Consider the following 220,270-nt stretch of genomic DNA (forward strand, 5'->3'; position numbering starts at 1 on the left):
ATGTCAGCCATCGCAATCGCGGCAACCGTCATCTTCTGGATCAATCAATGAGTCCTGAGCCTAAGCACAAACCATCTTCTGCCGGAACTTCTTGAGGCGCCGGAGTGTTTCCGGCGCCTTTGACACTTTAGCAACAAGAATGACACGCAATTCAAGAGTGCATTATGACAATGGCATCGGTTAACGAATCTGACCGGCTTCGGTTCGTCCTTGCGGGGCTGCGGAGTGCCGGGGTGTCGATGATGTACCAAGACGTTGACCTGATCATCCGGTTCGCAGCCAACCTGCCCGAAAGTTGGCTGCTGACAGAAGCTCTGGAGGGGCGCACCGACGAAGCGGTGTTCAACCCGCAACATGCCGCCAAGGTCATCAGCACCAAGCGCAGCGTAATCGACAGCGGCACAGCCACCAAGATGGAAATTCTTCACGCCGTCGAACATGAGCGGCACTGGTTCATGCTCAACGTCGAGCCTGACGTGAACTCCGCAGGCGATGTCATCGGTGTCTTCACCACCATAATCGACATCGACGACCTCAAATATCGAGAGACCGTTCTCAAGACATTGCTGCGCGAACTGAGCCACCGCTCGAAAAACCTGCTGGCGATCATTCAATCGGTCGCCTCGCAAACCGCCCGCTATTCGCAGGGGCTTGATGATTTCCTCCTGGCGTTCCGCAATCGGGTGCAGTCCATGGCACAATCGCAGGATCTGATCACCGAATCCGACTGGCGCGGCGCGGAACTGTTCACGCTGACGAAATCGCAGTTGCAGCCATTGATGGGCGAACTTCCGGCCAGCTTCACGATGGTGGGGCTGGATGCCTATCTGCTGCCCAACGCCGCCTTGCATCTGGGTCTGGCCCTGCACGAACTGACCATCGACTCCCTCGCCAGAGGCGCCATGGGTCCGGCCGGGGGAACGGTGCGGCTGTCCGCCCAGGAGAGCAAGAACGACGAGGGCGAACCGGTTCTGATCGTGACCTGGAGCGAGGCATTCGCCACCGGCCCGGACCAGTCCGAAATCCGGCCCACCGCCAAGAACGGTTTCTCCGGAACCGTGCTGGGGCGCATTGTGCCCCAGGCGCTTTCGGCGGTCGTTCGGCACGAAACAGGCACTGATCGAATGATTTATCAACTGACCATTCCCGACACCCAGTACGAGGTCAGCTCAAGACGATAACCCTCACCCCCGGATGTGCCGGCAAGTGTGATGGGTTTTTCGCGCTCCCAGCTCGGGCGCCCATCGTCTCATCCCGAAGTCTGAACGGCATGCGGCAATTATTGATTGATTTGCTTGGATTGTTTCACCCTGCGCCCCCGAGATAGCTGTTGTGTGGAACCTTGGCTGCGGCGGAACGTTGGTATGCCAAAGGAGAAGCCACATGGAACACATTGCCGCATTCATGCTGCTGATCGCCTGTAGCGACGACCTTAAGGCCTGCGAAGAAATCCCGGCCCCTGCTGTGGCCTACGAAACGGTCGAGCAGTGCGAGCAGGACCTGACCCAGGCCGTTCATGCCATGGCATCCCGCGAGAAATCCTATGGCACCTGTGTCGAGATCGACCCGGCCCTGATCTATGAGGATGCCGAGATCGTCTGGGATGTCACGCAAGCCGGCGGGATTGAGGTCAGCATCGAACTGATCAACCCGCACGTCGAACTCAATGCGGTTGCGCGCGCCGACTCGCCTGCGTCACCGACCCAGATCAACTAAAAGCGCCCGGCGCCGGCAAGCTTCAGGGCGCCCGCCCTGCCCGTCTTCCAATTCGGAGTGCTGCCGCGCCAGGCCACCCCACAGCAGCCAGAGGGCCTGACCATGTCGACACCAGCCCCCGCCATCGCTCACCGTTCTGTGTTCGAGGCTATCGCCATCATCCTGTCGCGGTTGAACCAGATCGGCCGTGAGCTCGAGATCCAGCTGACCGATGCAGCTTCCTTCAAGCGCGACAGGCTTGAGAGCGTCTTGCAAACCAACCAGGCGCAGATGGCCGACCTTGCCGCCTTTCTTGACCGGCACGGATACAAGGCGGACGAGCCAGCGCCACAGGAACCGCTGGTGGATGAAGGCGTGGCGCGGATCAGAGCCCTGTTGTCCAGTCTTGATATCAATATTCTCCCGGACATCGCCGCGGGTCAGAGATCCTTGTTGTCGACCTATGATGACGCGCTGGAGGCGATGATGGAGTGCGGCGGCAGCTTGGACGACATGGAGATGCTGCGCGGCTTGCTGCGCACACATCGTCGTCAGCTCGAGCAGATCATTGCCGATCTTGCCATCTCACACCGCGGTGTGGCGGATCACGCCGCAAATGAATCGAGAGCCTGACGGGCCGAGCAGAGTTTAATCCTCAACCTTGAAGTCCAGTCTGCGTTGCAGGAATTCCAGATCGGATCTGATCGGCTGTGCCAAGCCTGCAGTCTGCAGCAGGGCCTTGCCGTGCGAGCTTAACAATTTCCGCGCGTCCGGCCCGGCCACTTCATAAAGGGAGTTGAGGACGACGCCGAGATGATCCAGCATCAGAATATTGCCCTGTGCGGCCTGGCGCAGCGGATGCAGGGTCATGTTGAGCAGATCATCCAGCGACAGACCCGGAACCTTCAAACGGGCCACGCCATTTTCGTCGGATCGCACGTCACCGCGCAGCCCATCAGAGACAGGTTTTACCAGCGCGGCTGCAATGCGGTCGGCACAGGTGACGGCGGTGAAACTGTCATTGACGCCCGGCGACAGCGCCCGCAGCGCAATTTCGAGCAGGATCCGGACGGAAAACCGGATGTCGTCAACGGCACCGCGATAAGGTTGCAAATTGATCGCGTCGCGCACCGCGCAGGCAGATTTTTCATCGTCACCGCCGAAGCCGACAACGGCCAGTGTTTGTCCCGAGAGAACGAAGTCCCCCGGCGCGACCCGCACGGCAATATAGGTATCATTGTGCTGTGCAAGAGACAGCAAGGCGGTCTCATCGAGCGTGGTGACATAGCCCGATTGCGCGGCCTTGAGCGAGGTTTGCAGTCGGTCCTCGTCGAAATCGACGTGCTGTGCATCGGTTTCCGCCACAAGCGCATTGATCTGGCGTTCGAGCTGTTCGGAAATCTTGACCACTTCCGCATCGATCGTCACGCTGCGCGATACCGAATGGACAAAGTGAATGACCTGCAACACCGACAATGCGGCCAGAAGAAACGCCATGGCGATCGAGAGTTCGGGCCGCAGATCCGGACCAGTGGCTCTCAGGACGCTCAGCGAATAGAGGAATGTGCCACCCAAAAGCCCGGAGGTGACCTGGTTGACGCGATCACGGGAAAACCGCTGCAGAAGCCGGGGCGCGATGTTGCCAGCGGCCAGCGTGAACACCACCAGCATGATGGAATAGACCATGCTCAACGTGGTGATTGCCGCGGTTGCTATCGTTGTCAGCAGCGACCTCGCAGTGTCTTCCGAAATAGCCAGCCAGAACGGCAGCGGATCGCCGACAATGGTGAAATGCGTGTCTGTCCACACCAGCGGCACCGCAAGAAGCCAGAGACCGATGGCGATTGCCGCGGGGACGCCGAGCATGCCGTTCAAAGTGACAAACGCGCGAAATTTCATGAAACGTTCCTTTAAATCTTACTGGTAAACGCGCAAATCCGCTGATTGTTTCCGTTTGTCTGCAGATGATCCGCTGTGGCTACATGACCCCGTTTGGCCAAGTGTGTCGACCGGCAGGTGCCCGCTTTGGGCCCGTCCAATGCGCAAGGTAACACCATTGCCAGACCAGCCTTGGCAGATCAGCTCGACATCGAAGCGGAACCCGAACCCCGGCTGTGCGTTGACGCCCACACGGACAGAAAGGGTTTTCCATGACAGATCTTACGAAAACACGAAACGAACCGATCGAGCAACTGTTCGACATACTCGACGACACCCATGCGGTCATGATCGGCCTCGACCGGACTGGTGACGGGATGCAGCCCATGGCGCCGCAGGTCGATGAGGAAAAGCGCGGCATATGGTTTTTTGCAAAACGCGATTCAGACATGGGCGGGACAGTTGTCCGCCATCCGGCCAGCCGGGCAAACATCAGCCTGGTCGGCCCTGACCACAATTATCACGCCTACATCACCGGCACGATGAGCGAGGAACCCGAGACAGCGCGGATCGAAGAGTTCTGGTCGCCGGTGGTCGCAGCCTGGTTCGAAGGCGGCAAGGACGATCCGAATCTGATCCTGATGCGGTTTGACCCGGCCGAGGCCGATATCTGGGCTTCTTCAGGCAGCGTCATCCGCTTTGCATGGGAGATTGCCATGGCCAACATGAGTGGCGACGAACCCAGCCTGGGCGAGACAGCGCGGGTGGTGTTTCCAGGCGCTGCGCCGCACACCCAAGCGGTAAAATAATGAATTAAAAGACTTGGTGCGGAACCAAACTCCGGACATGGCGTTGTTCGAGCAGGCCGGACGCGCACTCACCCAACGGCCGAGTTATTGATCACAACCAGGAGAAAAAAACATGAACTGGGACATCGTTGAAGGCAAATGGAAAGAGTACAGGGGCAAGGCTCAGGCTCAATGGGGCAAACTGACCGATGACGACCTCGATGTTGTCGAAGGCCGCCGCGACGAGCTGGCCGGCAAGATCCAGACCCGCTACGGCAAAACCCGTGACGAGGCCGAGCGCGAAATCGATGACTGGCTCGGACGCAACTAATACACCCGTCTTTTCAAGACCCGGCAATCAGATTGCCGGGTCTTCTCTTACCTGAAAGCGCGCCGCATGAAGTCAGAAAGCCAGAGTGCGATTCCCGAGAATGCCAGCCCCTTGGTCAGGCGGCTCGGACGCACCGTCCTGTTGACTTCGGAAGAGGTCGATTATCTCGAAACCATGCAGGTCAACCAGGCCGCCATCTCCAAAGGCGATGAGTTCATCCGCGACGGCGAACCGTTGCGCGCGACCTTCCTGGTGCGGCGTGGATGGGTAATCCGCTACAAGATCACACCGGCAGGCCGCCGGCTGATTATCGGCGTCTCCCTGCCCGGCGACTTCATCGGCCTGCATGTCAATTTCAACCACACCTCGCTCTACTCGGTCGCTGCGCTGACCAATGCCTCGCTGGCACTGATCGAGCCGGTCCGCGTTCTCGAAATCCACCGCCGGTTTCCGGTGCTGGCGTCCGGGCTTGACTGGATGACGGTCCGTCATTCCAACATTCTTTCAGAACACAAGGTGTCACTCGGCGCGCGCACGGCGGCGCAACGGATCTTGCATTTCCTGCTCGAATTGTGGATCCGGCTCGAGCAGGTCGGGCTGGCCACGGCCAAAGGCTTTGAGCTGGAATTGACCCAGGAGCAGATTGGCGACTGCATGGGATTGTCCACGGTTCACGTCAACCGCTCTCTGAGCCGCCTGACCAAGGAGAAGCTGGTGCACATCGGCAAGGGCATGGTGAGCTTTCCCGAGACCTCGAGAGCGATCAGCTTTGCAGATTTTGATGAACGTTTTCTGGTTGAGTTTTCAACAGATTCAAACAATGGGGGCATCAATCAGCGGTTTACCAAAACCTGAATGACTGCTTAACCTGTGTTATAGACATGCTTGGCGTCAGGCCCTATCCGCAAGCATCGATCTCTTCGTCTATCATACAGGCACGCGTGCCATCGGCTCGGGACACAACTGGAGGTGCACATATCCGGCTTGATCCGCTCATTCTTGCGTCGCATCGGCAAGTTCCTTAACCGGATTGCCGCGCGCCCTCACGACAAGATTTTGGCGCTGTTTTACCGTGTGCAGCCAGCACTGGTGTTTTTCGTTGTGGCGCTGTTGGGCATGCTCACGGCGATTGCGTCCTGGTACACGATTGACCACGCCAACCGTTTGGCCTTCGTCAGCATTGCGGAAGATGCGGTGCGGCGGGTCGGCGATCGGGTCGAAAATCACATGCTGTTGGTCAAATCGGTCGAAGCTCACTTCCAGGCAGCGGGCGAAGTGCCCAGCGCAGAGGCCTTCAAGGTTTTCGTCAGCCATCTGCGGAAGACAGAACAGTTCAGCGGCGTCCAGGGCATTGGCTTTGCCCGCTATGTGACGACGGGAGCCTCGTCGGACCAGGCCATCGCCGCGGAACTTCAGCGCAATTACGGCATCAACCGCAAGCCGTGGCCGGAGACGAGCGAAGAGCAGCGGACACCCATCGTGCTGCTGGAGCCGGCGACCGATGCCAATATGCGCGCGCTGGGCTTCGACATGTACTCTCAGCCGATCCGCCGCGCGGCAATTCTGGCAGCCCTGGCGGAGCGGCAATTGCGGGCTTCGGGCATGGTGCAACTGGTCCAGGAAAATCCCCAGAACCCGCAGGCCGGATATCTGATGTACACGCCCTATTATGCCGCCAATTCAGGCAGGGCGCTCGGCCTGGTCTACGCCCCATTCCAGATTCCCAGCGTGTTTGAATCCGCCCTCAACCGATCACCGATATTGCCCATCCACGTCACCGCCTGGGACGGGGAACCATCCGACACGAGCCTGATCTACCGTTCAGACGGCAGACCCAGCGACCGGATCAACCGCCCTCAGCCGGTGGTGATGTCATTGGAAGTTGCCGGACGCAGCTGGAAAGTGGAAATCCGGCCATCGGAGAGCTACAGCCCTGCAGTCGATCAGACCCGGACATTCATGCTGGCCTTGGGCGGCTTGCTGCTCGCCGGAGCACTGGCCGTGTCATCGCGATCACAACAGCGCACCATCGAAGTCGGCGAGGCCTTGCGGGAACAATCCGAACGTGCGCTCAACGACCGCGAACTGCTGCTGCAGGAAATGAAGCACCGGATCAAGAACATGATCGCCCGGGTTCTGGCCATGTCACGGCAGACGGCGCGCTCCTCCACGTCGCTTGACGACTTCACCCAATCATTCAATGCGCGGCTGCAGGCGATGGCATCCTCGCAGGATCTGCTGGCGCGGACCGCCTGGCAAAGCGCTGATTTGAGAACGCTGCTCATGCAGGAACTGCGGCAGCTGTTCGGCGGCACACTGGACGAAGCTGCGCTTGAAGGGCCCGACATCGAGCTCAACGAGGTCGCCGCACAGGCATTTGGCCTGGCGTTTCATGAACTCGCCACCAACGCGCTGAAATACGGTTCGGCGCAATCGGATACCGGAACGCTCGAAATCAGGTGGCAGGCCGAACCAAGTTCAACCAGTCCCCAAACCCTGATCTTCTCCTGGCGCGAACGCAGCGAGCAACCACTGGGTGAGAAGGATTCAGCCGCGCTTGCCCGCAAAGGCGGCTTCGGCACCAAGCTGCTGGATGCCACTATGCGGGTCGAGTTGGGCGGGTCCCTCGACATTGTGCCGGATTCGCACGGGATCGACGTCATCATCCGCGTGCCTTATGGGCGGGTTGTGACGGATCGCCAACTGCGGCGGCGCGTCAAAGGCGCCTGATTGTATCGGCTGCCGGAGCGCCACCGTTCTCATGCAGGTCGCGCAAAAGTGTGCAGCGGTTTTGCGACAACGACATGCATGAACACAGAGCCTGAAGCGCATCCCCCGGAACCGGTTTGGTGCGACGCCTTGTTTTAAGAGCGCGTGCATCGGGAATTGGCTTCTCCGGGCGCTCAGATCCGATCGGGAACGATTGCTTCCGGGCGGCGTTGTCCCTGTTTATCACAGGGAATATCTGGATGAAGCCTTTGTATCGCCTGGAGCCGCCGGTTGTCCGGATCGCCGCGAAATCCGGCATGGATGCCGGGCTTCAATCGACAGCTCGCATTGCCATCATCATCACCGGGCTGGTCGCCACACTTGCCGCGCTCGATCACAGCCAGGCCTTCCTCGCACCGGTCACACTTGCTCTGGTTACCGGATTGATGGCATCGCCGGTTGCCAGTGCGCTCGAGCGCGTCGTTCCGCCATGGCTATCGGCGGCAACCGTGGTGGTGCTGTTTCTGGCCCTGATTGCAGCGGCGGTGGCGCTGTTTTCCATGCCATTGTCTATCTGGATGGACCGTCTCCCGCGCATCTGGCTGGAATTGCAGCGGCATCTGCTGGACTGGCGGACTGTATTCGACACCCTCGGCGGCGTGCAGGAACAGATCCGCAGCCTGTCCGGCGGTGAGACGAAAATGACCGTCGAAATTGCTGACAACACGGCTGTTGAGGAAATCGCCACGTTGGCGCCCGCTCTGATGGCGCAGATAATCCTGTTTCTTGCCAGCCTGTATTTCTTTCTGGCGACACGTCATTCGATCCGCACCAGCGTGCTGTCGTTTTGTTTCAGCCGCCGTTCCCGCCTGAGAACCGCGCGCATGTTTCGCGATGCCGAATGGTTCGTCTCGCGCTATCTCCTGTCGATTACCGTGATCAACGCCGGCCTCGGCCTGGCCACGGCCAGCGCGATGTGGCTGCTCGGCGTGCCCCAGCCGTATCTGTGGGGCATGCTGGCCTTCTGCCTCAACTATATTGTCTATATCGGTCCGGCCGTGATGGCGGTCATCCTGCTGGGTGTCGGCCTGGCAACATGGGATTCTCCGCCCGCCATTATTCTGCCGATGGCCACATTTCTGGTCCTCAACATGATCGAGGCACAATTCGTCACGCCTCAGATCATCGGGCGCTCCGTCACGCTCAATCCGTTTGTCGTGTTTCTGTCGCTGGCCTTCTGGATCTGGCTCTGGGGTCCGGTTGGCGGCTTGCTGGCGGTGCCGATGCTGCTCGTCACCTATGCGGTGCTCCGGAACGCCGTTCCCTTCCATGCTGCAAACCCGCGACATGGCGAAAATCAGTCAAAAAAAGTTGAACGCCGCCGGAACCAAGCGTGAGGGACAGCGTTTGATCCCTGTAACCACCGCCGAGCCGGCCCAGCGCTCTCACACACACGGTCCAGCCCGGCGGGCACCTTTCGATGCAAAAAGGAAATTATCATGTTTAAGATGCTCTTGGCCAGTACGGCGCTCGCGACACTTGTAACCACCTCCGCGCTTGCAGCAAGCCACTCCCAGACACCTGCCGCCACCTCAGAAACCGTTGTGACGACGGATCAGGGCGCAGCCATGGATACCAACATGAACCTGGCCAGCCGGCTGATCGGTTCGTCGGTCTATGCTTCGGCTTCTGAAGACGCTGAAAAAATCGGCGACATCAACGACATCGTCATCCACGATGACGGGCAAATCTCTTCCATTGTCGTTGGCGTTGGCGGCTTTCTCGGCATTGGCGAAAAGGACGTCTCGGTCGACTATGACACCATCGAGTGGGTCGAGCGTGATGGCGACCGCTGGTTGGTCGCCAATATGAGCCGCGAACAGCTTGAAGCGGCGCAGCCGTTTGATCGCACGACCATTTATCCCGACCGCGGCGCTGCTGTGGACATGACTGCCACTCCCGACGCCGAACAGCCGACCGGAATGGCGACCGACACGGACAAGCCGGCGGAAGAAATGACGGCGGAAAAAATCGAAAACGGCACAAGTGCCGTCGCGCCTGCCGAACAACAGACCACGTCGATCGATCGCTCGACCATGACCGTATTTTCAGCGGAAGAGCTCACCGCAGACAATCTGATCGGCCGCACTGTCTACAGCGCCAATGACGAGAACATCGGCGAAGTCGGTGACGTGCTCCTGACCAGCGACAACAAGGTCGAAGGGTTTATCCTGGATGTCGGCGGCTTCCTCGGCATGGGTGAAAAGCAGGTGGCCGTATCGCCGGAAAACCTCGACATTCGCGCCGACGCGAACGGTGATCTGACCCTGTTCACGCCGTTCACTGAAGATCAGCTGGAAGCCCAGCCTGAGTATTCAGAGGATTCCTGGAAGACCGACCGCGACGGCGTCATCCTTCGTGCACCAGCCCGCTAACGGCGCATGACTTCCCACTGAAGGCTGCCGGGTTTCGCCCGGCGGCCTTTTATTTTGAAGCAATCCCGACCGGGATGGAACCTTTTGCTTCGGCACAGCGTTGTCGAGGTGAACGTAACAGGAGATTTGAAAATGGCTGCCACAGGCAAAACCACACGATCCAATGGCAATGACGTCGTCGACGACATCGCCGAGCGCACGGCGCGCATCCGCGAAGAGCTTGCAGCACTTGGTGAGGCACTCGCCGGAGCCGGTGCGCTCAAGGCCGGAGTCGCACGCGAGGCAGCTGAAGCCCGGATCGACGATGTTCTCAAAAACGGCGAGCAATTGCTCTCCGAGATGGCCGGCAAATATTCGCGCGCCGAAAAGCAGGTCAGCACCACCGTCCGTGAAAAGCCGCTTCAATCGCTGGGCGTTGCCGTCGCCGCCGGTTTCCTGGCCGCGATCCTGCTGCGCCGGTAACTCATGATGTCATTGCTTCTCTCCCTCTCCAGCCTGGCCTCGTCCTATGCCGGCGCCAAGGCGCGGCAATTGTGCCGCGAGGCCATCCTTGTCGGCTTCGTCTGCCTGATGGCGCTGGTGGCGATCGCCGCGCTGTTTGGCGCCTTCATCGTGCTCGTGGCCGAAACCCACGGCCTTGTGTACGGAATGCTGGCGGGCGCGGGATTGGCATTGGCGCTGGCGGTACTGGCCCTTGGTCTGCGCGCGCTGGTGCGCCGGCGCGACAGGCGCCGGACGAGCGTGGAGCTGTCAAGCAATGCATCGGCGGTGGCGATCTCTGGCGCTGCCAGCCTTATCGCCAGGAACAAGACAACCGCGATCCTTGCAGGCTTGGCAATCGGCGCGATCGCCGCCTCCCTGACGCGCCCCAGCCGGAGTTAACCCCATCCGTGACCGAATAGGAAAACGATATGAATGAAAAACCACTGGATCCGGTCAGCGCCCGCCAGGCGCGTCAGGGAAAACCAGTTCTGGCGATCTTGTTGATCAGTCTGGTCCTGGCTCTGATCGGCGGATGGGTGCTTTGGGGCGTCATGGTCGAGGATGCTGGGCCGGTCGACACCAATTCGTCGCAGATCGAGGACGCACCCGCCAACGCTGCCCCGCAGTCTTGAGCCCTCTGCCGAACCAACCAAACGTTATCAGAAAGGAATTCATCATGGCCAATGCCGCACAGCCAAGCCTATCGCCGGAAGCCGCAAAGGAAGCTATCAACACGGGCCTGAAAACCGACTATCGCAAGTCGATGGCCAAGGATCTTTCGGAGTTGCTGGCGGCGACCTACCGGTTGACGATCAAGAGCCACATCTACCACTGGAACGTGGTTGGTCCGATTTTCAAACCGATTCATGAATTGACCGAAGAGCACTACAATGAGCTCTTTGGCGCCAGCGACATCATCGCCGAGCGTATTCGCGCTCTGGGTCATCTCGCCCCCGTGAGCTTCAGCATGACAAAGTCCTTCGCGCCGATCGAGTCGGACGTCGATCAGGCATCGGCGCATGACATGGTGGCGGATCTCATCTCCGAGCACGAGCAAACGGTGCGCGATGCCCGCAAGGCAGCAACCAAGGCCGGCGACAATGATGACGTGGTCACCGAAGACGTCCTGACCGCGCGGCTCACCTTCCATGAAAAGGCGCTGTGGATGCTCAGGGCCGTGATCGCCAGCTAAACCGGCCCGGTCGCGACGAACCACATTCGGGGCAGAGGCCATTTGCGGCTTCTGCCCTTTTTTGGGTGGTGGTCCGGAGACACAAAAAAACCCGCCGGAGCGGGTGTTTTATGGTGCGGTCGAGAAGAACAGAACAATCAGCTTTTTATGAGTAAAATCAATGATTGAAGTGTCCCACGACCGCCGAAGCCAGGTCGTTACACATCAATAGGTTAGCTGGCAGGTGTCCCACGCCACAAGCCGCAAATCATCCACTGAAATCAGCATCTGTGGATAAGTCCCTTATGTGTTGTTCAGTTTAAGACCCTGCGCGTCTCACGCATTTGGTCGAGGATGTACTGCGCAAGAGCGACCTCGCCTGTGCTGCGGATCAAGTCCCATCCGATATCAATCGTCACGATCTTGTCGTCCATGGCGATGCCTATTTTGAAGCTATCGAGACGGCGGGCCTCTTTGAGCTTGTCAGCAAAATGCGCGTCGATCTTCTCGCCACGTTCTGCCGCCATGATCGTCGCTGCGATCTGATCGGCCTGAGCCTTGAGAACGCGAAGCGGTGAATTCTTGGTTGTCATGTTCCCACCTTTTCATCCGTCCCTGACCAGACAAACTCGCCGTTTTCACCGACCGGGAAGTGCTTGCCGCAACCGACACAAAAAGTGCCAGAATAGAAGAACGGATCACGGGCATAGGTTTCCGCCAGGCTGTCGCCCATCGTGGTGACGACACCGCACACAAGATGCTTGTAAGCGTTGCGGACCGGGCGAACAAAGCCCTTCGCTCGCTCGTCATCTGACAAAACCACATAGCCTTTCTGCTGGCCGTTGGGCTTCAATTCGCGGTGATCCGACGTGACCGGCGATCCGTCTGTAAGCGTTGTTTTGGGCATGGTCGATGGTCCCTTTAATTATTAAACGATAGCGGCGCTGTTGCCGCCTGTTTCAACAAGATTAGTTGACTCATAGCGCGATGTCAACTAGGTTATGTTGACAAGTTGAAATTAGGGGCGCATATAGGGCAAATGAGAATTGCATATGGAATGAACCGTCGAGAAAAATCCTTTGCCAGCGCCAACATTGCGCCGGGCAAGTTCTTCATCGACACAGACAACAGCAAGCAGCTTGAACGCGAGGCGATGCTTCATTGCGTTCGCCCCGGCGTGACCGTGGTTGTGATGGCAAAGAAGGATCTCGGAGGCGGAGCCGGTCAGGTATCAATCATCAAAGCGATTGAAGCTGCTGGCGGGTCTGTCGAGGTGCTGGAGGGCGTCAAGGACGCGCCGCCGCCGTTGTCCGAGACAGAGATGAACGCGGCCCAGGAGGCGGAAATCTGCCGGATATGGGGCAACAAGGCATTGTCCGAGGCAACCCGCCTGATCCGGATCGAGGAATATCTCGGGAGCCCGATGGAGAAAGCGCAGGTCTATTACGTCTGTGTCACCAAACCGAAGCGCAAGAAGGCCAAGTGATGTATGCTGTCTATCGCCATTTCGATGAGAACGACCAGTTGCTTTATATCGGGCAGTCATTGAACCCGTTGCGCCGGATGGAAGAACACAAATATCAATCAGACTGGTTCGACAGCATTGCCAAAGTGACCATTGAAAAGTTCAATGAACACGCCGCAGCGCTAGTGGCTGAAGCCGCAGCAATCAGGGCGGAAAAGCCCATGCACAACGTCCAATATGCACGGACGAAAGCGGAACGGCACAAAACGCCAAGGGCAGATAGGCAAGCAGAGATGCGGCAACGGTGCGAGGCGTCGAGGCTTGAGGGCGCGGCGATCATAGGACTTACGAGAACCCTGCCAGAGCGGGAGTGCGCAGAGTTTATGCGCAGCAATTTCGAACACTGGAAGGCTGAGAACCGGGAACTTTGGCAACAGGCTATGAACGATGCCATGCGGATCACGGGGTACCAGATCCCGAATGATGATGACGTGATTGAAGCCAACAGTGAGGACGACACATGAGCGTACCCTACGCAACAGCCCGCAGCGGCCATGCCGCCCGCGATGAAATTACCAAGATACTGCAACGGTTCGGCTGCGAGAGTGTCGGCTTCATGGACGAGTTTGCAGAGCATTCGGTTTTGCTGGCTTTCCAGCATCGCGGACGGAGTATCCAGTTGAAGGCATCCGGCAAAGGATGGGCGGCGATGTATCTCAAAGCCGAGCCGTGGTCTCATCGGCGCAAGGGAAGCCGCCAAGCATACGAGCAGAAGGCGCTCGACCAAGGCATGATTGCCGTGAACTCGATCCTGCGCGATTGGGTCAAAGGTCAGGTTACCGCCGTCGAGTGTGGAATGCTCTCGTTCGGGGCCGTGTTCATGCCCTACATGCTGACCAATGATGGTCGAACGCTCTATGAGCGCGCCGACGAAATCCCGCTGCTTGCAGCGCCCAAACAATAGGAGGCATGGCCGTGACGACTGATCTATACCGGCGCACCATCGAATGGAGCGAGAAAAAGCTAGACGCCGAGGGCCACGAATTGACGCTCAAGTGCTGGCAGTCCCGCCCGTGGATGGTTGATGCCTTCACAGACGGGATCAACAGTGACCGCGAGCGCGAGATGAACGAGTGGTGCCGCGACAATTTCGGGCCCGAAGCGTGGCCGATCCACGGCAAGCCGGGGGATTGGTATCGCGGCAGCGCGACTGTCTACGGATGGACGCACATCGGGTTTGCAACCGTAGACATGATGAACCAGTTTCTGGCCCGGTGGCCAGCGCCCGAAACCGTATAATCGAAGGAGGCTGATCATGCCGAAGCCATGGCAATTCCAGCGCGACGAGCTGCACCAAACGCAGCCATACAAGCGGGCATTCGAGATCAACAATGCGGAAGCACGGAAAGCCGGTGGGTGCTGGTCAAAGACGGACTACTGCGACGATACGCATTGCCCTTGCGCCGACAAGAGTTTGGCCCGAGCCAAGGCTGAACTCAACAAATCTTAGGAGCAGACCATGCTGAACGACATCAGGTTCATCATCGTGGATAAGGTCTTGCTGTTCTGCCTTTGGCTGGCACCAGAGGGCCATGAACGGACGATTTTGGCCACTGCTCTGCTGGCCTATTTCAAGTCGAGCGTGGTGCTAGCCGAGCGCCGCAACCCCACCAAATAACAGGAGGGCCTGACCAATGGGCATCGAAGACCAGATATTGCAGGCATACCTCCAGAAGTCGCATGACAAGGGCGGCGGCTGGCAAATGGCAATGCGGATGATGGCATCGCGGATGCTTGTTCTCGAAGACCGGCTCTTGCGCGCCGGGGTCGATTTCCCGATCGACAGCACATTCGCCAATCGCTCGCACAATCATGCCCATGTCGAGAGATACGACAGCATCAACTGAAAATCGAAGGAGATTGCTATGACCGAAAAATCCGATGAACAGCAGGAATTGGATGAACTCGCAGGAGGCTGGACTGATGCAACCACCTTCGGATCATCCTATCAGCACTACATAAATCGAGATGGGCGGCAACGGTGGAGGCCCTATGCAAAACCTGACGATGCTGAGCCGCCGAAGTGGGAGCTTGGCGTGCCGCCAAGCGATGGCGCCGATCTGAGCAAAACCAAATCGTAGGAGCTGAGGCTTTGTGGCATTACATCACCCGCCCACTCAGAGATAGATCAGGATGGATTGCCCTCGCGAAACGGGAACCATTTGTCACTGAAGGCGACGTCATCCAGGAGCCGGGTGACGTCTGGTTTAACTTCGGAGCGACTGAAGCTGAAGCCAGAGCGAACATCGAAGCTGAGGTGCGATCGCTTCTCAATTGATCGCCTCGAGATATTCGAAGGAGAGCATGACCGATGGCTAGAGTTATGACGCCAGAGCAGTTCCAGCAATGCCCGGAAGGCACAGTGTTTGCCTATGGCGAGCGGTGGTGCTTTTCGTCGCTTATGGTCTTGGAAAGCCACATCACGGGCGACGGATATTGGGGCTTTTGGGCGGTCAACCCGATGTGGGTCCAGGCGCAGGACTCCGGACAGGCTTTCGACCGGCTTGAGGAAATGCTTGAGACTGGCACGAGCTATCCAGTCGAAGATGCCGCAAGCAAATTCATGTCCTACGATGGTGACAAGATGGAGGCGTTTTTCGTGTTTGAGCAAGCCGACATCGAAGCACTGGTTGCTACATTCAACCGAAAATGACAGGAGAGCAGGCATGGGAGTTGTCGGTGATTTCAAGAGTGCGCTTGATCGGGAACGCAAGTGGTATCTGAGCGCGCTGCGGGCGGCCGAATCTGACCTCCGAACCATCTCCCCTGAGCCAGCATCGCTTGAACTGGTCCGAGATCGGGTTGCGGCACTTGAGCAGGAATGTAGATCCAATCACGCAAGGAGCACCTGATGCGCTGGCTTAATTCATTCCGGGTCCGCAAGCTCCTTGAAACGGGCGGTCTGACCCATGAGAGCTCGGAGCGGATCATGGCTATCAAGGGGCTCGATTTTGTCCACTATCTTCGATATCGGCGAGCCGTGGCAGGCGGGATAAGCTCAGCGCACTTGGCCCAATACGAACAGAACAAACGCTATTCCAGGCGGCAGCATTTGCTGAGATCTCGAACCGGCGTTTTGGTGAAACTGAAATAGCCGAAGGAGGCATGCCATGCAAATCATCGAGATTGATGGCGTCAACGTCATCTTACACGGCTCGGAGAAAATGAGCTCGGGTGATGTATTGGATCTCGCAAAATGGCTCAATGCCGATGGCAATAATGCAGAAGAGGAAGTTGAAAAGGTCCGCGAAATACTGCGCTATCTCGCAAACAAAATGGCGCAAGGCCACATTACCATCCGATAGGCTACCTTCTCAAGGTGACGAATACTTCAAGGAGCCAGCCATGACCGCCGCAATTTCTATCATGGCAGTTATCTCAGCGTTTCTGGCCTACCGCAGCGGCCAATGGTGGGCGTGGCTTGCGGCTGCGGCGCTTAATGCCGGCGCGGCCTACGTGACGTGGGGTGTGGGGTGGGCCTGACCCCCAGAACGCAAAAAAGAGCCCCATGATCCGGCGGGACCACGGGGCTCTTCATTTTGATACAGAGTCCAAGCCAGGCAGATTGCAGCCACCCTGGCTTGGTCACACTTCCCGCAACCTACGCGGGGCCGGGCTGCCCCGGCGGGCAAACGCCGCGGATTGCGGCGAATCTGTTCAAGGCGGCGGGCGGCCGGTCCAATAGGTGTAGACGCCGACGAACCACCCGGCCGATGCCAGCACCCACCCGCCGACACGCAACAACGCATGGCCGAGTGTTCCTAAACCTTCGGCCTGATGGGTCAATTTCGTCACACCATCGGTGACATCCTTCATATCGCGGACCTCGCCGCTTAGGGCCTCCACCCTTCCGTTCATTGTCGCCACACTGGTTTCAAGATGGGCCTGTCTGAGGGTCACATCATCAAGTCGTTTATGGACTTTGTCTCGGCTCGCGGCTGACGCCCTTTCCGACTCCTTCATATCTTCACGCATCCCACCGAATTGATCGCCAAGGTTTTCGACCTTGTTGAGCAAGGTGCCCAGCAGCCGATCTATACTTTGATCGCTCATGTCAGCACCACCCGCGCCAGCAGAATGACCATGGCAATACCGGTCAGGTAGAGCGTGATTTCTCCGGGGTTCGCATTCACCATTGCTTTACCCCTGCCTTGATAATCCTCGTCTCAGCCATGTCGGCCTCCGTTTAGGTCGGCTTGGTCAGGGTCGGCCCGAGGTCGCATCTCAGGCCGGCCCGCTTAGTGTTGGCGGATCTCCGCCCCGTGCCGGGCGCATTCGGCCCTGGTCCACACCGAGGCCGCACAGATGCCGGTCACCGTCCGGTTGATCTTGTGCTGGTCATCAGCCGTGGCGCCCTTCGTCCCGATCAGGTCAGTCCCGACCACGTTACGGAGTCCGCTGACATTTGCCGGCGCCGAAGTCCCACACGCGGCCAGCACCAACGCAATCATCATAACCAAGCCGGGCGATATCAGCACTTTGAGCCGCTTCATTGTTCTGCCTTTCAATCTTGTTTCTGAGAGATTGCGCCCCGTCGGCGCGAAGCATCTGGATCACGGCCAGAACAGCGAGGCCGATGGCCACATATCTTGCAACGGTCCACCAGATCATTTGCCGGCCCTCCGCTTGCGAAGGAAGACCAGCCCGCCCACAGTGCCCGCCAGCGCGAGGAAGATGGCAAGGCCCAGCACTGTGCCCGGAGAGCCGTCATGCTCGTTCTTGGCCGCCTCTGGCGATTTGGCGGCCGGTTTAACCTGCGGCGCTGCCTTTGGAGTTGTGACGGCCGGCATATCGAGCCCGGCAAGACAGATCTCCAGCTCGCCAATGCGGTTGGCGTCCCCCATCTCGCGCCGCAGCTTGAGACCCCTGACCACCTTGCCGCCGGCGCGGTTGAACCAGGTCATGGCCTGGCACGATTGCTCAAGGTCTCCCGCGATCGCAAGCCGGGCGGCCGTCGATTTGCAAACCGCACCCGGCCCGACATTGTAGGTCAGGCTCAATATCGCCACCTGCCAGCCGAGCGGATAGCCGTCAAAGCCGGGAATGCATTTGGTCAGCGGCTGGCGGTAATCCTTCTCCAGCGTGGCCTGCAGCATCTCTGCGCATTGCTTGTCGGTGTAGCGATCGCCCTTTTTCACGCCCTTGGTCTCGCCGGTGCAGACCGTCCAGACCCTGCCGAGACTGTCCCAATAAGCGAGGTTTTTTGTGCCTTCCCAGGGCTGCATGAACACAGCCGTGAGCGCGATGACACCGGCAGCGCCACCGGCAAGAAGTGATTTTGCGCGTTTACTCATCGTCATCATCCTTTTGAGCAATCAGCCGGGCGGCGAAGGCCGCAGCAGTGGTGAGCGCGGAGAGCGCGGCGAAAACACCGGGCGCGATCTCCAACAGGCCATCAAGAAACGGAAGCGCCACTTCCGCGCCGGAGAGAACGGCAGCCAGGATCATCAGCCGGACCGACCAGGCCCGCCGCAGCACCCGCCGCCAGTCAGGAAGCAACGTCATGTATCGATCTCTTCAACAGTCAGCACCATCGCCCGCACACCACCGAAGGTGCGGCCTGCCGCCGTCCCGTTGAAGTAAATGTCACCAGCACTTGAGCGACCCATGCGGATTGAAATCGTGACCGCAGATGTCGTTCCGGCAACATACTCATGTTCAATGATGAGCTGCCTGGGCTCTCCAGCAGCTCCCCACACCGTATCCGCCACAATGGCGTTGACCCCGCCGTTGAAGACCGAAGCTGTGATCGAGGCCGAACTGGCGGGCGGGGTGTTTCCGTTGAGAATCGCCTTGATCCGCAGCTTGTTGGTTGATTTCGTCGGCGTGATCGTAGCTGAAAGAACCTGAAACCCTTCGGAGCTTTTCGGAATAGTGTCGTCGAGCGGGATGATCTCTGTGCGGGCCACATAGGCGGTGTAGATGTCGCGCACGACCTGGACTGTGTTGACGCCTCCTGAGGCTACATTACCTTCCGCATCAACCTTAAGAACGCCAGCACCTCCCGCGCCCGCTACGCCCTCAAAACGGACATCTTCGGTTGTGTGCAGTTGAGCTTCTGGCGAAGCCGTTCCAATCCCAAAGTGCGCACCACTTGCTGTGGCGACTCTCGTGCCGCCACGGAAAAGCGAGAGGCTGCCATTATCCTCCCGGTAAAGGCCCGTGTTTTCGCCAATGGGCTTAATCAGATAGCCCGCGGCGGCTGGGCGCGTGAACGCACCTTCCACGTTCAGATCCCCGGTGACCGTACCCCCCGACTTGCCGAGCCTTTCGTCAAGCGCCGACTGCAACCCCGTTACCGTGCCAATGGCTTGAGAGCCGGTATGGTTCGCCCGATCGAAGACATCCTTTGCGATTGCCTGCGGGTCGTATGTCGCAACAACCATGTCTCCAAATCCGTCGCCATCCGCACCTGGTGTGCCCCGCTCGCCAGCCAGGTTGATCGTCCAGTCACCCCGCGTCCCGGCCCCGCCCACAAGATCGACAGACATCTCCAGCGTGACGCCCGAATAGGCCGTGACAACGCCTTCCATCCATCTCGACCCGTCCGCATCCGACGATGCCCGGAGCCGCGCACCGACGCCCCAGCCTCGATCAGCCTCTGTGACGGTAAATGTCTTGCTGCCAGAGCCGATTGCAAGGCTGGTGGCGCTGGTGCCGACAACGTCCGACGACCCCGGCGCGCCGGCGGCGCCATCAACACCATCAACACCGTCGGCGCCATCAACACCGTTAACACCATCAACACCGTCAACACCATCGACCCCCGCCGGGCCAGCCGGGCCGCGGATCTCCACACCGCCGGTCCATGTGCCCGGTGTTGCGCTTGACCTGACATAGAGGACAGGCCCGCCGGTTCCCGATGCCGGCAACAGCGCGAACTTGAACCCCTCCGCCTCATCGTCAAACGCATCGCGATCGGCAAGCGCGGTCCCGAAGGCGTCATAATCGAAAAAGAACTGGCTTTCGAGCTTGTCGACCAGATCGGCCAGCTTGTCCTGGGCATTGACCAGACGGGCCGCTGATGCGGTTGACCTGACAATGATATAGGCCACCTCCGAGACAGTTGACCCGGCCCAGTCTTGCTCCAGCGTGGCGGCGGTGTCGCTTTCCACGCTGGCGATAACGCCGATCACCCCATCAACAATCAAAATACCGCCCGCACAGGCCCTGACGCTGAACAGCGTCATGTCTCCGGTCACGGTCTTGCTCCCGGCCGTGAGGCTGATCACGCCGGTTTTTTCAGTCGTATAAGCTGTCATGGCAGTCCCTGTTAGGTGATGATCAGAGAGGTGGCGGGCGGGCGGCAGGACTATGTCGGGATGCCAAAGATGTAGTAGCGGATGCCGACCGTCGGGTAGGTGTCGTCAACAAAGGCCGTTTCGCCCGATTCTATAATTCGACCTCTGAACGCATGAAACACAGCCTGGGTATTGCTGTTCAACGTGCAGTAGACTGTATCCCCCCCCAAGCGCTCGAACTCGCTTCCGGGACTGAACGGGCCTATACGTTTGCGAACAACAGGCGAGCACGCGATGTAAGGCGGCGATGCCCCTCCCCCGCGAACAACGGACATTTTTATGAAGGGGAACAGGTTGCCCGGATTGGCGAAGTTCACTGTGAAAGACTGGTAGCCCGCAAAGGGGTTGGCGTTATACACGCTCAAAACATCGAGATAGCCCTCATCCAAAATAGGAATACTGGGCCAACGGCTGTCGATAACGATGTCAGCCAGCGCAGGCGGCTCCGCAGACCCTGGGCGTAAAATCTGGAAGACGGTGTCGCCATCTACGTCAATCTGCCGGAACACCTTGTTCGACCCTGTTGTGGGCGGTGCATCATCTGCGGCGATGATCATATATCGAATGTGATAAGTGGTGGCTGTGTCGTTATAAAAGACAACCTTGGAGCCGCTGATTTTGTACTCAAAATTCCACGTGTCATCGATGTATAGGCTCGGCGGAAACGGGAATGATATCGCAGACCCGGAATACATCGCTTGCTCTACGACAACCGTGTCATTCAATGCGATTCCACACTCGACAACATGCGTGGTTCCACCGGCAATCGCCACATCCCCGGCAGCTATAACCTTGCCCGGACGTTTGTCAGCGGAGAATACCAGCTTGTCGAAAGTGGCAGTGTCAACATTGTGACCCTGACGTGCAATCTTGAACTGCGTGGGGCTTATGGTTATGGCCTTGACCCCCGACGTTCCGGGGATTTTGGCAGCGTCTTCCAGCGGTGTGTTGTCGGCTGGCAAATTCCACAGAACCTGTGCGGCGCTCCTGCTCAATTTTGAAACGACATTTCTCAGAATGTAGCCGCCGCCTTCGTAATTGAGCCAATGCAGCCTCTCTGCGCCTGTGACCGATGCGTTATCCGGGAGTGTGTGGTAGCCGCCACCAGCGGGCACAACAAAGGCAGACTGGGGCGAAACGGGCATTGAACCGGTGGATGCTGTCAGCACGTAACCGCCACCAGGAATCGACAGGCCTGCAACGGTTCTGATATTCGCGTATCTGCCGTTCGATGTGTTTTTTGTGCAGTCTGAAAGCAGCGGGCAACCATACCTCAGATTGTCAAAATACCGTGTGCTGTACAAAGTCTCCCCAACCACACCCCCGGATACTCGGATTGTTGCCTTCTTATAATTTGTGCCATTCGACCCCGGCGGCGACATATAAAGATAGCCGGTATTCGGACTTAGCGGATAGACAACAGGCGCGCCGTACTCGGCACCGGGAGTGCCGGTTTCCCTTGTGACAACAGCACCAATAGCTGCATTCCCCGCATCATTGCTGTTGTAGGAAAACTTGCTTCGCTGGCTGTCAGGCGTCGAGTAAGGGTCGTCAGCACTGTCCCGCGTGATTTTCAAAGCAGGAATCCCATTGCTATCAATACCAATGAACAGTCTGGACATCAGGAGAAAACTTCTATTGACGCAAAGGAATCCGACCCCTTCAGCACCAGTTTCCCGTTCGCACTGGAAAGCTGATCGAAAACAAGCGATCCAACCCTGATGTTCTGCAACAACAGATCCGCCCCGGACGTCCCGAACACTGCAATCGGCGTCCCATCGGGCTTGAGGATGTTGAACTGGTCATTGAAAAATGACCACGAAGCTTTTGTTGGCGTGATATCAAGAACAGCACCAGCCTCCCGGTAAACCCCACCCGCTTCGGCGCGCCCGTACATCGAAAGCCGGGTCAGAGATCCCCCCGTACCTGCCGATGCCTCGATCTTGAACAAGCCCGATGCGGTGGCGTCGTCGGCCTTGGCCCCGACAGCGGTTAGCGAACTGGCGAGAGCTTCGTCACCGTCAATGCGGGCCTGGGTTTCGGTCTCGACGAAAGCTGCGAATTCACCCTTTGACCGCCGGATGATGTTGCGATCCAGAAACCGTTCGGCAGTGTCGGCCGAGGCGTTGCCGGCCGACAGATCCAGCTTGCTTTCCAGATCATCCACCTGCTCGCGAAGCCGCTCAAACAGGCCGTAGACATCATCACGTGCCTGGCGAAGCCCGACCGTCACATCACTGGATGGCGGGTTGGTGGTCGTCACCTCTTTCCAGGCGGCCGGAACAACCGGGCGCGCCGGGTCGGTGCGGAGAATGTGGCGCGCCTCATAGGTGGTGTTGCGCACGACGGCTTCACTCAGGATCGCAATCGTCATGTCGCGGCCAACGATCTTCTCGAACACATTGGCCGGGTCTGCCTTGACACGCCATTGCAGCACCGCGCCCGAGACCGTCGGATCGGTCGGCGCGGTCCACGATGCCCGGATGATCGGATAGGCCTGGCTGTCCGACCCCACCCCGGTTGCCGCCGTGACAGTGAAATCCTGCAGCTCATTGGCATAGACCGGGGTGGCGGGCCCAAGCGGGATGGGCGGCACGGTAATGCCGACGCCGGCATAGATATCACCGGACCTCTCCTGCAACGACAGCACCACATTGCGCGGCCCGTCATCACTGTCAGCCATGATCTGCATGTCGGTGACCATGAAGGTTCGCGAGCCGTAGCGCGCAGAATTCCAGGTGATCCAGTCGGCTACCTCCAGCACCTGCCAGCGGGGCCGCACAGTCAGGCTCGCGGTCGCCTCGAACCGGTTTTCCGAATAGTAGATCGCGGCGAGCTGCCCGGCCTGCTTCGGATAGGGAACCGTGTCGAAATTGATGGCGACATCCCGTGTGCGGCGGTCGATTGCGACAGTGCCGGCGTCCCGCGCTGTAGCGTAGCTGGTCGACGACCACAGATTGTCCGGATTCGGAAACGTGCCAGAAACCGAATTGACCAGCTCATCCATGGCCCGGCGGCGCTGGAAAGAAACCGGCTGCCCGACGACCAGGTCGTCATCCGTCAATGTGGCCACAACCGACTGATCGGTGCCGACGACAAAATAAATCTCGCCAACGCTTGTGACCAGGATACCGCCGCAGGAGGTCATCACCGCTTCAATATTGTCGCCATGGGCCGCCGTGCAGTCAAAGCCGATCGAGCAGCGATAGCGCGGCCCACCATCAACAGTCTCGTCACAGATGTTGGCGGCGAGCGTCAACTTCGACAGCGGCAGATCGGACTGGCTGACCTCCATTCCGCAAAACAGGTCGCCATTGATCGCAAACCCGCGATGATAGGCATAAAACATCAGCGCCGGATTTTCCGAGAATTCCCAGGTGGTGACATCGTTCCAGCGATGCGCGCCAGAACCGCCAACGGTCGAATCCTTGCGCCAGTCGTAGAGCGGAGCGCCCTTGGCCTCGAACAGGAATTGAGGCGGTTGCGTCAGCTTCTCCTGGTCGTATTCCATGGTGACGACCACATAGGAAATACCTGTGCCCTTGTGCGCCGCAGTCCATCTCCCGGACGGATTGGAGCCCGCCACCAGCCCCGAGTCTGCTGCCGCCTGCCTGCCGTCATGGTACTTGATCCAGATCTTGCCGGCATGTTCGCCATTGGTGACAACCGCCCCCCTGGTGGCATCGACCGCGCCGAGGCTGGCCAGCTCACCATCAATCCACACCTTGTCGAGTGACGTGGTGTAAAAATCCGACAGCACAAAAACCTGTTGCAGCGTTTCATTGGCGGGGCCATAGGCATTCGGATAGACGAAATGCCCGGCGACAGCGAACCGCCCGCACATCACCTTTCGCGGGACGTTTTCGCCATATTGCAGATCCAGCTCGACACCGGATACCGGCGCAGCGGGCTTCTTGGCGAAGGCCTTCTGCACCGCCGCAGCGGCCAGATTGAGCCCGATCGACAGCGCGGCCCTGCCGAACAAACCCAACCCGCCAAGGGCGCCTGTGAGCGGCGCAATGAACGAGCCGACAGCCGTAATCGCTGCGCCGACGACGCCTATGATGGCCGAAAAGATTGGCATGTCAGGTAACCTTGAACGCGCGCGTCATCGCGGTGACCGGGTGGTATTCGAGCACGGATGACCCATCATCGTAGAGTGTCTTGACCGCCAGCCCCAGGGAGGTGACCACGCCGCAGCTTTCCAGCCCGCCCCGCTCGATCAGGCCGAGATCCCCGCGCTGGGCCATCAAGGCCGGGCACTCCGGCAGATGGGCAGCCAGCGCCTCGCCAACAGTCGTAAACCCGTGTTTGGCAAACAGCTTGTAGCCGGCCTTCTCGGTCTTGTAGCGGCGAAGCTTCGGAGCCAGCTTCTTGCCCGTCACGGCCTCATGGGCTTCGACCGCCAGCATCCAGCAATCCGACACACCCCACTGGCCCGGAAGGTCGCGATGGCGCTCCACGATCGCCTTGAGGCATTTCTCCCAGCCGTCGATCCTCATGTCTTGCCCCACTTGATTTTCTGCCGCCCGGTCAGTGATGCGTGCTCGAAGAACCGATCCCCGGCCGCACGGCGCTGCTGATCCTCCTGAGACCGGATGCGGCCATTGGTCCGGCTGTAATCAATCGCCCGGCTCTCACTCTCGACTGTCATCAAAAATCCGGCATCAGGATCGTCATTGTGGATGATGGCGTTGATGTAGCCGCGCTCCATGATCACCGGATCGCCAAGCACCGCCCCGGTGTCGGGATGCCGGTGCAGGTCATAAATCGTCACCGGCCGGTCGCGGTAATCGTAATCCTCGATATTGAGCAACACATCAGGCGTGATGCCATTGTCCGGACTTTCCGACAGCCGCAGCACAAAGCCCGAGGCCGATGTGCCAGAGCCGCGTGAGAGGCTGGAGACCTCGATCAAGCCATCAAGCATCGCCTTGTAGGTGACCCCGCCATAAACATAATCCGACGACTGCCGGATGAAGCCAAAGGAGCCCTCACCCAGGTCAAACCGGATCATGCCCGCATAGCGAACCCGGCCCTCATCGAGAAGATCCAGCAGCACCGGCGGATAGCTGCGCATCAGATCACCTGCACAGCATCAAACGAGACGGGCGTCAGGTCGAAGGTCGAGGTAGATTCGAACGAACCGTTGACGATCTGCATCTTCACCTTTGGCCTGCGAAACACGACCGCTGCAGATGCTGTAAACACATCCTGCACCAGCGGCTCGACCGTGACTGAGATATTGCCGGAACCGTCTGCCGTGGCATCTTCGGCGACATCGAAATATCCGTACCGGCCGCCCTCGACCAAGCCAACGCGGTCACCGATCATCAGTTGAAATCCTGCCGGAACACCAGACGCATCGATCTGTCCCGGAGTCGCCAGGCTGGCAACAGTGCCCTCGCCATTCCACGTCGCGGCCAGAATTTCTGGAACACCATTCGGATAAGCCCTCGGCTCTGCCCTGGATATATCCCAGGCAAGGAAAAACCGGAGCCCGCCCCGCAAGGTGTGGTGCCACGCCTGCCATTGGTTGCGAACAGGATGCTCGAGCCGAGGCGTTTCCAGACGCATGGTCCAGACCGCCTCGCGGATTTGAGAGACCGTCCCGGCGAGCCCCTTTCCATGACGGGCAATGGACGTGCCGGGATCGAGCGAAAACGTGCTTTGCGAGGCAGAGATAAACGGAAGTTCGCGAACGGATGGAATCGCCATTACAGCACCCGCCGCTTCTGTGCGTTCTGCACTGTCGGGATGATCTGCGAGTTGGACTTCTGCACCGCAACATTGATGATTGCGCCGCTTGCGGTCTTGATCTGCTGATCAGCAATCGAAGCCATACGCCCGCTGTCATCTTGTAGGACGATTGTCACAACGTCGCGCGAGCTGCTGCCACCGCCCGTTGTTCGCGTATGGTCTATTACAGTTTCGTTGGGGTGCAGAAGAGCTGCGAACCCGCCCTTACCATCCAGCCCACCTGTTCTGGAACCAAAGCCTGTGTGCCCCCCACCATCGAATGACAGCAAGTTACCCAACCATCCGCCACCGGCAGTCCCCCCCCCAAAAATACCGCCGATCAGCGACTTGAACAGGGAGTTCGTCGCCATGCTGGCAAACTGGCTGAGCAAGTCACGCAGCACATCCTTCACCTTTTTCGACCCGTCGATAAGGCCCTGGAACGCACTGGAGAAAGTGGAAGCAAGCCTGTCGCCAATCCTCTCCATCACGCTGCCGGTCTTTTTGCCGGCCTCTTCGGCCTGCTTGAAGGCGTCCTGAGCCTGCAGCACGGCGCGGTTGTAGGTGTCCTGGCTGAGCTTCCCGGCCGCCAGCAACTCATTGAGCCGCGCGATCTGCGCTTGATATTGCTCAAGTGGCGTGCGCGTAGCCTCGAAGATGCGCGCAGCTTCCCTTTGCATATCCTTTATCTTTTGAGCCTCAGACTTCGCCGCCTCACCCACCTTGCCGAATGATCCAGCCGCCTCTTCGCCAAACCGGAGATAAGTCCCCATGCTGCTCGCGACTTGGCCATCGACACCCTCGATTTCAGCGCCGAGCCCGGCAAGACCGGCGGAGAGACTGTCCAGCCCCTCCCTCATGCTTTCCGGCAGCGCATTCATGATGTCCGTCGCTGTGCTCGACAACCATCCTGCCATGTCGTCAAACGTACCGGTCAGCTTTGCAATCACCGCAGCCGCCAGTGCGATGGCCGTGATCTTTGCCCGGGTTATTGTGGTAAAGGCGACCATTGCCAGGCCACTGACGCGAATAGCCCGCGCCAGCGAGATGAAGCCACCTGCCAATGACACCAGAAATGTGACAATCTTCGCCGCTACAAAAACCTTGAAGAGGTCATAAAGCGTGCCGAGATTATCGAAAACAACCGAAATACCGCGTGCCAACGCATTCATCGCCCAGGTGATTCCATCCGCGATCGAGGTAAGCTGACCGCCAGCCTGCGATGCGGCAACGAACCTGTCTGACAGATGAGTAAAGCCACCAATGACTCCGGCAAGAACCCGGTTCCACAATCCCGTCATGGAGCCGGACAGCCGTGCAATATTGTCATTGAATTGTTCTGCAGAGCGGGCTGTCTTTTCATCGAATACAAGGCCAAGGCGCTCCGCCTCATCCCCCATAGCCTTGAGCCCTTCACGGCCTGTGTTGAGCATCGGGATCAACTGAGCCCCGGATCGTCCGAATATGGCGATGGCCGCGTTCGTCTTCGCAACACCGTCCGGCATCTTGGAAAAACGATCAGCAATATCCTCGATTACCGAAGTTGACGACCTAAGCTTCCCATCCGAATCCTTGACCTTCACACCAAGCTGATGAAACGCCTTGGCAGCCTCGTTGGTTGCACCAGCCGCAGTCTGGCTGATCGCCTGAGAGGCCCGGCGAATACCCGTCTGCAAAGTTTCAAGCGATGCACCACTCATCTCGGCAGCGTGCGTAAGACGGCCAAGCTCATCAATGGGCATACCCAGAGACTGGCTGCTCTTCCAGGCATCGTCTGCCCGCTGCGCCGCACCACGAATGGCGAGAAAGGCCCCACTCGCTGCAGCGCTTATTGCAGCGAAAGCGACAGCAGCGTTCTTCGCAAAATTCTGGATGCCCGACTGACTTTTCTTCAGCCCATCGCTGAACTGGGCAGAATCCAGACCGAGATTCACGCGCAATGCGCCTATTACGCTAGAGCTCAATTGATATCTCCTGATGCAAAAACAGCCAAGACAGTCTCCATCATCCTGTTCGTGCGCGGAAATTGATCCTCACGCATCGCTAATGCAGTCTGTTGGCTTCACTTAAGTCACGGTCGCGGAGAGAATGACTCATCTTGTCTGCGCTGCTAGGCTATCTACCGGCGAGCGCACACAATCCAAAGATCGCAACCTTTTCAGGGGAACCCGACATGAAGAAGATCACGCTGTTAACTCTCGCCCTGTCCGCAGGATCGGCCTCCGCCGATCAACCAACCATCACTGACGCCTGCCAGAGGGCAGCCGAACACCACTGGAACGCCTCCGGTTCAATAGCTACAGACGTTCAGGCCTTCCCCGACCTGTCACCACCGCGCGTCCGGATGAGGATTGCAGTTGAACTGCCGAACCGGCCAAGCAGGGTTGCAGCGTTGCTGAGCGGTGAGAAACAACCATCAACCCACACCGTTGATCAAGGCGAGGTTGAATGCTCATTCTCGCATCCGACCGCACCGTTCGGCCTGTCTCAGTTTTGCCCACCGGAAGGCTGCTGGCTGATCTCCCCATCTCGCCTCGAAGAGCTTCAGGAACTCATGAGGCGTGATGGACTTTAACTACTTCGACCCCATCGATGACAAAGCTTCCGCCATACTGATTCCGCGCAAGCCCTTGACGGATGCCCGCAGCCGCATATCCAGAAACGATGCCGGCTCCGCCTTGCGGGGCGCGCCACCGACAAACTCGTCATAGGTCGGCGGATTTTTCTGCTGGGGCAGGAAGGCACCCTGCCAAACCAAACCACGCTCACGCCTGACCCGGGCAATCGCGCCGTTCAATTCGGTCTCGTAAAGCCGGGGCGTGATGTCCCAGAAGCGCGCAGGCGGCAGGCCGGCAGCGACATAGGTTTCGCACAGACTTGCGAAATCTAAGCCGCCGCCTTCCTCTTTTTTGCGCCGGGGCCATCCTTGCCCCCTTCCTTGACGTCGGGGAATGAGGACGTCAGCAACTCACCAAAGGCGTCGGCGTTTTCAGCAATCAGGTCATCGACCAGCCACCGATCAGCCTCATCCTCATGGTAGCGCTGCAGAGCTGCAATAAACACATCCTGGATCACCCGCAGGTTCGGCATCTTGCCGTCCTTGGGCGGCGCCAGGAGTTCGTCGAATTTGTCGCCGAATTTCTCTTGCAGATCGGCAAGCACTGACATCCCCAGATGAAGGCGGTATTCCTTGCCGCCCGCCTTCATCACTTTAACGCCTGCTGGATGAGCCATGATCAAGCCCCAATCACGTCAGCAGTCGGCGCCGATGTGGCGCTCGCATTGCCATCGCTGTTGGTGCCAGTCACAGCAACCCGGATCGGGTTTCCGACATTGGCGGTCACGACCGTGTAAGTCCTGTCAGTTGCACCGGAGATCGCGGCATAACCGGCACCGGTGTCCTCTTCCCAGGAATAGGTAAATGTTGGTGAGCCAGTCCATGATCCTTCAATCGCCGTGAGCACCTGCCCCTCCTGGGCAACCCCCGAGATCGATGGCAGCAACACATTGGCCGGGGCCGCAGTTGCGATGACACGAGCCATCACCTTCCAGGCGGCAGCCACCATCTGCTTTTCGCCAACCGATGACGAGGGCACATACTCGTTGAGATAGGCCTGAAACAGCCAGGTCGACCCACCATTCGGCGTGATCTCCAGAAGCACGATCTCACGCGACCCTGCCGAGGTCAGATCGGCAAGCTCCATCAACAGAAGATCTGTTGCGGATCCAGGCCAGTATTGCAGCTCCAGCGAATAATCCGCGACCGGCTTCAGGCCCGGTTTGGTCTCGCGGGTGCGTCCCGGCGATTGAAAATGAGTAACATCGATATCTTCGGGTGGCTGCGACGGAACACCGGCCGTCTCTCCACCCATGATCTGTGTCCAGGTCGGGCCGACCCCACGGCCCACCCGAACGACGGTGCCATAGCCGATATCGACCTGAGAAAGTGCTTCAGGCATGTTGCTTCTCCGTTGTGTACAAAAGCGCCTGCCCACGGCGCGATAGGGCTATGATCACGCTTCGCGAAACCAGACCATCAGATCAATTGACACGCGAAACAGATGATTGACCTCGCCGGCATCGGAGGCGGGAAGATCACGAATGCCGTCGACGAAGATTGCTCGCATCGCACCACTGCGATATCCACTCACAAGATCGACAATTGTTTTCGAGATATCGCGGGCCGAAGTGTAGGTATCCGCATAAATGTCGACCTGCACCCGTGTCTCCGGCAAGCCGTCATCCCCTTCAGACGTGTACCCGCGAACCTGACTGATCCGGTTGAAAACTATGAACGGCCGCGCAACTTCCTGCGGCGCCCTGCCCCAATAGCGCCGCCCGCCAGTAACACTTGCAAGTAGCGCGATGATTGCCTCTTCCATGGGTCAGCCTTTCGCCGCGAGCCGTGCAGCCTTGCGCGCCAGCCGCTTGGCGGCCTTCTCGATCTCGCTCCACATTTCCGTCCTGATGATACCAAGCGCCTGACCCTGCTTCTCGTCCCAGGCCGGACGCCCAGCCGGTTGCGGGCCATGGTTGACGTTGCCGAACTCCTGCTGATGCGGATGCGGCAACGGTCCGGCGCCGACGAACATTTCAACCGAAGCCTTGTCGTCGCGAAACATCTTGCGGTGCGCCGCCCTTTGCCGCTTGCTCAGCTTTGTGCTGACTGTAATCGAACTCCGGTAATCATCTCCGCTCGTGTTCGGATCGTCAGGCGCAAGCGACCGCCACCTGTCAGCAATCGGCTCACCAGCCTTCTTCAGCGTCCGCCGGATCACCGCCTTGCCGGTCGATTTCGGCAATTCGGACAATGCGACCTCAAGGTCGCGCAAGCCCTCGATCTTGACAGTGGTCTTCATCATTGACCTGTAGTATTTTGTATGAATGGAAAGTTTTCAAAGCGTAGTCATCGCTGTCATTGCCATCTCAATGGCACTCAGCTTTTCGGTCTTGTTCCTGATCGCCAGGCCAGATCATGTTGTCTGGCGTATCTGGCAACGGGCTAGAGGGCGGCAATTGCTGTTCTACAGCGATTACTCCGGGCGGAGCCTCAAACAGGTCAAAGCATCGAGAATGACATGGGTCATTGATAACAGCCCGTTCGAATGCTGGGGTTAATCAGTCCAGATCCCGCGCTACAGTAATCTCGAGATACCGGCGGCGCCCATCGGCAGTTTCCTTGATGCCGAAGATCGACCAGATACCCCCGTCATGATTGACGCGATCACTCGGCTTGATCGCTCTGGATTCAGAACTTGATCTCACCGTAAACCGGCTGGAGAGGGAAGCCCCCACCTGCCCGCCAGCCAGCTTCTCGCCGTCGCTGACATCCTTGCGCGCAGCCCATATCCTGGCATAGGCCGCCCAGGTCTTCACCGGCTCATTCAGCGCGTTGTAGGTCACCGTGGCCCGCTCGATGACGATGCGGCGGTCGAGCTTGCCAGCGCCAGCCATCAGACCCCTACCCGGCGATAAGGCGCAATCAGCGCATCAACCGCCAGCGGCAGCTCGCTCGCGATGGTGCCCGTCACAACACTCTCGCGATTTTCATACCAATTGCCGATCAGCAGAAGTATCGCGGTCTTGATGGCCGCAGGAACCGTCGATTGCGCCGGTATTGCCGGTATCTCGCCATCCGCCGGAACTTCCGGTGTCGTCGGGTACCCGGAAAGATAAGTGATACTCACAGAACCCGAGACAGACACTCCATCAAACTCAACGCGGGAACGCCCACCCGCATCAGTCTTGAGAGAATAGGAGCCACTGTCCACGATCGCCGGATCACCGTTCGCATCCGTATAGTCTACGCTGGTGATCGAAATGACCGGACCGAGCGGGAGGGACAGGCAGGAACTGAACGCATCGAAGTCCTGCCGCCATTCCTGTTCGACCAGGCTCCGGCCCAGAATGCCCGACCACCCGTCCAGATGATCCACCGCAGCACCCAGCAGTGATGTGATCAGCGTGTCGTCGTCGGCATGATCCACACGGAGATGCAGCTTCGCCTCGACAAGCGAGACGGGCAAACCCGCAGGAGGCGCAACAAGAACAGGACGGTGCATGGCATCCTCGATTGAGAGCGGCGGGGCGACCGAAGCAGCCCCGCTCAGTTTCGTGATAACCGCGGATTAACTACGCGACAGGCGCGTCGTAAGGCTCGCCACAGACAACCACAGCACCTGCGGCAATCGATGTCCCTGACTGCTTGGTGATCACCGCACGGACATATCGCCTGGAGCCCTTGTAGCCTTGCTTGTAGACCGAAGCTGCAGCCAGAGCAGCCGGAAGCGTGCCGAGAAGATCAGAAGCAGGAACATCGACAAAATCGCCGCCCGTGGTCGTGTCGCTGTGCTGGAGCTTCACGTCATAAAGACCAGCACCAACAATCGCACCGGTATTGATCACCAGCGTTGCGGAGTTGAAGTCTTGCAGATCCACAGCCGTACCATCGGCGGATGCGGCGACCACAGCAGGAGCCAGCGTGGCGCCAATGCCAACGCCCGAATAACCGTCCTTCATGGGACTATCCTTTCAGAGAATGGGAGAGTGCAGCGGGCGACCTAAGTCGCCCACCTTTGAGTCGGGGTGAATCGGCGGCGGGTTAGGAAGCCGCGACCTTGAGGAGTTTCATGGCCTCGAAGTTCACGATTCCGCCACCGACACGCTTTGTCGTATAGAACAGCACGTTGGGTTTGGCGGTGTACGGGTCACGCAGCACACGGATACCGGCGCGATCAACGATAAGGTAGGAGCGCTTGAAATCACCAAAGGCAATCGGGAACTTGCCAGCCCCGACAGCTTCCATGTTGTCGTCGTTGTGGACCGGCTTGCCAAGTATTGTCGCCACTTCCGCCGCACTGGTCGGCGGGGCCCAGACGAAGGCACCATCCGCATCCTTGAACTTGCGAACAGTGCTCATGGTCGCATCCGACATCAACCATGATGCGTTGTTCCGATACCCGGCCTTGAGCGCATAGTAGAGCTCAATCAGGCAATCCACCGGGCTGACAGTCGTCGAAGCCGCCTTGAAGTCGGCAGCCTCCTTCGTGGCGATATACCCCAGCTTGCCCCATGCATGGGAGGCGTTTGCCACCGTGTCATAAGCTAAGATCCCGCGCGGCTTGTTCACACCATCACCGGTTGCGAAGGCAGCACCTTCCTGTTCGGCAAACTCGATGCTGACTTCATCGGCAAGCCAGCCGGCGATGTCGATACGGCCATCATCCAACATGGACTGCGTTGCACCAGGCATTGCGTAGATTTCGCCGGTATTGATGGCGATCTCGCGCAGCGTCGGGGTGCCGGTTCCGGGCCGCGAATCTTCCTCGCCAACCCAACCCGATGTAGCGCCACCCATATTCACCAGCTTCTTGTAGGTGTTGGTCGAGATCGACATGGTTCGAGCCAGAGAGCGGATGGTCGACACAGTCCCAAGAACGCGATCGATGCCGGTTTCGGTTTCTTCCGGAACCAGATAACCGCCGTCCGGGTCCGACTGCGTGGTCAGCTTGGCCTTGACTTCAAGATCACGCAAACCGGCCTCGGCACCACGCCGGAAAAACTGGTTGAACGCCTGTGTGTGTTCTGCCTTCTCCGGCTCCGCGGTATTGCCGCCAGCTCCGCCGAGCTTGATTGCCGCGAGAGCTGCGTTGACTTCATCCAGGGATTTGCTCAGCGTGGTGATTTCCGCGTTGATACGATCAACCTTATCAGTCTGCACCACATCGGCAAACTTGGCGTTGATGCCCTCGAGCTCCTTGTTGCGCTCTTCCTTGAATGCCTCAAAAGTCGCGTTGAGCTGGTTGAGAATTTCGGTGGCGTTGCCAGAATCTGCGCGAACGGCGACCAAACCGCGGGCGCGGTTGTTCAGTGCGATGTTCATGATATTTCCTTTCAGGACCGCATTGTTGCAATGAGCCGCAGAAGTGCGGCGGGGTCGAGGTCAGCGTCGTGCGTGACCGGCGGGATAGCGTTTTGCGTATCCCCAATTGCTTCCTTGATCATCCTGCGCCGCTCGGAACGTGGCACACCAGATTGCGCAAGGATTGCATCCATTCGCCGTTTGGCCTGGATCTCAGGGCGGACAGATGCCGAAGCACCTCCGCCAGTTTCGTTTTCCATGAGATCGTCCGCAAATCCTTTTTCCATAGCGGACTTGGCGCTGAAGAAAGTCTCTGCATCCATGTATTCTTCGATCTGGGTCCGCTTCAATCCGGTTCGGACTTCGTAAATATCCATTTGTGCGCCGTCGATCTGCGCCAGCATTTCAGATGCCGCGACCAGATCGTTGCGGTTTCCCATCACCACACCCCACGAGTTATGGATCATGATGAAAGAGCCGAGACCCATTTTGATGTCGTCACCAGCCATCGCGATGTATGACGCCGCAGACGCTGCAATGCCCATGACTTCCACAGATACTTTCGCCTTGTGCGAGCGCAGCTCGTTGTAGATAGCAAACCCCTCAAACACATCCCCACCCGGAGAGTTGATTCGGACAGTTACGTCCTTTGGCCCGATCGCCCGCAGCGCTGCATTCATCCGCTTGACAGTGAACCCGCCACCGTACCAAGTGTCCTCACCGATTACGTCATAGATCGTGATGGTCGCCGGATCGTCATTCGCTGCTGCGCAAGGAGTCTCGACCCATCGCGCCAGCGCGTCAGACGGCACGTCCCATTGATAAGCCTTGGGCCGCTGAAATGCCTGGATCTCAGGCAGGTTTCTAAGACTCATCACCATCATCCTTTTTTGTGTCGGAAGTGCCAGCCGTGTTCGGCGGGTCGTAATATCGTCCACCCATACCGTCCGGCCGCGGGTTCATATCCTCAAGCGCTCGAACTTCGTCAGGGCAATAGACACCCCATTGCAAGCCTTTCACATAGGCTTCCCACCGGGTCTTCAGGTCGCCTTTTACCAGTGCAGCCCGGTTAAATCGGGCATACATTGTCAAATCATCATCAGCGATCAGATCGCGACCGATGGCTTCTTCCCAGGTCGTCAACCAGTCTTCGAGCGTATAGGCCACGAAGCCGAGGGATTTCTGTTCGAGACCCGTGCCCCAGTTGCTGTCCGATCCGGAGTTATCTCCCAGCATCGAGGGTGGAACGCCCATGAACATGGCAATGTCGACACGGCTGAACTCGCGGCTCTGGAGCCATTGCGCATCTTCCGCCGTCATGGCGAGCGGCTTAACATCCATCCCTTCCTCAAGGATGAGGGCTTTGCCTTCGCTTTCGCCGCCGGACCGATAATCATCCAGGCTGGTACGCAGAAACGCGAGCCCCTCCGGACCGAGCTTCCCCGGATGCGACAGCACGTTCGAAACACGCGCGCCGTTCCTGAACGTGGTCGCACCGTGATTTTCCATCGACAGCGCAAGACCGATGCTTTCGCGGGCATAGGTAATCGGAGACACACCGTGCACACCATCAAGCGTTAGCCCGACAAGATGAAAAACCTCGCTTTGCGGCAACCTGATCTTTCGCCCGTCCTTGCGAGTGTAGGTGTATTCAAGCTGCAGATCATCGTTCTGATTGCACTCGACCTGATCCGGATGCAGTGGCACCAGTTCCATGACCCTGCCAGCCGACCTGACAATCATCGCGTAGGCATTGCCGCGCAGAAGCAAATGCGCCTGCATCATCCGGCGAAACTGCGAGGGCGTTTGCCAGCGATTTGGCTTGCGGCGAAGCACAACGCCTAACGGGTGCTCCGATGCGTCTTCCCGCGTCCGCTCATCAACCCTAAGCTTGAGTTGCAGCGGCATATTGGCCACGGCACCGGAGATGATCCGAACTGACGCATAGACCGACGACACGTTCATCGCCTTGTTCGGCGTAACCGTCGCGCCTGATGCGGTGACCCCACCGGTCCGCAATGCCTCTTCAAGCTGCGCCGGCGTTGTGATGGCCACGCCACCACCAGCATCCTGATAGGACGCACTCGGATTGAGTGTCCGTGACGCCTTCGCCCCGAACCATCGCTGGAGTAGGTTCATCGAATTTCCTTAAAGCACCAGGGCGCCGCGGGTTTGATAGATTGAAGGCGATTCATCGCCCTTGTCGCGAAGCGCGATGCCGAGCGCATTGACCAGGGACGCGACACCGTCGATCCGTTGCGTCGATTTGTTCTTGGCTGGCTTGATATTTCCGGCTGCATCTTCCTCGACCGCAACGACCTTGGCATGCTGCCTCAGCACCGGATGGCCACCATGATGAAACCCATTGTCCAGCACCAGCCGCTCAAGTTCTGCCGAGGGCGCCGCCAGCGAGGCAAAGCCCTGACCGAACAGAACCACAGGCAAACCTTCCTGCTGCAACTCGATTGCCATCTGGGTTGCGTTCCATCGGTCGATTGCCAACCCGCCCTGGCCATCCTCCAGCTTCTGCGCGCCGGCATGTGCAATACTGAATTTCTCGCCATCATCCAGTATCTGCTTCTTGATGAAAGCGTAGTCGACCACATTGCCTGGCGTAGCCGTGATCGCACCCTCGTCCACCCACCTTTCATAAGGCAGTTTGTCACGCCGCCCGTGCTCTCTCAGAAGCCGTGATGGTTTGAAAAACCGGGAAAGAAGCGCCGGTTTTTCGAGACCGGGCTGGATCGGAAACCACCATGTTAGCGCCGAAATATCCTGCACTGCCGACAGGTCGAGCCCGCCAAAGCAGCGCTTTCCAGCGAGGTGATCTTCCAACTCCTTCCAACCGATCGGCCCTTGGCAATGATCCCATCCGAACGGGTTGCCATCATCATCTACCGCATCTATCGGCAACCAGATCGACGCCTGGTCGGTCCACATGTTGAGCTGGTAATTCTTGAACCCGTTAACCAGCCGCGGCAATTGCCGTGCGCGTTTGGCCGCGGCTTCCATGGCTGACAGCTTTTTCGAGATACCCAGATTGGGATTGGCTTTCGCCCAGACCTTCGGGTCGGTCCAGTCGTCGTCAGGATCAGCGGCATAGATCACAACCAGCGTTTCCGGGTCGTCAATGCTACCGTCACGTATAGCCTGGCATTCGTCCCAGACCTCTTCGCCGTAACCTCCCTTCTTGCCTGCTGTCGAGATCAGGAATTCCAGTGGCTGGCGCCGGGCCGAACTTGAATCATGAACGAAGCTGTAAAGCTCGCCATCCTGCCATTCGTGAATTTCGTCACCGATCAACCCTGAGGATGAAAGCCCGTGCTTGCCGCCTGACTTGCCAGACAGCGGCTTGAATGCCGCGTTGAGCTCCGGGCAATAGACCGATGTCTTGTAACCCTCCAGAACCTGCCCCAGCGTCGGCGACCGCTGCACCATCGCGATGGCCTTGGTGAAGCAGAGTTCCGCCTGATCCTTGTTGGTGGCAATCGAATAGACCTGACCGGCGGGCTCACCATCGCCGACCAGCATCAGGATGGCCATGCCGGCAGCCAGTTCGGTCTTGCCGTTTTTGCGTGGCACCCAGACAAACACCCGGCGGTAACGCCGCGTGCCGTCTGGTCGCTTCCAACCATACACCGGGCGAACGATGTCATGCTCTTGCCAGTCAGCCAGGTCGAATGGACGCCCGGCCCACTCACCTTCCGTCAGAACCAGATGGTCAGGGAAGAACCGCGCCGCCTTTTCAGCCGCCGCTTCATCAAACCAGAATTCACCGTCCGTCCAGACGCCCCGCTCCCCATCCCATTTGCAATGGACAGGCACCGCTTTCGGTCGGCGGCGCGGCCTTCCGGCCTTTGGTTGCCTCACCTGGACAGCCATGATTACTGCAGAAAGCCGATCGTCTTACCGTGCGTGGATGCCGGAACGCTGGGTTGGGTCGGCGATGCCGGCGCAGCAGGCATGGTCTGGCCCCGGAACAGATCATCCGCGCCGGGCGTCTTGGCCGCACGGGCAGCAAATATCCGCTGTCGTTCTGCCGGGTTGAGACCGAAGACCGATTCCGCCGAGACCAGTTGGCGCTCCAGACGGTCGGCGATCATGTAAGCCGGGTCCGCGCGCCTGACCGTGCCGGACGCTGTTTCGATTTCATAAATCTCGCCCATGTCATCAAGCCGGGTTTGCATGCTCAACCACCGCGCATAGTTGCGGCAGTAGCGTGCGAACGTGTCAGCATCGGTTTGCGTGAGCAGCTTCAGCGCCACCAGACGCGGCGCGATCTTCTTCCAGATCTTCAGGCCCGGCCCCTTGAGCCATGTCGGATGGGTGATACTGGACGCGACTGCACCGCCGGCCTCGACCGGATCACTGCCGATCTTGCGACGACCGGGATTTCCCTTCGCTGCTTTCACCGCCGCCGGTTCCGGCTTCGGTCCACGCCTTGACATTTTTGCACCTCACACCAGGCCAGCCGGCCACCGACAGCTGCCCTCAATAAAAAAATTATCCCGAAACTTGCGCCCACAAAAATTTGACTACCCCGCCGGTCTAGAAGCGAGAGGGTTGGGGACTTTTGACCACCCCCCCGGGTCTACGGCGGCGGGCCTGCTCACGCTGGCGCTCGCCATCGTGGTATTCCTTGCTCACAGTGCGGATGTTGTCGATATCCCAGAACAGATCCGGGTCGCCTTCAGGTTCCGTGATGTGGTCAGCAACCGGGCTGTTGCCCGTCGGATACTTTCCACCACACAGCACCCCGGTCACCTGGCACACGTAGAGATCACGAACATGAACCTTGACCTTGAGCTTCTGCCAACGCGCAGTCTTGTACCACCGGCGCTGCTCACGATCGTCACGCCGCTGGTCATAGACACGACGATTATCCTGCCGCGTCGGCATGTGCGCCGGACGGAAGGTCGGCGGCATCTCAGGCATGATGATATCCAGACATAGCTTGCGCACTGGCCTTGAGTCGATCAGCCCGGACAATGGGCGGTCTCAAGGCCGGGGCCGGAGGGTGAACTAGGTCAACCATCACGATCGTCAGTGATGGGCATCAGCGCGCCCCGGTCATCCCGGTTGCCTCCCCGCATCCACCGCAGGCCTTGGCCTGCTGTCGGTGGAGCGGTTCAGCTGGGTTGGATTCGCTAAACCTAAATCTTGAGCTGGTCAAGCCCCAGCTCAACCGGCGTGATCCGACCGAAGATATTCACCTCCACTTCCGCGCGGCCATGGCTGCGCATCACACGCCTGATCTTCGCCTCGAACGCGGCAAACGGACCATCCCTGACAATGGCCGACATCCCGGCCCGGATACGCGGCACCAGGCTTGCCACTTCCGGGCTTTTCACCTTGATCATCAAGGTGTTGATCTCACTGGCCGGGATCTTCGCCGGCACACCGTCAACCCCCAGATAGCCCGTCACACGACCTGCAATGCCAGCGCCGATCCATGCTTCTGCACAGTCGGGCAAACGCAGGAAAACATAACCTGTGAAGATCGGTCTTTCCACCGTCACCGCAGGGCGACCACGCTTCGCATTCCGCCGCTCACTGGCCATCGGACACCACACAGCAATCGATCTGGCCTTAAGTTCATCAGAGGCGATTCGCTCCTGGCCGACCGGCACACGGGCAATCACCCACTCAAGCCGCTCATCGTCGATGCGGCCGCACGCCGCCTTCATCAGCCGGTCAGCGCTGCCGGCTTCCAGCCCGCACCGGCGGATCTCATCATCAATCCGCGCACGCTGCTCTGTGGTCAACTCTCCCGGATTGACCTGCCTGCCGTTCAACCGCCTGCCCTTGAATGTGGAATTGTGCATCACGCCGTCGTCTCCTTTTGCGGTGTCGAAAGGGCCTCGAACGCGGCCAAACCTTCCGGCCCGCCGACCGGAAAATACATACCCTTCATGCCGTCATGGCGCGGCCACATCGGCCAGCAGCGAGCCTTGTATTCGGCTTCCCATGCCGCCCAGGCGTTGCAGCCTTCGGGCACGAATTCCATCTGGTCCTTGAGCGCATGCAGCCGTGGCGGCAGAATGACACCGCGCTTCATCGCGGCCATCTGGTGCAGCCCCGCCATCTCCGGCCAGGCGCGGCGCAGATCTCCGGCCAGCCACAACGGGCCATCCGGCGCATAGTCGCGGTGCTCTGGCCCCTTGAGCAGCACAAGGTGCAGATAGGCGGAGAACACCGGCCCCATCGACACCGCCCAGCCTTCGGGCTTGGCATGCTCGGCGGGCTTTGCGCCCTGCGCCGCCGCCTTCATCGCCCGCTGCAGCAGCTCCGGATCCAGCCCTTCCCACAACCGGTCGCGGAAGAACGTGCCCACCGGCACCGGCTTTTTGCGCCGCGTGGCGATGTCACGCAGATAGGCATCGCGCCAGCGTTCGGCATGCTGCCGGTCGGCTTCCGACAGCTTGGCAAACTGCCGCCCGATCCATCCCGGCGAGGATGTGTCCCAGTCCGGCCAGGGACCGGCGGCAAAGTCCCGTCCATTGCAAAAGCGCATGACCCGTTTCTGAAAATCAGCCGTTTCCGGCACTGTCGACGGATCAGGCTTGTCTGAAATTTCCTCTTCCTGCCCTTCCCCGTCCGCATCCGCGCTTGCGCGCTCTCTCTCTGTTACAGGTTCTATTACTGGTTCCCTTACAGGGTTAGAGTCCGAATTTCGGACACGGGATTGGCCTTTTTTCGGACACGGACCAGCCCCTTTTTCGGACACGGCTGCACTGCTTTTTCCATGTCCGATTTCCGGACACGGTTTTGCGGGTTCTTCACGTGTTTCAGCCATTTCAAATCCCAGCACATATTGGGTCGGCAACTGCTTCCCGGTCTCCGGGCAACGGCCCGCCGCCCGCCGGATCAGGCCCGCATCCTCAAGCTTTTCGAGGTGCAGATTGACCGTCGACCGGCTCATTTCGCAGGCATCCGCCAGCCATTCCTGCGAAGGAAAACACCCAAGTTTCGGGTTGTGGCAATCGGCCAGATGCCACAGCACGATCCGCGCCGCAGGCTTCAGCCCGCGCCGTGTAATCGCCCAGTTGGTCGCTGCATGGCTCATTCCGCAGCCTCCCTGAATTGCGCCAGATGCGGAACATTGGCCCGCGTGATGGCTTCGGCCAGCGGTGGACAGACGCTGTTTCCGGCGCGTCCCACCTGGTCCGATTTGGAGAACATGTTGCCTTCCAGATCCCGGTCGATCTGATAGTCGGGCGGAAACCCCTGGGCGTTGAACAGCTCGCGCGGTGTCAGCATCCGCATGCCGATATCGACCATGACCAGTGTCACGCCCTCGACGTCGAGCGTGACGAATTCCCGGTCATCCCAGAAGCCGTGTGCGCGCAGGAAACCCGCCACCTCGCGCGCCCGCGCGTGATGCTCCGGGCCGAACGGCGGCGCCGCCATGGCCGCCTGAGACAGGCAGAACCGGTCCTTCGTCGTCACCGTGTGCAGCGGCCCGGATGGCTCCTGTCCGTCTCCGGTGCCGTAATACTTGGTCAGCGCACCCGCGACGACCGCCGACTGCCCGCCGCCGGTGCAGGCCACCCGCGCAGGCTCATCCGCCCCGCTGGCGCGCCGCGCGCTGCCCTTCATCGAGAACATGTTTGCGGCCACGACCTGGCACTGGCTTCCGGCCTGCGTGACCGTCGCCAGTGGCGCCGCGGCGGCACGGCCAATCACGCCATTGCCGTTGTGCTGCGCCATATAGGCAGCTACCGGGGCATGTTTCACGCCACCGGCCACAACAGTGCCGAGCGGCGCGGACGGGTCGAGCGCGCGCGCCGCCTGCCCTTCCCGCTCGCCATAGCCGGTCTGCACCAGCGAAGCGGCGACACAGGTCAGCCCGGCCCCGCCGGCGGTCACCGTGTGCGCCGGCTCATCCGCACCCTGGAATGGCTTACCGGCGTTGCGCATGGTCATCAGATGCGGAGCAACCACCGCATGCTGCACCCCGCCCACCGTGACCGTGTGATAGGGCTCTTCGACCGGATACTCCCGCCGCCCGCCGCTGTCGCCGTGCGCGATCGACACCAAGAACGGCCTTGCCGCATCCAGCACATAGCGCTTGATGCCACGCGCCACCCGGGCTTGCGTGTTTGCCGCCAACGGCCGCACCGCGCGCAGCCCGTACCGGGCCATGATTTCGGCCTTGGTGTCGAAGATCGACGGGCAGGCAATCGACCAGTCGATCACATCGCACCCGGCTGTCAGCCATGGCTTGAGCTTCCCGCTCTTCACCTCGTCGCTGTCCGGGCTGGCATGTGTCGGCTCCGGCCAGACGATCTTCTGACCGTCGAACCGGATCAGGATGAACACCCGCTTGCGGATGGTCGGCGCGCCGTAATCGCAGGCCCGCAATTCGCGCCATTCGATCTTGCCGCCAAGCTGCCTGAGCTTTCTGCACCAGGCACGGAAAGTCTCACCCTTGCGCTCCGGGTCCGGCACCAGTCCCTTGCCGGTGGTCAGCAGCGGCCCCCAGGTCTGGAATTCCTCGACATTCTCGATCGCCACCACATCGACCTTGCCGCCCGATCTCTGGATTCGCTCGATCCAGCCCGGAATGATCCAGGCCAGATCGCGGATATTGCGCTGCACCGGCGCGCCGCCCTTGGCCTTGGAGAAGTGCTTGCAGTCGGGCGAAAACCACGCAAACCCGATATGGGCGCGGGCGAAATGATCGAGCGGGTCGACCTGGTAGACATTCTGGCAAAGATGGATGCTGTCGGGATGATTGACCGCATGCATGGCGACTGCCACCGGGTCGTGATTGATGGCAAAATCCGGCGAACGGCCGAGCGCCATTTCAATCCCCGTCGAAGCGCCGCCGCCACCGGCGAAACAGTCGATAATCAAGGGTCTCGTCATCGGCCCATCCTCCGCATCAACTGAAGATCCCGCGGCGAATGCCCAAGCCCTCGGGGCTCTTCATCTTCCCGATGTTTCACGTTTGACCCGCTGCAACAGGTTGATTTCGTTGTCTTGATCAGCGGTGGCAGATAGAAGTCCATCACCCCGAACCCGATCCACTTGCAGATGGCGATCACCTTCTGCACGCTGACAATCTGCCCGCCCATGGCGCGCGACAGGTCGCTGGCGGTCACGCCCATTTCGGTGGCAATTGCGCGCAGGCCGCGCCCGTCCGAGCGGTGTTTCATGCTCAGCTCATGCGCAAACCGCCGCCAGTCATAATCGGCCATTTTCGGATTTCGTCCGTTTTGCAAACCGGTCATTCCTGCCCTCCGTCATCGGTCAAAGTCACGCCATGGTCGGCAGGCACATGGCCGAGCGCGCCCCACAGCTTCGCCCGCGCTTCGGCCGTGTTCAGCCGCCCCGTCCAGGCAAAATTGAATTCGAAATTGGTCACGCCAGCCGCCTTGCGGATTCCCGCCTTGGCCTTCCGCGTGGCATCATAGCGGACCCCGCCGGCAGGCTCCGCACCGCCCGCCCGAAACACCGCATCGGCAATCCGGGCGCGCAGGAACACCTTGAGCATCGCGGGTGAGAATTCCGGCCTCATGCTTGCGCCCACGCCGAATATTCCGCCCGCATCTCGCGCCAGCGGCCAGCCGCATCCGGGTCGGTGTTGAGCTGCGACCGGCTTTCAATCGCCAGCGCCCGGCGCAGCACCGCCGCCGCCGTGGCGCTGTCGGCCAGGTCGCCATCATCATCGGTGGCGTGATGGAGCCTGAGCCATGCCTGAAACCCCGGCTCGCCGCATTTTATCGACGCTTCGGCCGCCAGATTCTTGACCCGCGCCGGCCCGGCCGGTGGCGCCACCCTGTCGAGCCGCGCCCGCTGCTCACGGATCAGCCGGCCCGCAGCCGTCAACTGATCGAGAACGAAGGCCAGATCACTGCGCGCCTCGCGGACGAATTCCTTTTCAAACCAGGACGCATCCGGACCGAAACTGCACAGCGCCACCGGCGCCTCATTGCCCGCATGGCGGCCCTGACTGTCGATCACCGCGCGGGTGATGACGATACTCTCTCCGGCATCGGAAAACTCATGGCTCCAGCGGTCGGCCCGCACCCGCGCCAGCCGCTCGCGGATTTCATCGAGCCGGGCGCGGATTTCGCCGGGTGTGACGGGCGCGGCGGTCATGGTCTTGGCCTCACGCTGTCGCCGTCCCTGACGGCTGCGCTCCGGCCAGGGCGGCGCACCGGCGCCGGCGCCCGGTCGGGCTTGCGGCCAGCGGCCGGGCTGTTGTCTCCTGCCGCTTCGGTCCGTCCGCCCTCGCCCTCGCCCTCGGCCTCGAAGCCCCAGAAGGTCCAGCCGTCCGGCGCCACGCCCCGGCCAAACAATTCGAGCTTGGGCAAGCTGGGAAACATGGTGTCGATTATCTCGCGGAACCGGTGCGGCTTGGCCGAGTGCTCGGTCTTTGGTTCGGTATAGACACTCAGCGGCTGCGTCCCCGGCAGCGGGCAAGGCGGGTCACCCCGCTTGCAGATCATCAGCACTTCGTGACAATCGATCACCCAGCGCCCGGTGCCGCGATGCACCTTGTTCCACATGATCTCGGTAACGACCTCGAACCCCCAGGCCTCCACGACCTCAAGCGCGGGGCGCTGGCGGTTGCCGGTACGCCAGAAAAACAGCACCGCATCATCGGTGAACGGGCTGGCGTCACCGGCGCACAGCGCCTTGATCTCGTCGAGCGGCAGGGTCGGATAGGGATAGGCCCGGTCGTTGCCTGTCTCATGATCCCAGACGTTCGCCTGCTCCCACGGCACATCGGCATAGCCGACGGCGAAGGCTTTCGCAGGCAGCGCGCCCGGCCTTGCACGCTCGAGCCCCTTGGCCGAAATTGCCGCCATCAGCGACAGCCTGCCCGCCCGCGATGCAGCCATCTTTTCGGTGCGCAGCGCCTTGGCCGTTTCCAGCACCGCCCGGTCACCGGCTTTCAGCAACCGCTGCACATCCGGGTCAGGCAGCGTCTTGAGCGCATCGGCGGTGTGAACCGTGACGCGGCCATCGCGAATGGCGTCAAACAGCGCCGGAGCTCCATGCTTGCGGATCGAGCGGCAGGCCGCCACGGCCCGCTCGGAGATCGACAAGGCCCGCGCCGCCTGCCGGGTCTGCAAATTTGCAGGCCCCGACGTGTGCTGGTTGACCCCCTTCTCCCAATTGACCAGTTGCGCCGCAATGGCCGCGCGCTGGCTTTCGCTCAAATGCCGCCGGGCCAGGTTCTTCGACAGCACGAAGGCCAGCGCATCAACGCCGTCATATTCGGTCACCATGCCATCGGGCACCAGCCCCAGTTCGGCACAGGCCGCCTGCCGGTTGCGGCCGTCGAGCACCTGGCCATCCAGCGTCACGATCGGCTCGCGCAGGCCGTTGTCGGCAATATCCTGCAGGAAGGCGGCAAAGGTCTCGCCATCCATCGCCGGAAACAGGGTGCACAACGGGTGCAGCGGCAGGAAGGGAAATTCACTCATGGCGCATCACCTTGGGTTTTTCCCAGGCACCGAGAGCCGGGTTCCAGTGGTGGCGATAGTCAAACGCCCGGTCATCGCCCGAAGCCAGGCCGGCGCCATCGAGCGGCACCGACCTGATGCCGGCGGCAAACCCGGCCCGCCAGATCTTGCGGACCAGAACCGCAAGCCCGAAGCCGCCGACGACACACCAGCCCAGCATGAAGGGATCAATCATCATGCCGCCCGCCCGCCATCATCACCGGCAAGCGGCACCAACCCGCGGCTGCGCTGCCTGATCACCGCCGCCTCGGTCCGGTTGACCGGTTGACCGGCGTGAATCAGCGCCCGTATGGCCCGCGCCTCTGCCCGGCTTCCGGGCCATCTGTCGCGGCCATAAATCGCGGTTGTGTGGTCGCGCCCGCCCATCTGCCGACCCACCATGGTGGTCGACATCGAGGTGCGCCGCAGCGCCCAGTGGGTCACGAAAAACCGCGCCATCACGATCCGCCGGGTGCGCCGGATGCTCTTGATATCCGCCTTGGTCACGGCGAAAGCGCGCATGGCTATCCCCATCAGCCGGTCCATTTCGCTGCTCATCGCCGGGGCAAACTGGACCACTCCGAATCCGTGCGCCAGCATCCGCAATTCGCCCGTCGTGCGGCCTTCCAGCACCAGCGCCACATCGGCGCCGTGCAGGGTGGCATAGCGGCTGAAGCGCAGGGTCGAAGTCACGCCGCCATCGGCCAGCGCATCGGCCAGCGCAGCCTGCATCCGCTGCTTGAAGACCGGTTGCCCTGTGCGGCGCGGAGCCGCAACTGCATCCAGGGCTTGTGTGTGCAACACCATCGCTTTCACTCCTCTGCCGTTTCGCGCATCGCCTGATGCCTGAGCACCTGCAGCGCGCTGCGCTCGCCTTGCGTGCCGGTGCCCACAGCGCGCGCTGCATGCGCCGCGCAATAGGAACTGCCCCTGGCCGCCACCTCACCGCAAAACCGGTGACCGCCGCTGTCATGCGCATCATCAACCGGCCAGCGGCAGTGATGCCTGGAGAGATCGAGAAGGGACAAACTCATCACGCCCCCTCCGGATCTGGCGCCATACCCAGCGCGTGCAGATAGGTGTCGAGGATCGCTTCCTGCTCGAGCCGCTCGCTCGGATCGACCTTGCGGATCGCAATCACCCGGCGCAAAACTTTGGCGTCATAGCCCATGGCCCTGGCCTCGCCGTAGACATCCTTGATGTCGTCGGCGACCACCTTCTTGTCCTCTTCCAGCCGCTCGATCCGTTCGACGAACGCGCGCAACTGGTCCCGCGCCACAGCCCCGGCATCCGACGAATTCACCGGCACCGTCTGCCGTGGCGCATAGGGATCGTGCACAGCGCCGCTCATGGCCGGTCACCCCGGCCAGAGGCCGCAAGGGCAAGCGCCCGCCGCGCGTTGTCGCGCGCCCCGTCTGGAGCGCAGCCGCCACAGGCGGCGACAGCGTGAAGACAGATCAACCCGCTCATGGCTCACCTGCCTTGAAAGCCACCACCTGGCCGCCGTCGGCCGCGCCGCGGGCCAGAGCCATATCAAGACTGGCAAGCAGCTCACGCACTGGCGCGGTCTGGCGGGATATGAATGACAATTCGTTGGGTGTCAGTTGCCCATCGGCCAGAGCGTCGGCGACAGCCATGGTCAACGCCCCGACCTTGCTCATGATCGCATTGTTGCACCGGAAGACATCGGCGGTCAGTTTGGCCTTGTCTCCCCCATCACTTCCGGGCGCGGCCAGGCGGTGTCCGTTGAGTTCAGCCATTGCTGCAGTTACAAACGGAACTCCGGCCTCCGCCTCCAGAACAGCGACCACCGGCAGCGTCATCACGGCCGGGTGATCCCGGTTGTTGAAATTGCCCATCTGGCCGGTGGACAATCCGGTAAATTCAGCCGAGCATTTTATACCACCCGCCCGCTCAATCAGCGCGCGTTGCGCAGACTTGATCCGTGGAAGCCATCCCCTTGGCAACGGCACCGCATATTCGCCACTCATCTCTTCCGCCTTTCATTCATCGCCCGCCGGAACACGATTCCACCCGGTGGAAAATCACACCGTTTTTCCAAGTGCAGGAACACTCCAAAACTGGTTTTCTCAGGCCTTGCAGACCCCGATCACCGGAGACCGAAAGCCGATGACCTACCCGCCGACCCCCGCAAGCCGCAGCCAGGCAGCACCCGGCCAGGCCAACTGCCCGAAGGCGGCGGCCACATCCTGCGCCGCCAGCCAGATCGACCAGATGATGACCGGGGCGCTGACCGCCAGGCCAGCCCAATCGCCCGACTGGCGAAAGTCGAATTCGCGACCCAGAAACCAGATGACGACCAGCATTCCGGCGATCAGCCACAGGTCGGCAGCAAATCTGAAAATCTCAAACATGGGCAATTCCGCCTTTGCGCTCGATTTCGGCAACCACAAGCCGCGCCACGGCGCCGGACAGGCTTTCGCCATGTTCGGCCGCCAGCAGGGCCAGCAGCCCCGCCGCATCGGCACTGATGTGAAGGGTAACGAGGTCAACGGCCGCAGGCCGCAAGCCCGACCGGGCGTCGGCGCCCGCAGCGCCGCCGGCGGGCAAAGTGTGAGAGCGCCGCTCGCGCGCGAGGTCAACCAACTCGAGGCCCGGCGCGGGAGGAGGATGCGCCGGGCCCCTGCCACGACCGGAGGCCGCCGCGGCATCGCCGGAGGCGCGGGAGGAGGATGCCCCGCCGGCGAAGGAAATATCGGGATCATCCGGACGGGAGAGAGAAAGGGGATCAGATCCCCCGCCCGGCGTTCCGGCAGTCACGGCCTTCAGACCGCCGGGAAGGAAACTGGTTGCAGGGGCCGGATTCGAACCGGCGAACTCCTGGTTATGGTGAGCCGCAGGCGAACGGCGGGATGGACCAGACTTCCCCACCCTGCAATTGAAAACGGCCTCACTCATTCCGCAACCTCGGCAACAGCGGGCCGCTCGACGCCCTCGGGCCACTCGGCACCATCGGGCCAGTTGGCCGAAAACCACATGACAGCGGCGTTGAACCGCCCGGTGACGATATCGGCGCCATCGTGCAGGCCCTGCAACTTCTTGCTGTCGGAAAACACGCGGCTGCTGACGGTCTTGCGCGGGATTCCCAGCGCGTTTCCGTACACTTCAGCCAGCAAGAGGAGTGATGCGATCTTAAACATGGCGAATCTATGCGGTAATTTAACCGCGCTTGTCAATGGTTATATTACCGCTAACCGCAGACCGAGCGGTAGGGTTACTGTGCCACCATGTTGAAAGATGTCGTCACACGCATAGAAGCACAGCTTGAGCTCAAGGGACTGAGCGCGTCAAAAGCCTCGGAAGCCGCAGGCTTGAGCCGCGATGCGATCCGCAACCTGCAAAGAGCGGTGCACGACGGCAAGGAGGCAGGCGCATCCACGAGAACAATCACGGCGCTGGCCACCGTTCTGGAGGTCTCACCGGCATGGCTGCTGACCGGCCAGGGACCGGAAACTACCGAATCACCGGCTGACGGATCAGATCCGGATCACACTCTGTTCACCGAAACCGAGATCCGCACAGCCATCGAGAGCATTTTGAATAATGGCGCGATGCGCGATGAGCCCGCCCCTATCGTCTCCGCCCTGGTGATCTCGATCATGATCGAGCGCCGCCGCCAGAGCCGCAGCCGTTAACCAAGTTTAGGCATTGCTAAGATTTTAACCAAATACAATCTGGACGCGACAACGCCCCACATGTGAGGCTTCCAACCGACGCTGCGTATCGCAGCACCTTCGGGGGAGGGCATCATGCGCGAGAGCGATGCAGACAAACTGTTAAGAAAATACACCACCGGCAACAGCTTTTTCAGCGCCCGCCGGCCCACGCGCCACAGGCTGATTTGGGCAGGCGCAGTCGGCGCATTGAGCGCCATCACCGTGGGTGCCGGCATCATCACCGGCTGGTATCTGCACAACACCTATTGGCGTCAGGCCGAATTTGACTACACGCTGAGCCGTGCAGCCGGGCAGCTTGCCTATTGCAAGGGGATCAGCCGGTCCGAGCTGATGCGCAACATCGAGGATCATATCGCCCGGCCCAGCCGGCTGTTCCAGCTCGACGACAAACTGGTGGCGCTCGACTTCATCTTTGACCGCATCGAGGCGCGCGGCTGCATCACGATCCAGGCGCGCACCCCTGCGCCGTCCATCGCCTCGCGCCGGAACTCCGGCTAGCCGAGCCGCACATCGCGCCAGTCAAGTGTGAGGTATTTTTACCGACATTGTTGACATGCGGTTATTTTACCGTATTCTCTCCGGACAGCCTCCCTGCTGTTGGCCCAACTGGCCGGGGTCTTTGCACCCCGGTCTTTTTTCCGGAGACACCATCATGACCAACCGACTTCCAGCCCTTGGAGACAAGGTCCGAGACAGGATCACGGGCTTTGAAGGCATAGCCACCACTCACGCCGCCCACCTCACCGGCTGCGACCGATTCTGGGTCACCCCGCCGGTCGGCGAGGACGGTAAGCCGGTCGATGGCATGTGGGTCGATATCGACATGCTGGAAATCACGCAGCCCTCCGCAATCGAACGGGTGGAATACACCCGCCACGCCCCCGGCGGCATCGACCTGCCACCTTCCCGATGACGCAACACGAAGTCGCGAGGATACCATCATGAGCACTTTCACCTGTCCCGAATGGACCCGCACCGGCGGCGAATGCTGCCCGCGCGGCACCTTTCAATCCGATTGCCCGGCGCTGAAACAGGCATTGGCCGCCCGCCGCGCAGACGCCGCCTTTCTGCCCGACGCAACCACCGCGGAACCCTTGACCGGCACCAGGCTCGAGGCGCTCAGCCGCCCGCCCTGGCCAATGTCTGCCCGCATCCTGCTGGCCAGCCTCGCCGGCACCCTGCTCTTCACCCTCACCGGCCTGCTCATCTGCCACCTGCGCTCAGCCGAGACAGCCTTCCAGCTGGCAGCGAGGGTGTGAAAATGGGCGTCTTTGGTATCGATTGCCCGGGAGGGACATCCATCGATCCAGACGAGTGGATCTTGATCAATCTCCCAGCCCGCGGAGACGTGGTGGGCAAGTTTTCGGGCATCTGGAAAAGCAGCCGTTTCGGCTGGATGTTTGGGATCAAGCATGCGCGTCAGACTGACGGATCCAAGATCGAAGGCACGGTCTATTGCCCACTAAACGAGAAAAACCGTGACCGCCTTCATGCAGCAGTTCGCATCAGGAAACCGGTTTGGAAGAACGGAACTTGCACGATCGAGAAACTTGACCAGATGCCGGATCCGCTGTCATGACCGCCCGCCGCTACATCTACCGCTGGAACCGGCAGGGCCGCAAAGGCCAGGTCTGCACGGTCACCGCGCGCGGCAAGATGAATTCCATCTGCGTGCGCTTCGCCGACGGCTACACGATGGTGACCAGCGGCAATGCGATCCGGAGACTGCGTCCATGACAGAGCCCGCCGCAATCAGCCAGACACCAGCCAGGAAGGCCACCCGTGTGCGCGCCAGCGAGAATGCCTTGAGCGTGGCGCTCAAGGTGGCACGGGCGGAGGGGCTGGCTGTGGACAAGCTGTTGATAAGCGGTGGACGGTTCGAGCTGCACTTTGCCGGCGTTGAGCGTGACGCAAGCCCGGAGCACGATGAAGGCCTTGAACAATGGTAGGGGCCAGCATGAACATCGATTATCCAGGCTTGTTGAAAGAGCCACTGCCCTCGGGCCAGGTCCGCTACCGGGTTCGGCCGGAGGGCCAACCGCGCAAGCGCATCACCATCCACGCCAGCCCAGGCGACGAGGATTTCCAGCGGCAATACCTTGCCGCCCGGCGCGGCGGCACCGCCAAAACCGTCAAGCCGGCGTCAACCTATGCCAAGCCGCGCTCGATCGGCTGGCTGGTCAACACCTATTTCGAATATCTCGAGGCCCGCGTTTCAGCCGCGACAACCAGCGCCAAGACCTTGAAGAAAAAGCGCAACCTGCTGGCGCGCCTGCTCAAGCGGCCCGACCGCGTGATGCTGATCCCGCAAGAAAAGCTGATCGAGATGCAGGACGGAATGGCAGCAACTCCCGCCCAGGCCGACGCCTTCATCGAGGCCGTCGCCGTGATGTATGACTGGGCGGTCAAACGCAAGCACGTCTCGCACAACCCGGCCCGCGGCATCGACCGCGTCTATGTCAAAGGCCATGGCGCCACGCCGTGGAAGGCGGATGATGTGCGCGCCTTTTTCCAGCGCCACAAGGCAGGCTCAAAACCCCACGTCGCCATGTCGCTGCTGCTGTGGACCGGATGCCGGGTCGAGGATCTGACCACACTCGGCCGCCGCCATGAATGCGTGATCGAGGGTGTCGAGGCGATTCGCTGGACGCCGGGCAAGAAGGGATCGTCGGAGGTGGCGATTCCGTTGCTGCCGCCCCTCAAGACCGCCACGCGGGCGCCGATCGTGCAGGGCGCGACCTATGTGCTGGGCCGCGGCGGCAAGCCTTATGCGAGCGGCGACAGCATGTCTGCCATGGTCAAGCGCTGGTGCGCCGATGCCGGGCTTGGCCACCTGTCGGCACATGGTGTGCGCAAGGGCCTGGCCGAACTGCTGGCCGAACTGGGTTGCTCGCAATATGAAATCATGGCGATTCTCGGCCATTCCGAGGCGCGAACCAGCGAGGTTTACACCCGTCGGGTCGAGCGCTGGAAGCTCGCGCTGGGCGCGATGGACCGGGTCACTGTATCAGGCGCTTGGATCTGATGTGTCCCACGCCGCATAATATGGGACACAATTTCATTGAAAACATTACACTTTTTCAGTGTGCTTGGTGCGGTCGAGAAGACTCGAACTTCCACGGGTTGCCCCACAGCGACCTCAACGCTGCGCGTCTACCAATTCCGCCACGACCGCACGTGGTAGAGCCGAAACCTGTCGGCGCGCTGCATGTAGCAAATGGGCTTGGGCAGCACAAGCTGCATTCGTCATAAAAATCAATTGCCATCACCGCCAGTGTGGATCCTGGATTTGCCAGCTGACAAAACGGCTTGGAAGTGCCGTCGGCGGCCGCTTTCGCGCTTGACAGCGAAGCTGCAGCCGCAATTTTGATTGGTGCTGAGCAGCTCCGCTGGCAAACCCGGACCATCCCGCAGCCCTTGCCCATGCAACAACACGACTGATTCTGCGTTCTGGACGTCTGCTGGCGTCAGCACAGGTGCCCCGGGTGAGATCGACGACGCCAAAGCGGGACCAACAAGCCTGTTTCCTTTGGCCCGAAACCGCTCTAGACAGACAGCATGAATCGTCTCGATACCCACGAAACACAGTTCTTTGCACACCCAGGCAGCCCGCCGGTCCGATGGCGGATAGCTGCGGGGCTCATCCCCTACCCTGACGCTGTCAGGCTGATGGAGACCGAAGCTCAGCGGATTGCCCTGGGCGAAGCCGATGAGCTGGTCTGGCTGCTCGAACATCCACCGCTCTACACCGCCGGCACCAGCGCCAAGCCCGAAGATCTGGTCGCACCGGATCGTTTCGAGGTCCACACGACCGGGCGCGGCGGTGAGTACACCTACCATGGGCCGGGCCAGAGGGTGGCCTATGTGATGCTTGATCTGAAAAGACGGCGGCAGGATGTGCGCGCCTTCGTCTCAGCGCTCGAGGCGGTGATCATCGATACGCTGGCCAGCATGAATGTGACCGGAGAGCGGCGCGAGGACCGCGTTGGCGTCTGGGTTCGCCGTCCCGACAAGCCGCCGCTCGCCGACGGCTCCGTCGCAGAAGACAAGATTGCCGCCATCGGTATCCGCCTGCGCAAATGGGTGAGTTTTCACGGGCTGGCGCTGAACGTCGACCCGGATCTTGAGCATTTTTCCGGTATCGTTCCCTGCGGTGTGCAGGCGCACGGGGTCACAAGCCTGCTCGACCTTGGGCTGCCAATCGCGATGCATGAAGCCGACATCCGGTTGCGCGAAGCCTTCGAGAATGTGTTCGGCCCGACGCGGGATGATCGTCTGATCTGACCTGTGCAGGAGGCGCCTGCTCCGCAGCGGCGCGCCATTTGCCGCCTATTTGTCGCTTGAAAAACAGGCGATCCAGTCAGTTTTGGGGGCTTGTATTTCAAATAAACACGGATGACGCTCTGGACGGAGGGAGGACAATCACCGATAATAACTTCTCCGGACTTCAGGCCTATCCCCGATTCAACTGGTCCGGCGTTTCACGCAATGTGAGGCCATTGAAGGGGACTGCCGCAGTGACAACTGGCGGAAGGCCATCCAGTCTGACACGCCAATGCATGTCGCGCGTCCACAGGTTCAACCGAGCCACACGGTCCTTGCAATGGCCTATTCCGACAAGAGTTGTGCCCGGGCGCCTTTTCGCGCGACCGGACCCCGCTTTGTCGGCAAATCAAAGGAACGACAATGAATGACATGACAGCGAACACCTCTGCAGAAACCTATGACGATGGTGATACCCTGGGCGGCCGAATTACCCGTGCGCGCGATCTCGCAACGTTGAAACTTGAAGACGCGGCATCGCGAATCGGGGTTACGGACGAGACGCTTGCCGAGTGGGAAACCGACCGGTCCGAGCCCCGCGCCAACAAGATCATGACATTGGCCGGCGTTCTCGGTGTCTCTCCGGCATGGTTGATCAGCGGTGCGGGCGATGCGCCGCAGTCGAAAAGCTTGGCCATCGCAGTCGATGAGATGACCGGCGAAATCAACCGGTTGCGAGATCTTGCCCTGCAGATTACCGCGAGTGTGGAAATTCTCGAAAACCGGCTGGCGACCTTGACCCGGGTTGCCAACGACTGATGACCCCTCCCCGCGGGGGAATGCACACAACACCATGACAGCGCCGCGTGATCATCCGATTGCCGCGGCGTTGTCGTCTTGGCGGCGCGGTGCAATCGTCAGAATTGGGGTTGAGCCGCGTCTTCCGGTCTGTCAGGTTCAGATCATTGGAGACCACTATCTGGGAGTCAGGCGATGGATGTTCGGGCAGCCGTAGCTTTCCAGGCCGGAAAGCCGCTGGAAATCACCACTGTCCAGCTCGACGGACCGCGCGCGGGCGAAGTGCTGGTCGAAATCAAGGCAACGGGCGTGTGCCACACCGACGAGTTCACCCTCTCGGGCGCCGATCCGGAAGGCCTGTTCCCGGCCATTCTCGGCCATGAAGGCGCAGGAATTGTGGTTGATGTCGGACCCGGTGTCACCTCGCTGAAAAAGGGCGATCATGTGATTCCGCTCTACACGCCGGAATGCCGGCAATGCGAGTATTGCCTCAATCCGAAGACCAATCTGTGCCAGGCGATCCGCACCACGCAGGGCGCCGGCCTGATGCCGGACGGAACCTCGCGGTTCTCGATCGAGGGCAAGCCGGTCCTGCACTATATGGGCACGTCAACCTTCGCCAATTACACCGTGCTGCCGGAAATCGCTCTGGCCAGGATTCGCAGCGACGCGCCGTTCGACAAGGTCTGCTACATCGGCTGCGGCGTGACCACCGGCATCGGCGCGGTGATCAACACGGCCAAGGTCGAAATCGGCTCGAAGGCCATTGTCTTCGGACTTGGCGGCATCGGCCTGAATGTGCTGCAGGGCCTGAGGCTTGCCGGCGCCGACATGATCGTCGGTGTCGATCTCAACCCGGGCAAGGTCGAGATGGCCAAGCGCTTCGGCATGACCCATTTCGTCAACCCGGGCGAAGTCGAAGGCGATCTGGTGCCCTACCTCGTCGACCTGACCAAGGGGGGTGCGGATTACACCTTCGACGCCACCGGCAATGTCGGCGTGATGCGCACCGCACTGGAATGCGCGCACAAGGGCTGGGGTGAAAGCATCATCATCGGCGTGGCCCCCGCCGGGGCGGAAATCTCCACCCGGCCGTTCCAGCTGGTCACCGGACGCTCCTGGCGCGGCACGGCCTTCGGCGGCGCCCGCGGACGCACGGACGTGCCCAAAATCGTCGACTGGTACATGGACGGCAAGATCGAGATCGATCCGATGATCACCCACACCATGGGGCTGGACCAGATCAACGATGCGTTTGATCTGATGCACAGGGGCGAAAGCATCCGTAGCGTGGTGGTTTACTGATCCGGGGCGCAGACCTGTCGGCCGGTTGTGGGTGCGCGGCCGGCTTGAGAGCCCGACGAGCGGACAGAGCGTAGATTCCGCATGTCACGGATGAGGTGACGCAGCACAGCGCAAATGGACCCGGAAGCGGACGTAAAAGCCATGAAAATCATCTCGGATGCCAAGGCCCATAGCGGACGCCAGGGTGTTTACACAATGGAATCAGACGCCTGTAGCTGCGACATGAGCTTCGCAGTGTTCACGCCACCCCAGGCCAAAGAGCATTTGTGCCCCGTGGTGTGGTATCTGTCGGGGCTGACATGCAGCCACGCCAATGTGATGGACAAGGGGGAATACCGGCAACTGGCCGCGGAACTCGGATTGATCTTTGTCTGTCCCGATACCAGCCCGCGCGGCGACCAGGTTCCCGACGAGCCGGACAACTGGCAGTTCGGCCAAGGCGCAGGTTTCTATCTCGATGCAACCCAGGCTCCGTGGTCGCACCACTACCGCATGGAGACCCATATTCTCGATGAACTGCCTCGCCTGATCGCGGCCCATTTCGCCGCCGACATGGGCCGTCAGGCGATCATGGGGCACTCGATGGGCGGGCATGGCGCGCTGACCTTTGCGCTGAAAAACCCGGGCCGGTTCAGGAGTTGCTCCGCTTTTGCTCCGATCGTGCAGCCTTCGACAGCGGACTGGTCGCGCCCGGCGCTGGAAAAATATCTCGGTGAGGATGAGAGCGGCTGGCGGCGTCACGATGCCACCCAGCTCATCGCCGACGGCGCCCGGTGTGACGAATTGCTGATCGACCAGGGCACCGCCGACACCTTTCTGGAAAACGGCCTCCAGCCTTGGCTGCTGGAAGAGGCGTGCCGCGACAGCGGCATCGCCCTGACATTGCGGATGCAGGAGGGCTACGACCACTCCTACAACTTCATCTCGACCTTCATGGGAGACCATCTCCTCTGGCACGCCGAACGGCTGGGGTGATCGTCGAGATCACGCTTTTTCGGAACCATCAGTCCCGGTTGATCCCAGACTGTCCGGTTCCGGACGCGACTTTTGTGATCATCTGCGATCTGTGCCCGTCAAACGATGCTTTCAAAGCGGTATTGGGATGCAGTCCTGGTGACATACCCCACGCCCGGGAAAGGCAAATGCATGCCGGCCACAAGGATCCTGTCGGTTGCGGCTTCGTCAAAGATCTTGAGACGGGATGTCACCGACTGGTCGGCATCGGCATCAAAAGCACTTGACCAGCCAGGATGGGCAAATTGCAGTTCGGGGCACACCACGGCATCACCCCAGATGATCATCTGCTCAGCGCCCGAGGCAATCCGCAGGCCGGAATGGCCGACCGAATGACCAGGCAATGCGATCGCAAAAATACCGCTCAAGGTTTCCGCGTTGCCGGTGAACAGGCGCACCCGGTCCCTGTAGGCAACACTTGCGGCGCGCGCGCCGGTGAAGGAGTATTTGAAGCCATCCGGCGCCCGGGAAAAATTGTCTTCGTTGGTCCAATAATCCCACTCCAATGCGGGCACCACCAGTTCGGCATTGGCAAACATCGCTGCCCCGTCAGCGCTCGTCAGCCCGCCAGTATGGTCGTTGTGCATGTGGGTCAAGACAATCGTTGTGATGTCGTGCGGGGCGACACCAAGGGCTGCCAATTGCTGCGGCAGTTTGCCAAGACCTGGTCCATAAAGGTCACGTGTACCCGTATCGATCAGGATCTTTTTGCCAGCAATATCAAGAAGATAGGCATTCACATCAAGGTTGACCTTGCCCTCAGGATGCCCGGCATCGGTCAGAACCGATGCCATTCTTGCCGCATCGTCGGTGGTGAAGATCGAGCTGTCCACCTGGACAACGCCATCAAAAAGCGCGGCGCAGGAGATCTCGCCAATGCTCCAGGTCTGACGGCCAGAGAGGCTGATCTCGGCGTTGGAGTTTGCCGCAAGGCCAACAGGTGGGAAGGCCGCGCCAGCGGCGCCGGCAATCAGGCCGGTGGTGACATTGTGCAGAAAGGTACGACGGTTCTGTTGCATGGGAGAGCCCTTTGTAGATGGTGTGAAAGGGCAGAATAAGTCGGACCAAACCTGCAATAAAGATTGCTATCGGCAGACTTGTGCTGCATTTTTGCAGAATGGAGAATTGGGATGAGGTCCGGTATTTTCTCGCCGTCGTCCGCCAGGGGAGTATCTCGGCTGCGGCAGAGACGCTGCGGGTGAACCACACCACCGTGTCACGCCGCATTGCGGCGCTCGAGGCGCAGCTGGATGTGCGCCTGTTTGATCGCCGCAAAACCGGGTTTGTGCCGACGAAGGAAGCCGCACAGCTGATCGATGCAGCGGAGGAGATCGAAGCTGGCGCAATGCGGATCTCTCGCCTGGCGCTGGCCAAGGATACCAGGCTGGAAGGAGTCTTGCGGATCACCGCACCCCTGGTGCTGATGCATTATGTGCTGGCTCCCATCTTCGCCGCTTTCAAGCGGGACTATCCGGACGTCGAACTCTATCTGCAGGGCTCGGACGAAATCTACAATCTCATCAACCGTGAATCCGATGTCGCCTTGAGGGTCACCGCAGCGCCGATGGAGACGCTGTATGGCTACAAGGTCGCCGATACCTATTCAGGGCTCTATGCCGCGCCCTCCCTGCTCGCTGAGCGGTGTGTCGATGCAGCCCAAGCCTGCTCTGTCGACGATTTGAACTGGATCTCCGAGGGAGAGGACGTGTCGCGCCCAAGCTGGCACCAGCACTTGTTTCCGAACGGCCGGCTGGCCTGTCATTGCGACAACAAACTGACGGCGATCAATGCCGCCGTGCAGGGTATGGGGGTGATCGAATTGCCCACTGTACTGGGAAAAGCAGAGCCAGGTCTGGTCCGTCTGCAAGGGTATGAGGTCAAATCCGAAAAGGGGATCTGGGTGCTTTATCACCGAGATTTGCGAAACACCGCCCGGGTACAGGCGTTCGTTTCCGCCATGCGTGCAGCATCGATTGGCCGCTGAACAGGTCTATCGACGGCGCCAGAAGCCGTGCAGGTGCGTCGGACCAGCGCACAGGTGCCGATCCCGCTCCTGTCCTGCAGTGCGCGAGCAGGCCTAGCGGCTGCCGGGGTCAACACAGTCACTCTCGAGCGTAATGATGCACGGCTCGTCCAGCACGTCGCTGCCCCCAGACCCGACGTCGGTCACATGTGCCTGTGCCGGTGTCTGGGCCTGTATCTGGGCCTGTGTCTGTGTCTGGGCCGGTGCCTGTTCCTGTTCCTGTGTCTGTGTCTGTGTCTGCGTCTGGGCCGGAATTTCAAGTCCGTTGGGCAGTTTGACCAGAGCCGGCGGCGCCATGGCATCTTTTGGGGCCGGTGCGGCGATGGCCGGGGTTGCATCGAGCAACGGCCTGGAAATATCAATGGAAGGAGCGGCATCAGGCGCGACATCAAGCACTAGCGATGTTGGCGTGAGAGTGCCGTTCAACAGCGGGTCCGCTGACAACAGCGCCGCATCTGTGAGTTCGTCGGCCGCGCCAGTGCCCGGCTTGCTCTGCGGGACAACCACCGGCAGCTTGGCCCCACGGACCGGGAATGGGGTGTAGCCAGCGAGCCCGAGCAGGGTGCGGATATCATCGGTCAACTTGCTGATCAGGACGGCTTCACCCTGGCGACCTGATGCGCCAACACGCAACACGTGCGAGCGCAGGACATGCCCGCTCTCAGAGTCGAGCAGACTCAGATCAAGACTGGCCGACTGCGTTTGTCCAATGAAGAAACTGACCGGCCCGAAGTCCGTCCGGCGGTCGAGCACGACAATTCTGAGCACCGTCGCCTCGCCGATATCGGCGGTAGACCGCCCAACCGACGCCGATAGCCGGTTCTGCAGACGATCGGCAAAGCCGAAATCCTCGATGTTTTTTGGCAGAACCCGCACTTCGGTCACATTGAACGGCCGGGCCGGATCCAGCGGCTTGGGCCTTCCGGCACATGCGGACAGCGCAAAACCGACCATGATGACAAGCACCACTTGCGCGAGACGATTGAATCCTGAATTGCTTAGAGACACACGGACGCTCCGGGTATTGGCAGATCAACTCACCCGAAAATCTCATCTTATGGTTAGCAGCAGGTTAACTTGCTCAATATCAGCCAGATTTGCAGCACGGCTGTTCTTGTTTCTTACCAGCGCCGCGCAGCCAATACATGCCTGCGCCTCCAACAGGACGCGCAAGGACCCACAACAGCACTTCAAAACAATGCTTGTTCGCCGTCGTTGACACCAGTCGATGGACCGCGACCTGCACTTAAAGGCAGCCCCCGCTCGACATCGTGACCCATCTTAGACCTTGACTGTCGACAGAATAAGGGTTGCGGCTTGAAAATCGGTCAGCCGCTTGGCGCGGCGCGCGGCAGCCTCAGCATCACCACCCCACTGGGCGATGTTGAAATCCTCGTCGACATGGGCTGCGTCCCAGATTTCGGAGGGCTCGCCCTGCCCTTCGGCCAAGGCCAATGCGAGGATCAGCGAGCCCGTCAATACGGTGACCGCGTGCAGTGCGGTCAATTGCAGAGGTGTGGCATACCGGCGAAGCAGCACGGCAATGGCACGGATTGCCTCCGGCGGCTGTTCGACATGAACAATGCCTTCGGCGAGCAGCATCCGCGCGCCCATGCTGGCCGCCCAGTCAAGATAGGGATCCCACAGCTCCGCCTCGCGCGCCACCAGCGCGTCTGGCGCGGCGGCGCGGTAGCACAGCAGATCCGATCCGGCGAAGCGCAAGATTTCCTCGAACACTTCTTCCTGGGCTGTGGCCACAGCATCGATTGCGGTGTTGATCATCCGCGTCAGCGGCATCGTTGCCGGATCGATCCTGTCGGTTTGCGCCTCCCATTCCGCCGCCAGAGCAGCAGCCAGGCCTGCATCGGAGACGCCCAGTTCCTGGCCGGACGGCGTGCGCACGGGCTTTCCATCAAGCGCGACGACGAATCCGCTGTCGTTTCCGGGCAGCACTGCGGCCTGTTTGTAAAACCGCTTGGGCAGGGCTTTTTTCATGCCGGCCTGGATTTCGCGCACCGGATCAGACGGCTTGGCGTCACCCAGATCAAGGTCGCCCAAAATGTCGCGCATGATCACATCTCCCGTGATTAGATCAGAGTAGCAATTTCGCCGGCAGTGGTCACCACATGCGCGGCGCCGGCCGCCCTGAGCGCACCCACCGAAGCATAGCCCCAGGACACACCCACGCCCCGGGCTCCGGCGTTGACCGCCATCTGCATGTCATAGATCGCATCGCCAATCACTGTCGTGCGTTCGGGATCGATTCCGGCAGCCGCACAGCATTCCAGCACCATAGCCGGGTGCGGCTTGGACGGGCAGTCATCAGCCGTGCGGGTGGTGAAGAATGCCTTTGTCAGATCATGATGTGCCAGGATAGCGTCGAGCCCGCGCCGGGATTTTCCGGTGACCACGCCCAGTACGACATCGTCGCGGGCAGCCAGTTCGGCGATGAGAGGCAGCAGGCCGTCATAGGCGGATTCAAAGCCACCACCATTTTGACGGTGGTCCATAAAGTGTTGCTTGTAGCGTGTTGTCATGGCTGTGATTTCCACATCGACAGGCCGGCCGAGCATCTGCGCGATGGCGATATCGAGCGTCAGCCCAATAATCGACTTGGTGTGATCAAGCTCGGGCCGAACCACCCCGAAATCTTCGAATGTGCGCACCATGCAGGTATGGATAATCCCGGCACTGTCGACAATGGTGCCGTCGCAATCAAACAGCACCAGCTTCATTCTTCCGCTTCCCCGGCGGTGGCTTCGTCAAAGCCGAGCAGGTTCCAGCTTTGCACCATGTGCGGCGGCAAGGGGGCTGTCACCGACAGCCGCCCGCCATCGGGGTGCGGCACCGAGATGTGGCGGGCCAGCAGATGCAACCGGTTCTGCATGCCGCTGGGAAACTCCCAGTTCTTGTCGAACTCGAAATATTTGGGATCGCCGATGATCGGGTGACCCAGATGCAGCGCGTGCACCCGAAGCTGATGCGTGCGGCCGGTGTAGGGCTCGAGTTCGAGCCAGGCAAGTCTCTGTGCCGCCTTGTCGATGATGCGGAAATAGGACACCGCATGATCGGCGCCCTGCTCGCCATGCCTGGCGACGCGCATCCGGTCACCATCCTCGGTCTGCTCCTTGATCAGCCAGGTGGAGATCTTGCCTTCCTTGTCGCGCGGCACGCCCTTGACCAGCGCCCAGTAGGTCTTCTTGGTGGTGCGTTCGCGGAAGGCCGCGGTCAGCGCCTGGGCCGCGCCACGGGTGCGGGCAACGACCAGAACTCCAGCCGTGTCGCGATCCAGCCGGTGCACAAGCCGCGGCTTCTCGCCCTTCTTGTTGCGCCAGGCCTCAAGCATCTCGTCGACATTGCGGGTAACGCCGGAGCCGCCCTGCACGGCGAGACCGGCGGGCTTGTTGAACACCAGAACCTTTGCATCCTCATGCAACAGCATCTGGCTCAGCACTTCGTGGTCGTTCTGGCTGCGCATGGTCTTGGCGGTCAACGGCCCGGAGGCCTTCTCGTCGACATCCATCGGCGGAATCCGCACGGTCTGGCCCGGTTGCACCCTGGCGTCGGATTTCACCCTGCCGCCATCCACCCGGATTTGCCCGGATCTGAGCAGCTTTTGCAGCGGCCCGAACCCCAGTCCCGGAAAATGCACCTTGAACCAGCGATCGAGCCGCATGCCGGCTTCGTCCGGTTCCACTTGTTTGAGCTGTACGCCCGCCATATCGATTATCTCTTTGTCCTGGGCTTGAAGGCTGGTCTTAGAGCTGGCGCGCCAGCCAAAGCCCGCCAAACAACGCCAGGATGGAAACTGTTACGCTGGCAATCACATAGGCGGCCGCCGCCGTCAACGCACCGCGTTCGTAAAGCGTCACCGCATCAAGCGAAAAGGCGGAAAATGTGGTAAAACCGCCCAAAAATCCGGTTGCAAGCAACAACCGCAGATCCGCATCGCCCGAGGAGCGCCGCGCCAGCCAGGCAATCAGCAGGCCCATGGCCAGTGAGCCGGCGATATTGACCAGCATCGTGCCCCAGGGAAAGGCGGGGCCCGACAGGCGCAGCATCGCCATGCCCGAGAGATGGCGCGACACGGCGCCAAGACCGCCGCCGAGAAAAACGAGAAGCATTGCATACATGGATGCTGCTTAGCCGAAAAGCACGGCTTGATAAAGCCGTAGCCTCACAGGTGCGCAGGCATTGGGGCGACCGGTGCCCTCACCTTACCCCGTCTCCGCCAGGGCGACATCGTCGGCGAATTCCTGCACGAACGCGTCAAGTGCGGCCCAATCGGTGAATTCGTGATCTCGGCTGGTGTCAACAGGGCCGCCTTCCCTGGCGGCGATCTGGCGCATCAACATGCGCTTGAAGAAATCATACTCCAGAAACTTGAGCGCACCGGCGGCGTGGTGGACCTTGGAGATATGAAATCCGGTCTTCCTTTCCAGCTTTGCCGGATAGGTTTGTGCTTGCGCGCGCTCTTCGGCGCTGTCGCTGCGAATGCCGAGCGAAACCGAGACAAAGGCAGTGGGCACATCAGCAAGAGCGGCTTTCCAGTCGATCAGAAACTGGGCCACCGAGGATGGGTAGCGGCCAATGTGGATCGGCGCGCAAATCAGCACCCCGTCAAACCGTCCCGGGACAGCAAATCCGGGGTCACGGACATCGGCCAGGATCACCCCCTGCCCCGCATTTTCGAGCTTGCCTGCCACGTGCTCGGCAATCTTGCGTGTATGGCCCTCAACCGTGGCATAAAGCACCAGAACAGTCATGGATACGTCCTCCGTGAGTACTGGAAATCAGCATGCACCGCCCGGCCTCATCCGGCGTTGATGCAGATCAAACCCACTGAACGGTTTCAGCGCTCACGCGCTGTGTCGCGCTGCGTTTTGCGCCAGTGCCAAGAGGTCAGCGCCCGGCATTGCTGGCGAGGCCTTGGCGGCGAAGGCTTCCTCCACCAATTGGCAAATCAGCGCGTTGACCGGCGCAGCGCGGCCGTGCGCCTGGGCAAGGGCACACACGGCTCCATTGAGAAACCTTGTCTCGGGCTCCCTGCCCGCCTTGAGATCATCCCAGGACGATGACCTCGCGGTGTCGTCCATCTTCAATTGCTGCCGGGCGACAATCCGGAACAGCCAGGTTGGCAGGCGCAGGATCTTCGGGATCAGCTTGGGATTTGTGCGGGTTGCGCCAACAGCGCGGATCCCGGCCGCGTCGAGCGCTTGCAGCAACTCCTCCATCGCCATGGCCAGAACGGTGCGATATCCCGGATCCTCGAACTGACGCCGCAGCGGCAGGCCGCTGATCACATTGAGACCGTTGTTGAGATTGAGCAGCAGCTTGCCCCATTGCAACGCTTGCAGATCGGGATGAATTTCCAGGCACAGGCTGGAGGTTGCGGCAAGCTCGGCCAGTGCGTCTGAAGCCGGGGAAGCGGCGAGGAGCACCTTGCCCTCCATCGCGCAATGGATCGCATTGGGCGACAACCGAACGACATTGAACGGAACCGTGCCGGCAACAATCTGATGACCGGGCAACAGCGCCGTGAGCATCTCGATATTGCCGACGCCGTTTTGCAGGCTGATGATTGTGGCGCCGGGCTTGAGTGATCGTGCCAATTGCCGCGCGGCGGTCTCTGTGTCCCCGGATTTGGTGCAAAACAGCACCACATCGCAATCGAGCAGACTGTCGGCCCCGCCGGCCAGATAGTGCTGCGGCTTGAGCGCAGCCTTGAAGCCGTCATAGCGTGTCAGCGACAGCCCGCGCTGAAGCGCTTGCAAAGTCCGGCCTCGCGCAGCGAAGACGACCGGTGCACCGGCCTGAGCCAGCATACCGCCGACATAGAGCCCGATCGCGCCGGCCCCCATGATACCGACGGTCGTGCCGCGGGTTCGATTATCCATAAGCGATAGTTCCAGCAGAGATGACCATGCCTAACTGATAGACAAAGCCTGGCAGGCTGGAAAGTCGTTTGCGCTGAGCCAGCTATTTGCGCGAACCTTCGAAATCCTCTTCCGGTGAAACTGCGGTCGACAATCCAATTCCTATCTGAGGACATTGATCGGCTGTGACCGGGCCACTGGTCCACAGCAATCGGCCATGCGGGCGGGCTCAGTTCGGTTGCCGGGCTGGGCACCCTGGCGACCCGTGATCCGCAACGTTGGGACCGGTGGCAACTGTTGTTGGTGGCAGCGCCGCTCTATTGACGCTCACGCACCCTACCCCTTGCCGCCGCGCTCTTTTCTCAGCCTTGACCAGAACTCCAGCCGCTTGCGGATATCGCGCTCGAAGCCGCGCTCGGGCGGGTCGTAGAAGGTCTTGCGGCCCATGGTTTCGGGGAAATAATCCTGGCCGGAAAAGGCATCAGGCTCATCGTGATCGTACCGGTAGCCCTCATTGTAGCCCTCGGCCTTCATCAGCTTGGTCGGTGCATTGAGGATGTGCTTGGGCGGCAGCAGCGATCCCCCTTCCCGGGCAGCCCGCATGGCCGCCTTGTAGGCGGTGTAGACCGAATTGGATTTGGGTGCCGTGGCCAGATAGACGCAAGCCTGGGCCAGCGCCAGCTCTCCCTCGGGCGAGCCCAGGAAATCATAGGCCTCCTTGGCCGCATTGGCGATGACCAGCGCCTGCGGATCAGCCATGGCGATTTCCTCCGACGCCATACGCACCAGCCTGCGGCACAAGAACAGCGGATCCTCGCCAGCATCGAGCATGCGGCAGAGATAGTAGAGTGCTGCATCGGGATCGGAGCCGCGGATGGATTTATGCAGCGCCGAGATCAGATTGTAATGGCCGTCCTGCCCCTTGTCGTAGAGCGGGGCCCGGCGCTGCACCACCTCGACCAGTGCTGCGGTGTCAAACACCTCGTCTTTGCGCGCGGACCGCCAGACTTCTTCGGCAAGGGTGAGAACAGCGCGGCCATCGCCATCGGCCATCCGCACCAGACTTAGCCGCGCACCCGGATCAAGAGGCAGCGGTGTGCCGGTTTCGGTTTCTGCCCGCACCAGCAGGCTCTCGAGGCTGTCCTGATCATGGGGCTTGAAGGTCAGCACCCGGGCGCGCGACAACAGCGCCGCGTTGAGTTCAAAGGACGGGTTTTCGGTGGTCGCACCAACCAGCACGACGGTGCCGTCCTCCATCACCGGCAGAAAGCTGTCCTGCTGGGCCCGGTTGAACCGGTGGATCTCGTCGACAAACAGCAGAGTCTGGCGCCCGCCCATGCGCCGTGCCCGCGCCGCTTCAAAAACCTTCTTGAGATCGGCGACGCCGGAAAAAACCGCCGAAATCTGATCGAATGCCAGATCGGTCTCGCCCGCCAGCAACCGGGCCACCGTGGTCTTGCCGGTTCCCGGAGGTCCCCAAAACACCATCGACCCGAGACTGCCGGAGCCGATCATCCGGGTGATGACACCATCCTTGCCGGTCAGATGCGGCTGTCCGGTCACCTCGGCAAGCCGTGCCGGCCGCAAGCGGTCGGCAAGCGGACGATGTCCGCTCATGGCGGCGTCTGGCGTGGCGAAGAGATCACTCATCTGATCACCTTAGAAACTGGCGGATGCGCTGGCCACCGCGGATGATCTCAAGCCGCCAGAATCCGGCATCCCTCGATACTGCCCGCTCGAGAGTATCGACATTGGCGATTTCGACGCCGTTGATCTGCGAAATGATGTCGCCCGGGCGCACCCCGTAGCGGGCCGCAAGCGAACGGCGCGGCACCTCGATGACAACAACCCCGCGCAGCGACTGGGGCAGCCGCAGCGTGGTGGCCAGGCGCGGCGTGATGTTGGAAACCACCGCACCGGCGAACGGGCTCTTGCCTGCAAGCGTGCGGCGGTCGCGCGGATCGTCGGCCGGCGGCGCCTGCAGCGTGATCGCCACCGTCTTTTGTCCCTTGCGGCTCAGCACATCGAGTTTGGCGGTCGCGCCAACCCCGGTGGTTGCCAGACGATAGCCCAGCGCATCGGGATGCTCGATACGCTGGCCGTTGAATCCCACCACGATGTCGCCCGCCCGCAACCCCGCCTTGCCGGCCGGCCCGCTGGCGGCGACATCGGATACCAGAGCGCCGCTTGCGCGATCCAGCCCGAGTGCTTCGGCAATCTCCGGTGTTACAGTTTCGAAGGTGGCGCCGATGTAGGGCCGCTCGAACACATTGCCACCGGATTCGGCGGTTTCGGCGACCGCGCGAACCAGATTGGCGGGAATGGCAAAGCCGATGCCGTTGGACCCGCCGGAGCGGGTGAAGATCGCCGTGTTGATGCCCATCAACCGGCCACTCATGTCGATCAGCGCACCACCGGAATTGCCCGGATTGATGGCCGCGTCGGTCTGGATGAAAAAACCGAAATCGGAGACACCGACACGATTGCGCGCCAGCGCCGAAACGATGCCGCTGGTCACGGTCTGGCCGACGCCGAACGGATTGCCGATGGCGAGCACGATATCGCCAACCTCGATCGAATCGGTGTCGCCGAATTCAATTGCCGGAAACGGCCCTTCACCCTCGATCTGCAGGATTGCGAGGTCGAAACGCTCGTCCTTGAGCAGAATGCGGCTCTTGAATTCACGCCCGTCGGCAAGGGCTACGCGAATGTCGTCAGCATCCTTGATGACATGATTGTTGGTGACCACGATGCCGCGGCTCTCGATGATCACGCCGGAGCCGAGCGAAGACTGCCGCTCGGTTCGGTTGGGCATGCGCTGGCCGAAGAATTGCTCGAAGAACGGATCTCCGCCAAACGGCGACATGGAGCGTTGAACCAGGCGGTCCGCATAGACATTGACGACGGCCGGCGCGGTTGCCTTCACCAGCGGAGAGAAAGACTGCATCACGTCGGCCTGAGAGCGCGGAACCTCGCGGCGCGGCAACGGAGCGGGATCGGGCGCCGGTGCTGGACTTGCCTGCTCCGGCGCCTCGGTTTTGCCGCCGCCCAGAACATCGCGAAAAATCTTGCCTATCGTGTCGCTGACTGTCTCTTCGGTCTTGGTCTGCGCGGACGCCGGAACAAAAAACGGCGCAGTCAGCATGCTGACCAGCAACACAACAACCGGAAGAGCGCGAAATCGCGAACGATCTGGAATCATGACGGGAATCCTTGGTGATGTGACCAGTATGGCCTGAGTGACGCAGTAAAGTCATCAGGAGTTTGACCGCTTCATGGCAGGGATGAAAAACCTGCCCTTCAGAGGCGCTGGTCGACCGTCTCGGGGGCTATCACCTCCTGGACAGGAAAATGTGGGTGTCCCTGGCCTTCGCCCCGGCAGCGAGTTCAGTATGTCTCAATGTGATCCCCTGCCGGCTGCCGCGGCATGTGGTTGTCGAGGACCTCTTCCCAAGATGGTTGATCGGCATCGGCATGGCGGCAATTGTGCTGCGGGGCCCGCTGGCGCTGACATCTACCAGATGGTCGATCCGTACAGTCGGCCCCTGCCCGGCCCGGTTGCACCCGCTGGCCTCAACGGTCGCGGCAGCCGGTGCGCTGCGCTCCCGCCTGTCGGTGACACGGATTGGCCTTGTACAATGGCTCCAGGCGGGACTGCTCACGCTGCCGCCTGGCTGGCGGCTGTTGCGTCGGCGCCAGGTGCCGAATGGCAAGAAACCGCCATCGATGGCCGCATCAGATTGCCGATATGGCAAAGGCCGGGCGCTTGACGCACCCGGCCCTTGATGTCGTTCGCATTGCCGGTTTGAAGCGCTTACGCGGCTTCTTCTTCGGCGGCGGCTTCGAGAGCCACGCGAGCGCGGTCCTTGGACCCCTTGGCGTCCGGGTCGCGATCGACGAATTCGACAACAGCCATCGGCGCATTGTCGCCGGTACGGTAACCGGCCTTCATGATGCGAATATAGCCGCCATGGCGAGTGGCGTAACGCGTTGCAATGCTGTCGAACAGCTTGCGCACCGCATCGTTGTCGCGGATCTGCGAAATCGCCTGGCGGCGAGCATGCAGATCACCGCGCTTGCCGAGCGTGACGAGCTTTTCGACGATCGGACGAATTTCCTTGGCTTTGGGCAAGGTGGTCACGATCTGCTCATGTTCGATGAGCGAAGCCGCCATGTTGGCGAACATCGCCTTGCGGTGGCTCGAGGTACGGTTCAGCTTGCGACCTGAATTTCCATGGCGCATGGCTAGTCTCCTTCACATGCAGGCGCACACCTGCCGTTTGAATAGTTTGCTCTTCGGACGCAACTCCGGACGGAAAACCGGAAACCGTTTTTCCAGGAATTGCGAGTTAATACTGGTCTTCGTAACGCTTGGCGAGGTCTTCGATGTTTTCCGGCGGCCAGGATGGAACTTCCATACCCAGATGCAGGCCCATGGAAGCCAGGACTTCCTTGATCTCGTTGAGCGATTTGCGGCCGAAATTCGGAGTCCGGAGCATTTCGGCTTCGGTCTTTTGAATCAGGTCGCCGATATAGACGATGTTGTCGTTCTTCAGGCAGTTGGCCGAACGGACCGAAAGCTCCAGCTCGTCGACCTTCTTGAGAAGCGACGGGTTGAATGCGAGTTCGGCGACGGTTTCCTCCTGGACTTCCTTCTGCGGCTCATCGAAGTTGACGAACACACCGAGCTGGTCCTGAAGAATACGGGCTGCATAGGCCACGGCATCCTCGCCGCTCACCGACCCATCGGTTTCGATGCTCAGCGTCAACTTGTCGTAATCAAGAACCTGACCTTCACGGGTGTTTTCCACCTTGTAGGAGCACTTCTTGACCGGCGAATACAGGCTGTCGACCGGAATCAGACCGATCGGTGCATCTTCTGCCCGGTTGCGATCCGCCGGCACATAGCCCTTGCCGTTGTTGACGGTGAATTCCATGCGGATTTCAGCGCCTTCATCGAGGGTGCACAGAACGTGGTCCGGATTGAGGATCTCGATATCGCCGACTGTCTGGATGTCTCCAGCCTTGACGACGCCCGGACCCTGCTTGCGGACAACCATGCGCTTGGCTTCGTCGCCTTCCATGCGGATGGCGATTTCCTTGATGTTCAAGATGATGTCGGTGACATCTTCCCGAACGCCGGGAATCGAAGAAAACTCGTGCAAAACGCCGTCGATCTGAACCGCAGTGACGGCAGCGCCGCGCAGCGAGGACAGAAGAACACGGCGCAGGGCATTGCCCAGGGTCAGACCAAAACCGCGCTCAAGCGGTTCGGCAACCACGGAGGCCTTCGTGCGATCAGTGGTATTGAACTCAACCTTGCTCGGCTTGATCAATTCCTGCCAGTTTTTCTGAATCATGTGTGTTGCCTTCCTGTTGCCGCACTATCCAATCGTGCGACCAAGTGAGAAGAGAATCAGACGGGCGCAGGCAAGCCTGACCCGTCCAGATCTGATATGGCTTAGACGCGGCGCTTCTTGCGCGGGCGGCAGCCATTGTGCGGGATCGGCGTCACATCACGGATCGAGGTGATGGTGATGCCGGCAGCCTGCAGGGCGCGAAGCGCCGATTCACGGCCCGAGCCGGGACCGCAGACCTCGACTTCCAGCGTCTTCATGCCATGTTCCTGGGCCTTCTTGGCCGCATCTTCAGCAGCCATCTGGGCGGCAAACGGCGTCGACTTACGCGACCCCTTGAAGCCCTTGGCACCGGCTGACGACCAGGAAATTGCATTTCCCTGTGCATCGGTGATGGTGATCATCGTGTTGTTGAAGCTGGAATTGACGTGGGCTACGCCTGACGAGATATTCTTGCGTTCACGCCGTTTAATACGGGTGGCTTCCTTGGCCATAATTTTTCCTTTCGAGATATCATCACCGCCGTAACGCCAGCGGCTCCACCGGAATTCACCCGCCTGAACGATCCAGCCTCCAGGCGGCGATCGAGACAATCGCCGCCATCAGGCTGTCGCCACCTGGCAGGTGGATCCCAATTACTTCTTCTTGCCAGCAATCGCCTTTGCCGGACCCTTGCGGGTGCGGGCATTGGTATGGGTGCGCTGACCACGTACCGGCAGGCCGCGACGATGGCGCAGACCGCGGTAGCAACCAAGGTCCATAAGACGCTTGATGTTCATCGAGTTTTCGCGGCGCAGATCGCCTTCAACCTGGTAGTCACGGTCGATGGTTTCGCGGATCTGCAGAACTTCCGCATCGGAAAGCTGATTGACGCGGCGCTCCAGCGGAATGCCTACCTTTTCAACGATCTCGGAAGCGAACTTGCGTCCGATGCCGTGAATGTAGGTCAATGCGATCACAACGCGCTTGTTTGTCGGAATATTTACGCCTGCTATGCGGGCCATTTGCTTCTCCATGTGGGCCGGTCGTGCCGGCGGGTTATCGTTGACCCGCGTCCGGTGGAGGCCGGCCCTTGCGGGGTAGTCCATTGCAAACCGGATGAGAGGTATCTCCACCCCACCGGCTTGCGCCTTCCTGCACTCAACACACTAAAAGCGACCAGTGCCGTGTCCTCAAGCCTTCGAGGAAACGCGCCGGTCGCTTGCAAATTGCGAGGTGCGCAGGTCTTAACGGACTCGGAGGCCCTTCGTCAAGCTTTCCGTGTCCAAATGCTGCATTCAAAGTGCCTTGAAGACCGGCACCCCTCACAGGCACCGGCCCTGCCTTGCTCCGCGCCGATCAGAGCGAAGCCAGAACGGCATCAATCTCTTCGCTCACCGCATCGATTGCCAACATGCCGTCGACGGAGCGCAGAATACCCTTGGCATAATAGTAGCCGGTCAATGGCGCGGTCTTCTTGTAATACTCGCGCAACCGTTCTTCGAACACCTCGGCATTGTCATCCTTGCGCACCGGCTGACCCGCCGCAGCGGCCTCCTCGGCACGCTTGATGATTCTGCCGACCAGCGCCTTGTCGTCAACCAGAAGCTCGATCACGCAATCGAGCTTCTTGCCTTTGCTCGCCAACATGGATTCAACGGCATCGGCCTGCACCAGTGTCCTGGGGTATCCATCCAGGATGAAACCGTGGGCACAATCAGGCTGATCGATCCGCTCGGAGACAATGGCATTGACGATGTCATCGGACACCAGCTCGCCTGCATCCATCACCGACTTGGCACGCTTGCCGACTTCGGTGCCGGCTGACACCGCAGCCCGCAGCATATCACCAGTCGACAATTGCGGTATTCGGTATTTCTCGACCAGACGCTGCGCCTGGGTTCCTTTGCCCGCGCCTGGCGGTCCCAAAAGAATTAATTTCATCGCCCCTTCTTGCCTCCCCGAAGTTTGGACTTCTTGATCAACCCTTCATATTGCTGGGCAATCAGATGTCCCTGAATCTGCGCTACCGTATCGAGCGTCACCGAGACGACGATCAGCAGTGACGTACCACCCAGATAGAACGGAACGCCAGTCTGCGCGATTAGAAATTCGGGTAAGAGACAAACGAAAATCAGGTACATGGCGCCAATCACGGTGATTCGCGTCAACACGAAGTCGATATATTCCGCAGTCCGCTCACCAGGGCGGATGCCCGGGATGAAGCCGCCATGCCGCTTGAGATTGTCGGCCGTGTCCTTCGGATTGAACACGATGGCTGTGTAGAAAAACGCAAAGAAACCAATCATCAAGGCATACAGCACCATATAGGCGGGCTGACCATGGCCAAGGGAGGCCAACAGCGTTGTTGCCCAACCTGGCATATTGCCGGTGGCGGCAAAGCCGGCCACCGTAGCCGGCAGCAAAAGCAAGGACGACGCAAAGATCGGCGGAATGACGCCCGATGTATTCAGCTTGAGTGGCAGATGCGAGGTATCGCCCTGAAACATGCGCGAACCGACCTGGCGCTTCGGATACTGGATCAGCAATTGCCGTTGCGCCCGCTCGATGAAGACGATGAAGGCAATGACCGCAATGGCAACCACGATCACGGCGATGATCAGACCCGTCGACAAGGCGCCAGTCCGGCCCAACTCGAGCGTGCCTGCGACCGCTGTCGGAAGCGCGGCAACAATGCCGGAGAAAATGATCAGCGAAATGCCATTGCCGATGCCGCGTGCCGTGATCTGCTCGCCGAGCCACATCAGGAACATCGTGCCGCCGACGAGGGTGATCACCGTAGCGATTCGGAAGAACCAGCCCGGATCGGTGACGATGCCATTGCCGGATTCGAGACCGACCGCGATCCCGTAGGCCTGCACGGTGCCGAGCAGAACGGTGCCGTAACGGGTGTACTGGTTGATGACCTTGCGGCCCTGCTCGCCCTCTTTCTTGAGCTGCTCAAGCGTCGGGACGACGGACGTCATCAACTGAATGATAATCGAAGACGAAATATAGGGCATGATGCCGAGCGCGAAAATCGCCATACGCTCGACCGCGCCGCCTGAAAACATGTTGAACAGGCCGAGAATGCCGCCAGATTGTCCCTGGAAGGCCTGCGCAAAAGCTTCGGGATTGATGCCTGGAAGCGGAATGTAGGTTCCCAACCGGTACACCAGCAGTGCGCCAAGAGTAAACCAGATCCGCTTTTTCAGATCTTCCGCCTTGGCGAAAGCCCCGAAATTCAAATTGGAAGCGAGCTGTTCGGCTGCAGATGCCATTGCGTTCTCCGCGCGGCCCTTCCGGCGCCTGATGAACCCGATCATCTCCGGAGGGGCTGAGTTGGTTTCACCGGGCGATGCGGCCTCTCCGGAGTTACCCGTTCCCGACGCCTGCCCCAGACGTCGCGTTGTGCCGCGGCGACCGATCCCATATGGGACGAAAACCGTCCGATGTGAAGCACCGGACGGTCAAATTTTTGCTATTCCTTGGCGGCTGCCTCGGAAGCCACAGGCGCAGGTGCGAGCAGCTTGATCTTGCCGCCAGCCTTTTCCACCTTTTCGATCGCAGCAGCCGAAGCGCCTGCAACTTCGAGGTTGAACTTGGCCGTGACCTCACCATCAGCGAGGACGCGAACGCCATCCTTGACGCGGCGGATCACGCCGGCAGCCTTGAGAGCTGCCGCATCGATCATGCTCTTGCCGTCAAGCTTGCCCGCATCGATCGCCATCTGAATGCGACCAACCGATACCACGTTGAAATCGGTCGAGAAGATGTTGGTGAAGCCGCGCTTGGGGAGACGCCGGTAGATTGGCATCTGGCCGCCTTCAAAGCCCTTGATGGAAACACCACTGCGGGATTTCTGGCCCTTGACGCCACGGCCACCGGTCTTGCCCATGCCAGAGCCGATGCCACGTCCGACGCGCTTGCGGTTCTTGGTGGCACCTTGGTTGTCGGCGATATCATTGAGTTTCATGACAGTTCACTCCCACTCACTTCTCGTCGACAACGCGAACGAGGTGGCTGACCGAACGGATCATGCCACGAACGGACGGTGTGTCCTCGAGGGTCCGGCGGCGGTGCATCTTGTTAAGGCCCAGGCCGATCAGCGTTTGACGCTGAACGTTCGGGCGGCGAATCGGGCTGCCGATCTGTTCGACGGTGACCGTCTTGCCCTTTTTTGTGTCAGCCATGATCTTGGCTCCTTAATACGATAAAGGCGGAGGCCCGTTTACTCTTCGGCGCCGGCGGAAACTCCGCGGCGTTCCTGGAGCGTGGAATACTTCATGCCGCGCTGAGAAGCGATGTCCTTGGGATGAACCTGGTGCTTCAGTGCGTCAAAAGTAGCGCGGATCATGTTGTAGGGGTTTGAAGTCCCGGTCGACTTGGCCACCACATCCTGCATGCCCAGCGTTTCGAAAACCGCACGCATGGGGCCACCGGCGATGATGCCGGTACCAGCCTTGGCAGAGCGCAACAGCACCTTGCCCGCGCCGTGACGGCCATGCACATCATGGTGCAGTGTACGGCCGGACCGCAGCGGAACGAAAATCAGATCGCGCTTGGCCGCTTCAGTCGCCTTGCGGATTGCTTCGGGCACTTCGCGCGCCTTGCCATGTCCAAAGCCAACGCGGCCCTTCTGATCTCCAACAACCACCAGGGCTGCAAAACCGAAGCGGCGTCCGCCCTTGACGACCTTGGCAACGCGGTTGATGTGTACGAGCTTGTCAACGAATTCGCTATCGCGCTCATCGTCTCTACCGCGGTTGTCGCGGCGACCTTCCTTGGCCATTGTCCTGTTCCTTATTCTTTTCCGGAATCAATCGGCTGGTTAGAATTAGAAGCTCAGACCGCCTTCGCGGGCTGCTTCTGCGAGTGCCTTGATGCGTCCATGATAGATGAATGCACCCCGGTCAAAGACCACTTCCTTGACACCGGCTTTGCTTGCACGTTCGGCAATCAACTTGCCAACCGCTGCTGCGGCGGAGACATCTGCGCCCGTCTTGAGATCGCCACGAAGGCCGGTATCAAGCGTTGATGCGGATGCAAGTGTCTTGCCTGCCGCATCGTCGATGACTTGCACATAAATGTTCTTCGACGAGCGATGAACCGACAGGCGCGGGCGGCCATTGGCCACCGCTTTGATCTGACGGCGGACACGGTCGGCCCGACGCGTAAGGGATTGTTTCCTGCTAGCCATTTCGCGTCTTCCTTACTTCTTCTTGCCTTCTTTGCGGACAATCCGCTCTTCAGCATATTTAACGCCCTTGCCCTTGTAGGGTTCAGGTTTGCGATAGCCGCGGATCACGGCAGCCACCTGGCCAAGCACCTGCTTGTCGATGCCGGTAATGACAATTTCCGTCGGCTTCGGGCATGCAATGCTGACACCCTTGGGCGGCTGGTAAACGACATCATGGCTAAAGCCAAGAGACAGCTGCAGGTTCTGGCCCTGCATGGCCGCGCGATAACCGACGCCGTTGATCTCGAGCTTGCGCTCGTAGCCATCCTTCACCCCGGTCAGGATGTTGGAAACCATGGTGCGCGACATGCCCCACTTTGAGCGGGCGTCTTTGGAGCTATCGACAGGCGCGACAACAACTGCGTTGTCTTCGAGCTTAACTGTCACTTCGTCGCTTGCAAGAAACGACAATTCACCCTTGGGACCCTTGACGACCACTTTCTGGCCATCAATGGTCGCGGTGACACCGGCGGGGACCGGGACGGGCATTTTACCGATACGAGACATTGTTCAACCTGTCTGTTCGAGTTGGAGGGCCTGCGGGATCAGAAGATCGAGCAGAGAACCTCACCACCAACATTGTGCTCACGCGCAACGTGGTCGGCGACAACACCCTTCGGAGTCGAAAGGATCATGATGCCGAGACCGTTGGCGACCTGCGGAATGGACTTTACGGAGACGTACACACGACGGCCTGGCTTGGAAACGCGCGCTATCTCGCGGATCACCGGTGCGCCTTCATGGTACTTGAGCTCGATGTTCAACTCAGCCTTGCCGTTGTCGAACGCGACTTCAGTGTATCCGCGGATATAGCCTTCGGCTTCCAGAACGTCGAGCACGCGGGCGCGCAGCTTCGAAGCGGGAGTCGACACCGATGACTTGCGGCGAGCGACGCCGTTGCGAATGCGGGTGAGCATATCACCCAATGGATCAGACATTGCCATACTGCGCGCTCCTTACCAGCTCGACTTGACAAGGCCGGGCACCTTGGCCATCGACCCGAGTTCACGCAAAGCAATACGCGACATGTTCAGCTTGCGGTAGAATGCGCGCGGACGGCCGGTAACTTCGCAACGATTGCGAACGCGAATCTTGGCCCCGTTGCGCGGCATTTCTGCCAACCTCAGGGTTGCCCGGAAGCGTTCCTCGATAGGAAGCTCCTTGTTTTGCGTGATCGCCTTGAGCTCGGCGCGCTTGGATGCGTCGCGTGCGACCAGCTTGCGGCGGCGCTTGTTCTTTTCGATTGCGCTGATTTTCGCCATGATCAGATATCCTTTTTACGAATGCCGTTACGATTACTGGCGGAATGGGAAGTTGAACTCTTTCAAGAGAGCGCGTGCTTCGTCATCCGTTGGTGCCGTCGTACAAACGATGATGTCCATGCCCCAGATCTGATCAACCTTATCGTAGTTGACCTCCGGAAACACGATGTGCTCCTTGAGGCCCATGGCAAAGTTGCCACGGCCGTCAAAGCTCTTCGGGTTCAGGCCGCGAAAGTCACGAACGCGCGGAAGCGCGATGGTGATCAGGCGATCCATGAATTCAAACATGCGGGCGCCGCGCAAAGTCACCTTCGCACCGATCGGCATGTCTTCACGCAGCTTGAAACCGGCAATCGACGTGCGGGCGCGCGTAATCACGGGCTTCTGGCCGGCAATCGCGGCCAGGTCGGCAGCTGCAGTCGCAGGCTTCTTGGAGTCGGCAGTCGCCTCGCCAATACCCATGTTGATGACGATCTTGTCCATGCGCGGAATCTGCATTTCGTTCGCGTAAGCAAACTGCTCCTGCATGGCCTTGCGGATGCGCTCGACATAATCTTTCTTGAGCCGTGGCTCGTACTTATCAGCCATCGATGACCACTCCCGAACGCTTAGCGACGCGCACCTTCTTGTCACCCTCGATGCGGAAGCCGACACGGGTCGGCTTGCCATCCTTCGGATCGGCAATCGCGAGGTTGGAAAGGTGAAGCGAAGCTTCCTTGTTGATAATGCCGGCTTCCTGGGTCTGGGTCTGGCGCTGGTGGCGCTTGACCATATTGAGACCACGGACAACCGCACGGTCTTGCTTCGGCATCACAGCCAGGACTTCGCCGGAACGGCCTTTGTCCTTGCCGGCCAGAACGACGACCTTGTCGCCTTTGCGGATCTTTTGCATCGGTTCGTTCCTTACAGCACTTCAGGAGCCAGAGAGATAATCTTCATGTGGCTCTTGGCGCGCAATTCGCGCGGAACCGGTCCGAAGATACGGGTGCCGATCGGCTCTTTCTTGTTGTCGATCAGGACAGCTGCATTCCGGTCGAACCGGATCACGCTGCCATCGGCGCGACGAACGTCCTTGGCCGTGCGGACCACAACCGCCTTCATCACATCACCCTTCTTGACGCGACCGCGCGGAATGGCTTCCTTGATCGAAACGACGATGATGTCGCCGATGGAAGCATATTTCCGCTTGGAACCGCCCAGAACCTTGATGCACATGACACGACGAGCGCCGGAATTATCCGCGACGTCGAGATTTGTCTGCATCTGAATCATATCAGGCCGCCTTCTTGTTGTTACCGACACGGTTGGACCAGAAGGCCCCCTTTGCCAGCTTATGAATCAATTCTCTTGCGCGGGAAGGATATTGCCAAGGTGGTTTCCCTAAGGGACCTTCCGTGCGCGGAAAGCAGAAGAACGCCCTTTACCGGGGCGTTCTGCGCCAATGGCCTGCTTCTTACAGGATTCTCGGCAAGGTGCAATAGCCCCTGCCGCAAAACCTACTCAATTAAGCCTGGACAGTCTCGATGACAGTCCAGCGCTTGTCCTTGGAGATGGGCGCGCATTCCTGGATGGAAACCGAATCGCCAACCTTGTGCTGATTGGTTTCGTCGTGCGCCTTGTAATTCTTGCTGCGACGAACAATCTTCCGCATGACCGGATGCGCGAAACGGCGTTCCACCCGGACAACCACGGTCTTCTCGTTCTTGTCACTGACAACAGTGCCCTGCAGGATGCGTTTTGGCATATTATTCGGTCCTTAGGCCTTGATTTCCGCCGCCTTCTGGCGGGCGATAGTCTTGATGCGAGCGATATCGCGGCGTACTTGAAGAACGCGCGATGTCTTTTCAAGCTGGCCGGTGGCGGCTTGGAAACGCAGGTTGAACTGCTCTTTCTTCAGCTTGGCAAGCTCATCATTGAGTTGGTCGACGCTCAAGGCGCGAACATCTGCGGCTTTCATGATCCGTATCCTTACTCTGCGATGCGCTGCACGAAGCGGGTCTTGACCGAAAGCTTGGCTGCGCCGAGACGCAGGGCTTCACGGGCGAGCTCTTCGCTAACGCCGTCAATTTCGAACATGATCCGGCCGGGCTTAACCTTCGCAGCCCAGTAATCTACCGAGCCCTTACCCTTACCCATGCGGACTTCCGTCGGCTTGGATGTGACAGGAACATCTGGAAAGATGCGGATCCACACACGACCAGCACGCTTCATGTGACGTGTGATGGCCCGGCGGGCAGCTTCGATCTGACGCGCGTTGACGCGATCAGGCTCTTGTGCCTTCAAGCCGTAGGAACCGAAATTCAAGTCCGAGCCGCCCTTGGCGACACCCTTGATGCGGCCCTTGAACTGCTTGCGGTACTTTGTACGCTTTGGCTGCAACATTGTCTAATTCTCCGAATTGTCTGCCTGGCGCAATAATCAGGCGTTTTCGCGCCGGCGATTGCCGCCCGATGCGTCACCTTCAGTCGCTCGACGTTCAGACGCCATGGGATCGTGCTCAAGAATTTCGCCCTTGAAGATCCAGACCTTGACGCCGCAAATCCCGTAAGCGGTCTTTGCTTCGGCAGTGCCGTAATCGATGTCGGCGCGCAGCGTATGAAGCGGCACCCGGCCCTCACGGTACCATTCGGTCCGTGCGATTTCAGCGCCGCCGAGACGGCCGCCACAGGTGATCTTGATGCCTTCGGCGCCAAGACGCATGGCCGACTGAACCGAACGCTTCATGGCGCGGCGAAACGCGATACGGCGTTCCAGCTGCTGGGCGATCGACTGGGCAACCAGCACTGCGTCGACTTCCGGCTTGCGCACTTCAACAATGTTGAGGTGCGTTTCCGACTGGGTCATTTCCGACAGCTTGCGGCGCAGCTTTTCGATGTCTGCACCCTTCTTGCCGATGATGAGACCAGGACGCGCAGCGTGGATGGTCACGCGGCACTTCTTGTGCGGACGCTCGATGACGACCTTGGAAATACCTGCCTGCTTGAGTTCGGCCAGCAGGTACTTGCGGATCTTGAGGTCTTCGTGAAGCAGCTTGCCATATTCGGCATTGTCGGCGAACCAACGGCTGTCCCAGGTACGGTTAATGCCGAGGCGGAAACCGATTGGATTGATTTTCTGACCCATTACGCGGCCTCCTCTTTGGCTTCCATCTCACGCACAACGATGGTCAGGTGCGCAAATGGCTTCTCGATGCGCGAAGAGCGACCGCGACCGCGGGCATGAAAGCGCTTCATGACGATGGATTTGCCAACGAACGCCTCGGCAACAACCAGCGAATCGACATCGAGATCGTGATTGTTTTCCGCGTTTGCGATAGCCGATTCAAGTGTCTTCTTGACGGTCACAGCGATACGCTTGCGCGAAAACTCAAGTTCGGCCAGGGCCTTATCAACCTTTTTGCCGCGGATGAGCGCTGCAACCAGGTTGAGCTTCTGCGGGCTGACACGAATTGTGCGGGCAACAGCCTGCGCTTCGTTGGTCTTGAGCCGGCGTTCGGTTTTTGCCTTGCCCATGATTACTTCCTCTTCGCTTTCTTGTCGGCGCCGTGGCCATAATAGGTCCGCGTCGGGGAGTATTCGCCAAGCTTCTGACCGACCATGTCCTCGGACACATTGACCGGAATATGCTTGCTTCCGTTGTAGACGCCGAAGGTCAGGCCGACAAATTGTGGCATGATGGTGGAGCGGCGGCTCCAGGTTTTGATCACTTCATTGCGGCCGCCTTCGCGAACCTTCTCAGCTTTCTTGAGAAGATAGCCGTCAACAAACGGACCTTTCCATACTGAACGAGCCATTGGAGACTTCCTCTCTTATTTCTTACGCTGATGGCGTGAGCGCATGATGAACTTGTCGGTCGACTTGTTCGAGCGCGTGCGCTTGCCCTTGGTCGGCTTGCCCCAGGGGCTGACCGGATGGCGGCCACCCGAGGTGCGGCCTTCGCCGCCGCCGTGCGGGTGATCGACCGGGTTCATCGCAACGCCGCGGACATGCGGACGCTTGCCTCTCCAGCGTGTCCGACCGGCCTTGCCGTCGTTGATGTTGCCGTGATCGGGATTGGAGACAGCCCCGACGGTTGCAAGACAGGCGCCCTGAACCAGACGCTGCTCACCCGAGTTGAGGCGCAGGATCGCCATGCCCTGGTCGCGACCGACCAGCTGAGCATAGCCGCCAGCCGAGCGTGCCACCTGGCCGCCCTTGGCAGGCTTCATCTCGATGTTGTGAATGATCGTGCCGACCGGCATGAACTGAAGCGGCATGCAATTGCCGGGCTTCACATCCACTGCCTTGTCCGAGGAAATCACCTTGTCACCGGCCGTCACACGCTGCGGCGCGATGATGTAGGACTTCTCGCCATCAGCATAGGTGATCAGTGCGATAAATGCGCTCCGGTTCGGATCGTATTCAAGACGCTCGATGGTGGCTTCGACGTCGAACTTGCGACGCTTGAAATCAACCAAACGATAGGTGCGCTTGTGACCGCCGCCGATCGACTGGGCTGTAATCCGGCCGGCGTTGTTGCGGCCACCCTTGTTGTGGAGACCCTGGGTCAAAGACTTGACCGGCTTTCCGCGATGAAGACCCGAACGATCAACGATGACCAGCTGACGCTGGCTCGGGGTCGTCGGATTGTAACTTTTCAGTGCCATTTTCCTGTTCCCTTTTGGGGGCTTGTTCCCGCGCGACCCTTACAGACCGGTGGAGACGTCGATCGACTGACCTTCGGCGAGCGTCACATACGCTTTTTTAACATCTGTCTGCCGACCGGCGATGCCGCGGAAGCGCTTGGTCTTACCCTTGCGCAGCAGTGTGTTGACTGCCGTAACCTTGACACCGAACAACGCTTCAACCGCAGCCTTGATTTCAGGCTTGGAAGCATGGCGGGCGACATTGAAGACAACCTGATTCTGCTCAGACACCATGGTCGACTTTTCGGTAATCGCCGGAGAGACGATTACATCATAATGGCGAAGATCCGTCATTTGAAGCGCTCCTCCAGAGCAGCAACCGCGTCCTTGGACAAGACAAGCTTGCCACGGCGCAGGATGTCATAGACGTTGATACCCTCGACCGACAGGACATCCACATTCGGAATGTTCTTGGCCGCAAGGCGGAAATTGTTGTCCAGCTCGGAGCCGCCGATGAACAGGGCATTCGTCAGCCCCAGCTTTGCCAGCGAACCGGTCAACGATTTGGTCTTGGCTTCGTTCGCCGTCAGATTGTCGATGACAATGATGTCGGAAGCCAGGGCCTTGGCCGAAAGCGCATGACGCAAACCGAGCGCACGAACCTTCTTGTTGAGGTCGTGGGAATGGTTGCGAACAACCGGACCATGAGCCCGGCCACCACCGCGGAACGGCGGCGCGCTTGCAGCGTGGTGACGAGCACGGCCTGTGCCCTTCTGTTTGTACATCTTGGCGCCGGTGAGCGAGACTTCAGATCGGCCGAGGGTCTTGTGACCGCCCTGCTGTCTCTTGGCAAGCTGCCAGCGCACGACGCGCTGGATCAGATCCTGGCGCGGGTCGAGACCGAAGATCGCATCGGAAAGTGAAATCTTTCCTGCGGCCTTGCCCTCGAGTGTGGTGACGGTGAGATCCATTATTCGGCTCCCTCATTCGATACGGTGGCTGCTGCGCGAAGCGCTGCAGGGAGAGGCGCATCAGCCGGGATACCGGACTTGACGGCGTCACGAACGACAATCCAGGTGCCCTTGGAACCCGGGACCGCGCCCTTGATAAGGATCAGGCCGCGATCGACATCGGTCGAGACAATTTCGAGATTCTGCGTGGTCACGCGGGTCTGACCCATGTGGCCGGCCATCTTCTTGCCCTTCCAGACCTTGCCCGGATCCTGGTTGGAACCGGTAGAGCCGTGCGAGCGGTGCGAGACCGAAACGCCGTGGGAAGCGTGCAGACCGCCAAACCCGTGACGCTTCATGGCGCCGGCAAAGCCCTTACCCTGGGTGATGCCGGAAACATCGACCAACTGACCGGCAATGAAATGCTCAGCCGTGATCTCGGAACCGATATCGATCAGGTTGTCCGCGCTTACACGAAACTCGACCAGCTTGGCCTTGGGTTCGACATTGGCAATGGCGAAGTTGCCGCGCATGGCCTTCGACGTATTTTTCACCTTGGCAACGCCAGCGCCGAGCTGAACAGCAGTGTAGCCGTTCTTCTCTTCTGTCCGCTGGGCCACAACCTGGCAGTTTTCCATCCGCAGGACGGTTACGGGGACATGCTCGCCGGCGTCATTGTAGACCCGCGTCATTCCCAACTTTTGTGCAATCACACCTGAACGCATCGGTTCATTCCTCTTGAGATGAGCCTGTCGGGGCGGAACCCCTTCATGCCTCGTTCCCTGCATTTAAGGCTTTGGGCCTTAAAGCTTGATTTCCACATCAACACCCGCGGCGAGATCCAGCTTCATAAGCGCATCTACCGTCTGGGGAGTCGGATCAACAATATCGAGCAGACGCTTGTGAGTGCGCATTTCGAACTGTTCGCGGCTCTTCTTGTCGATGTGCGGCGACCTGTTGACCGTAAATTTTTCGATCCGTGTCGGCAGCGGCACCGGGCCACGTACGCTTGCGCCGGTCCGTTTCGCCGTCGACACGATTTCACGCGTGGAGGCATCAAGGATCCGGTGGTCAAACGCCTTGAGGCGGATGCGGATGTTCTGGCCGTTCATTCGACTTGTCCTTGCTTGTGTGAGAACCGCATGGTCCGGAACCTCCGGACCATGCGCCCTAACCCAGTTTGTTATTCAATGATCGTTGCGACGATGCCGGCGCCGACGGTACGACCGCCTTCACGGATGGCGAAGCGCAGCTTTTCTTCCATCGCGATCGGCACGATGAGCGACACTTCCGCCGAAATGTTGTCGCCAGGCATGACCATCTCCGTGCCTTCCGGCAGCGTCACAATGCCCGTCACGTCGGTGGTGCGGAAATAGAACTGCGGACGGTAGTTGGTGAAGAACGGCGTGTGACGGCCACCCTCTTCCTTGGTCAGAATATAGGCTTCCGCCGTGAACTTGGTGTGCGGCTTGACCGAACCCGGCTTGCACAGGATCTGGCCACGCTCGACGTCTTCACGGCCAACGCCGCGCAGCAGCGCGCCGATGTTGTCGCCGGCCTGGCCCTGATCGAGCAGCTTGCGGAACATTTCAACGCCGGTGCACACCGTCTTCTGGGTGTCACGGATGCCGACAATCTCGATTTCCTCGCCAACCTTGACAATGCCGCGCTCAACCCGGCCGGTGACAACCGTGCCGCGGCCCGAGATCGAGAACACGTCCTCGATCGGCATCAGGAACGGCTGGTCGATCGGACGCTCTGGCGTCGGAATGTAATCGTCAACTGCAGCCATCAGCGCGCGGATCGCGTCCTCGCCCATGGCCTTGTCGCCATCGTTGAGCGCAACAAGCGCCGAGCCCTTGGTGATCGGAATGTCGTCGCCTGGGAAATCATAGGACGACAGCAGTTCGCGCACTTCCATCTCGACCAGCTCGAGCAGCTCTTCATCGTCAACCTGGTCGATCTTGTTCAAAAACACCACCAGCGAGGGAACGCCAACCTGGCGCGCCAGCAGAATGTGCTCGCGGGTCTGCGGCATCGGGCCGTCGGCCGCCGAGACAACCAGGATCGCGCCGTCCATCTGTGCAGCGCCGGTGATCATGTTCTTGACATAGTCGGCGTGGCCCGGACAGTCGACGTGGGCATAGTGGCGGTTCTCGGTCTCATACTCGACATGGGTGGTCGAAATGGTGATGCCGCGCGACTTCTCTTCCGGCGCCGCATCAATCTGGTCATAGGCCTTGAAATCACCAAAATACTTGGTGATCGCAGCCGTCAGCGATGTCTTGCCGTGGTCAACGTGACCAATCGTGCCGATGTTAACGTGCGGCTTATTGCGCTCGAACTTACCCTTTGCCATCTTCGGCTCTCCATTCTCATTCAGCCCGTCACGGGCAAATTACAGTTTTGGTATCCGGGCCGGGCCTGCGCTCTGGAGCGCGAGCCCGGCTATCCGGAAAATTAAGCGAACTTCGCCTGAATCTCCTCGGAGACATTCGACGGGACCGGTGAGTAATGATCAAATGTCATGGTGTACTGTGCACGGCCCTGAGACATCGAGCGCAGCGTATCGACATATTTGAACATGTTGGCCAGCGGCACATGAGCAGCGACGACAACAGCGATGCCGCGCATTTCCTGTCCCTGGATCTGTCCCCGGCGGGAGTTCAGGTCACCAATCACGTCACCGACGTAGTCCTCTGGCGTAATCACTTCCACCGACATGATCGGCTCAAGCAGCTGAGGCCCCATGAACTTTGAATTTTCGCGGAAGCAGGCGCGACCGGCGATCTCAAAGGCGAGGACGCTCGAGTCCACATCGTGGTAGGCGCCGTCCAGCAGGGTTGCCTTGATGCCAAGCATCGGGAAACCTGCAAGCGGTCCGGAATTCATCACGCTGTTGATGCCCTTCTGGACGCCGGGGATGTATTCCTTGGGCACCGAGCCACCAACAACCTTGGTGTCGAAGATAAACTCGTCGTTCTCATCGTTCGGCTCGAACCGGATCTTGACGCGTGCAAACTGACCCGAACCACCCGACTGCTTCTTGTGGGTGTAATCGGCTTCGTAGGCCTTGGTGATCGATTCACGGTAGGCAACCTGCGGCGCACCGACATTGGCCTCGACCTTGAACTCGCGACGCATCCGGTCAACCAGAATGTCGAGGTGCAACTCGCCCATGCCGGCGATGATGGTCTGACCGGATTCTTCGTCGGTCTTGACGCGGAACGAAGGATCCTCAGCCGCCAGGCGGTTGAGTGCGAGACCCATCTTTTCCTGGTCGCCCTTGGTCTTCGGCTCGATCGCAATCTGGATCACCGGCTCAGGGAATTCCATGCGCTCGAGAATGACCTGATTGAGCGGATCGCACAGGGTATCACCAGTGGTGGTTTCCTTGAGGCCCGCCAGTGCAACGATGTCACCGGAAAATGCGACCTCGATATCCTCACGGGAATTCGAGTGCATCTGCAACATACGGCCAACGCGCTCGCGCTTTTCCTTGACCGTGTTCATCACCGACTGGCCCTTTTCGAGCCTGCCGGAATAGATCCGGGCAAAGGTCAGCGATCCGACGAACGGGTCGTTCATGACCTTGAAGGCGAGCATCGACAAAGGCGCCTCATCGGTTGCCTCGCGGGTGGTCGGCTCGTCGGTCTTGACGTCGATGCCTTCGATGGCATGCACTTCAGCCGGGCTCGGAAGATAGTCGACAACAGCATCGAGAAGCGGCTGAACGCCCTTGTTCTTGAAGGCCGAGCCACAGAACATCGGGAAGAACTGAACCGCAAGCGTGCCCTTGCGAACCAGGGCGCGGATTTCGTCATTGTCAGGCATCGTGCCTTCCAGATACCGCTCCATGGCAGCTTCGTCGGCTTCGACGACGGTCTCGATGAGCAATTCGCGGTACTCCGCAGCCTTCTCCTTGAGATCGTCCGGGATTTCAACGATGTCCCACTGGGCGCCGAGCGCTTCATCACGCCAGACCAGCGCGTTCATCTCGACAAGATCAACAACACCGACAAACTCGGTCTCAGCGCCGATCGGCAGCTGCATGACAGCCGGAATCGCCCCGAGCCGGGACTTGATCATCGACACCGAGCGATAAAAATCGGCGCCGACCTTGTCCATCTTGTTGCAGAAGATCATCCGCGGAACATTGTACTTGTCCGCCTGACGCCAGACGGTCTCGGTCTGTGGCTCAACACCGGCATTGGCGTCGAGCAGCGCAATCGCTCCATCGAGCACGCGCAATGACCGCTCTACCTCAATGGTAAAGTCGACGTGGCCGGGCGTATCAATGATGTTGAAACGCACGGTCTTGCCGTTGCGGCCCTTCCAGGACGTCGTTGTGGCGGCCGACGTAATGGTGATGCCGCGCTCCTGCTCCTGCTCCATCCAGTCCATGGTGGAGGCGCCATCATGGGTCTCGCCCATCTTGTGGTTCTTGCCGGTATAATACAGCACGCGCTCGGTGGTCGTGGTTTTGCCGGCGTCGATGTGCGCCATGATACCAAAATTTCGGTAGTCTTCGATTGCGTATTCGCGGGCCATCTTGGATGCCTTTCGATATTTGTTCGCTGATTACCAGCGGTAATGCGAAAATGCGCGGTTGGCGTCGGCCATCTTGTGGGTATCTTCCCGCTTCTTGACCGCGCTGCCGCGATTGTTGGCCGCATCCATGAGTTCGCCCGAAAGGCGCTCGACCATGGTGGTTTCGTTCCGCTTGCGCGCGGCGGCAATCAGCCAGCGAATGGCCAGAGCCTGACGGCGCTCGGGGCGGACATCGACCGGAACCTGATAGGTTGCGCCACCGACACGGCGGGAGCGGACTTCCACGTGCGGAGCAACATTTTCAAGCGCCTGGTGAAACTGGGGAACCGGCTCCGACTTGGAACGGGCCTCCACCTGGTCCAGCGCTCCGTAAACAATCTGCTCGGCAACTGATTTCTTGCCGTGCATCATAATGGCGTTCATGAATTTGGACAGGACCAAGTCGCCGAATTTCGGATCCGGGTTGATCTCACGCTTCTCTGCACTATGACGTCGTGACATACTTTTCGTCTTTCAACTGAAGGGTCGAAGCGACCAGCCGCACCTTGCGCGCGACCAGCCGACACAATTACTTCGGACGCTTGGCGCCGTATTTCGAGCGGCGCTGCTTGCGGTTCTTGACGCCCTGGGTATCGAGAACGCCACGGACGATGTGGTACCGCACGCCGGGCAAGTCCTTGACGCGACCGCCGCGGATCATGACCACGGAGTGCTCCTGAAGGTTATGACCTTCACCCGGAATATATCCGATCACTTCGAAGCCGTTGGTCAAACGGATCTTTGCGACCTTACGAAGCGCCGAGTTCGGCTTCTTCGGGGTCGTGGTGTACACGCGGGTGCAAACACCGCGCTTTTGCGGATTCTGCTCCAGCGCAGGAACCTTGTTGCGCTTGACCGGCGCCTGGCGCGGCTTGCGGATCAGCTGGTTTACAGTTGGCATGTAACCATCCCTTTAGAACTCATGTTTCGCCCTCTCAGGCACCTAGCCCGCAAACCGCAAGCGCAAAACAGGGACCGATCCAGCTCCGCCGGAAGGCCCAGTAAAGCAGAGGACACAAATTACGGTGTCATGCGTGCAGCATTGTCGGTTCACAGTGCAGTCAGAAACCTTGTTTGAGGCAACTTTCAGGACGTGTCGTCCCGAAGAAAAGCGCCTCACATCGGTCTCGGTGGCTGCTAACTACTGATTTCCCTGCAAGTCGTCAAGACCAAGGGTAAAATAAACGCATCTGATCGGGCACATGGCCCTGATCAGCCATCCGGCGACGGATTGTTGCGCCATCCGTCGCCTCTGCGGTGTTTAATGTCCCGCCGCAACTGGCCGCACGGCTCAGAGCCAGGCCGACGGCAGAATCACGTGCTTGTTCAATCCCGCGGCTTGCTGGTTGATCCGCACAACGGGCGCCAGAATCAGGCTCTTCGCACAAGCCCGACAAGAAACAGCAAAATCACGGCGCCAATGGTGGCATGAATGATCGATGCGAGGATGCCGCCACCGATGGAAACCCCGATCATCGGCAGGACCAGCCCGGCGACAAAAGCGCCGACGATGCCGACAACAATGTTGCCGATCAATCCGAAGCCGAAGCCCTTCATGATCACGCCTGCCAGCCACCCCGCTACCGCACCAATGAGCAGGAAAATGATAAGACCCTGAATACCCATGATAGCTACTCCCCTTCCCTTGTCATATTGCTCCCACAGAGGCGCTCAGTACAGATCGAAAGAGATTGCGTCTCAAGAACCAGTCACATCGGTTCCCGCCGCCGCGCCCCGTCAACTGGAGCAAACCAGAAAGACTGCCGAACCGCAAGCTCAACCTTGAGGGAGCATGGCGTGCTCCGCCTGGCTGCATGCCCGTGACCGGCATGATCGGTTGATAGAATCAGAGCCCGCGTTGCGTTCTGCGTTGCGACATGGGAAACAGCCGCTGAACCTCACGCCGGAAAGGACGACCGATGAACTCAGACAATGACAACGGACGTGTCGACGGGGAATCGCCAGCCGTCTTCATTATCATCGGCCAGGTCAGCCTGGAAAAAGACGGTGACAAGCGTCCGCTCCACGTCATGCTGACAGCACCTGACGAAGACACCGCCGTGCGGCTGTGCCTCGACGCCTTGACGGCAAAGGGATTTGCGGAGGCGGATCTCGACCAGATCGGGTTGATGAGCGAAATGCCGGACGAAGAACCGCACGCGTCCGCCTATCAGGGCGCTCTTGAGGGCGAAGTCGCAATCATTGCCTTCGAGTGAACACGGCCTTCGGCTGAATTGGTGCCGCCTGATCAGGCAGGTCGTTTCCGGCAGAGGCCTCAACCGGATGGTCGCGGCTTTGGGCGCACTCGCGGGCTACCAGGCCGGCACCGGGCGGGGCAGAGCCGCATGGAGCCCGGGACCGCATGGAACCCGGAATGGCTTCAGTCGTTGACATCGCGAGATGCAACCACCGGGAGACCGCAAACCTATGAAACTGTCCAGAACACTGAGTGCCGCACTCGCTGCGGCCGCATTTTTGACCGCAACCAGCGTCACGGCCCGGGCCGATGACGGCTGGATCGTCAAGACCAGCACCGCTTCGGTGGAGCAAACCGCCGACAGGCTGGTGGCGGCGGTGGAGAAGGCCGGAGCCACGGTCTTCGCCCGTGTTGACCACGCCGCCGGCGCCCGGCGTCTTGATGCCGAATTGGCCGGGATGACACTGGTGATGTTCGGCAATCCGAAAATCGGGACACCGATCCTGCAGGCTGCTCCCCGCACCGGCCTCGATCTGCCAAACCGGGTGCTGATCTGGGATGACCAAGGTGAGACGCGCATCGGCTATCTCGATCCGGCCGAACTCAAGCAGCGGTACGATGTTGAAGGCGCGGACCAGGCGTTCGACACCATGGCCGGAGCGCTTGGCAAACTGACCGATGCGGCGTCGCAGTAACGCCGTCCCCTCCAGACCCGCAACGAAAAAGGCCGCCTCGAAAGGCGGCCTGATTCTGTAGTCTCACGCTTTCCGTCTATTCGGCAGGCGTGGGCTCTTCCGATGTCATCTTGGTCAGCATCGGCGCCGCGGTCTCCGCGCCTGAGGTCTTGCGACGCTCATCGAGGATCAGATCGTCACGCGCCGTGGCGATGCGTCGGATCTGGGTCATGGTGCCACCGGTACCGGCCGGCACCAGACGACCAACAATGACGTTTTCCTTCAGGCCCTGCAGTGTATCGACCTTGCCTGCAACCGCAGCTTCAGTCAGCACCTTGGTGGTTTCCTGGAACGACGCCGCCGAGATGAAGGACGGGGTCTGCAGCGAGGCCTTGGTGATGCCAAGCAGAACCGGCACGCCGAATGCCGGCTTCTTGCCCATCTCGATCAGACGGTCATTGGCATTGTCGAGCTCGATCTTGTCGACATTGTCTCCGACGATATAGACGGAATCACCGGAGTCGGTGATCTCGACCTTCTGCAGCATCTGCCGGACAATCACTTCAATGTGCTTGTCGTTGATCAGAACGCCCTGCAACCGGTAGACTTCCTGGATCTCGTTGACGAGATAGGAGGCAAGAGCTTCCACGCCCTTGATCGCCAGGATGTCGTGCGGCGCCGGATTGCCGTCGAGGATGTAATCGCCCTTTTCGATATAGTCGCCATCCTGAAGGTGGAAAGGCTTCCCCTTCGGAATCAGATATTCGACGGGCTCCTGACCATCTTCAGCCGGCTCGATCTGGATGCGGCGCTTGTTCTTGTAGTCGCGACCGAAGCGGATGGTGCCATCAATCTCGGCGATGATGGCGTGATCCTTCGGACGACGGGCCTCGAACAATTCCGCAACCCGTGGCAGACCACCGGTGATGTCCTTGGTCTTGGCGCTTTCAAGCGGGACACGCGCCAGAACATCGCCCTGGCTGACCTTGGCGCCGGGTTCGACCGACAAAATTGCATCCACTGACAACTGGAAGCGCGCTTCGCCCCCACGAGCCAGCTTGGCAATCTCGCCATCCTTGTCCTTGATGATGATCGACGGCTTGAGATCGGCGCCACGCGGCGTTGAACGCCAATCGATAACCTGACGCTTGGTGATGCCTGTCGCCTCATCCGTTGCCTCAAGAACCGAAATGCCGTCAACGATGTCTTCGAATTCGACGGTGCCTTCGATTTCGGTCATCATCGGACGCGTGTAGGGATCCCACTCGGCCAGGCGCTGGCCGCGTTTGACCGCATCGCCATCATCGACATAGATCTTCGATCCGTAAGCAACCCGCTGCGAAGACCGTTCCGTACCGGCTTCGTCGAGGATCTGCACCGCCATGCTGCGGCCCATGGCAATCAGGTTGCCATCGGAGTTGCGCAGCATGTTGCGGTTCTTGATCCGGACCGTACCTTCATAGGAGGCTTCCAGGAACGATGTGTCCACCACCGTGGCGGTGCCGCCAAGGTGGAAGGTACGCATGGTCAGCTGGGTACCGGGCTCACCGATCGACTGGGCGGCGATAACACCGACAGCTTCACCGATGTTGACCGGCGTCCCGCGAGCAAGGTCGCGTCCGTAGCAGGTTCCGCAAATTCCGGTCTGGATATCGCAGGTCAGCGGCGAACGAATGCGGACCGACTGAATGCCGGCGGCCTCGATCTCGAGCACCTGGGCTTCATCAACCGTCGAGCCAGCCTTGACCAGCAGGTCACCGGTGAGCGGATGATTGATGTCGTCCAGCGTGGTGCGGCCCAGGATCCGTTGACCAATCGACGCGACCACCTGGCCGGCATCGACAATTGCCGTCATGGTCAGGCCTTCCTTGGTACCGCAATCGACGTGGGTGACGATGCAGTCCTGCGCCACGTCGACCAGACGACGGGTCAGGTAACCCGAGTTGGCGGTCTTCAGCGCGGTGTCGGCAAGGCCCTTACGTGCACCGTGAGTCGAGTTGAAGTACTCGTTCACGGTCAGACCTTCCTTGAAGTTCGAGATGATCGGCGTCTCGATGATTTCACCCGACGGCTTGGCCATCAGGCCGCGCATGCCGCCCAACTGACGCATCTGGCTTGGCGAACCACGCGCACCGGAGTGGCTCATCATGTAGATCGAGTTCATCTGCTTCTGGCGACCATTTTCGTGGAACTCCACGGATTTGATGCGCGCCATCATCTCATCGGCAACCTTTTCGGTCGCCTTACCCCAGGCGTCGACAACCTTGTTGTACTTTTCGCCCTGGGTGATGAGACCCTCATTGTACTGCTGCTCGTATTCCTTGACCAGGGAATCGGTGTCGCCAACGATTTTCGCCTTGGTGGCCGGGATTACCATGTCGTCCTTGCCGAACGAGATGCCGGCGCGGCAGGCATGGCCAAAACCAAGCTGCATGATCCGGTCGCAGAAAATCACCGTGTCCTTCTGACCGCAGTGACGGTAGACGGTGTCGATCATCTTGGAAATGTTCTTCTTGGTCATTTCCTGGTTGCAGGTGTCGAACGGCACATTGGCATTGCGAGGCAAGAGTTCGCCGATGATCATGCGACCCGGCGTGGTTTCGTAGACCTTCGATGCAGGCTTGCCTTCAGCATCGACCGTCTTGAAACGACCTCTGATCTTGGTGTGCAGGGTGACGATCTTGCTTTCCAGCGCGTGGTGCAGTTCGCCCATATCGGAGAACACCATCCCCTGCCCCGGCTCGTTCTCGGCCTGGATCGAGAGATAGTACAGACCCAGCACCATATCCTGAGACGGCACGATGATCGGTGCCCCGTTTGCCGGGTGCAGGATGTTGTTGGTCGACATCATCAGCACGCGGGCTTCAAGCTGGGCTTCGAGCGACAGCGGCACGTGAACGGCCATCTGGTCGCCGTCAAAGTCGGCGTTAAAGGCGGTACAGACGAGCGGATGCAACTGGATCGCCTTGCCTTCGACCAGAATCGGTTCGAAAGCCTGAATGCCCAGACGGTGCAAGGTTGGCGCGCGGTTAAGCAGCACCGGATGCTCGCGGATCACCTCATCGAGGATATCCCAGACTTCCGGCCTTTCCTTTTCCACCAGCTTCTTGGCCTGCTTGACGGTCGAGGAATAGCCCTTGGCGTCAAGACGGGCATAGATGAACGGCTTGAACAGCTCGAGCGCCATCTTCTTGGGCAGACCGCACTGGTGCAGCATGAGCTCGGGACCGGTCACGATCACCGACCGGCCGGAATAGTCGACGCGCTTGCCGAGAAGGTTCTGGCGGAAACGGCCCTGTTTTCCCTTGAGCATGTCGCTCAATGACTTCAGCGGACGCTTGTTGGCACCGGTGATGGTGCGGCCGCGGCGGCCGTTGTCAAACAAGGCGTCAACGGCTTCCTGCAGCATCCGCTTTTCGTTGCGGATGATGATGCCGGGTGCGCGCAGTTCGATCAGCCGCTTGAGGCGGTTGTTGCGGTTGATGACACGACGATACAGATCGTTGAGGTCGGAGGTGGCAAACCGGCCGCCATCCAGCGGCACCAGCGGCCGCAGATCCGGCGGGATCACCGGAACAACCTTCATGATCATCCATTCCGGCTTGTTGCCGGATTCGATGAAGCTCTCGACGATTTTCAAACGCTTCATCAGCTTCTTCGACTTCAGCTCAGACGTCGTGGCAGCCAATTCGGTGCGCAGATCGCCGGCGATGCGATCGAGATCCATCGACGCCAGCATTTCATAGATCGCTTCCGCACCGATCATTGCAGTGAAGGAATCTTCACCGAATTCGTCGACGGCAACCATGTAGTCTTCCTCGGAGAGAAGCGAATTCTCCTGGAGCGAGGTCAGGCCCGGTTCGGTGACGATGTAATTTTCAAAGTAGAGAACCCGCTCGATATCCTTGAGCGTCATGTCCATCAGCGTGCCGATGCGCGAGGGCAGCGACTTCAAGAACCAGATGTGTGCAACCGGCGCTGCCAGTTCGATATGGCCCATGCGCTCGCGCCGAACGCGTGACAACGTGACTTCGACGCCGCACTTTTCGCAGATAACACCCTTGTACTTCATGCGCTTGTACTTGCCGCACAGGCATTCATAATCCTTGATCGGACCAAAGATGCGCGCGCAGAAGAGACCATCGCGCTCGGGCTTGAAGGTACGGTAGTTGATCGTCTCCGGCTTTTTGATTTCGCCGAAGGACCAGGAAAGAATCTTCTCCGGGCTGGCGATCGAAATCCGGATGGAATCGAACGTCTGCGCCGGGACGGCGTTGTTGAAAAGATTCATGACCTCATGGTTCATGCCTGTCTCCTTTAAGGGCTGTTCGCCCTTGGCTTGCGACGGCGCCGGCGCCGGCTGACCCCCGGCAACAGACCATCGCCTGAAATTCGTGTTCACCGCGCCAATCGCGGAAGCATCTCCTGCCCGCAACCGGCGGGAAGGATGATGGCGCGAGGAACTTCAAGTCCCCCGCGCCTTCCAGGCTCTATTCAGCCGCGTCCGTCAACTGGTCATGATCGGTGACCGCATCGATCTTGTTGGCTTCCAGTTCGACGTTGAGGCCAAGTGAACGCATTTCCTTGACAAGCACGTTGAAGCTCTCCGGAATACCGGCCTCGAAGGTGTCGTCTCCACGCACGATGGCTTCGTACACCTTGGTACGGCCGGCCACGTCGTCCGACTTGACCGTCAGCATTTCCTGCAGGGTGTAGGCAGCGCCATAGGCTTCCAGCGCCCAGACCTCCATTTCCCCGAAACGCTGACCGCCAAACTGCGCCTTACCGCCCAGCGGCTGCTGGGTGACCAGCGAGTACGGACCGATGGACCGGGCATGGATCTTGTCATCGACCAGGTGGTTGAGCTTGAGCATATAGATATAGCCCACGGTCACCGGCCGGTCGAAGGTTTCGCCGGTCCGCCCGTCATAGAGCGTCGACTGACCCGAGACATCAAGACCTGCCTGTTCAAGCATGATGTTGATGTCGGCCTCGACCGCGCCATCAAACACCGGTGTGGCGATCGACACGCCACGGCGTGTCTGCTCGGCCAGCAGGACGATCGAAGGATCATCGTACTGCTTGATCGGCTCGCCCTTCGGGCCTGTTCCGATGACGCTGTCGATGGTGTCCCGCAAAGGCTGAATATCGGCCCCGGCATTGTAGGCGTCCAGCATCGCACCGATCTTCTTGCCCATACCGGCGCAAGCCCACCCGAGGTGGGTTTCAAGGATCTGGCCGACGTTCATGCGCGACGGCACGCCCAACGGGTTAAGCACGATGTCGACATGGGTTCCGTCTTCAAGGAACGGCATGTCTTCGCACGGCAGGATGCGGGAAACCACACCCTTGTTGCCGTGACGGCCGGCCATCTTGTCGCCCGGCTGGATCTTGCGCTTCACAGCGACAAAAACCTTGACCATCTTCATCACGCCAGGCGGCAGTTCGTCGCCGCGCTGAACCTTTTCGACCTTGTCCATGAAGCGGCTTTCGAGCAACTTCTTGGAATCGTCGTACTGGCCACGCAGCGCTTCAATTTCGCCCTGCAGCTTTTCGTCCTCGACAGCGAACATCCACCACTGCGAACGCGGATAGTCCCCAATCGTGTCGGCGCTGACTTCGGAGCCCTTCTTGAAGCCCTTCGGCCCGGCGATCGCGACCTTGCCGGCGATCATGTCCGACAGGCGGCCATAGACGTTCCGGTCCAGAATAGCCTGCTCGTCGTCGCGGTCCTTGGCCAAGCGCTCGATTTCCTCGCGCTCGATGGCCATGGCGCGTTCGTCCTTTTCAACGCCGTGGCGGTTGAAAACGCGAACTTCCACGATCGTGCCATAGGTTCCCGGCGGCATCCGCATCGACGTATCGCGGACATCGGAGGCCTTTTCACCGAAGATGGCGCGCAGAAGCTTTTCTTCCGGCGTCATCGGGCTTTCACCCTTTGGCGTGATCTTGCCGACGAGGATATCGCCAGGCGCAACTTCGGCACCAATATAGACGATGCCGGCCTCATCGAGGTTTCTCAGCGCTTCTTCCGAAACGTTGGGAATATCCCGGGTGATTTCCTCAGGCCCGAGCTTGGTGTCACGCGCCATCACTTCGAACTCGTCGATGTGAATGGAGGTGAACACGTCGTCGGAAACGATGCGCTCGGACAGAAGGATCGAGTCTTCGTAGTTGTAGCCGTTCCAGGGCATGAACGCGACGAGCACGTTGCGGCCAAGTGCCAGATCGCCGAGATCGGTCGATGGACCATCGGCAATGATGTCACCCTTGTTCAACACGTCACCCACGGTGACCAGCGGACGCTGGTTGATGCAGGTGTTCTGGTTGGACCGCTGGAACTTCTGCAGCCGGTAGATATCAACGCCGGACTGCGAGGCGTCCATATCCTCGGTGGCGCGGATCACGATACGGGTCGCATCGACCTGGTCGACAACACCGCCGCGGCGCGCCGCGATGGCAGCACCGGAATCACGGGCCACAACCGGTTCCATGCCGGTGCCGACAAACGGAGCCTCGGCGCGAACCAGCGGAACCGCCTGACGCTGCATGTTCGATCCCATCAATGCGCGGTTGGCGTCATCGTTTTCAAGGAACGGAATCAAGGCAGCGGCCACAGACACCAGCTGGCGCGGTGACACGTCCATCAGATCGATGTTTTCGCGTGGCGTCATCATCACGTCGCCGGAATGGCGGCAGACGACAAATTCATCGACCAGATGTCCCTCGGGGCTGAGCTCCGCATTGGCCTGCGCCACGAAGTACTTCGCTTCTTCCATCGCCGACAGATAGATCACTTCCTTGGTGACCGCGCCGTCCTTGATCTTGCGATAGGGGCTTTCGATGAAGCCATACTTGTTGACGCGCGCAAATGTGGCGAGCGAGTTGATCAGACCGATGTTCGGGCCTTCCGGCGTTTCAATCGGGCAGATGCGGCCATAATGGGTCGGATGCACGTCACGGACTTCAAAGCCCGCGCGCTCGCGGGTGAGACCGCCCGGTCCAAGCGCGGAAAGACGGCGCTTGTGGGTGATCTCGGAGAGCGGATTGACCTGGTCCATGAACTGCGACAACTGCGAGGACCCGAAGAACTCACGCACCGCGGCGGCAGCCGGCTTGGCGTTGATCAGATCCTGCGGCATCACCGTGTCGATCTCGATGGATGACATGCGCTCCTTGATGGCGCGCTCCATCCGCAGCAGGCCGAGGCGATACTGATTTTCCATCAGTTCGCCGACCGAGCGCACCCGACGGTTGCCGAGGTTGTCGATGTCGTCGATTTCGCCCTTGCCATCGCGCAGCGAAACCAGTGTGCTGACCACAGCGACGATGTCTTCCTTGCGCAACACGCGCACCGTGTCTTCGGCATCCAGGTCGAGGCGCATGTTCATCTTGACCCGACCGACGGCCGACAGGTCGTAGCGTTCGGAATCAAAAAACAGCGAATTGAACATGGCTTCGGCTGTTTCGATGGTCGGCGGCTCACCGGGGCGCATGACGCGGTAGATATCGAACAAGGCTTCCTGACGGGTCGAATTCTTGTCAACGGCCAGGGTATTGCGAATATAGGCGCCGACATTGATGTGGTCGATGTCGAGCACCTTGATGTCGTCATAGCCGGCTTCAATCAGATCAATCAGATTGCCCTTGCGCTCGCCGGTCTTGGCGTCGACAGTGACTTCCAGCTCGTCTCCGGCCTCGAGATAGACTTCGCCGGTCTCGGGATTGACAATGTCTTCAGCCAGATAGGAGCCAACCAGATCTTCGTCGGTCGCCTTGATCGACTTGAGACCCTTATCCGCCAACTGCTTGAGCAGACGCGGCGTCAGCTTCTTGCCTGATTCGACAACGACCTCGCCGGTGTCGGCGTCAATTATGTCGGTCATTGCCTTCTGACCCTTGAGGGTCTCGGGCCGGAACGGAATCCGCCAGGTTTCGCCATCACGCTCGTAGACCGAATGGGTGTAGAACGTCGACAGGATTTCCTCGGGATCCATGCCCAGCGCCAAAAGCAGCGACGATGCCGGAATCTTGCGCCGGCGGTCGATACGGGCGTGAACAATGTCCTTGGCATCAAATTCGATATCAAGCCAGGAACCACGGTAAGGAATCACGCGCGAAGCAAACAGCAGTTTGCCGGACGAATGGCTCTTGCCCTTGTCGTGATCGAAGAACACGCCTGGCGACCGGTGCATCTGGGACACGATGACCCGCTCGGTGCCGTTGACGATGAAGGTACCATTGTCCGTCATGAGCGGCATGTCGCCCATATAGACATTCTGTTCCTTGATATCCTTGACCGATTTCGCGCCGGTATCCTCGTCGATATCGAACACGATCAGACGCAGTGTCACCTTGAGCGGCGCAGCATAGGTCAAATCGCGCTGGCGGCATTCCTCGGTGTCGAATTTGGGGTTTTCGAACTCGTAGGACACGAATTCCAGCATGGCGCTGCCCGAGAAATCCGAAATCGGGAAAACCGATTTGAAAACCGCTTGCAGTCCTTCGTCAGACCGGCCGCCGAGCGGCTCGTCCACCATAAGGAACTGGTCGTAGGATGCCTTTTGAACCTCGATGAGGTTCGGCATCTCCGCCACTTCCGGGATTTTTCCGAAGAACTTGCGTACGCGCCTGCGACCGTTGAAGGAAAGGGTCTGAGCCATCGTCGCTCCTTGTCAATTTGCATCCGGGCCTGCAACAGACGATCGCCGCTGGCCAAGCGACTCCGTCATATAAATGAATTCATTCAATCTCGTCTCATTTCCCAGAGCAGCGTGGCCGGAGTGCCTTGCAGTCTGGTTCAAGACTATCCTTTTGAAGAACCCATTACCCAAAAGCCGTTTGACGGGCTTTTGGGTAATCCGTTCGTCGCCAGAAACATCCGGGGGCAAGGCAACCCCGCCCCCGGACGCAATTTCGTCTTACTTGACGGTGACCTTGGCGCCAGCGTCTTCAAGCTTCTTCTTGATGTCGTCAGCTTCACCCTTGGAAACGGCTTCCTTGACTGCCTTTGGCGCAGCTTCCACCAGATCCTTGGCTTCTTTGAGGCCGAGACCGGTGATGGCGCGGACTTCCTTGATGACGTTGATCTTGTTCGCGCCGGCTTCGGCGAGAATGACGTCAAATTCAGTCTGCTCTTCAGCAGCTTCGGCCGGAGCAGCAGCAGCGGCAGCGGCAGCAACCGGTGCAGCGGCGGACACGCCCCAGGTTTCTTCAAGCATCTTCGAAAGCTCTGCAGCTTCCATGACGGTCAGGGCGGAAAGTTGTTCCACGATTTTGGCGAGATCAGCCATTTTCATATTCCTTGTATTCGGTTCGAACCGGTTTTGACTAGTTATGCGAAGGTCTGCCTATGCAGCCTCGTCCTTGCGGGCATATGCGCCGATGACACGCGCGACGGAACCCGCCGGTGCGTTGACGATCTGGGCAATGCGCGTTGCCGGCGTGGTAATCATACCGACCAGCTTGGCGCGCAGCTCGTCGAGCGATGGGAGCGTGGCCAAAGCCTTGACCCCGTCGGCGTCGAGCATTGTTGACCCCATCGCGCCACCAAGGATGACCAGCTTGTCGCTGACCTTGGTGAACTCGATGGCGACTTTTGGAGCAGTCACCGGATCATCGCTATAGGCGATGAGCGTCTGACCGGAGAAGAGGTCTGTGACCGCTTCGGACTCCGTGCCCTGAAGAGCGATTTTGGCAAGGCGGTTCTTCGCAACCTTGACGGTGCCGCCGGCTGTGCGCATGCGCGACCGAAGGTCGGTCATTTGCGCAACCGTCAGACCGGCGTAGTGGGCTACGACAACCGAACCTGCGTTCTTGAAAACGCCGTTCAGTTCCGCGACGAATTCGCGTTTTTCCGCTCTATCCACTGCGTTTCTCCAGTTGGCAGATGATGCATGCACCACCTGCCGGGTTTGCCTTTGCCACAAGGGATTCTCAACGAATCCACAAGCGACGCTTGAGGATCCTGTCCCCTTACACCGACACCGAATATCGGCAGCGGCACAAGGCAAGCGAGGTTCGAACCGTAAGAGCATGTGCTCCAAACAACGGATCGTACCCGTCTCATGCAGGCCTTAACGATTAAGGCGAACCACCCGCAATCTCGGACAGGGAGCCCGGAATTTCTTCCGGACCTTTCCGGCCCGAAGGCCGGAAACTGAAGAAAACCGGATGATGATTCCGGTTTTCTGAAATTGGCAATCAGGCGACGCTGAGCGTCGACGGATCAATCTTGACGCCGGGGCCCATGGTCGACGAAATCGCCACGCGCTTGACGTAGTTGCCTTTGGCGCCGGTAGGCTTGGCCTTGATGACCGCATCAGCAAAGGCGCGGATGTTTTCTTCGATCTTGTCGGAACCAAACGAAGCCTTGCCGATGCCGGCATGCACGATGCCGGCCTTTTCAACGCGAAACTCGACCGCGCCACCCTTGGACGCATTGACCGCAGCGGTCACATCCATGGTTACCGTGCCAACCTTCGGGTTGGGCATCATGCCGCGCGGGCCGAGCACCTTGCCGAGACGGCCGACCAGCGGCATCATGTCAGGCGTGGCAATGCAGCGATCGAATTCGATCGTGCCCGCCTGAACGATTTCCACCAGATCCTCGGCGCCGACAATGTCCGCACCGGCAGCACGGGCTTCGTCAGCCTTGTCGCCACGAGCGAAGACGGCGACGCGGACGGTCCGACCGGTTCCGTTGGGCAGATTGACCACACCCCGAACCATCTGGTCGGCGTGACGCGGGTCAACGCCGAGATTCATCGAGACTTCAATGGTCTCGTCGAACTTGGCGATGGCGCGTTCCTTGATCATCGATACGGCTTCGCCGAGCGGGTAGTACTTGTCACGATCAACGCCTTCGTTGACCTTCTGCATGCGTTTTGCAATCTTGGCCATGATCTTATCCCGTCACTTCCAGGCCCAGGGAGCGGGCAGAGCCCTCAACCATGGCCATCGCGCCTTCGATGTCGGCGGCGTTGAGGTCCTTCATTTTTGCTTCAGCAATCGTACGGACCTGATCACGGGTGATCGAACCTGCAATTTCCTTGCCTGGCAACTTTGAGCCCGTCTTGAGCTTGGCTTCCTTTTTGAGGAAGTAAGTCACAGGCGGCTTCTTCATGACAAAGTTGAAGGACTTGTCCTGGTAGTAGGTGATGACGACCGGAATCGGCATGCCCTTTTCCATTTCCTGCGTGGCGGCATTAAAGCCCTTGCAGAATTCCATGATATTGATGCCGCGCTGACCAAGTGCTGGACCAATCGGGGGCGACGGTGTCGCTGATCCGGCCGGTACCTGCAGCTTGAGCTGGCCTGCAACTTTCTTAGCCATTGTCTCTCTGCCTCTCGTTGTCGCGACGCCGTAGCGCCACTTTGTGCCGGAAAACCGGCGGCTGCGGTTGCGTGGTTCGGTTAGACAGACCGGCTACAGCCTGCTTGCCTCCCACGCGAATGCATCACCAGACCCGCTGGCCATGCAAAACCCGACCCGCGATCTCTTGTCGAAACCGCGGAGCGGGCAAAACCCTGTCAGACCTTCTCGACCTGACCGTATTCGAGCTCGACCGGTGTAGCCCGCCCAAAGATCGAAACTTCGACCTTGAGGCGCGACCGCTCCTCGTCGACTTCCTGCACGGTTCCGTTGAACGAGGCGAAGGGGCCATCGGACACGCGAACCTGCTCGCCGATCTCGAAGGAAATCGACGGCTTTGGACGCTCGACACCTTCCTGAACCTGAGTCAGAATCCGGTCCGCTTCCGAATCCGGAATCGGAACAGGCTTGGAATCGCTGCCCAGAAACCCGGTCACCTTCGGCGTGTTCTTGATCAGGTGAAACGCCTCGTCGGTGAGGTCGGCACGAACCATCACGTAACCGGGGAAAAACTTGCGCTCGGCATCAACCTTGCGGCCACGGCGAACCTCGACAACCTTCTCGACCGGAACAAGAATCTTTTCGAAAAGATGGCTCAAGCCCTTCTGGCGCGCCTGCTCCTCAATCGATTCAGCAACCTTCTTCTCAAAATTCGAATAGGCGTGAACGATGTACCAGCGTGCAGTCATGTCTTCTCCCGCCTCAAGCGCCGACGTTCAGGATGAGGCCAATGACCCACCCCAACACCTGGTCCGCAGTAAAAAAGAAAATGGAGGCCAGCAGCACCATCACAAGAACCATGATCGTCGAGATCGAGGTCTCGCGGCGCGACGGCCACTTCACTTTCGCAGTTTCAGCTCGAACCTGCTGGAGGAATGTAAACGGATTTGTCTTGGATGCCATTTTTTGTCCACGCTTATACGGCGCGTAAAGCCGGTATCCCAGCTCCACGCACCGCGTGTCTGTTAACGCCTACATAAAGCCCGAATCCCTAAACCACAAGAGGGAAACAGGCTTTTTTCACAAAAGACCAGCGAACTGGCCCGAAGCTTGCTACCCAGCCCTGGGTCATCGGCATGCCGTTCGGCGGCGGATCAACTCGCGCCAGATCAGAACACCCGGGCTGGCAGGGGCAGCAGGACTCGAACCTGCGACCTACGGTTTTGGAGACCGTCGCTCTACCAACTGAGCTATACCCCTATGCCGATGGCCGACCTGATAGCGTCAAATGCAGGAGGAATGCAACAAAGAAGTGACCGCAATCGCATTGCCGGCCTGTTTTTCTGCATCAGCCTGCCATTTGCTGCCCCGGCCGGGCAGAACAGACCCGGCGCAACCCGCCACCGCCCGGTATGCCGGCGCCGGCGGGCGACCGATTCGTGCTGCCGTCGGCCTTGGCGGAAACCATTCGCCAGGAACCTGCGGTCATCATACCACGGATTCCACCGCTTCGATGTTGGCCCTGGAGACAGAATCGGCGCTGCGGCCGATCGTGTGCGTGGTGCTGCCACGATCGTCTCTTCGTGCAGGTCGGCGGTCGCGACCGGAGGCGCGGCTCCGGTGACGCCACTGCCGTTGCACAGTCACCGTTTCAGCCGCGATTCGAAACCGGGACAGGCAGCCTGACCAATTTCGCGCGGTGCGCGATCAATTTCCCATCCGGCCGCCCGGGATTTCCATGCAGTCAGCCCGAATCGTCGCTTAAGGCGCACTGCTTGTTGCGGCCGGTGCCGGGTGCATTTTCGAATGTGCATCTCAGGCTCGGCGGGTCGCCGCACTTGGCCTTCAGGGCCTTGAAGCCCACGCATTTGCCGGTCGCGTTGATCCGGTAACCGGGCCCACCCTTGCAGCCACATCCCTGGCATGGCGGCCGCTGAGGACAGCCCGCGCCCTGCGCCATTGCGACAGGCATCAGCAGTCCCATCACCGCGACCGTCACCGCGATCCACGCCCTGCGTCCCAATCACCCCTCCCCGGTGCCACTGCATCTTCCGCAGCACCGCCCACCCGACCGGCTGTGCGGTGCGGTAGCTCCCCGGCTCGCTGCAAACGCCGGCGTTCAGTTGAGCACAGGCGAACGCGACGAGCACAGGCCGCACCCGCCACTCTACACCCCGCCCCGTCCCGGCCAAGCCATGGCCAGGGTCAGTGCCCCTCACCCCCCCGCCCGTCAGTCTGCGGTCAGCCCCCGCGACACCGCCCACCACTCAGTCAGCAGGTCAAAAGACCCACGTTTTGCAGTGCCATACATTTGCCGCGGCAGGCTGGCGCCATCGCCGAAGCGGTCCTTGATTATTCAATGATCGTGGCGACCATGCCGGCGCCGCCAAAACAAAACGCGCCGAAGCGCGTTTTGCAGTGTCATACATTTGCCTCGGCAAGCTTGCGCCATCGCCGAAGCGATCCTTGATTATTCAATGATCGTGGCGACGATGCCGGCGCCGCCAAAACAAAACGCGCCGAAGCGCGTTTTGCTGAGTCATACAATTCCGTCGGCAAGCTTGCGCCATCGCCGAAGCGATCCTTGATTACTCAATGATCGTTGCGACGATGCCGGCGCCGACGGTACGACCGCCTTCACGGATGGCGAAGCGCAGCTTTTCTTCCATCGCGATCGGCACGATGAGCGACACTTCCGCCGAAATGTTGTCGCCAGGCATGACCATCTCCGTGCCTTCCGGCAGCGTCACAATGCCCGTCACGTCGGTGGTGCGGAAATAGAACTGCGGACGGTAGTTGGTGAAGAACGGCGTGTGACGGCCACCCTCTTCCTTGGTCAGAATATAGGCTTCCGCCGTGAACTTGGTGTGCGGCTTGACCGAACCCGGCTTGCACAGGATCTGGCCACGCTCGACGTCTTCACGGCCAACGCCGCGCAGCAGCGCGCCGATGTTGTCGCCGGCCTGGCCCTGATCGAGCAGCTTGCGGAACATTTCAACGCCGGTGCACACCGTCTTCTGGGTGTCACGGATGCCGACAATCTCGATTTCCTCGCCAACCTTGACAATGCCGCGCTCAACCCGGCCGGTGACAACCGTGCCGCGGCCCGAGATCGAGAACACGTCCTCGATCGGCATCAGGAACGGCTGGTCGATCGGACGCTCTGGCGTCGGAATGTAATCGTCAACTGCAGCCATCAGCGCGCGGATCGCGTCCTCGCCCATGGCCTTGTCGCCATCGTTGAGCGCAACAAGCGCCGAGCCCTTGGTGATCGGAATGTCGTCGCCTGGGAAATCATAGGACGACAGCAGTTCGCGCACTTCCATCTCGACCAGCTCGAGCAGCTCTTCATCGTCAACCTGGTCGATCTTGTTCAAAAACACCACCAGCGAGGGAACGCCAACCTGGCGCGCCAGCAGAATGTGCTCGCGGGTCTGCGGCATCGGGCCGTCGGCCGCCGAGACAACCAGGATCGCGCCGTCCATCTGTGCAGCGCCGGTGATCATGTTCTTGACATAGTCGGCGTGGCCCGGACAGTCGACGTGGGCATAGTGGCGGTTCTCGGTCTCATACTCGACATGGGTGGTCGAAATGGTGATGCCGCGCGACTTCTCTTCCGGCGCCGCATCAATCTGGTCATAGGCCTTGAAATCACCAAAATACTTGGTGATCGCAGCCGTCAGCGATGTCTTGCCGTGGTCAACGTGACCAATCGTGCCGATGTTAACGTGCGGCTTATTGCGCTCGAACTTACCCTTTGCCATCGTCCTGTATCCTGTAATTCTGTTGGCAGACTGTAGGTCCGGACGTATTTGAACCGGGACCCGCGAGAAGTTAACGCGACATAAGGCTTTCGCTCCGGTTTCGCAAGCCCAAATCTGGACACGGGACAAGCCCCGGATCGGGGCTGCTGGCGCGATCACAGCCTCTACCCATTGGTTCGGCTGGCGCCCCAATCCTGTGCCGTGGCCGATGCCGGGCCGGTGGCTCTCGCTCAGAATACCGGCAAGCCATACCGGGAGACCCGGCCCACAAACAGGCTCCGAACGATTCGCGATGCGGCGGGGTGCCGTCGAATCTCTGGTCAATGGCCAGGCGGGCTGGAGCGGTGACGCAAACGGTCAGCGCCACCGGCTCGCTTGATAGCGGCGGGGACCCGGCGACACACAGCACGGTTCAAATGACCGCGCAAGGCAATCGCCGTGACGGGCTGCACACTGGCCGGGTCATCGCCTTGGCCCGTGCTGAAAAGCGCAGCAAGACCTTTGAATGAAACGGCAATGAAATGGATGAGCACGAAAGCCTTGAAATTCTTGGAGCGGGTAGAGGGAATCGAACCCTCGTATTCAGCTTGGAAGGCTGCTGCTCTACCATTGAGCTATACCCGCATTCATGACCCCGCGACGGTGGTGGAGGAAGTTGGATTTGAACCAACGTAGGCGAAGCCAACGGATTTACAGTCCGTCCCCTTTAACCACTCGGGCATTCCTCCGGTCCAGCCGTCAGGGTCATGCATCCAAGATGGACAACCCGAAAACGCTCGGGCTTCGCGTGCCGGGTGATTGGGTAAATCACCAAGCTCGCGGTCGGCGTTATGACGGCGCACGGTTCCCGTGTCAACAAGCTTTGCCACAAAAACAACCGGTTCCGGTCAGCTTCTTCGCCCAGCCACACACAGATGGCCTTGCCGGCCGGCCGGCGCCAGTCCGGTTGCGTCGCTTCGCAGCTTACTGCGCCATGTTGCGCCGCGGAGCAATAAGCGTATAAAGCGCGCCATGAGCAAAGATGACGATGCCGGCGAGCCCGGTTCAAACCGCGACACCCATTATGCCAAGCTGCGTCGCGCTCACCGCGACGCCAAGCGCGATCAGCAGGGCTTGCCACCGGCGCAACCACGCACCAGGCGTGAGCTGCCGGCCCGCAAGGGCTCGCTCTATGCCGGCCGCGTCGCACCCGAGACAGTCTATCTCTACGGCCTGCACACGGTGCGCGCGGCGCTGGACAACCCGGCCCGGCGCATTGCCAGCCTCAAGGCCACCCGCAATGCCTTGACCCGCCTGGAGATCGCCGAGGATGCGGCCCTGCCCTTCGCGCTCGACCTTGTCACACCGCAGGACATCGACCTGCTGCTGGGCGACGATGCCGTGCACCAGGGCGTTCTGCTGCAGACTGCTCCGCTCAAGCCGCGGCCGCTGTCGGCCCTTGGCGAGACCAATCTGCTGGTGATTCTCGACCAGGTCACCGATCCGCACAATGTCGGCGCCATCATGCGCTCGGCAGTGGCGTTCGGCGCCGGCGCGCTGATCACCACCCAGCGCCACAGCCCGCAGGAATCGGGCGTGCTGGCGAAGGCGGCCTCCGGCGCACTGGAACTGATCGATCATATCGAGGTCCGCAACCTCGCGACCGCCATCGAGGAGATCAAGGCGCAGGGTTTTGTCACCATCGGACTTGATTCGGCGGCTCCCGCCCCCATCGAAGCCGGGCTTTCTGGCGAGCGCATCGCGCTGGTGCTCGGCGCCGAGGGCAAGGGCTTGCGCCACAAGACCCGAGACACCGTCGACAGGCTGATCCGGCTCGACATGCCCGGGGCAATCAAGTCCCTCAATGTGTCCAATGCCACGGCCATCGCGCTTTATGCCGCACGCCAACACCTCGCCGGGGCCGAGCGGCGCTGAGAAGCCCCGGTTCCGGGCCGATTGCGGGCTTGCCGGAGAGCATCCGGGCGAGCCGCGCTTGACGACTGGGGACGAAAGTCACCAGATTGCACGAATTTCGCTTTACAGGCGCGGTGAATATGCTATCCGCATCCCCGCTGCCCTTGTAGCTCAGTTGGTAGAGCACCTGATTTGTAATCAGGGGGTCGCGGGTTCGAATCCTGCCGGGGGCACCATTCCTTTCATGTACAGCCCGGAGACATGGGTAACAGATTGCACCTAAGACATGGGTGACAACCTCGTGCCGAACGGGTTGTCGATGGTCTGCAAGGTTCTCTGTTCCAAGTCGATATTTCCCGGATCACAGCGCATAAAGCTGATCAGCCAAGTCTCATCATCGACCTTCTTGAGGCCGGGCCAGCAAGCGCCGGAAGCCGGAGCGGGATGCGGGTTCAGAACATCGCCCTGACGCAGCATTTGACGCAGCGCACAATAGTTCTTTGGGTTTTATGGATTTGCATTGCCGTCAATCTGTCTTAACCTCGCATTCGGCCTGCACAGTCAGGCTCAAGGGGAGGACAACATAATGAAACAGATTCTGGGCACTGCGGCGCTTACCGCTTCTTTGCTGGCGGGCACGGCGATTGCCGCCGCTGACAGCCTGACGCTTTACTGTTCTGCGGACGAGGCCTGGTGCCAGTTGATGGCCCGCGGTTTCGAGGAGGAAACCGGGATCAAGGTCGACATGACCCGCAAGAGTTCCGGCGAGACATTTGCCCAGGTCAAGGCCGAGGCTGCCAACCCGAAAGGCGACGTCTGGTGGGGCGGCACCGGCGACCCGCATTTGCAGGCGGCCGAGGAGAACCTGACCGCCGAGTACCTGTCGCCGATGCGCGACGAGCTCAATGACTGGGCGATCCGGCAGGCGGAATCGGCCGGCAACAGGACCATCGGAATTTACTCCGGTGCGCTCGGTTTCGGCTACAACAAGGATCTGCTGGAAAAAGCCGGCCTGCCGGCACCAGCCTGCTGGAAGGATCTGACCAAGCCCGAATACAAGGGACAGGTGCAGATGGCCAATCCCAATTCCTCCGGCACCGCCTACACCACGCTCGCCACCATGGTGCAGCTGTTCGGCGAAGAGGATGGCTTCCAGTTCATGAAAGACCTGCACAAGAACATCAACCAGTACACCAAATCCGGTTCCGCACCGATCAAGGCCGCGGGCCTGGGCGAAAACATGATCGGCATCGTCTTCATGCATGATGCCGTGGCGCAGGCAGCCAGCGGTTTCCCGATCGTGACCGTCGCTCCGTGCGAGGGCACCGGATATGAAATCGGTTCGATGTCGATCATCGCCGATGCCCGCAATCCCGAATCGGCGCAGACGTTCTACGACTGGGCTCTGACCGCCGATGTGCAGTCACGCGCCAAGGACGTCAATTCGTTCCAGGTGCCCTCAAACACCGCTGCCGTGCAATCTCCGATGGCACCGGATCTGTCCGAGATCAAGCTGATCGATTACGACTTCAAGAAGTACGGATCCTCCGACGAGCGCAAGCGCTTGTTACAGAAATGGGATGAAGAGGTCTCCAATCTGCCGCAATAATCATGCGGCAAGTCCAGCATCAGTCGGCGTTCCACCCCACCGTCATCCTGTGGATGATGGTGGGGCTGAGCGGCTTCGTGCTTTTGCCGTGGTACATGCTCGACGACGGCCTGTTCTCGTTTTCCTGGGTGAGCGACGGTTATCCGTTTGACAGCGATGTCGCCCCGGCGCTGTTTCTTGTTCTGCAGGGCCAGAAGATGTGGCTGGCGCCACTGGGGGGGTTGCTGGTCTTGCCGCTGGCGCTCTGGGGCAGACGGAAGAATGATCCGGTCTTCGGCAATGTGCTGATCGCGGTTGGGCTTTCAGGCCTCGTCTGGTTCTTCGCCCAAGGCTACGGCATCAGCCTGCGTGGCTGGAACGCTGCGTTTCTCACCGACATGTTCGGCAAATTGCCCGAACGGCAATTCGGCATGGGCTGGGGCGCCGGGCTCGTCGGCAGCGCATTCCTGTTTTTACTCACCCTTGGCATCGCCGCACGCGGTGCCGTCGGCGGCGATGTCTTCGTGGTCAGTTCGATCGGCCTCATCGTCGGCCTGGTGACCTTGTTTATCCTCTTGCCGATTCTCAAAATGCTCGGCAGCGCACTGATCACCGAAGATGGCGGCTACTCGCTGTCGTCCTTTGCCGGCAAATTCCTCTCCTTGCGGATCTGGGGCCTGGGCTGCATCACCGGCGGGTCGCGGTGCGGGGTTGCCTGGAATTCGCTGTTTCTGGCGGTCATTGTCGGCATCGTGACGACCTTGCTGGGTCTTGTGTTCGCACTTATCGCCACACGCACCAATGCCCGCTTTCAGAAGCTGCTCCGCGCCCTGACTGTGCTGCCGGTGATCACGCCGCCCTTCGTGATCGGTCTTGCCATCATCTTGCTGTTTGGTCTGTCCGGCGTGTTCACCCAGGGCTGGGCCTGGCTGTTCGACATCCAGCCGACACGCTGGGTCTACGGTCTGCCAGGCCTTCTGATCGCACAGACCCTGGCCTTTACCCCGATCGCTTTCCTCGTGCTGATCGGGGTGGTCGAGGGCGTCAGCCCGTCGATGGAAGAAGCCGCACAGACACTTCGCGCCAACCGCTGGCAGACCTTCTGGACAGTTTCGCTTCCGTTGATGCGGCCCGGACTCGCCAACGCCTTCCTGCTCGGGTTCATCGAGAGCATGGCCGATTTCGGCAATCCGCTGGTACTGGGCGGGAACTTCGATGTGCTGTCGACCGAGATTTTCTTTGCCATTGTCGGCGCCCAGTATGATCAGGCCCAGGCGGCCGTTCTGGCCATTGTGCTGTTGGTGTTCACGCTGTCGGCCTTCTATGCGCAACGCTTCTGGCTCGGCAAGAAATCCTACACCACCGTCGCCGGCAAGGGGGATGCAGGGGTTCATCCGCCGTTGCCTCGCGGCTTCACCCTCTCCATCGGATCGGTTGCAGCATTCTGGCTGATGCTGACGGTCCTGGTTTACGTGACGATCCTGTATGCCAGCTTCGTCAAATTGTGGGGTGTCGATTTCTCGCTGACATTCGGCCATTACATCCAGGCCTTCTCGGTGGGCTGGAACGAGTTCGGCCTTCACTGGAACGGTTCTGCCTGGGATTCGTTTTTCACCACGCTCTGGATCGCCCTTGTATCAGCTCTGCCGACCGCGATCATCGGCCTGCTGACCGCCTATCTGCTGGTGCGCCAGCGCTTTGCCGGCAAGGGCGCCTTCGAATTCGGGACGATGCTGTCCTTTGCCATACCCGGCACCGTGATCGGCGTGTCCTATGTCATTGCCTTCAATGTGCCGCCGATCGAAATCACCGGAACGGCAATCATCCTGATCGTGTCCTTCATCTTTCGCAACATGCCGGTGGGTGTGCGCGCCGGTGTCGCTTCCATGTCCCAACTCGACAAGAGTCTCGATGAGTCGTCGCTGACGCTTGGCGCCAACTCGTTTCAGACCTTCATCCGCATCATCCTGCCGCTGCTCCGTCCGGCCATCCTTGCGGCTCTGGTGTATTCTTTCGTGCGCGCCATGACCGCAATCAGCGCCGTGATCTTCCTTGTCAGCGCCCGCTACGACCTGTCCACGAGCTACATCATCGGCCGTGTCGAAAACAACGAATACGGCATTGCCATCGCCTATGCGACCGCGCTGGTCTTCGTCATGCTGGCGGTGATCGGATGCATGCAAATGATTGTCGGCCGCCGCAACATCGGCCGGCGGGGACAGGCGGGCTCGGCCAACCAGATACAAGTTCCAGGGGGCGGATAGTGAGTGTGATCAAAAGCAATGCGGCATCGGTGGAATTCCGAGGGGTCAGCAAGGTCTATCCCGGCTCCAAAGTGGCCGCGGTCGACGATGTGTCGATCACGGTAGAACAAGGCAAACTGGTCACGCTGCTGGGCCCCTCCGGCTGCGGCAAGACCACAACCTTGCGGATGATCGCCGGGCTCGAGTTTGTGACATCCGGCAAGATTGTCATCGGCGGCATGGATGTGACCACATTGCCTGCGACCGAACGCGATGTGTCGATGGTTTTCCAGTCCTATGCCCTGTTTCCACACATGACCGTTCGCGAAAACGTCGAGTACGGATTGAAGTTCTCGGGCTTTCCCAAAAAGGAAATCGGCGAGCGCGCCATGGCCGGGCTGATGCTGGTCGGTCTGCAGGATTACGGCGCCCGTCTGCCAAGCCAGCTTTCAGGTGGGCAGCAGCAGCGTGTCGCGGTGGCGCGGGCACTCGTGCTCGAGCCACAGGTGCTGCTTTTCGACGAGCCGCTTTCAAACCTTGATGCCAAACTGCGCAGACAGGTGCGCGAAGACATTCGTGATCTGCAGATCAAGCTTGGCCTGACTGTCGTCTATGTCACCCATGACCAGGAAGAAGCGCTCGCGGTGTCCGACCGTATCATCGTCATGAACAATGCCGTGGTGGCCCAGGAAGGCACGCCGCGCGATCTCTATGATGCGCCGGCAAATGCCTTCGTTGCCGACTTCATCGGCGAGGCGAACCTGCTTGACTGCGAGGTGACCTCGGTCGAGAACGGTGAAGCAAGCGTGAGGCTGGGGCCGGTCAGCCTGGCCATGTCGGCCCGCGGCCGGGCGCCCGGTCCCGCAAGGCTGGCAGTACGCCCCGACCGGATTGATCTGGTCAACCCGTCAACCAAGAACACGCTACCTGCGACGCTGACGAAAGTGACCTATGTCGGCAAGCACCTCGAATGCCTGGCGGAAACCGAAGTCGGTACATTCTTCGCCATCTGCCATGATGTCGATGCGCAGGTTAAACCGGGTGATATGGTCGGCCTGGATTTCCGCGGGCGCGGGCCGGTGCTCATCGGCGATTAAAGATCACCGCTCAAAACAGTCATCGGCGATCTGCTTGATCGAGGCAAAGACCCCTGGCCCACCTGCGATCACCACCGTGCCGTTGTCCAGAGCGGTCGCGGGGTCAGGCTCAACAATGTGGCCGCCGGCCTCCTCGATCATCAAGAGACCGGCGACACAATCCCAGCTGTTCATGTGCTCTTCGAGATAACCCAGCAGCCGTCCGCCGGCGACATAGGCGAGCATCAGTGCGCCCGATGCATTGCGAAAGAAAACGCCGCCGCCGTCAACAATTCGTTCAATCACCTTGACGATATTTGTGCCATGGACGCGGCCGGAAAAGCCGGTTCCGACAGATCCCTCACCGATGCTGGGGGCCTGGGAAACGCTGATCGGTTTGCCATTGCAGAACGCGCCACCGCCTTTCGACGCATGAAACAGTTCACCCGAGCACGGTTCATTGATGACGCCGATGACCGCTTTACCGTTGTGTGCCACCGCAATGGCCACGCACCACTGGGGAATGCCGCGAACGAAATTGGCTGTCCCGTCAATCGGATCGATCACCCAGTCAAACCCGCTGGTGCCGTGTTTGCGGCCGTGTTCCTCGCCAACAATACCGTCGTCAGGCCAGCGCTCTTCAATAGCCTTGCGGATGAGTGTCTCTGTATCCTTGTCCGCATTGGAAACCATATCCTGATGCCCCTTGCTCTCAATGACGAGAGAGTCGAAAGCATCGAAATGGTTTTTTGCAAAACTGCCGGCGCGCCGGGCCAACTCTATTGTGAACTCAAGTCTGTCAGACAAAATCATACCGCTCCGCTCAATCCGTGTCTCCCAAAGCGCGTCGCATCAAACCGGTTCCGGGTGACGCACTTTAGGCTCTTTGTTGATGCAGGTCGTTGTCGCAAAACCGCTGCACACTTTTGCGCGACATGCATATTAGGCCAGTATCAGTTTGCCAGCTTCGAGCCAATGGATATTCCATCCAGGCAGCGGGCAAGCGCGGCAGGAATGCCGGCTACCCGCCCAGAAGCCGGTCGATCGGGGCGTAGTCATCGGTCAGGATCGCCGGCGAACTGCGGGCCACCAGGCGGTCGGTGAAACTCTGTGCCATGACGGCAAAGCGGGTTGCGTCCGGCGCTGCAGCGGTGATGGTTGAAAACTCTGTCGGCGTGACTGCCGCAACAAGCACAAAGACCCTCTGTTCGCCGGGGGTAGGAAGGCTTGCCTGGGTCCAGATCTCGACACTTGGGAACACTGACTGCAGCGTTGCGGTGATCGCGCCAAGCGCCTGCAGTCGTTCGGGAAAATCGACGACGTTCATCAGGAAGACGCCATTCTTTGAGAGCTGCGAGCGGACAAGCTGGAAGAACTCGCGGGTGATCAGATGCGCCGGCACGGCAATGTCACCAAAGGCATCGCCGACGATGACGTCGTAGCGGGCGTCGGGCCGCCGCTGCAGTGCCACCCGCGCGTCTTCATCGAGAATGGTGATGCCGGCAGGATCGAGCCAGAAATCGCGCACTGCAGTGCGGGTCACCTCCGGATCGATTTCAGCCACCGTGATGGGCCCGGTGTTGCGGTCAGCCCAGGCGCGCGGGACCGAATAGGTTCCCCCGCCGATGAAGAATGCCGAAAATGGTCTGGACTGCATCCGCTGCCGGGCAATCGCATCAAGCATTGCGGTAAATTCCGAAAACATCGTCCGCGGCAGGTCCCTCGCGCTGGTGCCATGGGAGAGATGGTCTAGAACCAGACGCCGCACCGGCGACCCCGACGTGGCCGACATGTCGAGGACCCGGATGCAGAAATACTGGCTTTCGCTGGTGCAGCTGGATAACCGGGTGACCGAGAGCGTGCCCAGCACGATTGCCAGCGCCGCCAGGGCGATCGTCGCCACCGGACGCGACAGCGGGCGGGCAAGCCAGAATATAAGCGCGGCGGCACCCAGATAGACCGCAGTGACAATGGCAAGCGTCACCGCCGTGCCCAGCCAGGGGATGAACACGAACCCTGCCAGCAGTGTGCCTGCGATCGCGCCGACTGCGCCGGCGGTAAACATCGCTCCGAGCGCCCGGCCGGACTGGTCCGCCTGCGCGGTGACGGCAATCTGCGCCAGCACCGGTGCCGGCACACCGGCAAACAAGGATGGAAGAAAAAACACCCCGCCCGTCAAGGCGACGATGCTCCAGACCGGATGACTGACCGCTTCCAGCACAGGACCGCCAATCAGACGCAACACCAGCAAGGCGGAAGCTGTCGATATCGCCGCTGCCAGCAGGATCCAGCCGGTGATGATCAGCGCCTGCCTGGGCGGGCGCGACGCAATATGGCCACCCCACCAGTGGCCGGCCGAAAAGCCTGCCAGCACGACGGCGATGATCGACGTCCAGGAGTAAAGCGACATGCCGACATAGGGCGCCAGCATCCGGCCGGCAACGATCTCGACCACCAGACTGACGCCAGATACAGCGGCCTGTATCGCCACAAGCAGGCCGAGTGGCACATGAAGTCGGGGGGTCGGCATGCCTGTTGCTCCTGGGCAATGATTCTGTGGCATCTTTATCCGCCCCCGGCTTTCAGGCAAGCCGGCGTCGGGTCTGCAGCATGCGGATGGCCCCGACCCGGGCCAACGCGCGGAAAACAAGCCTGAAGCGGAGGCCGGATGCCTCCCGAAGTTCCGCGGCCTGGTGCTTTGCCAGTGGCCGGCTTGCCCTGGTGAGGGGGGCGGTTCCTGTACCCCTGTGGCCGCTGACCACTCTTGCATCCCGGCTCCGCAATCGCCATTGTCCCCTGAAGAGTGGGAGTAACCTCATCACATGACTTGTAAATTTAGTTTCATCGCGTCAACGGCACCTGACGCTCAGGCGGCGGCGAAGCACTTGGCTGCGCTTTATGGCAACACCCGCCAGCAAGACGCGGATGTGATCGTGGCGCTCGGCGGTGACGGGTTCATGCTGCAGACCCTGCATGCCCAGATGAACAGCGGCCGGATGGTCTACGGCATGAACCGCGGCTCAATCGGGTTCTTGATGAATGACTACTCCGACGAGGATCTGGCCGGGCGGATCGATGCGGCGGTCGAAAACATCATCCGTCCGCTCGAAATGGTCGCCACAGATGCACACGGCGCCGAGCACAAGGCGATGGCCATCAACGAGGTCTCGCTGCTCAGACAAAGCTATCAGGCAGCCAAGTTGCGTCTGTCCATCGATGGCCAGGAGCGCATGGAAGAACTGATCTGCGACGGGCTGATGGTGGCGACGCCGGCAGGATCGACCGCCTATAATTTGTCAGCCCACGGCCCGATCCTGCCGCTTGATGCCCAGCTTCTGGCGCTGACGCCCGTCAGCCCGTTCCGGCCGCGGCGCTGGCGTGGTGCCTTGCTGCCCAACAAGGTGACCGTTACAATAGATGTGCTGGAAAGTGACAAGCGACCGGTCAACGCGGTGGCCGATCACATCGAAGTCAAATCCGTGACCCAGGTTCAGGTCTCGGAATCCAAGGAATGCACCGTGCGAATCCTCACCGATTCGAGCCATTCATGGAATGACCGTATATTGGCCGAGCAATTCCTCTACTGAGGCCCACAAACAGGAAGGCTATGCTGATGTTCCGCACCGCGTCAAAAATCCTGCTGCTGTTGGCGTGCCTTTCCCCGGCCATGCCGGTTCCGGGCTTGACCCAGGACATTCCGGACCTGGCCGATACGCTGCCGGCCCGGGTTCTCTTTGTCACCAGCGGTGGATACTGGGAGGGCACGATTGCGGACACTCCGCTCGCCGATGATGCCGGCACCACATCCGGTGCGGTTCCGGACGCGGAGGATGCAGCAGCTCAAAAGCGCGGTTATTACCGGCTGATCGCCATTCGTGGGGCCGACAACCGTTCGCTGTTGCAGCTCCAGCAGATCATGCTGGCGCCAGATGGGCCGGAACTGGCAACCTCGGTCCCGGTCGAGGAGATCAATAGCCTTGGCGGTTATGTCACCGATATCAGGCCGGAGGATTCCACAGGCTCGGCAAGCCAGCCGGGCTTTGCCGCCTATATCTACCTCAAGACCGATCCGTCGGTGGGTGAACCGGATACCTGGGCCTTGTTCATCGACGAGTTTGGCGACGTCAGCGTCGAGCAGACAACCAACTGATACATGCCGCATTCACCTGTAGTCCGTTGGACGAAACCCTGCATGCCCGCATCAATCAGCCCGGACCGGCCTGGCATCTCCGAACCACGATGTCACCTCCGGATGGACAGGTCTAATCGATGTCCTCGACATCGCCGGCGCCGCCATAGACACGCTGGGCAAGAGCTGCTTCCATGAAGGCATCGAGATCGCCGTCGAGCACGCCTTGCGGATTGGTGCTCTCCGTGCCGGTGCGCAGATCCTTGATCAGCTGGTATGGCTGGAGCACGTAAGACCGGATCTGATGGCCCCATCCGATATCGGTCTTCGACGCTGTTTCAACGTTTGCCGCTTCCTCGCGCTTCTTCAGTTCCGCCTCGTAAATCCGGGCCCGGAGCATGTCCCAGGCCTTGGCGCGGTTCTTGTGCTGGGAGCGTTCCTGCTGACACTGCACCACAATTCCGGTGGGGTTGTGGGTGATCCGCACCGCAGAATCGGTGGTGTTGACGTGCTGACCGCCGGCGCCGGAGGCGCGGTAGGTGTCGATGCGGCAATCGCTTTCGTTGATGTCCACTTCGATCGAATCGTCGATGACCGGATAGACCCAGATGCTCGAGAAGGAAGTGTGGCGGCGGGCCTGGCTGTCATAGGGCGAAATCCGGACCAGACGATGAACGCCCGATTCGGTCTTGAGCCAGCCATAGGCATTGTGGCCCTTGATCAACAGCGTCGCCGACTTGATGCCGGCTTCTTCGCCATCGTGAATTTCCATCAGCTCGACCTTCATGCCGTGCTGCTCGGCCCAGCGGGTGTACATCCGCAACAGCATGTTGGCCCAGTCCTGGCTTTCGGTGCCGCCGGCACCGGAGTGCACCTCGACATAGGCGTCGTTGCTGTCGGCCTCCCCCGACAGCAGCGATTCAATCTGCTGCCTTGAAACCTCTGTGCGAAGCTCCTTGAGCGCGGCTTCAGCCTCGGTGACGATAGCCCTGTCACCTTCCTCCTCACCCATCTCGATAAGCTCGAGGTTGTCCGACAGCTGCGCCTCCAGACGCTTCAATCCATTGATCGAATCGTCAAGCTGCTGGCGCTCGCGCATCAGTTTCTGGGCCTCCTGGGGATCATCCCAGATCGACGGATCTTCGGCCTTTACGTTAAGCCATTCCAAGCGTTTCTGAGCCGGTTCCCAGTCAAAGATGCCTCCTCAGCAGGCTTATGGCCTGCTTGATTTCGTCGACAACGACCTGGGATTCTGCACGCATGGATCTGTGTTTCCGTCATGTTTTCAGGCAAGCGTTCTTGCCAAAGCGGGCGGACCATAAGGGCGCACCGTGATGATGTAAAGCCGTCGAGGCGTGTGTTTTCCATTCCAAAGAAATGGTCAGTACAATCCGCCGACACCGTTGTTCACGGCCTGATTGGCCTGTGGGGAAATCGTTGTGATGGCATCACCAGTTGCAAATTCCTCAAGGCCGATGACCGAGTAGACATCGGAAGGACCGGTGCCAGGCTTGAAGGCTTCCATGATCACACCGCCCTCACCTTCGAAGGCCTGCATTCCGGTCTGGCGGTTGATGGCGATCAGCTTCATTCCCTGCGGTACGCGGAAATCGGCGGGCCGTGTGCCTTCCAGCGCTCCGAGCATGAATTCGTTGAACACCGGAGCGGCGAGCGCGCCGCCGGTCGAGCCACGCCCCATGGGGGTCGGGTTGTCGAATCCGATGAAGACACCGGCCACCAGATCGGCGGTGTAGCCCATGAACCAGGCGTCCTTTTCCTCGTTGGTGGTTCCGGTCTTGCCCGCGGTCGGACGATCAAGATTGACCTTGCTGGCGGCGGTGCCGCGGGTCACGACCCCCTCCATCATCGAGGTGATCTGATAGGCGGTCATCGGATCGAGCACCTGCTCGCGGGTATCGACCACTTCAGGCTCTTCCTGGGTCAGCCAGGCGGTCGCCACACAGGCATCGCAACTGCGCTCCTCATGTTTGAAGATGGTCTTGCCGTAGCGGTCCTGGATGCGGTCGATCAGCGATGGCTTGATCTGCTTGCCACCATTGGCAAGCACCGAATAGGCCGATGCCATGCGCATGACCGTGGTTTCGCCCGAACCGAGCGACATCGCCAACACCGGCAACATGTCGTCATACAGGCCAAACCGCTCTGCATATTCAGCCACAAGGTTCATGCCCATGTCCCTGGCAAGCCGCACGGTCATGAGATTGCGCGACCGCTCGATTCCGAGCCGCAGCGTCGAGGGACCGGCAGAGCCGCCGCCATAGTTCTTCGGCTTCCAGATTTCTCCGCCCGACACAATCTCGATCGGGGCGTCGAGCACCACCGAAGCCGGGGTGTAACCATTGTCGAGCGCGGCAGCGTAGACGAAAGGCTTGAACGCAGAGCCCGGCTGGCGCATCGCCTGGGTGGCGCGGTTGAACTCGGACTGGGCAAATGAAAATCCGCCGACCATCGCCAGCACGCGCCCGGTGTGCGGATCCATGGCCACCAGGGCGCCCTGAACCTTTGGCGGCTGCCGCAGGCGCAAATGCTTGACGCCTTCTTTTTCAATGGTTTCGACGTAGACCACATCGCCCGGATTGAGAACCTCGGCAGCCGATTTGACGTTTCGGCGCTTGTCACCGGCGATATCCAGCCGGAACGCCCATTTCATGTCTTCCGGCAGGATGGTTCCGGTGCGTCGCTCGCCTGCGACAGCGCCGGAAACCTCGCGATCGGGCTGCAATCCGACATCAACGCCGTCGCTGGACGCGGCGAGCACCACAGCCAGCTGCCATTCGGGCACATCCCGCAGTGATTCCACTTCGCTCAGCGGCGCGCCCCAATCAGCCGACACATCAATGCGCGTCACCGGGCCGCGGAATCCACGGCGTTCATCGTAGGAAATCAAGCCTTTCTGCAGCGCCTTGCGGGCAATGGCCTGAAGCTTCGGGTCAAGCGTGGTGCGAACCGACAGCCCCCCCTCATACAGGGCATCATCGCCGTAGCGGTCGATCAACTCACGCCGGACCTCCTCGGCAAAATATTCCGATGCGAACAAATAGGAACCGGTCTTGCGCGGTGTCACGCCAAGCGGCAGGGCCTTCGCATCAGCCCCATCAGCGGTACGGACATAGCCGTTCTCAACCATGCGATCGATGACCCAGTTGCGGCGCTCGATGGCGCGCTCGGGGTGGCGAAACGGATGATAATTCGACGGGGCCTTGGGCAAAGCCGCCAGATAAGCGGTCTCAGCGATCGTCAATTCGTTGACCGACTTGTTGAAATAGGTCAGCGCGGCGCCGGCGATACCGTAGGCGTTCTGTCCAAAAAAGATCTCGTTGAGATAAAGTTCGAGAATCCGGTCCTTGGAGTAGGCCTGCTCGATGCGGAACGACAGAATCGCTTCCTTGACCTTGCGGTCGATGGTCTGGTCGGATGACAGCAAGAAGTTCTTGGCAACCTGCTGCGTGATGGTCGACGCGCCGACCGGCCGGCGGCCCGACCCGAGATTTTGAATGTTGACGACAACTGCACGTGCAAGACCGACAGGGTCGACGCCCGGATGAGAGTAGAAATTCTTGTCTTCGGCAGAGAGAAATGCGGCCTTGACCCGGTCCGGAATCGCCTGAATCGGGAGGAACAACCGACGTTCGCGCGCATATTCGGCCATCAGTTCGCCTGAAGCCGCATGCATGCGCGTGGTCACCGGCGGCTCATAGCTGTTGAGCACTTCGTAATCGGGCAGGTCCTTGGAGACATCGCCGATATACCAGGCAACGCCAGCTGCGACGACCAGAAACAAGACGGTCCCAATCCCGAAGAAATATCCAATCAGTCGTATCATCAGTCAGCTACCGTTTGCTTTGCGTGTTGACCTGCCGGACTGGCCCAAGCCATGGACCGACTATGTCGAGTGTCCGGTTAGCCCGGACAATGCGTGTAAAATAGGGCGCAATTGCACCTGATCCATCATCAACGACCGAACCGGCGCACCTGAGCGCTTTGGATCGGCTCTGAATCGCCGCCTTAAACCAATTCCGGTCGAAAGACTTATGCTCATGCTCCGGCTTGACCATCGAGCAGTGCCGCACCCCATGCGCCGTTGCCAATCTACCACACTGCTGCAGTCGAACGGATTCGGCATCTGCTTTATCGGCCATCATTGCCTGCCCGCCAAGATCGTTGCCCGGTATTTTTCAACCGACTGAGCCAACAGCCTTGCCGTGTTTTCCCGCCATTCCTCATCGTTGAGCAATTTCTCGTCCTCGCGATTGGACAGGTAGCCCATCTCAACCAGAACAGACGGGACATCGGGGGCTTGCAGCACCCTGAACCCGGCATGCCGGAGCGGATTGTTGATCAGCTTGACCTGCCCCTCAAAGGAACTGATCACCTGCTGCGCCAGTCCGGTGGAAAAGACACGGGTTTCAGTGCGGGCAAGATCGACAAGAATCGCAGCGATCGCTTCGGGAGCATTGTCCAGGCTTGCGCCGACGATGGCATCCTCGCCGTTTTCCTGATCGGCCAGCGATTGGGCCACCGCATCAGAGGCCTTGTCAGACAGCGTGTAGACCGTGGCTCCACGCAGCGATTTCAACGAAATCGAATCTGCGTGCAACGAAATCAGCAGGTCCGCATCCACCTCGCGGGCCCGGCGTACCCTTGCGGAAAGCGACAAGAAACTGTCGTCGGTTCGTGTCATCTCGACCCGGAAGCCGCTTTGCGCCTCCAGTGCGCTCTTCAGATCCTGCGCAAATGCCAGCGTGATATCCTTTTCCATAGAGCCGGCCGCCCCCTCGGCGCCGCCATCAATGCCGCCATGCCCGGCGTCAATGACGATTGTCAGCGTGTCACGGGCACGGTCCGTCGCGCGGGTGCGGGCGGTCTTTTGATCGGGATCTGCCCATTCAGTCCGTGCCACCTCATCTAAGAAAGCCGCCCGGTCCACACGCATGATGTCAAATACGGTGCGATGGATGACGCCCGAGGCCTCCTTGCTCGATTCAGCCAGTTCCATGCGAGCCGGGGACGTGAACTCGAACACGAGACGCGCCCTGCCCTTGCCAGAATTCCCATAGCGGACGGCTGATACCAGACCGCGGGGCGCCAGCGATCCCTCGGGAAAGGCAAACACCGTTTCGGGCAAGTCAATGACCGCGCGATAGGGATTTTCCAGATAACGCAGCGAAAATTTCGGTGCTCGCTCGAAATCGATAACCAGCCGGACGCGATTCTCATCACCGGCCATGCGTGCGCCGATGGCAACGTAGCGGGTCTCGGTGGCGGCCTCCGGTTCAGCGAGCACATTGACCGGCAGGGTCATCACCAGGGTCAGGGCGCACAATGCCCTCAAAGCGCGGCTCCAGCGCGCCCACCGGACTGCTGCAAACCACCCCTTCTTCGCAAAAAACCGTGCTTGCCTCATCCAACCCTCAAACCACAATGCCGCAGTGCGACGCGTTCCGGACGGTCACCAGCGATCAATGCCATAGGGATGGCTTGATTCGATCTGCCAGCCTGATACCAGCATCGCTCATTCGGGTTAACCATTCGTTCACCATGTCTCACCCCTTCAAAACCTGCCGAAAAAGAGCCTTATTCATCCATACAACTGAACATTCCGACGCGCAGATGTTTTCAGTTGCCAGATCGATGCTCACCCCATAAAAGCTTGCATAGGGTAAGTGTATTGACGGGATAGAACTGTCACCCTTCCGGCCGCCGCCTGAACCAGGCTAAGGGCGCCAGGAGCGCGGATCGTCCGTCGTCTAATAAAAATCTTCCCCGGAGTGGCCAGTTCTTTGTTTTCAAGTCGGGAACCTGATCGGACTGCTTCTGCTAGGCAATATGGCCCAAAATGCGGCGAGGCTACTCAAGCCGTTGGTCGCATCAGGGCTGGACAGTGATTAAACCCGGCGGGCGAGGACTCCTGCCACAACCTTCGCGGCGGTTTGCCGCTAGCCTCTTCTGGGGCTTTCATCGGTCCGTAAGGACTATACGCAAATGATTTTCCGGCCGGCTGTAATGGTGCAAATGCGGATTTCCCCAAGTATGAACAGGCCCCGGGCATACCCTGCCCCGGCTATGGCCCTGCGATACACCGCACTATGCCGAGTACCGGAATGTCTATCATCCGGCGCAACCCCACCTGAGTATCCCCTGCCCCGACCTACGGGGCCATGGAGGCTTGGTTCGAGGGCGCGCCGAGGAGCTTACATTCAATGGCAGAAAAAATGCTTATCGACGCCTCCCATCCCGAGGAGACACGCGTCGTTGTCGTTCGTGGAACCCGCATAGAAGAATTCGACTTCGAGTCGGAGCACAAGAAGCAAATTCGCGGAAATATCTATCTGGCTAAGGTCACCCGTGTGGAGCCGTCGCTTCAGGCCGCATTCGTCGATTACGGCGGCAACCGTCACGGCTTCCTCGCGTTTTCAGAAATTCATCCGGACTATTATCAGATCCCGCTGGCGGACCGTCAGGCACTGCTTCAGGCCGAGGCCGAAGATGCGGAAAACGATCCTGATTTTGAAAGTGCTGACGAAGCCGATAACGGCCCCAGCAAAACCAGATCCAGCTCAAAGGCAAAGCCGGCCGAGGCAGATGAATCGGGCGAGGAAGCCAAGACTTCGAAATCCCGGCCCCGCCGCAGCCGCCGCGGCAAGAAAGCCGACGAAGAGACAGTGAGCGAAAGCGCCGGTGCTGATTCCGATCACGCGGGAGACGAAGCAGCCGCGCTGACCGCAAGCGAGTCAGGCGACGCACCGGCAGTCGAAGACGCCGCACAATCGGACACGCCCGCCGATGAGGTGGAGACGGATTCGAGCGACAATGATGACAAGCGGGATGACAAACCGGATGACAAGCCGACGGAAATAGCGGCCGATGTCGAAGGTGACGAGATTTCCGAGCCGGTTTCGCGCCGCAGGCGCAAGACCAGCGATGACGACGATTCCAACGATAATGAGGATTCGGTCGATTCGGTCGGCTCGGAAGACGCAATGGAAGAAGTTCCGTCGCGGTCGCAGCGCAAGCCGCGCAAGCAGTATCGCATCCAGGAAGTCATCAAGCGCCGCCAGATCCTGCTGGTTCAGGTGGTCAAGGAAGAACGCGGCAACAAGGGCGCGGCCCTGACAACCTATCTGTCGCTGGCGGGCCGCTATTCGGTTCTGATGCCCAACACCGCCCGTGGCGGCGGCATTTCGCGCAAGATCACAAATCTTCCCGACCGCAAGCGTCTCAAGGAGATCGCCCGCGAGCTCGAAGTGCCGAAGGGCATGGGCGTGATCCTTCGCACCGCCGGCGCCAACCGCACCAAGGTCGAAGTCAAGCGTGACTTCGAATACCTTATGCGGCTGTGGGAGAATGTCCGCAACCTGACGCTCAAGTCGACAGCACCAAGCCTCGTCTATGAGGAAGGCAGCCTGATCAAGCGTTCGATCCGCGATCTTTACAACAAGGATATCTCGGAAATCATCGTTTCGGGCGAGGAAGGCTATCGCGAAGCCAAAGATTTCATGAAGATGCTGATGCCCAGTCATGCCAAGGTGGTTCAGCCCTACCGTGACCTGCATCCGATTTTTGCCCGTGCGGGCATTGAATCGCAGCTTGACCGCATGCTGCAGCCGCAGGTCACGTTGAAATCCGGCGGCTACATCATCATCAACCAGACTGAAGCGCTCGTCGCCATCGACGTCAACTCGGGCCGCTCGACGCGCGAGCATTCGATCGAAGATACGGCCTTGCAGACCAATCTGGAAGCAGCGGATGAAGTTGCACGCCAGCTCCGGCTGCGCGACCTGGCCGGCCTGATCGTCATCGACTTCATCGACATGGAAGAAAACCGCAACAACCGTGCGGTTGAAAAGCGGATGAAGGAATGCCTCAAGCATGACCGCGCCCGCATTCAGGTGGGCAGGATCTCGCATTTCGGTCTTCTGGAGATGTCGCGTCAGCGGATCAGGGCTTCGGTGCTCGAAAGCACCATGAGACTGTGCCCGACCTGTGGCGGCAATGGTCATATCAGGTCGCAATCTTCGGTGGCCCTGCATGTCCTGCGCGGCATTGAGGAGTATCTGCTCAAGAACACCACCCATGACATTGTCGTGCGCACCACGGCTGAAACAGCGGTGTACATGCTCAATCACAAGCGTGACACCGTTGTCGATCTGGAGAAGCGCTTCGGAGTTGCCATCAGCTTCTCGGCCGACGAGTCGGTTGGTGCAAACCACTTCGCCATCGATCGTGGCGGCGCGGTGGAAAGCCCGGTCAACATCGAGCACATCACGGTCAACTCACCGGCCTATGAAGATGATGACGATGATGTCGTGATTGCCGAAGAACCCGATGACGAGAATTCAGAGTCCGATGCAAGTTCGGAAGCCCGGAGCGACGAGCAGTCCGAGCGGGAAGACGGTCAGGGCAAGAAGCGGCGCAGACGCCGCCGGCGTGGCGGACGCAAGTCCGGTGACGAGAACGGCAATGGCGACGAGAACAAGGCTTCGGCAGACGAGCGCTCTGATCAAGACGACAACGGCTCCGACGCAAATGGTGATACCGCCTCGGATGACGGCTCCGCATCGGCAGAATCGGACGCGGATGGTGACGAGCAGCGGCGCGGCAAGCGGCGCCGCCGTGGCAAGCGTGGCGGACGGCGGAATCGTGAAGAGGATGCGAACGGCGCGGCAGAGTCGGCAGATCAGTCTGCCAAGACCGACACTGTAGAGACTTCGCCCGAGGAAACGCCTGCGGCAACCGGCGAACCGGTCGCACCGGTCGAACCGGAGCCTGCGGCGCAGGCTTCAGCGGATGAGGGGCAGCCGTCGGCTGCAACAGACCAGGTTGGAGAAGCGACGGCACCGGCAGAGCAACCCGCCGCCAAGCCGGCACGGCGCAAGCGCCGCACCAAGGCCGAAATCGCGGCGGACAAAGCTGCGGCAGAAGCTGCAGCAAATGCTGCCGCCGAACCTGATGCCGGTGGCGAAAGCGCTGCCGAAGCGGACCCCGCAAGCGAGGCTGCAGCTCCGATTGCCGAACAAGCTGTGGCTGAAGATGCCGCAAGCAGCGATGAAACCGCGGATGCCGACCAGGTGCGCACTGACATCGCCGCAGTGGCAACTGCACCGGTGGTGACGTCCTCGAGCGCGCCGGACGAGGCCAAGAAGCCCAAGAAGGGTGGCTGGTGGCAAAAGCGCGGGTTCTTTTGAACCTGAGTGACATGCAAGACGAAAAAGCCGGCGGTCACCCCGCCGGCTTTTTTATCCTCTCCCGTCCAGCCCAGTCTGCAACGCCCACGGCATGCCACAGCGACCGCCGCGGCCGCCCCGGTATTGCCAGGCGCTGGCGTGTGCCGCTGGCTGGCTGTGCCAGTCAGCGCTTGCCGAGCCAGTCTTCCATGCGCGCGAGCCCGGTTGTCATCTCTTCGTGGCTGCCGGCATAGGAAAGCCGCAGGTAACGGCCGCCGTCGATCGGATCAAAATCCCTGCCCGGCGTTGTCGCCACATGGATGTCGGCGAGCATTTGCCGGGCAAAGGCCATCGAATCATTGGTGTGCCCGGAGGCATCAACCCAGGCATAGAACGCCCCGTCCATCGGGGCTGCAAACGGCAAGCCGAGCGCCGGTAGCCGGTCTGCAAGCAAAGACCGGTTCTGCCGGTAGCCATCCCGCACCGCATCCATCTCTTCAGTCCCGTCAAGCGCTGCTTCGGCGGCAATCTGGGACAGCTCCGGCGGGCTGATATAGAGACTTTGGGCGAGACATTCGACCGGCCGCACCAGATCGGCGGGCAGCACCATCCAGCCGATTCGCCAGCCGGTCATGCAAAAATATTTCGAGAAGGAATTGATGACGACCGCGGTGTCCGAGACGGCCAGCGCTGTGGTCTCCTCTCCGCTCCAGGTCAGGCCATGGTAGATTTCGTCGGAGATGAAGGCCACGCCGCGGTCGGCACACCAGGCATCGAGAGCAGCGATCGCATCTCTGGTATGGACTGCGCCGGTGGGGTTTGCCGGACTGGCGATCAGCACACCTGCCACACGCGCGCCCTGCTCGCGTTCAGCCGCCTCGAGGGCCGCCGGGGTCAAAGCGTGCCCGGTCTCCGGCCCTACCGCGATTTCGACGACCTTGAGACCCAGCGCTGCGAGGATGTTGCGGTATGCCGGATAGCCGGGCCGGGTGATGACAACCAGATCACCGGGATTGAACAATTGCAGGAAGGCGAGATTGAAGGCCGCAGAAGACCCGGTGGTCACGGCAACACGATTGGGATCGAGATCGATGCCATGTTCGCGCTTGTAGCGCGCAGCAATTGCCTGCCGCAGGCTTTTCAGTCCCAATGCATCGGTATAGCCCAGACGTCCGGCCTCAAGCGCGCGCGCAGCGGCCGTCCGCGCCACAGCCGGCGCCGGATGCGCAGGTTGCCCGACGGCCATCGAGATCACCTGATGGCCTTCACCCCTGAGCCGGGTCGCTTCAGCCAGGATATCCATGGCATGAAACGGCTCGACCGATGGCTTGCGATGAATCGACAAAACTACAACTCCTTTTCCCGACACCGCCGCAACGGATGGGATATCAACCACAGAAACCTATCTTGACCGCGCTGAGCGACGGGTGGCCGCACAATTGCCCGATTGTCATGCCCATCACAAGTGCGAGAGCACGGCGCGACTGACGGTCAAGACAATTGCTTTTCCGGGCACAGCCGCTAGTTTTCATGGCCATGATCAGGACACGTTTATCGATGACGAGCAAAATTGCGACAGTACGCCACGCCCTCTCCACCTTCATGGCTGTGGCGGTGTCTCTCTCGCTTGCGCTGCCGGCCCAAGCGCAGGGCAAGGTCGCAGTGGTTCGTGATGCCGAGATCGAGACCTTGCTCAAGGACTACGCCACGCCGGTGCTCAAGGCTGCCGGGCTGAGCGCGAGCCGTGTCCAGATCGTGCTGGTCAATGATCCCAGCTTCAACGCGTTTGTCGACGGTCAGCGTATCTTCATCAACACCGGTGCGCTCACCGCAGCGGCGGTTCCCAACGAGATCATCGGCGTGATCGCCCATGAGGCTGGTCATCTGGCCGGCGGGCATCAGCAAAGGCTGCGTGAACAGATCGCCGCTGCCCGCACCCTGGCGATCGTCGGCAGCCTGCTCGGCGCCGGGGCGATCGCGGCAGGCAGCATTGCCGGCAGTTCAGGTGGCGCCCAGGCCGGCGGTGCCTTGATCACCGCCACCCCGAGTCTGGTGCAGCGCAACCTGCTCAGCTATCGCCGGTCGGAAGAAATGAATGCCGACCAGGCGGCCGCACGCTTCCTCAATGCAACCGGGCAGTCGATGCAGGGCATGCTGACCACATTCGAGCGGTTTTCCAGAAGTCTTTCGCTTTCCGGGGTTCAGGTCGACCAATACCAGATCAGCCATCCCTTGCCGCGCGAGCGGATCGCACTGCTGGAAGAGCTGGCGCGCAAGAGCAAGTATTTCGGCTCGACCGATTCACAGAAGCTGATTGACCGTCATCAACTGATGCGCGCCAAGATCGCCGCCTATACCGGCGGGGCGAGTGCGGTAGCCCGGCTGTTCTCGAAAGACCGCGGCTCTCTGGCGGCTCGCTATGGCGACGCCATCGCCACCGATCTGGCGGGCAATTCCGCTGCATCTCTGCAAAAACTCGATGCTCTGGTGCGCGAACAGCCCGGCAATCCCTATTTCCACGAATTCCGTGGCGAGGTGCTGATCAAGCTGCGCAAAACCGATCAGGCGGTCAAGGCCTTTGCCCAGGCTGTGAAACTCGACCGGACCAAGTCTCCGTTGATACGGTCCCGTCTCGGCTTCGCCCTGGTCGCTTCCGGCAAGCCAGAAAACCGCGCCCGTGCCATCAAGGAGTTGCGCGCCTCGCTGCAGAGCGAACCGGACAACTTCTCCGCCTATTGGTCGCTGTCCCAGGCCTATGGACAGGCCGGCGATATCGGCAATGCCGAACTGGTCATGGCCGAGGGCAATTTCCGCGCGGGCAATGCCAAAGACGCAAAGGTTTTCGCAGCCCGCGCCCTGCAGAAGCTGCCCAAGGGCTCCCCCGGCGCGATCCGCGCCAATGACATTTTAACCATCGGAAATTAGGAAAGCCTTTGCGGCGTGCCTCGCGCGATTCGCATGGACAGGCAAAAGGACAGAGTGACATGGCATTTCGCACCCCCCGAGGCTTCATGGCCGCCATTTTCATTGGCGTGTCGACAATTTTGCCGCTGCCCGCCTGGGCTCTTGATGATGCCCAAAAGCAGGAGCTTGGCGCCTTCGTCCGCGAGTACCTCTTGGCCAATCCCGAGATTGTCGAGGAAATGCAGCAGGCACTCGAGATCAAGAAAGAAGCCGCAAGCCGGATGATGGCTCAAACAGCGATCATCGACAATCACGATGCCATTTTCCGCGCGCCCGAGGATATCGTTCTGGGCAATCCGGTCGGGGATATCACGGTTGTCGAGTTCTACGACTACAATTGCGGTTTCTGCAAACGCGCGATGAAGGACATGATTTCCCTGCTTGAGAAGGATCCGGATGTGCGTTTCGTGCTCAAGGAATTTCCGATCCTTGGCCCCGATTCCATGGCCGCACACCGGGTGGCGATGTCGTTCCGCAAAATTGCACCTGAGCAGTATCGCGATTACCACATTGCGCTGCTAAGCGGGGACGTCCGGGCCACCGAAGCCCATGCCATTGAGGTGGCAAAGGGTTTCGGCGTTGACGAATCGGCTTTGAGAGCCGGAATGGACGATCCGGCGATCGACCAATCGATCCGCCAGACCTATGAGCTTGCCAATGCCCTCGGCATCTCCGGTACACCGTCATTTGTGATCGGCAATGAGGCTGTGTTCGGCGCGGTTGGCGAAGAAGTTCTGCTTGAGAAAATCAACAATATGCGCCAATGCGAAAGCACAATTTGCTGAGCGAAAGAAAACCAGACAGTTCGACAAGGTTGCCGGATCGGTTGACACATCTCACATGGCGCAACGGCCCGCACGCGCTTCAATCGCTTGTGGACAATCGGGCTAGCTGGCGAAAGCCTTTCCCCGCGGTAAGCATAAAGTGTATGACTAGACGCCAAAGGCCTGCGATGCAGCAGGGATTACCCCCTATTCGCAGCTCTGCGATACTGACGGGCTTGTCACCGGCAGGCACAGGGCTGTAAAGGGACAGGCAATCAGCGGGATGGCTTGACCCCGTCCGTAACAACAAGAACAAAGGCAGCAGCCCGATGGCACCACGAAAACCGTCGATTGACCAGGAACTGATCCGGGATCTGGCCAATATTCTCAACGAGACCGATCTCACCGAGATTGAAGTCGAACAGGATGATTTGCGCGTCCGGGTGAGCCGGGCCGGAACGTCCCAGATGGTCCATGCGCCTGTCGCACAGCCGCAGGCGCCGGCCGTCCAGCCGGTTGCAGCCGCGCCGGCGGAAGCGACCGTTGCAGCGCCATCGGCCAATGCCGTCACTGCGCCCATGGTCGGCACGGTCTATATGTCGCCAGCACCTGGTGCAAAGCAGTTCGTGGAAGTTGGCCAGATGGTCAAGGAAGGCCAGACCATCCTGATCATCGAAGCCATGAAGACCATGAACCAGATTCCTTCACCCCGGTCCGGCAAAGTTGTCGATATCCTGGTCAGCGATGGCCATCCGGTGGAATTTGGCGAACCAATGATTGTGGTCGAGTAAGTGAGCACGGCCATGTTTTCCAAGGTCCTTATTGCAAATCGTGGTGAGATCGCGCTCAGAGTGCTGCGGGCTTGCAAGGAACTTGGCATCAAGACCGTTGCTGTGCACTCGACAGCCGATCAGGACGCCATGCATGTGCGGCTGGCTGACGAGAGTGTCTGCATAGGCCCGCCGCCGTCGCGTGACAGCTATCTCAACATCCACCAGATTGTCGCGGCTTGCGAAATCACCGGGGCGGACGCTGTGCATCCGGGCTATGGGTTCTTGTCCGAGAATGCCAAGTTTGCCGATATTCTGGACGCGCACGGGATCACCTTCATCGGCCCGACCGCCGATCATATCCGCCTGATGGGCGACAAGATCACGGCCAAGAAAACGGCTGTCTCACTTGGCATTCCCTGTGTACCCGGCTCCGATGGCGAGGTGTTTGACGTCGAACAGGCGGTCAAGGTCGCCGAAGAAACCGGCTATCCGGTGCTGATCAAGGCGACATCAGGCGGCGGCGGCAAGGGGATGAAGGTCGCCTACAATGCCGAAGAATTGCCGCAAGCCTTGTCGACCGCCCGCTCGGAAGCCTTGGCCAACTTCGGCAATGACGCAGTCTACATGGAAAAATACCTCGGTCGGCCGCGTCATATCGAAATCCAGATCATGGGCGACGGTGAAGGCAATGCGGTTCACCTGGGCGAGCGCGATTGTTCGCTGCAGCGCCGTCACCAGAAAGTCTGGGAAGAAGCCAACTCACCGTCGTTGAATGAAAATCAGCGGATGGAAATCGGGGAGATCTGCGCCGCAGCCATGCGCAAGCTGAAATATCGCGGTGCCGGCACAGTCGAGTTTCTCTACGAAAACGGTGAATTCTTCTTCATCGAGATGAACACCCGTCTGCAGGTTGAACATACCATCACCGAAGCGATCACCGGCATTGATCTGGTCAATGAGCAGATTCGCATCGCCTCGGGCGGAGGTCTGTCGATGACCCAGGAAGATATCCGCTTCCATGGTCACGCCATCGAGTGCCGCATCAATGCAGAAGATCCCGTGAGCTTCATTCCCTCCCCCGGAACGATTACCCATTATCACCCACCCGGCGGACTGGGCGTGCGCGTCGATTCAGGCGTCTATCAGGGCTACAAGATCCCGCCCTTTTACGATAGCCTGATCGGAAAGCTGATCGTTCATGGACGGACCAGGGTAGAATGCATGATGCGGCTGCGGCGGGCGCTTGACGAGTTCGTGGTGGATGGAATCAACACCACGATACCGCTTTTCAGGGACCTGCTGGCCAATCCGGATATCGCAAATGGCGATTACGACATTCATTGGCTGGAAAAATTCCTTGCTGCCAAAGCAAAGAAATAGAGCCCTGATCAGCACCGCAACACCAGGCGGTTAGGCCGTGGCGCGCGGTTCGCACTTCCAGATCACGCCTGAGCTGTTGCTGCGCGCCTATGCTTCGGGTCTGTTCCCGATGGCAGATTCGGCCGACGATCCGGATCTGTTCTGGGTCGAGCCGGAACTGCGTGGCGTGCTGCCGCTGGATGATTTTCATGTCCCGCGCCGCCTTGCCCGGACCATACGGCAGGCGCCCTATGAAATTCGCGTCAACTCCGCATTTGACAAGGTGATGGCCGCCTGCGCCGAAAGCGCGGAAAACCGGCCTTCGACCTGGATCAACGCGACGATCACGCAATTGTATGGAAGCCTGCACCGGCTGGGCCACGCCCATTCCGTCGAGGCTTGGCGTGACGGGGAACTTGTGGGTGGTCTTTATGGCGTGTCCTTGAGGATGGCATTTTTCGGCGAAAGCATGTTCAGCCGGGCGACCGACGCGTCCAAGATTTGCCTTGTGCACCTAGTTGAACTGCTGCGGGCACGCGGTTATGTGCTGCTTGATACCCAGTTTACCACCGAGCACCTCAAACGGTTCGGGGCCATCGATGTGCCACGTGCCGAGTATGCCGCCATGCTCTCGGCGGCCCTTGACGGACCGGATCTGCCATTTTCCGTTCCGCAGGATAACGACCCGGTCAGCGTCCTCAAATAACCATCGTGCCCGCCGCGGACGAAGAGCTGCGCAGCCGGTGTCAGGTCAGCGCCTGATGCGGTCTAGCGGTCCGGCAGGTGCGGGCACCCGCGGCGGGTGTGAGCATAACAGACGGGAACCACAGCAGGGGCTTTCGCGTTGAGGACGTGAAGGACCACCACCCCTACAGGAGTTACTCCCGTGACATTGACACGTTTATTGCTTGCATCGACCGCCATCAGTCTGAGCGGTTTCGGCTTTTCTCACGCAGCGCCATTCCCGCAGGCGCCGCTGTTGAACGCACCCACACCAGCGGCGATGGAACATCTCATCCGTGTTCAAATGAGCGCGGCCGACGCCGAAGCGGCCCTTGCTGCGGCCCGTGAACGCCTGGCGGCAGCTGAAGCTTCAGGGGGCGACGTTGCTACGGCCCAGGCCGAAGTCGCGGCGGCGCAAGCGCGACTTGAGGCGGCCCGGACGGCCCCTGCACCGGAACCGGCTCCGGCTCCGGCTGAAGCGCCTGCTGCAGCCGAGCCGGCAGCAGAGCCACAGGCGGCGGAAGAGGCGCCCGCCGAACCGGCTCCGGAGGTTGTGCCCGAACCTGTACCAGAGCCCGAACCTGCGCCCGAGCCAGAACCCGAGCCCGCGCCCGCGCCGGAGCCCGCGCCAAATCCAGAGCCAGAGCCAGAGCCAGAGCCGGAAACTCCCGAGGCGCCAGACACCCCGGCAGCAACCGAAGCGCCCGCGCCTGCGGAAGCACCGGCCGCAGACGCTGACGTGACATCCGAACCAGCCCCGACACCAGAACCAAAACCGGCTGTAGAGCCCGAGACACCCGCAGCTCCGGCAACCGAGGCTCCGGCTGAACCTGCACCAGATGCAGCCGAACCCGCTCCCGCTGCGCCCGCCGAGCCTGACGCCACCGAGGCGCAAGCCCCGACGCCGGAACCAAAGCCCGCATCAGAGCCCGAGACACCCGCTGCCCCGGCGACCGAGACACCGGCTGAAGCCGCACCAGATGCAGCCGAACCCGCTCCGGCTGCGCCCGCCGAGCCTGACGCCACCGAGGCGCAAGCCCCGACGCCGGAACCAAAGCCCGCATCAGAGCCCGAGACACCCGCTGCCCCGGCGACCGAGACACCGGCTGAAGCCGCGCCCGCTGCAGCACCCGAGGCAAGCGCTCCTGTCGAGCAAGACGTCCAGACCCTGCCGGTGCCGGACGGCGCGCCTGTGCTTGACAGCGCCAAGGAACAGCCCGTTGAAGGCGATCCGAATTCACCAGCGCCGGCACCGGCACCGAGCGAACCCGCCGCGCCGGCGCCGACTTCAGATGCGGAAGCCCAGGCTCCGGCGTCGCGAAGTGAACCCGCACCGCAGGCATTGTCTGAACGCGGCGAGCGGATGCGCGAACAGCCCGCCCCGGAGATCCAGACGGATGTCACCATCGTCAACCAGATCGACAATCGCACCATCATCGAAGTCGACAACCGCACCATCATCGAACATGACGAACGCGACCGGCTTCGGGCTGGAAGTGAAGAGGTCTATTATGAAAGCCTGCGTGGCGGTCGTACCCGCGAGGTCATTGTCCGGCCCAACGGTGTCCAGCTTGTCACCATCACCAACCGTTGGGGCGATGTGATCCAGCGCAGCCGGATCATGCCCGATGGGCAGGAATACGTGCTGTTCTACGCCAATGCCAACAGCGACGGCTCCCGCAACGCCTTTGTTGATCCGGGCCGCGAACTGCCGCCGTTAAGACTGTCGATCCCGATCTCTGACTATATTCTCGATGCCACCGGCGCCGAGCCGTCGGCGTTTCTCGACTTTCTGATGGAGCCGCCGGTTGAACAGGTGGAGCGCCTTTACTCGGTGGAAGAGGTGAGACGCTCTGCCCGGGTCCGCGACAAGGTCCGCCGCATCGATCTCGATTCGCTGACTTTCGAGTTCGGCAAGGCAACGATTGCCGAGGACCAGATCCAGCGGCTCTCGGACGTGGCTGACGCCATCACCGAAATCCTTGCGCGCAATCCGGCGGAAACCTTCCTGATCGAAGGTCACACCGACGCCGTGGGCCGTGACGCGGCAAACTTGCTGCTCTCGGACAAACGCGCGGAAACCATCGCTGTGGCCTTGAGCGACGTGTTTGGCATCCCGCCGGAGAACCTGGTCACCCAGGGCTATGGCGAACGCTACCTCAAGGTCCGCACCGAAGCGCCGGAACGGCTCAACCGCCGGGTCACGATCCGCCGCATCACCCCACTGGTGACACCCGTCGCCTCACGCTGAGTGACGGCATCAAGGCGCCGCGCGTTGAGCCCAGCGCGCGGCGTTTGCGTGTCTGCAATAGAAGGAATTGTGGTCAGTTGCCGGCGGACGGAGCCGGAATATCCGAGTCCAGTTTGCATTCCTTGAGCCAGACATCATAGACCGCGTGATCGACCGCGTTGAGGCCGGGAGAATCAGCAAACATCCAGCCTGTAAACAAGCGCCGGATCTTGCGATCAAGCGTGATTTCGTCGACCTCGACAAATGTCGTGGTCTTCGGCGGCTCGGTTTCATCGCGGCTGTAGCAGACGCGCGGCGTGACCTGCAAAGCGCCGAACTGGACGGTTTCGCCGACATAAACATCGAAAGTCGTGATTCGGCCGGTGATCTTGTCGATGCCGGAAAACACCGCGACCGGATTTTCAATCCGGGCGGCTGACGCCGGCATCCCGGCGACAGTCAGGATCACAACGGAAGCGATCAGCGCTGTTGCGCCCCTGGCAAATTTGCTCGCGTTCATCTTCATCGAATTCACTCGTCACCATGCCCGGACAGGGCCGCTTCGGCATCTCTATCCCAGCGCCGTCAAGGAAGCGTTAACCATGAATTGTGGCATGGCTGCGCCACAGAGGCCGGCAGGTCAGGATTTTGGCGTCCAGGCGTCATAATCGCCGGTGACATGCGGGCGGGCCCCCTGGTTGAGGATCGAGCCCTTGGGCCGGTAGGCACGGCCGGTCCCGGTCAGGTTGGGGATATGCGCCAGTTCCCAGTCTCTCGCGACATAGGTCTCCGATGCCGGCGAGACATCGGTGCGGTGATGCATCCAGCCATGCCAGCCGGGAGGAATCGCGGAGGCTTCGGAGGGACCATTGTAGATCACCCAACGCCGCGTGCGGCCTTCCGAGTCGGTCCCACCCTCAAAGTAGCGGTTGCCGGCCGCATCTTCGCCAACGCTCTTGCCATGGCGCCAGGTATGAAACCGGGTCCCCAGGGTTTGTCCGTTCCACCAGGTGAATATCTGAAGAAGTAGCGCCTTCATGAAAGCCTCTCGTCCGTGGACATGGCGACCAAATTGCGGCCGCAAGATATCCCGCCTTATGGCGCGCCCGGGCCGTATTGTCCAGTGTCAGGCACCCGGGCTCAGCGCAATTTCAGCTTGAAGCCGAGATGGCTCGGACTGAATCCCAGCCTTTCATAAAACCGGTGCGCCTCCTGACGGGTGGCGTTCGACATCAGTTGCACCAGCCGCGCGCCGTGGCCCCTGCCCTGCGCAATCGCATGGCTGATCATTTTGCGGCCAACGCCCTGACCGCGCCGGTCGCTGCGGGTATGAACCGCCCCGATGGTGAGGCTGGACGAACCCTTGCCGGTGAGCGATGTGATCAGCGTGGTCTGGAACGTGCCAACGACCTCACCGCTGCAGACCGCCACGAACAGCCAGCTGTTCGGGCTATCGGTTATGCGATCGAAGGCAGCGAGATAGTCTGCAAGATCGGCCGGGTCGGCACTGTCGCCATGCCCACTGAGCGCATCCTGTGCAAACATGGCGGCGATGGCTGCTACATCACCGCGCTCGGCGGGGCGGACCTCAACAGCCATGGGCACCGCTTCAGCCCTCCGGTTGCGACAGCGTGGCGACCGAGAACAGGACACCAAACTGCTCGCACCAGATGACCGTTGATCCCCATTCGGAAATATCGGTGCCCGCCGGGATCACGTAAGTCTGATCACCCTTGTTGCCCCTAAGCGGTCCGAGGGACAGCCATTGACTGGCACTGACATCGGCGGATTTGCGGGGATCGGGCTCCTTGACCAGCCAGACTTCAAGATCTGGTCCATTGGTGACTTCGAAATCAGTGAACCGCAACAGCGCATCACCGGCATCAGAAACCAGTATTTTTACGCTACCCGACCCGCGGTGGGCCCCGTCGACGTCGCGGAATTCACCGCTCCGGCTTTCCCGAAGCGCGAAACCGGCGGGCAATTCTTCGTTGACGATCCTGTCGATGAAGGCAGGTGAAAATGCATACCAACAGGCTGCTCCGGCCACAAAACCCAAAATGAAGACGGGAATTGCGATTTTCATGAATGGGTTCATGCACCAGGCCTCTATACTGCGATCAATCGGAAAGGTTCGTAGCATAGCTTACCTTTGGTGTCGTCAGGTAAGAATAGGATTGGCAGGGCAAAGGAGAGTTTTTCTTGCCCTGTTGGCACAGCTGTCTTGGCAGCATGAGAACGGACGCGCGCGCCTGAAGATGGCTACGCAATCCTGATGCGCAGCCGCGTGCGACTGTGATAGGCGCGGTGGCGCCTGCAGGCAAACAGGTTGGGGGGGCTCTTTGTAGGCTTTGCCAGGCTACCGCAGCAGTGGCTTTGTCAGAATCAAGGCGGGCAGGCCGGATTCGTCCTTGCCGCAATTGTCGGTGCGGCCGGTCTCGGCCATGCCGTGCGCCCTGTAGAAGGCGATTGCCGGTTCGTTGCCGGGATCGACCTCGACCTGCAGGCTTTGCGCACCGGGAAAGCAGGTCTCGATTTCGGCAAACAGATCTCGACCAATGCCCAACCCCTGGCATTCGGGGCGGACGTAAAGCTGATGCAAGGACACCGCCCTGGTGTCCGGTGCATAGCTGGCAAAGGCCATCCCGCCAATCTGCTTGCCATCATCGGCCACCAGATATTCGCCGCCTGGCTTATCCAGATTGACCTGAATTGCCGCTTCGGAATGCCACGCGGCAATGATCTCCTCGACCTTGGCAGCCCCATAAAACGGCGCATAGGTGGCGCGCCAGGTTTGCGCCAGCACGTCGCGGATGGCGTCAATATCCCTGACAGAGGCAGAACGGACAAAAAACATCAGCTTCCCTCAATTTGTCACGCTGGCGCGCCGTTCAGCCCTTCCCTGGCGGCTGACGGAGAGCGGTTGCGGGCAGAGGTGGTCAGTCTTCAATGCCGAGCTTGGCCTTGACCAGATTCTGCACCGCCTTCGGATTGGCCTTGCCGCCGGTGGCCTTCATTACCTGCCCGACGAACCAGCCCGCCAGCGCCGGCTTGGCCTGCACCTTTGCCACCTGATCGGGATTGGCGCCGATCACGTCGTCCACGGCCTTTTCAATGGCGCCGGTGTCGGTGACCTGCTTCATGCCGCGGCTTTCAACGACTTCGGCCGGATCACCCCCCTCTTCCCAGATGATCTCGAACAGATCCTTGGCGATCTTGCCGGAAATGGTGCCGTCCTTGATCAGGTCGATGACGCCACCAAGCTGGGCGGGCGAAACCGGAGTCTCTTCAATACCTTTGCCGGATTTGTTCAAGGCGCCCAGGAGGTCGTTGATAATCCAGTTGGCGGCCATTTTGCCGTCGCGTCCCGCCGCCACTTCCTCGAAATAATCGGCAATCGCCTTTTCCGACACCAGAATCGAGGCGTCGTAGACGCTCAGCCCCATCTCGGCGACGAAACGGGCTTTCTTGTCGTCGGGCAGTTCCGGCAGATTTGCCTTCAGCGCGTCGACAAAGGCCTGATCGAATTCGAGCGGCAACAGATCCGGATCGGGGAAATAGCGGTAATCATGCGCGTCTTCCTTGGAGCGCATCGAGCGGGTCTCGCCCTTGCCTGGATCAAACAGCCTGGTTTCCTGTTCGATGGTGCCGCCATCCTCGATGATGGCGATCTGGCGTCGGGCTTCGTAATCAACCGCCTGACCGATGAAGCGGATCGAATTGACGTTCTTGATCTCGCAGCGGGTGCCGAATTCGCCACCGGGCTTCCTGACCGAAACGTTGACGTCGGCGCGCAAGGAGCCTTCGTCCATATTGCCGTCGCAGGTGCCGAGATAGCGCAGGATGGAGCGCAGCTTGGTGACATAGGCCTTGGCCTCGTCAGCCGACCGCATGTCCGGCTTGGAAACGATTTCCATCAACGCCACGCCCGAGCGGTTGAGGTCGACATAGGACATCGACGGATGCTGGTCATGCATCGACTTGCCGGCATCCTGTTCCAGATGCAGACGCTCGATGCCGATCTCGATGTCCTCGAAATTTCCCTGGCGGTCGGGGCCGACCGAGATGATGATCTCGCCCTCGCCGACGATCGGATCCTTGAACTGGGAGATCTGGTAGCCCTGCGGCAGATCCGGATAGAAATAGTTCTTGCGGTCAAACACCGAGCGGTTGTTGATCTGTGCCTTGAGACCAAGACCGGTGCGCACGGCCTGGGCCACGCATTCCTCATTGATCACCGGCAACATGCCGGGCATTGCCGCATCGACCAGGCTGACATTGGAGTTGGCCTGGTTGCCGAAGGTGGTCGACGCGCCAGAAAACAGCTTCGAATTGCTCGTGACCTGCGCATGGACCTCAAGGCCGATAATGATCTCCCAATCGCCGGTGGCGCCGGGGACCAGTCGTTTCGGATCAGGAGTGCGGGTGTCGACAAGTGTCATGGCAGGCTCATTATCTGTGATGGATCAGCTCCCAGTCGGGTAGAACAAAGACGGCGGGACTGCAAGGCTTTCCGGGAATTGAGACGCGGCGGACGCCCGAAAACCACTTGCGATTTGTTTGACCGAGATCAAAGCGGCCGGCCCTCGCCCATGCGACATTCCCATTCGCAGCACCGGGGAGAAGATCATGAGCGTACTTGATATTTTCAATCGACTGACCAGGCGGGCAGATCTGATGAATGCCATGATGAGCAAGATCGGCGTGGCTGACGAGATCTGGAAGCTGCCCGACCATGCCGGAGTTCTGCGCCGCGCCGCCAACCGTTGCCTGACATGCGACAAGCCCGATGCGTGCGCCCATTGGCTGGCGCATGAACCTCACCCTGCAGAGGCGCCGGAATTCTGCCACAATCGGGATCTTTTCGCCCGGGCGCGAAAAAAGGCCGATCACAAATCCCAACCCGTCGCCTGATTCTCAAATCCCTCTAAGGCAGAGCAAACCTTGCCCAACTGCCGACCCCGGAGCGGACAGCCCGCCTCCGGGTCTTTTTTGCCATTGGCGATGCCCTGCCGGGCAGCGGTCAGATGCCGTAGAGGCCATCTTCGTCAACACCGCTATCCATTGGTTCAATCTCTGGTTCCTCCTGATCAAACTCCTTGATCATCTCGACCTTGTCGATGTCCTGGTCGAGAGATTCGGAATAAGTGACGAAATAGGTTTTCACGTGATAGCCCAGACGCTTGCAAAGCCGGATGGCGCCGGCATTGCGCGCATGGGTATCGAGCCGTGCCGATGGATAGCCACGCTGCCGGATGCCGGTTTCGATGTGCCCAAGCAGCGCGGTGCCGATGCCCCTGCCCTGAAATTCCGGCAGCACCCAGAGATCGGTGATGAAGTCATCGGCCCTTTCGCAGGAGCCCCAACCGGCCAGATCGCCGTCCCACTCGGCCACAACAATGTCGGTCCAGCAGCGGGTGCAGAAATCGTAATAGGCTTCTCTGGCATTTTCGCGCAGCCGGTCGGCGTCCTCGCCCCAGACACGAATTGCCTTCTCCCACGCAGCCAGACCGATCCGGGCCAAATCCTGGGCTTCGGCGGAACTGGCGGGCCTGATGGTCAGCATTGAGACGGCTCCACGTCAGCGGCCGTTACGGTCGCACCGGCCTGGACCCATCATCTTCGTCTGTTACGCGAGGTTCATCAAGCCCTGAGGGTTTTTGCGGCGGTAACCGCACGGTACACCGGCCCGACAGGCCCCCCACGTGATCGCAATTCGGGACACTGTGCCTACCACCACTTCTTCGGCTCGAACCGGCCTGCCGCCTGTTCGATCACATGGGCGGTCTTGAACAGGGTTTCTTCCTCGAACGGGCGGCCGATCAGTTGCAGACCGAGCGGCAGACCCTGGGGATCAAGCCCGGCGGGCACGGCGATGCCGGGAAGGCCTGCCATGTTGACCGTGACGGTGAAGATGTCGTTGAGGTACATCTTGACCGGATCGCTGGCCAGGTTCACGTCACCAATGGCAAAGGCCGACGACGGCGTCGCCGGCGTCAGGATGGCGTCGACACCGGCGTCAAACGCCAGTTCGAAATCCCGCTTGATCAGGGTGCGGACCTTCTGGGCGCGCAGATAATAGGCGTCGTAATAGCCGGCCGAGAGCACATAGGTGCCGATCATGATGCGGCGCTTGACCTCTTCGCCAAAGCCCTCGGCGCGGGTTTTTTCGTACATCTCGGCAATGTCCTTCCCGGGCACGCGCAGGCCGTAGCGGACACCGTCATAGCGGGCCAGATTGGACGAGGCTTCAGCGGGCGCAACGATGTAATAGGCGGGCAGCGCATATTTGGTGTGCGGCAGTTCGATGTCGACGATCTCGGCGCCGGCATCCTTGAGCCAGGCTATGCCCTGCTGCCACAGCGCATCGATCTCGGCGGGCATGCCCTCGATACGGTATTCGCGCGGGATGCCGATCTTCAGCCCCTTGACCGAACCACCCAGCGCCGCTTCGTAATCCGGCACCGGCAGATCCACCGAGGTGGTGTCCTTGTCGTCGACGGAGGCCATGGATTTGAGCAGGATCGCCGCATCGCGCACGTCGCGGGCAATCGGGCCGGCCTGATCGAGCGAGGAGGCGAAGGCGGCAATGCCCCAGCGCGAACAGCGGCCATAGGTCGGCTTGATGCCGACCGTGCCGGTGAATGCCGCAGGCTGGCGGATCGAGCCGCCGGTGTCGGTCGCGGTGGCGCCGGCACACAGAAGCGCCGCCACTGCCGCTGCCGAGCCGCCGGAAGACCCGCCGGGAACCAGATTGGCGTTCGAGCCTTCAGCCCGCCACGGGTTGATCACCGGGCCGTAATAGGAGGTTTCATTGGAGGAGCCCATGGCGAACTCGTCCATGTTGAGCTTGCCCAGCATGACCGCCCCGTCGGCCCAGAGATTGGCCGTGACGGTGGACTCATAGCGCGGCTCGAAGCCGTCGAGCACATGGCTGCAGGCCTGGGTGTGGACGCCCTGGGTGGCGTAGAGGTCCTTGATGCCGAGCGGAATGCCTTCCAGCGCCCCGGCGGTGCCGCCAGCACGGCGGGTGTCGGAGGCTTTGGCCATCTCGCGGGCCTTGTCTGGCGTGATCTTCACATAGGCGTTGATCGCCGGGTTGGCGGCGTCAATGGCCGCCAGATAGGCGTCGGTCAGATCAAGACTGGAGAAGGTGCCCTTGTTCATTTCGTCACGAGCTTGGGCGATGGTCAGACGGGTCAGGTCGGTCATGCGGACAACTTCTTTTCAAAGAACCGGAAACAGCCGGGATCAGGATAATTAGGCGCGGCGCCACATTCGGTGAAGCCATGGTTTTGACAAGGCCGGACGGCGGCGCGGCAGATCGCGTTGAAGATACCCGTCGCCACCGACACCGGCATCGGCTTACTCGACCACCTTGGGCACGAGGAAGAAATTGTCGGTGGTTTCGGGCGCGTTGGCAACGATGTCCTCGGCCTTGGAGCCGTCCGTGACGGCATCGGTGCGCTTTCGCATCGCCATCGGCGTGACCGAGGTCATCGGCTCAATGCCCTCGACATCCACTTCGGACAGCTGTTCGACGAAGCCCAGGATAACATTGAGTTCGCCTTCCATGCGGGCTGCATCTTCATCTGTAACAGCGATGCGGGCGAGGTGCGCAACACGTTTGACGGTGGCAAGATCTACGGACATCAGGTCCTCATCAGATGGTGTGAACAGGTTGCCCCGCTATAGCGGCGCGCGGCGGAGCGCGCAACCGCGGGCCATCGTTTTGTCTTTCTCAGGTCTGCCGCACCGGCGCTTCAGACCTCGATGCTTTCACCGGACCTGGGCACGGCAACGTTTTTGGCGTCGTCTTCCATCGCATCAACAAACGCATCGGCGGTCTGGTCAAGGATCGGGAAGGTTCCGTAGTGGCAAGGCAACACCTTGGCAAAGGAGAAGAACCTGCGGCACGCAAGTGCTGCCACGGCTCCGCCCATGGTGAAGCGGTCACCGATGGGCACAAGGCCGATTTCCGGGCGGTGCAATTCGTTGATCAGCGCCATGTCAGAGAAAATATCCGTATCGCCCATGTGCAGCACACCGGGCTCGTCCTCGAAATGCAGCATCAGCCCGTTGGCTGAGCCAAGCGAATGCGACACGCCATCCGAGGTGATCGAGGCCGAGGAATGCAGCGCATTGACAAATGTGGCGGAAAAATTGCCCAGCGAAACGGTTCCGCCGGTGTTTCCCTGCTCTATCTTGTCGAGCCCATGATGATGACCGAGCCAGGCCGCCAAATCGGCATTTGCCAACACCACCGCGCCGGTTTCCCTGGCGATGGCCACCGTGTCGCCGACATGGTCGCCGTGACCATGGGTGAGCAGGATGTGGGTGACGCCCTTGACGGCATCCTTGCGGTCGTTGCCTTCAAAGCCTGGGTTGCCGCTGAAGAACGGATCAATGAGAATGGTCGAGCCGGCGGTCTGCAACCGGAATGCCGAATGGCCTAGCCAGGTGATTTTCATGGATTACCCTCTCTCGCATTTGAGGTACTTGTTCGCTAAACCCACCATCTAGCGCGGCTGGCGCTGTGGTGCAAAGGCGGAGAGACAGATATGGCGGCGATTGCGATCGAGGACCTGGGCGAGCGGCTTCTGCCGGGCCAAACCATTGCCGGCATAGATCTGGGCACCAAGACCATAGGGATTGCCGTGTCGGACCTGTCGCTCCGGCTGGCCTCCCCCCGCCCGATGATCAAGCGTCAGAAGTTCACACTTGACGCAATTGCCCTGATGGCGGCGCTGCAGCGCGACAGGGTCGGCGCCGCGGTGATCGGGCTGCCGGTCAATATGGATGGGAGCGAAGGGCCGCGGGCACAGTCGACGCGCGCCTTCGTGCGCAGTATGGCGGAGAAATCCGACCTGCCGTTTGTATTCTGGGATGAGCGGCTGTCGACCGTGGCGGCGGAGCGGGCGCTGATCGAGATGGATGTGTCGCGCAAGAAGCGCAAGGAGCGGATTGATTCCGCTGCCGCCAGCTTCATTTTGCAGGGCGCGCTGGATCGTCTTGCCGGGCTGCGGCGCTCGTGAGGCTGACCCCGTTCAAACGGATGCATCTGGACGATATCGGACCCGCGCCGCTGGTCAACAAATCCGCTGCGCTGCGATCAGTGCGGTCTTGAGTAATCAGCCTGATGGTGTGCGGACACCGTTTCGGTGTGGCCGTCCTCTTTGACCGAGCTGGTGAAGTATCCGCGCAGAGCGGCCCAGATCTGCTTGCGGCGACGCTTGATCACGATAAAGCCGACGACCAGAAACGTGTCGAAGATCACCGCCTTGAGCACCAGCGGCGGGATCGTTTCAGCCGGAATGCCAAGCAGATTTCCATAGATGGTGAACACCAGATCATGCAGGTCGCGGGTCAGGATCCGGTAGCCGAAATTGATATCGTAGTAGGAGAGGCCATACCAGCTGCCCAAAAGCACGATCGGCATGATCCAGAGGACGAGAAAGAGTTTCATCAGCGTCCGCCCCCCTTGGCAAAAGAGGCAAGTTGCGCGCTGAAAGCGGCATGATTGGCGGCGTGGTCGGAAATGACCTGATCAAGGTCCGACACCGCATCGTCGCCGGAGTTGTCAGGCACAATGGGGGATTGGGACAGCGACATCAGCGTCAGCACCAGCCCGCCCAGCGCGCTGAATTGCAGCACCAGCAGTGCGCCGGCCTGCCCGCCGGCAAAGGAGATCGCGCTGATCAGAACGGACGCCGCTGCGGTGCAGACAACGGCGCCTTCCGCCAAAGAGCGGGCCTCGCGCTGTTCGCGCTCCCGGCCAAAGACGCAAAACAGCACCGCAAACAGGATCAGTCCTGCCGAGGCGAGGCTGAACCCGCCAAGAAGTCCCAGGACGACGCTTTGCGCAAGCTGGGACAGCCCGATGTTGGTCATCGCGGCCAGGGCCGTCTCGACCAGCCCCGAATCAGCAAACAGAGCCAATCCCGCCAGTTCGAGACCACCTTGCGGCGCATAGGTCACAACCAGCGCCAGCAGCGACAGGTAGCAAACCCAAAACAGCATCATCGCGGTGTAGTACAGGCGGCTTGATATCATCACGGGTTGATTAGAGCTCATGGGACTGAATTGACGTCTCCCCATAGCATGAACGCCGCACCCATCGCACGCAATGTAAACCATTTGTTAAGGTTAACGGCCGCCATTGCCCCTTGCGACAGAGGCGCTTATGAGAAGGCTCCTTCCATACGGCGTGTCCCATGATCCCCATTTTCGAAAGCATTCTGCCGATTTTCCTGATCGTGCTTCTCGGCGCGGCCTTGAGACGCCTGCCGTTCATCGACCAGAGCGTGTGGCCGGGTCTGGAGACGCTCGGCTACTACCTGCTGTTCCCCGCTCTCTTGTTTCTTACCCTTGCCACAGCGGATTTCAGCGGCATCGAACTCGGCACCGTCGCGCTCGTGGCGCTGATCGCGGTCGCGGTGATGACGCTGCTGCTCATCGCCCTGCACCCGCTGGCCCGGGGCTGGGGCATGTCGGATTCGCGCTACACCTCGCTGTTCCAGACATCATCGCGGTGGAACGCGTTCATTGCGCTGGCAATCGCGGAGAAACTGTCGGGCGCCAGCGGACTGGCGCTGGTGGCGCTGGTCATTGCGGTCATCGTCATCCCGCTCAACCTGATCAACGTGATCATGCTGATCTGGTACGGGACCGGTGCGCGCAACATGACCACGCTGGCACGGCGGATCGCCGGAAACCCCCTGATTCTCGGCTGTGCCGCAGGCATCATCATCAACGCCCTGCCCTTCGGTCTCTACCCGCCGGTGGCCCAGTCGGTCGATCTGATCGCCCGGACGTCACTCGGGCTCGGATTGCTGATGGTCGGCGCCGGCCTCAAGCTCAATGACGTGCTCAGGCCGGGACCCGCGGTGCTGTCGCCTGTCATGCTCAAACTGATCGTGTTTCCGATCATCATGGTGGGCCTGGCGTGGACCTTCGGCCTGACCGGAGAGCCGCTGATGATCCTGGCACTCTGCGCTTCGGTGCCAACCGCAATGAACGGCTATCTGCTGGCGCGCCAGATGGGCGGCGACGCGCCGCTTTATGCAGCGGTGACGACGATGCAGACAGTGGTCTCTTTCGTTACCATTCCGGCGGTGATGTGGGCCGTCGGCTTGATCTCCGCCGGTCAGGTGGCAGGCGGATAAAGCATCTCGACGATCTGGCGGGCATCAAAGCGGGCATCGAGCATGCCGTAGGTCGACCGCCAGGCGCCGCCAAGCCGGGTTTCAACGAAGGCTTCAGCAACATGACCGGCTCCCAGGCGGGTCAGTTCGGCCGCCGCTGCGGCGAGCGCAAACTGTTCGGTCAACAGGCGCGCCGCACCTTCGTCGCGTTCGCTGACCGCCATGCAGGCGCGCAGCACGTCGACCGTGCGCGGACCCGCCGCACCCAGATCCTTTTGGATGCTGTCCAGCGCCACATCAAACAGATCGCGGCCACGCGTGAGCACCCGCAGAACATCGAGCGCCATGACGTTGCCCGACCCTTCCCAGATGGCGTTGACCGGGGCTTCACGGTAATGCCGCGCAACCGCCCGTTCCTCGACATAGCCATTGCCGCCCATGCACTCCATCACCTCATAGATGACCGACGGCGCAATCTTGCAGACCCAATATTTGACCACCGGGGTCAACAGCCGGGCTATCGCAGCCTCGGTTGGGTTGTCACGGGCCTGGTCGAAAGCCCGGGCGAGCCGCATCGACAGGGCGGTCGCCGCAGCCGTATCAAGCGCCAGATCGGCCAGAACCCGGGCCATCAGTGGCTGGTCGATCAGCAATTGACCAAACACCCGCCGGTGACGGCAATGGTGCACCGCCTCGGCCAGGCTGGCGCGCATCATGCCGGCGGAAGCCAGGGCGCAATCGAGACGGGTCAGCGTCACCATGTCGAGAATGGTGCGGACGCCCTCGCCTTCGCCGCCGAGCAGAAAACCGAAGGTGTTGGTGAACTCGACTTCGGACGACGCGTTCGACCGGTTGCCGAGCTTGTCTTTCAACCGCTGCAGCCGCAGGCCGTTGAGATGGCCATCCTCGAGAATGCGCGGCACCAGAAAGCAGCTCAGATCGCCATCGCCGTCGGAGCCGGTCTGGGCCAGCATGACGAACGCATCCGACATTGGCGCCGACAGGAACCATTTGTGCCCTGAAAGCCGGTAAACCCCTTCCCCGGCGCGAGTGGCGACGCTCTGATTGGCGCGCACATCGGTGCCGCCCTGCTTCTCGGTCATGCCCATGCCGATGGTCACACCGGCTTTCTGCATTGCCGGGCGATTGCTCGAATCATAGCGGCGCGACACCACCTGCGGCGCCCACGCCTTCTCGATGCGCGGTGAGGCCATGATTGCGGCGATCGAGGCATTGGTCATCGTCAACGGGCACAGGTGTCCGCATTCCAGTCCGGCGGTGAGAAAAAACCGGATGGCGCGGGCCTGGTGGGCAAACCCGGCTTCCTCGCGCCGGCCTTCCCAGACCGAGCCCTGCAGCCCGCCGGCTATTCCACGGCGCATCAGGGCATGCCAGCTGGGATGGAAATCGATCTGGTCGATACGGTTGCCGAAACCGTCATGGGTCTTGAGTTCGGGAACCGCGCGATTGGCGATGCGGGCAAGATCCTGGGCTTCCGCCGAAGCCACAAATTTGCCGACAGTTTCAAAATCGGTGCGTAGACCGCGCGGCAAATCGGCCGCAATATCCTTCAGCAGCGGATCAGCGCGATAGGCGTTGTGGCCGGAAAAGGGCGGACTTTGATTGTCGGCCTGCGGGCCAAAGGCATGGGTAGGGCTCATGACACCTCGCATACAGGGATTCGCGCCGCATTGCATGGGGACATTGCGCATTTCCGGCACAGGCGCGCTTGCCCCTGCCCCAGAACCTTTCTATGAACGCGTTAGTTTCTAGATCATAGGTCCTTCGATGTCATTTCCGCACCGCCACCTGCTCGGAATCAAGGGGCTTTCGGAGCAAGATATCCACTATTTGCTCGATCAGTCCGACGCGGCGGTGAAAATTTCTCGCCAGCGCGAGAAAAAAACCTCGACTCTGCGCGGACTGACCCAAATCAACCTGTTTTTTGAATCCTCGACCCGGACGCAAGCCTCGTTCGAACTGGCCGGCAAACGGCTGGGCGCGGATGTGATGAACATGTCGGTGGCCAATTCGAGCGTCAAGAAAGGCGAAACCCTGGTCGATACCGCAATGACGCTCAATGCCATGCGGCCGGACGTGCTGGTGGTGCGGCACTCGTCGGCGGGCGCCGTGGCGCTGTTGTCGCAAAAAGTAGCCTGCCCGGTGATCAATGCCGGCGATGGCGCGCATGAACATCCGACCCAGGCGCTGCTTGATGCGCTGACCATCCGCCGCGCCAAGGGCAAGGTCGGGCGGCTGATCGTCACCATTTGCGGCGATGTGCTGCACTCCCGTGTCGCACGGTCGAACATCCTGCTGCTCAATGCGCTGGGCGCCCGGGTGCGGGTCGTTGCGCCCTCGACGCTTCTTCCCTCCGGAATCCGCCATATGGGGGTGGAAGTGTTCCAGCGCATGGAGGACGGGCTCAAGGATGCGGATGTCGTGATGATGCTCAGGCTTCAACGCGAACGCATGGCGGGGGCGTTCGTCCCGTCGGTGCGCGAATATTTCCACTATTACGGCCTCGACGCTGTCAAACTCGCGTTGGCAAAGGACGATGCCCTGGTGATGCATCCGGGACCGATGAACCGCGGCGTCGAGATATCCTCCGACGTCGCCGACGGGCCGCAAAGCGTGATCGAGCAACAGGTCGAGATGGGCGTTGCGGTACGGATGGCGGTGATGGAAACGCTGATGCTGCACGGGGAGCTGGCCCGATGACGCCGCGGATCCTGAAAAATGTGAGGATTGTCGATCCTTCGACGCTGATGGATGAAACCGGAGACATCCTGATTGACGGCGGCAGAATCATCGCCTGCGGAGCCCAGCTTTCCGGGGCGGAGATCCCGGCCGATTGCGAGATCGAGGACTGCACCGGCCTGATCGCGGTCCCGGGGCTGGTCGATGCCTGCGTGCATATTGGCGAGCCCGGCGCCGAACACCGCGAAACCATTGCCTCGGCAAGCCGCGCGGCGGCCAAGGGCGGCGTGACCTCGATGATCATGATGCCGGACACCGATCCGGTGATCGACGATGTGGCGCTGGTCGATTTTGTCCAGCGGCTGGCGCGCGATGAAGCCATTGTCCGCGTTCATCCGGCAGCGGCCCTGACCAAAGGGTTGAACGGCGAGGACATGACCGAATTCGGCCTGCTTCTGGATGCGGGTGCGGTGATGCTGAGCAACGGCCGCCACACGGTCGACAATCCGGCGGTGATGCGGCGGGTGATGACCTATGCCCGCGATTTCGGCGCCGTGGTCGCGGTGGCGACGCAAGACCGCAGGCTTGGCGGCTCCGGCGTGATGAATGAGGGCCTGTTTGCCAGCTGGCTCGGCCTGCCCGGCATTCCGCGCGAAGCCGAGATCATCCCGCTTGAGCGCGATCTGCGGCTCGCTGCCCTGACCGGTGCGCGCTATCACGCCATGAGCATTTCGGTGCCAGAATCGTCGGACGTCATCCGCGCCGCCAAGGCCCGCGGAGTGGACGTGACCGCGGGCATCTCGATCAACCATCTGACGCTCAATGAAACCGACATTGGCGAATACCGCACCTTCTTCCGGCTGTCGCCGCCGCTGCGGACCGAGGATGACCGCCGCGCCATGGTTTCGGCGCTGACGGACGGAACCATCGATATCATCGTCTCGGCGCATGATCCGCAGGATGTCGATACCAAGCGCTTGCCGTTCGCGGATGCGGAAAACGGCGCCATCGGGCTCGAAACCCTGCTGGCCGCAGCACTGCGGCTCTATCATTCCGGCGATGTGCCGCTGATGCGTCTGATCGATGCGCTGTCGACCCGTCCGGCCAGGATTCTGGGACTTGATGCCGGAACGCTCGCGATTGGCGCGCGAGCCGATATTGCGCTCATCGATCCCGAACACCCTTGGGTGCTGTCCAAGGAAGACATCGTCTCGCGGTCCAAGAACAGCGCCTTCGAGGATGCCCGGTTTACCGGCAAAGTCTTGCAAACACTGGTTGCCGGTGTCACAGTCTATCGCAGCTGATTGTTGCGATAGAAACTGTGTGTACCGTGTCAGCAGCGAGGATTTCGCGTCGTGCCTGATCTGATCAGTTGGTCCCTTTCCCCTTCCGCGATGCTTGGCGTGCTGCTGTTCGGCTATCTCTGCGGCTCGATTCCGTTTGGCTTGATCCTGACCCGAATGGCCGGACTCGGTGATGTCCGGAGCATCGGCTCGGGCAATACCGGCGCCACCAATGTGCTGCGCACCGGCAACAAGAAGCTGGCTGTGGCGACGTTGCTGGCGGATGCGCTCAAGGGGACGCTGGCGGTCATCGCCGCGCGTCAGTTTCTCGGCATGGAAGCGGCGCTGATTGCCGGACTGGGCGCTTTCCTCGGGCACCTCTACCCGGTCTGGCTGAAATTCAAGGGCGGCAAGGGGGTGGCGACCTATCTCGGTGTCCTGCTCGGCCTGGCTCCGCTGATCGTGTTGGTCTTCGCTGTCGTCTGGCTGGGCATGGCCAGGCTGTTTCGCTATTCCTCGCTTGCCGGACTCACCACCGCGATCGTGGTGCCGATCGCCTTGCACCTGTATGGGCGGCCGGAAGTGGCGTCGCTGTTTGTGGTGATGTCGGCAATCACCATCCTCAAGCACCATCAGAACATCCGTCGTCTTCTCGCCGGCACCGAAAGTCGAATCGGGGACAAAGGCTGATGCCTGCCGGCGATGAAGGGCGACGCGGTGTCGTCCTTTCCGATCGCCAACGGATCTCCTGGCTGCGCCTGATCCGCTCCGACAATGTCGGGCCCGCCACATTTCGCGACCTGATCAATCATTTCGGATCAGCACAGACCGCCATCGAACAGCTGCCGGAGCTGTCGCGCCGCGGCGGCGCGGCGCGCACGATCCGTGTCGCAAGCATCGAGGAGGCCGAGCGCGAACTCGAAGCTGCCCGCCGGTTCGGCGCGGTGTTTGTCGGCATCGGCGAGCCGGACTATCCGCCCGCGCTCAGACGCATCGACGGAGCCCCGCCCCTGATTTCGGCACTGGGCGATCTGTCGCTGGCCACCCAGGTCTCGGTGGGCATTGTCGGGGCCCGCAATGCGTCGGTGTCCGGCGCCAAGATGGCCGCGCGCATGGCACGGGAGCTCGGCGCTGCCGGTTACGCCATCGTATCCGGCCTTGCCCGCGGCATCGACGCGGCAGCGCATCAGGCCAGCCTGGAGACCGGAACCATCGCCGCCATGGCAGGCGGGCTGGACCAGCCCTATCCGCCGGAAAATCTGGCGCTGTACCGCGAGATCTGCGCCGGCAAAGGTTTGGCGATCAGCGAAATGCCGATGCGGTGGGAGCCGCGGGCGCGGGATTTTCCGCGTCGAAACAGGCTGATTGCCGGCATCGGACTTGGGCTGGTGGTGATTGAAGCCGCCCAGCGTTCAGGGTCGCTGATCACGGCGCGGCGTGCGGCCGATTTCGGACGGCTGGTCTTCGCCGTCCCCGGCTCCCCGCTCGACCCGCGGGCCATGGGCACCAATGGGCTGCTCAAGGATGGCGCAATCGTCACGACGGGAAGCCGTGACGTGATCGAGGCGCTGGCGCCGTCAAGCCGGCTGTTTGCGGACGAGGCGCCGGTGATGGAAGAACCGGAACGCGAAGATGGCGGGGCTTATCCGGAACCGCAGGCGGATGACCGGTCGCGGGTGGTCGAGGCGCTGGGCCCCTCGCCCGCTGAAATCGATGACATCGTCAGACACACCGGCGTGCCGGCTCAAACGGTGTATCTGGTGCTCCTCGAACTCGATCTTGCCGGACGCTTGCACCGTCATCCCGGCGGCATGGTGTCATTGGCGTTTGACGAGGAGTAGGACGCCGGGCCGCGCGCGTCAAAGGCTGCTGTCCATGACAGCAGCAGACCGGTGACCGGCCAGCACATCGCCCGCCTCAAGGTAGGCCATTTCGATCAGGTAACACAACATGTCTGCATTTTCGCTATGGGCGACCCCGCGCAATTCACCCAACATCTGCCGAATATAGGCTATGTTCTGCTCACTTCGAGCTCGTTCCAGCTTGCTTTGCGCAGGTCGGGTGGGCATCGTTGCTCCCTTGTCTGTGTCTGCGCTTCCACACTTTGCACCTGTGCGCAGATCCGAATTCACGATAATCCAATTATCATAAATTGCAATACAGTACATATCGCGCAAAGGTTGTATTCGAGTTGCGAAATGGCTGTAAATCGGTCGATGGGCTTGACCGAACGCGTTTGACTGTACATCTCGTGGACCAAATCGGTACGACGCGATATGGCGCGACATCCCGGAAATCCGAGCCGAGTGCGAGCATCCTTATGATTGTAGTGGTAGTAGAATCGCCTGCGAAGGCAAAAACGATCAACAAATACCTCGGAAGCGGTTACAAGGTCCTGGCCTCGTTCGGTCACGTCCGTGACCTGCCGGCCAAGGACGGCTCTGTGCTTCCGGATGAGGATTTCGAAATGAAATGGGAGGTGGACACCACTTCCAACAAACGACTCAAGGATATCTCGGAAGCGTTGAAGGGGGCCGACTCGCTTATCCTGGCGACGGACCCGGATCGCGAGGGTGAAGCTATTTCCTGGCATGTGCTGGAAGTGCTGACCAAGAAGAAGGCGCTCAAGGACAAGACCGTCTCCCGCGTCGTCTTCAACGCCATCACCAAAAAATCCGTTCTCGAGGCGATGGCAAACCCGCGCGAGATCGACACGCCGCTGGTCGATGCCTATCTGGCGCGCCGGGCCCTGGACTATCTGGTCGGCTTCAACCTGTCGCCAGTGCTGTGGCGCAAGCTGCCAGGCGCCCGCTCCGCCGGCCGCGTCCAGTCGGTGGCACTCCGACTGGTGTGCGACCGTGAAGGCGAGATCGAACGCTTCAAATCCGAGGAATACTGGCAGATATCGGCAGAGCTGAAAACGCCACGCGGCGAAGGCTTCACGGCGCGCTTGACCACGCATGACGGCGAGAAAATGTCGAAAATGTCGGTCACAGGGAGCGAACGTGCCGGACAGATCAAGGAGATGCTCGAAAGCGCATCCTTTGTCGCCGACAGTGTTGAAGCCAAGCCGACCCGGCGCAATCCATCGCCGCCGTTTACCACATCGACATTGCAGCAGGCCGCATCCTCAAAGCTTGGGTTCAACGCCTCGCGCACGATGCAGGTGGCGCAGAAGCTTTACGAGGGAATCGATATCGGCGGCGAAACCGTCGGTCTGATCACCTATATGCGTACCGATGGTGTGCAGATGGCGCCGGAGGCCATCGACGAAGCCAGGGCGGCCATCTCGGTGCGCTTCGGCGAGCGTTACGTGCCCGACAAGGCCAGAATCTACTCGACCAAGGCCAAGAATGCGCAGGAAGCGCATGAGGCCGTCCGCCCGACCGGATTCGAGCGCGCACCCGACGATATCAAGAAATACCTCGATGCCGACCAGTTCCGGCTGTATGACCTGATCTGGAAGCGGGCCACCGCCAGCCAGATGGCGTCCGCGGAAATTGAACGGACCACCGTGGAGATCACCGCCTCCAGCGCGGGCAAGTCCGCCGGCTTGCGGGCCACCGGTTCGGTGATCCGGTTTGACGGCTTCATTGCTGCCTATACCGATGTCAAGGAAGACGGCGAACAGTCCGACGGCGATGGGGACGACGATGCACGTTTGCCCGAAATCAATGCGCAGGAAGCGCTCGCCAAGGACAAGATCAACGCCACCCAGCATTTCACCGAGCCGCCGCCGCGGTATTCGGAAGCCTCGCTGATCAGGAAGATGGAAGAGCTCGGCATCGGCCGTCCTTCCACCTATGCCTCGACACTGGCGACATTGCGCGACCGCGAATATGTGACAATCGACAAGCGCCGGCTGACCCCCGAGCCCAAGGGCCGGCTGGTCATCGCGTTTCTGGAAAACTTCTTCGAACGCTATGTCGAATTCGGCTTCACCGCCGAGCTGGAAGAAAAGCTCGACCGGATCTCCGCAGGGGAACTGGCCTGGAAGGACGTGCTGCGCGAATTCTGGACGCAGTTCCACGCGCATATCGATGACACCAAGGAGCTGCGTGTCACCCAGGTGCTCGATGCCCTGAACGAGGCCTTGGCCCCGCTGGTGTTTCCGGAGCGTGAAGACGGCGCGAATCCAAGGATCTGCCCGACCTGCGGCACCGGAAACCTGTCGCTCAAACTCGGCAAGTACGGCGCCTTCGTCGGATGCTCGAACTATCCCGACTGCAGCTTCACCCGCCAGCTTTCCGCCGATCAGGATGCGCAGGGGGATGCAGCCCTTTCAAACGAGCCCAGGGATCTGGGCAAGGACCCGCAGACCGACGAACCGATCACGCTTCGGACCGGGCGGTTTGGTCCCTATGTGCAGCGCGGCGATGGCAAGGAAGCCAAGCGCGCCAGCCTGCCCAAGGGATGGGAGGTGGCCAGCATCGATTATGAAAAGGCGCTTTCGCTGCTGGCGCTACCGCGCGATGTCGGCGCACACCCCGAAACCGGCAAGATGATCACCGCAGGCATTGGCCGCTACGGACCATTCGTGCTGCATGACGGCACTTATGCCAATCTGGAATCGGTAGAGGACGTCTTCACCATCGGTCTCAACCATGCGGTCACGGTCATTGCCGAGAAACAGGCCAAGGGGCCCGGCCGCGGCCGCGGCACACCGGCAGCCTTGAAGGCGCTGGGCGATCACCCCGATGGCGGCCCGATCACGGTTCGCGACGGAAAATACGGACCCTACGTCAATTGGGGCAAGATCAACGCCACGCTGCCCAAGGACAAGGTTCCGGCTGAGGTCACAGTCGAGGAAGCACTGGAAATGATCGCCGCCAAGGCCGCGACCTCCGGCAAGAAGACCAAGGCACCGGCCAAAAAGGCCAGCAAGGCAAAGGCGAAACCCAAGGCGGCGGCAAAGAAACCTGCGGCTGCCAAGGCAAAGAAGGACTGATCTTGGGACATCCCCCCCGCAAACCAGGAACCGGCAAATCCAGGCCCGGCAAGGCGGTCGAAAAGGCAGCCGAAGCCCGTCCGTTTCGCCGCGGCGACATGCCGGACAAGGACATGATCCTGCGTTTCCTCAGCGAGAATCCCGACCGCGCGACAAAACGCGATGTCGCCAAAGCCTTCGGGCTCAAGAGCGACACACGGGCGGAACTGAAGGATGTCCTGCGCCAGCTTGAAGACGAGGGCCTGATCGAGCGGGACAGGAAGACGCTGCGGCGGCCCGGCACGCTGCCCGCAGTCGCCGTGCTCGAAATCACCCTGCGCAACGCCGAAGGCGACCTGATCGCCCGGCCGGCCGAATGGCTTGAAGATCATGGCGCCGCGCCGACGGTGACAATCAGGCAGTCCAATTCCGGTCGCGGCCGGGGCAAATCCCGAACACCATCAACCGCGGCCAGCGTAGGCGACCGTGTGCTGGCGCGGATTTTCGCCAGTCCGCACGGCACGACCAACACCTATACGGCGCGGATCATGAAAATCCTCGACCGCCGCGGCGGCCTGATCCTCGGCGTCTTCCGGTCGGAACCGGGGGGCGGCGGACGGCTGATGCCGATTGAACGGCGCGGCGAAGAGTTTGCCATCGACGCTGATTCGACCGGTGACGCCAAGGACGGCGATCTGGTCGAAGTGGAAACCACAAAGCCGGCCCGCATGGGCCTGCCGCGCGCCAAGGTGCATACGGTTCTCGGTTCTGTCGACGGGGAGAAGGCGATTTCAATGATCGCCATTCACGACCACGGCATTCCACACGTCTTTCCCGCCGAGGTGATCGAAGCTGCGGAAAACGCAAAGCCGGCGCCGCTGGCCGGCCGTGAAGACTGGCGCCACGTCCCGCTGATCACCATCGATCCGAGCGACGCGAAAGATCACGATGATGCCGTCCATGCCGAAGCGGACCCGTCAACAGATAACCCCGGCGGCGTCATCGTCACCGTGGCGATTGCCGATGTGTCCTGGTATGTCCGATCCGGCGCGGGACTGGACCGCGAGGCCCTCAAACGCGGCAACTCGGCTTATTTTCCCGACCGCGTGGTGCCGATGCTTCCCGAGCGGATTTCCAATGATCTGTGTTCGCTGCGCGAAGGTGAGGACCGGCCGGCGCTGGCGCTGCGGATGGTGTTTTCCTCCGAAGGCCGCAAGGTTGGTCACCGCTTTCACCGCGTGATGATGAAAAGCGCGGCGAAACTCTCCTACCAGCAGGCGCAGGCCGCTATCGACGGACATCCGGATGACACCTCCGGTCCCCTGCTCGATCCCGTGCTGAAGCCTCTGTGGGCGGCCTATGGTGTGCTCAAGCGCGAACGGGCCCGCCGCCAGCCGCTCGATCTCGATATGCCGGAACGCAAGATCCTGCTGACCTCTGAGGGCAAGGTCGACAAGGTGGTGGTGCCCGAACGGCTCGATGCGCACAAGCTGATCGAAGAGTTCATGATCCAGGCCAACGTTGCGGCGGCGGAGACCTTGGAAAAGCGCCGGCAACCGCTTATCTATCGGGTTCACGACCAGCCGTCGCTGGCCAAGCAGGAAGTGTTGCGCGAGTTTCTCGGAACTCTGGGCCTGTCGCTGGCACGCGGCGCGGCAATGCGGGCCAATGCCTTCAACGGAATTCTGTCCAAGGCGGCCGGCGAGCCTTACCAGGACATGGTCAACGAGATGGTCCTGCGCAGCCAGAGCCAGGCGATCTATTCGCCCGAGAATCTGGGGCACTTCGGCCTCAACCTGATGAAGTATGCGCATTTCACCTCGCCGATCCGAAGATATGCGGATTTGATCGTGCATCGTGCCCTTGTCGGCACGCTGGGGCTTGGCGAAGGCGGTATCACGCCGGCAGAAGAGGCGGCGCTCGAAACCATTGCCGCGGAAATCTCCACCACCGAGCGCCGCGCCATGGCGGCCGAACGCGATACGGTGGACCGGCTGGTGGCGCATCATCTGGCCGGTCGGCTGGGAGAAGCCTTTGACGGCCGGATCTCCGGGGTGACAAAATCCGGACTGTTCATCAGCCTGCCTCAATTTGGCGCAGATGGGTTTATTCCGGTTTCAACATTGGGATTAGACTACTATCACTACGACGAGGCGCATCAGGCGCTGACTGGAGAGAAGACCGGACTGGGGTATCGCCTGGGCGACAGCGTCGAAATCAAAATCGTCGAGGTCATTCCGCTCGCCGGGTCGATGCGGTTCGAGATGCTCAGCGAAGGGCAGAAGATGCCGACCGGCACCCGGTCCTTTCACAAATCCGGCCGCGCCCGCAAGGGCGGACCGAAAAAGCCCGGCACACGGCCTTCGCGCGGACGGCGGTGAGACCGCAAAGGGCCCAACAATTGCAGGCGCCAGTCGCGTCTGATTGAGATCAGGAGAAGAGCGATGCTCGAATATGGCGGCACCACGGCCCACAGCGCACACCAGGACGCTCCCAGGGAAACTTCACGCGCAGTCAAGCGCGGCCTGCTTGGCCGCTGTCCGCAATGCGGAGACGGCAAGCTGTTCAAATCCTATCTGAAGCCGGCGGATGAATGCGCGGTGTGTGGCGAGGAATTGTATCATCAGCGTGCCGATGATTTTCCACCCTATCTGGCAATCTTCATTGTCGGCCACATTGTTGTCGCCGGTTTCATGATGGCCGACAGCTGGCTCATCCTTGAAAGCTGGCAGCATCTGATGATCTGGATCCCGATCAGCATCGTGCTGTGCTTATCCATTCTTCCACCGCTCAAGGGGGCGGTCATCGGATTGCAATGGGCCTTGCGGATGCACGGATTTGGCGGTGAGCCGGATGAGTTGGCGTTCGCACCTGTCAGTCACGAGGACCCGCAGTGAGCGACACAGGTGCGCAAAAGGCCGACCTGCTGACGGAAGACCTTAAACACCGGAATGAAGCCCACCACGGGCCGCGCAAGCCCCACGATGCAGCATCGCTGTTGCTGATCGATCGGAGCCATCCGACGCCGCGCGTGCTGGTGGGAAAACGCGGCAAGAAACATGCCTTCATGCCCGACCTTTACGTGTTTCCCGGCGGACGCCGGGACGCGGCCGACAACAGGATTCCCTTTGCCTGGCCGCTGCACGACGAGGTGAAGGGCAAGTTGCTGGAACGGACCGGTGCCCGTTTCAAACCAAGCGCGGCGCGCGGTCTGGCCGCGGCCGCTGCCCGGGAAATGCTCGAGGAAGCGCACCTGTCGCTCACGCCCGCCGAATATGCCGGATCGCTGCGCCCCGACGTCTCAAGCTTCCGCTTTCTGGCACGGGCCATTACGCCGCCGGGCATGCCACGTCGATACGATACCCGGTTCTTTGCCTGTTTTACCGACGAGACGAGTGCCGATCTGTCGGCGTTGAGGGACAGCGACGAACTGCATGACCTGAGCTGGCTACCGGTCGATGCACATGAAAGCCACCCTTTGCCAAGGATCACCAAGGTGATTCTCGCTGACCTGGTGCAGAGGCTTGCGGAAGATCCGTCTTTACCTTTTGGCAAAACGGTTCCGTTCTACTATTTCCGCAACGGACGCTTCGTTCGCGAGCTGATTTAAGGCGAGAACTCCTTATGGCTGGATTGAAACCTGCTTGCCGTTCGCCTCACAAGCAAACCCGCGCCAATGCTGGCAAGAACGGTGTTGTGCAGCGCCTGAAGGCGGCTGAGAATGCGGGCGTTCGCCAGACGGAGATCGGATGGATCGAGCCGGTGTGGCCCGATCGCTTCGGGCTTCCTCGCGGCCTTTTCTTCACACGGCCTTCGCCGGTTCCCTTGATCTTGGGCCGTTCGTGCTTCGGCAGCGCGGTTCAATCCAACCATGAAGCGCTCTAATCCAGATGGATCACTCCTCCTCACGCTCCCCCGCGATCCGCGAGGACATCCACTGGCCGGCATTGTTCGCTGCTATTGCGGCCATTACCGCAGTCGGCATCGCCATCGGCCTTGGACTTCCGCTTCTGTCGATCATTCTGGAAAAGCGCGGCGTTTCATCGTCGATGATTGGCCTGAACTCGGCAATGGCCGGGGTCGCCGCCATGGTCGCCGCCCCGATCACCACCGTGATCGCCCGGCGGCTCACCGTGGTCACCACCATGGTGCTGGCGATTGTGGCGGCATCGGCGAGTGCGCTGGGGTTCTATTACGCCGAAGCGCTGTGGATGTGGTTTCCGCTGCGCATCGTGTTTCACGGCGCGATCACCGTGCTGTTCGTCTTGTCGGAATTCTGGATCAACACCGCCGCCCCGCCATCGCGGCGCGGGCTGGTTCTGGGTATTTATGCCACCGTGCTCTCACTCGGCTTTGCCGCCGGCCCACTGATCTTTTCGGTTATCGGGTCTGAAGGAATCCTGCCGTTCGCCATCGGCGCCGGGGTGATCCTGCTGGCGGCCGTGCCGATCCTGATGGCGCGCAGGGAAGATCCTGTCATCGGCGTCTCCTCCGACCTTCCCTTCATGCGCTACATCTTTCTGGTGCCAACCGCGACGGCGGCGGTGTTCGTTTTCGGTGCGGTGGAATCGGGCGGGCTGGCGCTGTTTCCAGTCTATGCCAGCCGCACCGGATTTACCGAATCACAAGGTGCGCTGCTTCTGGTGATGATGGGCCTGGGCAACGTCCTGTTCCAAATTCCAGTCGGAATGATCGCCGACAAGATGAAAGACAGGCGACCGCTGCTGTCGCTGTTTGCCATCATCGGGCTGATCGGCTCGATCGCCCTGCCCTTCCTGATCCACAACTGGCTGCTGACCGCTGTCATCCTGTTGTTCTGGGGTGGCAGCGTCGCCGGCCTGTACACCGTCGGCCTGGCCCATCTGGGCGACAAGCTGCATGGCGCCGACCTCGCCTCGGCCAATGCAGCCTTTGTGTTTTGCTATGCGCTGGGCATGCTGGTGGGTCCGCAGACCATCGGCGTATCGATGGATATCGCCGGCAACCATGGTTTCGCGTGGGCGTTGGCGTTCTTTTTTGCACTTTATGTGGCTCTAACTGTGTTTCGTATCGTGCTGCGCCCAAAACGGACTTGACTTTCAGCCGGGCTTTTGTAGGTTCCGCGCAAGTTTCGCCGTGGAGCCACCAGTGCTGCCCGCGGCTTCATTTTTGAAGAAGGCAAGACACCATGGCCAAGGCGACCACAATCAAGATCAAGCTTCTGTCGACCGCCGACACCGGCTTTTTCTATGTAACCAAGAAAAACAGCCGCACATTCACCGACAAGATGGTGAAGACGAAATACGACCCCATCGCCAAGAAGCACGTTGAGTTCAAGGAAGCCAAGATCAAGTAATCTGGCTTGTCCCTGCCTTTTGGCAGCTTACTGATTGCGCAATTTGAAAAAACCCGCCTCCGTCCGGAAGCGGGTTTTTTTGTTGAAGGCCGATCAAGACAAATGCGTGGAACGAGGATGCCACTTGTGCACTTGGTCTTGATCGGCCACCCCACGACCCAGGAGATGCGGCGGACCTGAACATCATGGGGTATTCCGTGTTTTCTTCGCAACGAGGACTTGCCGACATGACCGTCTCAGAACGTTGCATACGAGTTGAATACTTGTACCGTTTTGGTAAAAAATCAACGATTTATTAACGCTCTATCAGCCTCTTACGCAATCTTGGTTAACATTACAGACAATTTTAGACACTCTATAGTGAATTCTACACCTGCATTGCGCGCATACGTTCGTAACAATACTAAGACAGGTCGGGTTCAATCGGCTTTGCTTGAACCGGCGCACGAGCCCGGGGCCAGCGTTCGACAGCGCCCTTGGTGCATCCGGTTGGGCGCGCCGTGCTGTACCGTAAATTTCAAGCTTCAAGACAGGCTGACCAACGTCAGGCGGCTTGTCCGACAACCTGGTTGCGGCCGTTGTTCTTGGCCTCGTAGAGCGCCCCGTCGGCTCGGCGCATCAGCGAATCGGCCCCCTCGTCACCGGACTTGAGCGTGGCTATGCCGACCGAGGTTGTGACCGATGCCGCAAATCCGGTTGCCGATATGTTGAATGGCGTGCCGGCAACGGCATCGCGCAACCGTTCCGCCACTTGAGCTGCGATGTCGGCTGTGGTGTCGGGCATGACCACGACAAATTCCTCGCCGCCATAACGGCAGGCCAGATCCGCGCCGCGCACGGCACCGCGTATGCGGCGGGCGAACTCACGCAGAACATCGTCGCCGCCTTCATGCCCGTGAGAATCATTGATGGCCTTGAAAAAATCGATGTCGGTGATGAGAACCGACAGGGGCCGATCGCGGCGCTTGGAGCGGTCGACAAGCGTCGCCAGATGGGTGTCGAGAAAGCGGCGGTTGTTCAGTCCTGTCAGGGCATCGGTGACAGCAAATTCGACCGATTGCGACAGGCTTGCCCGCAGCCGGTCGGCGTAACGCTTGCGCCGGATCTGGGTGACGCTGCGGGCGACCAGCTCGTTGGGGTCGAGCGGCCGCACCAGGTAGTCGTTGACGCCCAGCTCAAGCGCGCGGTTGACCACACTCTCCTCACCCGGCTCCGCCACAACCAGCATCGGAATAAAGCGGGTGCGCTCAAGCGAGCGCAATTGCGAACAAAGCCGCAATGGATCGTAATCCTTTAGCGAGGACGACACGATGACCAGTTCATAGGGCTTGTCCGCCGCTTCAAACAGCGCTGCCTGCGGATCGCCGATGGCGGTGACCTCTGCAATCCCGTTGAGCGCCCGTGTCAAGCGGTCCTGCGTGTTGGCGCGGCTTTCCACCAGCAGCACAAGGCCAGGCTCCTCCAGCTGCCCCTGATGCGGCGCAAGCAGGGTTTCCAGGCCACTGCTGTGGGATGTTTCCGCCCGCAGCCGGAGTTCGTCGCTCAGCGCCTTGAAGCGGACCAGGCTCTTGACCCTCGCCATCAATTGGAGGTCGTTGACCGGTTTGGTCAGAAAATCATCGGCACCCGCCTTGAGCCCGCGCACGCGATCGGCAGGCTGGTCAAGGGCCGTCACCATGACGACTGGGATATGGGCAGTGCGCGGATTGTGCTTGAGCCGCTCGCAGACTTCAAAACCGTCAATGCCGGGCATCATGATATCGAGCAGGATCAGATCGACCGGCGTCTGGTCACAGATGGCCAGTGCGGTCATGCCGTCGGCGGCGGTCAAGACCTCGAAATATTCCGCCATCAGACGCGCTTCAAGAAGCTTGACGTTGGCCGGAATGTCCTCAACCACCAGAATGCGCGCGGTCATGTTCGTTCTCCGCCCTCACCCATCGCCAAGATAGGTCTTGATGGTTTCGATGAATTTGGGCACCGAAATCGGCTTGGAAATATAGGCCTCGCACCCACCTTGGCGAATACGCTCCTCATCGCCCTTCATCGCAAATGCGGTTACGGCGATGATCGGAATGACGTGAAGATCATCATCCTGCTTGAGCCATTTGGTGACCTCCAGACCAGAGACTTCCGGCAACTGGATATCCATCAGGATGAGGTCCGGACGGTGCAGCCGGGCCAGATCCATCGCTTCCAGACCGCTGCGGGTCTGAATGGTCTTGTAGCCTGACGCCTCGATCAGGTCCCGGAAGAGTTTCATGTTGAGTTCATTGTCCTCAACAATCATAACCTGCTTTGTCATGCCCGATCCCATTCCCGATCCAGCCAGGCGCTGCGCCCGTCAGATCCCTTTGCTGCCCGCAGCCGATGGTTTCTATCACCGGATTTCGACTCGACTGGATTGCGATAAATTCCCTCCGCAACGCCCGTCAACGACATCACCTTAGTTCCATTAGGTTGAAAAAGTGGTAATTGGTCATATCGGGTAGTTTGCATGGCGTTCGGGAAGCAGGAGAGAGCAATGGCGGATGCGGAAGACACGGCAATTGCCGTGCTGGTCTGGCTTGCCGAAGAGCCGGAACTGATGGGCCGGTTTCTGGCCCTGACCGGGCTGGAAGCCTCGAACCTGCGCCAGGCCGCCAGGGAGCCGGGCTTTCTCGCCGGGGTTCTGGGCTTCCTGATGAACCACGAACCCACCCTGATGGATTTCTGCGCGGCCACCGGCACCCGGCCCGAATCAATCTCCCGCGCCTTCCAGGCGCTGGGCGGCACCGGCGAGAGCGGATGATGCTGATCCCAGACGCCGAGCATGATGACCTGCATTTGGGTGAACGGCCGCTGATCGTGTGCGATATCGACGAGGTGGTGCTGGAATTCGTGACCCCGTTCGCGGCGTTTCTGAGCCACAACGGCCACGAGTTGCGGGCCAACTCGTTTCGGCTGCACGGCAATATCTTTGAGCTCGAAGCCGGCGCCGAAACCCCGGCCGACGAGGTGTCGCGGTTGCTGGAACTGTTCTTCGAGAGCCAGGACGAGTGGCAGACACCGGTCGTCTCCGCTGCCGACAGCCTGGCACGGTTGTCCGGCCAGGCTGATATCGTGTTTCTGACGGCCATGCCGCCGCACCACCGCAAGGTGCGCCGCAAACTGCTCTCCAGCCACGGGTTTGATTATCCGATGATTGCGACCGAAGCACCCAAGGGACCGGCTGTCCTGGCGCTGCACGGCGCGCGCCCCCATCCGGTCGTGTTTGTCGATGATATCTTCGTCAATCTGCAATCGGTTCGCACGCATGTGCCTCAAACCCTGCTGCTCAATCTGATGGCCAATGAAAAGTTTCGGGCGCTGGCGCCGCATCCCGGCGAGGGTGTCGACATTGTGACCGACTGGACCCACGCCGAGACGTTGATTGCGGCCCATTTCGACGCCAGCGCCCGATGAGGCTGCTGCAGCCCTGACCGTCTGCCCCGGCGCGCGGCCGCAGGCTCCCTGTCCATCATGGCCAGATTTGCTTCGGGCTTTGCTGCGAGAGCCGAGGGTTTCGGCGACAGGTAATCTTGCGATGGAATCGGCTTTCGTCGTTGTGGCGGGGTTTCCGACTCGCAAGATTAAAGTCATGCGCGCTGATGTTCAACGTTTGTTCCCGGCTTCACCTTGCCCGATTGATCTGCCGGCACGATCGCACACCCGGCAAGAGCAGCGGCGACCCTGCCCCAAGCCGGACCGCTCTCGACCTCTCTTGCGCAAATCGGCGATGCTCAATATTTGTTCCTGATGAGCACAGCCTCGTCCGCACCCGGTTTTTGCCGCGACTGCCTGGCGCCTGCCCGCGCGGAGGTCAGGCGCTGCCACGCCTGTGGCAGCCCGCGCCTGATCCGTCACGTGGAGATCGACGCGCTGACCCTGGCGCATGTCGATTGCGATGCCTTTTACGCGACGGTGGAAAAACGCGACAATCCGGATCTGGCCGACAGGCCGGTGATCATCGGCGGGGGCAAGCGCGGTGTGGTGTCCACCTGTTGCTATATCGCGCGGATCAATGGTGTGCGCTCGGCGATGCCGATGTTCAAGGCGCTGGAGGCCTGCCCTGAAGCGGTGGTGATCAAGCCGGACATGGAAAAATATGCCCGCGTCGGGCGCGAGGTGCGGGTGCTGATGGAAGAGCTTACACCGCTGGTGCAGCCGATATCGATCGACGAGGCGTTCATGGACCTTGCCGGCACCGAAAAGCTGCACAAGGACACACCTGCCCGTACCCTCGCCCGTTTCGCCAGACGGGTGGAAGACGAAATCGGCATCAGCCTTTCGGTCGGCCTGTCCTACTGCAAGTTTCTGGCCAAGGTCGCGTCCGATCTTGACAAGCCGCGCGGCTTTTCGGTCATCGGCAAGGCCGAAGCGCTGGAGTTTCTCAAGCCGCGCCCGGTCTCACTGATCTGGGGGGTCGGCAAAGCCTTCACGGAGACGCTGGCGCGCGATGGCATCCGCAGCATCGGCCAGTTGCAAGTCATGGAGGAGACCGCGCTGATGCGCAGCTATGGCGCCATGGGCAAGCGGCTCTACCACCTGGCCCGGGGCGAGGATGATCGCACGGTCCATCTCAATGACGGGGCAAAAAGCGTTTCCGCCGAAACCACCTTCAACAGCGATCTGTCCGACGCCAGCGACCTGGTGCCGGTGCTCAGACGACTGTCGGAAAAGGTCTCGACACGGCTCAAGGCCTCGGGCATTGCCGGCCATACCGTCGTGCTCAAGCTCAAGACAGCCGATTTCAAAAGCCGGACACGCAACTTCAGGCTCGAGGACCCGACCATGCTGGCGGACCGGATTTTCCGCACCGGCCTGCATCTGATCAACCGCGAGCTTGGCCAGGACCGGTTCCGGCTGCTCGGCATCGGCGTCACCGACCTGACCGATGGCGCGCGCGCCGATCCGCCGGATCTGGTCGATCCCGCCGCCGCGCGCCGGGCCGTGGCGGAGAGCGCAATCGACAAGGTGCGACAGAAATTCGGCCGCGACATTTTAGAGACCGGCTACACCTTCGGCAGCTCGCGCAAGACGCGGCAGGCGGAAGAGGATTAAACCAGTTCGACATCCAGAACGCCGGGGGCCGCCTTGAGCGCCGAGGCCAGTTGTGGCGTCAGCCGGTAGCGATCGGGCAACGTCACCTCGATTTCACGGCGGCCATCATCCTTGATCATGACGAACGAGACCTGACCCTCGCCGCGCGCCTTCAACTGCGTCGAAACCGAATTGAGCGGCTTTGCGTCGCGCATGTAGACCCTGAGCGCCGACTGGCCGCGCGCGGCCCGGTCCTCGAGCGAATCGGCGGTCTGGATGCGCAGGCCGATGCCCTCGGGCCGTTCCTCGGCGTTGACCGTGATGACGATCGATTTTCCCGGCTCGAGCAGTTCGCGATAGAGCGCCAGACCTTCGGAAAACAGCACCGCCTCGTACTGGCCGGAGCTGTCGGAGAACGCGACGATGCCCATCTTGTTTCCGGTGCGGGTCTTGCGCTCCTGCTTGCTGGTGACAGTGCCGGCGAGCCGTCCGGCGGTGGCGCCGGCCTTGACCGAGACGGAGAAATCGGCCCAGGTCTGAACCCGCATCTTGGCCAGCAGATCATTATAGGAATCAAGCGGGTGCGCGGAAAGATAGAACCCCAGAGCCTGGTATTCACGATGCAGCTTCTCCGCCGGCAACCATGGCACGGTCGGCGGCAAATGGATGGTTTCGGCCTCCATTGCGCCGCCGCCACCTGCACCAAACATGTCGCTCTGGCCACTGATGCGGTTTTCCTGCGCCCGCTGGGCAAAGCCGATGATGCGGTCAAGGCCGGCACTCAACATCGCCCGATCGGGACCGAAACAATCAAGCGCACCGGCCGCGATCAGGCTTTCAAGCACCCGGCGGTTGACCTGACGCGGATCGATCCTGGTGCAGAAATCCTCAAGCGAGGCAAAGGGCGCGTCACCGCGCACCTCGACGATGTGGTCAACGGCAGCCTCGCCGACGCCCTTGATGGCGGCCAGCGCGTAATAGATCTTGTTGTCGCCGGTCTCGAAGTGGCGGAAACTGGTCTGCACCGAAGGGGCTGCCACCTCGATGCCGAGACGTTTGGCATCCTGACGGAAATCATTGAGCTTGTCGGTGTTGGACATGTCGAGCGTCATCGACGCCGCCAGAAACTCGACCGGATAATGCGCCTTGAGATAGGCGGTCTGGTAGGAGACGATGCCATAGGCTGCGGCGTGCGACTTGTTGAAGCCGTAATTGGCGAACTTGGCCAAGAGATCGAAGATCATGTCAGCCTGCGGCTTGGAGACATCGCGCTCCACCGCGCCCTCGACAAAGCGGGCGCGCTGCTTGTCCATTTCCTCCTTAATCTTCTTGCCCATGGCGCGCCGCAGAAGATCGGCTTCACCGAGCGAATAGCCGGCCAGCACCTGGGCGATCTGCATCACCTGTTCCTGATAAACGATGACGCCTTGTGTCTCGGCCAGCAGATTGTCGATCTTGGGATGGATGGAGGCCAGTTCCTCCTCGCCATGCTTGCGCGCATTGTAGACCGGAATGTTCTCCATCGGACCGGGGCGGTAGAGCGCAACAAGCGCGATGATGTCCTCGATCCGGTCCGGGCGCATGCCGATCAGCGCCTTGCGCATGCCGGCCGATTCCACCTGAAACACGCCGACGGTCTCGCCCCGCGACAGCATTTCGTAGGTCGGCCTGTCATCAAGCGGCAGCGCTTCGAGGTCAATCGTGATGTTGCGTTTGGCGATGAAACCGACTGCGGTCTTGAGCACGGTCAGAGTCTTGAGGCCGAGGAAGTCGAATTTGACCAGCCCGGCCTGCTCCACCCATTTCATGTTGAACTGGGTGACCGGCATGTCCGAACGCGGATCGCGGTACATCGGCACCAGTTGCGACAGCGGACGGTCGCCGATGACGATGCCCGCGGCATGGGTCGAGGCATGGCGGTACAGCCCCTCAAGCTTTTGCGCGATGTCGAGCAACTGCCCGACCGCCGGCTCCTTTTCCACTTCCTCATTGAAGCGCGGCTCTTCCTCGATCGCCTGTTTCAGCGGCGTCGGGTTGGCCGGATTGTTGGGCACCAGCTTGCAGATCCGGTCCACCAGGCCGTAAGGCATTTCCAGCACACGGCCGACGTCGCGCAGGGCTGCACGCGCCTGCAGGCTTCCGAAGGTTATGATTTGGCCGACCTGCTCGCGGCCATATTTGCCCACCACGTAACGGATCACCTCTTCCCGGCGATCCTGGCAAAAGTCGATATCGAAATCCGGCATCGAGACGCGGGCGGGGTTGAGAAAGCGCTCGAACAGCAAGGAGAAGCGCAAGGGATCAACATCGGTAATGGTCAGCGCATAGGCCACCAGCGAGCCTGCCCCGGACCCACGTCCGGGTCCCACCGGAATGCCCTGATCCTTGGCCCATTTGATAAAGTCGGCGACGATCAGGAAGTAACCGGGAAACTTCATGTTCTCGATGATGTCGAGTTCAACCTGCAGGCGGTCGCGGTAGTCGGTTTCCGAATATCCCTCGGCCAGGCCGATTCGCGCCAGCCGGCGCTCCAGCCCTTCGATCGACTGTCGCCGCAGTTCTGCAGCTTCGGCGGCGAGAGCGGAATCGGGATCCTCCTCGCCACCGCCGGTGAAGCGCGGAAGAATCGGCGCTCTGAGCTCGACAATCGCACTGCAGCGGCGGGCAATCTCGACGGTGTTGGCCAAAGCTTCGGGAATATCGGCAAACAATTGCGTCATTTCCGAGCGGGATTTGAGGCAATGGTCCACACTCAGCCGCGGCCGCCGGTCATCCGACATGACCGCGTTGCAGGCCACAGCCATCAGTGCGTCATGGGCCTCAAAGTCATCGGGGGTGGGAAAGAAGGCCTCATTGGTGGCCACAAGCGGAACTTCGCTGTCGTAGGCCAGCGCAATCATCTTGGACTCATGGGCCCGGTCATATCCACGCTGACGCTGCAATTCAATGTAAAGCCGGTCGCCGAACACCGCCTTGAGGCTTTCCAGCCGTGTCCGGGCCTGCTCCGCGTGCCCTTCGCGGACCGCCTGATCCACCGGGCCGCCCAATCCCCCTGACAGGGCGATCAGGCCGGCAGCGTCCTGTTGCAGCCATGACAAGCCAATATGGGGCCGGTCGCCGCCACTGTCGTCGCCGAGATAGGCCTGGCTGACAAGGGCCACCAGCCGTTCATAACCGGCCGGAGTGGCAGCATAGAGAACAATCGACGGCGCCTTTTGCAAATGATCCCGGTGCGAGGACCGGCGCTCGGATGCCTGAGCGTCCTCCATATCTATCTCGAGCTGACACCCGATGAGCGGCTGAATACCCGCCTCCATCGCCTTGACCGAAAACTCAAGTGCGCCAAACAGATTGTTGGTGTCGGTAATGGCGAGTGCCGGCTGGTTATCGTCAACGGCGCGCTTGATCAGCGTCTTGATCGGCAACGCGCCTTCAAGCAGGGAATAGGCCGAGTGTACACGCAAATGCACAAAGCCCGGCCAGGTCTCGGAGACCCGATCATCGGCCTGACCGTCACGCAGACGCGCCTCGCCCGCACCCGCGGCCAGATTTGCCAGCAACTTCGCCGATTTACTTTCCCGTGCCATGGGTGCCCTCTGCCGCCTGTTCCGCAACCAGGCACCAATTCGGCGCCGCGCAGACTCAAACGCCAATTGTGAGGACCCGGACCGCAAAGTCCAGAGCACAAACAGCTAAAACACCAAGCACACACGGCTTGATCGCCAACCCTCGCGGCCACCGCCCAGCGCATCAGCGCCTGGCACCTCAGCCGAGACCAGGCAGGCTTGCAAATCCAGGCCAACTCCACACCACGCCGCCCAATCCGGCGGCGTGAAAAATTCAGCAAAAGTCGCCTGTCAGAACGCCATCGCAAGCACGGCGAAGCTCGCCACAAACAGCGACATGGAAACGAAAGCGGCAATGTCACGGGCAAATGCAGTCATGATCAGCTCCTATCTAAATCCGTTTGTGTTGCCTTTATGTTCTCTTTTTGTTCACGCGTCAAGCGCATTTAAACCGAATTGTCTGGAAATGCGTCCTTTGCGCCGCCGGCTGGATGCGCGGCGCTGTAGATGAGCGACATCTTCAAGCCTCATGGAACCTGGCCGGGACCGCCTGCCCGCGGTCGCGGCACGCAGGCAACGCAAAAAGCCCGGACGCGGGCGCCCGGGCTTTCGTGTCTGCATAATGGAAATTGCAGCTTAGTTGCAGGCGTCCTTGAGACCCTTGCCGGCCGAGAACTTCGGCACGTTGCGCGCCGGGATATCGACTTCCTTGCCAGTTTGCGGGTTGCGGCCCTTAGAGGCTTCACGACGCGACACTGTAAAGTTGCCAAAGCCGATCAACCGCACTTCGCCGCCATTCTTGAGTTCACCGGTGATGGTTTCAAAAACCGCTTCAACAGCCGATGTTGCATCTCCCTTGCTGAGGCCCGATTTCTCGGCCACAGAAGCTACCAGTTCATTCTTGTTCATCGTTCGTCCCTTTCTGGCGTTATCTCGACTCATTTCGTTCGATGCGGTGATCCTACGCATCTATCGGTCCGGCGCAACCAAACTCCCCGTAAAGCCTCGCTTTATAGGGGCTTTTTACAGGCTTTTCGGCATCAGCGAACCTCATCTGAGGTCATGGAAAACGAAATGCGACGAAAATATTCAGATTGCGTCCACATTCGACACATCATGTGACGTGTCCGGCTGAACGAAAACCAAACCGGGCGGCGATTTCTCCGCCCGTCATGCTTACCACTGCCCGGAAGGGCCAGATGCGACAGCGCCGCCCATCCAACAGGATCGGCGGCGCTGTGTCTCTCTTTGTATCAATGCATGTACGCTACCGCGCAAATGAACCGATTTGAACGTGACAGGCTTTAGTGAGCGATCGTGGCTTCGCCCTCTTTGCCCACCTCGGCGGCAATCGCAGTTTCCGCTTTTGCGTCCGGATCCCAGGTAATGGCCTCAGGCATCCGCACCAGTGCGTGACGCAGAACATCACCCATCTTGGCGACCGGAATGATCTCGAGACCATTCTTGACGTTGTCCGGGATCTCGGGGAGATCCTTGGCATTGTCTTCCGGGATCATCACCGTCTTGATACCACCGCGCAGGGCGGCCAGCAGCTTTTCCTTGAGTCCGCCGATCGGCAGGACCCGGCCACGCAGGGTGATCTCGCCGGTCATGGCAACATCGCGGCGCACCGGAATGCCGGTCATGATCGAGACGATGGCGGTTGCCATTCCAACGCCGGCCGAAGGGCCGTCCTTGGGGGTGGCGCCTTCGGGCACGTGAACGTGAATGTCACGCTTGTCGAAGAGCGGCGGCTCGATGCCGAAATCAACCGCGCGCGACCGGACATAGGACGCCGCCGCCGAAATCGATTCCTTCATCACTTCACGCAGGTTGCCGGTCACCGTCATCTTGCCCTTGCCAGGCATCATGACACCTTCGATGGTCAGCAGTTCGCCACCAACTTCAGTCCAGGCCAATCCCGTCACGACACCGACCTGATCGTCAAACTCGGCTTCACCATAGCGGAAGCGTGGCACGCCCAGATAGTCGGCGAGCGTGTCAGCATCAACGCGGACTTCCTTGGCTCCGGTCTTGAGGATCTCGGTCACGGCCTTGCGCGAGAGTTTCATCAGTTCGCGTTCGAAGTTACGCACACCGGCTTCGCGGGTGTAGGTGCGAACGACCTGCAACAGCGCTTCGTCGGTGATCTCGAACTCGTTGGGCCGCAAGGCGTGGTCGCGAATGGCCTTGGGCAGCAGGTGCCTGCGGGCGATTTCGAGCTTTTCATCCTCTGTGTAGCCGGCGATACGGATGACTTCCATCCGGTCCATCAGCGGCGCAGGAATGTTAAGCGTGTTGGCCGTGGTGATGAACATCACGTTGGACAGATCGTACTCGACCTCGAGATAGTGATCCATGAAGGTGGAGTTCTGTTCCGGATCAAGCACCTCAAGAAGCGCTGACGACGGATCGCCGCGGAAATCCTGGCCCATCTTGTCGATCTCGTCGAGCAGGAACAGCGGATTGACCTTCTTGGCCTTCTTCATCGACTGGATGACCTTGCCGGGCATCGAGCCGATATAGGTGCGGCGGTGACCGCGGATTTCCGCCTCGTCACGAACGCCACCCAGCGCCATGCGCACATATTCGCGGCCGGTCGCCTTGGCGATCGACTTGGCCAGCGAGGTCTTGCCGACGCCCGGAGGTCCGACGAGGCACAGGATCGGGCCCTTGATCTTGGACGAACGGGCCTGAACCGCGAGATACTCGATGATCCGCTCCTTGACCTTTTCAAGGCCGAAGTGATCCGTCTCAAGCACCTGTTCGGCCGCATTGAGGTCGTTCTTGACCCGGGATTTCTTGCCCCAGGGCAAGCCCAGCAGCCAGTCGAGATAATTGCGCACGACGGTGGCTTCGGCCGACATCGGGCTCATCTGCTTGAGCTTCTTGAACTCGGCATCCGCCTTTTCGCGGGCTTCCTTGGAGAGCTTGGTCTTGGCGATGCGGGTTTCCAATTCGGCCATCTCGTCGCGGCCGTCCTCGCCGTCGCCGAGCTCCTTCTGGATCGCCTTCATCTGCTCGTTGAGATAATACTCGCGCTGGGTCTTCTCCATCTGCCGCTTGACGCGGGAGCGGATGCGTTTTTCGACCTGCAGCACCGAAATCTCGCCTTCCATGAAGCCGAGCGACTTCTCCAGACGGCCCTTGATCGACACGGTCGACAGCATGTCCTGCTTTTCAGGAATCTTGATCGAAAGATGCGAAGCCACGGTGTCGGCGAGCTTGGAATAGTCGTCGATCTGGCTGGCAGCGCCGACAACTTCGGGTGAAATCTTCTTGTTGAGCTTGACGTAGTTCTCGAACTCGGAGACCACCGAGCGCGACAGCGCTTCGATCTCGACCGGGTCCTCCTCGGGCTCGGCAAGCTGAACCGCCCGGGCTTCGTAATACTCGTCGTGATCCGTATACTCGACGATCTCGGCGCGAGCGCGGCCTTCGACCAGCACCTTGACCGTACCGTCGGGCAATTTCAGAAGCTGCAGCACATTGGCGATGGTGCCGATCTGATAAATGCCTGCTGGCTCCGGATCGTCATCACTGGCGTTGATTTGAGTGGCAAGCATGATCTGCTTGTCCGATCCCATGACTTCCTCGAGCGCGCGGATGGATTTCTCGCGGCCGACAAAAAGCGGCACGATCATGTGCGGAAACACTACGATATCGCGCAACGGAAGAACGGGATAGATACCTGCCTCTTCGGGGGCCTGTGATGAACTCACTTTTTTATCCGGCATGTTTTTTCCTTTCAGGGTCTGTTCAGACCGATTGGCAACGCGGGATGCGGTCCCGGTTCATCCAGCAACCGCCTTTGGCGTCCTTGATAGCGGGCATCGCCCTCTACAGTCTAATTGGAGAACCGGAGCCCGGGTTTCAAGTCAGATCTGCCCCGGCTGTCAATCCTTTATCGATTCCCGACCTTATTAGACAACGAAAGTGGCGGGAAGCTGGAGCGGGACGAAAAACCGGCCGAATTCCCGCCTGGTGCGCGGTTCTCCCCAACCGCCGGTGCGCGCTCCGTCAGCCCCGCCTCTCGCATGAGGCAAGCAGAGCGTGAATCCGCAGGAGATGTTTGCTGACACACAAACGGGTCCCGAAGGACCCGTTTGAAATTTGCACATCTATCGGAACATCATGCCGAAGCTGAATCCTTGGCTTCGCCATCCCGCTCCGCATAGATGTAAAGCGGGCGCGCATTACCGGTGACCACATCGTCGGAGATGACAACTTCACGCACGCCTTCCAGTGTCGGCAGCTCGAACATGGTATCGAGCAGGATTTTCTCCATGATCGAGCGCAGTCCGCGTGCACCGGTGGCGCGGATAATGCCGCGCTTGGCAATTTCGCTCAGCGCGCTCTCGTGGAAGGTGAGTTCCACATCTTCCATCTCGAACAGGCGCTGGTATTGCTTGACCAGCGCATTCTTCGGCTGGGTCAGGATCTGGATCAGCGCATCCTCGTCAAGATCTTCAAGCGTTGCGAGCACCGGCAGACGGCCGATGAATTCCGGGATCAGTCCGAATTTCACCAGATCTTCCGGCTCGAGTTCACGCAGCACTTCGCCGACACGGCGTTCATCCTGGGCGCGAACATTGGCGCCAAACCCGATCGAGGTCTTTTCGCCCCGGGCCGAGATGATCTTGTCAAGACCGGCAAAGGCGCCACCGCAGACAAACAGGATGTTGGTGGTGTCGACCTGCAGGAACTCCTGCTGCGGATGCTTGCGGCCGCCCTGCGGCGGAACCGAAGCAACGGTGCCTTCCATGATCTTCAACAGCGCCTGCTGCACGCCTTCGCCCGAGACGTCCCGGGTGATCGATGGATTGTCCGATTTGCGCGAGATCTTGTCGACCTCGTCGATGTAGACAATGCCGCGCTGCGCGCGCTCGACATTGTAGTCGGCCGACTGCAGCAGCTTGAGGATGATGTTCTCGACATCCTCGCCCACGTAACCGGCTTCGGTCAGCGTTGTGGCGTCAGCCATGGTGAACGGCACGTCGATGATGCGGGCCAGGGTCTGGGCAAGATAGGTCTTGCCGCAACCGGTGGGGCCGACCAGCAGAATATTGGACTTGGCCAGTTCCACATCGCCCGATTTGGACGAATGGTTGAGCCGCTTGTAGTGGTTGTGGACCGCCACCGAGAGGATCTTCTTGGCCTGATGCTGGCCAATCACATACTCGTCGAGTGTTGCGATGATTTCCTGCGGGCTTGGCACACCGTCACTCGACTTCACCATCGAGGATTTGTTTTCCTCACGGATGATGTCCATGCACAATTCCACGCATTCATCGCAGATGAACACGGTGGGACCGGCAATGAGTTTGCGCACTTCATGCTGGCTCTTGCCGCAGAAGGAGCAATAAAGGGTGTTTTTGGAATCGCCGCCGTTGCTGCCGCTGACCTTGCTCATTTCACTTTCCTTCCCGCAATCCCGGCATTAAAAGCCTGGATGTATGGCGCCTTGCCGCTCCGTGGCTTCGGAGCATTAAGGCAATCTCGGGGTACAAACCCGGCCTCTGGTTAATCAAACCCGAAGCCGGTGGCAACGAATCCCCGCCAATCTGGCGATGCTATGCCAGAGAATTTGAATATAGACTTAACGTCCATTCTAGCGCGCTCACGCGCTTGCGCCACCCCACGCACACGGAAACGTGTTGCAGGAGTAGCGCAATGATTGTCAAAACAGCGCATAAAACTAACCAAACAGCCTGGTTCCTGTGGCTATGTCGCGGTTTCGATATACTCGCGCTTGTCGATGACGCGGTCGATGATACCAAAATCCAGCGCTTCCTCTGATGTCATGAAGTGGTCACGGTCCAGGGTTTTTTCAACCGTCTCGTAATCCTTGCCGGTGTGGGTGACATAGATCTCGTTGAGGCGGCGCTTCATCTTGATGATGTCCTGCGCATGCCGCTCGATGTCTGAGGCCTGCCCCTGAAACCCGCCCGAGGGCTGATGCACCATGATGCGGGCATTTGGTGTGGCAAAGCGCATGCCTTTTTCCCCAGCCGCCAGCAACAGCGACCCCATCGACGCAGCCTGGCCGACGCAGAGCGTCGAGACCGCCGGACGAATGAACTGCATGGTATCGTAGATCGCCATGCCAGCCGTGACCACGCCACCGGGAGAGTTGATGTAGATGGCGATTTCCTTCTTCGGGTTCTCGGCCTCGAGAAACAGAAGCTGGGCGCAGACGAGCGTCGCCATGTGATCCTCGACCGGACCGGTTATGAAGATAATCCGCTCCTTGAGCAGCCGCGAATAAATATCATAGGACCGTTCGCCGCGGTTTGTCTGTTCAACGACCATGGGCACCAGGGCCATGGCGGTCTCAACTGTATTTTTCATTGCGCTTCCCTTGTCATACGGCCCGACAGACGGCAAGGCCTGCTCAGAATCAGTCTCATTGAACCCACTACATAGAGTGTGCCCCCCCGCCGCTTCAAGACGCAAGGCTGCGAAACGGCGGGGGGAGGTTGATCACGACCGACGTTAAAGCGAAGTTACGGTTTTCGGATTTTCCAGCTTTCAAGCGATAAATTGCCGCGAGATCCGCTCCTGGTTGCAGCGTCCGGACGATGCGCAAACCACGAGAGCTGCGAAACAGCGGGCACGAACCCGGATGCACATGCATTCCCGCTGGTGGTGACATGGGCCGGCTTGCCGTCGCGGGGCATGCAGTCTCGGGCAGTGGCCCTCCCAGCAGCGCTGTTCTCCCTGCAGACAAGACCCGCCTGACCGATCGGTCCGGGTCGACGTCAAGCAGCAAGATCTGATCAATGCAGTCTGGTACAGTTTGCCTAAAGAACATCGAAGGCAAAGCACAGATGTGCAAAACAGCCAGTGCATTAACGATTATTTAAGGTTTTACTTCCCTCCCCACAAAGACTGCGGCACACTGAACCTGACAGACGCGGCAGACGGCAGATCAAACGCCGCACGCGTGATCAGGGAGTGTACCATGTTTGAGTTTTCGTCCATTCGCCGCGGAATTGTCGCCGCAACCCTGGCAACGTCCATTGCCTCACCTGCCTTGGCCGGTGGCAAATCCTTGTCGTGCTATCAGCAGGTGCATCAGCCGGCGGTATACAAAACCGTTCATCAGCAGGTCGTCGTCCGGCCTGGCGGCGTGGTTCATGAAACCATTCCCGCGCGCTACGGACAGATTACCGAAAAAGTGCTGATCGAGCCGGAACGGGTGATCGCCCGGAAAATCCCGGCGGTGGTCAAGACCGTGCACCAGACGGTGATGGTGCGGGCCAAATCCGTGGGCTGGGAATGGCGTCGCGTTCACGGCGTCAAGACCCTGTGCAAGGTGGCCTACCCCGCACAGTACGAGACGAGAGCCCGGACGGTTGTCGTGCATCCCGCCCGGACTGTGCATGAACGGATTCCAGCCCGGTATGCCCACCGCAGCCGCACGGTTGTGGTGGAGGCTGCCCGCACCATTGCGCGCCAGGTGCCGCCGGTGATTAAAACGGTGGCGCGAAACGTGGAAGTCCGCCCTGCGTCGTCCGGCTGGGTTCAGGTCTCGGGCAGAAGCCGCTGCCATTGAGGGCGGCAATCGAGCCTGGTTGGATTGCACCATGCCGTCTGGAGCCTGCCAGGCGGCATCGGTACGGATTGTCCGATCTTTGCTGCTTATCCCCGAAGATATGACGCCGGAGGCCAGTCTTCGCATTTGCATCCGGCACGATCCGGGCTAAGCCACGCCCATGATCAGGCACTCTCTCTCCGTTTCACAGGATCCCCGCGATCCCGAATTCGTCCAGGACCCCTATGGGTTTTACGCCGAGAGGCACCGCGCCTCCCCGGTCTTTTACTGGGAGGAGTACGGCATGTGGTGCGTGGCGGGCTACGATCAGGTCAATTCGCTGTTGCGCGACCGGCGGTTTGGTCGCGAAAACCGCTGGGGCGCACCGCTGAACCCTGCCGAGGGGCGTGAGCATCTTGCCGATTTCGATCGGATCGAAAGCGGTTCACTGCTCGAGCGCGAACCCCCGGCCCACACGCGGCTGAGGACCTTGGTCAACCGCGCTTTCGTCTCCCGCTCGGTGGAGCGGCTCAGACCGCGCATCCATGCGCTCGCCCATCAGTTGGTCGATGCCCTGCCGGGTGATAAGGCTTTTGATCTCCTGCCCTCCTTCGCAACGCCGATCCCTCTGACGGTGATTTGCGAATTGCTCGGCGTGCCGGTCGACCGCGCCGATGATCTGCTTGGCTGGTCGCACGCCATGTGCGAAATGTATGTACCGCAGCGGTCACGCGAGACCGAAGTGCGGGCCAACCGCGCTGCCGCCAATTTCGGCGCATTTTTGACCGCGCACATTGAAGAGCACAGACACACCCATGCCGACGATTTGCTGTCGGCGCTTATCGCGGTGCGCGACACCGGCGAAAAACTGACCGATGACGAGCTCATCTCCACCTGCGTGCTATTGCTCAATGCCGGGCATGAAGCCACCGTGCACCAGTCCGGCAATGCCGTGAAAACCATTCTCGATCAGGGCGGCGATCCGTGCCGGTTCTTTGCAACGCCCGAGGCTACGACCGCGACAGTCGAAGAAGCGCTCAGATTTGACGCGCCTTTGCACATGTTCAACCGTTACGCCTATGAGGACATCGACCTCGGGCCGGTAATCTTGAAGCCGGGTCAACAGGTCGCGCTGCTGCTGGGGGCGGCCAACCGCGATCCGTCGGCTTTCGAGGCGCCGGACAAGTTCCGCCCCGGACGGGCTGACCAGAAGAATGTCAGCTTTGGCGCAGGCCTGCATTTCTGCATCGGTGCGCCCTTGGCGCGGCTTGAACTGCAGGAATCGCTTGCCGTGCTGTTTTCGCGGCGGCCCGATCTCAAGCTCAGTCAGCCCGCGCGCTATCGCGACAGCTACCACTTCCATGGACTCGAGCGCCTGATGGTCTGCTGATATCGTCGACCATGTTGGCCGTCCCCGCCCGGAAAAAGCCAAACAGCACCATTGCGAACCGCCGCCGCTGGCGTCACCGGATGATGCTCGGCATCTGAGCGGATGCACAAAAATGGCTGGCGCATTTCATTTGGGCAATGCATGTCCGGCATCGCCCCAATGAAGCCGTTTGAACGCGCCGTAAATTAGAGTTTTATAACGTACTCTTTGCGAGTCGTTTCAACAACTTCCCAGCTTCCCTTGAACCCCGGTCGCAGAATGAAGCTGTCCCCGGCCTTGACTGTGACACTCTCGCCGCCGTCTTCGGTCACAACCGACACCCCTTCGAGAATATGGCAATATTCCCACTCGTCGTAGCAGATCCGCCATTTGCCCGGCGTCGACTGCCAGATGCCGCAATAGAGTCCGTCGCGCTCTTCGAGGTTCCAGGCGGTGTGCACCGGATCTCCTGCCAGAACCTTCTCTGCGTCCGGCCTCGAGACCTCCCGGTCAGCTGAGGGACGGAGCGGAATGAAGTATGCCTTGGTCATGCTTCGCACCTGAAAAGACTTGATCCGGGAGCACCCCTGTCTGAACCTGGGACAGGATAGCGCCACCGCTGTTGACTGCGCGGCACGCGATGTGAAGACAATATGCGAGCCACACACAGGATGCACCCATGCGGATCGACAAAGCAATTGAAAGCGTGATGATGATGGATGACCCGACCTGGGCGCGTCATGCCAGCCCGTGGAGTTTCTGGACGCGGGTGCCGCTGCTGGCGCTGTTCGCGCTCGCCGTCTGGTCGCGGGTCTGGATCGGCTGGTGGAGCCTTGTCCCCATCGGCCTGGTTCTGGTGTGGACGCTTGTCAATCCGCGTGCCTTTTCACCACCGGCGACGCTGGACAACTGGGCCTCGCAGGTGGTGCTGGGCGAGCGCTGCTGGCTGGCGCGCAAGACCAAACCGATTCCTGCACACCATGCGAAAGCGGCCATGATCCTGAGCCTGCTGTCGGGCCTTTCGATCATCCCCCTCGCCTACGGCCTCTGGGTGCTTGATGCCTGGGCCGTTTTCGCCGGCGCGATGCTGGCATCGGTCTTCAAGCTGTGGTTCGGCGACCGCATGGCCTGGCTCTGGGCAGACATGGCAGACCGGCCCGAAACCGAACGATCCGGGGCTCAGCAGACCTGAACGCCGCACGCGGTGATGGTGAACTCGTTCGCAGGCTCGGTCAGCGCGCCATCGAACTGACGACCGTCGGCGCACTGGGCCCGCGCCGCGAAGGTAAGCCGTCCCGCCAGCTCGCCTTCCTTCAGATTGAGAAAATACTCAACCGCACAGTCCTTTTCGATGGCCAGTTGCTCGGAGAGCTGGTCGAGCCATGCCGGATTGGCAGATTGCGCCTGGGCAAGCGACGTCACGGTCAACATCAGCGCGGCTGTGATCGTCAAGGTTCGGACATCTGTTTGCGACATGGGCTCCACCATTTGAGTTTAGCGGCAGTCTAGCTGTTGGCGCCCTCGCCTGCCTTGCTGCAGATCAAATGCAAGAACGCTTATTTTCCCAGTGCGGCATCGAGGCAGTCCGGGGCGACATATTTCAATTCGTCCTGAGCAAACGGAACCCTGACCATGGCCGGGGCATCGGCGTTGGTGCTTTCGACCTTGCGGGCCAGGAGGTCGCCAAATGCTGCAGTCGTCTTGTCCGGGTCCGTGAGGATTTCATAGGTGTGGACGTAGCACGGGCCGATTCCGTCGCCGCAGGTGCCACCATTGTCGGAATGGGTCGGGATGAAGCCGAGATCAACGATCTTGTCACCGATGGCAGCGAATACGGTTACTCCGCCTTCGGTGTAGCCTTGACCGGTGTAGCCGGACTCCATCAGCCAGCCGTGATTGCCCTGCCCCAGACGGACGACCCGAAAGGCCTCTTCCGAGGGGGTGGCGCCCCAGGAGCCGGCATCCTCGGCCAGGCTGTTGCGCGCCACCAGGGTCAGGTGCGTGCTTTCGCCACGCAACATCACCAGCCCCAGCTTTCCGCTGCAGGCATGGCAATCGGCGCGACCGCCATCAGAAGTTGGTGCGTATCCGGACATCGCGACATAATGCGTCAGCCCGGCGGCACCGGGGACGGAAGCCAGAAGATGCGGACGCATGCATATTTTGCCGCTACCGCCACTGCCGACCCAGCATTTCAACCGTTTGTCGTACCGGCCGTAAAACTCCTCCATCACCGCAGCCCAAAACGCTTTCGGATTTTCAACCGCGGACGACGGGATGGACGTCAGCGTCCCGGCCTGGACCGAACCGATTTGCAGCAGCGCCGACATCAGGAAAAACAGGCAGATCTTGTACATGGTTCGCGCCTCCCAAGATTCCATCAAAGCAGCAGCCGGGCCTTCGGGCAACCCTGCATCCAGGATGCATCGGATGCAAAGCATACGGCCCGGCAGTGAATGCCGGGCCGCTGAAACTCATCCAACAAGCGCTGGTTCAAGCCTTGGCGAGTGCCTGCTCCAGATCGGCGATGATGTCCTTGACGTCTTCGATGCCGATCGACAGCCGCACCACATCCGGGCCGGCGCCAGCAGCGGCCTGCTGCTCCGGCGTCAATTGGGCGTGGGTGGTCGAGGCCGGATGGATGACCAGCGAGCGGGTGTCGCCGATATTGGCCAGGTGCGAGAACATCTCGAGGCCATCAACAAACTTGACGCCGGAGTCATAACCGCCCTTGAGGCCGAAGGTGAAAACCGAGCCCGCGCCCTTGGGAGAATACCGCTGCTGCAAGGCATGGTTTTCATGATCAGGCAGGCCGGCATAATGCACCCAGGCAACCTTGTCGTGCTTGGTCAGCCATTCGGCGACGGCCAGCGCGTTGTCGCAATGGCGCTGCATGCGCAGCGGCAGGGTTTCGGCGCCCGTCACCAGCATGAAGGCGTTGAACGGCGAAATCGCCGGACCGAGGTCGCGCAGGCCGATCACACGGCAGGCAATGGCGAAAGCAAAATTGCCGAAGGTCTCGTGCAACACCATGCCGCCATATTCCGCGCGCGGCTCCGACAAGGTCGGGTATTTGCCGGATTTCGACCAGTCAAACGATCCACCGTCAACGATCACGCCGCCCATGGAGTTGCCATGGCCGCCGATGAATTTGGTCAGCGAATGCAGCACCACGTCGGCGCCATGCTGGATCGGCTGGATCAGATAGGGCGACGCCATGGTGTTGTCGACGATCAGCGGCAATCCATGCTTGTGCGCCACTTCGGCGATGGCGCTGATGTCGACAAATGTGCCGCCCGGGTTGGCCAGGCTTTCGACAAAGATCGCCTTGGTCCTCTCATCAATCTGGCTTTCAATGCTGGTCATATCGGCCGGATCAGCCCAGCGCACATGCCAGTCAAACGACTTGAAGGATTTGCCGAACTGGTTGATCGAGCCACCATAGAGCTGGTTGGCGGCAATGAAGTTGTCGCCCGGGCGCATGATGGTGTGAAAAACGATCAATTGTGCCGCGTGGCCTGAGGCAACCGCGAGCGCGGCTGTGCCGCCTTCCAGCGCCGCAACCCGCTCTTCAAGCACGGCCTGAGTCGGATTCATGATGCGGGTGTAGATGTTGCCGAAGGCCTTCAAGCCGAACAGCGACGCGGCATGATCGGCATCATCAAAGACGAAGGCGGTGGTCTGGTAGATCGGTGTGGCGCGTGCGCCCGTGGCGGGATCCGGCTGGGCCCCCGCATGTACAGCTAATGTATTGAAACCCGGCTGATTGTTCGACATGGATCACTCCTGTTGTGCCCGAAAACAGTATGCAGGGGTTATCCCGCATGTGCGCGTCGCGGTCAAAGAAGAAATTTGCGCGGAGCAGCTCAAAACCGCGCATCCACATTCACCTGGGGCCTTCAAACCGGAATATAATTCCTTTGAGCCTCGCTGTCGTGAAAGAAAGTGCAGAGATTCGTCACAGCGCGCGCGCAAGGCGCAGAAGCTCACTCGGTTAAAGTTTCGACGCTCTCGTCGGCAGGTTCACATCCGGGCAATCGCGCCAGCAGCCAGTCCCGGGATGGACGAACAGTCTCGGGCAGGTCCTGCAAGACATCATCGATCACCTCTGCGGATGCGGTGCTGACTTCGCAGCCATAATCCTCAAGGTCTCGATCCGGGTTGAGCTCTTTCCATCCAGATAATCCTGCCGCTCAAAGGCAACCGCCGCAGCCATGCCCGCGACCGGCAAGACCACCATTGCGCGACGCAACCTTGCCTTGGCCTTGGCGCGAACAACTGCGGCGGCAATGGCTTTGCGATGGGCAATGGCCGTTGCCGCCGCGCTGGCAGTCATGGTGGTCACCTGCGCGGTCAGCGAAACCGCCCACACGCCCATGCTGATGGCCGTGGTGGCCAAAGACACGCAGAGCACAGCCAGAAACCCCGCCGTCCGCACCAGTGCGAATATCCGCCTCATGAGACCCAACCCAGCCACTGCATTGTCGTCATCTATCTGATCCTGCGCCGCGACGCCGGCGGGCCATCATTCTGCAAAGCATTGAATCAGAACTGTGGCGCATGGCGTCGACGCCAGGTGTTGTGCCCCTTGCAAGGCTGATCCTCACCGGCTGCGAACGGCGCGCGGCAATCGCTGCCCACCAGGACAAGCCGGACCGGCCCTACTCCTTGCCGGTTTGCGGCACTCGCAACCCGTAACTCTGGAAGCCGGTGCGCATGACCGGTTTGCGCGCGGACACAACGCCCGAGTTGACACCGTTCCAGCCGATTTCGCCGGACAGGCGGGCATATTCGATCTTCGGGCAGCGATTCATCACCACCTTGATGCCGGCGGCTTCGGCGCGGGCAGCGGCTTCATCATCGCGCACGGTGAGCTGCATCCAGATCACTTTCGGCAGCGGATCAAGCGCCAGCACCTCATCGACAATGCCCGGAACCGCATTGGAAGCCCGGAATATGTCGACCATGTCGATGGCCACAGGCACATCGCTGAGCCGTGCATAGGTCATCTGCCCGAGGATGGACTTGCCCGCCTGCCCCGGATTGACCGGGATGACATGATAGCCCTTGGCGAGCATGTATTTCATGACGAAGAAGCTCGGACGCACCTCGTTGGCGGACGCGCCGACCACGGCAACGGTCTTTACCGATTGCAGGATGCCGGAAATGTAGGAATTGGCGTAGCTGTCGTGGTTCATCCGGAGCGCATCCTGCTAGATCTGATCCGGTTGTCGCAACAGCATCCGGGTGCGTCAAGCACCGCGACAACCGCTTCGCCCTTGTCGGCGATCAAATCTGCGACACATTGCATCTGTAGCCACTCGCGAGACGCCACCAGGAGGAAGTCGCCATGTCCCCGCGCCTGATCATCAACAGCACCTTGCCTGTGGCTGCGGCCATTGCGGGCTTCATGGCCGTAAGCGGCCCGGCGCAGGCCATCAGCCGCATTGAGACGACTGAGACCGATTGCAGCGCCATCCGCAGTGCCCTGATAAACGAGGGTGCCGCCATCCTGCGGTACACTTCGAAAAGGGGCCTGCCGATCTATGATCGCTATGTCAGCTCATCGCTGATGTGCCAAAGCCCGTCGGTCGGCGTGTGGGCCAGCGTTCCGGCGCGCGACACCAACAGCTGCCGGGTGATCGCCTGCGACGCCAATGCCAGCGATGATGATGACCTGACCCGGTTCCGGCCACTGCTGCGGCTGACACCCTGAGCTTATGCGCTTACGCCGGCAAGGTCATATGCCCGTCTTCACTCAGCGCCATGAAGGGGTTGTGCGCCAGTTCCCACAGATGGCCGTCTGGATCGGCGAAATAACCGGAATAGCCGCCCCAGAACACCTCATGCGGCTTTTTCACCGGCCTGGCGCCACATGCGACCGCGAAATTCCAGGCGGCGTCGACCTCCTCACGCGAGCCCAGATTGTGCGCCAGTGCCATGCCTTCAAAAGGCTGGGCTGCGGTCGGCTCCAGGCCTGCATCGGCGGCCAGCGCGTCACGGCCGAACAGGCCCAGCACCGTGCCATTCATGTGAAAGAAGGTGACGCTGTCATTGGACGCCGAGGACCGTTTGAAGCCGAGCTTTTGATAAAATCCGGTCGAAGCGGCGACATCGGCAACGCCGAGCGTGATCATGGTGATGCGCGGTGACAGGGTCATGATTACGTCCTCACGGAGAGTGTGCCGCGGCGCCCGGGATCGGGCCGGTCCGCATGTTCGATGCCGGTTACTCCCCGGTCCATTCCGGCGTTCGCTTGGCGATGAAAGCGTTGATGCCCTCTTCGGCGTCGCGGGCCAGCATGTTCTCCACCATCACCTGCGCCGTGTAGTCATAGGCGTCGCCCAGTGACATATCCGCCTGCCGGTAAAACGCCTCCTTGCCGATTTTCACCGTCAAAGGTGACTTGGAGGCAATGACTTCGGCGTATTTCATCACAACCTGATTGAGATACTGGCGCGGCATGATGCGGTTGATCAGGCCGAATTCGCGCGCTGTCGAGGCGTCGATGGTCTCGCCGGTGAGCAGCATTTCCATCGCCTGCTTGCGGTGCACGTTGCGGCTCAGCGCCACCATCGGGGTGGAGCAGAACAGCCCGATATTCACACCGGGGGTACAGAAGGCGGAGGTGTCGGTGCACATCGCCAGATCGCAGGAGGCGACAAGCTGGCAGCCGGCAGCGGTGGCCAGCCCATCGACCTCGGCAATCACCGGCACCGGCAGATGGACAATGGCCTGCATCAGATCGGCGCAGAGCTTCATGGTGCGGGCAAAGAACGCCCTGCCCTGATCCTCATCGGCGCGGTGCAGGGTCAGCTCCTTGAGGTCGTGACCGGCGGAAAAAAGCCTGCCCGGTGTCGCCGAGGCGATGATCACCACGCGGATCGATGCGTCCTGGCGGGCGGCGTCAAGCTGGTCCTTCAGCGCCTGCATCAAGCCCAGTGAGAGCGCATTTGCCGGGGGATTGTTCATCTCCAGCCGCAGCACACCGTTGTGGACTTCGGTGTTGACCAGGCCCGAGGACGCATTCTTGTTCAGCTCGACGACATTCATGGAAAAACCCTTTCGCCTTTCGCACCCGAGTTTAGCGCGGAGTGCAAGTTTCGGAAAGCCACGGCGTTGACCAGAGGCTTGCTTTCCGCAACGGTGCCGGGACACAGAGTCCGGCAAGGAAACAACAGCGATGGCGAATATGCGAGCAGAACAGTGTAGCCGACATGCCCCCACACCCGGTCACTCATAACTTTCTTCATTCGACAGGAACAGAAACCATGGCTGCACCGGCCTCTCCCGTGATGTCCGCCCCAGAAGTGTCCGCCTATCTCGACGAAGTCTTTCCCCAGATCAAGACCAACGGACACAACATATCGGTGCTTGATGTGGCTCCGGGCAGTGCCCGTGTCCGGCTCGATGCGGATGAAAGGCATCTGAGGCCCGGCGGCACGGTCAGCGGGCCGACCCTGTTCACGCTGGCCGACCTGGCGGCCTATGCCGTGATCCTGGCCCATATCGGTCGCGTCGCACTTGCGGTGACCACCAATCTGAACATCAATTTCCTGATGAAGCCCGAATCCGGGCCGCTCGACGCCACGGCGAAAATCCTCAAACTGGGCAAACGTCTGGTGGTCACCGACATTGCCATTTGCGATTCCGGCGGCGAATTGGTGGCCCACGCCACGGCCACCTATTCGGTTCCGCCGCAAAAATAGACGGTATCATGATACCGCATTCTTAACTATATGTTTTTCCACGCCTATTTTAGACTTCGCTCGAATCTGGCCGCTTGACGCGACATAGGGCCTCGCCTATAAGCACCCAGCACCGGGGTTTTGGGATTCCGGCGCCCGTTGGTTCAGACCTGATGCGCTGCAAACGGCTCGTCCAACACAAGCAACAAGAAACGTCCGGCTTCTGGCCCAGCCACTCCGGATCCTGAATGAAAAGAGAACTCCATGAAAACCTTCTCGCAGAAGCCTGCAGAGGTGGACAAGAAGTGGATCATCATCGACGCCGAAGGTCTCGTCGTCGGTCGTCTGGCCACTGTCATTGCCACCATCCTGCGCGGAAAGCACAAAGCCACCTACACCCCTCACGTTGACGACGGCGACAATGTCATCGTCATCAATGCGGAAAAGGCAGTGCTGACCGGCAACAAATTTGCCGACAAGAAATATTACTGGCACACCGGCTATCCCGGCGGCATCAAGGAGCGCACCGCGCGCCAGATTTTCGAAGGCCGCTTTCCCGAGCGGATCGTTGAAAAGGCTGTCGAGCGCATGGTTCCCCGCGGGCCGCTTGGTCGTCGCCAGATGAAGAACCTGCGCGTTTATGCCGGTTCCGATCATCCGCACGAAGCGCAGCAGCCGACCGTTCTTGACGTCGCCTCGCTCAACAGCAAGAACAAAAGGAGCGCCTGATCATGGCTGAACTCAATTCGCTTGAGGAACTCGGCGCATCGGCCGCCGCGACCGAAACCGCAGAGCCGGCCGCACCGGTTCACGTCCGCAAGGTCGACGACCTTGGCCGGTCCTATGCCACAGGCAAGCGCAAGAACGCGATTGCCCGCGTCTGGATCAAGCCAGGCACCGGCAAGATCACCGTCAACGGCCGTGATTTCGTCACCTACTTCGCCCGTCCGGTGCTGCAGATGGTTGTTCAGCAGCCTGTCGTCGCGGCGGCCCGTGAAGGCCAGTTCGACGTCGTCTGCACCGTCACCGGTGGCGGCCTTTCCGGCCAGGCCGGTGCCGTTCGTCACGGCATTTCCAAGGCGCTGACCTACTTCGAGCCGGGCCTGCGTCCGGTGCTGAAGAAGGGTGGCTTCCTGACCCGCGACAGCCGCGTGGTCGAACGCAAGAAATACGGCAAGGCCAAGGCCCGCCGGTCGTTCCAGTTCTCCAAGCGTTAATTCGCCTGGACGATATGGTGACTGCAATCTGGACGGGGCTTCGGCTCCGTCCTTTTTGTATGCCCCCGAGGCTTGGCTGGACCTGCTCTTGCGTCCGCTCCCATCGACACACATGCGCGACCAAACGATGGGGAAGTATCCATCGACTGAGCAAGCGCTGCAGACTGGCCGTCCGGCGAAATTATTCAGCCGGCTCCGTAGCCCGCCCACCCGGCTCGGCATCAGCCTTCGGCTTCGCAGCCGATTGGCGTGTGAATACCCCCAGGGTCCAGCGGGACAGGGGTCGCTCGACAATCGTGTAGAAGGCGGCGGCCACGGCGAAGGCCAGCACCGTCATGATCAGGTAATGGACCGGCCACGGCACTTCGATTGCGGTGAGCATGGAGATGCCATGCTTGATGTAGAACGTGACCACAAAGACATGGGTCAGGTACAGCGCATAGGACCAGTCGCCCAGCCGTGCCAGAAACGCGCTTTTGAAATCGAAAGCCCCGAGCCCGCCATACAGCACTGCGGCGGCCGGCACGCCCCAATAAAACGCCCGCCATTCCGCCAGCGGTCTTTCCCACTGCCACAGCAGCAGGGCAAGGCCGGTCACCAGCAGGGCCGCAGGCAGGAGGCCCGGGGCATCGGCACGCGTTCTGGTCCAGGCATGAAATATCAAGACACCAAACACAAATTCGACCAGGATGGGATTGGTGTAAAAAGCCATGCTGAGGTTGGAAGGATCGAAAACAAGGCCGGCCGCAACCAGGACCATGATCGCAGCGGATGCCCCGATCAACCGGCGATCGGAGAACAACCCCGCAGTCAAAGCCACGATGGCGTAGAAGAAAACTTCATAATTCAGCGTCCAGCCGACCACCAGAAGAGGGCCCGTAACTCCTCCGTTCTGCTCCAGGGCGACGAAGGATAGCGACGTGACGAGACTGTAGGGGTCTGCGACGGTGGAATGGAACAGGCTCGGCATTTGCCACGCCAGCACAAACACCAGAAACGTGATGACCCAATAGGCCGGAGCCACCCGTGCCAGGCGCCTGATCCAGAATTCTCGGCCATCGAACACTCCGGGGCGCGCCACAATCATCGCCATGATAAACCCGGAGATGACAAAGAACAGATCGACGCCGGCCGCGCCAACATGATCGATCCGCTCCGGATCAAGTCCCCAGGCCTTCTGAGACACGACCGAGACATGATAAAAGACCACGGCCAAAGCCGCGGCTGCGCGCAAATATTGCACCGAATACAAAGGTTCTGGCGAGGTGACTGAAGAACCGGCTGCGCTCATGCTCAATTCCGTCTCTTGGCTCTCAAATGATCCTGCAAGGACAAATATAGACCAGGAACTCTTCTCAAACCCTAAAGCAGCCATTTCCCAAGACAGGGCCTGGTTTTTCCGCATCTCGAATGCCTTCCCACGGGAGGTCCTGATTTTCGACAGCGCTCGAAATGCCTGGGGCTGTCACGGCTCGCCCGGCGCTGGGACAGCCAAAGCTATTGCCAACGGCTTTATCACGCCGGGTGAATGGGTTAGACAGGATTGGCCTTCAACCTCGTCTCCGGAACCAGATCATGGCCAGCAAATCCATCGACCACGCCTTCACCGCCACCTCGCTGAAATCCGCGGCCAGCGATCCGACCTATGCCGGTGCGTTGTCGTTCATGCGCCGCAAATACACCAAGTCGCTGGAGGGGGCGGATGCGGTGGTCTGGGGCATTCCGTTCGACGCCGCTGTGTCCAACCGGCCTGGCGCACGGTTTGGTCCGCAGGCAATCCGGCGCGCCTCGGCGATTTTCGACAATGATCCGCAATATCCGTTTGATCGGGATCTGTTCGACAGCATGGCGGTGATCGATTATGGCGACTGTCTGCTTGACTATGGCAACCATCAGGAAACGCCGGCAACAATCGAACGTGAAGCTGCCGCGATCATCGCCTCCGGCGCATTCCTGATGAGCATGGGTGGCGATCATTTCGTCACCTGGCCGCTGCTCAAGGCGCATGCGGCCAAATACGGACCGCTGGCTCTTGTGCAATTCGACGCCCATCAGGACACCTGGGATGATGATGGCAAGCGGATCGATCACGGCTCTTTCGTCGGCCGTGCGGTGCGCGACGGGGTGATCGACCCGACCCGCTCGATCCAGGTCGGAATCCGCACCCATGCACCGGAGGATTGCGGCATCCGCATCGTCTACGGGCACGAGGTCGAGGACATGACCGCCGCGCAGATCGCCAGCACCATTCTCGAGCATGTCGGCAACAGCGCCTGTTACCTTACGTTCGACATTGATTGCCTCGACCCGGCTTTCGCGCCGGGAACCGGGACGCCGGTGGCGGGCGGCCCGTCGAGCGCCAAAATGCTGTCGGTGCTGCAGAAGCTCGGAGGGCTTGATATGAAGGGCGCCGATATAGTAGAAGTTGCCCCAGCCTATGATCACGCGGACATCACCGCGATAGCCGGAGCCTCTGTGGCCATGCATTATTTCGGACTTCTTGCGGAACGCCGCTTGCGACGATAAAAGCTCGCGAGCCGCATGAGCCGTTTCGGTGATTGAACCCGAAGCGCTGCGCTAGTCCCTGAAATTTTTGCATGAACGGAGAAGCCCAATGGCTCCCAAGATTTTCATTGATGGTGAACACGGTACAACAGGCCTGCAGATCGTGACGCGGCTGCAGGACCGGACAGACATCGATCTGATGTCGATGCCGGCCGAGCATCGGCGCGATGCTGACGTGCGGACCAGGTTTCTGCGCGAAGCCGACATCGCCATTCTATGCCTGCCTGACGACGCCGCGCGCGAAGCGGTGGCGCTGGCGGCAGATGCCGGAACCCGGTTCATCGACGCCTCCACAGCCCACCGGTCTCACCCGGACTGGGTTTTCGGCTTTGCCGAACTGAACAGAGAGCAGAGCGCCCGAATCGCGGACGCGCAGTTCGTCTCCAATCCCGGCTGCTACTCCACCGGAGCCATTGCGCTGATTGCGCCGCTGGTCGCCGCGGGCCTGTTGCCTGCCGATTATCCGCTGAGCATCAATGGTGTGTCGGGCTATACCGGCGGCGGCAAACAGCTGATTGCCCAGATGGAAAATGCGTCCCAGGAAGACGCGATCACGGCCGCCTATTTCGCCTATGCGCTGGCGCTGGGCCACAAGCACGTGCCGGAAATCGTTACCCATAGTGGATTGACGCGGAAACCCATCTTCACGCCCGCAGTCGGGCGGTTTGCTCAGGGCATGCTGGTCAATGCACCGCTGCATCTGGAGCTTCTGAACGGAAATCCGTCGATGGCAGACGTGCATGCAGCACTCGCAACCCATTTCTCCTCAGGCGGCGTGGTCAATGTTGTTCCGCTCTCTCAAAGCGCCAGCCTTGCGCGGCTTGACCCAGAGGAGATGGCCGGAACCAACAGCATGCGGCTTTACGTGCTCGGCACCGAAGGCACGGGCCAGCTCAATCTGGTCGCCTCGCTCGACAATCTGGGCAAGGGCGCGTCGGGCGCAGCGGTGCAGAATCTCGATCTGATGATCGGCGTGCAGGCTCCAGCCTAAGGGGCCGCCATCTCGGTTGCTGACGCTGACGCGGGGCTTACCCGGTGCGATCGTGCCCCTTCGACCCGGAGGGGCACGGCCTTGCAAAGCCCGATCCACCCGCAGGCCCGGCTTACGGGTCGTCCTTGAGCCGTTTTGCCAGGTCCTCGTAGTCGTCCTTTTCGAGATAGCGCAGTTCACGGATGATCCGCAGTACCGGTTTGAGCGCAAAGCAGATGGAGCCGATCAGGAAACACCAGGTGCCGACTTTTTGCCACTCCTCGAAGAAGAACATCACCGAGCCAATGACAAAAAGACCGGCGGCGCAAACATCCACGGCAGTGTAGGCGAGCTCAAACCAGGCATAGTATCGCTCGTCGGAGACATATTTGCGGTGCCTTGACAGTTTGAAGAGTGCCATCCCGTTCTCCCGTTGCTACAGCCTCCATGCGCCGGGTCTGGCTGTCAATTGCTGACCCGGATCCGGGTTTCCATGGGATAAGCGCCATGAAAACCGCGCCAGTGGGCCACGGCAAAACCGAGAACAACAACCGCCCATCCCTGGTGCACCAGCGCCCACCCGAACGGCACCTGACCGAGAATGACAATGATCCCGATCAGCGCCTGAACGGTGACAAGCCCGAACAGCACGATGGAACGGCGGCAATGGGTCGTACCGGGGCCGCGGATGATCGTTGCCAGCATGTGCCACGCGGCCAGCAGGAACAGCAGATAGCCCCCGAGACGATGGACGAACTGCACTGTCAGTTCGTTCTCGAAGAAATTGCGCCAGGCCGGGACGATTTCAAGCAGGCCCTCGGGCACCAGGGCGCCATGCATCAATGGCCAGGTATCGGAGGCAAGGCCAGCGTTCAACCCGGCGACCAGGCCGCCCAGATAGATCTGCACCAGCACCAGCCCAGTCACCGCCCCTGCCCCCCGCCTCAGGCCGACGCTTGGCGACGGATCGGACGAGTGCAGCGCCAGGCCGCGCATCACCCAGACAATCGCTGCAAAGATCAGGCAGGCAAGCGTCAAATGCGTGGCCAGCCGGTACTGGCTGACATCAACGCGGTCGACCAGCCCTGACACCACCATCCACCAGCCCACAGCACCCTGCAATCCGCCCAGAACCAGCAATCCGAAAAGCGGCCAGCGCAGCCGTTTTTCAACACGGCCTGTGGCGAGGAAAAACAGGAACGGCACGCCGAACAGGACGCCAACACCGCGCGCAAGGAACCGGTGGGCCCACTCCCACCAGTAGATCGTCTTGAAGTCGGACAGGCTCATGCCCTTGTTGATCAACTGATATTCCGGGATTTGCCGGTACAGCTCCAGCTCTTCCTGCCATTCGGCCTCGCTGAGCGGCGGGATGACGCCGTGGATCGGCTTCCATTCCGTGATCGAAAGGCCAGAGCCGGTCAGTCGCGTGGCGCCACCAACCAGGATCAGGGCGAGAATGGCGACCAGCACCACCGACAGCCAGACGCGCAGCATGGTGCGGTTGCGCTGAATCCGCTGCTGGTCGGCAATCACCGCGTCGGCGCGCGGTGACCGGTCCAGGGAACCATCCGCGTCGGGGATGGGGTCAAGCGGGATGATGGGATTGGCTGTGTTCAACGGTTCTTCCTTCGAAAGATTGCCGACATGTGCACCACCCTTTTCTGCAAGGCAAGTGGGATGGCTTTGCGGCATGCGGTCGCGGCAATGATCATGACGCCGCCTGCTCTTGCGTTGGGCGGCAAAGCCGTTATGTGCTACAGCGCCGCGCATCCAGTCGGACGCGCAAGGGGCGCTGTCTTTCCTTGAACCCACGCATGTACGTTATCGTCCAAATGACTCCCTTTGAACGCGGCATGCCTTAGCCACCACCTGATCATAAGGTTCGTCCATGCCCGTCCGTCTCAAGAAACTCATCGGAACCGTCATCATCATCGCCTTGGTGGTGCTCTACGCTCTGGTCGCCACAACGGTTGCAACCTATCGGCTGGCCGAGTCCGCCTGGTATGTGCATCTGCTGTATTTCCTGTTCACAGGCGTACTCTGGGTGGTGCCGGCGATGTTTGTCATCCGCTGGATGGAAGGCCCGCGCAAGGACAAGCAGAGCTGAGCCGCTGGGCCTGCATTAACGCCGCATTAGCCTTCACTGAGGCTTTTGCCGGGAAATGCAGCGGCATTTATCCAAATATTGAAACCAACGCGTCATGCTCTTCGCCAGAAGCCCAAAATTTCCAAGAGCACGGTATCAATGGTCAATGCAAAGGACATATCAGCACCTCTAGCGGCGCCTTCGGCCAGCGCGCGCGCGCGTCACATCGCAAACGGCTTGTCAGCCCGCGTGGTTTCGGACCCGGGTCGCGTCTCGGAAGTGTGGCAGGCCCTTGAGGCAGATCCGGCGATGACATTTCATCAAAGCCGCGCCTGGGTCGAGGCCTGGGCGCAGGGAACCGGCGTAAACCTTTCGATTGTGACGCTGGAGCAAAACGGCACTGCCTTTGCCATCCTGCCGCTGGAAACGGTTCGAATGCACGGCCTGACAATCGCCCGCTTCGCCGGGACGTCATTTTCCAACGAGAACACCGGCCTGATCGACATCGCCGCACAGAGCCGACTTGATCCGGTCGCTGCGCGGGATCTCGGCGCCGCGCTGTCTGAAGCCGGACTGGGCGCGGATCTCGTGCTGTTTGACAAGATGCCCCCCGAAGCTGCAGCCCGCGCGCCATTTTCCGCCCTGCCGCGAACCTTTCATCAAAACCCCAGCTTTCAGTTGCCACTGTTTACCGATTTCAACGCCGTCCTGGCGCAAATCAACAGCAAGCGCCGGCGGAAAAAATTCCGCGTCTCCGAACGCCGCCTTGAGGCCATGGGCGGCTACCGGCACATCACCGGTGGCACGGATGCCGAGGCGCTGCGCCTGCTCGATACGTTCCTTGAGCAAAAGCCGGTTCGGCTGGCGGCCCAGGGCTTGCCAAACGTCTTTGCCGATCCCGGCGTACGTGCATTCCTGCGCAAGCTCGCCACCACCCGCGATGCAACCGGCAAGGCCGGGCTAGAGCTTCATGCAATCGAGCTTGTGGATACCACCTTGCAGCCGCAGATCATTGCCGTCGCCGGGCTGACCATCAAGGGCAAACACATCACCTGCCAATTCGGATCGATCAACGAGGACATCGCCGCCGATGCCAGCGCTGGTGAGTTGTTGTTCTTCAGAATGATCGAGCACTACGCGAGAGCGGGCTATGATGTGTTCGACTTCGGCGTCGGAGACCAGCTTTACAAGCGCTCATGGTGCCCCCAGCGTACCGAGCTCGTCGATTGCTATGTGCCGCTCAACTTCAAGGGGCGCCTGGCTGCCCCGTCGATTACCGGCACGATCCGCCTGAAGCGGGCGATCAAGACATCGCCTGTGCTGCACCGGATCGTCGCCCGGCTCCGCAGTTTCACGGTGCGAAAGCCTCAGCACGCAACTCACAACGACTGAACGCTCGGACGACCGGCAATGGTGCACCAGATCGCTGTCAGGCAGCCGAGCTGTGGCCTGCAAGTGGCGGATTGGTCCCGGCGGGCGTCATCAGCAAGACCTCCTCAAAGCCCTGGGCGTTGAGTTCTTCGAGATGGCGGGCGACTTCGGCCTCGTTCGAGCGCAGGATCGACAGAACGATCTCCGCTGTTTGATTGCGGGCAATCCTTGCCACCGATGCGGCATCGGCAGCGCCGCATTCGACGATCACCAGATCATAGACTTCCGTCAGCGCTTCAATCACCATCGGCAAACGGTCGATGGCACGCATTGCGCGGCGCGCGCTGGCATTGCCGCGCGGAATTATGTGCGCCGCGGACAGCCGGTCGGGGTGGATTGACTCGGAGATCGCAATCTCGCTGCACATCAGCTCGGTCAGGCCAGGCAAGCGCATGGATTCGGCCATCAGCTCGGTCGGACAGGCAGAGCCGGTGAGGTCTATCAACAGGGTCTTCAGACCCTCGCTGGCGACTGTGCGGGCAAGCATGACAGCGGCAGCAGATCCCTCATCGCCTTCGGGCGAAATGCAGATCGCAAGCGCAGTGATGTCGGTCACAAGCTGCTCAGCCACTGCCTCCACACCGAAATCAAAAGCGTCATTGGTGATGAAGGCAGGCGGTGGCGCCTCCGGAGACGCGGCGGCCCCGGTTGCGGCAGGACTGTGCGTTGCAGCCCCCTCTTCGGCTTCCGGCTGCGCAGGAACCGGCTCCCGCACCAGAGCAGTGGATTGGCGCAGCGCGCGGCCCGAGAACAGTTCACCGAGCATGACGCCGATCGACGACAAGAGAAAGGTCGCAAAGGCGGCAACGATGATAATCGGTCCGGTTTTGGGATAGTAGGATTCCGATGCCGCAACAGCGCTTGAAATCACGCGCGCATCCGCTGGCAAGGCCTTCGGTTCGGAGCGCGAGGCGGCCTCGCGATAGCGGCTGAGATAGGTTTCCAGAAGGTCACGCTGGGCCGCAGCTTCCCGCTCGAGCGAGCGCAGTTCGACCGATTCCTCGCCTTCGCGCGCCGATCCGGCCTTGAGCGCGTTGAGCTGGGCCGTCAGTTCCTCTTCGCGGATCCGTCCCACGCGCGAATTGCTCTCCAGGCTGGACAGCACTTTGCGGATTTCGCCCTGGATCTGTCTCTCGATATCGGCCAATTGCGCGCGCAACCCCTTCATGCGGGGGTGTTCATCAAGCAATGTGGTCGACAAATCGGCGAGCTGCGCGCGGACATTGCCTTCGCTTTCGCGCAGGCGCTGAATCACCGGCGACGCCAGCACATCCGACACCGCGTTGACCGCCTGACCGTTTTCAAGCGCATTGCGTACCGATTGTGCACGGGCTTCAGAATCAGCCCGCTCAGCCCGAACCCGGCTGAGTTCGGTGGAAATATCGGACAGTTGCTTGGCTGCGATGGTGTCCTGCTGATTGACCAGCAACAGCCCGGTCTTGGACCGATACTCGGCGATCTTTTCTTCTGATTCCCGAACCTTTTCGCGCAGTTTGGTGATCTCCGGCTCAAGCCAGGCGCTGGCATCGGTGTTGTTTTCCAGTTTGGCGCCGGACTGGAAAGCCAGATAGGCCTTGACCAGGGCATTGGGCACCTCGGCGGCAAGGGTGGCGTCTTCGGAGGAAAACTCGATGCCGATGACACGCGATCCGGGCACCGCATAGACATCCAGCTTCTTGTAGAAGGCTTTGAGGATGCGCTCCTCGGCGGGAACATCGAGAGGGTTCTTTTTCAATCCCAGAAGAACCAGCGTTTCGCTGATCGCAGACGGATTGGCAGCCGGATCAAACTCCTCGTAGGAAGAAAGATCGAGATCGCGGGCCACTTGTTTGACAATATCGGTGGAGCGGAGAATTTCGACCTGGCTGGTGACCGCACGTTCATCAAGCGTTGCATCGCCGGTCCTGGCGGGCTGATCGCCGGTATAGACCGGCTCGCGGGTTTCAATCAAAAGCCGCGCTTCAGACTTGTAGAGCGGATTCATCAGGCCGGTCACGATAAAAGCCAACCCCGCGGCAGCAGCGGTCAAGCCGGCGACCATGGTTTTTCGATCCCAGACCGCCTTGACCAGGCGACCAAGGTCAATATCGACATCCGTGTGGGTCATTGGTGAGCCAGACATGCGCGCGCTACTCCATACTTATACTCACGCAAAACTGTAAAGGAACATGGTAACACAAGCGTTAAAGCGGCAGTGACAGTTCCTTTACCTTTTCAAGTCCCTCCCCGCGCCGGTCGGGCTCTGTCCGGTTCGCGTTAAAAATCTGCGGAGTTTTACCAGCCGTTAACCCTAATGGATCGATAACAGGTCTCGTAATTTGCACGGTTCGCGTGGAGCACGTAAAAGCATGAGACCCGCCAAGCCCAAAGTGATGCACCTTCTGGCGGCTGCCATGACCTCGGTCATGCTGGCGGGATGCTCAGGCTATCAACCGGCGCCCAAGGCTTTCCATGAAGCCGTGATGCAGCCCTACCGGCTTGACGCTGGCGATCGCCTGCGGGTGACGGTTTTCGAGCAGACCGGATTGACCGGCACCTACACAATTGACCAGGCCGGATATATCGCCTTCCCGCTGATTGGTGCGGTGCCGGCGCGCGGCCACACGCTGCAGCAACTCGAAGGCAGCATCGCGGCCAGCTTGCGCCAGGGCTATCTGCGCGACCCGGACGTTTCCATCGAGATCGACCGGTACCGGTCGTTCTTCATCATGGGCGAAGTCGGCCAGGCCGGGCAATATTCCTATGTGGCCGGCATGACCGTGCAGAACGCCATTGCCATCGCCGGCGGATACTCTTCCAGAGCCAATCAGCGCAATGTCGACATCACCCGCACGATCAATGGCGACATCATGACCGGCCGGGTTCCGATCACCGATCCGATCCTTGCCGGTGACACCATCTATGTCCGTGAGCGGCTGTTCTGACCTGATGGCTTCTGATAAACCTTTGCGGATCCTGCATTGTTTCCGGTCGCCAGTGGGCGGCATATTCCGGCATGTCCGGGATCTGGCCGAACAGCATGCCAAGGCTGGCCACCAGATCGGGATCCTGTGCGATTCCACCACTGGCGGCGCCTATGAAGACGCGCTGTTCGACACCATCATGCCGTACCTGTCGCTTGGACTGACACGGATGCCGATCCGCCGCTCACTCGGTCCTTCCGACATCAGGACAGCCTTCCAGACACTCAACAAGATCAAGAGCTTGCAGCCGGACGTGTTGCACGGGCATGGCGCCAAAGGCGGCGCTTTCGTGCGATTGGTCGGCTCACGGTTACGGGTATCCCAGTCTCGCGTTGCCCGTTTTTATTCTCCCCACGGCGGAAGCCTGCACTACGACACAGCGACTCTGCGGGGTCAGGCCTATTTTGCAATCGAGCGCCTGCTCGAACGCTGGACCGACACCCTGGTGTTCGTGTCCGATTATGAGCGGCGGACCTATGAGCAAAAGATCGGCACGCCGGCGGTTGCGTGGCAGATGATCCACAACGGTCTGCAGGCGGACGAATTCGTGCCGGTCGAGACCGCCCCGGATGCAGCCGATTTCCTCTATATCGGCATGATGCGGGATCTGAAGGGACCGGACGTCTTCATCGAGGCCATGCGCCGGGCAGAGCAACTGGCGGGCAAACCTCTTAGCGCAATCATGGTGGGTGATGGCGATGACAAGCCGCGCTACCAGACGCGTATCAATACGCTTGGCATGGGGGAGCGGATCAAGATGCACCCGGCCATGCCGGCGCGCGAGGCCTTTGCGCTGGCGCGGACGGTGGTCATTCCGTCGCGGGCTGAATCGATGCCCTATATCGTGCTGGAGGCAGTCGCGGCAGGAAAGCCGGTCATCTCCACCAGAGTCGGCGGCATTCCGGAGATTCTTGGCCCCGATTTCGCCGGATTTGTGCCCCCCGGCGACGCCGAAGCGCTGGCCGTCAACATGACCCATGCCATCGCCGATCCCGGCTGGTTGCCCGGACTGATGCCGGAAACCGGCAAGTTTCGCGGCCAATTCTCCAGCAAGGCCATGGCCGAGCGCATGGCCGAGCTTTATCACCATTGCCGCGCGCAGCCGGCAGCGGAAAAGCAGACTTCACGCACGTCAAGCCTTTCTTAGGGTGCAGGTGGTATCCCGGTAGCAGAAGTTTCCGGGGAGAATTCGACCGTGAACAAGTTCAACCGCGACAGCGCCTATCATTCCGAGTCCATCCGCAAGGCCATGGCCGCCATCAAGGCCGAGCCTGGGCAAACGGATGCGGCTGGGGAATCCGTTGTCGAAATGAGCCGTCTGGCGCGGCAAACCGCCAACCGCCTGTCGCAGGAAAACTACTCCCCGACGATGATCATCGGCTCGTTGCGGTTGGCGGAATTCGCTCTGCTCGCCGTCACCGGTTTCGTCATTTACGCCCTCTATGTCGGCATCTCGCTTGAATCGGCCATGTATTTCTACGTGCCGGCTGTCGTCATCGGATCGGGACTTGCGGTGTTGCTGATCCAGGCTGCCGACGGCTATCAGGTGCCTGCGCTCAGAAGTGCGCTGAGAACCCTGCCCAAGGTGCTCAGCGCCTGGTCGATCGCTTTTTCCGTCATCGCGCTGATGGGCTTCTTCCTGCAATACGGGCTGGTTTTTTCGCGGGTATGGTTTGCGGCCTGGTTCATCACCGGCGCGGTGCTGCTGGTGATCGGACGCAACATCGTTGCCTATGGCATACGCCGCTGGGCGCGCAACGGCGTCATGGAACGCCGGGCGGTGATTGTTGGCGGCGGTGCAATCGCAAAGGCGCTGATCCGCTCCATCGAGCAGGATGCGGACAATGACATCCGGATCTGTGGCATCTTCGATGATCGCGACGAGCGACGCTCGCCGCCGGTTGTGGCGGGTTATCCCAAACTCGGCAACATCGATTCACTTGTCAAATTCGCCCGCATGGCGCGGATCGACATGCTGATCATTGCATTGCCGCTGAATGCGGAATCGCGGGTTCTGGAGTTGCTGAAGAAACTCTGGATCCTGCCGCTGGATATTCGCCTTGCCGCCCACGCCAACAAGCTCAGATTTCGTCCGCGTGCCTATTCCTATGTCGGCGAAGTGCCGATGCTCGACATTTTTGACCGCCCGATCACCGATTGGGACTCGGTGGCCAAGCGGGCGTTTGACATTTTCTTTTCGCTGCTGGCAATCGCCCTGCTCTGGCCGGTGATGATCGGCACGGCTGTCGCCATCAAGCTCGATTCAAAGGGGCCGGTTCTGTTCAGGCAGAAACGTCATGGCTTCAACAACGAAGTCATAGACGTGCTCAAATTCCGCTCGATGTACACCGACCAATGTGATCCCACTGCCCGCGCCGCTGTGACCAAGGGGGATCCGCGGGTGACCAAGGTCGGCCGCTTCATCCGGAAATCCTCGATCGACGAGTTGCCGCAGTTCTTCAATGTTCTGCGCGGCGAGCTGTCGCTGGTCGGGCCGCGGCCGCATGCGGTCGTCGCCGCAGCCCATGACCGGCTGTTTGCCGAAGTCGTTGACGGGTATTTCGCCCGGCACCGGGTCAAGCCGGGCGTCACCGGCTGGGCTCAGATCAACGGCTGGCGCGGAGAGATCGACAATGACGAAAAGATCAAGCAGCGCACGGCCTGCGACCTCTACTACATCGAGAACTGGTCGCTGCTGTTTGATCTCAAGATCCTGCTCCTGACACCGATCAGGCTGCTCAACACGGACAACGCCTATTGACCAGCGCCGCCCTCCCAGCACCGGCCGTCCTTCAGCCACAGCGCGCCGCCATCTCGATGCTGGCCTCGCTGCTGGTGGCCGTCGGGGTGTTTCTGTCGGGCTTCGTCATCAACGAACCCGCACCTTATGAAGTGTTTCTGGCGGTCCTGATCGGCATCTGGGCCGTGTTCGGGCTCAAACTGTCGCGCTACATCGCCCCGCTGATTGCGCTCTACGTGCTGTTCAACATTGGCGGAATGTTTTCCATCCTGACCATGGATGACGTCAAGGACACGCCGATGTACATGGCGGTGTCCCTGTTTCTGGCCTTCACGTCGATGTTTTTCGCCGCCATCATCGAAGCCGACCAGCGGCGGTTGCGGTTGATTTTCCGCGCCTATGGTGCCGGTGCAATCCTCACCGCGCTCCTGGGCATTCTTGGCTATCTCGGCGCCATTCCCGGGGGAGAAGTCTTCACCCGCTACGGCCGCGCCATGGGCGCCTTTCAGGACCCCAATGTGTTTGGGCCCTATCTGGTCCTGCCCGCACTTTACCTGATGTATGGACTGCTAACCGGCACCTTGAAGGCGATGCCCCTGCGTGCAATTGGGCTGGTTATCCTTTTTCTCGGCGTTTTCTTCTCCTTCTCGCGCGCCGCCTGGGGGTTGATGGCCATCAGCATGGTTTTGCTGGTCCTGACCATGCTGATCAAGGAGCGAACCGGCGCATTCCGGCTCAAGATCCTGATCATGACCCTGATCGGATCGCTGTTGCTGGTCGGCGCGATCCTTGTCGCGCTTCAATTCGACCAGATCGCCGACCTGTTCTCGGACCGGGCCAAGCTGGTGCAGGCTTATGACGGCGCCCGGCTTGGCCGGTTCGAGCGCCATGCGATCGGATTCCTGATGGCGCTGGAGCACCCGCTGGGGGTGGGTCCGCTGGAGTTCGGCCTGATGTGGGGCGAAGACACGCACAATATCTGGCTCAAGGCCTTGATGGATTATGGCTGGCTGGGATTTGTCAGCTATCTGGCGCTGATGGTCTGGACACTGGCGCTCGGGTTTCGGTTTCTGCTGCGAGACCGGCCCTGGCAACCCTATCTGATGCTGGCCTACATCGTTCTGGTCGGCCACACGATCATCGGCAGCGTGATCGACACCGACCACTGGCGGCATTTTTATCTGCTGATGGGCATCGTCTGGGGCTGCATCGCGCTTGAAATGCGCTGGCTGTCGCAAGCGCGGCAGCGCCGCCAAACCTCACCCGTGCCCCTGCCCGCCTGACCATCCCGGCAAGACAGCGCCGGCGCGGGCGCTTTCAGGGTTGGGAATAATCGATCGCGACAGTGATCAAGCGCGCGCACACAGCCCCCTCGACCGATAGTTTGGATTGGGGCCTTGAATTATCCAAAGCACACCCCACTTAAGGGTCAACGCTTCCCCTGACGCCGGATGTACGCGCAGGGTGAGGTCACGGGGCCGGTCATTGACCGGCCTTTTTTGTGTCCGCGATCACCATGCCCGACATGCCGCCGCGTTCACCGGCATCTGCAAATGGCACCGGCAGCACGACAATGATTTTTGAAAAATTGGTCGGAGCGGCGGGATTCGAACCCACGACCCCTTGTCCCCCAGACAAGTGCGCTACCGGGCTGCGCTACGCTCCGACTTGCCAGAGGCCTTAGGACATCAAGGGTTTGCGGGCAAGAGCAAAATGCCGCTACAGGCGGAAAAAACCAAGGAAGTGAGCCTCGCCAAACAAATCGAGGCCGTCATGGCGCCCAGAATCGGTCGCGACATCCTTCTGCGGCACAAGCAGCACAGCGACGTTCCGCGCTGATCTCAAGCTCCGGCTGACACGCCGCAGCCCGGAGCAACAGGCAGCACACGCAGCACCGGTTCGGCAAAACGCTGTTGATTTAACATATGTTAATTGACAAGAGCGGACTTCCAACGCAATGCAGGGCAAGGATTTTTCTGGGTCAATTCGATGATGAAACGGCTATCGATTTCGACTTGGGTGGTGACGGCGGTTCTGGCCATACTCATTCCGTTCTGTCTGTTTCTGTGGTTTCTGGCGCAACAGTTGCAATCGAGCGAAGCAGAAGCGGTCGACCGGCGAACATTGCGGTCCGCCCAAAGCATTGCCCGCGCCATTGAACCGGTCATCCACGGCATGGTGACGACGGTCAATCTGCTGTCTTCAACCGAAGAACTGGTGAAAGGCGATCTCGAAACCTTTCATCGACGCACCCGCTATGCCCTTGGCGGAACCGGACAATTCGTCATCATCGCCGATGAGGCCGGCAAGCAGCTTCTCAACACCAGGGTTGATTACGGATCTGCGCTGGGAACAACCTCGGACATGGACAGCTTTCGCCGGGCAACCAGGGCGGCAAGACCCGTTGTGTCAGATTTCTTCTTCGGTCAAACCAGCGGAAAATGGGTCTTCAACGTTTTGCGACCGCTTGAAACCACGGGGCCGTCGAGGGCCCGTGTGCTGCTGACGACCATGAACACCGAGAACCTCGCCGCTGCGGTGTCAGAATTGCCCCTCCCGGAAGACTGGACGGCAATGATTGTCGATAGCCGCAACTCGGTGTTCGTTGCGGATGGTTCGTTGTCCATGAAAAAGGGCGGTGACGAAATGTTTCCCGCTGGGCTGGGACCCGTCGATCTGCCGCAGATGGCTGCCATCACACATTTCAAGAACCCGGAGGAGTATGTCCTGGCCTACGCGCCAATTCGCGGAACTCCCTGGAATGCGGTTGTCTGGGGTCCGATGGCGTCGGCCCAAGCTTCCATCCTCAACACCTGGAAACTGCTGATTGCCGGAACCCTGGTGCTCTTGGGTGTTTGCACCCTGGTCGTCTATGCGGCATCGAAGCTGCTCCAGAGAGAGGTCAACGGCATTGCCCGCATGGCCCAGGATCTTGGCGCCGGACGCGTGGTGTCGCCGATCACTACCCGGATCGGCGAACTGGACCAGATCGCGCGGGCGCTGTCCAACGCCTCGTTCGACCGGAGTATGAAGGAAGAGCAGCTGACAATCGTCATGCGGGAGCTTGCCCACCGGACCAAGAATCTGATCTCGATCGTGCTTGCCATGGTCCGGCAAAGCTCGAAGACTGTCAAAACCCCGCAGGAACTGGTTGCCGCCACCGCCAGCCGGATAACCGGTCTCGGCCAGTCGATCGACCTGCTGACCGCAGTCAATTGGACGACCGTCACGCTGAAAAGCCTGATTGAAAACCAGCTTGGCACGTTCGGCACGATTGGCACCACGATCAAGGTGGATGGCCCGGATTTCGAGCTTGGCACCGATGCGGTCCAGAATCTCGGCATGGCGTTTCATGAGCTTGCCACCAATGCTTCGAAATACGGGGCTCTGAGTGCCGAGACCGGCGTGGTGGAGGTCTCCTGGGAGATTCTCGGGTCAGAGACCGGAGACCGGCTCCACCTTGTCTGGCGCGAACATGGCGGCCCTCCGGTCGAGGCGCCGGAAACCACCAGTTTCGGCACGCAGATCCTTGAGCGGCACATGAGCGCGGCAACGAATGGCCAATCCGACCTCCGCTTCGATCCAAGAGGGCTGGTCTGGACGCTGGTTGCGCCGGTTTCGATTTTGAATCGGACCATCTCAAGCAGTGCGTGATCCCATAGCATTGACATGGTCGTGACCGGGCGGCTGGAGAGCACCATCCGCCGCAGGCCGATGTCATCCATGGCGGCCGGTCCCAAGTCAGCGGCTCTCCAGGGCCTGCCTGATCCTGTCGCTTGCCGCGTGAGATAGGACAGATTGCTGGCAATTGCGGCACCATGGCCATCCGGGAACACAGGCTTTGATCAATTTGCCGCGATGGAAGCAACCAATTATTTATACCTGCCTTCTATACTTGAAGAAAGGTTTAGAAACGTTGCAGCGCGACGGGGTAAGCTGACAAACGCCCTCCGCCGCACAGAACCGAGACCAGTGGAGTCAGCAAAGCGCATGCGAAATCCATTCCCGGTCTGGAAAGACACATCAGGCAATTTCGGTCTTATCTTCGCTCTGCTGTCCGTTCCGGTGATGTTGGCCGGCGGCCTTGCTGTCGATTATGTCGGATTGAGCGTGGAAAAGAGCGAGCTGCAAAATGCCGCCGATGCGGCCGCGCTGGCGGTGGCGCGCGAGGGCAAGATCAGCGAGCTGCAGGCGCGCGAGATTGCACGCCAGATCGTTGCAGCCAATTTCGGCTTCTCCGCAGCAAAGGTGTCCGCCACATTGACTGACGGGGTTGCGACCGTTCACGCGGTCGTCGACCGGCCAATGGTGTTTGGCGGATTCATGGGCAAGAAGTCGATGCCGGTGGCCGTCAATTCAGAAGCAACCTATGCCTACACCAAATACGAGATTGCCCTGGTGCTCGACACCACCGGGTCGATGGCTGGAGGCAAGCTCACATCGATGAAGGATGCGGTGATCGGTCTGGTTGACGGCATGGCTGACTTGAAGCTTGGCAAGGAGCAAATCAAATTCTCGCTGATCCCCTATGCGGGCTTCGTCAATGTCGGCCCGGAGTTTGGCCCGGTCGTCAGCGGAAACGGTGTGTTTGTCAAACCTGGCGCGGGCTGGCTCGATCAGGACGCCAAGGCGCCAATACCACAGTCAGATTTGCCGTCGGAATTCAGCCGTTTCGCAATGTACAAGCATCTGAACGTAAAGTGGCCCGGCTGCGTGGAAACACGGATTCCCAAAGACGGAGCTCTGCACGATGTCGACGACACTGTGCCGAATGCGAATGAACCGAACTCCTTGTTCACACCGTTTTTTGCCGTCGACGAGCCGGACACAGCATGGAAATATCCCAATTCCTATCTGCCGGATGGTGGCACACCGATCAAAGGCAAGAATGCGACCGAGACGGACAAGGAAACCCAGCTTTCCCGTTATGGAAAGGCTGGCACCTACGTCAAACCGAAAAATGCCGTAGAGGCAATCCTTCAGACCCTGAAATGGAAAAAACCGAAGATCGATGACTCCCCGTCGAGCTTCTATTCCAACAAGAGAGATCCAAAGGGCCCCGGCTTCGGCTGTGAAGTCGAACCGATTGTGCCGCTGACATCCAAAGTCGATGACATCACAAAGACGGTCAAAAAGCTTGAAGCCAACGGCTCTACCAACATGCTTGAAGGGGTGATGTGGGGCTGGCGGGTGCTGTCGGACCGGGAGCCCTTTACCGACGGCGCCCCGAAAAGTGACAAATCTGTCGAGAAGATCATGATCTTCCTCACTGACGGGCAGAACTCATTCGGAAATCTCAACAACGATCTGGGATCGAGTTACACCAGCATGGGCTATCTGGTGGACGGACGGCTGGACGGCATGACGGCGGCGTCCAGCGGACAGACCAACAGCGCTCTGGACAAGAAAACGCTGACTGCCTGCACCAATGCGAAAAAGGACGGCGTGACAATTTACACCATCCGTCTGGAAGAGCCCGATGCAGCCACCGGGACCCTGTTGCAGAAATGCGCAACAAGCAAAAGCCATTACTTCGATGCACCCTCGCGCAATCAGTTGGCACCGATCTTCGATGCGATCAAGAAAGGTGTTGTCAAGCTCAGGCTCACCTCCTGACCGGACATGCCCGAGGTCGCCATGGCCAGAAAAGCGATCGTCGCAAGCGATCGCTTTTTGCTTTTGGGTGAGCGCAGCTCCCGCTCAATGCATCGTTTGAGGACGCATCGGTGCGGGAGAAAGGCTTGTAGAACCGGGCAGGCGCGCCGCGTACGGTGGCGTCAACCCTGCGCCCGCCCGGCAAACCGCTGGTCGTTAGGCTTCCCCGGCGGTTTTCGAGTTCAGAAGGACGACATTGTCGCTCCGTTCCGAGAATGCGAGTTTCAACTTAAGCCGCAGCAACGCGTCGAGGCTCGTCTCCGCTGCTTTCGAGGGCTCCTGCCCTTCCCAATCCAGCGCGGTTTGCCATACCGCCATGTTGATAAGATTGCTGAGATCGCGGAGGTTGAGCCGCTCGGCCTCCTCCCGGCAGGTCACAAGCGTCCGAATGATCAAGGCGTAGGAGGTGGCGTCAGATGAAAGCATGACTGATTGTTCTTACAATTGTGGGTTATGACTGCGCGGCTGCCGGGCCGCCGACAGCTCAAGCGGGCCGCGAACATGCCACTGGCCTTCGGGACGAATGAGCCGGTAAGGATCATCATTTACAGATAACGCGCTCGGTGAGGGTTCGATGTCGTCCATCATCTCGACAAAGACATGATCTGAAAACGAAAATGGCGCACCGTTCTCCTTCAACTGAAAGCCGAAATGTTGCCAGAAATGGAGATAGTCTTCCCGGGCATGGCCGTAGATGCGCCGGAAGCCTTTCTCCTTGCACAGGGCCACACTGGCTCGCACGAGATCAAACGCCGTCCGGGAGGTCCGGAACTCCTTGCGCACGGCAAGGCGCTCCAGTTTGGCGAACTCGCCAAAAAACCTCAGCCGCATGCACCCTGCCGGCTCATTGTCGACCAGGGCCAGCAAATGAGTGGCGGCAAAATCATTGCCGTCGAACTCCTCGTCATAAGGGCAAGCCTGTTCGCCGATGTAGACAGCCGACCGCACAGCGGCGACCCGCATCATGTCTTCGAACCCGGTCACCACACGGACACCGGTGGGACGCAGCAGCCTGTCATGCGTGGCGTACAGCGGCAGACGCGCGGCGAGCGTGCATGGCTGCCGCGGTATCATGTAGAATTGCTCCAGAAACCGGCCATCGTGCCAGACACCGTGTTCGAAACCGCGCCGCACCATGGCCCGATGGCCCTGGAGGGTAAATGATGTGGAAATGACATCAGCCCCGGCGTAATGGGGCGAATCGAACCGGTCCATGACGCGGTTGATCCCCGCAGCCAGAATGCCCGGTGTGAAACTAGCCCAGACATAGATCGCGGCGGGCCGCTCGTGCTGACGAACCAGATACTGGTCTTGCGGGTCAAGCAGGTCGAGCTCTCCCTCGAGAAGGGCAGAACGCCCTGATTTATTGAGCAAAAGTGCGGCCATGAAACCCTCGGGGTGAGACTTGCCGCGCCGCGAAAACAGCCAGACCGCGTCCGGGTTTTTCTCGGCCACACGAACAACCGTGTCCGACGCGGCCAGTTGGCCGATAACCCTGCCCGCCGCCTCAAGAAGCCGTACAACCTCAGACCGGTCCAGCCGATTGGTCACCGTCACCATCGCCGCTGCCCTGTTCATCCGCTCGGCTTCCAGGGCCGCCTCGACGGTCAATATGCTTGCATTCTCCGGCGAAAAACTATTTTGTGGTGTAGCTGACATGGTCAAAGTCCCCTAACATCTAGGGGAGACTAACCAAGTTGTTCAGTTTTGACTTTGGCTAATCGAGTAACAGAGAGTTCCTTCCATGGAACACCAATGGCGCAATGCCGATTGGAACTGCATCCGGGTATTTCTCGCTGTCGCGAGGCTATGTAGCTTTCGCAAGGCATCGGACGAGCTTGGCATGTCGGTCAATACGGCACGGCGCACCATCTCCCGGCTCGAAGATCAACTGGGATACTTGTTGCTTTTCCGCGAATCCGAAGGTGTCCGACTGACCGATGAAGGCCGGCGGGTGGTGCGTGCCGCACGCGATGTCGAGAGTTCCGTCTCGGACATGTGGCGCGTCGCAGCCATGGCGGAACGCGAAGCCAGCGGGCCGATCCGTCTGGCCATCACCGAAGGCCTGGGCAGCTTCTGGCTGACACCGCGCATTGTTGATTACATGAATGAAACCGGAGCCCAGAACCGCATCGAACTGCAATGCGCCATGCGCTCCGTCGATGTGCTGCGCATGGAGGCCGATATTTCGGTGCAGCTGGAAATGCCGAACCGGCCGGAACTGAAGGTCAAACGGCTCGGCTACCTGCACCTCGTTCCTTTCGCCAGCACCAGCTACCTCGAGGAGTTCGGCCGCCCCAAGAGTGTCGCCGATATGGTCAACCACCGAGTTGTCGAACAGCAGACCGATCAGTTGCGCGGCTATGAGCTCGACAAGATATTCGGCCCCAAGATTGCCGATCGCATGGTGCGGATCAAAACCAATTTCTCGTCTGCTCACTACTGGGCTGTCGCCAAGGGCGCCGGCATCGGCTTGATGCCGAACTATGCCAGGGCCATCGGCGGCGATGTCGAGCATATCGATCTCGGGTTTGATTTCCGGGTCGAGATCTGGCTTGCCACTCACCCTGAAGTTGCCAAGAGCAACCGCCACCGAGGTTTCATCGATTTCCTGACGGAAAGCTTCGACGACCGGTTATTTCCCTGGTTTGGAGCTGATACGATGACGCCCGAGGACATCGAGAAGCGGTTCTCGCGCGACGATCTGAGGTCTTATTTCGAGGGGTTCACGGCCCGTTCATGACATCGCGTCTCTCATCACCCGGCGTTCAACAGGTCGTCACATTGGCGACGCAGGATGAACGTGAGCGTCTCGCCATGGTCATCATGCAACTCGAAATGGCTCTTTGCCTGGCCTGTTCGAATGGCCTTGAGGACGTCGAAACCCATCTTGAAGCCGCGCTGGATGAAGCGCGGCACCTGTATGACAATCTGCTAAATTGAACTTTATCGCACCTGGTCAAGCAGGCGCTTGCATTCCAGCAGATCATACAGCGCTTCCTGCAGCAAGGCGCGGTCGTCACGCCCCAATCCGGCGGCTCCGGCCGTCGAGCCAGCCTCCTGTGTCTCCGGCTCGTTCTTGCCGGACTCGCCGCCGAGGTTGAAAAACCGGCGGGTGGCCGGCAATCGCGGCTTGCCGACCAACTGGTCGTCGTCTGTGGCAGGCGCTGGCACGGCGGGCGGTCGCTTCTCATCGGCCATGGCTGCGGAAAGGGCTTCGACGGCTGCCAGATCACCGGATCCGATGGCGATGACGAATTTGTTGCCGTTCTGCTTGAGAAGTTTCTGCACCCCCTTGATCGTATAGCCTTGATCATAGAGCAGGTTGCGAATTCCCTTGAGCAGATCGACATCGTCGGGCCGGTAATAGCGCCGGCCACCGCCGCGCTTCATCGGCTTGATCTGGCTGAACCTGGTTTCCCAAAACCGCAGCACATGCTGGGGAAGGTCGAGGTCTTCGGCGACTTCGGATATTGTCCGAAACGCGTCGGGGCTCTTGTCCATTGTGCCACTCCGTTGTCTGGAGCGCCAGGGCATGACCGGAATGCCCGAGTGGCGCCGCCGCACCCGATGGTGCAGCCCCCCTGCAATCCGCAGGCAGGAGCATTTTGCCTACATCTGAAACGAATCGATGTCCACGCCCGGCTTGTTGCACCATTTCAACGATTTACAGCCCAGATATCAAGCACCAGTGCAGTCCGCTGTCGTGATCGGTCTGTATCGCCGGCTTTTGCCGCCGCCTCCAGACCCCGATCACCGGCAGAACCCCGCATCCAGGTTTTGCACTCGGATGCGCGAAGGCGCTGGATCTGTTTGAATGAATGCGTGCAGGTTAGCGTTCAAATGGATTGGTTTGAACGCGACATGAACTAAGGCTTGGTTTTGGTCTTGCGGGCCAAATGACCTTTGAGAACCCGATTCTTGAGAACGTTGGAGGCCTTGAAGGTCATCACCCGACGCGGGCTGATCGGAACTTCTTCCCCGGTTTTGGGGTTGCGGCCAATCCGTTCCTTCTTGTCGCGCACCTGAAACGTGGCGAATGAGGAAAGCTTGACACTGTCACCGCGAACAATGGCACAGCACACCTCATCAATGACCATTTCGACAAGTTCTGCAGATTCAGTTCGAGAAAGACCTACTTTGCGGAAAACCGCCTCAGCAAGATCAGCTCTTGTGATTGTTTTACCACTCATTAATTCCAACCAAACTGGTCAGCTTCCCCGCCGCCCGTGGATGCAGTTTGACAACTTTATGGATCATGCGGCTTAAGGTCAAGTAACTCCGGCACATGTACTGACATTCCCTTGAGCCGCCGCTTGATCCGCATGAATTCACTCTCAAAGCCCGACCAAACGTCGTGGATTTGTGCAGCTACCAGCGAAGCATGACCGAACCCCAGGTAAAGCCGCCGCCCATGGCCTCGAGCAGGACAAGATCACCCTGTTTGATCCTGCCATCGGTCGCCGCCTCCGCCAGCGCCAGCGGAATGGAAGCTGCGGATGTGTTGCCGTGATGGTCAACCGTGATCACCACCTTGGCTTCGTCAATGCCGAGCTTGCGCGCCGAAGCATCAATGATCCGGCGGTTGGCCTGGTGGGGAACGAACCAGTCGATGTCCTTTGAGCCCAGGCCGGTTGCCGCATAGGCGGCCTCGATCACATCGGTGATCATTCCCACAGCATGTTTGAAGACTTCCCGGCCCTGCATGCGCAGATGGCCGACGGTTCCGGTGGTCGATGGGCCGCCGTCGACATAAAGCTTTTCCCGATGGGCGCCGTCCGAGCGCAAATGCGCGGTCAAAATGCCACGATCCGCATTGGTCCCCTCACCTTCGGCAGCTTCCAGCACGATCGCTCCGGCGCCGTCGCCAAACAGAACGCAGGTGGTCCGGTCGTTCCAGTCGAGAATACGCGAAAATGTTTCCGCGCCGATGACCAGAACCCGCCGCGCGAGGCCCGACTTGATGTAGCTGTCGGCAGTTGTGACGGCGAAGACGAAGCCGGAACATACCGCTTGCAGATCAAACGCCGCGCCATGATGCATGCCAAGCCGGTTCTGAATGTTGACCGCAGTTGCGGGAAACGTGTTGTCGGGCGTTGAGGTCGCGCAAATGATCAGGTCGATATCGGCCGGCGTCATGTTGGCGCGGTCGAGGGCCGCCCGGGCCGCCTTCTCGCCGAGCGAAGCGGTGGTTTCGCCCTCGCCGGCAATATGACGCTGACGAATTCCGGTGCGCTGCACGATCCACTCGTCGCTGGTCTCAACGACACCCTCCAGATCACGGTTTTTCATGATGCGTTCAGGGAGGTGAGCCCCGAAACCACGTACGACGGAACGGATCATTCTGGCATCCTAATTGGAAGTCCCGCCGTCATCCGGCGCAGCAAGCGCGGACCGGCGGGTGTGATAGAGTACGAGATCATGCTCGATTTTGGATTTCAGGCCATTGCGGACCATATCATAGCCGACATCTACCGCGGCGGCAAAGCCATCCACATCGGCGCCGCCGTGGCTTTTGATGACAATTCCATTCAGACCCAGAAACACGCCGCCATTGACCTTGCCCGGATCCATTTTCTCGCGCAGCAGATCAAAGGCGCTTCTGGCGAAAAAATATCCGATGCGGGCCATCAGGGTCCGGGACATCGCCGCACGCAAATATCCGGCGATCTGGCGTGCGGTGCCTTCGGCGGTCTTGAGCGCTATGTTGCCGGCAAAGCCTTCGGTCACCACAACATCGACGGTTCCCTTGCCAATGTCGTCGCCTTCGACAAAGCCGTAATAGTCAAAGCTCGGCATCGCCGCTTCGCGGATCAGGCGGCCAGCAACCTTGATTTCTTCCTGCCCCTTGACCTCCTCAACACCGATATTGAGCAGCCCCACGGTCGGCTTGTCTGTCTCAAACAGCGCCCGCGCCATCGCCGCACCCATCACCGTGAAATCAATCAGCTGCTGGGCATCCGCCCCGATGGTTGCGCCGACATCAAGAACAATGCTCTCGCCCCGCAGCGTCGGCCAGATCGCGGCAATGGCCGGCCGGTCGATGTTGGCCATGGTGCGCAGGCAGAATTTCGACATCGCCATCAGCGCACCGGTATTCCCCGCCGAGACGCAGACATCGGCATCATCGGTCTTGACCGCATCGATGGCGCGCCACATCGATGACCGGTTACGGCCGCGACGCAGCGCCTGGCTCGGCTTGTCATCCATGCTGACGGCAACTTCGCAGGGCACGAACGTCGAGGCCTGGCGGAGCGCCGGGAATTTCTCGAGGATGGGACGGCACTCGGCTTCGAGGCCAAAAAGAGTGAAGCGGATGTCCGGGTGTCGTTCCAGCGCCCTGGCCACGCCCGGCACGATCACGTTCGGCCCGTGATCGCCCCCCATCAAATCGATCGATATTCTGATCACGCCCGTTCCTTCTTTTTATCCGGCTCTACAGGCCCGATTTGTGGGCAGAAAATACCCGTTTTCACCCTGCGCACAACCGCTTTATCTGTGGCTGTGCCGCTAGGTGTCGGAATCATCACGCTTCAAGCCCTGCAACACCGCAAAAGGCGATGGCTTCTTGTCTGTGGTCGGGTCGCTTTCAATTCGATCGTGGAATTCCAGACCTGGCTTTCGCGGATAGGAATCAATGGCAAGCGCGGCAAATTCGGCCGCGACGGCACCGACGTCTATCGAATCTCCTTCAAACATCTCCGGAGCATCCGGCCCTTCGGGATCAAGGAAAATCTCGCCCTTGCCATCCATCACCCGGGCCGCCAGCCGGGAATTCTCCGGAAGGAAAACTGTTTCAAAGTCCTCCTCAATCTGCTGACTGACCGGATCAAGCGTAACAACACAATCCTGGACAATCGACGCGCTGACATGTCCCTTGATCCGGACACCCTCACGCTTCCAGCGACCGAGCGTTGCCTCGACCGCAAAAGTCTGCACTTCAGGTACGCCCCACTGGGCCGCCAGTTGCGCCAGCTCTGCGGCGCTGGCGGAAATGCGCACGATGAAGGGGTTGGCCGAAACATGGCTGACCTTGACCGGAAAGCCATAAGCCTTGTCGCCTGGAATTGTCATCTGATCACCGCCGTTGGGTCCGTTTTCGCAAAAGTCATATGTCCCGCAGCCAGCGTCTCTTCGGGAACATCCTCAAGCATCCCGGCAGTCTCGATCATCCAGTCCGCCAGCTTCTGCACCGACGGCGCGGAATCCGGCTGGCCGGGGTAAAGATTGCGCTTCAAAGCCTCGATCAATCCGGCATTGTCACCAGACTCAAGCGCCTGACCATAGGATGTCGCCCGGCCGTAAAACATCCGGGCAAGTTTTTTCATCCGCTTGGGCACGCCCATGTCGCCGATGCCAAGTTCGCGGATGGAATGATCGATATCCTCAAAAAACGCATCGACAACCTCCTGGGCGATCCCTTTGGAGGCTGCACCGCCCGACGCTGTCCGGCGCAAATACAGCACCATATGAATTGAAATCAACTCGAAACGGCCCATAACCGTGTCTGGAACACCCATGCTTTCATAAAACACCGGTGTCCGCGCTCCGCGCGTGATCTCGGAATATTGTCTCTCGACCAGAGCCTGATTGGCTTTTTTTCGCTTGAACAGGTTCCAGATCATGAAAATGCCTTCAATGTCGATGGATATCAACGCAACTGCGATCGACTGGCGTGTTGCATCCTTGCCGAAGCTGGTTTACCGAATGAAACGCAAAAGGCAATGGCTGCAGCAATTTGCCTGTGTGCCAAAGGAGATGTCGTTGACGATGAGAGTTTTCAAGGCAACCGGACGGAATCTTCGTCTCGGTGCCGCAGTTGCGGTTGTCTCTGCGATCGTGTTGACCGGCTGCACCACCAGCGAAGTGTTCAATCAGGGCTATGTTGTCGATCAGACCGCGCTCGACCTGACGCCTGTGGGATCAAGCCGCGAGCAGGTGCTGCTTTCACTGGGCACGCCGTCGACAACTGCGACATTCGACAACGAAGTTTTCTATTACGTTTCCCAAAAGCGCGTGCGCGGGGCGATGTTCATGAAACCGAAGCTGGTCGATCAGTCGGTGTTGGCGGTGTATTTTTCCGAGGACGGGACTGTCTCGCAGATCGCCAACTACACGCTCAAGGACGGCAGGGTGTTCGACATGATCTCCCGCACGACGCCGACCGGTGGTGTCGACAAATCCTTCCTGGCTCAGGTTCTCTCGGGCGCAGGCAGCGAGGAAAGCACGCGAAATGCGGTCTCCCGCGCGATCATGGGCGGCGGCAGCTGACCCGCACCATCTGATCCTTGCCGGGTCTTACGTGACATCGAAGCACGCGGGGGAGAGCCCGCTTGCTGGCCTGCCCGGCGTTTGGTTTGTATGGATCTGATCCCGGCAGATGCCGGGCCGCTTTTGCGGCTCCACGGTGTCAGCTAGCCGCAGAGGCGCCCTGTCAATCCGAAGCGATTGGCGCCCGTGTGTCAGGCGTCCCCCAAGACACGAATTGTCAGGCCCGGATGCGCCCGCCGGCGTTCCACGTCCCTCCCCGCCGCCAGTGGTTTTCCATCACCTGAAACACCGCATCAAAAAACCCTGCGAAAACTGCTTTTCGCGGGGTTTGCATTCTCAGGCGAGCAACCTGCGTGCCTGCATACAGCGCCGCGCATCCAAACGGATGCGCGGCGCTGTATCTGTTTGCATCCCTGCATGTACGTTATCGTCCAAATGAACCCATTTGAACGCGACGTGCATCAGTGCGCGAGCACCGCAAGCAGCAGAAGCGCCACGATGTTGGTGATCTTGATGGCCGGGTTGATCGCCGGGCCGGCTGTATCCTTGTAGGGATCGCCGACAGTGTCACCGGTCACGGATGCCTTGTGGGCGTCCGAGCCCTTCTCGTGCTTGACGCCGTCCTTGTCGACGAACCCGTCTTCAAAGGACTTCTTGGCGTTGTCCCAGGCACCACCGCCGGAGGTCATCGAAATCGCCACGAACAGGCCATTGACGATCACGCCCAGAAGCGAGGCGCCAAGAGCGGCAAAGGCCGACGCCTTGGAACCGGAAATCAGAAGCACGCCGAAATAGACAAACAGCGGCGCCAGAACCGGCAGCAGGGAAGGCACGATCATTTCGCGGATCGCAGCCTTGGTCAGAATGTCGACGGCACGGCCGTAATCCGGCTTCTCGGTGCCTGCCATGATGCCCGGCTTGTTGCGGAACTGCATGCGCACTTCTTCGACAATCGACCCCGCTGCGCGACCGACCGCCGTCATGGCAATGCCGCCGAACAGGTAGGGGATCAATCCGCCGAAGATCAGGCCTGCGACCACGTAGGGATTGGACAGATCGAACGAGATCTCGCCCATATCCTTGAAGTAGAGATACTCCGTCGAGCCTTCGGCATCTGCCTTGGCGGCAAAGAACTTCAGGTCGTTGGAGTACGCCGCAAACAGCACCAGCGCTCCAAGGCCGGCCGAACCGATGGCATAGCCCTTGGTGACCGCCTTGGTGGTGTTGCCGACCGCATCCAGTGCATCGGTTGCCTGACGGACTTCCGGTGGAAGCCCCGCCATTTCAGCGATCCCGCCGGCGTTGTCTGTGACAGGACCGAACGCGTCGAGTGCGACGATCATGCCGGCAATTCCGAGCATGGCGGTCACCGCGATGCCGGTCCCGAACAGACCAGCGAGCTGGTAAGTCGAGATGATGCCGCCAACGATCACGATCGCAGGCAGTGCGGTGGATTCCAGCGAAATCGCCAGGCCCTGGATCACGTTGGTGCCATGGCCGGTGACCGAGGCTTGCGCAATCGAGTTGACCGGACGCTTGTTGGTTCCGGTATAGTATTCGGTGATCACCACGATCAGCGCAGTCACGATCAGGCCGATCACACCACAGGCGAACAGGCCTGCACCGGTGATCGACATGCCATCAATCACGGCGACTTCCCCCCAGCCAATGGTCAGCTGGGTGGCGCCGGCAAGTCCGACAATCGACAGCAGCCCGGTGACGACCAGACCTTTGTAGAGCGCGCCCATGATCGAGCCGTTCTGGCCCAGCTTGACGAAGAAGGTACCGAGAATCGAGGTGATGACCGACACGCCGCAAATGGCCAGCGGATAGAGCATCGCCGATTCGAGCACAGCCGAGCCGCCGAAGAAGATAGCTGCGAGAACCATGGTGGCGACCACAGTCACCGCGTAGGTTTCGAACAGGTCGGCCGCCATACCGGCGCAGTCGCCGACATTGTCGCCAACGTTATCGGCAATGGTAGCCGGGTTGCGCGGGTCATCTTCGGGGATACCGGCTTCGACCTTGCCTACCAGGTCGCCGCCAACATCCGCACCCTTGGTGAAGATGCCGCCGCCGAGACGCGCAAAGATCGAAATCAGCGATGCGCCAAAGCCGAGCGCGACCAGCGCGTCGATCACCTGACGGCTGTCAGAGGCGAGCGCCATCGGTCCGGTGAGGAGCCAGTAGTAAACCGCAACGCCGAGCAGCGCCAGACCGGCCACCAGCATTCCGGTGATGGCGCCCGCCTTGAAGGCGATGTCGAGGCCGCTGGCAAGATTGACTGCGGACGCCTGTGCCGTGCGCACATTGGCCCGCACAGACACGTGCATGCCGATATAACCCGCGGCTCCCGAAAGAACCGATCCAATCAGAAATCCGATCGCTGCGGTCGCGCCAAGCAGCAGATATGTTACCACCACAACGACGACACCGACGATGGCGATGGTCGTGTATTGACGGTTCAGGTAAGCCTGAGCACCTTCACGAATGTACCCTGCGATCTCCTGCATGCGTGCATTGCCCTGATCGGCAGCCATCACCGATTTGGTCGCCCAGACGGCGTAAACAATGGACAGCAATCCGCAGGCGATCACAGCAAATAGAATTGTCATGCTGATATCCCTCCAATTTGGCCGGAATCAGATGATCTCCCCCCCGGCCATAAGATGCGCGACGAAGCAATCCGGACCACCCGCCCGGACCTTGCCGCATCGCGGCGGATGATTGCGACAAGGGTGGGTCGACGTCAAGGGCGCAGATAGTGTTATTGCCCGCGCCGGGAAATTAAGCTTTGGGAAACGGTATGTGACCAGCCGGGTTTCACCTCCCGGCCAAGCCCATCCGGTCCTCAGTCTGGTGCAGGCCCCGCTCGATCACAGGGAGCGGCGGCGCTCCCAGAGATTCTGCATACCCAGCGCCAGCAAGCAGAACAGTGCGACAGGCCAGAACAGGCTGTTGAGTGCATCCCATCCCCAGGCATTGAGAACCTTGCCCGACATCAGCGAGGAAAAGGCCACGATGCCGAACAGGGTCACATCATGGAAACCCTGCACCTTGTTCTTCTCTGACGAACGATAGGTCATGGTCACCATGGTGGTGGCGCCGATGAAGCCAAAATTCCAGCCAACCCCAAGCAGCACCAAAGCCAGCCAGAAATTCCACAACTCGATGCCCAAATGGGCGACAATGGCGCACACAAGCAGGATGACGAGGCCTGCGGCGGTGATGGTGTCGCGGCCAAACCGGGCAATCAGCTTGCCGGTGAAGAAACTGGGCGCGAACATCGCCATCACATGCCACTGGATGCCCAGCGTGGCGAGTTCGGGGGAAAAGCCGCAGCCCACCATTGCCAGCGGCGCGCCCGTCATCATGAAGGTCATCAAAGCGTAGGAGCCGACACCGCAAATCATCGCCGTGACAAAGCGCGACTGGCTGATGATCTCCCACAGGGGACGCGCCGGGGTTTCGTCGTGCCCGGCCTCCCCGGGACGGGTGTCATTGGGGATGCGCAGGAACCAAAGAATCGCCATGGTGATCAGCGCAAGCGGCACCAGGGCTACGAAGGAGCCGGCAAACATCACCGGATCGAACAGCTCGCGGGTGAAGATGACCGTCTGCGGGCCGATGATGGCGGCAAACACGCCTCCGGCGAGCACCCAGGAAATCGCTTGCGCCTTGAAGTTGGTCGGCGAGCCATCGGCCGCTGCAAAGCGGTATTGCTGAACGAACGAGCCGCCAAGACCGATAAAGGCCATTCCAAAGGCAAACAGCCAGAACTCATGCCGAAACAAGGCGATCGCTGCAATGATTCCGCCAAGCGCGGTCATCAGCATCCCCGACAGAAAGCCATGGCGGCGTCCGATCTGGCGCATCAGCCAGGCGGCCGGCAATGCGCCGACCGCGACACCGAGATTGAATCCGGTCACCGGTGCGGTGGCCAGGGACTTGTCTGCACCAAGCAGATAAAATCCGGCAAGGCCACCCATGGAAATGGCGATCGGTGCGGCAGCGCCGCCAAAGGCCTGGGCGCCCGACAGCAGCAGCGCATTGCGGCGCGCCAGGTTCTCGGCATCCGTCGTTCCCGCCAATCCGACCCGGTCAAGAAACGCCATTGATCTCAGTCCTTGCCGGGCTTGGGCTCGCCGCGGTATTTGCGCGCCAGACGGTCAAGCACGGCATTGACGATCTTTGTCTCATCGCCGTCGAAGAACGCCCGCGCCACATCAACATATTCATTGACGATAACTGCAACGGGGACGTCCTTTTTCGCACTGAGTTCCCACGCCCCTGATCTGAGGATGGCGCGCAAGGTCGCGTCAAGCCGCGACAGCGGCCAGTCTTCGTTCAGCCCGGCGCGAATGACCGGATCAAGCTCGCGCTGGTTCTCGACAACACCCGAGACGACGGCACGAAACCAGGCCGCGTCGGCGGGGCGGTACTGCTCGCCATCAATTTCGTTGCCCAGCCGGTGCGCCTCATACTCGGCCACCACCTCGAGAACACCGGCGCCGCCAATATCCATCTGGTAGAGCGCCTGAACGGCGGCCAGCCTTGCGGCGCCACGCTGATTGGCGGCCTTGATCTCAAGCTTCGGAGCGGAGGATGGGGGAGATTGTTCTGTGCTCACGTTCAAGCCGCCAGACTGTCTTTCAGCGCGATCATCGTCAACGCTGCCCGGGCCGCAAACCCGCCCTTGTCAAGCCGGTCCTTCTTGACCCGCTCCCAGGCCTGCTCGGCATTTTCGGTGGTCATGATACCATTGCCCAGCGCCAGCGATTCAGACACTGACAGGGTCATCAGGCCGCGGGCCGATTCATTGGCGACAATATCGAAATGGTGGGTCTCGCCGCGAATGACCACGCCGAGTGCGACGAAACCATCATACTCGGCGCCGCCCTCATCCATGGCATCCAGCGCAAAGGCAATGGCGGGCGGAATTTCAAGCGCGCCGGGCACGGTGACGACGTCGTAGGTCGCACCGCCTGCATCCAGCGCGGATTTGGCTCCGTCCAGCAAGGCGTCGGACATATCGTCATAAAAACGCGCTTCGACGATCAGCAAATGCGGGATCTTTGGCTTTGCCATGACGGTTTTCCTTTTTGCGGGCGTTTTGCCACGCGTCGCAGGGTTCCAAAACAGAACTGCACAAAATGGGTCGGATCAGAGCGCGGTCAAACCACTTTGTCCGCGGCTTGGCAAGAGAAAAGGGCCCGGCGGCGCATCGCAGCGGCCTTTTGTCCATGTTGGTGCCGATCTTCAGTGTCCTTTTTCCATGCAGCGGGCAAGCCACGCAGCGGCCGGGTCAGGTCTTGCCTTTGCGCCAATGTCGCGACTCCGCTAAGCAAACACCCATGTGCGCGACCAGACCCCGGGAAACAGATCTCTATCTACCTGTCAAAGCTCTGCTTGAAGGCCAGGGCTACGTGGTCAAGGGCGAGATCGGCGCGGCCGACATTGTGGCTGTCCGCGATGGCGAAGAGCCGGTGGTGGTGGAACTGAAAACCGGCTTCTCGCTGTCGCTGTTTCATCAGGGCATCGAACGCCAATCCATCACCGATGCGGTCTACATCGCCGTGCCACGGGGAACGGGACGGCATTTCCACAAGGCGATTGCGGCCAACACATCGCTGTGCAGGCGACTCGGTCTCGGCTTGATGACAGTGCGGCTGAAAGACGGGCTGGTCGAGGTGCACGCCGACCCCCTGCCCTACAAGCCGCGCAAGTCGATCAAGAAAAGGGGCCGTCTTCTGCGGGAGTTTGCCAGGCGCACCGGCGACCCCAATTCCGGTGGCGCCACAAGGCAGGGGCTGATGACAGCCTATCGTCAGGACGCGCTGCGCTGCGCCCGGGTTCTCTCTGAACTCGGGCCGACCAAGGCAGCCCTGGTGGCCAAGACGAGCGGCGTCGACCGGGCCAGAACGCTGATGGCAGACAATCACTATGGCTGGTTCGAACGGGTCGCGACCGGCATCTATGGGCTTTGCCCCAAAGGCGCCGAAGCGCTGCAGCACCTCGGTGATCCCGACGCTGGTCCCGACATGCCTGCTCCGGCCAAGATCGGCGACAACGGGACCGAGAGCTGTTCGGCAAGTGGCAACGTCAGCAGCGCCAAAGCGTGAAGTTTACGCTCGGTTAACTATAAGTGCGGATGGTTGAAGCCTCAGACTTCTCGTGCAGGCAAGCGAATGCGTCATCCATCACACCACGTGTCAGGCCAGCTCTGGCGCCGGACGTGGTCACCTTTGCAGGAACCGCTGCAATTTGCCCGACCAGGTGTCCTGTCGCCGGGTCTCTTGCGGCTGTCTGCAATTGTCCTGTCGGCGTTCGGAATGGCGCTGATGCTGATTTCACTGCGCCCGTTTGCCGGTGCAAGCCTGGTCAGCGAAACGGGCGATGATGGCGGGAATCTGATCAATCAGGTCGGTTTTCTGGCTGCCGGGCTGGTGTTCGCCGTGGCGATGATGTGCCTGGCCCGCCGCCGGGTGCTGGCCAGCCTGTTATCGCCGGGTTTCCTGCTCCTGGGCGCAGTTCTGGCTTATGCCGTGGCCACGGCGCCGGACCCCGATTCCACGCTGCGTGCCGTCGTCCTCACGCTCATCGGCATGTTTGTCGCCTTTGCGACCCTGGTGCTGCCTCGCAGCGAGAAGGATTTTCAAATCGCGCTGATGATCGCGGCGGCGGCCGCACTTGCCCTCTCCTATGGCGGCCTGGTGCTGCTGCCGGATCTGGCGAAACATGGCTACGATGCCTATGAGCCGCAGCATAGCGGGCTGTGGCGCGGACATTTCAGTCACAAGAACATTGCCGGGCCGGTCATGTGCGTGATTGCCATTTTCGGCCTCTATCTGATGCGCACAGGCCACCGGTTCGGCGGCTTGATCATTTTTGCCGCCGGCGCGCTTTTCGTCTTCGAGACCGGATCCAAAACCACCAGCGGGTTCTTTCCGCTGTCGATCCTGATTGTGTTCATGGCCGGCCTGTTCGGGCGCAGCGGCGCGGCTATCCTGGCTTATGTCCTTGCGATGGCTCTGGTGGCCGGGGTCACCATCGGCTCACTCTACAGCCCGGACATCTCCCTGTTGATTGGCGATTTTCTGGGCGATGAGACCTATACCGGCCGGACCGCCTTGTGGGAATTCAGCCTGTCGAAGATCCCGGACAAACCCTGGCTTGGCTACGGGCTTTACAATTTCTGGGGCACCACCAATGTGACCGGGCTGGACAAGCCGTTTGAAGCCGCATGGGACTATCGGTTCATCGTCCATGGCCACAACAATTTCCTCGATTTGCTGCTCAATCTCGGCTTCGTCGGCGGATCGGTGGTGTTCTGGATGTTGTATGTCGGGCCAGTGTTCGATTACGCGCGCGCCCGACGAATCTCGGGCAACAGCAAGCTTGCCGACATGTTCTTCATGATCATTGTCTTTGTCGGCCTGCTCTCGTTTCTTGAGACATTTTTTCTGGCCCGCAACGATCCGCTGTGGCTGATGCACGCCTTCGGTCTTATCGGGCTTCACGTGCTGGCGCGGTTCAGCGTGTCAGGCATCCCGGCATCGACCTATCGGCGTTAGGCGACGGAACAGATGGGTCAGCCTCAGGTCAGCCTCCAGAAGACGTCGCGGTCTCGGCCAGGCGGGCAGCGTAGCGCGCCATCTGGTCCACTTCAAGGTTGACCCTGTCGCCAACAGCCCGAGCGGCCCAGGTGGTGACCTCGAGCGAGTGCCGGATCAGCAGGACATCGAAATCTGCACCGTTGACGGCATTGACGGTCAGCGAGGTTCCGTCCAGCGCCACGGAGCCCTTCGGCGCGATGAACCGCGACAGCGGCTCAGGCGCGCGCAATGTAAACCGGCGGGCTTCGCCCTCATCCCTGATCGAGATGATCCGGGCCAGACCGTCGACATGACCGGAGACCATATGTCCGCCAAGTTCGTCGCCGATCTTCAGGGACCGCTCGAGATTGATCGGCGTGCTCACGTTCCACGTGCCAATGGTGGTCAACCGTAACGCTTCCTCCCAGGCCTCGACTTCGAACCAGCGGCAATGGTCGTCCGGCCCGGCAAGCGCGGTCACGGTCAAACACACACCGGAGCAGGCTATCGACGCGCCGATGTCAATCGTCGCCGGATCCCAGGCGGTCTCGATGCGCAAGCCTATACCTTGGTCTCGCTGGCGCAGCGTGGCCACCCGGCCGATATCGGTGATGATGCCGGTAAACATGGTCTCAGACCCTTTCGTATTCGTCGCATTGGTCCGCACCATATTTCACGGATACCACGTGCCGGAAAGACGGCGGCACGGAATCGCAGGTCACAGGCGCGTCCACCGCTTCTCCCGCAATGGCGCCCTCGCCGGTCAGCAGAACAATCCGGTCAACCAGATCCTCGGCGAGGAATGATCGGGCAATCCCGGCCCCGCCTTCGACAAGAACGGTCGACAGACCGCGTGCGGCCAGGTCTTCCAGCAATTCGGGCAGCGCAAGACGGCCATCGAGCGCATCAGATGCGACGAACTCGGCACCACAGTC

The 220,270-nt window shown here is 60.3% G+C and carries 238 protein-coding genes and 7 tRNA genes (1 of these 245 cut by a window edge); 91 read left to right on the forward strand and 154 right to left on the reverse strand.

Annotated elements, in window-relative coordinates:
• Positions 1-239 precede the first annotated feature (239 nt).
• From PZ897_RS01870 to PZ897_RS01880, 3 genes are all read left to right on the forward strand, one after another.
• On the forward strand, positions 240-1,181 hold the full coding sequence (locus PZ897_RS01870) for a PAS domain-containing sensor histidine kinase (RefSeq protein WP_275749324.1): 942 nt from the start codon (positions 240-242) through the stop codon (positions 1,179-1,181).
• A 202-nt stretch (positions 1,182-1,383) separates the two neighbouring features.
• Positions 1,384-1,716: a hypothetical protein gene (locus PZ897_RS01875; RefSeq protein ID WP_275749325.1), complete on the forward strand. Its 333-nt coding sequence runs from the start codon at positions 1,384-1,386 to the stop codon at positions 1,714-1,716.
• Positions 1,717-1,818: 102 nt separating this feature from the next.
• Entirely contained in the window at positions 1,819-2,328 is a 510-nt protein-coding gene (locus tag PZ897_RS01880) for a hypothetical protein (protein ID WP_275749326.1), read from the forward strand.
• Between the two features lie 15 nt (positions 2,329-2,343).
• On the opposite strand, the gene PZ897_RS01885 is transcribed toward PZ897_RS01880, so the two are convergent.
• Positions 2,344-3,594 (reverse strand): DUF2254 domain-containing protein, encoded by a 1,251-nt coding sequence (locus PZ897_RS01885; protein WP_275749328.1) that lies wholly within the window; start codon positions 3,592-3,594, stop codon positions 2,344-2,346.
• A 251-nt stretch (positions 3,595-3,845) separates the two neighbouring features.
• Between PZ897_RS01885 and PZ897_RS01890 the strand changes: the two genes are divergently transcribed.
• The 10 genes from PZ897_RS01890 (at position 3,846) to PZ897_RS01935 (ending at position 11,511) form a co-directional block, all read left to right on the forward strand.
• Positions 3,846-4,382 (forward strand): pyridoxamine 5'-phosphate oxidase family protein, encoded by a 537-nt coding sequence (locus PZ897_RS01890; protein WP_275749329.1) that lies wholly within the window; start codon positions 3,846-3,848, stop codon positions 4,380-4,382.
• 112 nt (positions 4,383-4,494) lie between these two features.
• Positions 4,495-4,692: a CsbD family protein gene (locus PZ897_RS01895; protein WP_275749330.1), complete on the forward strand. Its 198-nt coding sequence runs from the start codon at positions 4,495-4,497 to the stop codon at positions 4,690-4,692.
• A gap of 66 nt (positions 4,693-4,758) precedes the next feature.
• Positions 4,759-5,547, forward strand: a complete 789-nt coding sequence (locus PZ897_RS01900) for a Crp/Fnr family transcriptional regulator (RefSeq protein ID WP_275749331.1) — start codon at positions 4,759-4,761, stop codon at positions 5,545-5,547.
• A gap of 129 nt (positions 5,548-5,676) precedes the next feature.
• Complete coding sequence (locus PZ897_RS01905; RefSeq protein WP_275749332.1) at positions 5,677-7,422, forward strand: CHASE domain-containing protein; 1,746 nt, start codon at positions 5,677-5,679, stop codon at positions 7,420-7,422.
• 239 nt (positions 7,423-7,661) lie between these two features.
• Positions 7,662-8,798, forward strand: coding sequence for an AI-2E family transporter (locus PZ897_RS01910; protein WP_275749333.1), 1,137 nt, complete (start codon positions 7,662-7,664; stop codon positions 8,796-8,798).
• Between the two features lie 102 nt (positions 8,799-8,900).
• Positions 8,901-9,836 (forward strand): PRC-barrel domain-containing protein, encoded by a 936-nt coding sequence (locus tag PZ897_RS01915; protein ID WP_275749334.1) that lies wholly within the window; start codon positions 8,901-8,903, stop codon positions 9,834-9,836.
• Between the two features lie 132 nt (positions 9,837-9,968).
• Complete coding sequence (locus tag PZ897_RS01920; RefSeq protein ID WP_275749335.1) at positions 9,969-10,298, forward strand: DUF883 C-terminal domain-containing protein; 330 nt, start codon at positions 9,969-9,971, stop codon at positions 10,296-10,298.
• A 3-nt stretch (positions 10,299-10,301) separates the two neighbouring features.
• Positions 10,302-10,718, forward strand: a complete 417-nt coding sequence (locus tag PZ897_RS01925) for a hypothetical protein (RefSeq protein WP_275749337.1) — start codon at positions 10,302-10,304, stop codon at positions 10,716-10,718.
• Between the two features lie 29 nt (positions 10,719-10,747).
• Positions 10,748-10,951 (forward strand): hypothetical protein, encoded by a 204-nt coding sequence (locus PZ897_RS01930; RefSeq protein ID WP_275749339.1) that lies wholly within the window; start codon positions 10,748-10,750, stop codon positions 10,949-10,951.
• Between the two features lie 44 nt (positions 10,952-10,995).
• Complete coding sequence (locus tag PZ897_RS01935; RefSeq protein ID WP_275749341.1) at positions 10,996-11,511, forward strand: DNA starvation/stationary phase protection protein; 516 nt, start codon at positions 10,996-10,998, stop codon at positions 11,509-11,511.
• A 293-nt stretch (positions 11,512-11,804) separates the two neighbouring features.
• Here PZ897_RS01935 and PZ897_RS01940 read toward each other — a convergent pair whose 3' ends face one another.
• Together PZ897_RS01940 and PZ897_RS01945 are read right to left on the reverse strand one after the other, a co-directional pair.
• Positions 11,805-12,083: a hypothetical protein gene (locus PZ897_RS01940; RefSeq protein ID WP_275749343.1), complete on the reverse strand. Its 279-nt coding sequence runs from the start codon at positions 12,081-12,083 to the stop codon at positions 11,805-11,807.
• The gene (locus tag PZ897_RS01945) at positions 12,080-12,397 is read right to left on the reverse strand and encodes a hypothetical protein (RefSeq protein ID WP_275749344.1); all 318 of its coding nucleotides are present in this window, start codon (positions 12,395-12,397) and stop codon (positions 12,080-12,082) included. Before PZ897_RS01945 ends, PZ897_RS01940 begins: the two co-directional genes overlap by 4 nt.
• A 150-nt stretch (positions 12,398-12,547) precedes the next feature.
• On the opposite strand from PZ897_RS01945, the gene PZ897_RS01950 reads away from it, so the two are divergent.
• From PZ897_RS01950 to PZ897_RS01990, 9 genes are all read left to right on the forward strand, one after another.
• The gene (locus PZ897_RS01950) at positions 12,548-12,976 is read left to right on the forward strand and encodes a hypothetical protein (RefSeq protein ID WP_275749346.1); all 429 of its coding nucleotides are present in this window, start codon (positions 12,548-12,550) and stop codon (positions 12,974-12,976) included.
• Positions 12,976-13,479 (forward strand): GIY-YIG nuclease family protein, encoded by a 504-nt coding sequence (locus PZ897_RS01955; RefSeq protein WP_275749348.1) that lies wholly within the window; start codon positions 12,976-12,978, stop codon positions 13,477-13,479. Before PZ897_RS01950 ends, PZ897_RS01955 begins: the two co-directional genes overlap by 1 nt.
• Positions 13,476-13,919: a hypothetical protein gene (locus PZ897_RS01960; RefSeq protein ID WP_275749350.1), complete on the forward strand. Its 444-nt coding sequence runs from the start codon at positions 13,476-13,478 to the stop codon at positions 13,917-13,919. The genes PZ897_RS01955 and PZ897_RS01960 overlap by 4 nt, the downstream gene beginning before the upstream one ends.
• Before the next feature lie 11 nt (positions 13,920-13,930).
• Positions 13,931-14,254 carry a hypothetical protein gene (locus tag PZ897_RS01965; RefSeq protein WP_275749351.1) on the forward strand — a complete coding sequence of 108 codons (324 nt, stop codon included), beginning with the start codon at positions 13,931-13,933 and terminating at the stop codon, positions 14,252-14,254.
• 220 nt (positions 14,255-14,474) lie between these two features.
• Positions 14,475-14,633, forward strand: a complete 159-nt coding sequence (locus PZ897_RS01970) for a hypothetical protein (RefSeq protein ID WP_275749352.1) — start codon at positions 14,475-14,477, stop codon at positions 14,631-14,633.
• Between the two features lie 16 nt (positions 14,634-14,649).
• Positions 14,650-14,862, forward strand: coding sequence for a hypothetical protein (locus PZ897_RS01975; protein ID WP_275749354.1), 213 nt, complete (start codon positions 14,650-14,652; stop codon positions 14,860-14,862).
• Positions 14,863-14,880: 18 nt separating this feature from the next.
• A complete protein-coding gene (locus PZ897_RS01980) occupies positions 14,881-15,096 on the forward strand; it encodes a hypothetical protein (protein WP_275749356.1) in 216 nt (71 codons plus the stop codon).
• A 230-nt stretch (positions 15,097-15,326) separates the two neighbouring features.
• Positions 15,327-15,668 carry a hypothetical protein gene (locus tag PZ897_RS01985; protein WP_275749358.1) on the forward strand — a complete coding sequence of 114 codons (342 nt, stop codon included), beginning with the start codon at positions 15,327-15,329 and terminating at the stop codon, positions 15,666-15,668.
• 457 nt (positions 15,669-16,125) lie between these two features.
• Positions 16,126-16,320 (forward strand): hypothetical protein, encoded by a 195-nt coding sequence (locus PZ897_RS01990; RefSeq protein WP_275749359.1) that lies wholly within the window; start codon positions 16,126-16,128, stop codon positions 16,318-16,320.
• A gap of 352 nt (positions 16,321-16,672) precedes the next feature.
• Here PZ897_RS01990 and PZ897_RS01995 read toward each other — a convergent pair whose 3' ends face one another.
• The 11 genes from PZ897_RS01995 to PZ897_RS02045 all read right to left on the reverse strand — a co-directional run bounded on the left by PZ897_RS01995 (position 16,673) and on the right by PZ897_RS02045 (position 28,019).
• Positions 16,673-17,068, reverse strand: coding sequence for a DUF1515 family protein (locus PZ897_RS01995; RefSeq protein ID WP_275749360.1), 396 nt, complete (start codon positions 17,066-17,068; stop codon positions 16,673-16,675).
• Between the two features lie 185 nt (positions 17,069-17,253).
• Positions 17,254-17,508, reverse strand: a complete 255-nt coding sequence (locus tag PZ897_RS02000) for a hypothetical protein (protein ID WP_275749362.1) — start codon at positions 17,506-17,508, stop codon at positions 17,254-17,256.
• 114 nt (positions 17,509-17,622) lie between these two features.
• Positions 17,623-18,309: a lysozyme gene (locus PZ897_RS02005; protein ID WP_275749364.1), complete on the reverse strand. Its 687-nt coding sequence runs from the start codon at positions 18,307-18,309 to the stop codon at positions 17,623-17,625.
• Positions 18,302-18,520: a hypothetical protein gene (locus PZ897_RS02010; RefSeq protein ID WP_275749366.1), complete on the reverse strand. Its 219-nt coding sequence runs from the start codon at positions 18,518-18,520 to the stop codon at positions 18,302-18,304. Before PZ897_RS02010 ends, PZ897_RS02005 begins: the two co-directional genes overlap by 8 nt.
• Entirely contained in the window at positions 18,517-20,277 is a 1,761-nt protein-coding gene (locus PZ897_RS02015; RefSeq protein ID WP_275749368.1) for a hypothetical protein, read from the reverse strand. Before PZ897_RS02015 ends, PZ897_RS02010 begins: the two co-directional genes overlap by 4 nt.
• A 50-nt stretch (positions 20,278-20,327) precedes the next feature.
• Positions 20,328-21,938, reverse strand: coding sequence for a hypothetical protein (locus PZ897_RS02020; protein ID WP_275749369.1), 1,611 nt, complete (start codon positions 21,936-21,938; stop codon positions 20,328-20,330).
• A complete protein-coding gene (locus PZ897_RS02025; RefSeq protein ID WP_275749370.1) occupies positions 21,938-24,400 on the reverse strand; it encodes a phage tail protein in 2,463 nt (820 codons plus the stop codon). The genes PZ897_RS02020 and PZ897_RS02025 overlap by 1 nt, the downstream gene beginning before the upstream one ends.
• A gap of 1 nt (position 24,401) precedes the next feature.
• Positions 24,402-24,818, reverse strand: a complete 417-nt coding sequence (locus PZ897_RS02030) for a hypothetical protein (RefSeq protein WP_275749372.1) — start codon at positions 24,816-24,818, stop codon at positions 24,402-24,404.
• Complete coding sequence (locus tag PZ897_RS02035) at positions 24,815-25,396, reverse strand: DUF2163 domain-containing protein (RefSeq protein ID WP_275749374.1); 582 nt, start codon at positions 25,394-25,396, stop codon at positions 24,815-24,817. Before PZ897_RS02035 ends, PZ897_RS02030 begins: the two co-directional genes overlap by 4 nt.
• Positions 25,396-26,034, reverse strand: coding sequence for a hypothetical protein (locus tag PZ897_RS02040; RefSeq protein WP_275749376.1), 639 nt, complete (start codon positions 26,032-26,034; stop codon positions 25,396-25,398). The genes PZ897_RS02035 and PZ897_RS02040 overlap by 1 nt, the downstream gene beginning before the upstream one ends.
• Complete coding sequence (locus tag PZ897_RS02045; RefSeq protein ID WP_275749378.1) at positions 26,034-28,019, reverse strand: phage tail tape measure protein; 1,986 nt, start codon at positions 28,017-28,019, stop codon at positions 26,034-26,036. The genes PZ897_RS02040 and PZ897_RS02045 overlap by 1 nt, the downstream gene beginning before the upstream one ends.
• Before the next feature lie 209 nt (positions 28,020-28,228).
• Here PZ897_RS02045 and PZ897_RS02050 point away from each other — a divergent pair, with 209 nt between their 5' ends.
• Complete coding sequence (locus tag PZ897_RS02050; RefSeq protein WP_275749380.1) at positions 28,229-28,630, forward strand: hypothetical protein; 402 nt, start codon at positions 28,229-28,231, stop codon at positions 28,628-28,630.
• Here the strand turns inward: PZ897_RS02050 and PZ897_RS02055 are convergent, their stop codons facing one another.
• The 30 genes from PZ897_RS02055 to PZ897_RS02200 all read right to left on the reverse strand — a co-directional run bounded on the left by PZ897_RS02055 (position 28,631) and on the right by PZ897_RS02200 (position 48,536).
• Complete coding sequence (locus PZ897_RS02055; RefSeq protein ID WP_275749382.1) at positions 28,631-28,852, reverse strand: hypothetical protein; 222 nt, start codon at positions 28,850-28,852, stop codon at positions 28,631-28,633. It abuts the gene before it with no gap.
• Positions 28,853-28,941: 89 nt separating this feature from the next.
• Positions 28,942-29,262: a hypothetical protein gene (locus tag PZ897_RS02060; RefSeq protein ID WP_275749384.1), complete on the reverse strand. Its 321-nt coding sequence runs from the start codon at positions 29,260-29,262 to the stop codon at positions 28,942-28,944.
• Between the two features lie 29 nt (positions 29,263-29,291).
• Entirely contained in the window at positions 29,292-30,014 is a 723-nt protein-coding gene (locus PZ897_RS02065) for a phage tail tube protein (RefSeq protein WP_275749386.1), read from the reverse strand.
• A gap of 54 nt (positions 30,015-30,068) precedes the next feature.
• Entirely contained in the window at positions 30,069-30,437 is a 369-nt protein-coding gene (locus tag PZ897_RS02070; RefSeq protein WP_275749387.1) for a DUF3168 domain-containing protein, read from the reverse strand.
• Positions 30,438-30,440: 3 nt separating this feature from the next.
• Positions 30,441-30,917, reverse strand: a complete 477-nt coding sequence (locus PZ897_RS02075; RefSeq protein WP_275749389.1) for an HK97 gp10 family phage protein — start codon at positions 30,915-30,917, stop codon at positions 30,441-30,443.
• A 256-nt stretch (positions 30,918-31,173) separates the two neighbouring features.
• Positions 31,174-31,509 carry a phage head closure protein gene (locus PZ897_RS02080; RefSeq protein ID WP_275749390.1) on the reverse strand — a complete coding sequence of 112 codons (336 nt, stop codon included), beginning with the start codon at positions 31,507-31,509 and terminating at the stop codon, positions 31,174-31,176.
• Positions 31,509-32,117: a head-tail connector protein gene (locus tag PZ897_RS02085; protein ID WP_275749392.1), complete on the reverse strand. Its 609-nt coding sequence runs from the start codon at positions 32,115-32,117 to the stop codon at positions 31,509-31,511. The genes PZ897_RS02080 and PZ897_RS02085 overlap by 1 nt, the downstream gene beginning before the upstream one ends.
• A 70-nt stretch (positions 32,118-32,187) precedes the next feature.
• Positions 32,188-32,574: a hypothetical protein gene (locus tag PZ897_RS02090; RefSeq protein ID WP_275749395.1), complete on the reverse strand. Its 387-nt coding sequence runs from the start codon at positions 32,572-32,574 to the stop codon at positions 32,188-32,190.
• A gap of 82 nt (positions 32,575-32,656) precedes the next feature.
• A complete protein-coding gene (locus tag PZ897_RS02095) occupies positions 32,657-33,937 on the reverse strand; it encodes a phage major capsid protein (RefSeq protein ID WP_275749396.1) in 1,281 nt (426 codons plus the stop codon).
• 11 nt (positions 33,938-33,948) lie between these two features.
• Positions 33,949-34,791, reverse strand: coding sequence for a head maturation protease, ClpP-related (locus PZ897_RS02100; RefSeq protein ID WP_275749397.1), 843 nt, complete (start codon positions 34,789-34,791; stop codon positions 33,949-33,951).
• Positions 34,781-36,055, reverse strand: a complete 1,275-nt coding sequence (locus PZ897_RS02105) for a phage portal protein (protein ID WP_275749398.1) — start codon at positions 36,053-36,055, stop codon at positions 34,781-34,783. The genes PZ897_RS02100 and PZ897_RS02105 overlap by 11 nt, the downstream gene beginning before the upstream one ends.
• Positions 36,056-36,064: 9 nt before the next feature.
• Complete coding sequence (locus tag PZ897_RS02110) at positions 36,065-37,798, reverse strand: terminase TerL endonuclease subunit (RefSeq protein WP_275749400.1); 1,734 nt, start codon at positions 37,796-37,798, stop codon at positions 36,065-36,067.
• Between the two features lie 2 nt (positions 37,799-37,800).
• Positions 37,801-38,328, reverse strand: a complete 528-nt coding sequence (locus PZ897_RS02115; RefSeq protein ID WP_275749402.1) for a phage terminase small subunit P27 family — start codon at positions 38,326-38,328, stop codon at positions 37,801-37,803.
• Positions 38,329-38,464: 136 nt separating this feature from the next.
• Entirely contained in the window at positions 38,465-38,851 is a 387-nt protein-coding gene (locus tag PZ897_RS02120; protein ID WP_275749404.1) for an HNH endonuclease, read from the reverse strand.
• A gap of 218 nt (positions 38,852-39,069) precedes the next feature.
• Positions 39,070-39,741 carry a transcription termination/antitermination protein NusG gene (locus PZ897_RS02125; protein WP_275749406.1) on the reverse strand — a complete coding sequence of 224 codons (672 nt, stop codon included), beginning with the start codon at positions 39,739-39,741 and terminating at the stop codon, positions 39,070-39,072.
• Positions 39,741-40,430 carry a hypothetical protein gene (locus PZ897_RS02130; protein ID WP_275749408.1) on the reverse strand — a complete coding sequence of 230 codons (690 nt, stop codon included), beginning with the start codon at positions 40,428-40,430 and terminating at the stop codon, positions 39,741-39,743. Before PZ897_RS02130 ends, PZ897_RS02125 begins: the two co-directional genes overlap by 1 nt.
• Before the next feature lie 548 nt (positions 40,431-40,978).
• Positions 40,979-42,787: a DNA cytosine methyltransferase gene (locus tag PZ897_RS02135; RefSeq protein ID WP_275749410.1), complete on the reverse strand. Its 1,809-nt coding sequence runs from the start codon at positions 42,785-42,787 to the stop codon at positions 40,979-40,981.
• On the reverse strand, positions 42,784-43,152 hold the full coding sequence (locus PZ897_RS02140; RefSeq protein ID WP_275749412.1) for a hypothetical protein: 369 nt from the start codon (positions 43,150-43,152) through the stop codon (positions 42,784-42,786). Before PZ897_RS02140 ends, PZ897_RS02135 begins: the two co-directional genes overlap by 4 nt.
• Positions 43,149-43,439 carry a hypothetical protein gene (locus PZ897_RS02145; RefSeq protein WP_275749414.1) on the reverse strand — a complete coding sequence of 97 codons (291 nt, stop codon included), beginning with the start codon at positions 43,437-43,439 and terminating at the stop codon, positions 43,149-43,151. The genes PZ897_RS02140 and PZ897_RS02145 overlap by 4 nt, the downstream gene beginning before the upstream one ends.
• Complete coding sequence (locus tag PZ897_RS02150) at positions 43,436-44,023, reverse strand: hypothetical protein (RefSeq protein WP_275749416.1); 588 nt, start codon at positions 44,021-44,023, stop codon at positions 43,436-43,438. The genes PZ897_RS02145 and PZ897_RS02150 overlap by 4 nt, the downstream gene beginning before the upstream one ends.
• Positions 44,020-45,357 (reverse strand): MT-A70 family methyltransferase, encoded by a 1,338-nt coding sequence (locus tag PZ897_RS02155; RefSeq protein WP_275749418.1) that lies wholly within the window; start codon positions 45,355-45,357, stop codon positions 44,020-44,022. The genes PZ897_RS02150 and PZ897_RS02155 overlap by 4 nt, the downstream gene beginning before the upstream one ends.
• Positions 45,350-45,574, reverse strand: coding sequence for a hypothetical protein (locus PZ897_RS02160; RefSeq protein ID WP_275749419.1), 225 nt, complete (start codon positions 45,572-45,574; stop codon positions 45,350-45,352). Before PZ897_RS02160 ends, PZ897_RS02155 begins: the two co-directional genes overlap by 8 nt.
• On the reverse strand, positions 45,571-46,182 hold the full coding sequence (locus PZ897_RS02165) for a helix-turn-helix domain-containing protein (RefSeq protein WP_275749421.1): 612 nt from the start codon (positions 46,180-46,182) through the stop codon (positions 45,571-45,573). Before PZ897_RS02165 ends, PZ897_RS02160 begins: the two co-directional genes overlap by 4 nt.
• 5 nt (positions 46,183-46,187) lie before the next feature.
• Positions 46,188-46,409, reverse strand: a complete 222-nt coding sequence (locus PZ897_RS02170) for a GcrA family cell cycle regulator (protein WP_275749422.1) — start codon at positions 46,407-46,409, stop codon at positions 46,188-46,190.
• Positions 46,409-46,726, reverse strand: a complete 318-nt coding sequence (locus tag PZ897_RS02175; protein ID WP_275749424.1) for a DUF2312 domain-containing protein — start codon at positions 46,724-46,726, stop codon at positions 46,409-46,411. Before PZ897_RS02175 ends, PZ897_RS02170 begins: the two co-directional genes overlap by 1 nt.
• 115 nt (positions 46,727-46,841) lie before the next feature.
• Positions 46,842-47,366, reverse strand: a complete 525-nt coding sequence (locus tag PZ897_RS02180; protein ID WP_275749426.1) for a hypothetical protein — start codon at positions 47,364-47,366, stop codon at positions 46,842-46,844.
• Between the two features lie 144 nt (positions 47,367-47,510).
• Positions 47,511-47,750 (reverse strand): hypothetical protein, encoded by a 240-nt coding sequence (locus tag PZ897_RS02185; RefSeq protein WP_275749427.1) that lies wholly within the window; start codon positions 47,748-47,750, stop codon positions 47,511-47,513.
• Positions 47,743-48,156 carry a hypothetical protein gene (locus tag PZ897_RS02190; RefSeq protein ID WP_275749429.1) on the reverse strand — a complete coding sequence of 138 codons (414 nt, stop codon included), beginning with the start codon at positions 48,154-48,156 and terminating at the stop codon, positions 47,743-47,745. Before PZ897_RS02190 ends, PZ897_RS02185 begins: the two co-directional genes overlap by 8 nt.
• A gap of 26 nt (positions 48,157-48,182) precedes the next feature.
• Positions 48,183-48,273, reverse strand: a tRNA-OTHER gene (locus PZ897_RS02195).
• Between the two features lie 17 nt (positions 48,274-48,290).
• On the reverse strand, positions 48,291-48,536 hold the full coding sequence (locus tag PZ897_RS02200) for a hypothetical protein (RefSeq protein WP_275749430.1): 246 nt from the start codon (positions 48,534-48,536) through the stop codon (positions 48,291-48,293).
• An 87-nt stretch (positions 48,537-48,623) separates the two neighbouring features.
• Between PZ897_RS02200 and PZ897_RS02205 the strand changes: the two genes are divergently transcribed.
• The 8 genes from PZ897_RS02205 to PZ897_RS02240 all read left to right on the forward strand — a co-directional run bounded on the left by PZ897_RS02205 (position 48,624) and on the right by PZ897_RS02240 (position 52,098).
• Positions 48,624-49,031, forward strand: a complete 408-nt coding sequence (locus tag PZ897_RS02205) for a helix-turn-helix transcriptional regulator (protein WP_275749431.1) — start codon at positions 48,624-48,626, stop codon at positions 49,029-49,031.
• Between the two features lie 114 nt (positions 49,032-49,145).
• Complete coding sequence (locus PZ897_RS02210) at positions 49,146-49,571, forward strand: hypothetical protein (protein WP_275749433.1); 426 nt, start codon at positions 49,146-49,148, stop codon at positions 49,569-49,571.
• A gap of 154 nt (positions 49,572-49,725) precedes the next feature.
• A complete protein-coding gene (locus tag PZ897_RS02215; protein ID WP_275749435.1) occupies positions 49,726-49,986 on the forward strand; it encodes a hypothetical protein in 261 nt (86 codons plus the stop codon).
• Positions 49,987-50,014: 28 nt separating this feature from the next.
• Positions 50,015-50,332: a hypothetical protein gene (locus tag PZ897_RS02220; protein ID WP_275749436.1), complete on the forward strand. Its 318-nt coding sequence runs from the start codon at positions 50,015-50,017 to the stop codon at positions 50,330-50,332.
• A 2-nt stretch (positions 50,333-50,334) separates the two neighbouring features.
• Complete coding sequence (locus PZ897_RS02225) at positions 50,335-50,652, forward strand: hypothetical protein (protein ID WP_275749438.1); 318 nt, start codon at positions 50,335-50,337, stop codon at positions 50,650-50,652.
• Positions 50,649-50,810, forward strand: a complete 162-nt coding sequence (locus PZ897_RS02230) for a hypothetical protein (protein WP_275749440.1) — start codon at positions 50,649-50,651, stop codon at positions 50,808-50,810. Before PZ897_RS02225 ends, PZ897_RS02230 begins: the two co-directional genes overlap by 4 nt.
• Positions 50,807-51,022: a hypothetical protein gene (locus PZ897_RS02235; RefSeq protein ID WP_275749442.1), complete on the forward strand. Its 216-nt coding sequence runs from the start codon at positions 50,807-50,809 to the stop codon at positions 51,020-51,022. Before PZ897_RS02230 ends, PZ897_RS02235 begins: the two co-directional genes overlap by 4 nt.
• A gap of 8 nt (positions 51,023-51,030) precedes the next feature.
• Positions 51,031-52,098 carry a tyrosine-type recombinase/integrase gene (locus tag PZ897_RS02240; protein ID WP_275749444.1) on the forward strand — a complete coding sequence of 356 codons (1,068 nt, stop codon included), beginning with the start codon at positions 51,031-51,033 and terminating at the stop codon, positions 52,096-52,098.
• Positions 52,099-52,163: 65 nt separating this feature from the next.
• On the opposite strand, the gene PZ897_RS02245 is transcribed toward PZ897_RS02240, so the two are convergent.
• A tRNA-Leu gene (locus PZ897_RS02245) sits at positions 52,164-52,248 on the reverse strand.
• A gap of 383 nt (positions 52,249-52,631) precedes the next feature.
• Between PZ897_RS02245 and lipB the strand changes: the two genes are divergently transcribed.
• The 4 genes from lipB (at position 52,632) to fghA (ending at position 56,414) form a co-directional block, all read left to right on the forward strand.
• Entirely contained in the window at positions 52,632-53,357 is a 726-nt protein-coding gene (gene lipB, locus PZ897_RS02250; protein WP_275749446.1) for a lipoyl(octanoyl) transferase LipB, read from the forward strand.
• A 402-nt stretch (positions 53,358-53,759) separates the two neighbouring features.
• A complete protein-coding gene (locus PZ897_RS02255) occupies positions 53,760-54,155 on the forward strand; it encodes a helix-turn-helix transcriptional regulator (RefSeq protein WP_275749448.1) in 396 nt (131 codons plus the stop codon).
• Between the two features lie 174 nt (positions 54,156-54,329).
• A complete protein-coding gene (locus PZ897_RS02260) occupies positions 54,330-55,439 on the forward strand; it encodes an S-(hydroxymethyl)glutathione dehydrogenase/class III alcohol dehydrogenase (RefSeq protein WP_275749450.1) in 1,110 nt (369 codons plus the stop codon).
• 141 nt (positions 55,440-55,580) lie between these two features.
• Positions 55,581-56,414: an S-formylglutathione hydrolase gene (gene fghA / locus PZ897_RS02265; protein WP_275749451.1), complete on the forward strand. Its 834-nt coding sequence runs from the start codon at positions 55,581-55,583 to the stop codon at positions 56,412-56,414.
• Between the two features lie 98 nt (positions 56,415-56,512).
• On the opposite strand, the gene PZ897_RS02270 is transcribed toward fghA, so the two are convergent.
• Positions 56,513-57,472, reverse strand: coding sequence for an MBL fold metallo-hydrolase (locus PZ897_RS02270; protein WP_275749452.1), 960 nt, complete (start codon positions 57,470-57,472; stop codon positions 56,513-56,515).
• Between the two features lie 98 nt (positions 57,473-57,570).
• Here PZ897_RS02270 and PZ897_RS02275 point away from each other — a divergent pair, with 98 nt between their 5' ends.
• Positions 57,571-58,437, forward strand: coding sequence for a LysR family transcriptional regulator (locus PZ897_RS02275; RefSeq protein WP_275749454.1), 867 nt, complete (start codon positions 57,571-57,573; stop codon positions 58,435-58,437).
• Between the two features lie 93 nt (positions 58,438-58,530).
• Here PZ897_RS02275 and PZ897_RS02280 read toward each other — a convergent pair whose 3' ends face one another.
• From PZ897_RS02280 to PZ897_RS02320, 9 genes are all read right to left on the reverse strand, one after another.
• Positions 58,531-59,484: a hypothetical protein gene (locus tag PZ897_RS02280; RefSeq protein ID WP_275749455.1), complete on the reverse strand. Its 954-nt coding sequence runs from the start codon at positions 59,482-59,484 to the stop codon at positions 58,531-58,533.
• 273 nt (positions 59,485-59,757) lie between these two features.
• Positions 59,758-60,546, reverse strand: coding sequence for an ATP12 family protein (locus PZ897_RS02285; protein WP_275749456.1), 789 nt, complete (start codon positions 60,544-60,546; stop codon positions 59,758-59,760).
• 17 nt (positions 60,547-60,563) lie between these two features.
• Positions 60,564-61,211 carry an HAD-IA family hydrolase gene (locus PZ897_RS02290; protein WP_275749457.1) on the reverse strand — a complete coding sequence of 216 codons (648 nt, stop codon included), beginning with the start codon at positions 61,209-61,211 and terminating at the stop codon, positions 60,564-60,566.
• Positions 61,208-62,197, reverse strand: a complete 990-nt coding sequence (locus PZ897_RS02295) for an RluA family pseudouridine synthase (protein WP_275749458.1) — start codon at positions 62,195-62,197, stop codon at positions 61,208-61,210. Before PZ897_RS02295 ends, PZ897_RS02290 begins: the two co-directional genes overlap by 4 nt.
• A 37-nt stretch (positions 62,198-62,234) precedes the next feature.
• The gene (crcB, locus tag PZ897_RS02300) at positions 62,235-62,609 is read right to left on the reverse strand and encodes a fluoride efflux transporter CrcB (protein WP_275749459.1); all 375 of its coding nucleotides are present in this window, start codon (positions 62,607-62,609) and stop codon (positions 62,235-62,237) included.
• A gap of 84 nt (positions 62,610-62,693) precedes the next feature.
• Positions 62,694-63,242, reverse strand: coding sequence for a flavodoxin domain-containing protein (locus tag PZ897_RS02305; protein ID WP_275749460.1), 549 nt, complete (start codon positions 63,240-63,242; stop codon positions 62,694-62,696).
• Between the two features lie 93 nt (positions 63,243-63,335).
• Positions 63,336-64,373 (reverse strand): 2-dehydropantoate 2-reductase, encoded by a 1,038-nt coding sequence (locus tag PZ897_RS02310; RefSeq protein WP_275749461.1) that lies wholly within the window; start codon positions 64,371-64,373, stop codon positions 63,336-63,338.
• A gap of 315 nt (positions 64,374-64,688) precedes the next feature.
• The gene (locus tag PZ897_RS02315; protein ID WP_275749462.1) at positions 64,689-66,002 is read right to left on the reverse strand and encodes a replication-associated recombination protein A; all 1,314 of its coding nucleotides are present in this window, start codon (positions 66,000-66,002) and stop codon (positions 64,689-64,691) included.
• A 4-nt stretch (positions 66,003-66,006) separates the two neighbouring features.
• On the reverse strand, positions 66,007-67,299 hold the full coding sequence (locus PZ897_RS02320; protein ID WP_275750122.1) for a DegQ family serine endoprotease: 1,293 nt from the start codon (positions 67,297-67,299) through the stop codon (positions 66,007-66,009).
• A 404-nt stretch (positions 67,300-67,703) separates the two neighbouring features.
• Between PZ897_RS02320 and PZ897_RS02325 the strand changes: the two genes are divergently transcribed.
• Positions 67,704-68,138 (forward strand): hypothetical protein, encoded by a 435-nt coding sequence (locus PZ897_RS02325; RefSeq protein ID WP_275749463.1) that lies wholly within the window; start codon positions 67,704-67,706, stop codon positions 68,136-68,138.
• 28 nt (positions 68,139-68,166) lie between these two features.
• Here PZ897_RS02325 and rplQ read toward each other — a convergent pair whose 3' ends face one another.
• The 32 genes from rplQ to PZ897_RS02485 form a co-directional block, all read right to left on the reverse strand.
• Positions 68,167-68,595 (reverse strand): 50S ribosomal protein L17, encoded by a 429-nt coding sequence (gene rplQ / locus PZ897_RS02330; RefSeq protein WP_275749464.1) that lies wholly within the window; start codon positions 68,593-68,595, stop codon positions 68,167-68,169.
• A 106-nt stretch (positions 68,596-68,701) separates the two neighbouring features.
• Positions 68,702-69,712, reverse strand: coding sequence for a DNA-directed RNA polymerase subunit alpha (locus PZ897_RS02335; RefSeq protein WP_275749465.1), 1,011 nt, complete (start codon positions 69,710-69,712; stop codon positions 68,702-68,704).
• A gap of 101 nt (positions 69,713-69,813) precedes the next feature.
• Positions 69,814-70,203, reverse strand: coding sequence for a 30S ribosomal protein S11 (gene rpsK, locus PZ897_RS02340; protein ID WP_275749467.1), 390 nt, complete (start codon positions 70,201-70,203; stop codon positions 69,814-69,816).
• Between the two features lie 141 nt (positions 70,204-70,344).
• Positions 70,345-70,713, reverse strand: a complete 369-nt coding sequence (rpsM, locus tag PZ897_RS02345) for a 30S ribosomal protein S13 (RefSeq protein WP_275749468.1) — start codon at positions 70,711-70,713, stop codon at positions 70,345-70,347.
• 334 nt (positions 70,714-71,047) lie between these two features.
• Complete coding sequence (locus PZ897_RS02350; protein WP_275749469.1) at positions 71,048-71,632, reverse strand: adenylate kinase; 585 nt, start codon at positions 71,630-71,632, stop codon at positions 71,048-71,050.
• A complete protein-coding gene (gene secY / locus PZ897_RS02355; protein WP_275749470.1) occupies positions 71,629-72,969 on the reverse strand; it encodes a preprotein translocase subunit SecY in 1,341 nt (446 codons plus the stop codon). Before secY ends, PZ897_RS02350 begins: the two co-directional genes overlap by 4 nt.
• A 200-nt stretch (positions 72,970-73,169) precedes the next feature.
• Positions 73,170-73,664 carry a 50S ribosomal protein L15 gene (rplO, locus tag PZ897_RS02360; protein ID WP_275749472.1) on the reverse strand — a complete coding sequence of 165 codons (495 nt, stop codon included), beginning with the start codon at positions 73,662-73,664 and terminating at the stop codon, positions 73,170-73,172.
• A 16-nt stretch (positions 73,665-73,680) separates the two neighbouring features.
• A complete protein-coding gene (rpmD, locus tag PZ897_RS02365) occupies positions 73,681-73,881 on the reverse strand; it encodes a 50S ribosomal protein L30 (protein ID WP_275749474.1) in 201 nt (66 codons plus the stop codon).
• Positions 73,882-73,919: 38 nt separating this feature from the next.
• Complete coding sequence (gene rpsE / locus PZ897_RS02370; RefSeq protein ID WP_275749475.1) at positions 73,920-74,480, reverse strand: 30S ribosomal protein S5; 561 nt, start codon at positions 74,478-74,480, stop codon at positions 73,920-73,922.
• Positions 74,481-74,525: 45 nt separating this feature from the next.
• Positions 74,526-74,888 carry a 50S ribosomal protein L18 gene (gene rplR / locus PZ897_RS02375; RefSeq protein ID WP_275749476.1) on the reverse strand — a complete coding sequence of 121 codons (363 nt, stop codon included), beginning with the start codon at positions 74,886-74,888 and terminating at the stop codon, positions 74,526-74,528.
• 12 nt (positions 74,889-74,900) lie between these two features.
• Complete coding sequence (gene rplF / locus PZ897_RS02380) at positions 74,901-75,434, reverse strand: 50S ribosomal protein L6 (protein WP_275749477.1); 534 nt, start codon at positions 75,432-75,434, stop codon at positions 74,901-74,903.
• A gap of 38 nt (positions 75,435-75,472) precedes the next feature.
• Complete coding sequence (rpsH, locus tag PZ897_RS02385) at positions 75,473-75,871, reverse strand: 30S ribosomal protein S8 (protein WP_275749479.1); 399 nt, start codon at positions 75,869-75,871, stop codon at positions 75,473-75,475.
• Positions 75,872-75,883: 12 nt separating this feature from the next.
• Positions 75,884-76,189 carry a 30S ribosomal protein S14 gene (rpsN, locus tag PZ897_RS02390; RefSeq protein WP_275749480.1) on the reverse strand — a complete coding sequence of 102 codons (306 nt, stop codon included), beginning with the start codon at positions 76,187-76,189 and terminating at the stop codon, positions 75,884-75,886.
• 33 nt (positions 76,190-76,222) lie between these two features.
• Positions 76,223-76,777: a 50S ribosomal protein L5 gene (gene rplE, locus PZ897_RS02395; RefSeq protein WP_275749481.1), complete on the reverse strand. Its 555-nt coding sequence runs from the start codon at positions 76,775-76,777 to the stop codon at positions 76,223-76,225.
• Positions 76,770-77,081: a 50S ribosomal protein L24 gene (gene rplX / locus PZ897_RS02400; protein ID WP_275749482.1), complete on the reverse strand. Its 312-nt coding sequence runs from the start codon at positions 77,079-77,081 to the stop codon at positions 76,770-76,772. Before rplX ends, rplE begins: the two co-directional genes overlap by 8 nt.
• An 11-nt stretch (positions 77,082-77,092) precedes the next feature.
• Positions 77,093-77,461, reverse strand: a complete 369-nt coding sequence (gene rplN, locus PZ897_RS02405) for a 50S ribosomal protein L14 (protein ID WP_275749483.1) — start codon at positions 77,459-77,461, stop codon at positions 77,093-77,095.
• Positions 77,462-77,693: 232 nt separating this feature from the next.
• Positions 77,694-77,933: a 30S ribosomal protein S17 gene (rpsQ, locus tag PZ897_RS02410; protein WP_275749485.1), complete on the reverse strand. Its 240-nt coding sequence runs from the start codon at positions 77,931-77,933 to the stop codon at positions 77,694-77,696.
• Positions 77,934-77,945: 12 nt separating this feature from the next.
• Complete coding sequence (gene rpmC / locus PZ897_RS02415; RefSeq protein WP_275749487.1) at positions 77,946-78,146, reverse strand: 50S ribosomal protein L29; 201 nt, start codon at positions 78,144-78,146, stop codon at positions 77,946-77,948.
• Between the two features lie 11 nt (positions 78,147-78,157).
• Complete coding sequence (rplP, locus tag PZ897_RS02420; protein WP_097109094.1) at positions 78,158-78,571, reverse strand: 50S ribosomal protein L16; 414 nt, start codon at positions 78,569-78,571, stop codon at positions 78,158-78,160.
• A gap of 36 nt (positions 78,572-78,607) precedes the next feature.
• Positions 78,608-79,312, reverse strand: coding sequence for a 30S ribosomal protein S3 (gene rpsC / locus PZ897_RS02425; protein ID WP_275749490.1), 705 nt, complete (start codon positions 79,310-79,312; stop codon positions 78,608-78,610).
• Entirely contained in the window at positions 79,312-79,701 is a 390-nt protein-coding gene (gene rplV / locus PZ897_RS02430) for a 50S ribosomal protein L22 (RefSeq protein ID WP_275749492.1), read from the reverse strand. Before rplV ends, rpsC begins: the two co-directional genes overlap by 1 nt.
• 2 nt (positions 79,702-79,703) lie before the next feature.
• Entirely contained in the window at positions 79,704-79,982 is a 279-nt protein-coding gene (gene rpsS, locus PZ897_RS02435; RefSeq protein WP_045648402.1) for a 30S ribosomal protein S19, read from the reverse strand.
• A 15-nt stretch (positions 79,983-79,997) separates the two neighbouring features.
• Positions 79,998-80,834 (reverse strand): 50S ribosomal protein L2, encoded by an 837-nt coding sequence (gene rplB, locus PZ897_RS02440; RefSeq protein WP_275749495.1) that lies wholly within the window; start codon positions 80,832-80,834, stop codon positions 79,998-80,000.
• 39 nt (positions 80,835-80,873) lie between these two features.
• Positions 80,874-81,167 (reverse strand): 50S ribosomal protein L23, encoded by a 294-nt coding sequence (locus PZ897_RS02445; protein ID WP_275749497.1) that lies wholly within the window; start codon positions 81,165-81,167, stop codon positions 80,874-80,876.
• Positions 81,164-81,784 carry a 50S ribosomal protein L4 gene (gene rplD / locus PZ897_RS02450; RefSeq protein ID WP_275749499.1) on the reverse strand — a complete coding sequence of 207 codons (621 nt, stop codon included), beginning with the start codon at positions 81,782-81,784 and terminating at the stop codon, positions 81,164-81,166. Before rplD ends, PZ897_RS02445 begins: the two co-directional genes overlap by 4 nt.
• Positions 81,784-82,488 carry a 50S ribosomal protein L3 gene (rplC, locus tag PZ897_RS02455; RefSeq protein ID WP_275749501.1) on the reverse strand — a complete coding sequence of 235 codons (705 nt, stop codon included), beginning with the start codon at positions 82,486-82,488 and terminating at the stop codon, positions 81,784-81,786. The genes rplD and rplC overlap by 1 nt, the downstream gene beginning before the upstream one ends.
• 78 nt (positions 82,489-82,566) lie before the next feature.
• Positions 82,567-82,875 carry a 30S ribosomal protein S10 gene (rpsJ, locus tag PZ897_RS02460; protein WP_003547547.1) on the reverse strand — a complete coding sequence of 103 codons (309 nt, stop codon included), beginning with the start codon at positions 82,873-82,875 and terminating at the stop codon, positions 82,567-82,569.
• A gap of 71 nt (positions 82,876-82,946) precedes the next feature.
• Complete coding sequence (gene tuf / locus PZ897_RS02465; protein WP_275749696.1) at positions 82,947-84,122, reverse strand: elongation factor Tu; 1,176 nt, start codon at positions 84,120-84,122, stop codon at positions 82,947-82,949.
• A gap of 101 nt (positions 84,123-84,223) precedes the next feature.
• Positions 84,224-86,314, reverse strand: coding sequence for an elongation factor G (gene fusA, locus PZ897_RS02470; protein WP_275749698.1), 2,091 nt, complete (start codon positions 86,312-86,314; stop codon positions 84,224-84,226).
• Positions 86,315-86,344: 30 nt separating this feature from the next.
• Positions 86,345-86,815: a 30S ribosomal protein S7 gene (gene rpsG / locus PZ897_RS02475; protein ID WP_275749700.1), complete on the reverse strand. Its 471-nt coding sequence runs from the start codon at positions 86,813-86,815 to the stop codon at positions 86,345-86,347.
• Between the two features lie 67 nt (positions 86,816-86,882).
• Positions 86,883-87,254: a 30S ribosomal protein S12 gene (rpsL, locus tag PZ897_RS02480; RefSeq protein WP_275749701.1), complete on the reverse strand. Its 372-nt coding sequence runs from the start codon at positions 87,252-87,254 to the stop codon at positions 86,883-86,885.
• Positions 87,255-87,724: 470 nt separating this feature from the next.
• Positions 87,725-87,979, reverse strand: a complete 255-nt coding sequence (locus PZ897_RS02485) for a GlsB/YeaQ/YmgE family stress response membrane protein (protein ID WP_275749702.1) — start codon at positions 87,977-87,979, stop codon at positions 87,725-87,727.
• A 293-nt stretch (positions 87,980-88,272) separates the two neighbouring features.
• On the opposite strand from PZ897_RS02485, the gene PZ897_RS02490 reads away from it, so the two are divergent.
• Positions 88,273-88,569, forward strand: coding sequence for a transcriptional regulator (locus tag PZ897_RS02490; RefSeq protein WP_275749703.1), 297 nt, complete (start codon positions 88,273-88,275; stop codon positions 88,567-88,569).
• Between the two features lie 211 nt (positions 88,570-88,780).
• Complete coding sequence (locus PZ897_RS02495) at positions 88,781-89,245, forward strand: DUF302 domain-containing protein (RefSeq protein ID WP_275749704.1); 465 nt, start codon at positions 88,781-88,783, stop codon at positions 89,243-89,245.
• Between the two features lie 76 nt (positions 89,246-89,321).
• Here the strand turns inward: PZ897_RS02495 and rpoC are convergent, their stop codons facing one another.
• The 12 genes from rpoC to PZ897_RS02555 all read right to left on the reverse strand — a co-directional run bounded on the left by rpoC (position 89,322) and on the right by PZ897_RS02555 (position 105,030).
• The gene (gene rpoC, locus PZ897_RS02500) at positions 89,322-93,530 is read right to left on the reverse strand and encodes a DNA-directed RNA polymerase subunit beta' (RefSeq protein WP_275749706.1); all 4,209 of its coding nucleotides are present in this window, start codon (positions 93,528-93,530) and stop codon (positions 89,322-89,324) included.
• Positions 93,531-93,714: 184 nt separating this feature from the next.
• Positions 93,715-97,887, reverse strand: a complete 4,173-nt coding sequence (rpoB, locus tag PZ897_RS02505; protein ID WP_275749708.1) for a DNA-directed RNA polymerase subunit beta — start codon at positions 97,885-97,887, stop codon at positions 93,715-93,717.
• A gap of 258 nt (positions 97,888-98,145) precedes the next feature.
• Positions 98,146-98,517 (reverse strand): 50S ribosomal protein L7/L12, encoded by a 372-nt coding sequence (rplL, locus tag PZ897_RS02510; protein ID WP_275749710.1) that lies wholly within the window; start codon positions 98,515-98,517, stop codon positions 98,146-98,148.
• Positions 98,518-98,574: 57 nt separating this feature from the next.
• On the reverse strand, positions 98,575-99,093 hold the full coding sequence (gene rplJ, locus PZ897_RS02515; RefSeq protein WP_275750123.1) for a 50S ribosomal protein L10: 519 nt from the start codon (positions 99,091-99,093) through the stop codon (positions 98,575-98,577).
• Positions 99,094-99,427: 334 nt separating this feature from the next.
• Positions 99,428-100,126 (reverse strand): 50S ribosomal protein L1, encoded by a 699-nt coding sequence (gene rplA / locus PZ897_RS02520; protein ID WP_275749711.1) that lies wholly within the window; start codon positions 100,124-100,126, stop codon positions 99,428-99,430.
• 4 nt (positions 100,127-100,130) lie between these two features.
• Positions 100,131-100,559 (reverse strand): 50S ribosomal protein L11, encoded by a 429-nt coding sequence (gene rplK / locus PZ897_RS02525; RefSeq protein ID WP_275749714.1) that lies wholly within the window; start codon positions 100,557-100,559, stop codon positions 100,131-100,133.
• Positions 100,560-100,756: 197 nt separating this feature from the next.
• Complete coding sequence (gene nusG / locus PZ897_RS02530) at positions 100,757-101,287, reverse strand: transcription termination/antitermination protein NusG (RefSeq protein ID WP_275749716.1); 531 nt, start codon at positions 101,285-101,287, stop codon at positions 100,757-100,759.
• Positions 101,288-101,300: 13 nt separating this feature from the next.
• Positions 101,301-101,501: a preprotein translocase subunit SecE gene (gene secE / locus PZ897_RS02535; protein ID WP_275749718.1), complete on the reverse strand. Its 201-nt coding sequence runs from the start codon at positions 101,499-101,501 to the stop codon at positions 101,301-101,303.
• Positions 101,502-101,722: 221 nt separating this feature from the next.
• Positions 101,723-101,798, reverse strand: a tRNA-Trp gene (locus PZ897_RS02540).
• Positions 101,799-103,126: 1,328 nt separating this feature from the next.
• Positions 103,127-104,302, reverse strand: coding sequence for an elongation factor Tu (gene tuf, locus PZ897_RS02545; RefSeq protein ID WP_275749696.1), 1,176 nt, complete (start codon positions 104,300-104,302; stop codon positions 103,127-103,129).
• A gap of 550 nt (positions 104,303-104,852) precedes the next feature.
• Positions 104,853-104,926 (reverse strand) — tRNA-Gly (locus tag PZ897_RS02550).
• Positions 104,927-104,945: 19 nt separating this feature from the next.
• Positions 104,946-105,030 (reverse strand) — tRNA-Tyr (locus PZ897_RS02555).
• A 283-nt stretch (positions 105,031-105,313) separates the two neighbouring features.
• Here PZ897_RS02555 and rlmB point away from each other — a divergent pair.
• From rlmB to PZ897_RS02580, 5 genes are all read left to right on the forward strand, one after another.
• Positions 105,314-106,216, forward strand: a complete 903-nt coding sequence (rlmB, locus tag PZ897_RS02560; RefSeq protein ID WP_275749720.1) for a 23S rRNA (guanosine(2251)-2'-O)-methyltransferase RlmB — start codon at positions 105,314-105,316, stop codon at positions 106,214-106,216.
• A gap of 139 nt (positions 106,217-106,355) precedes the next feature.
• Positions 106,356-106,431: transfer RNA gene (locus tag PZ897_RS02565), tRNA-Thr, on the forward strand.
• A 350-nt stretch (positions 106,432-106,781) separates the two neighbouring features.
• A complete protein-coding gene (locus tag PZ897_RS02570; RefSeq protein ID WP_275749722.1) occupies positions 106,782-107,804 on the forward strand; it encodes an ABC transporter substrate-binding protein in 1,023 nt (340 codons plus the stop codon).
• Positions 107,805-107,806: 2 nt separating this feature from the next.
• Positions 107,807-110,047, forward strand: coding sequence for an iron ABC transporter permease (locus tag PZ897_RS02575; protein WP_275749724.1), 2,241 nt, complete (start codon positions 107,807-107,809; stop codon positions 110,045-110,047).
• 29 nt (positions 110,048-110,076) lie between these two features.
• The gene (locus tag PZ897_RS02580; protein ID WP_275750124.1) at positions 110,077-111,123 is read left to right on the forward strand and encodes an ABC transporter ATP-binding protein; all 1,047 of its coding nucleotides are present in this window, start codon (positions 110,077-110,079) and stop codon (positions 111,121-111,123) included.
• Between the two features lie 3 nt (positions 111,124-111,126).
• Here the strand turns inward: PZ897_RS02580 and PZ897_RS02585 are convergent, their stop codons facing one another.
• Positions 111,127-111,915 carry an inositol monophosphatase family protein gene (locus PZ897_RS02585; RefSeq protein WP_275749726.1) on the reverse strand — a complete coding sequence of 263 codons (789 nt, stop codon included), beginning with the start codon at positions 111,913-111,915 and terminating at the stop codon, positions 111,127-111,129.
• A gap of 208 nt (positions 111,916-112,123) precedes the next feature.
• On the reverse strand, positions 112,124-113,632 hold the full coding sequence (locus PZ897_RS02590) for a fused MFS/spermidine synthase (protein ID WP_275749728.1): 1,509 nt from the start codon (positions 113,630-113,632) through the stop codon (positions 112,124-112,126).
• A gap of 292 nt (positions 113,633-113,924) precedes the next feature.
• Here PZ897_RS02590 and PZ897_RS02595 point away from each other — a divergent pair, with 292 nt between their 5' ends.
• Both PZ897_RS02595 and PZ897_RS02600 read left to right on the forward strand, forming a co-directional pair.
• Positions 113,925-114,689 carry an NAD kinase gene (locus tag PZ897_RS02595; RefSeq protein ID WP_275749730.1) on the forward strand — a complete coding sequence of 255 codons (765 nt, stop codon included), beginning with the start codon at positions 113,925-113,927 and terminating at the stop codon, positions 114,687-114,689.
• A gap of 20 nt (positions 114,690-114,709) precedes the next feature.
• Positions 114,710-115,252 carry a hypothetical protein gene (locus tag PZ897_RS02600; protein WP_275749732.1) on the forward strand — a complete coding sequence of 181 codons (543 nt, stop codon included), beginning with the start codon at positions 114,710-114,712 and terminating at the stop codon, positions 115,250-115,252.
• A gap of 112 nt (positions 115,253-115,364) precedes the next feature.
• Here the strand turns inward: PZ897_RS02600 and prfB are convergent.
• The 3 genes from prfB to PZ897_RS02615 all read right to left on the reverse strand — a co-directional run bounded on the left by prfB (position 115,365) and on the right by PZ897_RS02615 (position 120,584).
• A protein-coding gene (gene prfB, locus PZ897_RS02605) for a peptide chain release factor 2 (protein WP_275749734.1) occupies positions 115,365-116,493 on the reverse strand; the annotation gives its coding sequence in 2 pieces (ribosomal slippage) (positions 115,365-116,423 and positions 116,425-116,493; 1,128 coding nt in all).
• Between the two features lie 119 nt (positions 116,494-116,612).
• Positions 116,613-119,075 carry a penicillin-binding protein 1A gene (locus tag PZ897_RS02610; protein ID WP_275749735.1) on the reverse strand — a complete coding sequence of 821 codons (2,463 nt, stop codon included), beginning with the start codon at positions 119,073-119,075 and terminating at the stop codon, positions 116,613-116,615.
• 315 nt (positions 119,076-119,390) lie between these two features.
• Positions 119,391-120,584 (reverse strand): N-acetylmuramoyl-L-alanine amidase, encoded by a 1,194-nt coding sequence (locus tag PZ897_RS02615; RefSeq protein WP_275749736.1) that lies wholly within the window; start codon positions 120,582-120,584, stop codon positions 119,391-119,393.
• 868 nt (positions 120,585-121,452) lie between these two features.
• Between PZ897_RS02615 and PZ897_RS02620 the strand changes: the two genes are divergently transcribed.
• Entirely contained in the window at positions 121,453-124,437 is a 2,985-nt protein-coding gene (locus PZ897_RS02620) for an Rne/Rng family ribonuclease (RefSeq protein ID WP_275749738.1), read from the forward strand.
• A gap of 163 nt (positions 124,438-124,600) precedes the next feature.
• Here the strand turns inward: PZ897_RS02620 and PZ897_RS02625 are convergent, their stop codons facing one another.
• Positions 124,601-125,719, reverse strand: coding sequence for an aminotransferase class I/II-fold pyridoxal phosphate-dependent enzyme (locus PZ897_RS02625; RefSeq protein WP_275750125.1), 1,119 nt, complete (start codon positions 125,717-125,719; stop codon positions 124,601-124,603).
• Positions 125,720-125,973: 254 nt separating this feature from the next.
• Between PZ897_RS02625 and PZ897_RS02630 the strand changes: the two genes are divergently transcribed.
• From PZ897_RS02630 to PZ897_RS02655, 6 genes are all read left to right on the forward strand, one after another.
• A complete protein-coding gene (locus PZ897_RS02630) occupies positions 125,974-127,341 on the forward strand; it encodes a M48 family metalloprotease (RefSeq protein ID WP_275749740.1) in 1,368 nt (455 codons plus the stop codon).
• Between the two features lie 59 nt (positions 127,342-127,400).
• Positions 127,401-128,165, forward strand: a complete 765-nt coding sequence (locus PZ897_RS02635) for a DsbA family protein (RefSeq protein ID WP_275749741.1) — start codon at positions 127,401-127,403, stop codon at positions 128,163-128,165.
• Between the two features lie 308 nt (positions 128,166-128,473).
• On the forward strand, positions 128,474-128,935 hold the full coding sequence (gene accB / locus PZ897_RS02640) for an acetyl-CoA carboxylase biotin carboxyl carrier protein (RefSeq protein WP_275749742.1): 462 nt from the start codon (positions 128,474-128,476) through the stop codon (positions 128,933-128,935).
• A 12-nt stretch (positions 128,936-128,947) separates the two neighbouring features.
• Positions 128,948-130,297: an acetyl-CoA carboxylase biotin carboxylase subunit gene (accC, locus tag PZ897_RS02645; RefSeq protein ID WP_275749744.1), complete on the forward strand. Its 1,350-nt coding sequence runs from the start codon at positions 128,948-128,950 to the stop codon at positions 130,295-130,297.
• A 37-nt stretch (positions 130,298-130,334) separates the two neighbouring features.
• Complete coding sequence (aat, locus tag PZ897_RS02650) at positions 130,335-130,982, forward strand: leucyl/phenylalanyl-tRNA--protein transferase (RefSeq protein ID WP_275749746.1); 648 nt, start codon at positions 130,335-130,337, stop codon at positions 130,980-130,982.
• Positions 130,983-131,162: 180 nt separating this feature from the next.
• A complete protein-coding gene (locus PZ897_RS02655; protein WP_275749748.1) occupies positions 131,163-133,250 on the forward strand; it encodes an OmpA family protein in 2,088 nt (695 codons plus the stop codon).
• Between the two features lie 73 nt (positions 133,251-133,323).
• Here PZ897_RS02655 and PZ897_RS02660 read toward each other — a convergent pair whose 3' ends face one another.
• From PZ897_RS02660 to gatB, 6 genes are all read right to left on the reverse strand, one after another.
• The gene (locus PZ897_RS02660) at positions 133,324-133,749 is read right to left on the reverse strand and encodes a DUF2155 domain-containing protein (protein WP_275749750.1); all 426 of its coding nucleotides are present in this window, start codon (positions 133,747-133,749) and stop codon (positions 133,324-133,326) included.
• Positions 133,750-133,869: 120 nt separating this feature from the next.
• Positions 133,870-134,268 (reverse strand): NADH:ubiquinone oxidoreductase subunit NDUFA12, encoded by a 399-nt coding sequence (locus PZ897_RS02665; RefSeq protein ID WP_275749751.1) that lies wholly within the window; start codon positions 134,266-134,268, stop codon positions 133,870-133,872.
• A 101-nt stretch (positions 134,269-134,369) separates the two neighbouring features.
• Positions 134,370-134,828, reverse strand: a complete 459-nt coding sequence (locus PZ897_RS02670; protein ID WP_275749753.1) for a GNAT family N-acetyltransferase — start codon at positions 134,826-134,828, stop codon at positions 134,370-134,372.
• 10 nt (positions 134,829-134,838) lie between these two features.
• Complete coding sequence (locus PZ897_RS02675; protein ID WP_275749755.1) at positions 134,839-135,315, reverse strand: DM13 domain-containing protein; 477 nt, start codon at positions 135,313-135,315, stop codon at positions 134,839-134,841.
• 273 nt (positions 135,316-135,588) lie between these two features.
• Positions 135,589-136,086: a GNAT family N-acetyltransferase gene (locus tag PZ897_RS02680; protein WP_275749757.1), complete on the reverse strand. Its 498-nt coding sequence runs from the start codon at positions 136,084-136,086 to the stop codon at positions 135,589-135,591.
• Between the two features lie 82 nt (positions 136,087-136,168).
• On the reverse strand, positions 136,169-137,671 hold the full coding sequence (gene gatB / locus PZ897_RS02685) for an Asp-tRNA(Asn)/Glu-tRNA(Gln) amidotransferase subunit GatB (protein WP_275749758.1): 1,503 nt from the start codon (positions 137,669-137,671) through the stop codon (positions 136,169-136,171).
• Between the two features lie 187 nt (positions 137,672-137,858).
• Between gatB and PZ897_RS02690 the strand changes: the two genes are divergently transcribed.
• Positions 137,859-138,143 (forward strand): DUF6455 family protein, encoded by a 285-nt coding sequence (locus PZ897_RS02690; protein ID WP_275749759.1) that lies wholly within the window; start codon positions 137,859-137,861, stop codon positions 138,141-138,143.
• A 109-nt stretch (positions 138,144-138,252) separates the two neighbouring features.
• Here PZ897_RS02690 and PZ897_RS02695 read toward each other — a convergent pair whose 3' ends face one another.
• From PZ897_RS02695 to PZ897_RS02710, 4 genes are all read right to left on the reverse strand, one after another.
• Positions 138,253-138,795: a GNAT family N-acetyltransferase gene (locus PZ897_RS02695; RefSeq protein WP_275749760.1), complete on the reverse strand. Its 543-nt coding sequence runs from the start codon at positions 138,793-138,795 to the stop codon at positions 138,253-138,255.
• A 164-nt stretch (positions 138,796-138,959) separates the two neighbouring features.
• Positions 138,960-140,441, reverse strand: a complete 1,482-nt coding sequence (gene gatA, locus PZ897_RS02700; RefSeq protein WP_275749761.1) for an Asp-tRNA(Asn)/Glu-tRNA(Gln) amidotransferase subunit GatA — start codon at positions 140,439-140,441, stop codon at positions 138,960-138,962.
• A 153-nt stretch (positions 140,442-140,594) separates the two neighbouring features.
• On the reverse strand, positions 140,595-140,882 hold the full coding sequence (gene gatC, locus PZ897_RS02705; RefSeq protein ID WP_275749762.1) for an Asp-tRNA(Asn)/Glu-tRNA(Gln) amidotransferase subunit GatC: 288 nt from the start codon (positions 140,880-140,882) through the stop codon (positions 140,595-140,597).
• Between the two features lie 110 nt (positions 140,883-140,992).
• Entirely contained in the window at positions 140,993-141,700 is a 708-nt protein-coding gene (locus tag PZ897_RS02710) for a metal-dependent hydrolase (protein WP_275749763.1), read from the reverse strand.
• Positions 141,701-141,790: 90 nt separating this feature from the next.
• On the opposite strand from PZ897_RS02710, the gene ruvX reads away from it, so the two are divergent.
• The gene (gene ruvX / locus PZ897_RS02715; protein ID WP_275749765.1) at positions 141,791-142,264 is read left to right on the forward strand and encodes a Holliday junction resolvase RuvX; all 474 of its coding nucleotides are present in this window, start codon (positions 141,791-141,793) and stop codon (positions 142,262-142,264) included.
• Positions 142,265-142,341: 77 nt separating this feature from the next.
• Here ruvX and PZ897_RS02720 read toward each other — a convergent pair whose 3' ends face one another.
• Together PZ897_RS02720 and PZ897_RS02725 are read right to left on the reverse strand one after the other, a co-directional pair.
• The gene (locus PZ897_RS02720; RefSeq protein ID WP_275749767.1) at positions 142,342-142,695 is read right to left on the reverse strand and encodes a DUF6105 family protein; all 354 of its coding nucleotides are present in this window, start codon (positions 142,693-142,695) and stop codon (positions 142,342-142,344) included.
• Positions 142,695-143,282 (reverse strand): hypothetical protein, encoded by a 588-nt coding sequence (locus tag PZ897_RS02725; RefSeq protein ID WP_275749768.1) that lies wholly within the window; start codon positions 143,280-143,282, stop codon positions 142,695-142,697. Before PZ897_RS02725 ends, PZ897_RS02720 begins: the two co-directional genes overlap by 1 nt.
• A 161-nt stretch (positions 143,283-143,443) precedes the next feature.
• Between PZ897_RS02725 and PZ897_RS02730 the strand changes: the two genes are divergently transcribed.
• The gene (locus tag PZ897_RS02730) at positions 143,444-144,394 is read left to right on the forward strand and encodes an AEC family transporter (protein ID WP_275749770.1); all 951 of its coding nucleotides are present in this window, start codon (positions 143,444-143,446) and stop codon (positions 144,392-144,394) included.
• On the opposite strand, the gene PZ897_RS02735 is transcribed toward PZ897_RS02730, so the two are convergent.
• Positions 144,376-146,034, reverse strand: coding sequence for an acyl-CoA dehydrogenase family protein (locus PZ897_RS02735; protein WP_275749772.1), 1,659 nt, complete (start codon positions 146,032-146,034; stop codon positions 144,376-144,378). The two genes, PZ897_RS02730 and PZ897_RS02735, sit on opposite strands and share 19 nt — an antisense overlap.
• Before the next feature lie 127 nt (positions 146,035-146,161).
• On the opposite strand from PZ897_RS02735, the gene PZ897_RS02740 reads away from it, so the two are divergent.
• The 4 genes from PZ897_RS02740 (at position 146,162) to dprA (ending at position 150,197) form a co-directional block, all read left to right on the forward strand.
• Positions 146,162-147,094, forward strand: a complete 933-nt coding sequence (locus tag PZ897_RS02740; RefSeq protein WP_275749774.1) for an aspartate carbamoyltransferase catalytic subunit — start codon at positions 146,162-146,164, stop codon at positions 147,092-147,094.
• Entirely contained in the window at positions 147,091-148,377 is a 1,287-nt protein-coding gene (locus PZ897_RS02745) for a dihydroorotase (protein ID WP_275749776.1), read from the forward strand. The genes PZ897_RS02740 and PZ897_RS02745 overlap by 4 nt, the downstream gene beginning before the upstream one ends.
• Before the next feature lie 90 nt (positions 148,378-148,467).
• The gene (gene plsY, locus PZ897_RS02750) at positions 148,468-149,046 is read left to right on the forward strand and encodes a glycerol-3-phosphate 1-O-acyltransferase PlsY (protein WP_275750126.1); all 579 of its coding nucleotides are present in this window, start codon (positions 148,468-148,470) and stop codon (positions 149,044-149,046) included.
• Positions 149,046-150,197 (forward strand): DNA-processing protein DprA, encoded by a 1,152-nt coding sequence (dprA, locus tag PZ897_RS02755; protein ID WP_275749778.1) that lies wholly within the window; start codon positions 149,046-149,048, stop codon positions 150,195-150,197. Before plsY ends, dprA begins: the two co-directional genes overlap by 1 nt.
• Positions 150,198-150,215: 18 nt before the next feature.
• On the opposite strand, the gene PZ897_RS02760 is transcribed toward dprA, so the two are convergent.
• Positions 150,216-150,425: a hypothetical protein gene (locus tag PZ897_RS02760; RefSeq protein ID WP_275750128.1), complete on the reverse strand. Its 210-nt coding sequence runs from the start codon at positions 150,423-150,425 to the stop codon at positions 150,216-150,218.
• A gap of 251 nt (positions 150,426-150,676) precedes the next feature.
• Here PZ897_RS02760 and topA point away from each other — a divergent pair, with 251 nt between their 5' ends.
• The 6 genes from topA (at position 150,677) to rpmG (ending at position 158,618) form a co-directional block, all read left to right on the forward strand.
• Positions 150,677-153,304 (forward strand): type I DNA topoisomerase, encoded by a 2,628-nt coding sequence (gene topA, locus PZ897_RS02765; RefSeq protein WP_275749780.1) that lies wholly within the window; start codon positions 150,677-150,679, stop codon positions 153,302-153,304.
• Positions 153,301-155,664: a ribonuclease R gene (rnr, locus tag PZ897_RS02770; protein WP_275750129.1), complete on the forward strand. Its 2,364-nt coding sequence runs from the start codon at positions 153,301-153,303 to the stop codon at positions 155,662-155,664. Before topA ends, rnr begins: the two co-directional genes overlap by 4 nt.
• A gap of 63 nt (positions 155,665-155,727) precedes the next feature.
• The gene (locus PZ897_RS02775) at positions 155,728-156,180 is read left to right on the forward strand and encodes a DUF983 domain-containing protein (protein ID WP_275749781.1); all 453 of its coding nucleotides are present in this window, start codon (positions 155,728-155,730) and stop codon (positions 156,178-156,180) included.
• Complete coding sequence (locus PZ897_RS02780) at positions 156,177-156,893, forward strand: NUDIX hydrolase (protein ID WP_275749783.1); 717 nt, start codon at positions 156,177-156,179, stop codon at positions 156,891-156,893. The genes PZ897_RS02775 and PZ897_RS02780 overlap by 4 nt, the downstream gene beginning before the upstream one ends.
• A gap of 280 nt (positions 156,894-157,173) precedes the next feature.
• On the forward strand, positions 157,174-158,358 hold the full coding sequence (locus tag PZ897_RS02785) for an MFS transporter (RefSeq protein ID WP_275749785.1): 1,185 nt from the start codon (positions 157,174-157,176) through the stop codon (positions 158,356-158,358).
• Between the two features lie 92 nt (positions 158,359-158,450).
• The gene (rpmG, locus tag PZ897_RS02790; protein WP_007197024.1) at positions 158,451-158,618 is read left to right on the forward strand and encodes a 50S ribosomal protein L33; all 168 of its coding nucleotides are present in this window, start codon (positions 158,451-158,453) and stop codon (positions 158,616-158,618) included.
• Between the two features lie 544 nt (positions 158,619-159,162).
• Here rpmG and PZ897_RS02795 read toward each other — a convergent pair.
• Complete coding sequence (locus PZ897_RS02795) at positions 159,163-160,536, reverse strand: PleD family two-component system response regulator (RefSeq protein WP_275749790.1); 1,374 nt, start codon at positions 160,534-160,536, stop codon at positions 159,163-159,165.
• Between the two features lie 15 nt (positions 160,537-160,551).
• The gene (locus tag PZ897_RS02800; protein WP_275749792.1) at positions 160,552-160,923 is read right to left on the reverse strand and encodes a response regulator; all 372 of its coding nucleotides are present in this window, start codon (positions 160,921-160,923) and stop codon (positions 160,552-160,554) included.
• A 219-nt stretch (positions 160,924-161,142) separates the two neighbouring features.
• Between PZ897_RS02800 and PZ897_RS02805 the strand changes: the two genes are divergently transcribed.
• The 3 genes from PZ897_RS02805 (at position 161,143) to PZ897_RS02815 (ending at position 163,700) form a co-directional block, all read left to right on the forward strand.
• Complete coding sequence (locus PZ897_RS02805) at positions 161,143-161,409, forward strand: DUF3572 domain-containing protein (RefSeq protein ID WP_275749793.1); 267 nt, start codon at positions 161,143-161,145, stop codon at positions 161,407-161,409.
• Positions 161,406-162,062: a hypothetical protein gene (locus tag PZ897_RS02810; RefSeq protein ID WP_275749794.1), complete on the forward strand. Its 657-nt coding sequence runs from the start codon at positions 161,406-161,408 to the stop codon at positions 162,060-162,062. Before PZ897_RS02805 ends, PZ897_RS02810 begins: the two co-directional genes overlap by 4 nt.
• A gap of 333 nt (positions 162,063-162,395) precedes the next feature.
• Entirely contained in the window at positions 162,396-163,700 is a 1,305-nt protein-coding gene (locus PZ897_RS02815) for a DNA polymerase IV (protein ID WP_275749795.1), read from the forward strand.
• Here the strand turns inward: PZ897_RS02815 and dnaE are convergent.
• From dnaE to clpP, 5 genes are all read right to left on the reverse strand, one after another.
• Positions 163,697-167,266: a DNA polymerase III subunit alpha gene (gene dnaE, locus PZ897_RS02820; protein ID WP_275749796.1), complete on the reverse strand. Its 3,570-nt coding sequence runs from the start codon at positions 167,264-167,266 to the stop codon at positions 163,697-163,699. The genes PZ897_RS02815 and dnaE overlap by 4 nt on opposite strands.
• A gap of 615 nt (positions 167,267-167,881) precedes the next feature.
• On the reverse strand, positions 167,882-168,187 hold the full coding sequence (gene hupB, locus PZ897_RS02825) for a DNA-binding protein HupB (RefSeq protein WP_275750130.1): 306 nt from the start codon (positions 168,185-168,187) through the stop codon (positions 167,882-167,884).
• 362 nt (positions 168,188-168,549) lie between these two features.
• Complete coding sequence (lon, locus tag PZ897_RS02830; RefSeq protein ID WP_275749798.1) at positions 168,550-170,982, reverse strand: endopeptidase La; 2,433 nt, start codon at positions 170,980-170,982, stop codon at positions 168,550-168,552.
• Positions 170,983-171,377: 395 nt separating this feature from the next.
• On the reverse strand, positions 171,378-172,658 hold the full coding sequence (gene clpX, locus PZ897_RS02835) for an ATP-dependent Clp protease ATP-binding subunit ClpX (protein WP_275749799.1): 1,281 nt from the start codon (positions 172,656-172,658) through the stop codon (positions 171,378-171,380).
• A 311-nt stretch (positions 172,659-172,969) separates the two neighbouring features.
• Entirely contained in the window at positions 172,970-173,596 is a 627-nt protein-coding gene (gene clpP, locus PZ897_RS02840) for an ATP-dependent Clp endopeptidase proteolytic subunit ClpP (RefSeq protein WP_275749800.1), read from the reverse strand.
• Positions 173,597-174,209: 613 nt separating this feature from the next.
• On the opposite strand from clpP, the gene PZ897_RS02845 reads away from it, so the two are divergent.
• Positions 174,210-174,803: a hypothetical protein gene (locus PZ897_RS02845; protein WP_275749801.1), complete on the forward strand. Its 594-nt coding sequence runs from the start codon at positions 174,210-174,212 to the stop codon at positions 174,801-174,803.
• A gap of 160 nt (positions 174,804-174,963) precedes the next feature.
• A complete protein-coding gene (locus tag PZ897_RS02850) occupies positions 174,964-176,172 on the forward strand; it encodes a cytochrome P450 (protein WP_275749803.1) in 1,209 nt (402 codons plus the stop codon).
• Between the two features lie 185 nt (positions 176,173-176,357).
• Here the strand turns inward: PZ897_RS02850 and PZ897_RS02855 are convergent, their stop codons facing one another.
• The gene (locus tag PZ897_RS02855; protein ID WP_275749805.1) at positions 176,358-176,702 is read right to left on the reverse strand and encodes a cupin domain-containing protein; all 345 of its coding nucleotides are present in this window, start codon (positions 176,700-176,702) and stop codon (positions 176,358-176,360) included.
• A 128-nt stretch (positions 176,703-176,830) separates the two neighbouring features.
• Between PZ897_RS02855 and PZ897_RS02860 the strand changes: the two genes are divergently transcribed.
• Entirely contained in the window at positions 176,831-177,343 is a 513-nt protein-coding gene (locus PZ897_RS02860) for a DUF6653 family protein (RefSeq protein WP_275749807.1), read from the forward strand.
• Here the strand turns inward: PZ897_RS02860 and PZ897_RS02865 are convergent.
• The 5 genes from PZ897_RS02865 to PZ897_RS02885 all read right to left on the reverse strand — a co-directional run bounded on the left by PZ897_RS02865 (position 177,331) and on the right by PZ897_RS02885 (position 181,349).
• Complete coding sequence (locus PZ897_RS02865; RefSeq protein ID WP_275749809.1) at positions 177,331-177,627, reverse strand: hypothetical protein; 297 nt, start codon at positions 177,625-177,627, stop codon at positions 177,331-177,333. The genes PZ897_RS02860 and PZ897_RS02865 overlap by 13 nt on opposite strands.
• 80 nt (positions 177,628-177,707) lie before the next feature.
• The gene (locus PZ897_RS02870) at positions 177,708-178,508 is read right to left on the reverse strand and encodes a hypothetical protein (RefSeq protein ID WP_275749810.1); all 801 of its coding nucleotides are present in this window, start codon (positions 178,506-178,508) and stop codon (positions 177,708-177,710) included.
• A 136-nt stretch (positions 178,509-178,644) separates the two neighbouring features.
• Positions 178,645-179,928 (reverse strand): O-acetylhomoserine aminocarboxypropyltransferase, encoded by a 1,284-nt coding sequence (locus PZ897_RS02875; protein WP_275749811.1) that lies wholly within the window; start codon positions 179,926-179,928, stop codon positions 178,645-178,647.
• A gap of 325 nt (positions 179,929-180,253) precedes the next feature.
• Positions 180,254-180,610 carry a hypothetical protein gene (locus tag PZ897_RS02880; RefSeq protein ID WP_275749813.1) on the reverse strand — a complete coding sequence of 119 codons (357 nt, stop codon included), beginning with the start codon at positions 180,608-180,610 and terminating at the stop codon, positions 180,254-180,256.
• Between the two features lie 202 nt (positions 180,611-180,812).
• Complete coding sequence (locus tag PZ897_RS02885; RefSeq protein WP_275749815.1) at positions 180,813-181,349, reverse strand: CoA-binding protein; 537 nt, start codon at positions 181,347-181,349, stop codon at positions 180,813-180,815.
• A gap of 152 nt (positions 181,350-181,501) precedes the next feature.
• On the opposite strand from PZ897_RS02885, the gene PZ897_RS02890 reads away from it, so the two are divergent.
• Positions 181,502-181,867, forward strand: coding sequence for a hypothetical protein (locus PZ897_RS02890; RefSeq protein ID WP_275749816.1), 366 nt, complete (start codon positions 181,502-181,504; stop codon positions 181,865-181,867).
• Positions 181,868-181,877: 10 nt separating this feature from the next.
• Here PZ897_RS02890 and PZ897_RS02895 read toward each other — a convergent pair whose 3' ends face one another.
• On the reverse strand, positions 181,878-182,312 hold the full coding sequence (locus PZ897_RS02895) for a VOC family protein (RefSeq protein ID WP_275749818.1): 435 nt from the start codon (positions 182,310-182,312) through the stop codon (positions 181,878-181,880).
• Between the two features lie 67 nt (positions 182,313-182,379).
• A complete protein-coding gene (locus PZ897_RS02900; RefSeq protein ID WP_275749820.1) occupies positions 182,380-183,204 on the reverse strand; it encodes an enoyl-CoA hydratase in 825 nt (274 codons plus the stop codon).
• A 218-nt stretch (positions 183,205-183,422) separates the two neighbouring features.
• Between PZ897_RS02900 and PZ897_RS02905 the strand changes: the two genes are divergently transcribed.
• The 3 genes from PZ897_RS02905 to rpsI all read left to right on the forward strand — a co-directional run bounded on the left by PZ897_RS02905 (position 183,423) and on the right by rpsI (position 185,056).
• Positions 183,423-183,860, forward strand: a complete 438-nt coding sequence (locus tag PZ897_RS02905; RefSeq protein ID WP_275749822.1) for a PaaI family thioesterase — start codon at positions 183,423-183,425, stop codon at positions 183,858-183,860.
• Between the two features lie 243 nt (positions 183,861-184,103).
• Entirely contained in the window at positions 184,104-184,568 is a 465-nt protein-coding gene (gene rplM / locus PZ897_RS02910; RefSeq protein ID WP_275749824.1) for a 50S ribosomal protein L13, read from the forward strand.
• A 2-nt stretch (positions 184,569-184,570) separates the two neighbouring features.
• The gene (gene rpsI / locus PZ897_RS02915) at positions 184,571-185,056 is read left to right on the forward strand and encodes a 30S ribosomal protein S9 (RefSeq protein WP_275749826.1); all 486 of its coding nucleotides are present in this window, start codon (positions 184,571-184,573) and stop codon (positions 185,054-185,056) included.
• Between the two features lie 181 nt (positions 185,057-185,237).
• On the opposite strand, the gene PZ897_RS02920 is transcribed toward rpsI, so the two are convergent.
• Positions 185,238-186,347, reverse strand: coding sequence for an acyltransferase (locus tag PZ897_RS02920; protein WP_275749828.1), 1,110 nt, complete (start codon positions 186,345-186,347; stop codon positions 185,238-185,240).
• Between the two features lie 284 nt (positions 186,348-186,631).
• On the opposite strand from PZ897_RS02920, the gene speB reads away from it, so the two are divergent.
• Both speB and argC read left to right on the forward strand, forming a co-directional pair.
• Entirely contained in the window at positions 186,632-187,582 is a 951-nt protein-coding gene (gene speB / locus PZ897_RS02925; RefSeq protein WP_275749829.1) for an agmatinase, read from the forward strand.
• Between the two features lie 88 nt (positions 187,583-187,670).
• Positions 187,671-188,612, forward strand: coding sequence for an N-acetyl-gamma-glutamyl-phosphate reductase (gene argC / locus PZ897_RS02930; protein WP_275749831.1), 942 nt, complete (start codon positions 187,671-187,673; stop codon positions 188,610-188,612).
• Between the two features lie 112 nt (positions 188,613-188,724).
• Here argC and PZ897_RS02935 read toward each other — a convergent pair whose 3' ends face one another.
• Both PZ897_RS02935 and PZ897_RS02940 read right to left on the reverse strand, forming a co-directional pair.
• Complete coding sequence (locus PZ897_RS02935) at positions 188,725-189,012, reverse strand: YrhK family protein (RefSeq protein WP_275749832.1); 288 nt, start codon at positions 189,010-189,012, stop codon at positions 188,725-188,727.
• A 44-nt stretch (positions 189,013-189,056) separates the two neighbouring features.
• Positions 189,057-190,154, reverse strand: a complete 1,098-nt coding sequence (locus tag PZ897_RS02940) for a COX15/CtaA family protein (RefSeq protein WP_275750131.1) — start codon at positions 190,152-190,154, stop codon at positions 189,057-189,059.
• 328 nt (positions 190,155-190,482) lie between these two features.
• Between PZ897_RS02940 and PZ897_RS02945 the strand changes: the two genes are divergently transcribed.
• Both PZ897_RS02945 and PZ897_RS02950 read left to right on the forward strand, forming a co-directional pair.
• Positions 190,483-190,701: a DUF2842 domain-containing protein gene (locus PZ897_RS02945; RefSeq protein ID WP_275749833.1), complete on the forward strand. Its 219-nt coding sequence runs from the start codon at positions 190,483-190,485 to the stop codon at positions 190,699-190,701.
• A 288-nt stretch (positions 190,702-190,989) separates the two neighbouring features.
• Entirely contained in the window at positions 190,990-192,072 is a 1,083-nt protein-coding gene (locus PZ897_RS02950) for a GNAT family N-acetyltransferase (protein ID WP_275749835.1), read from the forward strand.
• 37 nt (positions 192,073-192,109) lie between these two features.
• Here PZ897_RS02950 and PZ897_RS02955 read toward each other — a convergent pair whose 3' ends face one another.
• Complete coding sequence (locus tag PZ897_RS02955) at positions 192,110-194,233, reverse strand: Wzz/FepE/Etk N-terminal domain-containing protein (RefSeq protein WP_275749836.1); 2,124 nt, start codon at positions 194,231-194,233, stop codon at positions 192,110-192,112.
• Positions 194,234-194,459: 226 nt separating this feature from the next.
• On the opposite strand from PZ897_RS02955, the gene PZ897_RS02960 reads away from it, so the two are divergent.
• From PZ897_RS02960 to PZ897_RS02975, 4 genes are read left to right on the forward strand one after another with little or no spacing between them, the layout of a single operon-like run.
• Positions 194,460-195,035, forward strand: coding sequence for a polysaccharide biosynthesis/export family protein (locus PZ897_RS02960; RefSeq protein WP_275749838.1), 576 nt, complete (start codon positions 194,460-194,462; stop codon positions 195,033-195,035).
• A gap of 4 nt (positions 195,036-195,039) precedes the next feature.
• Positions 195,040-196,221 (forward strand): glycosyltransferase family 4 protein, encoded by a 1,182-nt coding sequence (locus tag PZ897_RS02965; protein WP_275749839.1) that lies wholly within the window; start codon positions 195,040-195,042, stop codon positions 196,219-196,221.
• Positions 196,222-196,269: 48 nt separating this feature from the next.
• On the forward strand, positions 196,270-197,835 hold the full coding sequence (locus tag PZ897_RS02970; RefSeq protein ID WP_275749841.1) for an undecaprenyl-phosphate glucose phosphotransferase: 1,566 nt from the start codon (positions 196,270-196,272) through the stop codon (positions 197,833-197,835).
• Positions 197,836-197,891: 56 nt separating this feature from the next.
• Entirely contained in the window at positions 197,892-199,097 is a 1,206-nt protein-coding gene (locus PZ897_RS02975; RefSeq protein WP_275750132.1) for an O-antigen ligase family protein, read from the forward strand.
• Positions 199,098-199,296: 199 nt separating this feature from the next.
• Here the strand turns inward: PZ897_RS02975 and PZ897_RS02980 are convergent, their stop codons facing one another.
• Both PZ897_RS02980 and PZ897_RS02985 read right to left on the reverse strand, forming a co-directional pair.
• A complete protein-coding gene (locus PZ897_RS02980) occupies positions 199,297-199,431 on the reverse strand; it encodes a hypothetical protein (RefSeq protein WP_275749843.1) in 135 nt (44 codons plus the stop codon).
• Positions 199,404-199,480 (reverse strand) — tRNA-Pro (locus PZ897_RS02985). Before PZ897_RS02985 ends, PZ897_RS02980 begins: the two co-directional genes overlap by 28 nt.
• A 323-nt stretch (positions 199,481-199,803) precedes the next feature.
• On the opposite strand from PZ897_RS02985, the gene PZ897_RS02990 reads away from it, so the two are divergent.
• Positions 199,804-201,468 (forward strand): HWE histidine kinase domain-containing protein, encoded by a 1,665-nt coding sequence (locus PZ897_RS02990; RefSeq protein WP_275749844.1) that lies wholly within the window; start codon positions 199,804-199,806, stop codon positions 201,466-201,468.
• Positions 201,469-201,804: 336 nt separating this feature from the next.
• A complete protein-coding gene (locus PZ897_RS02995; RefSeq protein WP_275749846.1) occupies positions 201,805-203,430 on the forward strand; it encodes a TadE/TadG family type IV pilus assembly protein in 1,626 nt (541 codons plus the stop codon).
• 195 nt (positions 203,431-203,625) lie between these two features.
• Here PZ897_RS02995 and PZ897_RS03000 read toward each other — a convergent pair whose 3' ends face one another.
• Positions 203,626-203,895: a hypothetical protein gene (locus PZ897_RS03000; RefSeq protein WP_275749848.1), complete on the reverse strand. Its 270-nt coding sequence runs from the start codon at positions 203,893-203,895 to the stop codon at positions 203,626-203,628.
• Positions 203,896-203,907: 12 nt separating this feature from the next.
• Positions 203,908-205,128, reverse strand: a complete 1,221-nt coding sequence (locus PZ897_RS03005; RefSeq protein ID WP_275749850.1) for a GNAT family N-acetyltransferase — start codon at positions 205,126-205,128, stop codon at positions 203,908-203,910.
• Positions 205,129-205,213: 85 nt separating this feature from the next.
• On the opposite strand from PZ897_RS03005, the gene PZ897_RS03010 reads away from it, so the two are divergent.
• Positions 205,214-206,212: a LysR family transcriptional regulator gene (locus PZ897_RS03010; protein ID WP_275749852.1), complete on the forward strand. Its 999-nt coding sequence runs from the start codon at positions 205,214-205,216 to the stop codon at positions 206,210-206,212.
• Complete coding sequence (locus tag PZ897_RS03015) at positions 206,209-206,412, forward strand: hypothetical protein (protein WP_275749854.1); 204 nt, start codon at positions 206,209-206,211, stop codon at positions 206,410-206,412. Before PZ897_RS03010 ends, PZ897_RS03015 begins: the two co-directional genes overlap by 4 nt.
• Positions 206,413-206,415: 3 nt before the next feature.
• On the opposite strand, the gene PZ897_RS03020 is transcribed toward PZ897_RS03015, so the two are convergent.
• The 6 genes from PZ897_RS03020 to PZ897_RS03045 all read right to left on the reverse strand — a co-directional run bounded on the left by PZ897_RS03020 (position 206,416) and on the right by PZ897_RS03045 (position 211,094).
• Positions 206,416-206,973: a MerR family transcriptional regulator gene (locus PZ897_RS03020; RefSeq protein WP_275749856.1), complete on the reverse strand. Its 558-nt coding sequence runs from the start codon at positions 206,971-206,973 to the stop codon at positions 206,416-206,418.
• Positions 206,974-207,338: 365 nt separating this feature from the next.
• Complete coding sequence (locus PZ897_RS03025; RefSeq protein ID WP_275749858.1) at positions 207,339-207,662, reverse strand: integration host factor subunit alpha; 324 nt, start codon at positions 207,660-207,662, stop codon at positions 207,339-207,341.
• A gap of 178 nt (positions 207,663-207,840) precedes the next feature.
• Positions 207,841-208,812, reverse strand: coding sequence for a beta-ketoacyl-ACP synthase III (locus tag PZ897_RS03030; protein ID WP_275749859.1), 972 nt, complete (start codon positions 208,810-208,812; stop codon positions 207,841-207,843).
• 9 nt (positions 208,813-208,821) lie between these two features.
• Complete coding sequence (gene plsX / locus PZ897_RS03035) at positions 208,822-209,880, reverse strand: phosphate acyltransferase PlsX (protein WP_275749860.1); 1,059 nt, start codon at positions 209,878-209,880, stop codon at positions 208,822-208,824.
• A 99-nt stretch (positions 209,881-209,979) separates the two neighbouring features.
• Positions 209,980-210,543: a YceD family protein gene (locus tag PZ897_RS03040; RefSeq protein ID WP_275749862.1), complete on the reverse strand. Its 564-nt coding sequence runs from the start codon at positions 210,541-210,543 to the stop codon at positions 209,980-209,982.
• A complete protein-coding gene (locus PZ897_RS03045; RefSeq protein ID WP_275749864.1) occupies positions 210,540-211,094 on the reverse strand; it encodes a ubiquinol-cytochrome C chaperone family protein in 555 nt (184 codons plus the stop codon). Before PZ897_RS03045 ends, PZ897_RS03040 begins: the two co-directional genes overlap by 4 nt.
• A gap of 133 nt (positions 211,095-211,227) precedes the next feature.
• Between PZ897_RS03045 and PZ897_RS03050 the strand changes: the two genes are divergently transcribed.
• Positions 211,228-211,740 carry an outer membrane protein assembly factor BamE gene (locus tag PZ897_RS03050; protein ID WP_275750133.1) on the forward strand — a complete coding sequence of 171 codons (513 nt, stop codon included), beginning with the start codon at positions 211,228-211,230 and terminating at the stop codon, positions 211,738-211,740.
• 461 nt (positions 211,741-212,201) lie between these two features.
• On the opposite strand, the gene PZ897_RS03055 is transcribed toward PZ897_RS03050, so the two are convergent.
• The 4 genes from PZ897_RS03055 to ribH all read right to left on the reverse strand — a co-directional run bounded on the left by PZ897_RS03055 (position 212,202) and on the right by ribH (position 216,828).
• Positions 212,202-214,355, reverse strand: coding sequence for a sodium-translocating pyrophosphatase (locus PZ897_RS03055; RefSeq protein ID WP_275749866.1), 2,154 nt, complete (start codon positions 214,353-214,355; stop codon positions 212,202-212,204).
• A 261-nt stretch (positions 214,356-214,616) separates the two neighbouring features.
• Positions 214,617-215,855: an MFS transporter gene (locus tag PZ897_RS03060; protein ID WP_275749868.1), complete on the reverse strand. Its 1,239-nt coding sequence runs from the start codon at positions 215,853-215,855 to the stop codon at positions 214,617-214,619.
• A gap of 5 nt (positions 215,856-215,860) precedes the next feature.
• Positions 215,861-216,370, reverse strand: coding sequence for a transcription antitermination factor NusB (nusB, locus tag PZ897_RS03065; protein ID WP_275749870.1), 510 nt, complete (start codon positions 216,368-216,370; stop codon positions 215,861-215,863).
• Positions 216,371-216,372: 2 nt separating this feature from the next.
• Entirely contained in the window at positions 216,373-216,828 is a 456-nt protein-coding gene (gene ribH / locus PZ897_RS03070; RefSeq protein WP_275749872.1) for a 6,7-dimethyl-8-ribityllumazine synthase, read from the reverse strand.
• A 266-nt stretch (positions 216,829-217,094) separates the two neighbouring features.
• Here ribH and PZ897_RS03075 point away from each other — a divergent pair, with 266 nt between their 5' ends.
• Both PZ897_RS03075 and PZ897_RS03080 read left to right on the forward strand, forming a co-directional pair.
• Positions 217,095-217,862, forward strand: a complete 768-nt coding sequence (locus PZ897_RS03075; protein WP_275749874.1) for a DUF2161 family putative PD-(D/E)XK-type phosphodiesterase — start codon at positions 217,095-217,097, stop codon at positions 217,860-217,862.
• A gap of 66 nt (positions 217,863-217,928) precedes the next feature.
• Entirely contained in the window at positions 217,929-219,314 is a 1,386-nt protein-coding gene (locus tag PZ897_RS03080) for an O-antigen ligase (RefSeq protein WP_275749876.1), read from the forward strand.
• A 28-nt stretch (positions 219,315-219,342) separates the two neighbouring features.
• Here the strand turns inward: PZ897_RS03080 and PZ897_RS03085 are convergent, their stop codons facing one another.
• On the reverse strand, positions 219,343-219,963 hold the full coding sequence (locus PZ897_RS03085; RefSeq protein WP_275749878.1) for a riboflavin synthase: 621 nt from the start codon (positions 219,961-219,963) through the stop codon (positions 219,343-219,345).
• A gap of 4 nt (positions 219,964-219,967) precedes the next feature.
• Positions 219,968-220,270, reverse strand: the 3' end of a protein-coding gene (gene ribD, locus PZ897_RS03090; RefSeq protein WP_275749879.1) for a bifunctional diaminohydroxyphosphoribosylaminopyrimidine deaminase/5-amino-6-(5-phosphoribosylamino)uracil reductase RibD. The gene runs 801 nt beyond the window's last position; 303 of the gene's 1,104 nt are visible here — the last part of the coding sequence; the start codon falls outside the window, past its right edge; the stop codon is at positions 219,968-219,970.

Origin of the sequence: Hoeflea sp. YIM 152468, assembly GCF_029210485.1 — a bacterium.
In the GTDB taxonomy this organism is placed as follows: Bacteria; Pseudomonadota; Alphaproteobacteria; order Rhizobiales; family Rhizobiaceae; genus Hoeflea.

What these genes read in the sequence shown, in the direction of transcription:
- PZ897_RS01870 (WP_275749324.1), top strand. Translation starts at nt 240, where the DNA reads ATGATGTACCAAGACGTTGACCTGATCATCCGGTTCGCAGCCAACCTG.
- PZ897_RS01875 (WP_275749325.1), top strand. Translation starts at nt 1,384, where the DNA reads ATGGAACACATTGCCGCATTCATGCTGCTGATCGCCTGTAGCGACGAC.
- PZ897_RS01880 (WP_275749326.1), top strand. Translation starts at nt 1,819, where the DNA reads ATGTCGACACCAGCCCCCGCCATCGCTCACCGTTCTGTGTTCGAGGCT.
- PZ897_RS01885 (WP_275749328.1), bottom strand. Translation starts at nt 3,594, where the DNA reads ATGAAATTTCGCGCGTTTGTCACTTTGAACGGCATGCTCGGCGTCCCC.
- PZ897_RS01890 (WP_275749329.1), top strand. Translation starts at nt 3,846, where the DNA reads ATGACAGATCTTACGAAAACACGAAACGAACCGATCGAGCAACTGTTC.
- PZ897_RS01895 (WP_275749330.1), top strand. Translation starts at nt 4,495, where the DNA reads ATGAACTGGGACATCGTTGAAGGCAAATGGAAAGAGTACAGGGGCAAG.
- PZ897_RS01900 (WP_275749331.1), top strand. Translation starts at nt 4,759, where the DNA reads ATGAAGTCAGAAAGCCAGAGTGCGATTCCCGAGAATGCCAGCCCCTTG.
- PZ897_RS01910 (WP_275749333.1), top strand. Translation starts at nt 7,662, where the DNA reads ATGAAGCCTTTGTATCGCCTGGAGCCGCCGGTTGTCCGGATCGCCGCG.
- PZ897_RS01915 (WP_275749334.1), top strand. Translation starts at nt 8,901, where the DNA reads ATGTTTAAGATGCTCTTGGCCAGTACGGCGCTCGCGACACTTGTAACC.
- PZ897_RS01920 (WP_275749335.1), top strand. Translation starts at nt 9,969, where the DNA reads ATGGCTGCCACAGGCAAAACCACACGATCCAATGGCAATGACGTCGTC.
- PZ897_RS01925 (WP_275749337.1), top strand. Translation starts at nt 10,302, where the DNA reads ATGATGTCATTGCTTCTCTCCCTCTCCAGCCTGGCCTCGTCCTATGCC.
- PZ897_RS01930 (WP_275749339.1), top strand. Translation starts at nt 10,748, where the DNA reads ATGAATGAAAAACCACTGGATCCGGTCAGCGCCCGCCAGGCGCGTCAG.
- PZ897_RS01935 (WP_275749341.1), top strand. Translation starts at nt 10,996, where the DNA reads ATGGCCAATGCCGCACAGCCAAGCCTATCGCCGGAAGCCGCAAAGGAA.
- PZ897_RS01940 (WP_275749343.1), bottom strand. Translation starts at nt 12,083, where the DNA reads ATGACAACCAAGAATTCACCGCTTCGCGTTCTCAAGGCTCAGGCCGAT.
- PZ897_RS01945 (WP_275749344.1), bottom strand. Translation starts at nt 12,397, where the DNA reads ATGCCCAAAACAACGCTTACAGACGGATCGCCGGTCACGTCGGATCAC.
- PZ897_RS01950 (WP_275749346.1), top strand. Translation starts at nt 12,548, where the DNA reads ATGAACCGTCGAGAAAAATCCTTTGCCAGCGCCAACATTGCGCCGGGC.
- PZ897_RS01955 (WP_275749348.1), top strand. Translation starts at nt 12,976, where the DNA reads ATGTATGCTGTCTATCGCCATTTCGATGAGAACGACCAGTTGCTTTAT.
- PZ897_RS01960 (WP_275749350.1), top strand. Translation starts at nt 13,476, where the DNA reads ATGAGCGTACCCTACGCAACAGCCCGCAGCGGCCATGCCGCCCGCGAT.
- PZ897_RS01970 (WP_275749352.1), top strand. Translation starts at nt 14,475, where the DNA reads ATGCTGAACGACATCAGGTTCATCATCGTGGATAAGGTCTTGCTGTTC.
- PZ897_RS01975 (WP_275749354.1), top strand. Translation starts at nt 14,650, where the DNA reads ATGGGCATCGAAGACCAGATATTGCAGGCATACCTCCAGAAGTCGCAT.
- PZ897_RS01980 (WP_275749356.1), top strand. Translation starts at nt 14,881, where the DNA reads ATGACCGAAAAATCCGATGAACAGCAGGAATTGGATGAACTCGCAGGA.
- PZ897_RS01985 (WP_275749358.1), top strand. Translation starts at nt 15,327, where the DNA reads ATGGCTAGAGTTATGACGCCAGAGCAGTTCCAGCAATGCCCGGAAGGC.
- PZ897_RS01990 (WP_275749359.1), top strand. Translation starts at nt 16,126, where the DNA reads ATGCAAATCATCGAGATTGATGGCGTCAACGTCATCTTACACGGCTCG.
- PZ897_RS01995 (WP_275749360.1), bottom strand. Translation starts at nt 17,068, where the DNA reads ATGAGCGATCAAAGTATAGATCGGCTGCTGGGCACCTTGCTCAACAAG.
- PZ897_RS02000 (WP_275749362.1), bottom strand. Translation starts at nt 17,508, where the DNA reads ATGAAGCGGCTCAAAGTGCTGATATCGCCCGGCTTGGTTATGATGATT.
- PZ897_RS02005 (WP_275749364.1), bottom strand. Translation starts at nt 18,309, where the DNA reads ATGAGTAAACGCGCAAAATCACTTCTTGCCGGTGGCGCTGCCGGTGTC.
- PZ897_RS02010 (WP_275749366.1), bottom strand. Translation starts at nt 18,520, where the DNA reads ATGACGTTGCTTCCTGACTGGCGGCGGGTGCTGCGGCGGGCCTGGTCG.
- PZ897_RS02015 (WP_275749368.1), bottom strand. Translation starts at nt 20,277, where the DNA reads ATGACAGCTTATACGACTGAAAAAACCGGCGTGATCAGCCTCACGGCC.
- PZ897_RS02020 (WP_275749369.1), bottom strand. Translation starts at nt 21,938, where the DNA reads ATGTCCAGACTGTTCATTGGTATTGATAGCAATGGGATTCCTGCTTTG.
- PZ897_RS02025 (WP_275749370.1), bottom strand. Translation starts at nt 24,400, where the DNA reads ATGCCAATCTTTTCGGCCATCATAGGCGTCGTCGGCGCAGCGATTACG.
- PZ897_RS02030 (WP_275749372.1), bottom strand. Translation starts at nt 24,818, where the DNA reads ATGAGGATCGACGGCTGGGAGAAATGCCTCAAGGCGATCGTGGAGCGC.
- PZ897_RS02035 (WP_275749374.1), bottom strand. Translation starts at nt 25,396, where the DNA reads ATGCGCAGCTATCCGCCGGTGCTGCTGGATCTTCTCGATGAGGGCCGG.
- PZ897_RS02040 (WP_275749376.1), bottom strand. Translation starts at nt 26,034, where the DNA reads ATGGCGATTCCATCCGTTCGCGAACTTCCGTTTATCTCTGCCTCGCAA.
- PZ897_RS02050 (WP_275749380.1), top strand. Translation starts at nt 28,229, where the DNA reads ATGAAGAAGATCACGCTGTTAACTCTCGCCCTGTCCGCAGGATCGGCC.
- PZ897_RS02060 (WP_275749384.1), bottom strand. Translation starts at nt 29,262, where the DNA reads ATGAAGGCGGGCGGCAAGGAATACCGCCTTCATCTGGGGATGTCAGTG.
- PZ897_RS02065 (WP_275749386.1), bottom strand. Translation starts at nt 30,014, where the DNA reads ATGCCTGAAGCACTTTCTCAGGTCGATATCGGCTATGGCACCGTCGTT.
- PZ897_RS02070 (WP_275749387.1), bottom strand. Translation starts at nt 30,437, where the DNA reads ATGGAAGAGGCAATCATCGCGCTACTTGCAAGTGTTACTGGCGGGCGG.
- PZ897_RS02075 (WP_275749389.1), bottom strand. Translation starts at nt 30,917, where the DNA reads ATGATGAAGACCACTGTCAAGATCGAGGGCTTGCGCGACCTTGAGGTC.
- PZ897_RS02080 (WP_275749390.1), bottom strand. Translation starts at nt 31,509, where the DNA reads ATGGCTGGCGCTGGCAAGCTCGACCGCCGCATCGTCATCGAGCGGGCC.
- PZ897_RS02085 (WP_275749392.1), bottom strand. Translation starts at nt 32,117, where the DNA reads ATGCACCGTCCTGTTCTTGTTGCGCCTCCTGCGGGTTTGCCCGTCTCG.
- PZ897_RS02090 (WP_275749395.1), bottom strand. Translation starts at nt 32,574, where the DNA reads ATGAAGGACGGTTATTCGGGCGTTGGCATTGGCGCCACGCTGGCTCCT.
- PZ897_RS02095 (WP_275749396.1), bottom strand. Translation starts at nt 33,937, where the DNA reads ATGAACATCGCACTGAACAACCGCGCCCGCGGTTTGGTCGCCGTTCGC.
- PZ897_RS02100 (WP_275749397.1), bottom strand. Translation starts at nt 34,791, where the DNA reads ATGAGTCTTAGAAACCTGCCTGAGATCCAGGCATTTCAGCGGCCCAAG.
- PZ897_RS02105 (WP_275749398.1), bottom strand. Translation starts at nt 36,055, where the DNA reads ATGAACCTACTCCAGCGATGGTTCGGGGCGAAGGCGTCACGGACACTC.
- PZ897_RS02110 (WP_275749400.1), bottom strand. Translation starts at nt 37,798, where the DNA reads ATGGCTGTCCAGGTGAGGCAACCAAAGGCCGGAAGGCCGCGCCGCCGA.
- PZ897_RS02120 (WP_275749404.1), bottom strand. Translation starts at nt 38,851, where the DNA reads ATGCCTGAGATGCCGCCGACCTTCCGTCCGGCGCACATGCCGACGCGG.
- PZ897_RS02125 (WP_275749406.1), bottom strand. Translation starts at nt 39,741, where the DNA reads ATGCACAATTCCACATTCAAGGGCAGGCGGTTGAACGGCAGGCAGGTC.
- PZ897_RS02130 (WP_275749408.1), bottom strand. Translation starts at nt 40,430, where the DNA reads ATGCGCTTTTGCAATGGACGGGACTTTGCCGCCGGTCCCTGGCCGGAC.
- PZ897_RS02135 (WP_275749410.1), bottom strand. Translation starts at nt 42,787, where the DNA reads ATGACGAGACCCTTGATTATCGACTGTTTCGCCGGTGGCGGCGGCGCT.
- PZ897_RS02140 (WP_275749412.1), bottom strand. Translation starts at nt 43,152, where the DNA reads ATGACCGGTTTGCAAAACGGACGAAATCCGAAAATGGCCGATTATGAC.
- PZ897_RS02145 (WP_275749414.1), bottom strand. Translation starts at nt 43,439, where the DNA reads ATGAGGCCGGAATTCTCACCCGCGATGCTCAAGGTGTTCCTGCGCGCC.
- PZ897_RS02150 (WP_275749416.1), bottom strand. Translation starts at nt 44,023, where the DNA reads ATGACCGCCGCGCCCGTCACACCCGGCGAAATCCGCGCCCGGCTCGAT.
- PZ897_RS02155 (WP_275749418.1), bottom strand. Translation starts at nt 45,357, where the DNA reads ATGAGTGAATTTCCCTTCCTGCCGCTGCACCCGTTGTGCACCCTGTTT.
- PZ897_RS02160 (WP_275749419.1), bottom strand. Translation starts at nt 45,574, where the DNA reads ATGATGATTGATCCCTTCATGCTGGGCTGGTGTGTCGTCGGCGGCTTC.
- PZ897_RS02165 (WP_275749421.1), bottom strand. Translation starts at nt 46,182, where the DNA reads ATGGTGTTGCACACACAAGCCCTGGATGCAGTTGCGGCTCCGCGCCGC.
- PZ897_RS02170 (WP_275749422.1), bottom strand. Translation starts at nt 46,409, where the DNA reads ATGAGTTTGTCCCTTCTCGATCTCTCCAGGCATCACTGCCGCTGGCCG.
- PZ897_RS02175 (WP_275749424.1), bottom strand. Translation starts at nt 46,726, where the DNA reads ATGAGCGGCGCTGTGCACGATCCCTATGCGCCACGGCAGACGGTGCCG.
- PZ897_RS02180 (WP_275749426.1), bottom strand. Translation starts at nt 47,366, where the DNA reads ATGAGTGGCGAATATGCGGTGCCGTTGCCAAGGGGATGGCTTCCACGG.
- PZ897_RS02185 (WP_275749427.1), bottom strand. Translation starts at nt 47,750, where the DNA reads ATGTTTGAGATTTTCAGATTTGCTGCCGACCTGTGGCTGATCGCCGGA.
- PZ897_RS02200 (WP_275749430.1), bottom strand. Translation starts at nt 48,536, where the DNA reads ATGTTTAAGATCGCATCACTCCTCTTGCTGGCTGAAGTGTACGGAAAC.
- PZ897_RS02205 (WP_275749431.1), top strand. Translation starts at nt 48,624, where the DNA reads ATGTTGAAAGATGTCGTCACACGCATAGAAGCACAGCTTGAGCTCAAG.
- PZ897_RS02210 (WP_275749433.1), top strand. Translation starts at nt 49,146, where the DNA reads ATGCGCGAGAGCGATGCAGACAAACTGTTAAGAAAATACACCACCGGC.
- PZ897_RS02215 (WP_275749435.1), top strand. Translation starts at nt 49,726, where the DNA reads ATGACCAACCGACTTCCAGCCCTTGGAGACAAGGTCCGAGACAGGATC.
- PZ897_RS02220 (WP_275749436.1), top strand. Translation starts at nt 50,015, where the DNA reads ATGAGCACTTTCACCTGTCCCGAATGGACCCGCACCGGCGGCGAATGC.
- PZ897_RS02225 (WP_275749438.1), top strand. Translation starts at nt 50,335, where the DNA reads ATGGGCGTCTTTGGTATCGATTGCCCGGGAGGGACATCCATCGATCCA.
- PZ897_RS02230 (WP_275749440.1), top strand. Translation starts at nt 50,649, where the DNA reads ATGACCGCCCGCCGCTACATCTACCGCTGGAACCGGCAGGGCCGCAAA.
- PZ897_RS02235 (WP_275749442.1), top strand. Translation starts at nt 50,807, where the DNA reads ATGACAGAGCCCGCCGCAATCAGCCAGACACCAGCCAGGAAGGCCACC.
- PZ897_RS02240 (WP_275749444.1), top strand. Translation starts at nt 51,031, where the DNA reads ATGAACATCGATTATCCAGGCTTGTTGAAAGAGCCACTGCCCTCGGGC.
- lipB (WP_275749446.1), top strand. Translation starts at nt 52,632, where the DNA reads ATGAATCGTCTCGATACCCACGAAACACAGTTCTTTGCACACCCAGGC.
- PZ897_RS02255 (WP_275749448.1), top strand. Translation starts at nt 53,760, where the DNA reads ATGAATGACATGACAGCGAACACCTCTGCAGAAACCTATGACGATGGT.
- PZ897_RS02260 (WP_275749450.1), top strand. Translation starts at nt 54,330, where the DNA reads ATGGATGTTCGGGCAGCCGTAGCTTTCCAGGCCGGAAAGCCGCTGGAA.
- fghA (WP_275749451.1), top strand. Translation starts at nt 55,581, where the DNA reads ATGAAAATCATCTCGGATGCCAAGGCCCATAGCGGACGCCAGGGTGTT.
- PZ897_RS02270 (WP_275749452.1), bottom strand. Translation starts at nt 57,472, where the DNA reads ATGCAACAGAACCGTCGTACCTTTCTGCACAATGTCACCACCGGCCTG.
- PZ897_RS02275 (WP_275749454.1), top strand. Translation starts at nt 57,571, where the DNA reads ATGGAGAATTGGGATGAGGTCCGGTATTTTCTCGCCGTCGTCCGCCAG.
- PZ897_RS02285 (WP_275749456.1), bottom strand. Translation starts at nt 60,546, where the DNA reads ATGCGCGACATTTTGGGCGACCTTGATCTGGGTGACGCCAAGCCGTCT.
- PZ897_RS02290 (WP_275749457.1), bottom strand. Translation starts at nt 61,211, where the DNA reads ATGAAGCTGGTGCTGTTTGATTGCGACGGCACCATTGTCGACAGTGCC.
- PZ897_RS02295 (WP_275749458.1), bottom strand. Translation starts at nt 62,197, where the DNA reads ATGGCGGGCGTACAGCTCAAACAAGTGGAACCGGACGAAGCCGGCATG.
- crcB (WP_275749459.1), bottom strand. Translation starts at nt 62,609, where the DNA reads ATGTATGCAATGCTTCTCGTTTTTCTCGGCGGCGGTCTTGGCGCCGTG.
- PZ897_RS02305 (WP_275749460.1), bottom strand. Translation starts at nt 63,242, where the DNA reads ATGACTGTTCTGGTGCTTTATGCCACGGTTGAGGGCCATACACGCAAG.
- PZ897_RS02310 (WP_275749461.1), bottom strand. Translation starts at nt 64,373, where the DNA reads ATGGATAATCGAACCCGCGGCACGACCGTCGGTATCATGGGGGCCGGC.
- PZ897_RS02315 (WP_275749462.1), bottom strand. Translation starts at nt 66,002, where the DNA reads ATGAGTGATCTCTTCGCCACGCCAGACGCCGCCATGAGCGGACATCGT.
- PZ897_RS02320 (WP_275750122.1), bottom strand. Translation starts at nt 67,299, where the DNA reads ATGCAGTCTTTCTCTCCGCTGGTGAAGGCAACCGCGCCGGCCGTCGTC.
- PZ897_RS02325 (WP_275749463.1), top strand. Translation starts at nt 67,704, where the DNA reads ATGTGGGTGTCCCTGGCCTTCGCCCCGGCAGCGAGTTCAGTATGTCTC.
- rplQ (WP_275749464.1), bottom strand. Translation starts at nt 68,595, where the DNA reads ATGCGCCATGGAAATTCAGGTCGCAAGCTGAACCGTACCTCGAGCCAC.
- PZ897_RS02335 (WP_275749465.1), bottom strand. Translation starts at nt 69,712, where the DNA reads ATGATTCAGAAAAACTGGCAGGAATTGATCAAGCCGAGCAAGGTTGAG.
- rpsK (WP_275749467.1), bottom strand. Translation starts at nt 70,203, where the DNA reads ATGGCCAAGGAAGCCACCCGTATTAAACGGCGTGAACGCAAGAATATC.
- rpsM (WP_275749468.1), bottom strand. Translation starts at nt 70,713, where the DNA reads ATGGCCCGCATAGCAGGCGTAAATATTCCGACAAACAAGCGCGTTGTG.
- PZ897_RS02350 (WP_275749469.1), bottom strand. Translation starts at nt 71,632, where the DNA reads ATGAAATTAATTCTTTTGGGACCGCCAGGCGCGGGCAAAGGAACCCAG.
- secY (WP_275749470.1), bottom strand. Translation starts at nt 72,969, where the DNA reads ATGGCATCTGCAGCCGAACAGCTCGCTTCCAATTTGAATTTCGGGGCT.
- rplO (WP_275749472.1), bottom strand. Translation starts at nt 73,664, where the DNA reads ATGAAACTCAATGATATCGCCGACAACCAAGGTGCCACCAAGAACCGC.
- rpmD (WP_275749474.1), bottom strand. Translation starts at nt 73,881, where the DNA reads ATGGCTGACACAAAAAAGGGCAAGACGGTCACCGTCGAACAGATCGGC.
- rpsE (WP_275749475.1), bottom strand. Translation starts at nt 74,480, where the DNA reads ATGGCCAAGGAAGGTCGCCGCGACAACCGCGGTAGAGACGATGAGCGC.
- rplR (WP_275749476.1), bottom strand. Translation starts at nt 74,888, where the DNA reads ATGGCTAGCAGGAAACAATCCCTTACGCGTCGGGCCGACCGTGTCCGC.
- rplF (WP_275749477.1), bottom strand. Translation starts at nt 75,434, where the DNA reads ATGTCTCGTATCGGTAAAATGCCCGTCCCGGTCCCCGCCGGTGTCACC.
- rpsH (WP_275749479.1), bottom strand. Translation starts at nt 75,871, where the DNA reads ATGGCAATGTCTGATCCATTGGGTGATATGCTCACCCGCATTCGCAAC.
- rpsN (WP_275749480.1), bottom strand. Translation starts at nt 76,189, where the DNA reads ATGGCGAAAATCAGCGCAATCGAAAAGAACAAGCGCCGCCGCAAGCTG.
- rplE (WP_275749481.1), bottom strand. Translation starts at nt 76,777, where the DNA reads ATGGCTGATAAGTACGAGCCACGGCTCAAGAAAGATTATGTCGAGCGC.
- rplX (WP_275749482.1), bottom strand. Translation starts at nt 77,081, where the DNA reads ATGCAAAAGATCCGCAAAGGCGACAAGGTCGTCGTTCTGGCCGGCAAG.
- rplN (WP_275749483.1), bottom strand. Translation starts at nt 77,461, where the DNA reads ATGATTCAGATGCAGACAAATCTCGACGTCGCGGATAATTCCGGCGCT.
- rpsQ (WP_275749485.1), bottom strand. Translation starts at nt 77,933, where the DNA reads ATGCCAAAACGCATCCTGCAGGGCACTGTTGTCAGTGACAAGAACGAG.
- rpmC (WP_275749487.1), bottom strand. Translation starts at nt 78,146, where the DNA reads ATGAAAGCCGCAGATGTTCGCGCCTTGAGCGTCGACCAACTCAATGAT.
- rplP (WP_097109094.1), bottom strand. Translation starts at nt 78,571, where the DNA reads ATGTTGCAGCCAAAGCGTACAAAGTACCGCAAGCAGTTCAAGGGCCGC.
- rpsC (WP_275749490.1), bottom strand. Translation starts at nt 79,312, where the DNA reads ATGGGTCAGAAAATCAATCCAATCGGTTTCCGCCTCGGCATTAACCGT.
- rplV (WP_275749492.1), bottom strand. Translation starts at nt 79,701, where the DNA reads ATGGGCAAGGCAAAAACCGAACGCCGGCTCAAGACCAACGAAGCGCAG.
- rpsS (WP_045648402.1), bottom strand. Translation starts at nt 79,982, where the DNA reads ATGGCTCGTTCAGTATGGAAAGGTCCGTTTGTTGACGGCTATCTTCTC.
- rplB (WP_275749495.1), bottom strand. Translation starts at nt 80,834, where the DNA reads ATGGCACTGAAAAGTTACAATCCGACGACCCCGAGCCAGCGTCAGCTG.
- PZ897_RS02445 (WP_275749497.1), bottom strand. Translation starts at nt 81,167, where the DNA reads ATGACGGATCTTCGCCATTATGATGTAATCGTCTCTCCGGCGATTACC.
- rplD (WP_275749499.1), bottom strand. Translation starts at nt 81,784, where the DNA reads ATGGATCTCACCGTCACCACACTCGAGGGCAAGGCCGCAGGAAAGATT.
- rplC (WP_275749501.1), bottom strand. Translation starts at nt 82,488, where the DNA reads ATGCGTTCAGGTGTGATTGCACAAAAGTTGGGAATGACGCGGGTCTAC.
- rpsJ (WP_003547547.1), bottom strand. Translation starts at nt 82,875, where the DNA reads ATGAACGGCCAGAACATCCGCATCCGCCTCAAGGCGTTTGACCACCGG.
- tuf (WP_275749696.1), bottom strand. Translation starts at nt 84,122, where the DNA reads ATGGCAAAGGGTAAGTTCGAGCGCAATAAGCCGCACGTTAACATCGGC.
- fusA (WP_275749698.1), bottom strand. Translation starts at nt 86,314, where the DNA reads ATGGCCCGCGAATACGCAATCGAAGACTACCGAAATTTTGGTATCATG.
- rpsG (WP_275749700.1), bottom strand. Translation starts at nt 86,815, where the DNA reads ATGTCACGACGTCATAGTGCAGAGAAGCGTGAGATCAACCCGGATCCG.
- rpsL (WP_275749701.1), bottom strand. Translation starts at nt 87,254, where the DNA reads ATGCCAACTGTAAACCAGCTGATCCGCAAGCCGCGCCAGGCGCCGGTC.
- PZ897_RS02485 (WP_275749702.1), bottom strand. Translation starts at nt 87,979, where the DNA reads ATGGGTATTCAGGGTCTTATCATTTTCCTGCTCATTGGTGCGGTAGCG.
- PZ897_RS02490 (WP_275749703.1), top strand. Translation starts at nt 88,273, where the DNA reads ATGAACTCAGACAATGACAACGGACGTGTCGACGGGGAATCGCCAGCC.
- PZ897_RS02495 (WP_275749704.1), top strand. Translation starts at nt 88,781, where the DNA reads ATGAAACTGTCCAGAACACTGAGTGCCGCACTCGCTGCGGCCGCATTT.
- rpoC (WP_275749706.1), bottom strand. Translation starts at nt 93,530, where the DNA reads ATGAACCATGAGGTCATGAATCTTTTCAACAACGCCGTCCCGGCGCAG.
- rpoB (WP_275749708.1), bottom strand. Translation starts at nt 97,887, where the DNA reads ATGGCTCAGACCCTTTCCTTCAACGGTCGCAGGCGCGTACGCAAGTTC.
- rplL (WP_275749710.1), bottom strand. Translation starts at nt 98,517, where the DNA reads ATGGCTGATCTCGCCAAAATCGTGGAACAACTTTCCGCCCTGACCGTC.
- rplA (WP_275749711.1), bottom strand. Translation starts at nt 100,126, where the DNA reads ATGGCCAAGATTGCAAAACGCATGCAGAAGGTCAACGAAGGCGTTGAT.
- rplK (WP_275749714.1), bottom strand. Translation starts at nt 100,559, where the DNA reads ATGGCTAAGAAAGTTGCAGGCCAGCTCAAGCTGCAGGTACCGGCCGGA.
- nusG (WP_275749716.1), bottom strand. Translation starts at nt 101,287, where the DNA reads ATGACTGCACGCTGGTACATCGTTCACGCCTATTCGAATTTTGAGAAG.
- secE (WP_275749718.1), bottom strand. Translation starts at nt 101,501, where the DNA reads ATGGCATCCAAGACAAATCCGTTTACATTCCTCCAGCAGGTTCGAGCT.
- tuf (WP_275749696.1), bottom strand. Translation starts at nt 104,302, where the DNA reads ATGGCAAAGGGTAAGTTCGAGCGCAATAAGCCGCACGTTAACATCGGC.
- rlmB (WP_275749720.1), top strand. Translation starts at nt 105,314, where the DNA reads ATGAGCAAAGATGACGATGCCGGCGAGCCCGGTTCAAACCGCGACACC.
- PZ897_RS02570 (WP_275749722.1), top strand. Translation starts at nt 106,782, where the DNA reads ATGAAACAGATTCTGGGCACTGCGGCGCTTACCGCTTCTTTGCTGGCG.
- PZ897_RS02575 (WP_275749724.1), top strand. Translation starts at nt 107,807, where the DNA reads ATGCGGCAAGTCCAGCATCAGTCGGCGTTCCACCCCACCGTCATCCTG.
- PZ897_RS02585 (WP_275749726.1), bottom strand. Translation starts at nt 111,915, where the DNA reads ATGATTTTGTCTGACAGACTTGAGTTCACAATAGAGTTGGCCCGGCGC.
- PZ897_RS02590 (WP_275749728.1), bottom strand. Translation starts at nt 113,632, where the DNA reads ATGCCGACCCCCCGACTTCATGTGCCACTCGGCCTGCTTGTGGCGATA.
- PZ897_RS02595 (WP_275749730.1), top strand. Translation starts at nt 113,925, where the DNA reads ATGACTTGTAAATTTAGTTTCATCGCGTCAACGGCACCTGACGCTCAG.
- PZ897_RS02600 (WP_275749732.1), top strand. Translation starts at nt 114,710, where the DNA reads ATGCTGATGTTCCGCACCGCGTCAAAAATCCTGCTGCTGTTGGCGTGC.
- PZ897_RS02610 (WP_275749735.1), bottom strand. Translation starts at nt 119,075, where the DNA reads ATGATACGACTGATTGGATATTTCTTCGGGATTGGGACCGTCTTGTTT.
- PZ897_RS02620 (WP_275749738.1), top strand. Translation starts at nt 121,453, where the DNA reads ATGGCAGAAAAAATGCTTATCGACGCCTCCCATCCCGAGGAGACACGC.
- PZ897_RS02625 (WP_275750125.1), bottom strand. Translation starts at nt 125,719, where the DNA reads ATGGATATCCTGGCTGAAGCGACCCGGCTCAGGGGTGAAGGCCATCAG.
- PZ897_RS02630 (WP_275749740.1), top strand. Translation starts at nt 125,974, where the DNA reads ATGACGAGCAAAATTGCGACAGTACGCCACGCCCTCTCCACCTTCATG.
- PZ897_RS02635 (WP_275749741.1), top strand. Translation starts at nt 127,401, where the DNA reads ATGGCATTTCGCACCCCCCGAGGCTTCATGGCCGCCATTTTCATTGGC.
- accB (WP_275749742.1), top strand. Translation starts at nt 128,474, where the DNA reads ATGGCACCACGAAAACCGTCGATTGACCAGGAACTGATCCGGGATCTG.
- accC (WP_275749744.1), top strand. Translation starts at nt 128,948, where the DNA reads ATGTTTTCCAAGGTCCTTATTGCAAATCGTGGTGAGATCGCGCTCAGA.
- PZ897_RS02660 (WP_275749750.1), bottom strand. Translation starts at nt 133,749, where the DNA reads ATGAACGCGAGCAAATTTGCCAGGGGCGCAACAGCGCTGATCGCTTCC.
- PZ897_RS02665 (WP_275749751.1), bottom strand. Translation starts at nt 134,268, where the DNA reads ATGAAGGCGCTACTTCTTCAGATATTCACCTGGTGGAACGGACAAACC.
- PZ897_RS02670 (WP_275749753.1), bottom strand. Translation starts at nt 134,828, where the DNA reads ATGGCTGTTGAGGTCCGCCCCGCCGAGCGCGGTGATGTAGCAGCCATC.
- PZ897_RS02675 (WP_275749755.1), bottom strand. Translation starts at nt 135,315, where the DNA reads ATGAAAATCGCAATTCCCGTCTTCATTTTGGGTTTTGTGGCCGGAGCA.
- PZ897_RS02680 (WP_275749757.1), bottom strand. Translation starts at nt 136,086, where the DNA reads ATGTTTTTTGTCCGTTCTGCCTCTGTCAGGGATATTGACGCCATCCGC.
- gatB (WP_275749758.1), bottom strand. Translation starts at nt 137,671, where the DNA reads ATGACACTTGTCGACACCCGCACTCCTGATCCGAAACGACTGGTCCCC.
- PZ897_RS02690 (WP_275749759.1), top strand. Translation starts at nt 137,859, where the DNA reads ATGAGCGTACTTGATATTTTCAATCGACTGACCAGGCGGGCAGATCTG.
- PZ897_RS02695 (WP_275749760.1), bottom strand. Translation starts at nt 138,795, where the DNA reads ATGCTGACCATCAGGCCCGCCAGTTCCGCCGAAGCCCAGGATTTGGCC.
- gatA (WP_275749761.1), bottom strand. Translation starts at nt 140,441, where the DNA reads ATGACCGACCTGACCCGTCTGACCATCGCCCAAGCTCGTGACGAAATG.
- gatC (WP_275749762.1), bottom strand. Translation starts at nt 140,882, where the DNA reads ATGTCCGTAGATCTTGCCACCGTCAAACGTGTTGCGCACCTCGCCCGC.
- PZ897_RS02710 (WP_275749763.1), bottom strand. Translation starts at nt 141,700, where the DNA reads ATGAAAATCACCTGGCTAGGCCATTCGGCATTCCGGTTGCAGACCGCC.
- ruvX (WP_275749765.1), top strand. Translation starts at nt 141,791, where the DNA reads ATGGCGGCGATTGCGATCGAGGACCTGGGCGAGCGGCTTCTGCCGGGC.
- PZ897_RS02720 (WP_275749767.1), bottom strand. Translation starts at nt 142,695, where the DNA reads ATGAAACTCTTTCTCGTCCTCTGGATCATGCCGATCGTGCTTTTGGGC.
- PZ897_RS02725 (WP_275749768.1), bottom strand. Translation starts at nt 143,282, where the DNA reads ATGATATCAAGCCGCCTGTACTACACCGCGATGATGCTGTTTTGGGTT.
- PZ897_RS02730 (WP_275749770.1), top strand. Translation starts at nt 143,444, where the DNA reads ATGATCCCCATTTTCGAAAGCATTCTGCCGATTTTCCTGATCGTGCTT.
- PZ897_RS02735 (WP_275749772.1), bottom strand. Translation starts at nt 146,034, where the DNA reads ATGAGCCCTACCCATGCCTTTGGCCCGCAGGCCGACAATCAAAGTCCG.
- PZ897_RS02740 (WP_275749774.1), top strand. Translation starts at nt 146,162, where the DNA reads ATGTCATTTCCGCACCGCCACCTGCTCGGAATCAAGGGGCTTTCGGAG.
- PZ897_RS02745 (WP_275749776.1), top strand. Translation starts at nt 147,091, where the DNA reads ATGACGCCGCGGATCCTGAAAAATGTGAGGATTGTCGATCCTTCGACG.
- plsY (WP_275750126.1), top strand. Translation starts at nt 148,468, where the DNA reads ATGCTTGGCGTGCTGCTGTTCGGCTATCTCTGCGGCTCGATTCCGTTT.
- dprA (WP_275749778.1), top strand. Translation starts at nt 149,046, where the DNA reads ATGCCTGCCGGCGATGAAGGGCGACGCGGTGTCGTCCTTTCCGATCGC.
- PZ897_RS02760 (WP_275750128.1), bottom strand. Translation starts at nt 150,425, where the DNA reads ATGCCCACCCGACCTGCGCAAAGCAAGCTGGAACGAGCTCGAAGTGAG.
- topA (WP_275749780.1), top strand. Translation starts at nt 150,677, where the DNA reads ATGATTGTAGTGGTAGTAGAATCGCCTGCGAAGGCAAAAACGATCAAC.
- PZ897_RS02775 (WP_275749781.1), top strand. Translation starts at nt 155,728, where the DNA reads ATGCTCGAATATGGCGGCACCACGGCCCACAGCGCACACCAGGACGCT.
- PZ897_RS02785 (WP_275749785.1), top strand. Translation starts at nt 157,174, where the DNA reads ATGGATCACTCCTCCTCACGCTCCCCCGCGATCCGCGAGGACATCCAC.
- rpmG (WP_007197024.1), top strand. Translation starts at nt 158,451, where the DNA reads ATGGCCAAGGCGACCACAATCAAGATCAAGCTTCTGTCGACCGCCGAC.
- PZ897_RS02795 (WP_275749790.1), bottom strand. Translation starts at nt 160,536, where the DNA reads ATGACCGCGCGCATTCTGGTGGTTGAGGACATTCCGGCCAACGTCAAG.
- PZ897_RS02800 (WP_275749792.1), bottom strand. Translation starts at nt 160,923, where the DNA reads ATGACAAAGCAGGTTATGATTGTTGAGGACAATGAACTCAACATGAAA.
- PZ897_RS02805 (WP_275749793.1), top strand. Translation starts at nt 161,143, where the DNA reads ATGGCGGATGCGGAAGACACGGCAATTGCCGTGCTGGTCTGGCTTGCC.
- PZ897_RS02810 (WP_275749794.1), top strand. Translation starts at nt 161,406, where the DNA reads ATGATGCTGATCCCAGACGCCGAGCATGATGACCTGCATTTGGGTGAA.
- PZ897_RS02815 (WP_275749795.1), top strand. Translation starts at nt 162,396, where the DNA reads ATGAGCACAGCCTCGTCCGCACCCGGTTTTTGCCGCGACTGCCTGGCG.
- dnaE (WP_275749796.1), bottom strand. Translation starts at nt 167,266, where the DNA reads ATGGCACGGGAAAGTAAATCGGCGAAGTTGCTGGCAAATCTGGCCGCG.
- hupB (WP_275750130.1), bottom strand. Translation starts at nt 168,187, where the DNA reads ATGAGTCGAGATAACGCCAGAAAGGGACGAACGATGAACAAGAATGAA.
- lon (WP_275749798.1), bottom strand. Translation starts at nt 170,982, where the DNA reads ATGCCGGATAAAAAAGTGAGTTCATCACAGGCCCCCGAAGAGGCAGGT.
- clpX (WP_275749799.1), bottom strand. Translation starts at nt 172,658, where the DNA reads ATGAGCAAGGTCAGCGGCAGCAACGGCGGCGATTCCAAAAACACCCTT.
- clpP (WP_275749800.1), bottom strand. Translation starts at nt 173,596, where the DNA reads ATGAAAAATACAGTTGAGACCGCCATGGCCCTGGTGCCCATGGTCGTT.
- PZ897_RS02845 (WP_275749801.1), top strand. Translation starts at nt 174,210, where the DNA reads ATGTTTGAGTTTTCGTCCATTCGCCGCGGAATTGTCGCCGCAACCCTG.
- PZ897_RS02850 (WP_275749803.1), top strand. Translation starts at nt 174,964, where the DNA reads ATGATCAGGCACTCTCTCTCCGTTTCACAGGATCCCCGCGATCCCGAA.
- PZ897_RS02855 (WP_275749805.1), bottom strand. Translation starts at nt 176,702, where the DNA reads ATGACCAAGGCATACTTCATTCCGCTCCGTCCCTCAGCTGACCGGGAG.
- PZ897_RS02860 (WP_275749807.1), top strand. Translation starts at nt 176,831, where the DNA reads ATGCGGATCGACAAAGCAATTGAAAGCGTGATGATGATGGATGACCCG.
- PZ897_RS02865 (WP_275749809.1), bottom strand. Translation starts at nt 177,627, where the DNA reads ATGTCGCAAACAGATGTCCGAACCTTGACGATCACAGCCGCGCTGATG.
- PZ897_RS02870 (WP_275749810.1), bottom strand. Translation starts at nt 178,508, where the DNA reads ATGTACAAGATCTGCCTGTTTTTCCTGATGTCGGCGCTGCTGCAAATC.
- PZ897_RS02875 (WP_275749811.1), bottom strand. Translation starts at nt 179,928, where the DNA reads ATGTCGAACAATCAGCCGGGTTTCAATACATTAGCTGTACATGCGGGG.
- PZ897_RS02880 (WP_275749813.1), bottom strand. Translation starts at nt 180,610, where the DNA reads ATGAGGCGGATATTCGCACTGGTGCGGACGGCGGGGTTTCTGGCTGTG.
- PZ897_RS02885 (WP_275749815.1), bottom strand. Translation starts at nt 181,349, where the DNA reads ATGAACCACGACAGCTACGCCAATTCCTACATTTCCGGCATCCTGCAA.
- PZ897_RS02890 (WP_275749816.1), top strand. Translation starts at nt 181,502, where the DNA reads ATGTCCCCGCGCCTGATCATCAACAGCACCTTGCCTGTGGCTGCGGCC.
- PZ897_RS02895 (WP_275749818.1), bottom strand. Translation starts at nt 182,312, where the DNA reads ATGACCCTGTCACCGCGCATCACCATGATCACGCTCGGCGTTGCCGAT.
- PZ897_RS02900 (WP_275749820.1), bottom strand. Translation starts at nt 183,204, where the DNA reads ATGAATGTCGTCGAGCTGAACAAGAATGCGTCCTCGGGCCTGGTCAAC.
- PZ897_RS02905 (WP_275749822.1), top strand. Translation starts at nt 183,423, where the DNA reads ATGGCTGCACCGGCCTCTCCCGTGATGTCCGCCCCAGAAGTGTCCGCC.
- rplM (WP_275749824.1), top strand. Translation starts at nt 184,104, where the DNA reads ATGAAAACCTTCTCGCAGAAGCCTGCAGAGGTGGACAAGAAGTGGATC.
- rpsI (WP_275749826.1), top strand. Translation starts at nt 184,571, where the DNA reads ATGGCTGAACTCAATTCGCTTGAGGAACTCGGCGCATCGGCCGCCGCG.
- PZ897_RS02920 (WP_275749828.1), bottom strand. Translation starts at nt 186,347, where the DNA reads ATGAGCGCAGCCGGTTCTTCAGTCACCTCGCCAGAACCTTTGTATTCG.
- speB (WP_275749829.1), top strand. Translation starts at nt 186,632, where the DNA reads ATGGCCAGCAAATCCATCGACCACGCCTTCACCGCCACCTCGCTGAAA.
- argC (WP_275749831.1), top strand. Translation starts at nt 187,671, where the DNA reads ATGGCTCCCAAGATTTTCATTGATGGTGAACACGGTACAACAGGCCTG.
- PZ897_RS02935 (WP_275749832.1), bottom strand. Translation starts at nt 189,012, where the DNA reads ATGGCACTCTTCAAACTGTCAAGGCACCGCAAATATGTCTCCGACGAG.
- PZ897_RS02945 (WP_275749833.1), top strand. Translation starts at nt 190,483, where the DNA reads ATGCCCGTCCGTCTCAAGAAACTCATCGGAACCGTCATCATCATCGCC.
- PZ897_RS02950 (WP_275749835.1), top strand. Translation starts at nt 190,990, where the DNA reads ATGACATTTCATCAAAGCCGCGCCTGGGTCGAGGCCTGGGCGCAGGGA.
- PZ897_RS02955 (WP_275749836.1), bottom strand. Translation starts at nt 194,233, where the DNA reads ATGTCTGGCTCACCAATGACCCACACGGATGTCGATATTGACCTTGGT.
- PZ897_RS02960 (WP_275749838.1), top strand. Translation starts at nt 194,460, where the DNA reads ATGAGACCCGCCAAGCCCAAAGTGATGCACCTTCTGGCGGCTGCCATG.
- PZ897_RS02965 (WP_275749839.1), top strand. Translation starts at nt 195,040, where the DNA reads ATGGCTTCTGATAAACCTTTGCGGATCCTGCATTGTTTCCGGTCGCCA.
- PZ897_RS02975 (WP_275750132.1), top strand. Translation starts at nt 197,892, where the DNA reads ATGCTGGCCTCGCTGCTGGTGGCCGTCGGGGTGTTTCTGTCGGGCTTC.
- PZ897_RS02990 (WP_275749844.1), top strand. Translation starts at nt 199,804, where the DNA reads ATGATGAAACGGCTATCGATTTCGACTTGGGTGGTGACGGCGGTTCTG.
- PZ897_RS02995 (WP_275749846.1), top strand. Translation starts at nt 201,805, where the DNA reads ATGCGAAATCCATTCCCGGTCTGGAAAGACACATCAGGCAATTTCGGT.
- PZ897_RS03000 (WP_275749848.1), bottom strand. Translation starts at nt 203,895, where the DNA reads ATGCTTTCATCTGACGCCACCTCCTACGCCTTGATCATTCGGACGCTT.
- PZ897_RS03005 (WP_275749850.1), bottom strand. Translation starts at nt 205,128, where the DNA reads ATGTCAGCTACACCACAAAATAGTTTTTCGCCGGAGAATGCAAGCATA.
- PZ897_RS03010 (WP_275749852.1), top strand. Translation starts at nt 205,214, where the DNA reads ATGGAACACCAATGGCGCAATGCCGATTGGAACTGCATCCGGGTATTT.
- PZ897_RS03015 (WP_275749854.1), top strand. Translation starts at nt 206,209, where the DNA reads ATGACATCGCGTCTCTCATCACCCGGCGTTCAACAGGTCGTCACATTG.
- PZ897_RS03020 (WP_275749856.1), bottom strand. Translation starts at nt 206,973, where the DNA reads ATGGACAAGAGCCCCGACGCGTTTCGGACAATATCCGAAGTCGCCGAA.
- PZ897_RS03025 (WP_275749858.1), bottom strand. Translation starts at nt 207,662, where the DNA reads ATGAGTGGTAAAACAATCACAAGAGCTGATCTTGCTGAGGCGGTTTTC.
- PZ897_RS03030 (WP_275749859.1), bottom strand. Translation starts at nt 208,812, where the DNA reads ATGATCCGTTCCGTCGTACGTGGTTTCGGGGCTCACCTCCCTGAACGC.
- PZ897_RS03040 (WP_275749862.1), bottom strand. Translation starts at nt 210,543, where the DNA reads ATGACAATTCCAGGCGACAAGGCTTATGGCTTTCCGGTCAAGGTCAGC.
- PZ897_RS03045 (WP_275749864.1), bottom strand. Translation starts at nt 211,094, where the DNA reads ATGATCTGGAACCTGTTCAAGCGAAAAAAAGCCAATCAGGCTCTGGTC.
- PZ897_RS03050 (WP_275750133.1), top strand. Translation starts at nt 211,228, where the DNA reads ATGTCGTTGACGATGAGAGTTTTCAAGGCAACCGGACGGAATCTTCGT.
- PZ897_RS03055 (WP_275749866.1), bottom strand. Translation starts at nt 214,355, where the DNA reads ATGACAATTCTATTTGCTGTGATCGCCTGCGGATTGCTGTCCATTGTT.
- PZ897_RS03060 (WP_275749868.1), bottom strand. Translation starts at nt 215,855, where the DNA reads ATGGCGTTTCTTGACCGGGTCGGATTGGCGGGAACGACGGATGCCGAG.
- ribH (WP_275749872.1), bottom strand. Translation starts at nt 216,828, where the DNA reads ATGGCAAAGCCAAAGATCCCGCATTTGCTGATCGTCGAAGCGCGTTTT.
- PZ897_RS03075 (WP_275749874.1), top strand. Translation starts at nt 217,095, where the DNA reads ATGTGCGCGACCAGACCCCGGGAAACAGATCTCTATCTACCTGTCAAA.
- PZ897_RS03080 (WP_275749876.1), top strand. Translation starts at nt 217,929, where the DNA reads ATGCGTCATCCATCACACCACGTGTCAGGCCAGCTCTGGCGCCGGACG.
- PZ897_RS03085 (WP_275749878.1), bottom strand. Translation starts at nt 219,963, where the DNA reads ATGTTTACCGGCATCATCACCGATATCGGCCGGGTGGCCACGCTGCGC.